Here is a 230686-nt window from a genome sequence, read left to right as displayed (position 1 = left end):
CCAATTTCGCAATTCTTCAGCGGGTGATTAAGCCGAAAGCGCCTTGAATTTGGCGAGGATCGCATCACCCATTTCGGTGGTGCCAACCTTGGTTGTGCCTTCCGACCAGATGTCCGCCGTGCGGATGCCATCGTCCAGAACACCGGCAATCGCTGCTTCCAGACGGTTGGCTTCGGCAACCAGATTGAACGAATAACGCAGGCACATGGCCAGCGACGCGATCATGGCGATCGGGTTTGCAATGCCCTTGCCAGCGATATCCGGTGCGGAGCCATGGACCGGCTCGTAAAGCGCCTTGCGCTTGCCGGTCTTGGCATCGACTGCGCCAAGCGAAGCCGACGGCAACATGCCGAGCGAACCGGTCAGCATGGCAGCGACGTCCGACAGCATGTCACCGAACAGATTGTCGGTCACGATGACGTCGAACTGCTTCGGCCAGCGGACGAGCTGCATGCCGCCAGCGTCGGCCAGCATGTGTTCCAGTTCCACGTCGGAATGCTTTTCCTTGTGACGCGCGGTGACGACCTGATTCCAGAGCACGCCCGACTTCATCACATTGCGCTTTTCCATCGAGGTGACCTTGTTGCGGCGCGTGCGCGCCAGCTCAAAAGCCACATCGGTGATGCGCTCGATTTCGTAGGTGTCATAAACCTGCGTGTCGATCCCGCGCTTCTGGCCGTTGCCGAGGTCGATGATTTCCTTCGGCTCGCCGAAGTAAACGCCGCCGGTCAATTCGCGCAGGATAAGAATGTCGAGGCCTTCGATCACTTCCGGCTTCAGCGAAGAGGAATGTGCGAGCGCCGGATAGCAAATGGCCGGACGCAAGTTTGCGTAAAGCTGCATGTCCTTGCGCAGGCGCAGAAGACCGGCTTCCGGGCGCACTTCATAAGGCACGCTATCCCACTTCGGGCCGCCAACAGCGCCAAACAGCGTGGCATCGGCTGCCAGCGCCTTCTCCATATCGGCATCCGAAATCGCCTGACCGTGCGCGTCGTAAGCGCAGCCGCCAACCAGACCTTCTTCGGTTTCAAAGCCGAGCTTAAGGTCCGAATTGAGGTAAGCGATGATCTTGCGGACTTCCGCCATGGCTTCGGGACCGATGCCATCGCCGGGCAGGAGAAGAAGTTTTCTGGTTGCCATAATGCCAAGCCTCTGTTTTTCAATGCACAATTACGAAAAACCGGGCGTCTTCCGAAATTGTTTTTCAAAGTTCCGGGAGGGTTATAGAGCCCTGTTGCGTGGCAGGCAACAATCAGCAGGCATGAAACTTATGAAAAAGATCGAGGCTTGTGCAGAAATTAAATAACCTATGCTGACACTCAGTCCACAAGCGTCCGCGCTTCGGATGGCAGCATGATGGGTATGCCGCCGCGCACCGGATAGGCAAGCTTTGCCTTGCGCGAAATCAGTTCGCTGTGCTCCGCGTCATATTCCAGCGCGCCTTTGGTCAGCGGACAGACAAGCAGTTCCAGAAGGCGCACATCGATGCTGCCGGTTTCAGTTTTATCATTCACCATTTCATATCCTCCGGATCATTGCAGGCGCGATCCGTAATCGTCGTCTTTCACTCTCGCCAGCACCATTTCCGTAATGGCGATCAGCGTCGCAGCACGCGTCTTGAGGTCGGGCGCCTCCAGCAATGCCTGCTTTTCGGCAGGCCCAAAGGGCGACATGATCGACAGCGCATTGACGAGCGTTTCATTTCCGGCGCGGGAGATGCTTTCCCAGTCGGCTTCCAGATTATGCGCTTCCAGATAGTCGCGGAAGGCACGAAGCAGCGCTTCACGGTCGATATCAGCCGTGTCGCGCGCCTCTTCCAGATCGGCCAGAAACGGCATGATCCGGCACTGGCGATAAGGCTGGCGGCAATTGACCTCCTCCTTGATACGGAAACGGCAAATGCCCTGAAGCGTGATCAGAAGCCGTCCGTCGCCGGTCTCCGCATAGGTCGTTATGCGACCGAGACACCCAATGCTGCTCAGCGGCGGACGAAGGCTTTCGTCCAGTTCATTGACGCCCTCGTCGTCGTCGTCATCGATTTGCGGCTGGATCATGCCGATGATCCGCTTTCCGGCAAGCGCGTTTTCCACCATCGCCAGATAACGCGGCTCGAATATGTTCAGCGGCAGTTGGCCGCCGGGCAAAAGCAGGGCACCTTTCAGCGGAAATATCGGAACCAGGTCCGGAATGTCGGAACCCGTTCTGTAGCGGGCATTACCCACTTGCATTGCAACCTCCTTTGGGATGCTTCGCGCAATCCACGCGCGCAGCATCCTGACAGTCAGATTTCCCGCCGCTTTTATCGCCTACGAAAACAGCAGCGAAGACAGCTTCCGGCGGGCCGAAAGCGTCGCCGGGTCCGTATTGCCCCATGCTTCGAAGAACTGGAGCAGTTGCTTACGCGCGCCATCCTCGTTCCAGCTGCGGTCGGCCTTCATGATGGCCAGCAGTTCGTTGGCGGCATCGTCGCGACGGCCCTGCGCATTGCGCACCTGCGCCAGATCGAAACGCGCCTGATAGTCCTGCGGATCAGCCTGAAGACGCTTTTCCAATTCAACCGGGTCACCAATCAGCTTGACCTGATCGGCAAGCGCCAGCTTGGCTTCGAGCGCGCGCACCGATACGGCATTCTGCTTATCGGCAGGAATGGCGGCCAGAATTTCGCGTGCCTGTTCGGCATCGCCCGATTCCAGAACGCAAGACGCCAGACCGACAATCGCATCGACATTGTCGGGTGCGGCTTGAAGAATGGAACTGAAAATCTCACCAGCCTGAACGTAATCGCCGGATTCAAGCAGTTCCTGCCCGGCTGTTACCGCCTCGGCAATCGCGCTTTCCTGATCGCTTGGCCCGCCGATCTTGGCGATGAATTCCTTCACCTTCGATTCCGGCAGTGCACCCATGAAGCCATCAACCGGCTGGCCGTTGACGAAGGCGATAACCGCCGGGATGGACTGGATGCCAAGCTGGCCCGGAATGGACGGGTGATCGTCGATGTTCATCTTGACGAGCTTGACCACGCCGCCCGCTTCCTTGACGGCCTTTTCGATAACCGGCGTCAGCTGCTTGCAGGGCCCGCACCACGGAGCCCAAAAATCGACCAGAACCGGCTGCTGGCGCGATTCGGCCAGCACATCGGTCTGAAATGCCGCAGTCGTCGTATCCTTGATCAGATCCGCCCCGCCCACGGGTGCCGGCGCCGAACCGAAAGAAACATTTGCCGTCATCTGGCCGCCCGTATTGGCGTAAGGATTGTTCTGGCTGGTCATGGAATATTCCTCATATCTTCCGGCCCTGTTCATGCACCCCGCATCAAGGCCGGTGTCGATCTTTTCAGTTCGTGCTTGTCAATTTGTATCTGTTCCGGCGGATTTCAAGACGCGTAGTCTATACCGTTGCGTCTGCCTTCGCACCTTCTGATACTGCAAGGATACGTGGTTCGTGACCGGTCGATTTCAGGAAGGCGATGAGGTCTTCGCGCCGGATCGAGGTGGTGGCTTCGTTGGTCAGCGGGTGTCCGTTGATGACATCATATTTCATCAGATCCGCATCGATGACGACCTGAACATTGTGGTCGCGGTCGTTGATCGCGCCGAACACTGTCACCGATCCCGGAATGACACCCAGATATTCCAGCAGCTTTTCCGGTTTGCCAAACGAAACGCGGCTTGCCGCACCGATCACCTGATGGATCGACTTCAGATCGACCACGGCATCTTCCTCCACGGTCACGAGAAAGAAATTGTCCTTCTTGTCCTTCAGGAACAGGTTTTTGGTGTGTCCGCCGGGAATTTCGCCACGCAAGCCTTGAGAATCCGCAACCGTGAACAAAGGCGGGTGTTCCACGGTCGTCACCTCGATACCGAGATTTTGCAGATAGTCGAGAAGCTCCTTCGGCGACAAAGCCATGATTCCACCCATTTCCATTCAATATTCAAATTGTTCCGTTCAGGTTTATAGACCATGGCATGCACGGCTGTAACCACCCGAACCGAACTTTGGACAATCTCCGGAAAACGACATTTTATTGTAATTTCCCTGTTGCATTCCGAAATGCCTTAGTCCATATAGCGCCTGCCTGATGGAAACGACTTCCTTCGGAAACGTTTTCAGGTCGAAACTGGCGCGAGCGGGTGTAGCTCAGGGGTAGAGCACAACCTTGCCAAGGTTGGGGTCGAGGGTTCGAATCCCTTCGCCCGCTCCAGTTTCCAGCAAGGCAACGATCAAAATCCCGGCTTCGTCCGGGATTTTTGCTTTTGTGGGTTTCCTTTCGAACAGATTCAGCGCTGCCAGCAAACTGAGCTAGCGCTCAGTTGCCGACAAATTCGAACTTGTCCACGTCCACCAGACCGCGATCCGTGATTTTCAGATGTGGGATAACCGGCAGTGCGACAAAGGCCAGTTGCAGGAATGGTTCTTCCAGAACCGAGCCCAGTTCTTCGGCAGCATGGCGCAGCTTGCGCAATTCCTCCCGCACCACCTCATAAGGCTGGTCGCTCATCAGTCCGGCGATGGGCAAAGGTAGTTCGGCCAGCACCTTGCCATCGCGAACCACCACGAAACCGCCTTCGATCTCGCCAAGCCGGTTGGCGGCGACCGCAATATCCTCGTCCGATGTGCCGACGGCACAAATATTGTGGCTGTCATGGCTGACAGTTGAAGCAATGGCTCCCGCTTTCAACCCGAAACCATGCACAAAACCGGTGGCGATATTGCCATTCTTGCCGTGGCGCTCAACCACCGCGATTTTCACAACATCCTGTTCGAGATCGGGTTCAACACCCTTCGATCCGACTTTCAGCTCGAATTCGAGGCTTTCGGTGATGATCTTGCCGGGAATGATGCCAATGGCGCGCGTCTTGCCGCTGTTGGAATGCGAACGGAAATTGGCAGCACTGACACGCTGCGCCTTCACGCTGTTGCGCCCCACTTCGGCGATTGTCTTGCGCTGGGCAAAAAGCTCTTCCGAAACCACACGTCCTGCCGAGAGGACGATCGCGGCATGACAACCTTCCAGACTGTCCACGATCACGAGATCGGCGCGCTGCCCCGGCGCTACCAGCCCCCGGTCAAACAGGCCAAATGCACGGGCCGCCGAAACACTGGCCGCACGATAGATGGCCAAAGGCGACACGCCGCCCGCAATAGCGGTGCGGATCAGATAATCGAGATGGCCCTGATCAGCGATATCGAGCGGATTGCGGTCGTCGGTGCAAAGCGCCAGAAACTGCGCGTGGCGCTCGGTGATGATCGGCATCAGCGCCTTGAGGTCCTTGGAAACCGAACCTTCGCGGACCAGAACATGCATGCCCTTGCGCATCTTCTCCAGCGCTTCTTCGGCACTTGTCGCCTCATGTTCGGTACGAATGCCGACGGAAATGTAGCCGTTCAGGTCCTTGCCGCGCAGCAGTGGTGCATGACCGTCGATGTGTCGCCCCTGAAATGCGTTGAGTTTGGCCATGCATTCGGGGTCTTTGGCCAGAACACCCGGAAAATTCATGAACTCGGCCAGACCGATCACCTTTGGATGATCCGCGAAGGGCAGAAGATCGCCGATCAGCAGTTCCGCACCCGCCGTTTCCATATGGGTGGCAGGCACGCAGCTTGACAGCTGAACGCGGATATCCATCACGGTTTCCAGCGCGCTGTCGAGGAAGAACTTAATGCCCTCCGCGCCCAGAACATTGGCGATTTCATGCGGATCGCAGATCACCGTCGTCACGCCTTGCGGCAGTACGCAGCGATCGAATTCATGCGGCGTGATGTGCGAGGATTCGATGTGCAGATGCGTATCGATAAAGCCCGGCACGACGATGCGCCCCGAAATGTCGATTTCCTGCTTGCCGGAATAGGTCCCGAACGTGCCGACAATGCGATCCCCGCAGATTGCAATATCGCTTTCCACCAGCTCGCCGGTGACAAGATCGAAGAAGCGGCCACCCTTCAGCACGATATCGGCAGGCTCGCGGCCCACGCCTTGATCGATCATCCGTTCCAGCATCGCTTACTCCATTCACAACTGAATCAATTCGAAAGAGGTTATCATAATGCAAGACGCGGCGGTAAGGTCGCCCTTCCGCCGCGCCGTCGATAACAATACCGCGTTGTCAGCGGCGATATTCCATGATGCGGCTGCGGCTCAAAACCAGTTCGAGACGATTACCGTCGAGCTGGTGCAGACAGACGCGCCGCGTCCACGGGCCGTCTTGCAGCGTGAAGAGCGCCCGTCCATTGCCCATGTCTTCCAGCGGTATGGCGCGGCGTGTGGGACCGATTCCCCAAATGACATGCCCGTCCCTGATATCGAAACTGGCGCCATAAGCCGATGCCTGCCAGTGGCCATCCAGTTCTCTTCCGGCAGGCGACACCGATGCCGGATTCAGGCGACACGGGGCATAGCCGATTTCACCTTCCAGCACGTCACCCGTCCAGCGCAGCTTGACCGGCGACGACGCAGAAAGGGACGAGAACCAGCCATCACCAACGCTGTAGAGCGTTTCTTGGGCATCAAGGCAATTGGCGACGCCATTGCGCATTTCGAGCCATAGCGACCCGGTTTCGGCAACGTACAATCCGTCCGGGATCGTGCAATCGGTATCGGGCAGCTGCAAACTATAGAGGGCGGCCATACAATCGCGCGCGATCCTATAAGTGTCGGCGTCTTCCCGGTTGGACACAACAACCATGCCGCTTTTCGCAAGCGGATCGAGCAGAAAATAGCTCTTGTAACCGGGATGCGAACCGCCATGGCCGACAAATGCCCGTCCGTCCACGCCGTTCCAGCGCAGGCCCAGACCATAGCCGGTCGGACGTCCGTTCGACAGGGTGCGTTCCGCAGAGAGTTTTGCGAGCAATCCCCTGTAAGCACCCTCGCCTTCCAGAAGCGCTTGCGCCCAGATCGTCAAGGCCATGCCGCTGCCGACCAGACAACCCGAAGCGGAAAGATGCAAGCCAGCAGCGCTCAATTGCCACTTGTCGCCCGCCTGAAAGTAACCCGGCGCCAATCCCTTGATCGGATCGTTCCACAGATCGGGCGCATCAATTGAAAGGCCAAGCGGTGCCGCAACTTTGGCCTTTATGAAATCGCGAAAGCTTAAGCCTTTGCGTTCCAGCGCGGCTTCCACCAGCCGATAGCCGGTATTGGAATAGGAAATTTCGCTGCCTGCTTCAAAATTGAGCCGCGTCAGCGATGCTATAAAATCCAGAAGCTGGTTTGCTTCAGTCTGCGTGTAGACGGAAAGACCAAGCAGTGTCAGGCATTCGCGCGTATCAGGCAGGCCGCCGGTCATATCCAGCGCACGGCCCACGCTCACATCCGCCAGCGGGCTTTGCAGTTCCGGCAGATGGTCACCGAGACGATCATCGAGGCTTATGACATCGCTATGGCTCAGAACCATGGCGCAGAACAAATGCTTGGTGATGGACGCGTAGCGCACGACCGTATTGGCCGTAAAGGGAACCCCCGTTGCGAGGCTTTCCAGCCCGCCCGCATAAGCGAATTTGACCCCGTCCAGATCAAAACCGATAATCACACCGCCGGGCTCATCCTTCGCCCAGCTTCTCGAATAGACCTTCGCAGCCTGTGAGGCAGCGTTCCAGTCCGCATGCATTGGCATAAAATCTCCGTCAGACAGCTCTTGCATTTCAACGCTCCCTGCATGCGCAATTCCCCCGCCGCCGAGCTGTTCCACAATCCCGGATGCCGAATGTTCACTGTCTCAAGAAACATCGCAGCACCATAGCATGGGATCGTAGCCGACCGCAGATAAATGGGATTCTCTTGTCCACGCAAGACCGCCTCACTGTACGGTGTGAGACACATGGCGCAGAAAACTCGTTTGCAATTTGCCCTCAGCGGGTCCACTACGCCATTGAACTGAATGATCAGCGTGAAGGAAAACTCCCAACATGGCGACAGAACAATTGATTCCGGTATTCGATGGGCACAATGATGTTCTGCTGCGCCTGTGGTCTTCCAACAAGCCTACGCCTGAAAAGCGCTTCCTGGAAGGCGAAGATGTCGGGCATATCGACCTGCCCCGCGCCCGCAAGGGGGGCCTCGGCGGTGGACTATGCGCGGTCTATGTTCCGTCTCCTGCCCGTGAGCTTGACGCCGACGGCAATCTGCCAACGCCAAGCCAGCCCGATGCCATGAAGGCGACGCTGGGCATGGCGTCCATTCTGCAGAACATCGAACGCAAGTCGGAAGGGCAGGTCCGCATCTGCCGGACGGCTGCGGACATTCGCGACGCTTTTGCCAAGGGCATCTTTGCTTCCGTTTTTCACATTGAAGGGGTGGAAGCTTTCGATGAAAGCCTCGATGCGCTTTATGTGCTGCACGCAGCCGGCCTCCGAACGCTCGGCCCTGTCTGGAGCCGCCCCAATATTTTTGCCCATGGCATTCCCTTCCGTTTTCCATCATCGCCCGATATCGGGGCGGGCCTGACCGATCACGGCAAGGCGCTGATCCGCGCCTGCAATGAACTGAAGGTCATGGTCGATCTTTCCCATATGAATGAAAAAGGCTTCTGGGATATTGCCGCTCTATCCGATGCACCGCTGGTTGCGTCGCACTCCAATGCCCATGCGCTTTGCCAGCAAAGCCGCAATCTCACCGACCGGCAGCTTGACGCCATTCGCGATACCGGTGGTCTTGTCGGCCTGAATTTCGGCGTCGGCTTTCTGCGCGAAGATGGCAAACGCGACCCGAATACCGATCTGAACGAGCTGGTGCGCCATGCCGACTATATCGTCAACCGCATCGGCATCGATCACATCGCGCTTGGTTCGGACTTCGACGGCACGACGATCTCGAACAGCCTGCATAGCGTCGCCGACCTTCAGCGTGTGATCCAAACCTTCCGGGCACATGGTTATGACGATGCATCCCTCGTCAAACTGGCCCATGGAAACTGGATTGACGTGCTGGAGCGCAGCTGGGGCCAATAAGACCGAAACAATTCTGCGAATCCAGACAAAGTATCGAGGAGGCATTCCGGGCCTCCTATATTTTTTGCTCAAGACAGCAACACCCGTCTCCTGTAACGTCATAAAACCTCCGCAGTTAATCCACAGCCACTCACAATTTTTCGCGGGGCTTTCGATTTTTTTCTTTTCGATAGCTACTATTTTCGGGTTTACTCTGACATAGGTGAAATCGAAGGTTGATCCTTCCCTAAAAATTGCATTCATATAAGCGTAATAACGATAATGCAGGTTCCGGAGTTATCGCGAGCAGGCTTCGCTGTTCCTGATATTCACGCAACCTCAACTCCGAGGAGGAAACATGCTTACCCGTCTGATCTCGACCTCTGCGCTTACAGGCGCGCTTGCTCTTTGCATCGGTTCGCAGGCATTTGCCCAGACCGAGTTGTCCTGGTGGCACGGCATGACCGGCGCCAACAACGAAATGATCAACGAACTCACCAAGGAGTTCAACGAAAGCCAGAGCGATTACAAGGTTGTTCCGGTCTATAAAGGCAGCTATCCGGAAACGTTGAACGCTGGCATTGCCGCGTTCCGTTCCAAGCAGCCGCCGGCAATTCTTCAGGTCTTCGACGCTGGCAGTGGCGTGATGATGGGTGCAGAGGGTGCCGTGGTTCCGGCAGCGGAAGTGCTGGAAAAGGGCGGCTTCAAGTTCGACAAGTCGCAATATCTGCCGGGTATCGTCGCTTATTACTCCAAGCCGGACGGCACCATGCTGTCCTTCCCGTATAATTCCTCGTCGCCAATCCTCTATTACAACAAGGATGCCTTCAAGAAGGCTGGTCTGGATGAGAACAACCCGCCAAAGACCTGGCCGGAAGTGTTTGAAGCCGCCAAAAAGATCAAGACGAGCGGCGCTGCGGCTTGCGGTTTCACCTCGACCTGGCTGACCTGGATCCAGACCGAAAACTTCGCAGCCTGGAACAACGTGCCCTATGGCACCAACGAAAACGGCCTCGGCGGCACCGATGTGAAGCTGGAAATCAATTCCCCGCTTTACATCCAGCATTTCCAGTCGATTGCCGATCTCGCCAAGGATGGCACTTTCCGCTATGGCGGTCGCACCTCGGAAGCAAAGCAGCTCTTCACCTCGGGCGAATGCGCCATGCTGACGGAATCGTCCGGTGGTCTCGGCGATGTGGTCAAATCCGGCACCAATTACGGTATCGGCCAGCTGCCCTATTATGAAGGTCATGGGCCTCAGAACACCATTCCCGGCGGTGCGGCTCTCTGGGTTTTCGCTGGCCTCAGCGACGACCAGTACAAGGGCATTGCGCAGTTCTTCAACTTCCTGTCGCAGACCAAGATTCAGGTCAAGCTGCACGAGAAGTCCGGCTATCTGCCGGTGACGCTGGCGGCTTACGAAGAAACCAAGAAGTCGGATTTCTATGAAAAGAATCCGGGGCGCGAAACGCCGATCCTGCAGATGATGGGCAAGGCCCCGACCGAGAACTCCAAGGGCGTGCGCCTCGTCAATCTGCCGCAGGTGCGCGATATCCTGAACGAAGAGTTCGAAGCCATGCTCGGCGGCAAGCAGGACGCGAAGACCGCGCTAGAAAACGCTGTCAAGCGTGGAAACGATGCGATCGCAGCCGCACAATAAGTTTTAAATCAAGCAATGCCGCCTGCTCTTAATCGAGTGGGCGGCTTTGTTTCCTGCAAGGAAATCGCCGTGCAGAAAGTCACATTCCCCAATAAGATCTTGCCCTATTTCCTGCTGGCGCCGCAAATCGCGCTGACGCTGGTGTTCTTCTTCTGGCCCGCCAGTCAGGCCATTTATCAGTCCTTCATGCGTGAAGACGCGTTCGGCCTGAAATCCACCTTCGTAGGGCTGGCAAATTTCAGCGCGGTTCTCTCGGACCCGAACTATCTGCATTCCTTCAGGGTCACGATTGTCTTCAACGTCCTGACGGCTTTTGTGGCCATGGGCGCAGCCTTGTTGCTGGCGACCGCAGCCGACCGCGTCATACGCGGCAAGACCTTTTATCGCACATTGCTGATCTGGCCCTATGCCGTGGCACCTGCGGTCGCTGGCATGCTGTGGCTGTTCATGTTCAGCCCGGCGATGGGTACACTCGCCTATATACTGCGCCGCAACGGCATCGCATGGGACCCGCTTCTGGATGGCAATCAGGCTATGGGCCTCGTTGTTTTCGCGGCGGCGTGGAAACAGATTTCCTACAATTTCCTGTTCTTTGTTGCAGGCTTGCAGGCAATTCCTAAGTCCTTAATCGAAGCAGCGGCAATCGATGGCGCGCGCGGCGCGCGGCGCTTCTGGACCATCGTGTTTCCACTGCTGGCACCGACTTCGTTCTTCCTGCTGGTAGTCAACACGACCTATGCCTTCTTCGATACATTCGGCATCATCCATGCCGTCACCGGCGGCGGTCCTGCCAAGGCCACGGAAACGCTAGTCTACAAGGTTTACAATGATGGCTTCGTCAATCTGAACCTCGGCTCGTCGTCGGCCCAATCGGTCATCCTGATGGCCATCGTCATCGCCCTGACTGCCTTCCAGTTCCGCTTCGTTGAGAAGCGCGTGCATTATTCGTGAGCGAGGCGGCCATGATCGAAAAACGCCCAATCTCCAATCTGATCGGCCACCTGATCCTGATCATCGGGATCATCATCGTCGCCTTTCCGATTTATTACACCTTCATCGCCTCGACGATGAGCTCGTCGGAAATCATCCGCCCGCCTATCTCGCTCCTGCCCGGCGATAATCTCATCGAGAACTATAACGAAGCCATATTCGGCGGCGTGGAGCGCGTTGTCGGTGTCAGCCTTGAACGGCTCTTGTGGAACTCGTTCGTCGTGGCGATGGCGATTGCCATCGGCAAGATCATCATCTCGTTCATGTCGGCCTTTGCGATTGTCTTCTTCCGCTTTCCGCTGCGCATGTTCTTTTTCTGGATGATTTTTGTGACGCTGATGCTGCCGGTCGAAGTGCGCATCCTGCCCACCTACAAGGTCATCGTCGATCTTGGCCTGATCGATACCTATGCAGGGCTTACACTGCCCCTGATGGCATCGGCGACGGCGACCTTCCTGTTCCGGCAGTTCTTCCTGACCATTCCGGGAGAACTGGTCGAAGCCGCGCGCATCGACAATGCAGGACCGTTCCGCTTCATGCGCGACATTCTCCTGCCGCTGTCGAAGACGAATATCGCAGCGCTTTTCGTCATTCTCTTCATTTACGGATGGACCCAGTATCTGTGGCCCCTGCTCGTTACCAATGATGCGAAAATGAACACGATCATCATCGGCCTGCGCCGCATGGTCGATTGGGCCGACGCATCCACCCCATGGAACTATGTCATGGTAACGGCAATTCTGGCCATCATCCCGCCGATCCTCGTTGTCGTGCTGATGCAGCGCTGGTTCGTCAAAGGTCTCGTGGAAACGGAAAAATAATGAGCAAAATCGTTCTTGATAATGTCCGCAAGAGCTATGGTGCCGGCATTGAAGTCATCAAAGGCGTTTCACTGGATATTCAGGATGGCGAATTCGTCGTTCTCGTCGGCCCATCAGGCTGCGGCAAGTCCACATTATTGCGCATGATCGCAGGGCTTGAAGGCATCACTGGCGGCACGATTGCCATTGGCGACCGTGTGGTCAACGATGTCGAGCCAGCCGAACGCGACATCGCCATGGTGTTCCAGAACTATGCGCTTTATCCGCATATGTCGGTGCGCGATAACCTCGCTTATGGCCTTAGAAACCGCAAAACGCCGAAAGACGAGATCGAACGCCGGATCGCTAAGGCCGCCAAGGCGCTGGAGATCGAGCAGTTTCTTGACCGCAAGCCGCGCCAGCTTTCGGGCGGCCAGCGCCAGCGCGTTGCCATGGGCCGCGCCATCGTGCGCGAACCGGCGGCATTCCTGTTCGACGAGCCGCTTTCCAACCTCGATGCTAAACTGCGCGTTCAGATGCGCGTCGAGATCAAGCGCCTGCAACGTTCGCTCGGCACCACCAGTGTTTATGTGACCCACGACCAGATGGAAGCCATGACCATGGCTGACCGCCTCGTCGTGCTCAATGCCGGGAATATCGAGCAGGTCGGCACGCCCATCGAGCTTTACGAAAAGCCTGCTTCGACCTTTGTGGCAACCTTCATTGGTTCCCCGTCGATGAACCTAATGGAAGGCGGCGCAAGCACGCTGTGGCAGCCGGGCAGTGCCATCACTATCCCGTCAGGCAGTTTCACGCTCGGCGTGCGCCCGGAAGATATTCGAATCATCGAAGCCGGAGAACCGCCGGCAGATGGCTTCAACGCCGATGTGCGCATTGACGCTATTGAACTGGTTGGCGCGGAAAGCTTCATCCATGGCTCGCTTTCCGATGGCAAGCCGCTGGTCTTCCGCGTGGCCGGACGCTCGGGCCATGCAATCGATGAAGTCGTGAAGGTCGGCGCTTCAGCGCAGAACGTGCATCTTTTTGATGCGAATGGCCGCCGTATCGGCGACTGATTGAAACAGTCTTGCGCTCTGCAACCAGAGCGCAAGACGCCGCCTTTTCTTATATGCGCAATGTTTACATCACCTTGAATAATCAATTTCCGTTTGAAATTTTATGCGTTACACAGAAAGGGAATAATTTTCTCATTTCTGGGAATGCGTACTGAATGACTCATCAACAGATACTGTCCTTCGCTGTGATCGTACTCATGATGGGGGCTTTTATCTGGGGCAAGTTTCGATACGACATCGTGGCGCTTTGCGCGCTTCTGCTTGCCATCGCGGTCGGTGTCGTCCCCTATGACCAGGCGTTCAGTGGGTTTAGCGACGATATCGTCATCATTGTCGGCAGTGCGCTGGTGGTTAGCGCGGGCGTCGCACGCTCTGGCCTGATGCAGCTTGCCGTTCAGCGGTTCCTGCCCGAAATGAACAGCGTTCGATTGCAGCTGGCCGTGCTGGTCGCCATCGTGACGGTTCTTTCCGCCTTCGTGAAGAATGTCGGCGCGCTGGCGATCATGATCCCTGTCGCCTTTCAGTTTGCCCGCCGCTCCAATGTCTCGCCCTCGACATTCCTGATGCCGATGGCCTTCGGCGCGCTGCTCGGCGGGCTGATGACGCAAGTTGGCACCTCGCCCAATATCGTCGTTTCGCGTATTCGCGGCGAAATGGTCGGCGAGCCTTTCACCATGTTCGATTTCACGCCGGTCGGCGCTGTGCTTGCCGCTGTCGGCCTCGTCTATCTCGTGTGCTTTTACTGGCTGGTGCCGCAGCGCACCCGCGAGAACGTTTCGCTCAACGAAGCGATCAAGATCAAGAACTACGCTTCCGAAGCCCGTGTTTCAAAATCCTCGCCACTGGTAGGCAAGCAGATATCCGAACTGATCCGTCCCGCCGAAGGTGAGGCGATGGTCACAGCCATCATCCGCAAGGAAGGGCGCATCACGCCCCTGCCCGACACAGTCCTTGCCGAAGACGATATCGTCATGCTGGAAGGCGATCCGAAAGCGCTCGATACGGTTGTCAGCGCCGGAAAGCTGACCCTGTCCGAAAATCGCGACCCGAAAGACACGAGCGGCTCGACCGACATTGAGGTGGTTGAAGCCGTCATCGGCAAGAATTCCCATCTTGTCGATCTTTCGGCGCAACGGCTCGAGCTTTATGCGCGCTATGACGTCAATCTCCTCGCCGTCAGTCGTCCCGGCGAGCGCATCACGGAACGATTGAGCGAAGTGCGCCTGCGCTTTGGTGACGTGCTGGTGCTGCAAGGCAGACAGGCCAGTCTTTCGACCTTCCTGCCGGAATTCGAGCTTTTGCCTCTGGCGCGGCGCAAGCTGATGCTTGGAAATGTCCGCAAGAGCCTGATACCACTGGCAATTCTGATTGTCGCCATTGGCGCGACCGCTTTCAGCATCGTACCGGTTGCCATTGCGTTTTTCGCAGCTGCGGTTGCGATGCTGCTTTTTAAGGTGATCCCGCTCAACGAAGTTTATGACGAGATCGACGGACCTATTCTGGTGATGCTCGCGGCGCTCATACCCGTATCGGACGCACTCAGGACCACAGGCGGCACTGATCTGATCGCCGAATCCCTCGCCACCATTGGTCATCAGCTGCCACCCGCCGGTGCACTGGCGCTGATCTTGGTCGCCGCAATGATGGTGACGCCGTTTCTCAACAATGCCGCCACGGTTCTGGTCATGGCACCCATTGCAACCAGCTTTGCCGCTGGTCTTGGCTTCAGGCCTGAAGCTTTCCTGATGGCGGTGGCGATCGGCGCGGGATGCGATTTCCTCACGCCCATCGGCCATCAATGCAACACGCTGGTCATGGGACCGGGCGGTTACAAATTCAGTGATTATTCCCGCCTTGGGCTGCCGCTTTCCATCATCATCGCGATCGTAACCGTGCCGACATTGATGTTCTTCTGGCCGCTGAAATAGGACCGCTCAGAGCTTCTGCGCGCGAACCCAGGCAAGGCTCTCCGCCACGATTTTCCCCACCGGGTCGGCAACGTCTGCCCGGAAAACAAGCGGCTCGCCCACCGGGTTTTCCAACGTCGCGATCTGGCTTTCGAGCATGGCGACCGGCATGAAATGGCCAGTGCGGTGTCCCATATGCTCGTGGAGAACTTCGAATGTTCCATCGAGGAAGATAATCAGAACCGGTGCACCGGCAGCAGCGCGTAAGCGGTCGCGATAGGTCTTTTTCAAAGCGGAACAGGAAACGACGATGCCATCATTTGCAGCGGCAAGCTGTTCGCCGATCTTGTCCAGCCACGGCCAGCGGTCTTCATCCTGAAGCGGAATGCCCGCCGACATTTTATCGACATTGGCCTTGGGGTGGAGGGAATCCCCTTCCAGAAAGGGCAGCTGCAATTCGGCAGCGATCTTCTCACCGACAGTGGACTTTCCGGAACCCGAAACGCCCATAACAATCATACGCAGCATCAATATCCTCACAGGCTCGCCGACACGCTGGCACCGGCATGCGAAGTCAAAAAGTCTTCGCTGAAACAAAACCGGATCACGCAACACGAGCGATGTGCGGCGTAACCCGTCGGCCTGTCAAGCTTCGGTAAAAAATAATCGGCCTTCGCGCGCTAAAGTTTTTAGTTCAGCGGGATTGCGTTACCATCCTTGTGGGCCTGATAAGCGCCGGACATCGCATCATATTTCGCGCGAATGGCATCAAGACGCTTTTCTAGCCGCGAACGATCCGGCTCCGGCAAACTTGCAACGAGCTTCGGCAGGGAATGGCTATGCCAGAAGGCATTGTCACGATTATAGCCGCCCGGTTCCAGCGTGAAAACTTCTTTGAGAATTTTCAGATCGTGCGGAATTGAAAACGCATCGCGCGAATCTTCATGGCTGAACAGATAATAGAAATTGTCGAAGCCGCTCCAGGTGATGGCCGAAAGGCACATTGAGCATGGCTCATGGGTGGAAAAGAACACCATATCCTTGGTGTTCGGCCTGCCCTTTTCCGGCATTTCATAAAAGCGCTTCAGCGTGTGCACTTCACCATGCCAAAGCGGGTTTTCCGTCTCGTTGTTGGTTTCTGCCAAAACGAGCGAAAGATCGGACTTTTGCAGCAGGGCTGCACCGAAAATCTTGTTGCCAGCGGCAACGCCTTTTTCCGTCAGCGGGATGATATCATTCTCGAGAACTTCAATCAGTCGTTCCAGAAGCTTCAAATCGTTCGACTGCAAAGGCTCTCTCCTCATCTCTGGTCAGGAAGTGCGCCGGGCGCGGACGCCCAGCGCTGCAAGACTATTCTGCGAAGAACGCGAAGCGGATCACGAACAGTGCCGCCACCAGCCAGGTTGCGAGGTGAACCTCACGTGCCTTGCCTGTGAAGGCCTTGAGCACGACATAGCTGATGAAGCCAAAGGCAAGACCGTTGGCGATCGAATAGGTGAGCGGAATGGCCAGAGCCGTCAACGCGGCAGGCGTTGCTTCCGTAATGTCGCTCCATTCAATCTCGGTCAGTTCGCGCATCATGAGGCAAGCCACATAGATCAGCGCGGGTGCGGTTGCATAAGCAGGCACCGAACCGGCGAGCGGCGAAATGAACAGCGCTGCAAGAAACAGCAGCGCCACGACGAGCGCCGTGAGACCGGTGCGACCGCCTGCCTGCACGCCGGAGGCGCTTTCGACATAAGCCGTCGTGGACGAGGTACCGAGCAGCGAGCCGCCGAGAATGGCCGTGCTATCGGCAAAAAGTGCGCGGCCGAGACGGTTCGGCTTGCCCGGTTCGATCAGGCCGCCACGCTTGGCAACGCCGATCAGCGTGCCCGTGGCGTCGAAAACTTCGACCAGAACAAAGACGAGGATCACGTGCAGAATGCCGGTGTGGAGCGCGCCCATGACATCAAGCTGCAGGAAGGTCGGCGCAAGGCTTGGCGGTGCAGAGAACACGCCATTGAACTGGCTGATGCCGAGCGCAATCGATGCAATCGTAATCACCAGAATGCCGATCAGGATCGAACCACGAACCTTGAGCGCATCCAGAACCGCGATGATGAAGAAACCGGCAATAGCGAGCAGGGTGCCAGCTTTGGTCAGATCGCCGAGTCCGACGAGCGTTGCTTCATTGCCAACCACGACGCCTGCGGTTTTGAGGCCGATCAACGCCAGGAACATGCCGATACCGGCGGCGATGGCGCTGCGCAGCGAATGCGGGATGCCTTCAACCAGCCAGCGGCGGATACCCGTTACTGTCAGAAGGAGGAAGATGATGCCGGAAATGAAAACCGCACCAAGCGCCTGCTGCCAGCTGAAGCCCATGGCTCCAACGACCGTGAACGCGAAGAACGCGTTGAGGCCCATGCCGGGCGCCATGCCGATCGGCCAGTTGGAAACGAGAGCCATGATGATCGAGCCGAGCGCTGCCGCAAGACAGGTCGCCACGAACACCGCGCTCTTATCCATGCCCGTGGTGGACAGGATATCCGGGTTGACGAAGATGATGTAGGACATGGTCAGGAAGGTCGTTACGCCGGCGATGATTTCCGTCCGCGCGTTGGTGCCATGTTCCCGTAATTTGAACAGCTTTTCGAGCATCGTTCCTCCGAGGCAAGTAGGCCCATTTCTTGGGTGCCCACGCCAATTCCGCCACGGACAGATTTGCTGCGCCGCCACGGAATGCAGAATGGAGCAACCCTTTGGGATTGCCAAAATGTTAGACGCCGCCGCATTTTGCACGGACGGACTGGTTCCCCATACACCTCATTGCAGGCAATGCACAGTTCTCTACACGATCTGCACACAATTCTGCCTTGAGAATGCCTATTTATTGACTTGATGAAGTGTGGACTGACTTGTCCCCGAACACCAGTTCCCCATTTGCGGGGAAATATTTGAAAGTGCTTCAAAAAAAAGCACCCGTCTTGGCGACGAATGCGATCTTCAACATGCTGATTAGAAAGCGCTTTTCAGCAAAAGCGCGGTCGCATACATGCCAAGCGCAAAAAATGTATGCGCGACGAGGTTCATAATACGGACATGACGCGCATTCGGCAAACGGGATGCCGCCCAGCCGATTCCCAGCCCCGGCTGCAGCAGAAACCAACCGGCAGCGACCGTTAATATGCCGAAGATCCAGACGGGCAGAAAGACAGGGTCCTCGAACCACGCCGCCCCGCCATAGAAAGCGAAAATCACGCCATAGAGAATGCCGACACCATAATGGCCGATCCAGCCAAGCGCGACCTCGTGCTTGTAGGGCGCAGCCTGGCCTATATCGTCATGGAATATCTGGCCTTTGCGAAGGTGCCAAAACCAGCGACCAACCCGCCCCCAGTTTGGAGCAGCCTGTCCCGGCATAGCTGCCAGTACGATTGCCCAAATATCCATCACCACTGTTGCGCCGATCCCAATCAGGATACCGCGCCATAGGAGGTCCATCATCTTGCGAGCCCCATCGCCTTGTGAGCTTTTATGTCATCGGGCGATCAGTTAGCAATCTGATCGCCCGATGCGCAAGGATGCCAGTCTCAGTATAGATGTTTTCACACAATATTACGGCCAAGCCGCTGTAACAATCGTTTGAATAGTCATTGCTCTGAAAAGAGAGCGACGATGAAGAAGCACTCAAAGCCTGAACATCTCAACCTTGAAATGCTCTTCATCATCAGCCCCCGCGAGATTGAGTATATGAGAGACCATGCAAGAAACAATTCAAAGTTGTCTCAAAACGGGATCAGAAATGTCCCAAATGCGATTGGATTTCGAAAAAACCGGCGAAAAGAGAGTGGATCCCACGGCAAAACAACAGCCATGCGACAGTTATATCACCCGTCTGCAAGCTCGAATTTTTAAAGAATCGGAGGAATAGAATTGCCAGCTGGAATGCGCTGATCACAAAAGAAATTGCTAAAATACTCTATGGCAAGGCAGAAAAAGCAAAAGCGCCGGGACTGGAGACCGACGCTTTGTCACTTTATTTCAATTGTACTTGCGGGGCGATCCTTCGAAAGACGCTCCATAAGCACTTATCGACCGAATACGGCGCTCTGAATCTGCGAACGCGAAACGCCGATGTCGGCAAGAAGATGGTCGTCCATTGCACCGAGTTCACGAACTGCACGGCGACGGGATACATACTGCTGGAATTTCTGACGAATGTTCATTTGCTCTCTCCTCGTTTGGATGAGCATGAAATAGGCGTTTGTCTAAATTTCCACCACGGATATGATTGCAAATGAGGCATGCGTTTTCGCGAGAGCTCCAAGCCTTGAAAAAGGCGAAATCGCACCTCTCGATTTATACTGGCTCAGCAGCAGTTTTACTAAAATGTCTTTTGCCAATGTGTCTCCAATCGATTAGAGGATCGACAAGAGCCTCCTCCCCTCTTTTCGGCCTCCGCGGTTTCGGACCCGTCTTTACGGACATAGTCATGCTTTACGGAATTTTCCTCGCGTTTGCTTCCTATGCTGCATTCGCTATCAGTGATGCCTGCGTCAAATTCATTGACGGCTCGCTGTCTCCCTACGAAACCGCCTTTTTCGGCGCAGTGCTCGGTTTGCTTGCCGTCCCTTTCACCAAGAAAGCCACCGACAGCTGGCTCGATATGTTTCGAACCACCAATGTGAAGATGTGGTTTCTGCGCATGGTCACGACCACGATGGGGACTGTCGGCAGCGTCACCGCATTTACACATCTTTCAATGGCGGAAGCTTTCGCCCTGATTTTCCTGTTGCCTGCATTCGTCACTATATTGTCCGTCGTGTTCCTCAAGGAACAGGTCGGCTGGCGGCGCTGGCTGGCAGTCGCCATCGGCTTTGCGGGTGTTCTGGTGGTTCTGCGGCCCGGCTTCCGCGAATTGTCCATTGGCCATCTCGGTGCGCTCGCCGGCGGCATGGGTGGCGCAGTCGGCATCATCATTTTCCGCGTGATGGGTAAACAGGAAAAGCGCATCTCGCTTTATACAAGCGGGCTCATCGGCCCCATCGTCATCTGCGGCGCGCTGATGCTGCCGACCTATCAGGCACCCGATACGATGCAATGGGTCTATCTGGCTGGATATGGCCTGCTGGCAGCACTCGCCAATATTCTGCTCATGCTGGCGGCACATCACGCGCCTGCCAGTGCGATTGCATCGCCGCAATATAGCCAGATGATCTGGGCGATCCTGTTCGGCTATTTCGTCTTCCACGATCATATCGATATGGCGATGCTGATCGGCATTGTGCTGATCGTCATTTCCGGCATGTTCACATTCATCCGCGAACGCCAGCGCGGCGTCGAAGGACCGCCCGCCGTCGCTACATCCGACCCGACGCCTGCGCTCGTGGAAGAAAACCCCACGCAATAACGTCTCATTTCGCGATGAACGATATTCAGCGGGAAAAGCCACCGCCTGATGGCGGTGGCCACCACATGCACGTGCTGCATGGCAGGCATGCACGGAACTCTCTTCAAAACGCCCGGCTTCATCGCCATTTAAAAGTCACGGACGAAGAAACTGTCCGGACTGGAGATGAAAAATGTTTGCCCGTTTTAACAATCGTTTCGGTCGTGCATTCGCGCAATTTGGTAGCGCTGTCCGCGCTTCGGCTGCGGTGCGGGTTGGTCATCAGCCTGCCGCGAAAGACCTCGAGACGCTCGGCATCAATGCAAAGCAGTTCCGCGAAATTCACGGATAATTTTCGCGTAAAGAGTATCAAGTATCCGCGTTTTGAACAGCCCCGGCCAAACACCGGGGCTTTTTATCTTTACTAGCAATCAAAATCAACCTATACTTTCCCTAGTTGCTCCATATACGACAATCCCAAATAGTATAATAGCGCGTGCAGTACCAGTAGTTATCTCCTGCAGTGATACGGCAAACTTTCTTACATTCATCTTCCGTATCAAAACCACCTATATACCGCTTATTTACTTGCCTCGCATCGCGAGCCAGGTGAATATGTGTCATTGCAGGCGGGTTATGAAGGCTGGTCCGGATGTTGGCGTAAGCACCGGTGTTCGGAAAAAAAGCAGCGCCGAATACGATAAATAAAAAATACTTATGCATAATGATCTCCCTTTCAATGAGATCAATTTTAGCTTCTTGTCCCGATGACTACATGTCCAACTCCGTGTCACCAAATCGGAGCTATCAAGAGGCCCCGGTGCTGCCGGAGCCTCTTTTTTGATCAATCTTCGTCGGTGGCCATCTGCTTCAAAAGATCGCCCTTGCCGCGCTGGCGCATGATCATCGGCACGACGACAGCGGCAATTGCGAGCGCGATCAGCGCGACCGACACCCAGGAATGGACGAGCGCCATCGGGTTGCCCTGACTGATCTGCAACGCCTGACGCAAGCTCTTTTCCGCCATCGGCCCAAGGATCAGACCAACGACCACTGGCGCAATCGGATAGGAAAAGCGCCGCAGCACATAGCCGAGCAGGCCGAATGCCAGGAGCAGGCCAAGTTCGAAGGAAACCGGCAGTCCAAACAGCATCGACGTGGACGCATTGGCGCCAATTGTGCCGAGTGTCGCAAACACCAGAATGCCTGCATAAAGCCAATGGCGCGGGATGGTGAGCATCTTCACCCACAGGCCGATCAGCGGCAGGTTCAAAACCAGCAGCATCAGATTGGCGACGAGCAAGCTCGCAACCAGTCCCCAGACCAGCGAAGCATTGGTCACGAAAAGAAGCGGTCCCGGCTGCAAGCCGAACTGCTGGAAACCAGCCAGCATGATCGCGGCTGTAGCAGTGGTCGGCAGACCAAGCGTCAGAAGTGGCACGAGCGTTCCGGCAGCCGAAGCGTTGTTGGCAGCTTCTGGCCCGGCAACACCTTCGATTGCGCCCTTGCCGAATTCTTCCGGATGTTTGGAGAACTGGCGTTCCGCCGAATAGGACAGGAAGCTTGATACGTCGGCACCGCCCGCAGGCATGGCCCCAATCGGGAAGCCGATGGCCGTGCCGCGCAGCCATGGCATCCACGAGCGCTTCCAGTCGTTTTTGGTCATCCAGACCGAGCCTTTGACGGCAATGACTTCATCGTCCGGGCCGAGCTTCTTCGACACCACCGCCAGCGTTTCACCGATAGCAAACAGCGCCACGGCAAGCGTCGTGACATTGATGCCGTCGAGCAGGTTCGGCGTGCCCATCACAAGGCGCGCCTGTCCGGTCAGCTGATCGATACCGATCAGGCCAAGCGCAAGTCCGATGAATAGCGATGTGAGGCCGCGAAGGGTGGAATCGCCGAAAGCCGCCGAGACTGTCATGAAAGCGAGCAACATCAGGGCGAAATATTCTGACGGGCCGAAGGATAGCGCGAATTTCACCACGAACGGCGCGACGAAGGCGAGCGCAAGCGTGGCGATAAGACCCGCAATGAATGAGCCGATGGCAGCCGTGGCCAGTGCTGGCCCGCCGCGCCCGGCCCTTGCCATTTTGTTGCCTTCCAGCGCGGTGACGATGGAGGCGCTTTCACCCGGCGTATTGAGAAGGATCGAAGTGGTCGAGCCGCCATACATGCCGCCATAATAAATACCGGCAAACATGATGAGCGAGCCGGACGGGTCCAGCTTGTAGGTAACTGGCAGCAGAAGCGCGACCGTCAGCGCCGGGCCGATGCCCGGCAAAACGCCGACTGCCGTGCCGAGCGTCACGCCGATCAGAGCATAGAGGAGGTTCGATGGCTCCAACGCCACCAGCAGTCCGTTGGCGAGAAGTGCTACAGTATCCATAATGTGCCCTCGCCGTTAGACGAAACGTTCAAGCCAGCCGGATGGCAGCGACAGCTGAAGACCACGCGCGAATATGAACCAGATCACGAAGGCAAAGATGATGCCTGCCGGAACGCTGATCCAGAACTTGCGATAGCCAAAGCCGCGTGCGGTTGCCGCGAACAGCAATCCGGTGGCCAGCGAAAACCCGGCTGTCTTCATCGTCAGCATCTGGATAGCCAGACCGCCGATGATCCACGCCATGGGGGCAATTTCCTGATGCTCTCTTTCGGGAAAATCACCGCGTAGCGCTTCGATAACTGTCCATATGGCAAGGCCGAACAATCCTGCGGCAACGACATACGGAACGGTTTTCGGGCCGACCGGCGAGTAACTCGTCACCTCGTTGCCATAGGCCGTGGACCAGGCAATGGCGATCGAAACGGCAGCCAGAATGAAAGCGATGACAAGAGCGGCGATATCCGGCGCCGCCCTGTCAGGGCGACGCTCATCGTGCTGTTGAGACCCTGTCATTTGACGAGGCCGATTTCCTTGAGGATTGTCTCAGTCGCCGCGACATCCTTGGCGAGCTGTTCCTTGAATGCCGGACCGGCGAGATAGGTATCGGCCCAACCCTTATCCTTCAGCGCCTTCTGCCAGGATTCCGATTTCACGAGCTTTTCGACATCGGCGTTGATCGCGGCTTCCTGTTCAGCCGTGATGCCCGGAGCGGCAGCAACCATGCGCCAGTTCTGGATGGAGACGTCCACGCCGCCTTCCTTAAAGGTGGGCGCATCGATGCCTTCCACTCGCTCATCGCTGGAAATGCCGATGATGCGCAGCGTACCGGCCTTGATCTGCGAGTCGAATTCGCCGTAACCGGAAATGCCGACCGTCACCTGATTGCCGAGAATAGCGGCCAATGCTTCACCGCCACCTGAAAACGCGATGTAGTTCACCTTGGTCGGATCGACGCCAGCCGCCTTTGCAAAAAGGCCAGCCGTGATGTGATCGGTGCCGCCTGCCGAACCGCCACCCCAGGATACGGAACCAGGATCGGCCTTCAGCTTGGCGACGAGATCGCCGAGATTTTGAATATCGGATGCGGCGGGAACAACAATGGCTTCATATTCGCCTGTCAGGCGCGCAATCGGCGTGACCTGATCCAGCGTTACCGGCGATTTGTTGGTCAGGATTGCGCCGACCATCACATAACCGCCAACAATCAGCTGGCTGGCGTCGCCCTTGTTCTGATTGACGAACTGCGCCAGACCGATAGTGCCACCGGCACCCGGTACGTTGATAACCTGTACGCTGCTGGAGATCTTTTCGTCCTGAAGCACACTCTGCATCGTGCGTGCCGTCTGGTCCCAGCCGCCGCCCGGGGCAGCCGGCGCGAGCAGCTTGTAATCTTCCGCCGACGCCGAACCGGCTCCCATCATTGCCAAAGCAGCGACCGACGTTACGGCCAGAATAAACCTACGCATATGTCCTCCCAAATCAGACGCAAAGCCGCCTTGCGGCGGACCTCCCCATAGCCCGCTTCCTCTAGCGGGCACAAACTACATGGAGACTACAAAAAATAATTGCAATAGACCATAGCCCCGCAATATTTGCTTTGTGCAGAACATGCCGAGACTCGCTCCTCCTCAACCGTAGCGATACATTGACTTCGGAACACCCGATTCTTTTTGCAATCTTTGCTCTCCCCCACATTTTTGCCAGCCAAATGCTGGCACTGGCAAGGAAATAGCCGATGGCCGCTGCTGAAACCGCAACCCACGCCGCCGAAGCCGCCCATCATGGCGGTTTCGATCTTATCCCCATCGTCGTGCTTTTGGGCGCAGCCGTCATTGCAGTGCCTTTGTTCAAACGGCTCGGTCTCGGCTCGGTTCTCGGTTATCTCGCAGCCGGGCTGATCATCGGGCCGTTCGGTCTTGGACTATTTTCCGATCCGCAGGCGATCCTGCATGTTGCCGAACTCGGCGTGGTGATGTTCCTGTTCATCATCGGTCTGGAGATGCAGCCCTCGCGCCTGTGGTCTATGCGCGGTGAAATCTTCGGTCTCGGTCTGGCACAGGTGGCACTCTGTATCGGTCTTCTCACTATCGTCGGCCTTACGCTTGGCTATCCGGTTGCGCAAAGCTTCGTCGCAGGCACCGGTTTCGTGCTGACGTCGACTGCCATCGTGATGCAAATGCTGGAAGAACGGCGGGCCATGGGTCTGCCGAAAGGTCGCCGCATCGTTGCAATTCTGCTGCTCGAAGACCTAGCCATCGTGCCGCTTCTGGCGCTCGTGGCCTTTCTGGCACCGGGCGGCGAAGAAACGACGCTCGCCGACCGTCTGACCGGCATTGCCATCGGGCTTGCCTCCATCGTCGGCCTGATCCTGGCCGGGCGCTATCTGCTCGACCCGTTATTCCGCATTCTCGGCAAAGCCAAAGCCCGCGAGGTGATGACGGCGGCAGCACTTTTCGTCGTGCTGGGTGCAGCGCTTGCCATGCAACTCGGCGGGCTATCGATGGCGATGGGCGCATTTCTTGCTGGCGTACTGCTGTCGGAATCCACCTTCCGCCACCAGCTTGAAGCCGATGTCGAACCATTTCGCGGTGTGCTGCTCGGCCTGTTCTTTCTCGGCGTTGGCATGTCGCTCGACCTTGCGGTGATTGCGGCCAGCTGGCAGTTGATCATCGTTGCGGTCATCGCCTATATGCTCTTGAAAATGTTCGGTATCTATGCGGTTGCCCGCTTGTTTCGCGCCAGCAACCGTGAAGCCGTCGAACGGGCCGTTCTGATGGCGCAGGGCGGTGAGTTCGCCTTCGTCCTTTATGCTGCCGCCACGGCGGTCAACATCATCGATGCCGAGGCCAATGCGATTCTGACGGCGACGATCATTGTCTCCATGGCGCTCACGCCGATCATGATCATCCTGCATGACCGGCTGATGCCAAAACCCGTGCCTTCCATGGAAGATGTCGAGACGGCGGACAATCTGTCCGCCAGCGTCCTCCTGATCGGCTTTGGCCGTTTCGGGCAGATCGTCAGCCAGCCGCTCCTTGGAAACAGCTGTTCGATTTCCATTATTGAAACCAACACCGATGCCATCCGCAACGCGAAGGACTTCGGCTTCAAGGTCTATTTCGGCGACGGCTCGCGCCTCGACATACTGCATGCTGCGGGCGCACATCATGCGCGACTGATCGTCATCAGCGTTGACGACCGCGAAGCCAGCCTGAAAATCGCGGAACTGGTGAAGGCGGAATTTCCGCTTGTTCCGGTATTGGCAAGATCCCTCGACCGCGAACATGCCATCGAACTCATCAATGCGGGTGTCGAATATCAAATCCGCGAGACCTTTGAATCGGCGCTGGCTCTTGGCGAAAAAGCGCTGGAAATGCTGGACGTCGATGAAGAGGAGCGCGCGCGTGTCATGGAAGATGTTCGCCGCCGCGACAGTGATCGCCTCACAATCGAATTGACCGAAGGCATTTATGCCGGGCGCGATCTCATCCACGGCAACGCGCCGATCAAGGACAAGAAGGGCGGAACGGATAGCGCAAGATAGGACAAGGCGTTTATCGACATAGCTGAGCCTGTGGTAAAATTGGGTTGATCTGGCCTACCAAACGGCGCGGCTCTTCCTAGTTTATAGGTGGTACAATGTTATCATTCGTCCAACCAAGGAGAAGCCGCATGACGAAATCTCTGTCCTGGCATGCACCGAAGTTCATCGAAGTTAGCTGCGGCATGGAAATCAATCGCTATGCACCGGCAGACGGTGACGAACCAATCCTGTTCTGAACTGTCTCCCCAGACGCGGGAACAGTTTCATGACGGAGTTCCGCGCAATCGTGATTGGGGCCGCCGCTGGCGGCGGTCTCCCTCAGTGGAATTGTGGTTGTGAAAACTGCCGTCTGGCGCGATTGGGCCTGCCGGATGGAATTATGCCGCAAACCCAGTCCTCGCTGGCCGTCACATCGGATGGCGACAGCTGGGCGCTGCTCAACGCATCGCCCGACCTGCGACAGCAACTGATCAACACACCCGCCTTGCATCCGCGAGCGTTGCGTGACAGTCCGATCAAGACCGTGCTCCTGACCAATGGCGATATAGATCACATCGCCGGTCTTTTGACGCTGCGGGAAAAGCAGCCGTTCCGGCTGGTGATGACTGCTGCCATTCGCGATATTCTCGCTGCAAATCCGATTTTCAATGCGCTCGATCCGGCTTTCGTAACGCAGGAAATCGTGGCGCTGAATGAGCCCTTCATGCTGGTGCCCGGCATCGAGGCGCGATTGTTTTCCGTGCCCGGAAAAGTGCCGCTCTTCATGGAAAGCGAAAACCCGGACACGGCACTTGAGGGCGAGCAGACGGTTGGGGTCGAACTCATCACGGTCAGGCACCGGATTTATTACATTCCGGGTTGTGCGCTGCTGCGCGACGATCTCAAGGCTCGGATCAGCGGCGCCGAAATTCTTTATTTCGACGGCACGCTTTTCACCGATGACGAGATGATCAAATCCGGCACCGGCATCAAGACCGGTCAACGCATGGGGCATATGTCCATCTCGGGCAACGAGGGCAGCCTGAAAGCGCTCGCCAAGGTGGCCGTGCGACGCAAGATATATGTCCATATCAATAATACGAACCCGGTCTGGCGTGATGGCCCCGAACGGAAGCTGGTCGAGGATAACGGGTTCGAAATCGCCTTTGACGGCAAGGAGATCGCTTTATGAAAGACGCTGCCGACAAGGACACATTCCACGCCCGACTTCTGGCCATCGGTCACGAGCGTTATCACGACAAGCATCCGTTCCACATCCGGCTGCATGGCGGCGAATGCACCATCACGGAAGTGCGCGCCTGGGTAATCAATCGCTATTGCTATCAAAGCAGCATTCCCATGAAGGATGCAGCGTTCCTTTCACGCTGCGAGGATGTCGATATGCGCCGCGCCTGGCGCTCGCGGATCGAAGACCACGACGGCGGCATCCATGAAGGCGGCGGCATCCGGCGCTGGCTCAAGCTGGCCGAAGCCGTTGGCCTTGATCCCAACTATGTGGCGTCCGGCAAGGGCATTCTGGCGGCAACCCGCTTTGCGGTGGGTGCTTATGTCCACTATGTCCGTGACAAGCCGCTGCTGGATGCGGTCGCATCGTCGCTGACAGAACTCTTCGCACCGAAGATCCATAAAGACCGCATTGCGGGTCTGTTGAAGCATTATGCCTTTGCCGATGAAGACGCGCTGTCCTATTTCCGCCAGCGGCTCAACGAAGCGCCGGTCGATGTCGAATATGGTCTTGCCTATGTGCTGGAACATGCCGACACTTTGGAAAAGCAGGATGCTGTGGCCGCTGCCCTGACCTTCAAAACGGATGTGCTGTGGGCGCAGCTTGATGCGCTTTATGCGGCCTATGTGGCCCCCGGCATGATCCCGCCTGGCGCGTGGGATGGCAGGCAAGGCGTGAATGCCGCATGGGACAAGGCTCTGGCAGAAAAGAGGGTTTCCGCATGAGCGAGACAGGCAGCGTCGCCATCAAACCGGCCGATATCGTAACGCTTGCGCGTGGTGTGAGACTGCGCGTCGATGAGGTGCGCGGACAAACCGTGCTTCTGGCGCCAGAGCGCGCCATGGCCCTCGACGATATTGCGATCCTGATCGTCAATGCGCTTGATGGTGTGCGCAGCATCGATGCGATTTGCGATGCTTTTGCATTGGAATTCAATGCGCCACGCGAACAGGTCGGCAGCGATGTGCTGGCCTTCGTTCAGGAACTGGCCAACCGCCGCATGATCGAGGTTCAGACATGAATCTGGCAATTCAGGAAGCAAAGCTGAAACGGCTGGCACCGCCGCCGATAGCTTTGCTTGCCGAATTGACGCATCGCTGCCCCCTTGCCTGCCCCTATTGTTCCAACCCGCTGGAACTGATTGGCGTAAAGCAGGAGCTTTCGACTGAAGAGTGGATAGAGGTCTTTCGTCAGGCCGCCAAAATGGGCGTTTTGCACCTGCACCTTTCCGGTGGAGAACCGGCTACGCGGCGCGATCTTCTTGAGTTGACTGGGGCCGCAGTCAAGCTTGGGCTTTACACGAACCTCATCACCTCGGGCATCGGTCTCACGCAAGCGCGTGTGGACGCACTCGGGCAAGCTGGTCTCGACCATGTGCAACTTTCCATACAAGGCACCGACGCCGCATCGGCTGACCGTATCGGCGGATATAAAGGCGGGTTCGAACGCAAGATGGCCGTCGCGAACTGGGTCACGACGGCGGGCATTCCGCTGACCGTCAATGCCGTCTGCCACAAGCAGAACATGGACCAGCTCGACGCGATGCTGGAGCTTGCGCTAACGCTTGGCGCGCGCCGCATCGAAATTGCAACCGTGCAATTTCACGGCTGGGCGGAGAAAAACAAGGCGGCGCTTTTGCCGACACGCGATCAGGTCGCCAAAGCCAACCAGACCGTCGCTGAAGCGCGCAAGCGTCTCGAAGGCCGACTTGTGATCGACTATGTTCCGGCTGATTATTATTCGTCCTATCCGAAAGCCTGCATGGGCGGTTGGGGCCGGGTTGGCCTCAATGTTACGCCCGACGGGCGCGTGCTGCCGTGCCATGCCGCAGAAACAATCCCGTCGCTTCGCTTCGACAATGTTCGCGATAAGGGACTGGCCGATATCTGGTTTGATGGCGAGGCCTTTAATGCCTATCGCGGCGATGACTGGATGCCCGACCTCTGCCGCAGTTGCGAGCGCAAGGAGATAGACTTCGGCGGCTGCCGCTGTCAGGCGATGGCGCTGGCTGGTGATGCAAGCGCGACCGATCCGGTCTGTGTACGCTCACCGCTGCGCGATACGGTGACGGCCATGGCGCAGGAAAACGCCGCTGCTCCCATCCCGGATAGCTTTATCTATCGCAAGTTCTGACTGCGGAGCGACACACCCACGCTCGTCAGAACCGATTGATCTCAGCTGATTTTGCGCTAACAATCCGTCATCCTTTCCTTTGATGAAATGCTCCCCTTATGGCCGACACCACCACACCCGTTTTCGTCTCCGTTCGCCCTTTTCAACCAACTGATCTGGAAGGCGTATTTTCCGTTATCCTGCCGATCCAGCGGGACGAATATGGCATCGCCATAACCGCCGAGGACCAGCCCGACCTCAATTCCATCGACAGCTTTTATCGGTTAGGCAGCGGGGAGTTCTGGGTTGCGGAACACGATGGGCATGTCGTAGGAACAATCGCGCTCAAGGATATCGGCAACAACGAAGCCGCTCTGCGGAAAATGTTCGTCGCCGCTGCCTATCGGGGTTCCGGGATTGGGACTGCCAGCAAGTTGTTGTCTGCCCTGCTCGCTCATGCCCGGGAAAAAGGCATTCGCCGCATTTATCTTGGAACAACGGATAAGTTTCTCGGCGCACACCGTTTTTATGAAAAGAATGGTTTTACCGTGGTGGAACGGTCTGCCCTGCCAGAGAGTTTTCCTGTCATGGCGGTGGACTCCAAGTTTTATGTAATCGCGCTGTAGGTGCGGTTTCAAAAATTAATCGCCAATAGTGCACGTAAAGTATTCCCGGCAAAAAACTGCAATAGTTCTGTGTGGCATAATGCGCGACAACACTAAGATGGAGCACGCAAAAACACCAATTCAACTGGAATCGTTCTGCAAGCTGCTTTGACACGACGATGCCATGAGGAAGGGAATACAGCCATGGTCAACAATCCGACGACCAATCGTGCTGAAGCGCAGAAGACCGAGCCTCGCACGGCAACAAGGGTGCCCAGAACGCGCGGTCCCAGCCCAGAGAAGACGGCGCGCACCCGCAGGCAGATCATTCGCTCTGCGATGCGTGAGTTTCTGGACAAGGGCTATGCCAATGCGACCATGGCCGGTATCGCCGAACGCGCCAGCCTCGCCAAAGGCACGGCCTACCGCTATTTCGACACCAAGGAAGATCTCTTTGCTGGCATCGTCCGCGATATCGTGACCAACCCGCTCGGTGAGATTGAAAACTTCCCGATCAGGGCGGACGAGCGGGTTTCCGATTATTGCAAACGCACCATGATCCCGGTGATGCGGACCATCGAGGACAAGGGGCGCGCGACTGTGGCGCGGCTTGTGCTCGCCGAAGGACATGCCTTTCCCTATCTCACGGAAGTTTATCGCACCGAGGTCTACGAGCCTTTTCTGGATCGGATACGCTGGCTGATCGACGTGGCTGAAGAACGCGGAGAGCTGAAGGGCACCATCCTGAAAACCTATCCGCATCTGCTGACCGCGCCCGTGTGGATGAGCATCGTCCATAACGGCCTTCTCGGACAGGATAGCCTGATCGACAGCGCAACCATGTTCGAAGCGCAGGTCGACCTTCTGTTCAAGTGACAGACCGAAACGCATTACGAAAAATTAATCCCGATATATCTTGTTTTTCGATATATCGGGATTTATCTTGTGGTCATGACAAACACAAGCAATGGCGATCCGGATCGCCCAAATCATCCGGAACAAGAAGAAACCCGCCATCGTCACGGTCGCCATGGCGATCATCGCGGCGGTCACCGGGGTGGTCCCTTCGGTGGGCATGGCCGTCATCGCGGGGAACATTCCTATGGCGAACATGACGACCATCGGGGCGAACGACGTGGTGGCCGAGGCGGTCACCGTCGTGAGCGGATTTTCGATTATGGCGACCTGCGCCTGCTGGTCCTTACCATGATCGCCGAACGTCCCCGTCATGGATATGAGCTGATCAAGGATATTTCCGAACGGCTGCAAGGCGTTTACACGCCAAGCCCAGGCGTGATCTATCCGACGCTCTCATGGCTGGACGACATGGGCTACACCGTCACCGAACCCGGCGTTTCAGGCAAGAAGCTCAATCGCATCACGGCAGAGGGTGAGGCCTTTCTGGTCGCAAACCGTGCCGCAGCCGATGCGCTTTTGAGCAGAATAAGCAGTTTTGCCGAAAACAACGGCGAGATGCCGCACACCGTCATTCACGCGCTGAAAAGTCTGAAGATGACGGTTCGCCAAAGGCTGCATCGTGGACCGATGGATGCCGCAAGCGCTGAAGCCATCGTCACCGCACTCAACGAAGCTGCCCGCATTGTGGAGGAAAGCTGATGGACACGTCGAATACGGTTGTGGATTCTGAAGCGTCCATCGCGACCGCCCATGCCAGCCGCTATTTGCAGCAATTGGCCAAGCATTTTGCGCATAAGCTGCCGGTCACTTTCGATCCGGCAGCGGGGCAGATCAGCTTCTCCATCGGCGACTGCCGGTTACGGGCCGATGATGCATTTCTGCATATCGCCCTCACCTCGCCCGATCAGCCTTCGCTGACACAGTTGCAGGATGTGGTCGTGCGGCATCTGGTGCGCTTTGCTTTCCGTGAAGAGCTTGTCGTCAACTGGCGCCGGCTTGAACAAGACACCGCAGGCTAAAACCTGCGAGCCGACGCCCGCCTTCCGGCGGCCGCAACCTGTTTAGTTCCAACCGCGATCCCAGTCAGGCTCACCGCGAAAACTCTCCGCTAGATAGTCGACGAGGGTGCGTACCTTGATCGCCAGATGGCGCGCAGGCGGATAGACTGCATGGATGCCAAGCGGCGCGCTTTCAAACTCGCCAAGGAGCCGCTGCACCCGCCCCTCACGGATGGACGGCCCGGCAATGAATGTTGGGACGTGGGCTATGCCCAATCCGGCAAGGGCCGCATCGAGACAGGCTTCGCCATTGGAAAAATGCAACCGGCCTGCAACATTGACCGCCTCACCCTCGCCGCCTTGTGAGGAAGCGAAACGCCAGACATAAGGATCGCGGAAATTCGTATCAATGATGCATCTATGCTGCGTCAGTTCCTGTGGATGAACCGGCGTTCCATGTTCGGCAAGGTAGGAGGGTGCGGCCACCAGAACCACCCGCGCATCGCACAGTTTGCGGGCAATCAGGCTGCTGTCGAGCGGCTTTCCGATCCGAACCCCGATATCGAAACCTTCATCGACCAGACTGACAACCCGATCAGAAAAGCTCACATCAATCTGGATATCTGGAAAAGATTGCGCGAATTGCAGCAATACGGGCGTCAGCCGCAAGGTGCCGAATGACAAGGGAGCCGTCAGCCGGATGCGTCCAGTCGGAGCGCCCGATGCATTGCGCACCGCGGCTTCCAGCGCGTCAAAGTCCTGCAACAGGCCTTTCATGCGCTCATAATAGGCGTACCCCACCTCGGTCGGCGACAAGGCGCGCGTGGTGCGCTTGATAAGCTGGACACCCAGATCGGCTTCCAGCCGTGACACGAGTTTGGACGCCTGACCGCTGCTCGTTCCAAGCCGTTGCGCCGCCGCAGAAAAACTGCCCGTATCCAGCACCGCAACGAACATCCGTTCGCAGTCAAGCCGATCCATCGATTGCTTCCATTTCAGCTATTTTCTTCCGCTTAAGAACAGGAAAATAGCTGAATATGGAAATTATCCAAGCTTCAAAGCAGACCGCAGAAAGGCTGCAGCCATGACGGCTCCGTCGGCTGATATCGTATGGCTGACACCGGGAAAGATGTGGCAGGTGGAATTCACGCCAATCTCGCCAAGGCGCGCATTCACGCTTTCGGATTCGCTTGCCGGAATAACCGGATCGGCGCTGCCGTGCACAAGCATGGCCTGCGTCGCAAGCGTCGGCGTAAACGGTTCTGGCGAAGCCAGCCTGCCAGAAAAGGCAACCACAGCGGCAATGGGCCAGCGACCCGAAACCAGAGCGTCAAGCGACATGATCGCTCCTTGCGAAAAACCGACCAGTGCCACGCGGTCGAGTTTGTCGGCGAAGCCGTGTTCGGAAATGATCCTTGTCAGTGTTTCATCAAAAGGCGCACGCGCCTCAACAATCCGCTGCGGACGGTTGGCCGGGGTGACGCCGCTGACGCTGAACCACTGATGGCCCGAGCCCCCCTGATCGAAGGCAAAAGGCGCATCAGGCGCTGCAAATACGGTGCCGGGCAAGCTATCGGCCCAGAACGTGCCAAGCGAAGCGAGGTCCGCGCCGCGACTGCCGACACCGTGAAGGAAAATTACCAAAGAACGCATTTGTCTGTCATTCGCTTTCAAATTTGGACGGGAGCCAGTCCCGGAAGATCAGGGCCAAGCGGCACGATGCCGGTGGGGTTCAGCGCCTTGATGGAATAATAACCGCGCTTGATATGGTCGATGTTGGCCGTTTCCCGAATGCCGCGAATATCCAAAATGCGCGTCAGCCAGGCGCTGAGCGCCGCATAATCAACCAGCCGACGCAGATTGCACTTGAACAGGCCATGATAGGCCGCATCGAAGCGCACCAGAGTAACGAAGAGGCGGATATCCGTTTCGGTGAACTGTTCCCCGAACAGGAACGGCCCCTTGGCCGAAAGCCTTGCCTCCAGTTCATCAAGCGTGCGGAACACGTCGCGGAAGGCTTCGTCATAGGCGATCTGCGTGGTGGCGAAGCCCGCCCGATAGACGCCGTTGTTCAGGCTCGGATAGATGTGTTCGTTGAGCGCATCGATTTCGCCGCGCAACGGCTCGGGATAAAGGTCGATATCGTTATTGGCGAGATCGCCAAAACCGGTGTTGAACATACGCACGATGTCGGCGGATTCGTTGTTGACGATGGTTTTGGTCTTTTTGTCCCAAAGTACCGGCACGGTGGCGCGTCCCGTATAGTGGGGATCGGCTTTGGTATAGAGCTCATGCATATAGGTTGCGCCATTGAGGCTGTCGCGGTTGGACCCCGGATAGTCACCGAAACGCCAGCCCTGATCCGTCAGCGCAGGCTCTACCACCGAGATCGAAATGAGCTTGTCCAGCCCTTTTAGCTTGCGCGCGATCAGCGTGCGCGAGGCCCATGGGCAGATATAGGCGACATAGAGATGATAGCGGTCGGCTTCCGCCTTGAAACCCGCCTCGCCGGTCGGTCCCGCGCTGCCATCCGGTGTGACCCAGTTGCGGAAACCGGAAATCTGGCGCACGAAGCCGCCCTTCTCATCCTTGGCCTGAACCGGCTGCCAGTCTTCAGTCCATTTTCCGTCTACCAGCATGGCGTCTGTCCTTGATGTTCGCATGAAGTACGAGACGCCGGATAGATGCCTCGTTTCAAACCATTGATTATTGAACCGGATATTGTCAGAGAAAACACCCGCTGATTAGCCGGGTGAAACGAAGCTAATTCCTTCCATTTTGGAAGAAATAATCAGGCTACAATCTGCAATTCCGTACAGATACGGTTACGTCCCAGATCCTTGGCGCGATAAAGCGCGGCATCCGCGCGACGGAAAACCGTCTCAAACCCGGTATCCGCCGCGGTCAGAAAAGCGATACCGGCGCTGGTGGTGGTGCTGAAAGGAGCATGCGTCGTATCGAAAGACGCCGAAGCAAAAGCCTTGCGGATTTTGTCCGCGATCGCCAGAACATTCACATTGGACGTTTGGCGCAGGATGAGCACGAATTCCTCGCCGCCTATGCGCGCAATCAGCGCATCCTGCCCGGCATAGGCACGAATGATGCCTGCGAATTCCAGCAATACGCGATCCCCGACCGTATGGCCGTGACTGTCATTGATCGACTTGAAGGCATCCAGATCGAACACGATAACGGAATCGCCGATGCGCATCACATCGATGGCCAGACTGTCGTAAAGCGCCCGCCGGTTGAGCAACCCTGTCAGGCTGTCCGTGCGCGCTTCGTTCGCATGGCGACGCGCCACACGCGACTGCGTGAAGGTCAGTGATAGCGCCCCGATCCCCGTAATGCCGATGATCGCCATGATGGCATTGAAATCTTCCGCCAGATTGCTCGGCATACTGGTCAGCGTCCATTGCCGGTCAAAGACAATGACGGAACCGCAGAGCAAAAACGATATGGCCGTCAGCAGATAAAGCACCATCATGCCAACAACGGGAACCGGAGCCTCCTCATAGACCGAGACATATTCCCTGGCGGTGATGAACAGCAGAAATGCGGCAATGAAGTTGAAGAGCGCAATGCCGATACCGGCAACGCCCAAGACAATCGGCCCCAGAACAGCGGCAATCGCTATGATCGAAAATGCGACGAGTTGCTTCCTGTTGACCGGATTGCTGGATATCTGCCTTGCGCCGACAAACAGCAAAACGAAGCCCACCGTCATGACGCTGAAAGCAATGACCAGCGACGGAACCAGCGCCAGGAGGCCGGAATAGTTGAGCACGGCGCCCGCGCCGAGCAGGATCATGCCCAGGCAACCCCAGAGCAGGAACCTGTCCATCCGGTTCTGATACCAGACACTCAAAATCGTCAGCGCCACCGCAAGCGAACACAAGCCCGCTGCGAAGAATAGCGTGTTCTGGTCTAGCTCCAAGATTAACTCCGCACCCCTGTAAAGCGCTTGCGATCCGACAGTGCCGGATCGGCGCTCTAACTATTTATTGTCGCGCACATTCTGCCCGAGACCCGTCTTTCGCGGTTTTCGGCGCGTGCTCTCGCCCATATTGAAGCGGGAGTTTAGCGACAGAATGCCAAAGAATCGATACTTACTTATTTAAGTTAAGATCAAATTCTTACTGCCACCGCGCGGCGGGCAGAAATTTTTTACTTCTTGACCCGAACCGAGCCAATAAAAATCAAGCATCCCCCGATGTTTTATCTTCAATCTTTTCAAGGGGTTTCGACTGTTTCCGAATACTCCCCCGCCACAGCGCAAATCGCATCTGGTGTTTGCGGCAAAGCGGCAATCTCGCCCAACGGCACCGGCTTTACCGGCGCGCGCAGACGATAAAAACCGATCTGTTCCGGCGTGCAATTGCGCACTTCGGCCAGAATTTCAGTCACCGTGGAACTGCAAAGACGTCCCTGACATGGCCCCATGCCGCAGCGCACCATGGTCTTGAGCTGGTTGGGACCAACGACATGCGGCGCGGCATCGCGGATTGTTCCCACGGTCACTTCTTCACAGCGACAGACGATCACACCGCGATCCGCTGGGGCGCGAAAGGCCTGCCCCGGCTGATAAAGCGCATCAATGAAACCCCGCCCCCGCCCCAACCGTCGGCCCTGCTTGCGCAGAACATCGATCTTCGGTTGCAAGCCTGCTGCTCGTTCCGGAAAAATATCCTGACAGGCGGCCAGTGCCGCAATGCGCCCGCTCACCTCAGCAAGCAGGGCACCGCCGATACCGCCGCCATCGCCCGCAACATAGATCGCCTCGACCGAGCTTCGACCGTTCTCGCTCAGTTTCGGTTGGAAGCACTTCTGCCCATCGTTCCAGACAAGCGCGCAACCGGACGCATTGGCGAGATTATTGTTCGGAATAACACCCTGATGCAGAAACACACTATCGACGGCAAGCCTGTGTTCCTTGCCATTTGCCGTAAAAACGATGGCCTCGGCCCTCTCCTCTCCAGAAATGGCGATGCTCGTAACCCCGGAAAAGACAGGCACCGATTTTCGCACTTTCAAGAGCAGCGAAAGCCCCTTCAATCCATAAGGCGAGGTGAGGAACGACAGAAAATGCGGCATGGCTTTTCGGCAGTTTTCCGCCGGTGTCGTATCGAGCAAGGCAGCGATCTTGCCACCAGCTTTCAAAAGCTGCTCTGCGAACAGGTAGAGCAGCGGCCCTGTTCCCGCCAGCACGACGCGCCCTTCTGGAATGAGCCCGGCAGCCTTCAATGCAATCTGCGCCGCACCAACGGTCATCACGCCCGGCAATGTCCAGCCTTTGACGGGCATCGGGCGTTCCATCGCTCCGGTCGCAAAGACAACGCGGCGCGCATGAACGATCCCGCTTTTGCCGCCTGCCGACACCCGCAGTTCAACGCCGGTTCCGTTCGGTTCTTCCCGCTGTTCGACGCTCCAGACAAGCGCCTGCGGCACATAGGTTGTTTCGCTTGCCAGAAAAGCTTTCAGAACATCCTTGCCGTGCCAATAGTCTTTGCCGAGAAAGGGTCGGCGCTCAGGTCTATTCTGCTCAATGCCACGATAAATCTGCCCGCCCGCTGCCGGATTTTCGTCGAACAGCACCACCTTTGCGCCGATTGCGCTCGCTTCGGCAGCAGCAGCCATGCCTGCCGCGCCTGCACCAATGATGGCGAGGTCGTACAACATATCGAGCGCGTGAATGTCGGAAATTGTCCTAAACATTATCACTCCCCTCCACAGCGCGAGCGCCACTTTGGGATGAAATGACCATTCCGTCAGACACTTGTGTCATGCAGGCCTGCCGGTTCTGCACGCCATCGATGGTAACAAGGCACTCGAAACAGACGCCCATCAGGCAATAGGCGGCGCGTGGTTGATCGCCCACGACACTGTTTCTAAGCTTGGTTATGCCCTCGCCAAGCAAGGCGGCGGCGACCGTTACATGTGCAGACACGGTCAGCGGGCGCGCATCGAAGGTAATCGACACGGTTTCGTTCGGAATGTCGGTTTTACGAAACATGGAACCTCCGCCCGGAGAATGCATCATCCGCCAGATGCTTTGCATCGGTTGCGATTTGCTGCGCAATCGTAATGGCGTGATTGGCTGCCAGCGTTACGCCGGAATGGCACATGACCACGTAAGCGCCGGGATGGCTCGCGGACTGCTCATAGATCGGCAAGCCATCCGGTGTCTTGACGCGAAACCCGGCCCAGCTTCGCACGACATTGACCTCCGCCAGATGCGGAAAGGCCCGCACAGCCCGGTTGGCGAGAACCGCGCTGATATCCTGATTGGTGGCAATCCGGTCCGTATGCGTCTCCTGACTATCGCCGATCATGACACCGCCCTCATCGGTCTGGCGCAGCGTCGCCGCCGTATAGGGAAAGAATGGCGCACATTTTTCCGTCACCAGAATCTGCCCTTTGCTGCGCACCACCGGCGTATGCAAGCCGACACCTTGAGCCAGGACGGGGTTGCCATTGCCAGCCGCAAGGACAACGCGCTCGGTGAAAACTTCGCCCCAAGTGCCACGCAGCAGAAACCCGCCGTCTTGCGGAGTAACCGAGGTCACTTCGCTGTGCGGCTGATAGGAAGCGCCGAGCTTCAACATGCCTTCATGCAAAGCATGAAACAGACGCAGTGAATTCACGTCGCCATCCATGGGGGAATAGATCGAGCCGATAACATCACGACCAATTGACGGCAGCATTTTTGCCGTTCCGCTGTGGTCGAGCACGACATGCTCCGGCGCGTCATGGCCCAGTTCACGTGCAACGGCCTCTACATCGCCCGTGTACATTTCAAGCTCTCGCTCGTCGTAGCAGAAAATGAAGGCGCCCTTCTGTTTCAAGGCGACATCGATGCCGGTTACTTCACGCAGATCATCTGCCAATGTCGGCCACAGCCGCGCCGATTGCATCGTCCAACGCGCATAATGTGGAGCGCCGACACCCTTTCCCTGCACCCAGATGAGCGCGAAATTGGCACGTGATGCGCGCAACGAAAGGTCTTCACCATCAAGAAGCAGCGGGCGTATGCCAGAGCGGAGTAGCCCCCAGGCAATGGCCGAGCCCACCAGCCCTGCTCCGACGATAACAATGTTCTGATCCGGCAATCTGCGCATTCGACTGTTCAATCGCATCATTTCATATATGCCGCGGTTCACTGAAAGGCACGATCAGGAAAACACCAGCAGGATTTCACGCAGACGTTTGACAGTGTGATACCGCGCAGTCAAATTCCAAATGGAAGCAGGCAATCATAAGTTACGCGAAACGCTCCGTACACGCAGGATCATGATAATAGCTATTGAAAATTATTACAGAAATTGCGTAGAAATTAGAAAAAATTACCACGAATGCAACCAGCGGTCCCGATAGAACGGAACCCAGGAGTACGCCTGCAACCCAGGCCCAATTCATACAATGCGAGTACCCGCCATGTCGGATCACAACCCCAACTCTCTTTCCCCAAATCGCCGTCAGTTTTTGCTTGGAGCAGGCAGCGCGCTGGCGCTTGGCGCGACCGGCAGCTTCTGGATGCCCGGTCAGGCGCGCGCGCAGGATGCCGCGCCACGCAAGGGCGGCCACCTGATCATGGGTCTCGACACGGCGTCGAGTTCAGACCGCCTCGATCCGGCCTATTATCCGGAAGCCTATATGTATTCGGTGGGTTTCCAGCTCTTCAACACCCTGCTTGAACCGACCCCGGACGGTCGCCTCTACGGTGCGCTTGTCGAAAGCTGGGAAGCGACCAAGCCCGATGCATCGCAGTGGGTTTTCAAGCTCAAGAAGGGCATCCAGTTCCATAACGGCAAAGAGCTGAAGGCCGAGGACGTCATCTATTCGCTGAACCATCATCGCGGCGAAAACAGCAATTCCGGTGGCAAAGGCTTCCTGCTCGCCGTGACGGAATTGAAGGCTACCGATCCTTACGAAGTGACGATCACGCTCGACAAGGGCAATGCCGACTTCCCGGCAGCTCTGACCGACGTGCATCTTGGTATCACGCCGCTCGATGCGGATTTCGACAAGGGTATCGGCACCGGCGCTTTCATTCTGGAAGATTTCCAGCCGGGCGTCCGGGCGCTGACTCGCCGCAACCCGAACTATTGGGCGCCGGATCGCGCCAATGTGGAATCCGTCGAAACCATCGCCATGAGCGATGCGACCGCCCGCATGGCCGCATTGCTGAGCGGGCAGGTGCATGTCGTCAATCGCGTAGACGCCCGCTCGGTAGGTCTCGTTTCGTCGCGTCCCGGCGTGCAGATCCTGAAAACGCCGGAAAACACCATGTATTGCCTGCCAATGCGGGTCGACACGGCGCCTTTCGACAATAACGATGTGCGTCTGGCGCTGAAATACGCCATCGACCGCGAAGAACTGCAGAAGAGCATTCTCGGCGGCACCGGCTCAATTGGCAACGACAATCCGATTTCGTCGTCAAACCCGTATTATTCCAAGGACATTCCGCAGCGCGCCTACGACCCGGAAAAGGCGGCCTTCCACTTCAAGAAGTCAGGCTATAGCGGAAATATTCCGCTGGTCGTTTCCGAAAACGGTTTCCCCGGCGCGGTTGATGCGGCGCAGGTCTATCAGGCAGCAGCCGCCAAGGCCGGTATCACCATCGACGTGGAACGCGTGCCGTCCGACGGCTATTGGGACGAAATCTGGCTGAAGCGCCCGTTCGTCGCCTCCAACTGGGCCGTTCGCCCGACCGCCGACGCCATGCTGTCGATGATCCTGCAATCGGATGCGCCGTGGAACGAAACCGCCTGGAAGAACGAAGCCTTCGACAAGCTGCTTGCTGAAGCCCGCGTCGAACTGGACGAGGGAAAGCGCAAGAAAATCTACCATGACATTCAGGTAATCATGGTGGATGAAGGCGGCGAGCTTATCCCGCTCTTTGCCGACAACCTTGCCGCAGCAACGGACAAGATCAAGGGCTTTACCCCGACGCCATCCGGCGGCGATATGAGCGGCTATCGTCTGGCGGAAAAAATCTGGTTCGAGGAATAATCGACCGAACACAAGAAGCGTATCTGAACAAAAGCCTCCTTGTCGGGAACGCTCGGCAAGGAGGCTTTTTTCGTTGTCGCTTACTTGCCCCGCATCTGTTCGCCTGCATTTTTGGCAAAACGCAGGTTCCAGAAGGTTGCCGTCAGCGAAATGCCGGTGACGACGAGAAACGCCGTCGAGAAATCGGAGATGACGGGCACGTCACGGGCATGCAGGTTCATGGATGCATGCAGTATCAGTGCCGCCACACAAACGCCGACCGACAGCATGAGCTGCTGGAACGTTGAATAGAAGCTGTTGGCGGAACTCATCCGCTTTGCGTCCACCCGGTCATACGCCACGGTGTTATAGGCAGTGAACTGGAACGACATGGAAAAGCCCGACATGGCCAGCACGATGAAGATCAGCCAGTGCGGCCAGTCCGGCGTGAAAAAGGCGCAGATCGCATAGCTGCATGCAGAGAATATGCCATTGACGACCAGCGACATCCGGAAGCCGAACTGCCGGATAATGCGCGGCGCGAAGGCCTTCATGGCCAGCGCACCAAGCGCAGTCGCAAGCACCATATTGCCCGCCGCCACGGCAGACAGGCCAAAGCCGATCTGAAGCATCAGCGGCAGCAGAAACGGATGCGCGCCCTGCGTGATACGAGTGATCGACCCCGCAATCATCGAGGTTCCGAAGCTTTCAATCCGCAGCAGAGAAAAATCGAGCATCGGCGCCGGATGACGGCGCGAATGGACGATTGTGGCAACCCCGAAGACAATGCCGACCACAAAGAGTTTCAGCGCCAGGTTCCCGCCTTCGTGATTGCTCGCCGTTTCCAGACTGAACAGCAGGGCACCGAGCGCAATACCGGACAGGATCAAGCCCATGAAATCGAACGGTTCACGCGTTTCGCTTTTATATTCGCCGATATAAAGCGACACGAAAATCATGCCCAGAATGCCGATGGGAACATTGATGTAGAAAATCCAGCGCCAGTCCAGATATGTCACAAACAGACCGCCAAGCGGCGGCCCGAGAATGGGGCCCATAAGGGCTGGCACCAGCATCCACGACATGGCGGCGATGAGGTCTTTGCGTTCCACGGAGCGGATCAGCACCAGACGACCGACCGGCAGCATCATCGCGCCGCCTGCGCCCTGCAACAGCCGGGCCGCGACCAGACAGGGCAGGTTCGGCGCCTGCGCGCAGAGCACGGAACCCAGAATGAAGATTGCAATCGCGAAGCGGAAAACCGTGCGCGTGCCGAAGCGGTCGGCGATCTTGCCACTGGCCGGGATGAAAATCGCAAGGCTCAGCAGATAGGAAGTCAGTGCCACGCTCATGGAAGGCGCCCCGACATTGAAATCGCGCGCCATGGTCGGCAGTGCCGTGGCCAGAATGGTCGCATCGAGCTGTTCCATCAGCATGGCGCTGGCGACGATCAGTGCGATGATGCGAAAATTGCTTTTGCCCTCCGAAGCTGCGGCTTCGGCGGTTGAATTCTGGCTCTCGAGGCTGACACTCATGGCTATTCCAGCGCTGCGGTCTCGCTCGCCGAGACAATGCCGATCAGCGAGTAAACAATGGACGACTCACACAAAACTGCGAGCAGTAAACTCAGTCCTCCACCGTTGACGGCATATATCACAGATCACGGCGAAACATAGCCGCTCAAGAGAATTTGACCTCGGATTCATTTATGGATCAGAGCGACGTCGCGCTTGTGGTGCGTTTCAGCGACAGGTTCCGCTCGCGGATCATGGAGAACAGACCAGCGCCAACAACGATGAAAGCGCCAGCAATGACGTTCCATGTCAGCATTTCGTGGAAAACCAGCGTGGCGATAAAAGCGGTTATGAGCAGCTGGAGATAGGTCAGCGGCTGCAATTCCCCCGCTTCAAGGATTTCGTAAGCCCGGATGAGGCAGCAATGGCTCGCAATGCCGCACACGCAGCACGCTTCCAGCCACAGCCAATCCTCCGGCGCGATAGGTACGATATAAAAGACACCCACGGCTGTCAGCACCACAGCGCCGCCGATCGCCGTATAGAAGAAGCTTGTCATAGTGTCGTCATCCCTGCTGACCGCACGCATTGCCACGACATAAATCGCCAAGAGACAGGAAGCCGCCACGGCGAACAGAACATTGGCATCAAAATGCGCATTGACCGGGTTGATGATCAAAAGCACACCGCCCAGACCAAGGGTGACCGCCATCCAACGCGGCCACCTGACCTTTTCGCCCAGAAACGGTACGGAAAGCATGGTGACCAGCAAAGGCGAACTTTGAAAGATCGTTTGCGCTACGGCAAGGCCTGCCCGGCTCAAGGCAAAAATCGCTGCGACAACACCAACAGCCAATATGACACCCCGGGCAATCTGGAGAAAGGGATGCTTCGTGGACGCAGCCTTCACGATGCCCCCGGACCGCATGGCCAGCAGAATGACAAAGGCCGCGAACACCCAGTAACGGACCATCGCAATGAAGATTGGCGAATAGGCCGTGCCAAGATATTTCGACAGGCCATTCTGCACCGCAAAGATGGATACGGAGGCAATTTTGAACAGGTAGCCTCGGCTCTTGGGGGTCATATGCAATACTCAAAACCGCCCGCAACAGGTGAAAATCTGCTTAAAGGAATAGTTTTGAGTAATCTCCGCCATCACAGATTGCTACAACGAAACCCGTTATTTTTTGTCGTCGGCAGCAGAGGAATTTTAAATTCATTTTTGGTTCAGGGCGTCGTCGCGCTTGTGGTGCGTTTCAGCGACAGGCTACGCTCGCGGAACATGGAGAACAGACCAGCGCCAACAACGATGAAAGCGCCAGCGATGACGTTCCATGTCAGCGTTTCGTGGAAAACAAGCGTGGCGATAAAAGCGCCGATGACCAGCTGGAGATAGGTTAGCGGCTGCACTTCGCCCGCTTCGAGAATGTCATAAGCGCGGATAAGGCAATAATGGCTCGAAATGCCGCAAACACAGAGCGCGGCCATCCAGAACCAGTCATGCGGCGCGATGGGTACGAGATAAAAAACGCCCGCCGCCGTCAGCACCACGACACCCCCGACCCCCGTATAGAAGAAGCTGGTCATGGCGTCGTCATCCTTGCTCACCGCACGCGTTGCCACGGCATAGATCGCGAACATGAAGGTCGCAGCCACGGAAAACAGGATATTGGCATCGAAATGCGCATTGACCGGGTTGATGATCAAAAGCACGCCGCACAGGCCGATAATGATCGCCGTCCAGCGACGCCAGCCGACCTTTTCGCCCAGAAACGGCACGGAAAGCATGGTGACCAGCAGTGGCGCGCCCTGAAAGACCGACTGCGCCATGGCCATTCCGGCCCGGCTGAGGCCGAAAATGAAGGTGACGATTTCCGCCGCCAATAACACACCACGAGTAATCTGCAGAAAGGGGCGCTTCGTGGAAGCGACCTTGACGATTCCGCCAGACCGCATGGCCAGCAGAATGACGAAAATTGCGAACACCCAGTAGCGGATCATCGTGATGAAAATCGGCGAGTAATGCGTGCCAAGATATTTCGATATGCCGTCCTGCGCCGCAAAAATGGTCACCGCGAGGATCGTGAAGAAGTAGCCTTGGCTCTTGGGGGTCATACGCCATACTCTAAGCCGCCCGAAACGGGTGACGGTCTGTCTTGAGGGGATAAGTCTGAGTAATCCGAACGACGGCGGATTACCACAACAAAGCCAACTATTTTTTGCCAGTCGCAACGGAAACTCGATTTCACGCAGTTTATGGTTGAGGGAGCGTCCTACGCTTACCCTTCCTCTTTGCTCGCTTTTTGCATGGCCCTGATCGCTAGCGACGGGTCGAATATTGCAGCCTGTTGCACGATGTGCGCGCCGCAGGGGGAACAGATTGTCCGCGTGCAGGTTTATCCACCGCTGCGGGGCAAGACAGAAAGTGAGACGATGCAATGAAAAAGGCTCTTATTCTTACAGCGGCAGCATTTCTTGCGACAACCGGTCTGGCCGCCGCGCAGGATGCTGTCATCATCGAAGTGCCCCAGTCCGCACGCGATTATGTCATCGCCCATCCCGTCGATCCGGTCGTTATTCAGGACGATATCGCTCAGGGCTATGTGGTGCCGGAAGCTGTTGTCGTGCGCCCCATCCCGGACAATCCCGACTTCGGCTATATCTATGTGAATGGCGAACCGGTGATCGTTTCGATGCAGAACCGGCAGGTGGTTTATTATGACGAAGGACCCAATGCAGGCCCTCCCGTGCCCGTTGTGCCGGATGATGTCGTGACCTTCATTGAAAGCCATCCAATTGAGCCCATCACCATCGAAGGCGAGTTGACGGAAGGCATGGTGATACCGGAAGATGTGCCACTGGTGGCCGTCCCGGATCAGCCGAATTATTCCTACGTCTATATCGATCAGCGCCCGGCACTCGTTGAGCCGCAGACGCGCCGCGTCATCTGGGTGAAATGAATTCCCCTCCCTCCCCGCGCTTCAGAGCGCGGGGATATGCGGCTTCAGCTGTTCTGGCTGGTTCCTCTGAAGCGCTATTCTTCCCTCGCCAGTTTCGTGTCCGCAGCCTTGCGATGTGTGGAACCCAGCTTCCGGCCCGATGCCAGCCCTCCCTAGAAGCTCACCACTGTCGACATCTGGCAATCTTTAGCCGCTTGCATGAATGCACCCATCTAAAATATAGATAAATCAAGAATCAAATCTATTAAAGATGGGAAGAGCCGCTATATGACTGAGATTAATGAGATAATTAGCCAAAAACTTGGCGTTGATTCACCAATTGAACAAAATGAGTCGCTCAATCTTGCTAGAATTATCTATAATTTACCCTTCATCCAGCTGATCTTCCGCGCGCAGGAAATCCATCGACAGCATTTTGACCCCGATGCCATTCAGATGAGCAGGCTGCTTTCCATCAAGACGGGCGGCTGTGCGGAGGATTGCGGCTATTGCAGCCAGTCGGCGCATTATCCGACCGGGCTGAAAGCCTCCAAGCTGATGGAAGTCGAGCGCGTACTGGCGGAAGCGCGCAAGGCACAGGAAGGCGGCGCGACACGCTATTGCATGGGTGCGGCATGGCGCAGTCCCAAGGAGCGCGACATGGACATGCTTGTCGCCATGGTCGAAGGCGTCAAGGCGATGGGCATGGAAACCTGCATGACGCTTGGCATGCTGACGCCGGAACAATCGGCACGCCTTTCCGACGCCGGGCTCGATTACTACAACCACAATATCGACACGTCGGAGCGGTTTTACCCCGAAATTATCACTACCCGGACTTTCGAAGACCGGCTGGAAACGCTGGCGAATGTCCGCGATGCTGGCATCAAGGTGTGTGCGGGCGGCATTCTCGGCATGGGCGAAACCGTCGATGACCGCATTTCGATGCTGGTCACACTGGCCAGCCTTCCGACACCGCCCGAAAGCGTGCCGATCAACATGCTGATCCCGATCCCCGGATCGCGGCTTGCCAATGCCGCGCCCATCGACCCGTTCGATTTCATCCGCACCATCGCGCTGGCCCGCATTCTGATGCCAACCTCCTATGTGCGGCTTTCCGCCGGGCGCACCGATATGAGCGATGAAACGCAAGCACTATGCTTCTTAGCCGGGGCCAATTCGATCTTTGTCGGCGACACGCTGCTGACCGCCGACAATCCCGGCGAGGATCACGACAGCGCGCTCTTCCGGCGGCTCGGTCTCAAGCCGATGACACTGGAGCAGATGCGTTGAGCATTCCCGCACTCGCCCGTTATCAGGCAACGCTTGAGGGTCTTGAGCGGAAATCGCGCCTGCGCACCCTTTCCCCGCAAAAGGGCGTCGATTTCACCTCGAACGATTATCTGGGCCTCGCCAATTCACCACGCCTCAGGGCCGCAATCGCTGCGGCTCTCGACCGGGGCGTCCCGGCGGGTGCTGGCGGATCGCGGCTGTTGCGCGGCAATCACGTCGAGCATGAAGCGCTCGAAAGTGAAGCAGCCGCCTTTGTCGGCGCAGAAAAAGTGCTCTATTTCGGTACTGGTTTTGCTGCCAATACGGCGCTTTTCGCGGCCCTGCCGCAACGTGGGGATCTGATCGTTTGCGACGCGCTGATCCATGCCAGCGTCCATGAAGGAATTTCATCCAGCAAGGCAGACGCGGTCTTCGTGCAACATAATGATGTCGATGCTTTCGACACGGCAATCAGTGGCTGGCGGCGCAAGGGCGGCAAGGGCCGTCCGTGGATTGCCGTTGAAAGCCTTTATTCCATGGACGGCGATATGGCTCCCATCGCAGAACTGGCCGCACTGGCGACCCGCCATGACGGATTTCTGGTCATCGATGAAGCCCACGCCACTGGCATTTATGGCTCGCAAGGACGTGGACTGGCGGCAGACCTCGAAAATCGCGACAATGTGCTGGTGTTGCATACGTGTGGCAAGGCTTTGGGCCTGTCCGGCGCATTGCTGCAATTGCCCGCCATACTCCGCGATTATCTGGTCAACCGCGCCCGCAACTTCATCTATTCGACCGCGCCATCGCCCTTGATGGCAGCGGGCGTGCGCGAGGCCCTGCGGATGATCGCAGACGAGCCAGAGCGTCGTCAGCAATTGCAGACGCTGACCGGCCATGCTGGATCGCTGGTCGTTTCGCTTCTGGGTCTCAAACCCAGTGGTTCGCACATCATGCCGATCCTGATCGGCGATAATTTCCGCGCCATGCGCATTGCCGAGGCCATGCGCGCCGATGGTTTCGATATCAGGGCTATCCGCCCTCCGACCGTGCCGGAAGGGACCGCCCGGCTCAGACTATCCATCACGCTCAATGCCAATGAAAGCCAGATCACCGAGATGTTTGAACGGCTTTCCATCGCAATCAGGAAAGACAGACCATGACAACGCGCCTCGTCGTCTCCGGCACGGATACCGGCATCGGGAAAACGGTCTTTTCAGCCGCACTCACCGCCGCCCTTGACGGCTATTACTGGAAGCCGGTGCAATCCGGCCTTGATGCGGAGACCGACAGTGAAGCGGTAGCAAAGCTCGTCGGCCTGCCCCAAAGCCGCATTTTACCGGAAGCTTACCGGCTCTCGGCACCGCTTTCCCCCCATCAATCGGCAGCGCTGGACAGCGCGGCAATCTCCGCCGACGCACTCACTGTCCCCGCAACCGACGGACCGCTGGTCATCGAAGGCGCTGGCGGCTTGCTGGTGCCGCTTTCGGACGATCTGGTTTTTGCCGATATATTCGCGCAGTGGAAAATTCCTGTCATTGTCTGCGCCCGCACCAATCTTGGCACGATCAATCACACGCTCTTGTCGGTCGAAGCGCTGAAGCATCGCCGGACGCCAATATGCGGCATTGCCTTTATCGGCGATGAGAATCCCGAAACCCAGCGCATCATCGCCAAAATGAGCGGTGTGCGCATTCTCGGTCGCCTGCCATTATTGCCGTCACTTTCCGAAGGCGTATTGATGCATGCCTTCGAAGAAAATTTCGATCTCGGCAGCTTCGTGGAGGTGTGGGCATGAAGCGGCAGACCGTCTGGCACCCCTTCACCCAGCACGCGCTGGAAACGGAGATGCAGCGCATCGTTTCGACGGAGGGCGCTTATCTGATCGACGAGAGCGGCAAGCGCATTCTTGATGCAATCTCCTCCTGGTGGGTCATCACCCATGGTCACCGACACCCTTTAATCATGCAGGCAATCCGCGCCGCCGCGGAAAGCTTCGACCAGATCATCTTTGCCGAATATTCCCATGCGCCTTCCGAACAGCTGGCGGAAGGGCTGATTGAAATCGCACCGCCCGGCCTGCAGCACGTCTTTTATTCGGACAGCGGTTCGACCGCGGTGGAAGTGGCGCTGAAAATGGCGCTCGGCTATTTTCACAATACCGGGCAAAAGCGCGACCGTATCGTCGTGATGGAACACAGCTATCACGGCGATACCATCGGCACCATGTCCACTGGAGAGCGCGGCGTGTTCAATGCCGCCTATGAACCTTTGCTGTTTGGCGTTGACCGGCTGCCCTTTCCCGAAAAAGGCAATGAACAGCGCACACTCGATATGTTCGAGGAGTATTGCAGGGCAGGTCACGTAGCGGCCTTGCTGATCGAGCCACTTGTTCTCGGTGCGGGCGGCATGAAAACCTATCGCCCAGCGCTCCTGACAGAACTGAAACAGATCGCCAAACGTTTCGAATGCCTGCTGATCGCCGACGAGGTCATGACCGGCTGGGGACGAACCGGAACCGTCTTTGCCTGTGAACAGGCGCGCATCACGCCGGATATCCTATGCGTTTCCAAAGGACTGACCGGCGGTGCCTTGCCGCTGGCGGCAACGCTTTGCACCCCGGCGATCTTCGATGTGCATCTGTCGACCGACCGACGCAAGACCTTTTTTCACTCAAGCTCCTATACCGCCAATCCGATTGCCTGCGCCGCCGCTGTCGCCAATCTCGAAGTCTGGCAGCAGGAGCCGGTCTTGAGCCGCATTCGCTCCATCGAGGAGTTTCATGAACACAATCTGACGCGATTTGCAGGCGACCGGCGCTTTGCCAGCATCCGGCAGGCGGGAACGATTGCCGCGCTTGATATTGCCGTACCTTCCGGCGGCTATCTTGCAGAAATCGGCCAACAGATGCGCAAATTGTTTCGCGAGCGGAACTTGCTGATCCGCCCGCTTGGTAATGTGATTTATCTGATGCCGCCCTATTGTGTGACCAGCGAGGAGTTGACCGCCCTCTACAACGCGATTGACGATGTGGCATCCATCGTGACGGGGCGGGCACTATGAGCTCGTGCCGCTCCTCCCGCATGGCAGGGTTCGGTCATGCGGTGCCAAAACGCCGCGTGGAAAACGGTGAGATCGAACAGCAACTCGGTCTGGAACTGGGCTGGATCGAACGCCGCACGGGTATCCGCACGCGCTATTGGGCAGGCGATGGCGAGACATTGAGCGGGCTTGCAGCCATGGCTGGAGACATGGCGCTCAACAATGCCGCCATCGCCCGCGAAGACGTCGCGCTGACTTTGCTGGCCACCTCCACGCCGGATCATCTGCTGCCGCCGTCAGCGCCGCTGCTGGCGCAAAAGCTCGGCCTTGCACGATCCGGCGCCATCGATCTGGCGGGGGCGTGTGCGGGCTTTCTCTATGCGCTGACGCTGGCCGATGGCTTTGTGCGCAGCCATAAACGCCCTGTCCTTGTGGTCGCCGCCAATATTCTGAGCCGCCGCATCAATCCCGCTGAACGCGCAAGCGCCGTCCTCTTCGCCGATGCGGCCGGAGCCGTTGTACTGGTGCCGGATGAAGACCCGCAACGCGGCATCCTCTCGGCTGATCTGACTTCCGACGGAAGCGGTTATGACCTGATTTCGATCCCGTCCGGCGGCAGCAACCAGCCATTTTCTCCCGATTTGCCGCCAGAGCAATTTCTGATGACGATGAGCGATGGTCGCGAGGTGTTTTCCCGCGCGGTCGATCTTATGACCGTCGCCTCCAAAAATGCGCTTGCGAAAGCCGGAATCGAATCGGCACACATTGATCGCTTCATCCCGCATCAGGCCAATGCGCGCATGTTCGATGCTGTGGCACATAATCTGGGAATCGATCCGGCTAAAGCGGTCCGGACAATCGCAACCTTTGGCAATTCCTCCGCTGCGACAGTTCCGCTATCGCTGTCGATTGCCAATGAAAGCAAAGCTTTTGCAGAAGGCGAAACCATCCTGCTAACCGCCGCAGGTGCCGGAATGATGGGCGGCGCAGCAGTCTATCGCGCTTGATTCCACACCGCGTTCTCTCCCACGCGTCAGGTCGAATGGCAGTTAATTGTTAGCCTTCAACATATTTGACTTTACAGTAAAGTGAAAATATCTTCTTTGATATCAGTCTCTTGACGAACGCACGGGGCGTGGGAGGGTCTGAGAAACATGGATAGAAAATTGAATGTGAGTACCGAAACGGTTCTCAACGCCACGAGAAAGATGCTGTCCCAACACGGTTCTGCCGTCAGTCTGGAACTCGTGGCCGCCGAGGCCGGACTGACGCGCCAGACCCTTTATAACCGGTTTGGCAGTAAGCAAACCCTTCTCCGCGCTGCTTTCGACGATCTGCGCCAGCAGATTCATGCTCGTCTTGACAATGCTCCATGGGACGCTGAACCCGAAGTTCTGCTCCCGGTGATCGCGCGTATTGTAGCGGATAGTTTTCTGGATCTGGCAATGGCCAAGTTGCTGCGCGCAATGATTCAGGCCGTCGAGGACATTCCTGAGATCAGCGTCAGTCTGCGATCGGATCAAACCGGCCAGGTCCTGAAAAAAATGATCGAATATCTGGAGGCAAAAACCAGGACCGGCGAGTTTCATGTAAAGGACCCGGAAACGCAGGTTATGCTTTTTCTGGGCAGTATCAGCGGGTTTCTGTTTCCCCGTCTGCTGCTTGGCACGGTTGATCCCGACGAACAGGTCAATCAAAAACTGATCGACGCATCGATCGCCAGCTTTCTGAGAATCTGGCGAAATGCTGAATAAGGCCTTTTCCAATCGCCAGAATGCCCTAGAATAGAGGCTTCCTCCCAGCCTAACAAAGAGGCCTCTCCCATGAAAATATCCATTCTTGCCGCTTGCAGTGCCTTGCTGATCAGTGTTGCATCGGTTTCCACACCAGTATTTGCCCAGCAAACGCGGGACATTGCCAAAGAAGAAGCCAATCGCAAACTCGTTCTTGAATTTTACGATGGTGTCTTCAATAAGCATGAAGTGGAAAAATACTCCGAAGTACTTGCTGAAAACTATATCCAGCACAATCCGGGCGTACCCGACGGTAAAGCGCCTTTCGTGAAATTTTTCACGCAGCGCTTCAAGGACAATCCCAAGGCCACCGCACGCATTGTGCGCAGCGCCACGGATGGCGATCTTGTCTTCCTGCATCTCCAGTCGAAAATGAATGAAGAGGATCGCGGTCGCGCCATCGTGGATATTTTTCGCGTCGATAACGGCAAGATCGTCGAACATTGGGACGTAATCCAGGCGGTGCCGGAAACGTCCAAGAATAACAATACGATGTTCTGAGCCATTCACTCAGAATTTTACCGGAAGCCAGCCCACCCGGCTGGCTTCTTCGTTTTTACGGCATTGCCCGATAAAAACTGTTCTCGTTGCCCGCTTCCCGCTTGTTTCCACCGACAAGCGATCCTACGATACCCAAAACTCACCGGCCGACTGCACCTTTCCCCGACAGATCAGCAGCAGACAACAGCGTATCCACGCTCGCCGGTGCCATGGGTTACCGTCGCAAGACAAACGAATTAAGGACGAGAGAAATGACCGACAAGCAGGCCTCGAAGGCAATGTGGACCTATTACAAGGGCGAATGGCGCGAAGGCGACGTGCGCATTCTGGGTGCGGCCTCGCACGCGACCTGGCTCGGTTCTGCTGTATTCGACGGGGCGCGCCTGTTCGAAGGTGTTACGCCGGACCTCGACCTGCATTCCGCACGCGCCAATGATTCCGCGCGCGCGCTCGGTCTGTCGCCGACGCTTTCGGCCAATGACATCGAAGCATTGGCGCTGGAAGGCCTGAAGAAATTCGCCCCCGGCACGGATGTCTATATCCGCCCCATGTATTGGGCCGAGGAGGGTGACAGCAGCACGGTTGCGCCACTTGCCTCTTCCACCGATTTCGCCTTGTGCCTTGAAGCCATTCCGATGGTTGAGCCGAAGGGCTTCACCATCACCACGACCTCGTTTCGTCGTCCTTTTCTGGAAGTAATGCCGGTCAATGCCAAGGCGGCCTGCCTCTATCCGAACAATGGCCGTATGCTGCTCGAAGCCAAGGCCAAGGGCTTTCATAACGCAATCGTGACCGATGTGTTGGGTAACGTCGCAGAGACGGCGACCTCCAATATCTTCCTGGTTCGCGGCGGTGAAGTCTTCACCCCGGTGCCAAACGGCACCTTCCTCAACGGCATCACGCGCCAGCGCGTCATCAAGCTGTTGCGCGCCGCAGGCGTGACGGTGCATGAAACCACGCTGAAGATCGAAGATTTCCGTCAGGCGGATGAAATTTTCTCAACCGGCAATATGAGCAAGGTTGTGCCGATCATCGGCTTTGACGACTGCAAGCTCGATTACGGTGCCGTGACCAAGCGCGCCCGCAGCCTCTATTGGGAATGGGCGCACGCCTGATTTTCCGTCACGAAATTCCATTCTCCTGACCCTTCGGGCCATCCTGCCCGGAGCCTATCCCCGACAGCAGCGGCCGCATGATCGAACATACCCCCCTTTATCTGGCAATCGCTGTCACTGCGGCCTTTCTGGTCGGCATGTCGAAAGGCGGCCTGCCCTCGGTCGGTACGCTTGCCGTTCCGCTGATGGCGCTTGTCATCTCGCCTGTGACAGCCGCCGCCTTGCTGCTGCCGATCTATGTCATCAGCGACATGTTCGGGCTTTATCTCTACCGACATCACTATTCAGCGCGCAATCTCGCCATCCTTACGCCAGCGGCCATCGTTGGTGTCGGTGTGGGCTGGGTGTTCAGCTCGCACCTCTCCGCCACTTTCATTGGCATGCTGGTCGGGCTGGTCGGCATCCTGTTTTGCCTCAATGCCTGGATCGGCGCCCGCTATCGCAGAAAAGCCCGCAAGGCCGATGTTCCGGGCGGCGTCTTCTGGGGCATTCTCACCGGCCTCACCAGTTTCGTGTCGCATTCCGGCGCGCCGCCCTTTCAGATGTATGTGCTGCCGCAGCATCTGGAAAAGCTTGTTTTCGCGGGCACATCGACGATCCTCTTCGCCATCGTCAACGCCGTGAAGCTGGTGCCATACTGGCAGTTGCAGCAGTTTTCCAATCTCGACCTGTCGATGGGCCTCTGGCTGATACCGTCGGCAGTCATCGGCACTTTTGCCGGCGCCAAACTGACGCGGCTTCTTCCTGACGGTCCCTTCTTCCTGCTGGTACAACTGACGCTGTTCGGCCTTTCCATCAAGCTGATCGCCGATTGGGTCATGCCGTATTTCTTTGGTTGAGAGGCTTTCGCCGGTTCTTGCCAGATGCTTCCGCTTCCGCCACCATGCGCACAAAATGCGGGGAGGATGTGGGAATGGCTGATGCGGATGCGATCATTATCGGTGCGGGGCTGGCGGGCCTTACCGCAGCGAGCGAGCTGACCAGCGCGGGCAAAAAAGTCATCCTGCTCGAACAGGAAGGCGAGAATTCCATCGGCGGTCAGGCTTTCTGGTCGCTGGGCGGCCTGTTCATGATCGACACGCCGGAACAACGCCGTCTCGGCATCAAGGACAGTTTCGATCTTGCCGCGCAGGACTGGTTCGGCTCGGCGCAGTTTGACAGGCCGGAAGACCTATGGCCCCGGAAGTGGGCCGAAGCCTATCTGCAATTTGCAACCGGAGAAATGCGCCCATGGCTACATAGCCTTGGCATGCGCTGGTTTCCCGTTGTCGGCTGGGCCGAACGTGGCGGCGCTGAGGCCCATGGGCATGGCAATTCCGTGCCGCGTTTTCACGTCACTTGGGGAACCGGGCCGGGTGTGGTGGCCCCTTTCGAACAGCGGCTGCGGACGGCAATGGCGAAAGGACTGGTGACTCTGAAATGCCGTCACCGCGTCAATGAAATCACCACCGAAAACGGACGCGTCACCGGCGTTTTCGGAGAAGTGCTGGCCCCTTCCACCGTTGAGCGCGGGCAACCATCATCCCGCGAGATCATTGGGGAATTCGCCTTTGGCGCTGACAGCGTTATCGTAACATCCGGTGGCATTGGCGGCGATCCAGAACGCGTGCGCCGGGCATGGCCGCGCGAAAGGCTCGGCAATCCGCCGAAGGAAATGGTGCTTGGTGTTCCAGCCCATGTGGACGGACGCGGCATCGATATGGCTGTCAATGCAGGCGGGCACGTCATCAATGCCGACCGCATGTGGCATTACACCGAAGGTCTCCGCAACTGGAACCCGATCTGGCCCAATCATGGCATCCGCATTCTGCCCGGTCCTTCCTCCATGTGGTTCGACGCGCGCGGCAACCGGCTACCGGCTCCCTATCTGCCCGGCTTCGATACGCTCGGCACGCTCAAACATATTCTCTCCACCGGATATGATTATTCCTGGTTCATTCTGACTGAGAAGATCATCCGCAAGGAGTTTTCACTATCCGGCTCCGAACAGAACCCGGACCTGACCGGCAAAAGCTGGAAGCTGCTGCTGAAAAGTCGCCTCGGCAAAGCGCCACCGCCGCCCGTGAAGGCCTTTATCGACAAAGGTGCGGATTTCATCACCGCCAAGACGATTGAAGAACTGGTCGCGGCCATGAACACTTTGAGCGGCGATAAACTGCTCGATGTGCGGCGCATTCGCGACCAGATCGAAGCGCGGGATCTTGAAGTGGTCAACCGCTACACGAAAGATGCGCAAATCATGGCGATCCATAATGCCCGCGCCTATATCGGCGACCGGCTGACGCGGGCCGTGCCGTTGCATGCATTGCTCGACCCTGCCAACGGCCCGCTGATTGCCGTCAAACTGCATATCCTGACCCGCAAGACGCTGGGTGGCCTGCACACCAACCTACAATCGGCAGTTCTGGGCGAGGACGGCGAACCGGTTCCCGGCCTTTATGCAGCAGGCGAAGCCGCCGGTTTTGGCGGTGGCGGCTATCACGGCTATAACGCGCTGGAAGGCACATTCTTGGGCGGCTGTATATTCTCCGGGCGGGCGGCAGGCCGGGCAGTCGCTTCGATCTGAAGCGTGAGCACCATTCCGTAACAATTCGATTTTACGTGATTTTTTCTGGATCGTCAGCCGGACAGCTGCCGTCCACTATTCCATTTTCTATATGAGATTTTTATATCGCGGCCCGTTTCCCTGTCTCGAAACCCTATGCCGTAACGTCACATAATCCCTGCCTGGCGAAAGCCTTCACCAACAGGGAGCCCCGCAAGGGGACGACATTATGGACATCGCCGTCCTGGCAATCGGCATCGGCTTTTTCGGTCTGCTCTTTGGTTATCTGCGCGTCTGCGAAAAGCTTTGAGGGCGTGACATGCTGATCGAATATATCGCTGGCGCTTTGGTCGCCATCTTCATCGCGATCTACCTTCTTTATGCGCTCATTCGCCCAGAGCGGTTCTGAGGAGCGGTTCTGAGCTGCAGCCCAATGGGGCTTGGGAAAAACCATGACAATCAATGGATGGATACAGATCCTCGTTTTTTGCGGGATCATCATTCTGCTCGTAAAGCCGCTTGGCTTCTATTTAACGCGCGTCTTCAACGGCGAACGAACGTTCCTTTCGCCAATTCTCGTTCCGGTCGAACGCGGGCTCTACCGCCTTGCAGGCACTGGCGAACGCGAGGAACAGCACTGGACGAGCTATACCGCCGCCATGCTGCTGTTCAACTTGACCGGGTTCGTTCTGCTTTATGCCATGCAGCGGTTTCAGGGTGCATTGCCCTTCAACCCCATGGGCATGAGCAATGTGCCCGCTGACCTCGCCTTCAACACCGCCGCCAGTTTCGTGACAAACACCAACTGGCAGAACTATGGCGGCGAAAGCACCATGTCCTATCTGACGCAGATGGCCGGATTGACGGTGCAGAACTTCGTCTCGGCTGCAACGGGTGTGGCGATCGCGATAGCGCTTATCCGCGCTTTCTCTCGCAAATCCATGAAAACGCTTGGTAACTTCTGGGTCGATCTCACGCGCTGCACGCTTTATATCCTGCTGCCAATTTGCATCGTGATGACGCTTGCCTTCGTCGCATTGGGCGTTCCGCAAACGCTTGGCGCCTATGCGCAGGCCACGACGCTTGAAGGCGCGCGGCAGGTCATCGCGCTTGGGCCGGTTGCATCGCAGCTGGCGATCAAGATGCTGGGCACCAATGGCGGTGGTTTCTTCAACGCCAATTCCGCGCATCCGTTTGAAAATCCGGACGCCATTTCGAACATGATCCAGATGGTTGCGATCTTCGCCATCGGCGCATCGCTGACCAATGTCTTTGGCCGCATGGTCGGCAATGAAAAGCAGGGCTGGGCCATTTTCGCGGCCATGGGCGTGTTGTTCGTTGCAGGCGTTGCCATTTGTTACTGGGCAGAAGCTGCCGGCAACCCGCTGATCCACGCACTCGGCATCGACGGTGCCAATATGGAAGGCAAAGAAACCCGTTTCGGTATCGCCATGACCGCCCTTTTCGCCGTGGTCACGACTGCCGCATCCTGTGGCGCGGTGATCGCCATGCATGACAGCATGATGGCGCTCGGCGGCATGATCCCGATGATCAATATGATGCTCGGCGAAATCATCATCGGCGGTGTCGGCGCAGGTTTTTACGGCATTATCCTGTTCGTTGTGGTGGCGATTTTCGTGGCTGGCCTGATGGTCGGTCGCACGCCGGAATATCTGGGCAAGAAGATCGAGGCCAGGGAAGTCAAAATGGCGATGCTGGCCGTGCTGTGCCTGCCGCTGTCGATCCTCGGCTTTACCGCAATCGCTGCCGTCATTCCGGCTGGCCTTGGCTCCATCGCCAATCCGGGACCGCACGGCTTTTCGGAAATCCTCTATGCCTATACGTCCGGCACGGCCAATAACGGCTCGGCTTTCGGCGGGCTTTCCGGCAATACGCCCTGGTACAATATCACCATCGGGCTTGCGATGCTGATGGGGCGCTTTCTCGTCATTGTTCCCGCCATGGCCATTGCCGGATCGCTGGTCGCCAAGAAAATCGCTCCGCAATCGGCCGGCACCTTCCCGACCCATGGTCCATTGTTCGTGGGCTTGCTGATCGGCGTCATTCTGGTTGTCGGCGGGCTGATCTTCTTCCCCGCGCTGGCGCTCGGCCCCGTCGCCGAACACCTCGCTCTGATCCAGGGAAAGACCTTGTGATGCTGAAACCATCGAACTGCATTCTGTCGATCCTTGCCGTGATGCTCATCCTGTTTCTCGCCATCCGGCTGATCTGAGCGTCCGCTTCGCAAAACATCCACTGGAGCCTCGTTATGAGCCAGTCCAAATCTGCGAGCATTCTCGATGCCCGTATTCTTATCCCGGCGGTCGGCGATGCCTTCCGCAAACTGAACCCGAAAAGCCTCGCCCGAAACCCGGTCATGTTCGTCGTGGCCGTCGTTTCGGCGCTCACCACGGTACTGCTTGCAAAGGACATTGCCACAGGCGGCGGCAATGTCGGCTTTTCTGCCCAGATCGTGCTGTGGCTCTGGTTTACAGTGCTGTTCGCCAATTTTGCCGAAGCCGTTGCCGAAGGGCGCGGCAAGGCGCAGGCGGAATCATTGCGCCGCACCCGCACTGAAACCCAGGCCAAGCTTCTGAGCGGCGACAGCAAGACCGATTACAAGACCGTGGCCGGAACAAGCCTCAAGGTCGGCGATATCGTTCTCGTTGAAGCAGGTGACATCATCCCCTCCGATGGCGAAGTGATCGAGGGTGTCGCCTCGGTTAACGAAGCCGCCATCACCGGCGAATCCGCACCGGTCATCCGCGAATCCGGCGGCGACCGTTCCGCCGTCACCGGCGGTACGCAGGTCCTCTCCGACTGGATCAGGGTGCGCATCACGGCAGCGCAGGGCTCGACCTTCATCGACAAAATGATCAGCCTTGTGGAAGGTGCTGAACGCCAGAAAACGCCGAACGAAATCGCGCTCAACATCCTGCTTGCAGGCATGACGCTGATCTTCGTTCTGGCCGTGGTGACAATTCCAAGCTTCGCGACCTATGCGGGCGGCTATATCCCCGTCATCGTGCTGGTTGCCCTGTTCGTTACGCTGATCCCGACCACCATCGGTGCGCTGCTGTCAGCTATCGGCATTGCAGGCATGGACCGTCTGGTGCGCTTCAATGTGCTGGCCATGTCGGGCCGTGCGGTGGAGGCGGCAGGCGATGTAGACACATTGCTTCTGGACAAGACCGGCACGATCACGCTTGGCAATCGTCAGGCAACAGCCTTCATGCCCATCACCGACGTAAGCGAACAGGAACTGGCCGACGCAGCACAACTCGCCTCCCTTGCCGATGAAACGCCGGAAGGTCGTTCCATCGTGGTTCTGGCCAAGGAAAAATACGCCATTCGCGGTCGCAATATGCAAAGCCTGCATGCGACTTTTGTGCCCTTTACGGCGCAGAGCCGCATGAGCGGCGTTGATATTGACGGTTCGTCCATTCGCAAGGGTGCCGTGGATGCCGTGCTGAAAAACGCGACTTCGGATGCAAAAACCGTTCACGAACTGCAAGCCATCGCCGACACCATTGCCAAGGGTGGCGGCACGCCGCTTGCCGTGATCAAGGATGACAAGCTGCTCGGCGTTATCCATCTGAAGGATATCGTCAAGGGCGGCATTCGTGAGCGTTTTTCCGAATTGCGGCGCATGGGCATCCGCACGGTGATGATCACCGGTGACAATCCCATGACGGCAGCAGCAATTGCTGCGGAAGCGGGCGTGGATGATTTTCTGGCGCAGGCAACGCCGGAGAACAAGCTGGCGCTTATCCGCGAGGAACAGGCCAAGGGCAAACTGGTCGCCATGTGTGGTGATGGCACCAACGATGCGCCAGCGCTTGCGCAGGCCGATGTGGGTGTCGCCATGAACACTGGTACGGTTGCCGCCCGCGAAGCGGGCAATATGGTCGATCTCGACAGCGATCCGACCAAGCTCATCGAGATTGTTGAAATCGGCAAGCAGCTTCTGATGACGCGCGGCGCGCTCACGACTTTCTCCATCGCCAACGATATCGCGAAATATTTCGCGATCATTCCGGCCATGTTTCTGGCTTTTTATCCGCAGCTTGGCGCGCTGAACATCATGAACCTCGCCACGCCGCAAAGCGCTATTCTCTCGGCCATCATCTTCAACGCCCTCATCATCGTGGCGCTGATCCCGCTGTCGTTGAAAGGCGTGAAGTATAAGGCCGTTGGCGCAGGCGCCCTGCTCTCCCGCAACCTGCTCATCTACGGTCTCGGCGGAGTCATCGTTCCGTTCATCGGCATCAAGGCCATCGACATGGCCCTCATTGCCCTTGGCCTTGCATAAGGATTTTCACCCATGTTGAAGCAACTTCGCCCTGCACTGGTCATGATCGTCGCACTCACCGTGATTACCGGGTTTATCTATCCGCTCGGCATGACAGGCCTTGCGCAGGCAATCTTTCCGCAACAGGCCAATGGCAGCCTGATCGAGAAGGATGGAACGGTCATCGGCTCTGAACTGATCGGCCAGAATTTTGCCAGTGACCGTTATTTCCACGGTCGCCCATCTGCCGCAGGCAAGGATGGCTACGATGCATCCAGTTCCGGCGGCTCCAATCTCGGCCCGACCAATCCCGCCTTGGTCGAGCGGATCAAGAGCGAGGCGGAATCGTTAAAACAGTCAGCGCCTGCCGCCTCGATCCCTATCGATCTCGTGACCACTTCGGCCAGCGGTCTCGACCCGCATATTTCGCCGGAAGCAGCCTTTTATCAGATACCGCGTGTCGCCAAGGCGCGGGGTATCAGCGAAGCCACGCTGCGCGGCATTGTGGAGCAGCAGGTGGAAGACCGAAAACTCGGCTTTCTCGGCGAAGCTGTGGTCAATGTCCTGAAACTCAATCTAGTTCTGGACAGAACCGCAGCAAAATGAGGTAGATTGCGGGTGGCGCTCATGTCGCCGCCCGCTTCGCAGGAGCATTATCATTGATGTCGGACGACATTCGCGCTGACAACACACGGCCCTCTCCCGATGCCCTGCTCGAACAGGCGGAGCGCGAAACGCGTGGCCGCCTGAAGATATTTCTGGGCGCAGCACCCGGTGTCGGCAAAACCTATGAAATGCTGATGTCCGGCAGGGCGCGCAAGGCCGATGGCGTTGATATCGTTATCGGCGTTGTCGAAACCCATGGCCGCCGCGACACCGAAGCACTGGTCGATGGGCTGGAAATCATTCCGCGCGCCCGCGTCGCCTATCATGGCCATGAACTGGAAGAGATGGACATTGACGCCGTGCTGGCGCGCCGTCCGCAGCTGGTTCTGGTGGATGAACTCGCCCACAGCAATGCGCCCGGAAGCCGACACCCCAAGCGCTATCAGGATGTGGAGGAAATCCTCGCGCAAGGGATAGACGTCTATACCACGCTCAACATTCAACACGTCGAAAGCCTGAATGATGTGGTGGCGCAGATCACGCGCATTCGCGTTCGTGAGACCGTGCCGGACAGCATTATCGACCGCGCCGACGATATAGAGCTGATCGACCTGACGCCGGGCGACCTCATCAAACGGCTCAATGAAGGCAAGGTCTATCTTCCAAAGACCGCGAAGCGCGCAATTCGCAACTATTTCTCGCCCGGCAATCTGACGGCGCTCCGCGAGCTGGCACTGCGGCGCACTGCGCAGCGGGTGGACGAACAGCTTCTCACCCATATGCGCGCCCATGCTATTGAGGGTCCGTGGGCTGCCGGCGACCGTATTCTTGTTGCCGTGGATGAAAGACCGCGTAGCGCGTCTCTCGTGCGCTATGCGCGCCGTCTTGCCGACCGGCTGCGCGCGCCATGGGCGGTCATTTACATTGAAACACCCCGCTCGGCCACCATGTCGGAGGATGAAAAAGACCGGCTGTCGGCAACCATGCGCCTTGCCGAACAGTTGGGCGGCGAACCGATCATCATTCCCGGCCAGTCGGTGGCCGAAGACATTATCCGCTATGCCAGCACGCATAATTTCACGCAGGTTGTCGTCGGCAAATCGGCCAAGCCGCGCTGGCGTGAAATCATCGAAGGTTCGGTCGGGCACGATCTGATCCGCCGGGCAGGCGCCATCGATGTTCACATCACCGCTGGCATTGATCAGGAGGCGGCAAATGCTGCCCGCAAGGTCAAGACCGCCGCGCCAACCGCGAGCCTGCAACTCCTGCCCTATGTGATTGGCATGGCGGTCATCACGGCGGCGCTCGCCGTCGGGCTGCTGCTCGACCAGTTTCTCGACGTGCGCAGCATAGCGCTGGTCTTCGTGGTCGGCGTTCTCGGCGTTGCAGTAACGCTTGGCCTGTGGCCAGCGCTGTTTGTGTCCGTCATCAGCGCTTTCGCCTATAATTTCTTCTTTCTCCTGCCGCTTTACACCCTGTCCATTGCGGACCCGGAAAGCGTGGTCGCCCTCGTCTTCTTCCTGCTCGTCAGTTTCGTGGCCAGCAATCTGGCAAGCCGCGTGCAGCGTCAGGCGGCATCGGCGCGCCAGCGCGCGCGCATGACGGAGGATCTCTATCTTTTCAGCAAAAAGCTCGCGGGCACCGGTTCGCTGGACGATGTCCTTTGGGCAACGGCGTTCCAGATCGCGTCCATGCTGAAGGTGCGAGCCGTCATCCTGCTGCCGGAACGCGAAAGCATCGCGGTGCGCGCCGGATATCCGCCGGACGACACGCTCGACGATGCCGATATCGCCGCTGCCCATTGGGCATGGGAGCACAATCTGCCCGCAGGACGTGGTGCGGATACGCTGCCCGGCGCGCGCCGCCTTTACTTGCCACTGCGCACGGCGCGAACCTCGGTCGGCGTTATCGGTCTCGACAATGACCGGCAGGGACCGATACTCACGCCAGAGCAGCAGAGACTGTTCGAAGCGCTGGCCGATCAGGCCGCCATCGCCATCGAGCGCGTGCAACTGGTGGAGGATGTCGAGCGGGCGAAGCTTGCTGCGGAAACCGACAAGTTGCGCTCCGCACTTCTCACTTCGATTTCGCACGACCTCAAGACCCCGCTCGCGGCCATCATGGGTGCGGCCACCACATTGCGTGAATATCACGGCTCTTTGCCCGCTGAAGATCAGGCCGATCTTTATCAGACCATCGTGGATCAGTCGGAACGTCTCAACCGCTTCATCGCCAATCTTCTGGACATGACCCGGATTGAAGCAGGCGCGATGGAGCCGAACCTTTCCCCGCATTATATCGGCGATATTGTCGGCGCTGCCCTGCACCGCGCCGCCAAAATTCTTGTGCGCCATGCGGTGCGCGTATCAGTACCCGCCGATCTGCCGATGCTGCGGCTGGATGCGGTGCTGTTTGAACAGGTTCTGTTCAATCTTCTCGACAATGCCGCGAAATATGCGCCGGACGCCTCTGAAATTACCATCGAAGCCCATATCAGCGGCACGCGGCTTATTCTGGAAATTGCCGATCAGGGGCCGGGCATCCCCGCCGACGACACGGAACGGATTTTCGACAGCTTCTATCGCGTTCGCAAGGGTGATCACGTACAAGCGGGTACAGGCCTTGGCCTTTCTATCGCGCGCGGTTTTGTCGAAGCGATGGGCGGCACCTTATCCGCCCGCAATCGCGGCCACAGCAGTGCGGGCGCGGTCTTCGTCATATCCCTGCCGCTTCCATCCGGCGACGCTGAAACGGAAACAACGCAATGAATATGCAAAGCGTCAAAGTGCTGATCGTCGATGACGAACCGCCGATCCGCAAACTTCTGCGCGTCGGGCTGACCACCGAGGGTTACACGACCGTTGAAGCCGCCAATGCTACCGAAGCGATCGAAAAGATTGAGGCAGAAAGTCCAGACCTGGTACTGCTCGACCTCGGCCTGCCGGATATGGACGGGCACCGGCTCCTGCTGCAATGGCGACAGGAAGGGCGCAGCCTGCCCATCCTCATTCTTTCGAGCCGCACCGACGAAGTGGGCATTGTGAAAGCTCTCGAACTCGGCGCCGACGATTATGTGACCAAGCCCTTCGGTATGCGCGAACTTGCGGCACGCATGCGCGTTGCGCTCCGCCACAAGCTGCAACAGCAAGGCGAAAAGCCGATTTTCCAGAGCGGTGGTCTTTCGGTCGATCTGGTGCGGCGCATCGTCAGGGTCGATGGCAACGACATCAAGCTTTCGCCCAAAGAATACGATATTCTGCGCCTTCTGGTGCAGCATGCGGGCAAGGTTTTGACGCATCAATTTATTCTGAATTACGTCTGGGGTCCGGCGGCAGACGTGCAATATTTGCGCATCTATGTGCGCCAGCTTCGTCACAAGATCGAAGCCCTGCCCGACCAGCCGCAATATATTCTCACCGAAACCGGTGTTGGCTATCGCCTGCGTGAAGCGGACGCCCTATAATCAGAAAGACGCTGAGAAAACCGGTAACGGAGGTATTCGATGGTCGAGCTGACGAACAATCTGGAGAATCTGGAATTCATTATATCAAAGGCGCGCGAATATGACGTGCAAGTGCCTGCGGTGGACGAGGATTCCGGCTCCAATCCCGGCGACGACAGGGATGTCGATATTCTCGATGCGTCAATTGACAACCCAACCCGGAAAGAGCTTTTCGCCGCCATCCGCTCGCTGAACGAAGATCAGCGTATCGAATTGCTCGCCTTGATGTGGGTGGGGCGCGGCGATTTCTCGGCAGAGGAATGGGACGACGCGCTATCCACCGCAAGCGAACGCCATAATGGGCGCGAGGCAAAATACCTGATCGGAACACCGCTTCTGGGCGATTATATCGAGGAAGGCCTTGTGTCGCTCGGCATCGATGTCGAAGCCTACGATAATGAATAAGAAAAATTGATGGTTCCATCCGTCCTTCTGTTTTGACGCTGCCATATCCGGGCATTAGAGTTGCCCGCAAATGTAACCGGTTCGATCTGGATCCGCTTGCAGAACAACATATGGGAATTCAAAAACGACGGAGGAAAGCGCCATGCTTCAGAAGAACCTGGTTCAGAAAACGGATTTTTATATCGACGGCGCCTGGCGGGCTCCAATCGACGCCAAGAGCATCGAAGTCGTCAATCCGGCCAATGAAAAGCCCTATGCGGTGATCTCTGGCGGTTCGGCTGCCGATATCGATCTCGCGGTTGCGGCAGCGCGCAAAGCCTTCCCTGCATGGGCCGAAACGCCCGCGAAGGAGCGTATCGCCTATATCCGCCGTATTGCTGAAATCTACGATTCCCGCATGGATGAAATGGCCAAGGCCATTTCGCACGAAATGGGGGCGCCGATCACGCTTGCGCGTGAATCGCAGGCTGCCGTTGGCGTGTCGCATATCAAGGCTTTTGTCGCTGCCTTCGAGAGTTTCGAGTTCGAAGAAATTCTTTCTCCGAAATTTCCAAACCAGACCATCGTGCACGAACCGATCGGCGTTTGCGGGCTGATCACCCCGTGGAACTGGCCGATGAACCAGATTGCGCTGAAGGTCATTCCCGCGATTGCGGTTGGCTGCACGGTCGTGCTCAAGCCGTCCGAAATCGCACCGATGTCGGCGATGCTGTTTGCGGAATTCGTCGATGCAGCCGGTCTGCCGAAGGGCGTGTTCAACCTCGTCAATGGCGAAGGTCCGGTGGTCGGCGAAGCGCTGTCGCAGCACCCGGATGTGGACATGATGTCCTTCACCGGCTCGACGCGCGCAGGCACGGCGGTTTCCCGCGCCGCAGCGGCAACCGTCAAGCGCGTTTCGCTGGAACTCGGCGGCAAGTCGCCGAACATCGTCTTTGCCGATAGCGATCTGGAAAAGACCATCGAGCGCAGCCTTGCCCATTGCTTCGAGAATACCGGCCAGTCCTGCAATGCGCCGACGCGCATGCTGGTTGAGCGCTCGGTCTATGACAAGGCCGTCGAACTCGCGAAGAAGGTCACCGAAGGCACTAAGGTTGGCGATCCTGCGGAAGAAGGCGATCATATCGGGCCACTTTCCTCGTCGATTCAGTTCGAAAAGGTCCAAAAGCTGATCCAGAAAGGCATCGATGAAGGCGCACGCCTCGTTGCCGGCGGCACTGGCCGCCCGGATGGCTTCACCGAAGGCGACTTCGTCAAGCCGACCGTCTTCGCCGATGTGAACAACGACATGACCATCGCCCGCGAAGAAATCTTCGGACCAGTGCTGGCCATGATCCCGTTTGAAACGGAAGAAGAAGCTATCGCCATCGCCAACGATACGCCTTACGGTCTGGCCGCCTATATCCAGACCGGCAGCCCGGAACGCGCCAAGCGCGTTGCGCGCAAGCTTCGCGCAGGCATGATCCAGATCAACGGCACGTCCCGCGCTCCGGGCAGCCCGTTCGGCGGATACAAGCAGTCGGGCAACGGTCGCGAAGGCGGCAAATGGGGCCTCGAAGACTTCATGGAAGTGAAGCTGATCAGCGGTTGATCTCAACCAGCAGATGTTAAACATGAAAAAGCGCCGCTAAACGGCGCTTTTTTTCCTTTATAAAAGTTCACTCTCGAAATCGAGACCGTTCAGGCAACCGGCGTGGATGGGAACAGCGCCTGCAAGGCATCGTAGGATGCCAGCACGGTTTCCATCTGCGCGGTATGGCCCTTGACGAAAGCATCACCATAGACCGTTTCGTCCGGATATTCGGTGATGAGCGTCATTGGCACCGTATGTCGGTCATCGACGCCGACAAGGCACGGAAATCCGTTGATGATGCGGAAACCCGTTTCGCCTGCATGCTGCTCGAAAAGCCTGATCTGGGCGTTGTTATAAGCGACCAGCCCGTCAATCGCGGCCAGATGTTTCGTTACGCGGTCGATCAGTTCCTCTGCGTGCCTCTCCCATGAGGCATGGTGGCGGATGATCAGGAAAAAGCCTTTCGGCAGCGTCCACATGGCAAAGGAACGCGGCACATAGCCTGAGAGCGGGCGCGTCCATTCATGCGACGGATAACCATGCAGGTTGACGTGCAGTTTCGCATCCGTCAGCCTTTCAGCCTCGACACGAATGGCCTTTTCGTAGAGCCCCTCGCCGCTGCGATATTCCAGATCATCACCCAGCGCCGTATAGCGCGCCGCATGATGTATGTGGTGCGGCTGCAGTGCGCAAAGCCGCTTGTGTATCTCGTATCCATCCGGGTTTTCCTGCGGGGAGATCGTGAAATGCGCGCCTTCGCGCGTGACAAGCCGATTGGCCGCACGCAACGCGCCGACAACGCCCGTCGTTTCATTGGCATGCTGACCGGCGCTGATCATCATCGCGGCATCGCTGCCCTTGCGATAGGTCGCGCGCACCGCTCTGCCCGAACGGGTTTTTGCCTCGAACGGCTCACCGCCCAGACGGGCGAGTTCACGGCGGATCTGATCGGCGGAAAGCGGCGCTTGCGCCGTCTCCAGCACCTGTTCTGCCGTCAGCGCGTCATCGGTGGAAAGCGGTCTCGTTTCCACTCTGACCGACGGCTCGGCATCGCGAAAGCAGACTTCTGGCACAATCTGGCCCGGTTGCAACCCACGATCACCCACTGGACGACTGGACTTTTTTTGAAATACTTCAAGCAGCGAGAAATAGATATCCTCGTGCATGGCTTCGGTGAGGCTCAGCGTTTCCTCATCGTAAGGCAGGCGACGGTCGGTGATGGGCAAGCTGACCGTAATGTTCAGTTCATCGAAATAAGGTTCGCCACGCTTCCAGTCATGGGCCGCGATGGTCGAAACCGTGTCATGAAAGAGCTTTTCATAGGATGTTTCATAGCGCGCGCTTTCAGTCTTGCCGCCTTGCGTGACCGTCAGCCAGCCGGTTGGCGAGACCAGCGTTTCGCCGATGAAATCCACATGCACGCGGTTCGGGGCAAAAACCCGGTGCTTCTCGCTATGACCATCGGTAAAGGTCAGATCGACTTCATAATGAAAATCGTCTTTGTCCGAAGCTGCAAAAGCCACCTCCGCCTCCGGCAGCAGCACTGACAAAGGATAGGTTTCGAGCAGGAAACGGTTCTGCACGCAGGCTTCGTGGCGTGGATAGCGGATCGCAGCCGACTTCAGCGCCGCGCCATCGACTTCTTCCAGAAAGAAATGCAGGAGCGGCTTGTAAGCCGAGCGCAGGCGCGCCTCGACGCCTGCTTCGCGCAGCTTCGTTTCCGCTGCAAAGCGGCTCGGCTGGTCATCGAACAGCCAGGCTTCCACCTTCGCGTCGCGCATTTCCGGTTTCAGAAAATGATCGACAAGCGCATGAACGGTACGCGGATAGGTTTTCTCAAAAAGCACGCTCATCGGGAAGTCCTGCCAATGGGATCAAAGCGGGGTCAAGGCTGTCGCGCAGCCAGTCGCCAAGAAGATTTTGGAATATACCCCGAAAAGGGTGAAACGGTTTTCGGGATGTGCGTATAAACAAATACTGAGAGCGCGTCACCCTAATAGGATAAATGCGACCCGCTTTATAACTTGTGTGAGGGAGCCAGCGATGAGCGGAACGGGACGCGGAGTATGGGATTTCTGGATCGACCGCGGCGGTACGTTTACGGACGTCATCGGGCGGGATCCGCAGGGCCAGCTCCATGCACGCAAGGTTCTCTCCGAAAACCCGTCTGCCTATAAGGATGCCGCCGTTCACGGCATTCGCCTGCATCTGGGCCTGAACTCCGGTGAAACGATTCCCGCCGGTGCCATCGGCGAAGTTCGCATGGGCACGACGGTCGCCACCAATGCGCTTCTGGAGCGCAAGGGCGAGCGGCTGGCCCTTGTTACCACAAGGGGTTTCCGTGATGCGCTGCGCATTGGCTATCAGGAACGCAAGAACATCTTCGCGACCGAAATCATCAAGCCGGAAGCGCTTTATGAAAAGGTCGTGGAACTGAATGAGCGCGTTCAGGCGGATGGCACGGTTGAAACGGCTCTCGATCCCTCCGAGGCCGAAGCCGTACTGGTTGCGCTGAAGGAACAGGGCTACAAATCCGTCGCCATCGCGCTCATGCATGCTTTTAAGTTTCCCTCACATGAGGCTGAAATTGCTCGCATTGCGCGCGGTCTCGACTTCGAGCAGGTCTCCGTTAGCCACGAGGTTTCGCCGCTGATCAAGCTGGTCGGTCGTGGCGACACTACAGTCGTCGATGCCTATCTGTCGCCGGTTCTTCGCCGTTACGTTGCGCAGGTTTCCAATGAGCTGGATGTCGAGCGCACCGGCGCGCGCGTCATGTTCATGATGTCGTCGGGTGGTCTCACGGCCGCTGATCTGTTTCAGGGCAAGGATGCAATCCTGTCCGGCCCGGCTGGTGGCGTTGTCGGCCTCGCCCGAACCGGCGAAACGGCAGGCTTTCCGAAAGTCATCGGCTTTGACATGGGCGGCACCTCCACGGACGTCGCGCATTTCGATGGCGAATATGAACGCGCTTTCGAAACGGAAGTGGCTGGCGTGCGCGTGCGGGCACCGATGATGCTGATCCACACCGTTGCCGCAGGCGGCGGCTCGATCCTGCATTATGACGCCGGACGTTTCCGCGTCGGCCCGGATTCGGCGGGCGCCAATCCCGGTCCGGCCTGCTATCGCAACGGTGGACCGCTCGCCGTCACCGATGCCAATGTCATGCTGGGCAAGCTTCTGCCGGAATTTTTCCCGGCAATCTTTGGCCCGGACCAGAACCAGACGCTCGATGTGGAGCGGGTGCGGGAACTTTTCTCCGCGCTCGCAGCCGAAATTGGCGATGGTCGCTCGCCGGAAGCCGTTGCCGATGGATTCATCCGCATTGCAGTGGCCAATATGGTCGAGGCCATCAAGAAAATTTCCGTCCAGCGCGGCTATGACGTGACGCGCTATGCGCTCAACTGCTTTGGCGGTGCGGGTGGCCAGCACGCCTGTCTCGTTGCCGATGCGCTTGGCATGAAGAATATTCTCCTCCATCCAATGTCCGGTCTGCTGTCCGTCTATGGCATGGGTCTGGCCGATATTCGCGCCACCCGTCAAAAGGCGCTCGGCGTCGCGCTCGATCCGGCAGCGCCTTCAGCCCTGAAAGAACTGGGTGAAGAACTGGCGCAGGAATGCGTGGCCGAACTTCTGGCTCAAGGCATAGAAGCCGCAGCCGTGCAGCGTCATCTGCGCGCCCACATCCGCTATGCGGGCACCGACACCGTGCTCTCCGTTGAAGCCACCTTCCCTGCTAAGGACAATGCCGACCGCCTTCGCGCCGAGTTCGAGGCGGCCCATAAGCGCCGTTTCGGCTTCATTGCGGAGAACAAGGCTCTCGTTATCGACGCGGTGGAAGTCGAAGCCGTGGGTGGTGGCGCAGGCGAAACCGAAAGCGCCCAATCGCTCGACAGCGATCTGGAAGCTGCAACCGCCAAGCGGACCCGCTTCTTCTCGCAGGGCGAGTTGCACGACGCGGGCGTTGTCTTGCGCGAGCAGATGCAACGCGGCCAGACTGTCACCGGCCCGGCGATCATCATCGAGAAAAACCAGACTATCGTTATCGAAGATGGCTGGCAGGCCCGCCTGACTGCGCATGACCACGTCGTGCTGACGCGCATCAAGGCGCTGCCTGCGCGCACGGCCATCGGCACCGAAGCCGACCCGGTCATGCTGGAGATTTTCAACAATCTCTTCATGTCCATTGCTGAGCAGATGGGCGTTACGCTTCAAAACACTGCCTATTCGGTCAATATCAAGGAGCGTCTCGACTTTTCCTGTGCGGTTTTCGACGCGGCAGGCAATCTTGTCGCCAATGCGCCGCATATGCCGGTGCATCTCGGTTCCATGGATGCGTCGGTCGCCACCGCCATCCGCGAAAACAGCGACATCAAGCCGGGCGATGTGTTCCTCATCAACGCACCTTATAATGGCGGCACCCATCTGCCCGACCTCACCGTCTGCACGCCGGTTTTCGACGACGACAATCGTGAAATCCGCTTCTGGGTGGCAAGCCGTGGGCACCATGCGGATATTGGCGGCATTGCGCCGGGTTCCATGTCGCCGCTTGCGGTCAATATCGAGCAGGAAGGCGTCTATATCGACAATTTCAAGCTGGTCGATCGCGGCACCTTCCGCGAAGAGGCGCTTGCCGCTCTGCTGACTGGCGCGACCTACCCTGTCCGTAACCTGACGCAGAACGTCAACGACCTGAAGGCGCAGATCGCGGCCAACGAAAAGGGCGTGACCGAGCTGAAAAAGATGATCGGCCTATTCGGCGAGCATGTCGTGAAAGCCTATATGGGCCACGTTCAGGACAATGCCGCCGAAAGCGTGCGCCGCGTACTCGACAAGCTGCCGGACGGCCATTTCACCTATGAGATGGACCAGGGCTGCCAAATCGAGGTGCGCGTCACCATCGACAAGGAAAAGCGCGAAGCGACGGTCGATTTCACCGGCACGTCGGAACAGCGTTCCGACAATTTCAATGCGCCAGAGCCCGTCACCCGCGCGGCTGTGCTTTATGTCTTCCGCGTGCTGGTTGAGGGCGACATTCCGATGAATGCGGGCTGCCTGCGACCGATCAGGATCATTGTGCCGGAAGGCTCGATGCTCTCTCCGCAATATCCAGCGGCGGTCGTGGCGGGCAATGTCGAAGTCAGTCAGGCTGTCACCAACTGCCTGTTCGGCGCGACCAAGGCGATGGCCGCAGCGCAGGGCACGATGAACAATCTAACTTTCGGCAATGATGAATATCAGTATTACGAAACCATCTGTTCCGGCGCGCCCGCCGGTCCCGGTTTCAACGGTGCCAATGCTGTGCACACCCACATGACCAATTCGCGCCTGACCGACCCGGAAATTCTGGAAACCCGCTTCCCCGTCTTGCTGGAAGACTTCCATATTCGAAAGGACTCCGGCGGCAGGGGCAAATGGCACGCGGGCGACGGCACCAGGCGCACGATCCGCGCGCTGAAAACGCTGGAATTTGCCATTCTTTCCGGTCATCGCCGGGTGGCGCCTTTCGGTCTGGAAGGCGGCGAAGCTGGCCAGACCGGCCGTAATGAAGTGCGTCGCAAGGACGGGTCCATCGACGTATTAGGAAATTGCGACCAGACTGTTCTGGAAGCAGGTGAAGCCTTCACCGTCATCACGCCGACTGGTGGCGGATACGGCAAGCCTGAATAACCGAGATGAATATTAACAAAGCACAACGCCGCCAGCTCATGTCTGGCGGCGTTGTGCATTCAACCGGGATAAAACCGGGCAAAATCAATGCGTGCCGACGCATTTGCGAACGGTTTTTCCACCCTTTCGGTCCACCCCGAAAAATGTTAGAATTATTCACCAAAATTCGATCTATAATTAGGATTCAATCCTAATAATTGCGTCTTTACCGTCGTTTTGGACGCATCTTTAGAATTAAATTTCTGCGATCAATAGAACATCAACCAGTTCACGGATACCGAAAATGAAATTCGCTCAGATCATCGCTACCGCAGGCATCATTCAGGCAGCTCTCTTCACCGGCGCAATGGCCGGAGAAAATCTCGACGCCATCAAGTCGGCGGGCGTTCTGAAGATCGGCACGGAAGGCACCTATGCGCCTTTCACCTATCACGACAAGGAAAACAAGCTCGTCGGCTTCGACGTGGAAATCGGTGAAGCCGTGGCTGCCAAGCTCGGCGTGAAGCCGGAATTCATCGAAGGCAAGTGGGACGGCCTCATCGCCGGTCTCGACGTCAATCGTTATGATGCCGTCATCAATCAGGTTGGCATCACCGAAGAGCGCAAGAAGAAGTTCAACTTCTCCAACCCTTACATCGTTTCCAAGGTTGTTCTGATCGTCAACGACAAGAACGACACGATCAAGGACTTTGCCGATCTGAAGGGCAAGAAGTCGGCACAGTCGCTGACCAGCAACTACGGCAAGCTCGCCAAGGAAGCCGGCGCGGAACTTGTGGCGACCGATGGTTTCGACCAGTCGATCCAGCTCGTGCTGACGGGCCGCGCCGATGCGACGCTCAATGACAGCCTATCCTTCCTTGACTTCAAGAAGCAGCAGCCGAAGGCTCCGGTCAAGATCGCCGCAGAGAAGGAAAATGCTGACGCTTCGGGCATCATCGTTCGCAAGGGCGACGACGACCTCGTCGCAGCCATCAACAAGGCGCTGGACGATATCAAGGCCGATGGCACCTACGACAAGATTGCGCAGAAATATTTCGGTCAGGACGTTTCCAAGTAAGCTTCCGGATACATAAACGATGAAGCCGGAATTCATTTCCGGCTTCTTTTATTGTGTAGTAGAAAATTATTCCCACTGAATTTCAGAGATCGTTTTCCACAAACAGTATAAGATGAATGAGAGTGCCTTGCCGGTGCCTGATCATCTCGATTTGAACCGACACTGCTTTGCGTGCGAAGGAGCAGACCTAAGTGCCTGATTGGCTACAACTCATGATCGAGTCGCTCCCGACCCTTCTCTGGGCGGGGCTGATCTTCACAATTCCACTGACATTGCTGTCCTTCGTTTTTGGTTTGGCGCTGGCGCTTCTGACGGCCCTCGTCCGGCTTTTCGCGCCGGTCTGGCTCTCATCAATTGCTCGCTTCTATGTCTGGATATTCCGTGGCACGCCGCTACTGGTGCAGCTTTTCGTGATCTTCTATGGCTTACCGAGCATTGGCATTTATCTCGATGCGTTCCCGGCAGCCCTCATTGGCTTCACGTTGAATGTCGGTGCCTATAGTTCGGAAATTATCCGCGCGGTCATCTCGTCCGTGCCCAAGGGCCAATGGGAAGCCGCCTATTCCATTGGCATGAGCTGGCGTCAGGCGCTGACCCGCACCGTGTTGCCGCAGGCGACGAGAATCGCTGTGCCGCCGCTTTCCAACACGTTCATTTCGCTTGTGAAAGATACCTCGCTCGCCGCCGCCATCACCGTGCCGGAGCTTTTCCAGTCGGCACAGCGCATCGTCGCTACAACCTACGAACCGCTGATCCTCTATATCGAGGCCGCGCTGATCTATCTGGCGCTGAGTTCGGTTCTGTCTGCCCTTCAGGTACGGCTTGAACGACGCTTCGGGCGCTATGGCGGCACGCTGGAGACAAACGCATGATCGAGCTGAAACACATCGTCAAGCGTTTCGACGACGCTGTTATCCTCAACGACATCAATGTCACGATCTCTGAAGGCTCGGTGACGGCCCTTGTCGGCCCATCAGGTGGCGGCAAGAGTACGCTTCTGCGCTGCATCAACCTGCTGGAAGTACCGACATCCGGCACGTTGTCGCTCGGCGGACAGACGCTGACTTTCGAGCCGGGGCGCAAGCCAAGCTGGCAGGCCATTCAGTCCATTCGCCGCCAGACCGGCATGGTGTTTCAGAATTTCCAGCTGTTTCCGCATCAGACCGCGATCCAGAATGTCATGGAAAGCCTCGTCACCGTGCTGAAATGGCCGAAAGCCAAGGCCCGCGAACGCGCGATGGAACTGTTGCAGAAAGTGGGCATGGCCCATAAGGCCGACGCCTGGCCATCGACCTTGTCCGGTGGGCAGCAGCAGCGCATCGCGATTGCCCGTGCGCTGGCGCCTTCGCCACGCGTGCTGCTATGCGACGAACCCACTTCGGCGCTCGATCCTGAACTTGCCTCGGAAGTGGTGGATGTGCTGAGCAAACTTGCCAAGGAAGGCACGACGATGGTGATTGCCACCCACGATCTGCGCCTCGCCTCGAAGATTTCGCAGAATGTGGTGTTTCTGGAATCGGGCAATATTGTCGAGACCGGCTCTGCGCATGAAGTTTTCACGCGCCCATCCCGCGAGCGTACCAAGCAGTTTGTCGCAACCATCAACGCCGCGCACACTTACGACATCTGACCGGACATTTTGCTTTCAAAAGAGGGCTTTCGTGTTTGCGAAGGCCCTCTCATTTTTCGCCTTGGCGCAATTCATTCGTTCTTTTCAAAATTTTCCGCCGAGTCTCACCGGCCTGCCCCTTGGTAAAAGAGGAAACCGCTGTTACATTAAGGGCAACGTAATAATTGAAGTGTCCAGCTTGCGTCCTGACGGTTCGCGCGGCGCTTATAAGGATCAGTACCTTGAAAAACCCCGAGGAGCGCCCCGTAGAAAAGGCGCATCAAGGGGCGTCCGGCGGACAATCGGGAAATGCTCAAGCCCGGAGTCCGTCCCACAACGGCAAGCGCAAAGCGCGCAAGGAAGCCGTTGCAGAAGCGGGCAATGCGCGTAGCGCACCCGATTCAGGATGCCCAAAGCCGCAAAGTGAAGCGGACGACAAGGGTTCCGGCAGCCAGCGGAAGCGTGCGCGCCGTCGTCACCGTGGCAAAGCGGGACGGCGATCGGAAGCAGCTGTTGCACAGAAAGCTGCGGAAGAAGCCGCGCATCAGGAAGCCAAGTCTCCCGGCAAAATTTCGAATCGTCGCCGACGCGCCCGCAAGAAGAAGCAGGCGCAGCAGCAGACGAATGCCGCGCCGCGGGCCGCTGAACACACCGCCAAGCAAGGCCACGAAACCCCGCGCCGTGACAACCATGCGCAGGCATCGTCTCAAGCCAAGCGCAAGAACGGCACGGCACAGCCTCCACGGCACTACCACGCCGAAGCGCCGCTTTATGCCGCGCTCGACCTTGGCACCAACAATTGCCGCCTGCTGGTTGCATCGCCGACCCGGCCGGGACAGTTTCGCGTTGTGGATGCTTTTTCGCGGATCGTGCGCCTCGGCGAAGGCTTGAGCGCGACTGGCAGACTGAGCGACAACGCCATGCTGCGCGCCATTGAAGCGCTCAAGATTTGCCGCGACAAGCTGGCGGGCAAGAAAATTCGCCGTTCGCGTCTGATTGCGACGGAGGCTTGCCGCGCGGCTTCCAACGGCGAAGAGTTTCTGGAGCGTGTCCGCGAGGAAACCGGACTTGAACTGGAAATCGTCGATCGCCAGACCGAGGCGCGTCTGGCCGTTTCGGGCTGCGGAACGCTGGTGGCGCGCGAAACGGAAGCCGTGGTGCTGTTCGATATTGGCGGCGGTTCATCCGAAATCGCGCTGATCGACGTTTCACAACGCCGTTCGCCGCGTCTTGCCGAACACATCATGGCATGGACGTCGCTGCCCGTTGGGGTCGTGACCCTTGCCGAGCGTTTCGGTGGGCGCAATGTCACGCAGGAAAGTTTCGAGGCGATGGTCGGTCATGTGACCGAGCTTCTGTCCAGCTTTGCCGAACGGCACTGCTTGGGCCAACTGGCTTCAAGCCCGCGTTTCCATTTGCTCGGCACATCCGGTACGGTGACCACACTGGCGGGTATTCATCTCGGTCTCGAACGCTATGATCGTCGCCGCGTCGATGGCATGTGGATGGGCTCGGAAGATGTGACGCAGATGACGAGCCGCCTCCTCTCCTGGGATTTCGAGGCGCGGGTGGCAAATCCATGCATCGGTGCGGACAGGGCCGATCTGGTTCTTGCAGGCTGCGCCATTCTCGATGCCATCCGCAAGGTTTGGCCGAGTGAAAAACTTCTGGTGGCGGATCGCGGTTTGCGTGAAGGCATCCTGACCGAACTGATGTCGCGCGACGGCGCATGGCGGCACAATCGTGCGCAATTGCGCCAATAAATGCGCTGTTGGCGCTAGAACAGGCAACTGAAAATGAGCAAAGCAGGCGGAAACAAGGGCGGCACGAAGACGGGCGCCAAAACTGGTGGGCGTGGTGGTGCGGGCACCAGCAATCTGCACGTGCGCGTGAAGAAAAAGGCAGGCACGATCAAGGAATCCTCGCGTCGCTGGCTGCTGCGTCACCTGAACGACCCCTATGTGCACAAGTCCAAGCAGGATGGCTATCGTTCGCGCGCGGCCTATAAGCTGATCGAAATCAACGACCGCTATGACCTGCTCAAGAAGGGGCAGAAGATCATCGATCTTGGCGCAGCACCGGGCGGCTGGTCGCAGATTGCGGCCAAGATCGTCGGCTCCACCGATGAAGACCCGCATGTTGTCGGCATCGACTATCTGCATGTCGATCCGCTGCCGGGCGTTATCCTTCTGGAAATGGACTTTCTCGACGATGAAGCACCCCAGAAGCTGATGGAAGCGCTTGGCGACAAGCCAGATCTCGTCATTTCCGATATGGCGGCACCTACCACCGGTCACCGTCGCACCGACCATCTGCGCACGGTGCATCTGTGTGAAGTGGCGGCTGATTTTGCGGTCTCGGTGCTCAAGCCCGGCGGCCACTTCCTGACCAAGACATTTCAGGGCGGCACGGAAAACGAGCTCCTGGCCATGCTGAAGCAGAAATTCCGCTCCGTGCATCACGTCAAACCGCCCGCATCGCGCGCGGAATCGGTGGAGCTTTATCTGCTCGCACGGGATTTTAAAGGCTGATTTTCAAACGAAATCGCAAAGTCACGACAGGGGCCCCACGGCCCCTTTTATTTACCCGCCGACGAGTTTGCCGCTTCGACTACAGCACGCTCAGTGCTCTTCGGTTTAACGACAGTCGGCCCGGCCAATTCGTGACCGGCATCGGGCGAAAGCCGCGCGAACCAGAAGAATGCCACTGCGGAGACCAAAGCCACCACGATAAAGCCGACGTGGAAATCGACCAAAGCAAGCGGCGCACCGCGCAAGCCACTGCTGATTTCCAGAACGCCGCCGGCAAGCGCAACGCCAATCGCCAGCGAAACCTGCTGTGCAACAGCGGTCATCGGCGTGGCCTGACTGGTCTTCTCATCCGGAATTTCCGCATAGGCCAGCGCATTGACGCCGGTAAAGAACAGGGAGCGCGCAAAGCCGCCGACCAGCAGGAAGCCGAGAATGAACCAGATCGGCGTTGCAGGCGTGAACAGGCTGTTTACCGCGATGAAGCCCGCCGAAATGATCGAGCCCGCCATCAAGGCGCGCCGGAAACCGATCCGAGCGAAAATCCGTTTTGCACCGAACTTCATGCTGATAGCGCCGATGGCTGACACGAAGGTTATCATGCCCGACTGGAACGGAGAGAACCCGAAGCCGAGCTGGAACATCAGCGGCAGCAGAAACGGAATTGCGCCAATGCCAAAGCGGAAAATACTGCCGCCGAACACTGCCGAACGGAAAACCTGATTGTCGAACAGCCGCAGATCGAGCAGCGGATCGGCGCTGCGCCGCGCATGGCCGATGTAAAGCACCGAGCAGATCAGACCGACAGCCAGAGTGACCAAGCCAACGGCGGGCGGCAACGCCGGAAGGCTGACCACTGAGAGGCCGAAGACCACACCAGACATGGCGATGCCGGAAAGAACGAAACCCGGCCAGTCGAGACGCTTGACGATGCGCTCGTCATTATCGGGCAGGAAGCGCGTTGCAAACCAGATACCGACAGCGCCGATGGGTACATTGATCAGGAATATCCAGTGCCAGGTGAGAAAGGTCGTGATGAAGCCGCCAACCGGCGGACCAACCAACGGGCCGACCATGGCCGGGATCGTCAGCCACGCCATGGCGGAGACAAGCTCACTGCGCGGTGTGGAGCGAATAAGCACAAGACGCCCCACCGGCGTCATCATCGCGCCGCCCATGCCCTGCAAGAAGCGCGCAACCACGAAGGCGGTCAGCGAGTTTGCTGCTGCACAGGCAATCGAACCGACGACGAAGACGGCAATGGCCGCGCGAAAGACATTTTTGGCGCCAAACCGATCGGCCATCCAGCCGCTGACTGGGATGAACACCGCGAGCGCGACGAGATAGGCCGTCAGCGCCAGCTTGAGCGCAATCGGGCTGGTGCCGATATCTGCGGCAATTGCTGGCAAAGATGTCGAGATGACATTCGAATCCATCTGCTCCATGAAAAGAGCAATAGCCAGCACAAGTGGAATGATGCGGTTCACGATGAATATCCGAATAAGCCGTGCTTTTTACATAAAGCCTGCCGAAGCTATGTCGAGCTTATAGATAGATTGCTAGCCAATTTTTTCTCACATTGTGGTGACTTGGTGGCGATTTTTGCGACCGGACCGCGAGCGCGGGCTGCCGGCAGCCAATTTTCTCACGGCAGATTTCAATCGTTCACAATTGTGTAAAGCGGGGTTGCGCTCTCCGTAACGGACTGTTACATTCGGTAACAGTTTCACGAGGCTTCGAGTCTGGAAGGGGTGGTCCCGGCTCAAGGAGGTAGGAAATGAACGATATTACGAGAACTGCACTTGTTTATGGCATGATGATCATTTCGCTGAACACGGCGCTTGCGGTCGGTCTTCTGGGACTGGATTTTCTGCGCTGAGTTGACCGCCCGATGAGGCTGGTCCAGTGCTTGCGATGTTCATAGATCGAATTTGATTTTGCCCTCCAGGCAAATTATGAAAAAGAGCGCTTCCGATTGGTCGGAAGCGCTCTTTTCGTTTTGGCTTTGAACGGCGAGCCAGAATGGGGAAGCGGTTTAGATACCGATTTCCCGTATCTGGCGAATGTTGTTCTACAGAATCCGTGCCTGGCTCGTCGGATCGAAGAACACCGACTTGTCGAGATTGAAGGCGAGCCGCGATGCTTGCCCGGCAACGATGCGCGCATCGGCGCGCAGCCGGGCGACCACATGCTTGCCGCCAAGACGGGTTACCGCGAACGTGTCCGACCCTGCCGGTTCGACCACGTCAATCAGGCAGTCGCCTTCCACGACAGCGCCCGCATTGCGATCCGCGCCGTCGGGATCAGTCAAGGCTTCCGGACGAATGCCGAAGACAACCTGTTTGCCCACGTAATCGCCAAGCGCTTGCGGCGCGTTCTTCAGCGGCAGCGTCAAAGCCTGCCCATCCCCGCGATCAAGCGAGATTGCATAATCCGTGCCGTTCTTCTCCACTGCAACGGACAGCAGGTTCATCGCCGGTGAACCCATGAAATCCGCCACGAACATGTTGGACGGATTGTTATAAATCTCCGCAGGCGTGCCGAACTGCTGCAAGACGCCGTCTTTCAGCACCGCGATTTTGGTTGCCAGCGTCATGGCTTCGATCTGGTCATGCGTGACATAGACAATGGTGGTTTTCATGCGGTTGTGCAGCCGCTTGATTTCGGTGCGCATATCCACACGCAGCTTCGCATCGAGGTTCGACAGCGGTTCATCGAACAGGAAGACCTGCGGATTGCGCACCAATGCGCGGCCCATGGCGACGCGCTGGCGCTGACCACCGGAAAGCTGGCTCGGCTTGCGGTCGAGCAGATGCCCGATCTGCAACATGTCGGCCACTTCCTGAATGGCCTTGTCGCGCTCGGGCTTCGGAACTTTGCGGATTTCCATGCCGAAAGCGATGTTTCCGGCAACCGTCATGTTCGGATAAAGCGCATAGGACTGGAAGACCATGGCGATATCGCGCTGAGATGGATGCAGGCCGGCAACCGATTTGCCGTTGATGGCAATGTCGCCGGAGGTGATCGGCTCAAGACCGGCAATCGTGTTGAGCAGTGTGGACTTGCCGCAACCCGACGGGCCAACGAGAACCAGAAAGCCGCCTTCTTCAATCTCGATATTGATGTTTTTCAGGATCGAGACGGTGCCATAGGATTTGTAGAGATCGGTAATTTTCAGAAATGACATATTGAACTTATCCCTTGACGGCACCGGACATCAGACCGCGCACGAAGTAGCGGCCAGATACGATATAGACGATCAGCGTCGGCAGAGCCGCCAGAATGGCGCCCGCGAAATGGACGTTATATTCCTTGACGCCTGTGGAAGACGAAACGAGGTTGTTGAGCGCAACCGTCATCGGCGTGGAGTGCGCGCCGGAGAAGGACGCGCCGAACAGGAAGTCGTTCCAGATATTGGTGAACTGCCAGATCACCGACACCACGATGATCGGCCCCGACGACGGCAGCAAAATGCGCCAGAAAATCTGGAAAAAGCTTGCGCCATCAATCTGCGCGGCACGCACCAGCTCGGTCGGGAACGCTTCGTAATAGTTGCGGAAATAGAGGGTCGTGAAGCCGAGACCATAGATGACGTGCACCATGATGAGGCCCCATATCGTTCCGGCAATGCCGAAAAGCCCGAGCACACGCGCCATGGGGATGAGCACGATCTGGAACGGAATGAAGCATGACAAAAGCAGCAGTCCGAAGAAGATGTTCGAGCCGCGAAAGCGCCATTTAGTCAGCACGTAACCATTCAACGCGCCGATGATCGTGGAGATTGCCACGGCAGGCACGACCATCAAAATGGAATTGATGAAGAACGGCTTCAGTCCGGTAGGCTGCACACCGATCTGCGCCGTGGACCAGGCCGAAAGCCAGGGCTCGATGGTCCATTGCTGCGGCAAGTTCAACATGCCGCCCTGACGGATTTCTTCCAGCGGCTTGAACGAGTTGACCAGCATCACATAGAGCGGCAACAGATAATAAAAGGCGAAGAGCAGCAGCGCGGTGTAGATCAGCGCTCGCGTCAGCTTTCCGCTGTTGATGGCGTTATCTTGCGACTGGGCGCTCATGACCGCGACCCTCCGCGAATTTCCGAATAGAGATAGGGAATGATGATAGAGAAGATCATCGCCAGCATGATAATCGCTGACGAAGCACCAATGCCCATCTGGTTACGGGTGAACGTATAGGAATACATGAATGTCGCCGGAAGTTCGGTCGCCTGCCCCGGCCCGCCGCCGGTCAGCGCGATCACCAGATCGTAGGCCTTGATCGCCAGATGCGCCAGCACGACAAAGGCCGACAGAAATACCGGGCGCATCAGCGGAATAATGATGCGGCGATAGATCGTGGCGGTCGAAGCGCCGTCGATCTGGGCCGCTTTGATGATTTCATTATCAACGCCGCGTAGGCCGGCAAGAAACATCGCCATCACGAAACCCGACGATTGCCACACGGCGGCGATCACCAGACAGTAGATCGCCATGGTGTTGCTCTTGATCCAGCCGAAGGAAAAACTTTCCCAACCCCACAGATGCATGGTGTTTTCAAGCCCGATGCCCGGATCGAGAAACCACTTCCATGCCGTGCCGGTCACGATGAAGGAAAGGGCCATCGGGTAGAGATAGATCGGACGCAAAAAGCCTTCGCCGCGGATCTTCTGGTCGAGCAGAATGGCCAGAAACAGGCCGATCACCGAGCAGATGATGATATAGAGCGACGCGAAAATCGCCAGATTGGTGATCGCCCGCCACCAATGCGGCAGCGCCCAGAGTTTCTCATAATTGGACAATCCCACGAAGCCGTAGGATGGCAGCATGCGGCTGTTGGTCAGCGAAAGCACGCCGGTATAGATGATAAACCCGTAGACGAAGACGAGGACGATCAGGAAACTCGGAGCCAAGACCAGCTTGGGGATGATTTCCTGCAATCGGCTGTTACGCTGCATATTTGCGCCACCCAGTTTGCGCCGCTCCTGATGCCCCATGAAGGCGTATTGGAGACGATCGTTTCAGCGGCATTTATGCAAGACCGGATCGCGACCCGGCTGCAAAATGCGTTGGTCCGAGATGCCTTCACCGGTTCAGATGGAACCATGCAAGACAACATCATGCAATGCTTGATTAGTTACGATATTGCTGCGCCGGTCGGAGAATCCGGGCCGGATAAAAAACGTCCGGGAGGTTTAAACTTCCCGGACGCCTATTCAGCGCATCACTTCGCTGCAGCGACAGCCGAGACGAGTTCCTTGACAGCATCTTCCGAAGAGAGCTGTCCGTTGAACTCGCGGGTCACCACGTCGTAGATCGCGTTCTTGACGGCTGCCGGATTGGCATAGCCATGCGCCATGGAACCCAGCATCGTGCCCTTGCCATCGGCTTCCTTCAGGTCGGCGATAGCCTTCTGGCCGCAAGCATCGAAGTCGGTGTTCGGCACGTCGGTGCGTGCAGGCGCCGAGCCCTTGACCACGTTGAAGGCCGACTGGAAGGTCGGGCTTTCAACAGCCGATGCCATTTCCATCTGCGCCGGGATCTTGTCGTCGGAAACCTTGAACATCGCGAACATGTCGGAGTTGAAGGTCACCGCGCCCTGCGTGCCCGGATAGCGCATGCAGACGAAATCCGTGCCCGGCTTCTTGCCGGCCTTCACGAATTCGCCCTTGGCCCAGTCGCCCATGAACTGCAGACCGGCCTTGCCTTCGATGACCATGGCCGAAGCCAGGTTCCAGTCGCGACCGGAGAAGTTGTCATCGACATAGCTGCGCAGCTTGGTCATACGGTCAAAAGCCTGCTTCATCGTATCACTGCCCAGCGTTTCCGGGTCGAGATCGATGAAGGCCTTCTTGTAGAAATCGGTGCCGAACGAAAGCACGACAGCGTCGAAGATCGTCGCATCCTGCCAAGGCTGGCCACCGTGGGCGATTGGCGTGATGCCCTGCTCCTTGAACTTGTCGAGAAGCGCAATCAACTCATCCCAGTTTGCCGGTTCCTTGCCGCCTGCCTTGTCGAGCGCGGCCTTGTTGATCCACATCCAGTTGGTGGTGTGGACATTCACAGGCGCGGCGATCCAGTGATCTTCATACTTGGCGAATGCCTGCAACGGAGCCGGAATGACCTTGTCCCAGCCTTCCTTGTTGGCAACTTCATCGAGATTGCCAAGAGCGCCCTGCTCGGCCCAGTCGCGAATGTCGAAACCGAGCATCTGCACGGCGGTCGGTGCGTTGCCAGCGGTAACGCGGGCGCGCAGAACGGTCATGGCTTCGGTGCCGCCACCGCCTGCAACCGGCATGTCAGTCCAGCTGATGCCCTTCTTTTCGAGGTCCTTCTTGAGAACATCGAGCGCGGCAGCTTCACCGCCAGCGGTCCACCAGTGCAGAACCTCAACATTCTGCTTGGCATCCTGTGCATTTGCGACAGGCGCCATTCCGGCGAGCAAAGCGCAGGCAGCGGTGCCCATAGCGGCGAGTTTCAGAAGTTTATGCATGTCTACCTCCCGTAGAAACAAACGAAACTTATATTTCCTTCGTCCTGTCCGCGCCTTCAGGCGCAAACTGAAACCGGTCGCTCCATACAACCGGCTCCTCCTCATTCACTGCCGCAACCCGACACAGGGAGATGATCCCCGCCGGATACCCCGGCCAAACGACACGACGTGCTGCGATGTCCTCCATACCATCTTTACGCCGCCTCACCCCAATTGACAACGTTGTCTTTTATGGATGAACCGCATCCAACCGACAAGATGTAATGCTTAGGATAGGCTGAAACCCCTGATGGGTGTCAATACGGCAGATATGATAAATAGTGAAAAATTTAATCGATTAAAATTTGCTGCCCTTTTCTGCGGGCAATTTCGCATGAGAAATGAGGCATTTAGGCTTTTTTGGGGAGCTGTTGCGGCTAGCGCCTAAACGTTTGAATTTCCGTAGACCAAAAATGACGCTGCACGCTCTTTAATGGGATAAAAATCCTGTGAACCGACTGGACAAGATCGCAGCCGCCACTTAATTTAAGGGTGCTCTCGCAATAGTGCGTGGGCTTGTTCTCGGGGCGGGGTGAGATTCCCCACCGGCGGTATGGAAAGCGATTTCTAAGCCCGCGAGCGCCTGAAAGAAGGAAGCTGATTCGCTTCTTCTGTCAGGGTCAGCAGATCCGGTGAGATGCCGGAGCCGACGGTATAGTCCGGATGAAAGAGAGCAAAAGAGCGTGACGAATTGCGTCTCCCGACGCGAGCAATGCGTTCCTTTGTGCGCCCTGATTCTAGTTTCTTGAGGAACCTATGAACCAGAGCTATCCGAACAAGACTTCCTTCAAAGTTGCATTCATTCAGGCCCGCTGGCACGCCGACATTGTCGACGAAGCCCGCAAGAGCTTTATCGCGGAACTCGCCGCCCAAACCGGCACCAATGTCGAAGTGGACGTCTTCGATGTTCCCGGCGCTTACGAAATTCCGCTTCATGCCAAGACGCTTGCCAAGACCGGCCAGTATGCAGCCATCGTCGGCTCCGCATTCGTCATCGATGGCGGCATCTATCGCCATGATTTCGTGGCCACTGCCGTCATCAACGGCATGATGCAGGTGCAGCTGGAAACCGAAGTGCCGGTGCTGAGCGTCGTTCTGACCCCGCATCATTTCCATGACAGCAAGGAGCATCACGACTTCTTCTTCAACCATTTCAAGGTGAAGGGTGTCGAAGCCGCTCACGCGGCCTTGCAGATCGTCGGCGAACACAGCCGTATCGCCGCATTGGTTTGATCGCTCACAGGAACGGCCCCGCCATGCGGGGCCGTATCTCAGTCGACCACAATACGCTCGCCATGGGTGTAGATATCGAATTCTTCGCCGCGCACGATGGCGACCAGAGTGAGATTGGCCTCCTGTGCCGTGCGAATGGCGAGTGCCGTGGGCGCTGAAATAGCCGCAAGAACCGGCGCGCCAAGCTTCACTGCCTTTTGCACCATTTCAACGGATACCCGGCTCGTGATCACGGTTATGCCGCATCCGGTTGCGAACTCGCTACGCGCCAGAGCGCCAACGAGCTTGTCCAGCGCATTATGCCGGCCAACATCCTCACGCGCAGCAATCAATCCCTGCTGCGGTGTGTAGAAACCAGCTGCGTGAACCGAATGGGTGATCGCATTCAATTGTTGTTCACGCCCGAGTGCCGCCATCGCGATGGCAATGGTGCTCGCCGAAAAACGGTAGCCGTCCACCGCGAGCGGCTTCACCGGGCGCAAGGCCTGTTCGATGGAATCGATGCCGCATAGTCCGCAGCCAACCGGGCCAGCCATGAAACGGCGACGCGCCGCCAGCCGCTGTTCCGGCAATTCAGCAAGGCGCATCTGCACATCCACGCCTTCCGCGAATGCGACAAGCTCGATGCTTTCAATCTGGCCGGCATCGTCGATAATACCTTCGGTCAGACTGAACCCGACCGCGAAATCCTCCAGATCGGATGGGGTCGCCATCATGACAGCCTGTGTGGAGCCGTTGTAGCTCATCGCGACCGGCACTTCCTCGGGCACGGCGCGGTGCCCTTCCTGGAAGCCCGAAACGCGATGTGCGAGGCGCACCACATCCTGACTGATCTTGGGTATTGTCATTTCTCTTGCCTGCTGTTTGCGCATCCCGACACATTGCTACAGTTTGCTGTAGCATCATATCGGGTTTTATGTATGGTGCCAGCGAACAGGCATGCAGCACAAGTATTTCGGCCATCGCCCGAATATATTGTGTATGAAAGGCAGCGCCGATAGCGAGGATAAAATGGATATTCGCCAGATCGACGATAATTACTCAGTCTCGGGCCAGATTTCGCCCGATGACGTACGCGACATTGCGGCAGAAGGCTTTCAGACGATCATCTGCAACCGTCCCGATGGCGAAGGCGGCCCGGAACAGCCGGATTTTGCAGAAATTGCGCGTGTTGCAGAGAAAGCTGGCCTCGCCACCTATTACATTCCGGTGGTTGGCGGCCAGCTGACGCAGGATGATGTCCATGCCATGGCGGCGGCGCTTGACGAGGCAGAAGGGCCGTTCTTCGCCTATTGCCGCTCCGGCGCCCGTTCTACGAATATTTACGGGATCGTGCAGAGCCAAAAGCGCGGATAAAGAACGAGCGCAGGCTATAAGGGCGGTGTTGCCGCAAGGGCATTGTTTCGGTTCTTGCAAACATAAGGCTCACCGTCCCGAAAGCCGCGTGCGACGACCGAAGACACCCTGCGGGTTCTGCGCGCAATACTGGCGATAATAGGAAAGACCGGCGCGAACCACCGTTGCGGCAACGCCACCGGCGACGAGCATCCAGCCGATTGCCTGTACCCAGTTGAAGCTGTCCAGCCCGCCGCTCAGCGCGACGACCACGACACCAGCCCACAAAAGGGCAGCCGTGCGGCGCCAGAAAACCGGATTGAGTTCATCGAAGACCGCCTTCCACAGAGAGTGGACAAGGCAGGCGAAGAAAAGAGCCGCGGCCAGCCCGATGTTGAGCAATTCGACCGGGAGCCATTGCTGCGAAGTAAGCATTGTATCTATCATCCAACTTAAGCCGCGATACGTCAGGTCAAAAGCCGCCACATGGCTTTTCCTTCCGGATCGAAGGTATTGTTTACTTTCCTTTACACCGTGCTTTCCAAAACGATGTCGTTTCTTGCCCGATGCTTCAGCCCCATTGAGCTGTCAATTTGTGGCTTCAACGTGTTAGAAGCACGGAAAGCTCCTTGTAATAAATTCACATATTATTGCGATCACGCGAAATATCGTGTTGAAAACATTATACTATCCCCGCTCCCCTCCGATACGGGTGCTGTGGCAACCCCTTTGATAGTCTTGGATTATTTGTCTTGGCGCTACCGACGCGCAGGCCGCCGGACGCGCCCTGAAAGCACATCGCGCGACTGTCATGTAACAGCCTTGTAACAATTTGGCAGAGTATAGAGAGCCCGGGAGCCGCTTCCGAAGCTCCACTTTATTCGCCGCAGCAAGCAAGGCGGAACGTTTTATTTGTCCACAAATTTCTTGTAGGGAACAATTTCTGACGGGTCGGCCATGCCTGGCGCCTGTGCGGGGCGCCCGAACAGGAAACCCTGCACCTGTGCGCAGCCCTCTTCGATCACCATGCGGTGCTGATGAAAATTTTCGATACCTTCCGCTACGACGGGCAGATCGAGACTGCGCCCAAGCCCGACAATTGCCCGCACAATCGCGTGGGAACTGACATCGGTTTCCATCGTATTGATGAAGCTGCGGTCGATCTTGATCTTGTCGAATGGGAAGCTCTGGAGGTTGTTCAGCGAGGAATAGCCGGTGCCGAAATCGTCCATCACGATGCGCACGCCCAGTTTCTTGATCCGGCGCAGCAGTTCCAGCGTGGTGGGCCTGTCCTTGATGAGTGCCGCTTCCGTAACTTCAAGTTCCAGCCGATAGGCCTCAAGTCCGGTTTCATCCAGAATGGCGGCGACTGTCTCAGGCAGATTGGTCAGGCGAAACTGGATCGGAGACACATTGACGGCGACCGTCAGGTGCCGGTCCCAGCTTGCTGCCGTCCGGCATGCTTCCCGCAGCACCCATTCGCCAAGGGCGATAATGACACCGGTTTCCTCGGCAATCGGAATGAACACTTCCGGCGGAATGGTTCCGCGCTCCGGATGCGTCCAGCGCAACAGCGCTTCGTAGCCCTTGCAGGAACCGTCGGCGGTTCCGATCAGCGGCTGGTAGGCGATTGTTATCTGACCGCGCGACATGGCCTGCCGCAGATCGGCTTCCAGCTGCCGCCGCTCGGTAATCTCGCGATCCATTTCCGGCGAATAGAACGCAACCATGCCCTTGCCGCTAGTCTTTGCGCGGTAAAGCGCGACGTCGGCAGCGTGGCGGAGCGTTTCGGCATCACGGCCATCGGTCGGATAGATCGCAACACCGATACTGACGCCCACCGCCGTCTGATCGGCGATCATATTCATTTCCTTTTTAAATTCGTCCAATATCCGCTCGGCAAGCTTGCGCGCGCCTGAAGGCTGCGGCACGCCGACCTGCAGGATCACGAACTCGTCGCCGCCAATGCGCGCCGCCGTATCGACGCCGCTAATCGTGCGCCGCAGAATATTGGCAACGGTTTTCAACACCCGGTCGCCCTGCGCATGACCGAAAATATCGTTCACCGCCTTGAACCGGTCGAGATCGAGCGCGAAGACGGCGCAACGCTGCTGCGAGCGTCCGCCTACGGCATTGGACAGGCGCTGTTCGAAAAAGGCGCGATTGGGAAGATCGGTCAGCGCATCATGGTTCGCCATATGCTCGATCTGACGCTGCGCGGCGTGCTTTTCCGTCAGGTCTCGCACGGCGAGCACTTCACAGGCCTTGCCCTGATATTCAATCGTGTGGACGGCGAGTTCGAAAATCCGCTCGTCATTTTCCTGCCGGGGAGTCGCCTCGACCGCAGCCGTGCGCGGCGCGGCGGCGGGCAGACCATCTGCCGTCAGCAGCAAATCCTCTGGCGAACGCCCGATCAGCGCCTTTTCAGTGCTGTTCATCAAACGCGAAAAGCGCGCATTCACTTCGACGATCCGGTCGTCGCGGATGACGGCAAGCCCGTCCAGCGTCGCATTGGCAAAGCCCTTCAAATCCGTCATGTAACGGTCGATGAATACGGCAGCGACAGTCATGAACGCGATGAAGCAAGAGACCGTCGCCACAGCGCCGACGATCCACATGCGGCCCGTACCCAGCGGATCAGCCGCAGGCAGGCTTGGATCGGGTATCAAAGTGCTGGACGACATGGTGGTGAAATGCAGGACGCAGATCGAGCCGACGCCGAGAACCGTGGCAAGGGAAATGCGCATCCAACGGCCTGAGAGACGCATCACCTCGAAAGCGCCAGCCAGCAACAGGGTGGAGACAACCGCGCCGACGATGATAGGCACTGCATCAAACTGGACTGTCGCAGCAGCCCGGATTGCGGCCATGCCGGTGAAATGCATTGCGGCGATCACCAGCGCGCCACAAAATCCTGCAAACAGGTTTGCCTTGACGCTGTCGAAATTGAGCAAGCGAAGTATGACCCAGAAACCGGCAATGGCAATCACAGCTGAAAGCGTCGTGATGATGAGGTCAAACTCGATCGCCACCGTGCCCTGATAGGCGAGCATCGCAACGAAATGCGTTGCCCAGACGCTCAAGCCGCCTGCAAAGGCAGCGGTTGCGAGCCAGCTGTCACGGCGATGATCGGCGCATTCGCCCGCTCTCGCCAGCAGAAGAAAAAACGCAAAGACACCTATGAAGGAAATGAGGGCGGCCAGGATGACGATAGATCTGTCGTGCTGTACGGATATGCATTCGATAACTTTGAACACGTCACGCCCCCGCTCTCATTCGCGCAAGGCCGCGTCGGCCCTGACCGAAGCATATTGGTAGTTTTATTATATAACAGGATTTTCTTTAGCCTACACTACTTAAGCAATCATAAATTCGAGCATAAAAGCCAAGCGATACCAGGGTATAAGGTCTATACTTAAGACACTTACTATATTAGACAATTTTAATATTGACGCGCGGAATCGACAGTCCTACGGCCTACCCGCGCAAGCAGGATAACCGGCACAATACCGATCACCACAATGGCAAGTGCGGCAATCGACGCTTCTTCATATGTACCGCGGGCGGCTTCGCCGTAAAGATGCGTCGCGAAAGTTTCCATATTGAGCGGGCGGAGAAGCAAAGTCGCGGGCAGCTCCTTCACACAGTCCACGAAAACCAGCAATCCGGCTGCAACAATTGCCGTTCTGGAGAGCGGCAGATGCACGGAGCGGAATGTCGCCGTCACGCTTCGTCCAAGCGTGCGCGATGCATGATCGAGCGACAGCGGAATGCGCTCCAGCCCGGCATCGATGCCGCCAGCGGCGATGGCCATAAACCGCACCCCATAGGCATAAACCACAGCGGCACCCGAACCGATCAGGATCAGACCGGCGGGAACGCCGAGAAGATACCCGGCCAGTTGGTTGAACACATGATCGAAGCTGCCCGAAACGACGAGAATACCAATGGCAATCACCGTACCGGGGGCGGCATAGCCCATGGTCGACAGGCGATAGAACCAGCGGGAGGAAGCGCCTGGAAACAGACGCACCGCATAAGCAACCGCCATGCCACAGACCAGCACAATCGCTGTCGCAATCGAGGCCAGCAGCAGCGTGTTGACCGCCTCCCCGGCAAGACGCGGCGATATGCCTGCGAAGCGGGCGCGCTTGATTGCTTCGATAAGCAGATAGAGCGCCGGTCCGACAAAGCCGATGACCACCGGCAAAGACCCGATAGCAAACAGCCCCAGCCCTCTGGCTGCTGAAACCTTCGATGGTTCAAAACCGCGCGAATGGCGGATGTTGGAAGCAAAGCGCTGTTTGCGCCGCGCCCAACGCTCCAGCGACACCAGCGCCACCACGATCAGCAGCAAAGCCAGCGCCAGCTGTGCCGCGCCCGGCAGATCGGATCGCGTGATCCATGTCGTGTAGATCGATACGGTCAGCGTGCGAACGCCGAGAAACTCAGCCGCGCCCACATCGTTCAGCGTTTCCATCAAGGCGAGGCTGACACCAACGGCAACAGCGGGACGCGCCAGCGGCAACGCCACCCGCCAGAAAATGCCGCGGCGACTGACGCCAAGGGTTCGTGCGGCATCCATGAGGCTCGCCGACTGCGTCAGAAACATCGCCCGGGTCGGGATATAAACATAAGGATAGAGCACGAAGCCCAGCAGCAGAATGCAGCCGGTCATCGAGCGAATATCCGGCAAGCGGAACTGGCGCGGGCTATCAAAGCCCAAAATATAGCGAATTGCGCCCTGCACCGGCCCTATCGGATGAAGAATGTCCAGATAGGTATAGGCGACGATATAGGTCGGCACCGCCAGCGGCAGCAGCAGCGCCCATTCCAGAATACCGCGCCCGCGAAAATCATAGGCTGTCACCAGCCACGCCATCGACGTCCCGACGAGCGCGGCAATGAAGCCGACGCCAAGCAGAAGAATGATCGTATCGGCAAAGGCTGTCGGCAACAATGTCGCGAACAGATGCTGCCACAGGCCTGCCGAACCCTGCAAAGCTTCGCGAGCGAGCGCCAGAACCGGCAGGAAAACAAGAAGCGCAATCACCGCTGAAGCCCAAAGCCAGACGCGCCCCGCCCTTGCAGGCCGGAAAAGCGAACGTCGTGCTGTGGCGGGCATAGGTGTCATTGTGCTCGTTATACTGAAACGCCGGCGCATGAAGCACCGGCGCTTTGTTCATACTGTCATTCTGGTTTTAGTTGTCGAAACCAACCTTATCAACCAGTTCGCTGGCTTCCTTGCGATGGCTGACGATTTGGGTCAGCGGAACCTTGTCGATATTCAATTCGCCAAACGACTTTACAATCGCATCGACCGGAGCGCCCGGCTTCACCGGATATTCGTAATTGGCCTCGGCATAAATCTTCTGCGCTTCGTCGGAAACCAGATATTCGAGAAGCTTGACAGCCTCTTCCTTATGCGGGGCATTCTTGGCCACGGCTGCGCCGCTGATATTGACCTGCGTGCCGCCATCCTTGAAAGTCGGGAGGATGACCTTGATGCCCTCGCCCCAGCCCTTCTGCTCATCGCCGCCCTTACCCGAACGCATCAGGCCGACATAATAGGAATTGGCAACGGCGATATCGCAAATTCCGCCGACAATATCCTTGGCGCCATCGCGGTCACCACCGGCAGCCTTGCGGGCCAGATTGGCCTTCAGGCCGGTCAGCCAGGCTTCGGTCTTTTCAGCGCCGTAATGGGCGATGTAATCGGCGAAAAGCGCGGTGTTGTAAGGATGCTGACCGGAGCGGATGCAGATCTTGCCCTTCCACTTCGGATCGGACAGGTCTTCATAATTGATGGCGTCGAGTTCCAGATCCTTCGACGCATAAACCACGCGGGCGCGCAGCGACAGGGCATACCAGTTGCCCTTGGCGTCACGAAGCTGCTCCGGCACGGCTTCGTTCAGGGTCTTGGATTCGACCGGCTGGGTCAGCCCCTTTTCTGCGAGATCAACGAGATTGCCCGCATCGACCGTCATCAGAATATCGGCAGGAGAGCTTGCGCCTTCCGATGCGACGCGCTCGGCCAGACCATCCTTCAAGAACACGGTGTTGACCGTGATGCCCGTCGAAGCCTTGAATGCGTCCAGCAGAGGCTGAATGAGGCCCGGTTCGCGCGTCGTGTAGATATTCACCTCATTGGCGGAAGCAGTTCCAGATAGAAAAGTCGCTGCAACGAGAGCAAGGCTGGCACGCGCGAAAATAGGCATTTTACCTCCGTTTGGAATGGTTCCAAATAAAATGATGAGTTATGCAATCAACTTATATGAGCAGTTTCTGGCCCGGTCAATCGCCCTGCCACGCAAATGCGAACCAATTGGAATCAGCTGTGGAAGATCAAGGCCTTGTCGCGGTCGAAACGAACAAACACGTGATTGACCGTATTCGGCACATGGACCGGCGTGCGCAGGCGTAAACGCAGCGGCGCGGCGTCGGCATGGAGCACCAGTTCCTCCGTTTCACCCAGAAAGGTGCGCATCTCGATCAGGCAGCGCAGATCGGTGGGATCAGCCTCATCATCCGCGACGATATGCAGATCGGCAGGACGCAGATAGACGGACACGTCTTTCACGGATTGCAGCGCTTGCGGCGCTTTGAAATTGCCGTAAACAGTTTCCACCGCATTGCTCTGCACCACACCCGGAATGACGTTGAAATCGCAAAAGAAGTCTGCGGCATAGCGGCTTTCAGGACGATCATGAAGATCACGCGCGGTGCCGCTTTGAACGATCTCGCCCGAACGCATCAGCACAACGCGGTCTCCGGTCGAAAGCGCTTCTTCCGCCTCATGCGTCACGATAATTGCCGTGGTGCCAAGCGCCCGCAACAGGCCGACCGTCTCGCGGCGCACCTTTGCCCGCAGGCCCCGGTCGAGATTGGAAAACGGCTCGTCCATCAACAAAAGATGCGGCTTTGGCGCCAGCGCGCGGATCAGCGCCACGCGCTGCTGCTCGCCGCCCGACAACATGTGCGGATAGCGGTCGGCCATATGCGACAGGCCCACAAGTTCAAGCAGTTCGCGCACGCGGCCCTCAGCCAAATCGCGGCGCATCTTGCGCAGACCGAACATGACATTGTCGCGAACGCTCAGATGCGGAAACAGCGCATAATCCTGAAAGACCACGCCGATATTGCGCTTATCGGGTTCGACGAATGTGGTTGGAGAGGCGAGCACATTGCCGCCCATGGTCAGCAAGCCGCCATCGGGCGCGTCGATACCGGCGATAATGCGCAGCATGGAGGTCTTGCCGCAGCCGGAATGGCCCACGAGACAGATGATTTCACCGGCCTGCACGTCAAGCGACACATTGTTGAGCGCAAGGACAGGGCCAAACTGGCGGGTAACGCTGGAAAGCGTCAGAGCCGGACCGGATGCACTGGCCTCTTCCTGCAATTGCTCAACCTGATTTCGCACGTCCATGCCTGACCGGAATCCCCTTGTCCATTCCCTCGCTATAAAGCGTGTTTAGCGGCTTCGCCACCAAAACAGGACAGAATTCCTCAAGAACCGGATAGCGGCCCCATCTTTTTCGGATTTCGATATTGCTTTGGGTATCAACTTGGTTGATTGCAAGCAAAAAGCGGAGCATGTTCCGCAAGCTTTCCGCATGCCTTATCATACCTTAGGAGAATGACCATGGGGCCCGTCACGGACAAGGTCGCGACAGCCGAACGCCTGCCGCAAGAAACGAAAATCGCCATTATCGGCGGCGGCGTCATCGGTGTTTCCACCGCCCTGTTTCTGGCCGAACGCGGCATCCCGGTCGCCCTGTTCGAAAAGGGTGAAATCGCAGGCGAACAGTCCAGCCGCAACTGGGGCTGGTGCCGCCGCACGGGCCGCGATACCCGTGAAATGCCGCTGATCGTCGAAAGCATGCGGCTTTGGGACGGAATGAACGAGCGCACGGGCCGCGAAACCGGCTTCCGTGTGACCGGCATTGCCTATGCGGCTGAAAAAGCCGAACAGATGGCGCTCTATGAACAATGGATTGCCGCTGCCCGCGAGCATGGCATTGAAACCGACATTCTGAACAGCCAGCAGGCCGAAGCGCTGGCTCCGGGCCTGACCCGTCGCCTTGCTGGCGGCATGATCACGCCGCTTGACGGTCGCGCAGAGCCGCAAAAGGCTGTGCCAGCCTTTGCCGCCAAGGCGCAGGAAGACGGTGCCGTCATCATGCAGAATTGCGCGGTACGCGGCATCGAAACGACCAATGGCCGCGTGACTGCCGTTCTGACGGAAAAGGGCCGCGTGCGTTGTGAGGCGGTCGTTGTGGCTGGTGGCGCATGGTCGCGCCTGATCATTTCGGAATTCAATGCCCGCCTGCCGCAGCTCAAAGTTCGCTCGTCGGTTTTCCGCACCACACCGATTGATGCCGGTGTGGAACCTGCCATTGCCTATTCGGATTTCGCGCTGCGCAAGCGGATGGACGGCGGCTATACGGTCGCGAGCCTCGGTGGCTCGATTGCCGATATCGTTCCCGACAGCTTCCGCTATCTGAAAGATTTTATCCCTTCGCTATCGAGTGGAGAGTGGTTCAATGTGCGCTTCCGTTTCGGAAAGCGCTTCTTCGAGGAAGCCTTCCAGTGGAAGCTGCGCCCCGCCGATCAGGTCTCGGTCTTCGAGAGAATCCGCACGCTCGACCCCGAACCGCACCGGGCCGCCAATGCAGCAATTCTGTCGAAGCTGAAACAGGCGATCCCCGCCTTTGCTTCCGTCTCGATTGCACAGGAATGGGCGGGCTTGATCGACACCATGCCGGATATCATTCCGACCATTTCCCCGATTCCGGGCGTTGAGGGCCTTATCGTTGCGACCGGCTTCTCCGGCCACGGCTTCGGCATCGGCCCCGGCGCTGGCCGTCTGGTTGCGGATATGGTGAGCGGTGAAACGCCTGTGGTCGATCCATCGCCGTTCCATATTTCCCGCTTTTCCGATGGGTCAAAACTGCGCATCGAAACCTGGGGCTAAGCCCAATATGCTTTCCCCGGAGCTGACAGCTCCGGGGAATTCGGCGCGAGTTATTCAATCACGCCGCAGGCGAAGCGCGCGCCGCCACCGCCAAGCGGCTTCGGTTTATCCGCATAATTATCGCCGCCAACATGGACCATCAGTGCGCGACCTTTGATTTCATCCAGCGATTTGAGACGCGGCGAAACCACGCTACCCGTAACCTTGCCGTCCGCGTCGGCCTTCAACAGCGGCAGGTCGCCCATATGGCCCTCGCCCTCAGGCCCCATGTGATGCTTGGTATGGCCGGGGTCATAATGGCCGCCAGCCGCCTCTGCGGGAGCGGTCTTGCCGTCCTTTTCCGCCGGTGCGCAGCTTCCCTTTTCATGGACATGGAAACCATGTTCCCCCGCTGCTATGCCCTGCAAATTGGGTGTAAACTGCAGGCCATCAGCGGTTTGCGAAATCGTAATCGTGCCGAGTTCCTTGCCCTGCCCTGTTGGTAGCGCCTCGAACATTTTCACGCTGACGTCGTCCGCAAAGGCGGGCACAGTCGCAAGCGCCAGTAACGAACCTAAAATCAAGCTGCGCATCGTCTCCTCCATCCTCAAATTCGTTTCGGGATAAAAACTAACGTATGGATCGACAAATTGTTCGGTTTATAAAGTTTGCAAAAGATTGCGCGGCAGTGTTCCGCCGCGCAATCAAATATCCGATCAGACAGTTACAAACTGCCCCATCATGCCGACATCTTCATGCTCCAGCACATGACAATGGAACATGAATGAATGACTGCGCACCGCTTCACGATCGAAGTGCACCAGAAGCTCTGCCTTGCCATCAATCAGCGCTGTGTCCTTCCAACCCGACTGATGGGCGGGCGGAGCCTTGCCGTTCAACGTCAGAATACGGAAAGAGGCACCGTGGATATGGAACGGATGCGCCATTTCCTTCGTGGTCAGTTCCCATATTTCCCATGAGCCCAGCCTGGCCTCCACATCGATACGCTTCATGTCGAAAGGTTCGCCCGCAATCGCCATGCGCACACCGGACGTCATCGCATCCAGCGCCGGACCGGCCTCAGCGGATGAACGGCTACCATGCATCATGTCGTGGTCCATCTCCCCGCCCTGCATGGCGCCCATATCCATCGGGCCCATCCTGTGGCCAGCATGGGGGTCTGCGGCAGGCTTTTGCATCATCAGCTTCATATTTTCAGCCATGCGCTCATCAAAGAAGAATGAACGCCTGCGCACCGATTTGTCGGGGTCTGGCGCTTCCGGTGCTTCAAGACTCGCCGGAATGTCCTTGACCCCTCCCTTAAGCGCGCTATCGACGCTGAACCGCATCAGCATCTGGCCGTCGCCGCCGCTGTCATCGCTTGCGGTCAGAAGTTCGACGCTTTCGCCTCCCGTCGAAAAATCGACGAGCGCCTCATAGCGTTCACCGGGGCTGATCGTCAGCCGTTCGACGGCTTCCGGCTTGCCGGTAAAGCCGCCATCGGAAGCAAACACATACAGCGGACGATTATCGCTGAAACGCAGATAGAAGTTGCGCGCATTGGCACCGTTGAGAATGCGCAGGCGCACCACTGCCGCGGGCACCTTCGCTTCCGGCGAGATGACGCCATTGACGATCAGCCGGTTCCCGCGAAAACCGTGCATCAGATCCATGATGTCAGGCTGATAGACCTTGTCGCCTTCGATGACACGGCGGTCCTGAAGTACCAGCGGAATATCGTCCACACCATAGGTTTCCGGCAGGCCTCGCTCGGCATCCTTGCCGTCGCTGACGATCATCAACCCGGCAATGCCCATATGCGCCTGACGGGCGGTGCCGCCGTGCAGATGCGGGTGAAACCAGTTGAACGAAGCCGGTTGGTTGACCGACACTTTCGGTTCCCAACGCCCTCCCGCTGGAACAAGATTGTGCGGCCCACCGTCAAGGTTCGACGGAACGAACAGCCCGTGCCAATGCAGGGTCGTCTCCTCGTCCATATCGTTTTCGACGGCAAGCGTTACGTTTTCGCCATTCTTGAGCCGGACGACGGGGCCGAGATAGGTTCCGTTGATACCGGCAGAAGCCGCATCGCTGCCCGGCGCGAAGGAATGACGACCCTTGCCGATCTTGAGCCGGACGACGCCGGAAGCATCGGGTTCCAGCAAAGGCGGAACGGGCAGGCTCTGCGCCTTGCCCGATGGGGCCATTTCCATGGCGCCGTGGCCCATATTCTGATGCGCATCCTGCGCAAAGCCGGTCAAAGGGCGAACAGCGGCGAAGCTTGCCGCGCCCGCGCCAAGCGCGAGCAGGCGGCGGCGAGTTAATCCACGCATAGTGAAGTCTCCAAATAGAATTCCAGACAATAATCCTGTCGCCGCCGATCGATCGACAGCGTTTTGAGCGATTAAAGCGGAAGTGTTATTGGAGGTCGCAGAAGGTCATGGCGGGCATTGCTGCTCAGTGCGGCAACGAGTGGCGGAGGACCAAAATCCTGTGACGGCGCGAATGCGCCAATATCGGCGCTCAACTGCACAATACAGCCGCAACTCATCATCACACAGGCGACCGGAGCCTTTGCTCCGTGATCCATGGGTGCCTGTTGTCCCCCATGGTGGGAGGCGGGCATCGCGCTGGCGGCGGATTGTTGTTCGCTCATACGACAGCCGACAGAAACGCCTGCCGTCGGCGTATCATGCGCCATGGCATAACAAAGCTGTGTGGAAACGAGAAACAGCACTGACAAAACCGTCAGCAACACGCGCGACGGCATATGCAGGAAGGAAAGACCCCACATATTGCGTCTGCCGCCAATGTTCTGTTTCACGAACTGCATCTCCGCATCCGAATTGATGCCCGGTTATTGATCCGACCCGAATCTAGGGACACGATGTGACAATTGAAAGGCCTATTCTTACATCCCATGATTTTGCTCGCACTTTCACTTTTCTTTCGAAAACAAGAGTTGCGCGTTCATAAAATTACGCAAAACCCCTTTTCTGCTTGCGATTCCGTATCACACGGTTTTAAAGAACCGCATCGAGGCTGCTCCCAATTATAACAGCCCACAAAAACGGATAAGAAAATGACTGTCGCTCAAGCGGTTGTTCCGCAGCAAAATTCCGCGCGCCGTGTTCTGGCCGCAAGCATGATCGGCACTACGATCGAATTCTTCGACTTTTACATTTATGCAACGGCAGCGGTGATTGTATTCCCGCATCTGTTCTTCCCTGCCAGCGATGGTAATTCGGCACTGCTTCAATCGCTTGCCACATTTGCTATCGCGTTCTTTGCCCGCCCGATTGGTGGCGCGCTGTTCGGTCACTTCGGTGACAGGATCGGTCGCAAGGCAACGCTCGTGGCTGCGCTCATGACCATGGGCATTTCCACAGTCGCCATCGGCTTCCTGCCGACCTATGAATCCATCGGCGTCTGGGCCGCTCTCCTGCTGGCGCTGTGCCGTCTCGGCCAGGGTCTCGGTCTCGGCGGTGAATGGGGCGGCGCAGTGCTGCTCGCCACCGAAAACGCGCCGGAAGGCAAGCGCACCTGGTACGGCATGTTCCCGCAGCTCGGCGCGCCGGTCGGTTTCATTCTGGCAACGGGCATTTTCCTGTTTCTGGCCGAAGTTCTCACCGAAGAACAGTTCTTCGCCTTTGGCTGGCGCGTTCCGTTCATCGCCAGTGCAATTCTCGTCGCGGTCGGCCTCTTCATCCGCCTGAAGATCGCTGAAACGCCGGAATTCCAGAAGGCCATCGACAAGGCCGAACGCGTTGAAGTGCCGGTTGCCACGCTGTTCAAGCAGCACAAGCTGAACCTGTTCCTCGGCACCATCGCCGCCGTTGCAACCTTCGTGCTTTTCTACCTCATGACCGTGTTTTCGCTCGGCTGGGGCACGCGTGCGCTGGGCTACAGCCGTGAAGAATTCCTTGTCCTGCAGATGATCGGCGTCGTGTTCTTCGGCCTGACCATTCCACTGTCGGCTATCCTGTCCGACCGCTACGGCATGCGCCCGGTGATGATCGTCGTCACGATTCTGATTGGTCTGTACGGCCTGATCATGGCACCGCTTTTCATGGGCGGTACGGCTGGCGTTCTGGCCTTCCTCATCATCGGTTTCGGCCTGATGGGCATGACCTATGGTCCGATCGGCGCGGCGCTGGCCGAACCGTTCCCGACCTCGGTACGCTACACCGGCGCATCGCTGACCTTCAATCTGGCCGGAATTCTCGGCGCTTCGGTCGCGCCTTATATCGCGACGTGGCTCGCCACCCATTACAGCTTCGACTATGTCGGCTATTACATGGTGGTCGCAGCCCTGATCTCGCTGGTCGGCTTTGCCTTCATCTCGTTCAATCGCGGCAAATAAAGCCAAGTTTGAAAGCCAAACAAAAGCCCGCGTGGAGCAATCCACGCGGGCTTTTTCGTTTCCGTTGCCGAAAGCCTACTCGACGTCGGCAGCTTCGAGTGCAATCGCCACCGACTGGATGATCGCGGCAAAACGCGCTGCCGTCTGGATGACTTCCGTCGTCACGTTAGCTTTGCGCAGCACATCTTCATGCGCGTCGATGCACATGCCGCAACCATTGATCGCCGAAACCGCGAGCGACCAGAGTTCGAAATCGACCTTGTCCACACCCGGATTGCCGATCACATTCATGCGCAGCTTGGCTGGCAATGTGCGGTAGTCCTTGTTCGAGGCCAGATGCACGAAGCGGTAATAGACATTGTTCATACCCATGATGGATGCAGCCGACTTTGCAGCCTGCACAACCGATGCGTCGACCTTGCCTGCGGCTTCGGCGGTTAGCGCCTTGCGCACATCCGCATTGCGCGAGGCAATGCCGCAAGCCACGAACAGACCGTATTTCTGCTGCGGGGTCAGCGTTTCGTCGCTGGCCATGGACGACAGGTTGAGGCGGACATCCTTGGCGAAATCCGGGATTTTTGACTTCAGGTCGTCAATCGACATGGAACCCTCTTATTGCTTATTGCTGGATAAAAGAAAGGCGGGCCTGAACCCGCCTTTTGATTGGTCGTGCGCGACAGCTTAAGCTGCCTTCAACGTCTCGCCACCGACTTCGCGGTTGCAAGGGCACAGTTCGTCGGTCTGCAGAGCGTCGAGAACACGCAGCGTATCCTTCGGAGCGCGGCCAACATTGAGGTTGGTTGCGTAGACGTGCTGGATCGTGTTGTCTGGATCGACAACGAAGGTGTAGCGATAGGCAACGCCATCCGGCGAACGAACACCGAGGCCGTCAACCAGCGAGCCATTGGTGTCGGCAAACGACCAGATCGGCAGCTTGTCGAGATCCTTGTGGTCGCGACGCCATGCGAGCTTCACGAATTCATTGTCGGTAGAACCGCCGAGAACCACGGCGTCGCGGTCTTCAAAATCGGAAGCCAGACGAGCGAATTCTGCAATTTCAGTCGGGCAGACGAAGGTGAAATCCTTCGGATAGAAGAAGATGACCTTCCACTTGCCTTCGAAGCTCGTTTCCGTCAGCTCTTCGAATGCCGAAACACCGTTTTCTTCATGATGGTTGAAACCGGGCTTTACACCGGTGACCTTGAAAGAGGGGAGCTTATCGCCGATACCGAGCATCTTAAAACCTGCCTGTAAATTCTATAGTTATTCAGAAAATTCAGAATTTTCTGAACTTTCTGCTTGCGAGTCATCTATAGTCGACCTACCACTATCGGTCAAAGCGATTAAAGCGATTGTTCATATCGATTATAACGATAAGCTCTTCATTTCATGCTCAATATCAGCGTTCGCCAGCTCCACTATTTTCTATCGCTTGTACAGGCAGGTTCGTTTTCGCGCGCCGCTGAAGCCGTGGGCGTCACCCAGTCCACATTGAGCGCTGCCATTCAGGCGTTGGAAGCGGAACTGGGCGTTACATTGATCGACCGGACGGGCCGGCGCATGCAACTCTTGCCCGCTGGCGAGGATTTTCTGGCCCGTGCACGTGATATCGTTGCGCGGATCGAAGAACTGCCCGAACATGCCCGGCAGGCCGAACGACCGTTGACCACGCGCCTGCGGCTTGGCGTCATTCCGTCCATCGCGCCGTTTTTCCTGCCGAAAGTCCTGCCCGCGACGGCCAAGGCGTTTCCCGAGTTGCAACTGACCGTGCGTGAAGGGCTGACCCGCAGCCTGCTGGAAAGCCTGCGCTCCGGCACGCTGGACGTCGCGCTTGTGGCCCACCCCTATGACCTCGATGAGTTCGAAATGGCAGAAATCGGGCATGATCCGTTTTTCCTGGCCGTGCGCCGCGATCATGCGCTTGCCAATCGGGATCGCGTCGATGCCGACGATCTGCTGGATGAGCCTTTCCTGCTGCTCGAAAGCGGCCATTGCCTGCGCGAACATGTGATGGCGGCCATCGGCTCCAAGCCTGCCCAAACCGGCGGCGATGTGCACGCCACCAGCATCATGACACTGGTTCAGCTCGTGCAGTTTGGCATGGGCGTCACGCTGCTGCCGGAGCTGGCTGTCAAGGCCAATGTGGCGCGCGGCACCGATCTCAGCATCGTGCCCTATGAGGGGAAGAACAATTTCCGTTCGCTGGTGCTGGCGTGGCGGGCGAATGCGGCGCGGCGCAACGAGTTCCAGCTGTTCGCCAGCCATCTGCGCGACAACTGTATGAGCGACGCAGCCTGACCTGAACTACAGAACGCCCCAGGCGCGAAAGCGGCCTCGCCCGGTCATTTCGCGCAGATTGAGTTCGCCGATCAGCTTCAACGCACCTTGCTGCGTGACCTGTAATTCCTTCTCGATCATCTGGCTGGAAACCAGCGGATTGCTCAGGATCAGTTCCATCAATTGCGGCAAACGCGAATTGGATCGGCGCCCCTTCAGCTTGCGCTGCATCTGTTCGCGCGCCAGCATCAGGCGGTCATGCTCCTTCATGCCCGCTTCCGAAGCCTCTTCGATTGCCGCCAGAAAAACCTTGAGCCGCATAAGCCGGTTCGGCGAACGGCGTTCATTGGGCTTTTTCGTCTGCAAACCGATACTGATCGCTGGCAGATGATTGGCGGCGATGCCCGACTGGTTCAGGAAAGACGCCGTCAGCAGTCGGCCAATCCAGGACGAGCGCTGCACCACCTGCATGGAAAACCAGGCGTCATGCATGATTGCGGCACGCAAGAGCGGCGGCAAATGCCGGGTTGAATCGAAAATTTCGCGCCATTCCTGCAGACGCTCGGCCTCGTCCCAGTCGTCTTCATAGATCAGCGTATCGCGTGGCAAAGGTTTCGGCTTGCGGGGTTCGCTGGTCACGCCTTTTAACAGGGCATCCGTTCGTGCCAGAAGCGCGTCGATATCATCAAGCAGCGGATCGCTGTCGTCATCGTCGGACAGGGCGGACGGCTCTGGCTCGGGTGTTTCAGCAACATCAGGATTAAGCCCCAGGAGCTGCCGCATGCCAGCAGGACTCAACGCCCAGCCCGCCGCACGGCCCGCAATCTGGCGGCGCATACGTAGCACCGCATGAGCGACCGTGAGGGCATGGCTTGGCGTGCGGCTGTCCATCAGCGCATCATGGAGCACCAGGTCTTCCAGATGCACCAGTTCGCCTTCCAGCCACATGGAGGAGACGGCGTCCTGCATATGCATGCGCCGTTTCAATCCATCACAGATGGGCGAACGCGCCAGCCGCTCGTCCAGTCGTGTCAGCGCGGCGGTCGCGCTGGTCACGGCAAGGAAAAGTTCCTCAAGCGGCAGGTCATCGATTTTGTAAGCCATATCCGCATATCGCAGCCTCGCGGCGGGAAAGGCAAACGGAAATCAATGCCTAAGCCAGAACGTCCGCAACTTTCACACGGCGTCCCTCTTTGACCGAGCGCAAAGCCGCTTCGGCCAATGCCAAGGCCTGCAAGCCATCCTCGGCGGAAGGCGACGGCGCTTTGCCGCTATCCAGCGCATCGATGAACGACGCAATTTCCGCCGCATAAGCCTGCGTATAACGCGTCATGAAGAAATCATGCAGCGGCGGGCGGGTGTAACCATCCTTCGAAGCTATTTCTATCGATACCGGACGCTGGTTTTCCGCCGATACAGCGCCCAGCGAACCATGCACTTCAATGCGCTGATCGTAGCCATAGGAGGCGCGGCGCGAATTGGAGATAACGCACTGACGACCGGAAGCCGTGGTGAGGATGACGCTGGCGCTATCAAAATCGCCAAGCTCGCCAATCTTCGGGTCCACCAGCACCGAGGCCGAGGCCGAAACACTGTCGATTTCCTCGCCGAGAAGAAACCGCGCCATGTCAAAATCATGGATCGTCATGTCGCGGAAGATCCCGCCTGAAACCTTGATATATTCGGCGGGCGGCGCGCCGGGATCGCGGCTGGTGATCGTCACCATTTCGACCTTGCCGATCTGGCCATCGTCAATCGCCTTGCGCACGGCTGTAAAATGCGGATCGAAACGGCGGTTGAAACCGAGCATCACTTTCGCGCCGGTCTCCTTGATGACTTTCAGGCAAGCGCGCACCCGCGCAATGTCGAGATCAATCGGCTTTTCGCAGAACACCGCCTTACCTGCCCGCGCAAAGCGCTCGATCAGATCGGCATGGGTGTTGGTCGGCGTGCAGATCAGCACCGCATCCACATCACCGGACTTTTCGATCTCTTCGATTGTGCGCACATCCGCACCGGCAGCGTCGGCAATCGCGTGCGCCGCCGCCTCATTGGCGTCGGCGACTGCGACCAGTCTGGCGCGCCTGTCGGACGCTATCGCGCCCGCGTGAACCTTGCCGATGCGACCTGCGCCAAGCAGTGCCAGACGTGTCACCATTGCCTTATCCCTCCCAGGAAACCGCCGCTGTGAAACGGTTACAAAACTGATTGATATTCCCATTCATGCGTTTACCACTTAATTGTCCCGTTTATTGGGGATCGCGCGTAAGGCATATTGGAATATTTATTCTATTTTGCTAGAATGCGGCATAAAGATTGTCAAGACACCGTTTTTGGAAAGTCCGCAATGGATACAGTTTCCGCTTCATCCCCAGCCCCAACCACCGTCAAGGAATTTGAAGCGCGTCTGCTGGAAGTTTCCGACCGCCTGCCGAAGCGCCTGAAACAATGCGCGGATTTTGTCGCGGCCAATCAGGACCGCATCGCGGTTTCCACAGTCGCAGAAATGGCCGATGGCGCAGGCGTGCAAAGCTCGGCCTTCATGCGGTTTTGCCAATTGCTGGGCTTTTCCGGCTTTTCGGAAATGCAGAAGCTTTTCCGAGAATCCTATGCTGGCGGCTGGCCGGATTATTCGACCCGTCTGGAACATCTGCGCGAGACGGCAGCCAACAGCGCGCCTGCCTTGCTGGCCGAATTTGCCGAAGCGGGGCGTACGTCGCTTGAAGGCCTGCTCAAGACTATAGAACCGGAAGCGCTGGAAAGAGCCGTCGAGATTCTCGCCCGCGCCGAGACAATCCACCTCGTTGGCATTCGCCGCGCGTTTCCTGTGGCAAGCTATCTCGCTTATGCGCTGGAAAAGATGCAGGTTCCGGCCATGCTGCACAGCGCCGTCGGCAAGCTGGAAAACATGCACGCCATCCGCAAAGGCGATGTGCTTTTGACAATCACCTTTTCGCCCTACTCCGCTGAAACCGTCGAGATGGCGGAATCCGCTGCCGCGCGCGGCGTCAATGTCGTCGGCATCACGGATACCATCGTCAGCCCGCTGAGCAAGCTTGCGCAACAAACCTTGCTGGTCTCCGAAGTGGATTTCGGCGCTTTCCGCTCGCTTTCCGCCACACTCTGCCTCGCTATCGCGCTTGCGGTTGCCGTCGGCACCGCCCGCCAGTCGGGTTGATTCCATTTTTCGGTTGAAATGGAATAATAAATCCATTTTAATCAGAAATGGAATAACTGCTATGCGCACAGAATCGCATTGCGGTCATCATAAGAAGTGCCGAGGGAGGAAGCGCATTTCATGGAGAAGCCGCTCGACTTGATAACGATTGGCCGGTCTTCGGTGGACCTCTATGGCGCGCAGATCGGCGGCCTTCTCGAAGATATGGCTTCCTTCAACAAATATGTCGGCGGCTCCCCGACGAATATCGCAACGGGCACCGCCCGGCTCGGCCTCAAATCCGCACTGATCACGCGCGTCGGCGATGAGCATATGGGCCGTTTCCTGCTGCGCGAGTTGGAACGGGAAGGTGTAGACACCCGCGGCATCGTCACCGATCCGCAACGTTTGACCGCACTGGTCATTCTGGGCATCCGCGACCAGCAGCATTTTCCGCTGATTTTCTACCGCGAGAACTGCGCCGACATGGCGCTTTGCGAAGATGATATCGACCCGTATTTCATCGCTGAAGCTGGATGCGTTCTCGCAACCGGCACCCATCTGTCGCATCCGCGCACGGAAGCCGCTGTCCTCAAGGCGCTGCGCCTTGCGCGCCAGAATGGCAGTCGCACCGCGCTCGATATCGATTATCGCCCCAATCTTTGGGGTCTTTCAGGGCATGGCGATGGCGAAAACCGTTTCATCGAATCTGCTGCCGTCACCGCAAAGCTGCAATCGAGCCTGCCGCTTTTTGACCTCATCGTAGGCACGGAGGAAGAGTTTCACATTGCAGGCGGCTCGACCGATACGCTTGCAGCCCTCACCGCTGTGCGCAAGATCACCGATGCCGTTCTTGTCTGCAAGCGCGGGCCGATGGGCGCGGTGGTTTTCGAAGGCGCTATTCCAGACAATCTCGACAAGGGGCAGAGCGGAGAAGGCTTTCCCATCGAAGTTTTCAATGTGCTGGGCGCGGGCGATGGCTTCATGTCCGGCCTGTTGCGCGGCTGGCTGAAGGGCGAGGACTGGCCGACCAGCCTGAAATTCGCCAATGCCTGCGGTGCTTTCGCCGTCTCCCGGCATGGCTGCACGCCCGCTTATCCAAGCTTCGAAGAAATGCAATATTTCTTCCGCAACGGCATTCGAAATCATGCGCTGCGCAAGGATGCGCAACTGGAACAGGTGCATTGGTCCACCAACCGCAATGGCGACTGGCCGCATATGCGGGTTTTCGCTTTCGATCATCGCATCCAGCTGGAAGAAATGGCTGCCGAGGCCGGCGTGGATAACACAAAGATCGGCGAATTCAAACGTCTCTGCCTCGACGCCGCCTTGCAGGTTTCCGGCGGAAGCGGCGGCTATGGCATCCTGTGCGATGGTAGGCTGGGTCGTGACGCGCTCTACCGGGCGGCTGGCTCCGGCCTATGGATCGGACGCCCGACCGAATGGCCGGGTTCGCGTCCGCTAAAGCTGGAACCAGACCTCGGAGCCGATTGCGGCGGACTCGTGGAATGGCCGGTGGAACATGTGGTGAAGCTTCTCTGTTTCTACCACCCGGACGATACGGCGGATATGAAGGCCGAACAGGAAGCGACCGTCAAACGGCTGTTCACGGCGGCGCGCCGCAACCGGCTGGAGTTTCTGCTGGAGATCATTCCGTCCAAGGCCGGGCCGGTCGATGACGAGACCACCGCGCGCGTCATCCAGCGCTTCTACGATATCGGCGTCTATCCTGACTGGTGGAAGCTGGAACCGATGAAGACCAAGGCGGCCTGGGCCAATGCCTGTGAAGCCATCACCCGCAACGATCCTTACACGCGTGGCATCGTGGTTCTGGGTCTTGATGCGCCAGCCGAGGAGCTGGAATCGAGCCTCGCAATAGCGGCAGGCTTCGATCTTGTGAAAGGCTTTGCGGTCGGCAGAACCATCTTCGGTGACGCAGCGCGCAAATGGCTAAATGGTAAGATCAGCGATGATGAGGCCGTTGCCGAAATGGTCGCGCGCTACAAAAACCTGTGCGATGTCTGGGACAAACTGCGCAGACACTGATTCATATCTCGGGAGGAGACATGACAACCGTTCGACTGACTGCCGCGCAAGCGCTGGTGCGTTATCTCGCGAACCAGATGACGCCGGAAGGCGACACATTCATCGCGGGTGTATGGGCTATTTTCGGTCATGGCAATGTGGCGGGGCTGGGCGAGGCGCTTTACGGCATCCGCGAGCAGTTGCCGACATGGCGCGGCCATAACGAGCAGACCATGGCCCATGCGGCCATCGCCTATACCAAGCAGCTTGGCCGCAAACGCGCCTGCGCCGTCACATCCTCCATTGGCCCCGGCGCGACCAATATGGTGACGGCGGCAGCGCTGGCCCATGTGAACCGCCTGCCCGTTCTGCTTATTCCCGGCGATGTCTTCGCCAATCGCGGCCCCGATCCCGTGCTGCAGCAGATCGAGGATTTCGACGACGGCACCATGACCGTCAACGACTGTTTCCGCCCGGTGAGCCGCTACTTCGACCGCATCACCCGACCGGAACAGCTTCTCACCGCCCTGCCCCGCGCCTTCCGCACCATGACCGATCCAGCCGATTGTGGCCCGGTGACACTCGCCTTCTGTCAGGATGTTCAGGCGGAAGCCTATGACTGGCCGCTGGAATTCTTCGCGCCGAAAGTCTGGCATTGGCGTCGCCCTCCGCCGGATGAACTGGAGCTCGCAACCGCCATCGCCGCAATCCGCAACGCATCCAAGCCTGTGATCGTCGCAGGCGGCGGCGTGCATTATTCCGGCGCGCATGAGGCTTTGAAGCAATTTGCCGAAACGCACGGCATTCCCGTCATCGAAACGCAGGCCGGTAAATCCGCACTGCCATGGGATCATCCGCTCAATTTCGGCCCGGTTGGTGTGACGGGTGCCGACAGCGCCAATGCTGTTGCCGCCGAAGCGGATCTGGTGATCGGCGTTGGCACTCGCTTTCAGGATTTCACCACCGGCTCATGGGCGCTGTTCAAGCATCCGGGCCGCAAGCTCTTGTCGCTCAACGTCCAGCCCTATGACGGGGCGAAGCACAATGCGCTGCCTTTGGTGGCGGATGCGCGGATCGGGTTGCAGGCGCTTGACACTGCGCTTTCAGGCTACAAGCGCTTGCCTGTTGACATGGGATTGAAAGACAAATGGTTTGCCGATGCCGACCGGATCACCGCTGCACCAACGGAGGGCAATGCCCTGCCCACCGACATGCAGGTCATCGGTGCCGTACAACGCCAGTCACGCGACAATACGGTTGTCATGTGCGCAGCCGGTACGATGCCGGGCGAGTTGCACCAGCTCTGGAAGGCCGGGCGCGCCATGTCCTATCACATGGAGTATGGCTTCTCCTGCATGGGCTATGAAATTGCGGGTGGCCTTGGCATCAAGATGGCTGAGCCGGACCGCGACGTCATCGTCATGGTTGGCGATGGCTCCTACATGATGGCAAACTCCGAACTCGCCACCGCCGTGATGCTGGGCCAGAAAATCACCGTTGTCCTGACGGACAATCACGGCTTTGGCTGCATCAACCGGCTGCAAATGGCCACTGGTGGCGCGGAATTCAACAATCTGCTCGACCATGCCGCCCATGTGAACCCGTCGCAGATCGACTTCGCCGCGCATGCCCGCGCCATGGGTGCGGATACACGCAAGGTTACGTCGATCACGGAGCTGGAAGCGGCCCTTGCCGAAACACGCGAAAGCCCACGCACAAGTGTGATCGTCATCGATACCGATCCCTACCCGACGCCTGACACTGGCGGCTGGTGGTGGGATGTTGCCGTGCCGGAAGTATCGGAGCGCGAACAGGTACGCGCTGCCCGCCGCGCCTATGAAGCTCAGCTGAAAGAAAGAAACTGACCGATGATCTTGTACGGCACCAATCCCATTGCCTGGTCCAATGATGACGACCGCAGCCTCGGCGCGCATATCACGCTGGATCAATGCCTGGATGAAGCGGCGAAAATCGGCTTCGACGGCATCGAAAAGGGCCATAAATTCCCGCAGGAACCACAAGCGCTCAAGGCTGTGCTGGAGCTGCGGGGATTGCGTTATGTTTCCGGCTGGCACTCGCTCAACCTGCTCGTCAATTCGGTCGAAGACGAGAAAGCCGCGATGCAGCCCGCGCTTGACCTTCTGAAGGCCATGGGCTCGAAGGTCATCATCGTCTGCGAAACCTCCAACGCCATTCACGGCGATAACGACAAGCCGCTTTCCGAACGCCCCGTGCTGGAAGAAGCGCGCTGGCCAACTTTCGGCGCTGGCGTCGAAGCGCTCGCAGCTCATGCGGCTCAACAGGGGATTGCGCTCGTTTATCATCACCATATGGGCACGATCGTGCAAAGCGAGGACGAAATCGACCTGCTGATGCACCATACTGGCCCGGCGACGAAACTCCTGCTCGACACCGGGCATTGCCTGTTTGGCGGTGGCGATCCTGAGCGCGCAGCAAAAAAGCATATGGCGCGCGTCGGCCATATCCACGCCAAGAATGTTCGCCCGACTATTGCAACCGAAGTCAGCGACCAAAGCCTTTCCTTCCTTGAAGGGGTGCGTCGCGGCGTGTTCACGGTTCCGGGCGACAAGGAAGGCGCGGTCGATTTCGTACCTGTTCTCAAGCAAGCTGCCGAACACGGCTATCAGGGCTGGCTCGTCATCGAAGCCGAACAGGACCCGGATATTCGCAACCCGTTCGAATATCAGACGCTGGGGCTGAAATCGCTGAAAGCATTCGCCAGGGACGCAGGGCTCGACAAGGGAGACTGAGACATGGCTAATCTGTTACGCAAGCCGCAAGGCACGCATGGCAAAGTCCACGACATCACGCCGGAAAGTGCCGAATGGGGTTATGTCGGTTTCGGTCTCTACCGGTTGAAACCGGGCGACACGGTCTCCGAGCGGACCGATGTCAACGAAGTCATTCTGGTGCTGGTGGAAGGCAAGGCCAAAATCACCGCATCGGGCGAAGATTTTGGCGAAATGGGCGAACGCATGAGCGTGTTCGACAAGCTGCCGCCGCATTGCGTCTATGTTCCGGCGGAAAGCGATTGGCTCGCCATAGCGACAAGCGATTGCGTCCTCGCCGTCTGCACAGCACCCGGCAAGCCCGGACGCAAGGCGCAGAAACTTGGCCCCGAAGGCCTGACGCTGGAGCAGCGCGGCAAGGGTTCCAACACGCGCTACATTCACAATATCGCGATGGAAGGCCGCGATGTTGCCGACAGCCTGCTGGTGACGGAAGTCTTCACGCCACAGGGCAACTGGTCGTCCTATCCGCCGCACCGGCATGACGAGGACAATTATCCGGATATGACCTATCTGGAGGAGACTTATTACCACCGGCTCAATCCGGCGCAGGGCTATGGCATCCAGCGCGTCTTCACCGAAGATGGCAGCCTCGATGAAACAATGGCTGTTTCAGATGGTGATGTCGTGCTGGTCCCGAAGGGGCACCACCCCTGCGGCTCGCCCTATGGCTATGAGATGTATTATCTCAACGTCATGGCCGGACCTTTGCGCAAATGGCGCTTCAAGAACCACCCCGATCACGACTGGATTTATCAGCGCGATAATCCAACCTCGTAAAAGATGAGAGCGGAAGACGGCAGTACTGTCAGTACCATAATGAAAAAAATATTTTAGGTATAAATCTAAAGAAAATCATTTTTTAGGGAATAAAATGTCGCAGCATGTTAAGATATACAACTCTGAACATAGAGCATACTTGGTTTGCCGGAGATCAACATGGGATGGAATTCACCCAGTAGAATTAAATAAAAACCCCTCAATTGAAGATTTTTACCAAACCTGGACCCTAGCTTGGCAAGATCAGCATGTCTTCATTCTCGAGATAGCACCCATTCAAGTGAATCTGTTTATGTTCGATCCCCAAAGCCCGATTAATCCTATACCAACGGCACACACCGCGTGGGCCGCCAAAACCAGCTATAAATCGCCCGTAGAACTTATATATAACGCGAAAGAAAATAGCATCAAAACAAATGCTGGAAGCTCCTCTCTGTATCTTACCAGCGACCTCAAAGAATCTTTCGCTTATTTTGATATAGAACCGCAGAAATACTGGGAAATCCAGTATGACTGGAATAAGACAATTTAATATTTGGATTTTCTTATAGTCCAACAGCCATCTTCGGATCATCTACTGCACCGGGAACGGGTACAAAAACCAAACGCGCCGCAGCCACATAGGCAATCATCAGTGCTCCAGAACGGTCGCGTATGAACGTGTCTCCCGCTACAAGCAGGTTCTCAACGATCTTCCTAACTGCCTACGGCGTGAGACGTTATTGCGACCATGAGATGGCAACCCCGCCCCTTGCGAAGGGGCTGCTTCAAAAATCATCCCGAGCTACAACTCGATTTCCTGCGTGATAACCCAATCTTGCAGATGATGAAAACAGAACCGGCAATACTGTCAGTATAATTCCATGAAAAACATCCGTATAAAGAGACAAAATTTAACAAAATCAATAGAGTTATTATGTACAAAAAAGTGAAAATATACGATAATGAAAATGAAAGCTATTTGGTCTGCGGGAGCGGGCCAGTGGGAGATGGAACGTATGACGTAACACTGGATATTGGTGGATACCAGAGTCAAACTATTTACGAGACTTGGGCTTTGGTTCCAGTAACCCCGGATGAAAATGTCTTCATTCTAAGAATGGAGCCTCTTGGGGTACATCTGATTTCATTCTCCAGTGACCCCAAAGAATTCCCCATCCTAAGGGCTGCCAAGCCCGATTTTGCGTCACCTGTGGAACTTAAGTACAACGCTAACAACAAAACGATCATCACGAATGCTGGAAGCGCTTCTCTGTATCTTTCCAGCGCTGCAAAAGATGAGGTTGTTTACTTCACACCTGACGTAGCAACTCCCTGGGAAATCCAATATATCTGAAAGAAAGCCCCGGAAATCCGGAGCCTCTCTTATGGTCCCGCAATTCTCTTCTGATCATCCGCTGCACCAATGCCAGGGACGGCATTGCATATCGTGCGTGGTGGATTGAGCATCGGAGCTATGAAAAAGAAAATGGCGGCTCGAAAGCCGCCTTTTTCAATTTCAAGAGCGAGACCGGTTAGCCGATTGCCATCAGGCTGGCATTGCCGCCTGCAGCCGTCGTGTTGATCGAGGTCGAGACCTCTTCCAAAAGCCAGTTGAGGCAGTAAGCATCGTCCTTGGCGGCCAGTTCTTCCGTCGATGCGGCCTGCGTCAGAACCAATGGTCCCGGCAGCCCCGCGATCTTCTGGTTGACCTCAAGAATGCGCGCACTGTCACCTTCGACAAGTGCACCGGCGAAAGGCGCATCCGCCTGCCAGTCCTTGCTCCAGCCGATGCGGGCGGCAACGCTGGCTGGCAAGTCTTTCAGGCTGGCCTGCAAGCCGGAAGCCGCATCGATTGCCGCCGTGTTGCCGGTGGCAAGCGCTGCTGTCAGCTGGCGATAGAGACCTATCTCGGTCTGCGGCACCAGCAGGATGCGACCACGCGGATGCAGCGCATAGAGGTTGCGTTCACCAACCGGACCCGGCAGCTCGATATCGAGACCGAGCGCCGAAACGCTGCCCGTCTCACGCGCTGCCTGCGCCAGATCGTTCATGCCGCGCTGGCCAAGCCACTTCGCGAAATCCTTGAGCGCTGCATCGGTGTGTACCGAGCTATGGCGCGGCGGGATCGGAGCGGTATCAACCAGACGTCCGAGATAGAGCGGACCACCCGCCTTCGGGCCGGTGCCGGACAGGCCGCGGCCACCGAACGGCTGAACGCCGACAATCGCACCGATGACGTTGCGGTTGATATAGATGTTACCGACGCGGATACGGTCGGCGACATTGGCGATGGTTTCATCAAGGCGCGTATGCAGACCGAAGGTCAGACCATAGCCCGTGGCGTTGATATCATCGATCAGGCGCTCCATGTCGTCGCGCTTGTAGCGCACCACATGCAGAACCGGGCCGAACACTTCACGCTTCAGATCGCGCAGCGTTTCGATTTCGATGATGGTCGGCGCAACATAGGTGCCCTTGGCCGTTTCCGGTCCCAGCGGAAGCTGCTCGACCTTGCGGCCAAGCTCACGCATGCCCTGAATGTGCTTTTCGATGATGCTCTTGGCTTCATCGGTGATGACCGGGCCGATATCAACCTTCAGCTTGTCGGTGCGCCCTATGGACAATTCGCGCAGCGCGCCCTTGAGCATGACCAGAATGCGGTCGGCCACATCTTCCTGCAGGCAAAGCACACGCAGCGCCGAGCAGCGCTGACCGGCACTGTCGAAGGCAGAAGCGATCACGTCGAAGACAACCTGTTCGGCCAGAGCCGAAGAATCGACGATCATGGCGTTCTGGCCGCCGGTTTCGGCGATCAGCGGGATCGGTTTGCCGTTTGGCAGCAGGCGCGAAGCAAGCTGCGCCTGAATGAGTCGCGCAACTTCCGTCGAGCCAGTGAACATCACGCCGCAGGTTTCCGACGCTGCAACCAGTGCCGCACCGATGCGACCATCGCCCGGCAGGAGCTGAAGCGCGTCAGCGGGAATACCGGCTTCGTGCAGGATACGCACGCCCTGCGCTGCGATCAGCGGCGTTTCCTCAGCAGGCTTCGCCAGAACCGGATTGCCAGCGACAAGCGCGGCTGCAATCTGGCCGGTGAAGATAGCGAGCGGGAAGTTCCACGGGCTGATGCAGATGATTGGACCGAGCGCCTTATGCGCAACGCCAAATGTGCGGCGGGTCTGTTCGGCATAATAGCGCAGGAAGTCGATGGCTTCGCGCACTTCGGCAATGGCGTTCGGCATGGACTTGCCCGCTTCACGCATCACGAGGCCGAGCAGTTCCGGCATGTCGCGCTGCATGATGTCGGCAGCGCGATCAAGGCAAGCGGCGCGTTCGGTGGGCGCAACGGCGGACCAGCTTGCAGTCGCCGTCTTTGCAATGGCCATCGCCTTGGCAACATCAGCGGCGTCGATTTCCGTGACCGTGCCGACAACGTCTTCGTGGTCGCCGGGGTTGAGAACCGGGCGGCTTGCGCCCTTTACCTTGACGCCTGCAACCTGCGGCTCGGACGTCCAGCTGCGATCTGCCGTCGCTTCAAGCTTCTTGCTCAGCGCATCGAGCGTCACTTCGTTGGACAGGTCGAAACCGGCGGAATTCTGGCGAGCGCCATAGAGACCTTCCGGCAGCGCAATCTGGTCATGGCGCGCACCGACGACGGCCATGGAGCGCACGACCTCGACCGGATCGGCGACCAGCTCATCAACGGACACATTTTCATCGCCAATGCGATTGACGAAGGATGAGTTCGCGCCGTTTTCGAGCAGGCGGCGCACCAGATAGGCCAGCAGTGTTTCATGCGTGCCAACCGGCGCATAAATGCGGGCCGGACGGCCAAGCTTGGACGGGCCGACAACTTCGTCATAAAGCGGCTCACCCATGCCGTGCAGGCACTGGAATTCGAACTTGCCGGTTTTGAAATCCTGGCCGGCGATGTGATAGATCGTCGCCAGCGTCTGCGCATTGTGGGTCGCGAACTGCGGGAAGACGGCATCGGTTGCCGCCAGCAGCTTGCGAGCGCAGGCAATGTAGGAAACGTCGGTGTGCACCTTGCGGGTATAGACCGGGAAGTCTTCCAGACCGTCCACCTGCGCGCGCTTGATTTCGGCGTCCCAATAAGCGCCCTTCACCAGACGCACCATGACACGGCGCTTGTTCTGGCGGGCCAGATCGATGATGAAATCGAGCACGAACGGGCAGCGCTTGCCATAGGCCTGCACCACGAAGCCGATGCCTTCCCAATCGGCCAGATCCGGATCTTCGATCAGGCTCTGCAACAGATCGAGAGACAGTTCCAGACGGTCAGCTTCTTCGGCGTCAATGTTCAGACCGATATTGTAGGACTTGGCGATGGCCGCGAGTGCCTTCACCTTCGGCAGCAATTCACCCATGACGCGTTCGCTCTGCGAGCGGACATAACGCGGATGCAGCGCCGAAAGCTTGATGGAAATGCCGGGGCCGTCATAGATGCCGCGACCAGCGGAAGCGCGGCCAATGGCATGAATGGCGGTTTCGTAATCCTTGTAGTAGCGCTCGGCGTCGGCAGCGGTGGTCGCGGCCTCGCCCAGCATATCGTAGGAGTAACGGAAGCCGCGTTCTTCGAGCGGCTTGGCGCGCTTCAGCGCTTCATCAATGGTTTCGCCGGTGACGAACTGCTCGCCCATCATGCGCATGGCCATATCGACGCCACGGCGGATAACCGGCTCGCCGCAGCGGGCGATCAGGCGCGTCAACGCAGCCGAAAGGCCGCGATCATTGACGGTGTTGGTCAGCTTACCGGTGACGACGAGGCCCCAGGTGGCAGCATTGACGAACAGCGAGCGACCGCCGCCGATATGGGACTTCCAGTCGCCGTTGGAAATCTTGTCGCGAATAAGCGCGTCGCGGGTCGCCATGTCTGGAATACGCAGCAGCGCTTCGGCAAGGCACATCAGCGCCACGCCTTCCTGGCTCGACAGCGAATATTCATGCACCAGACCTTCAACGCCGGTGCCCTTGTGCTTGGCGCGCAGCGCCTCGATCAGCTTGCGCGCCGTTGCGCGCACCGCCTTGCGGGTTTCATCCGGCAGTGTCGCCTGCTCAACCAGAGCCGTCACGCATTCCGCTTCCGAACGACGATAGGCGCTCGTGATGATCTGACGCAGAGCGCTCTGCTCGCGGATCGGCGGCGCAAAATTCTGGAAAACCGGATTTGTGGGAGCTGGAATTTTATCGGTCATGGTGCAAGGCTCGCAAAAGAGAACAGGCCCGGGCGTAACGCCCAGTTTACCTCTGTTTTATTTGGGTGCACACTATCATCGGCGCAAATTGCATTCTGCCTTGATTTGAACCATATAAAGGAAAAACGATCTTATTATCGCGATCTATAAAGGCAAAATGAATGCGAAAGATAGAGTCTATAGACGATCTGGATCAGTTCGACCGGCGCATTCTGGAAGTTCTCAGCGAAGACGGCAGAATTCCGGTAACCGAGCTGTCTAAAAAGGTCGGTCTTTCCAAGACGCCATGTCAGGCGCGACTGAAAAGGCTGGTCGATGAAGGCTATATTCTGGGCTTTCGCGCGGCTATCGATCCGGAGAAACTTGGCATCGATCACATCGCCTTCACGACGGTCAAACTGTCCGACACACGCGAGGCGGCGCTCAACGCCTTCAACACGGCGGTGCGCAAGATACGCGAGGTGGAAGAGTGCCACATGATCGCGAGCTCGTTCGATTATCTTTTGAAAGTGCGTACACCAAATATCCGTCGCTATCGCGAAGTGCTGGGCGAGAAGATTTCCAGCCTGCCCAATGTGGCAAGCACATCGACCTTCGTGGTGATGGAATCCGTCAAGGACAATCGCCCCGTCAGAGTCTATCCGGGCGCGATCTGACCAAAAGAAAATGGCGGGCATTGCCCGCCATTTTCATTTTCCATTACTGGAACGGATTAGTTCAGGCCAAGCGTGCCGCGCAGCGTGGACAGGTCTTCGGCCAGCGTCGTCACCGGACCGGCAAGCGCCTTGCGGTCGTCTTCCGACAGCTTGTCATAGGTTTCGTAGCCGTCGCCCTTCTTGTACTTGGCAAGAATATCGTCAACGGTCTTGAAGTTGGCTTCGACCTTCTTGATCAGGTCAGGATTTTCCTTCTCGATCAGCGGCTTGAACAACTCGACAATCTTCTGCGCGCCATCGACATTGGCCTTGAAATCCCAAAGGTCGGTGTGGCTGTAACGGTCTTCTTCGCCGGAAATCTTGCCAGCAGCCACTTCCTCCATGAGTGCGGCTGCACCGCCCACGACCTTTTCGGGCGGAACAGTCAGGTCTTTTACACGCTTCTGGAGTTCCAGAACATCGGCATAGAGCTTGTCCGCAAAAGGCGTCAGGCCATCGGTCGTGTTCTGTGCGAACAGGCCATATTCGAGGCGGTGGAAGCCGGTGAAATCTTCCGACTTCTCGCCATTCTCATGATCGTCGGCGCGGCTATCGATGGATGCATCGAGATCCGCGAAAAGTTCGGCAATCGGCTCGATCTTTTCATAGGAGACGCGCGAGGACGGATAGAGTTCTTTGGCCTTCGCCAGATCGCCAGCCTTGATCGCATCCGTGAAAGCCTTGGTGTCCTTCACCAGAATGTCGAGGTGCTCCTGCACATAGACCTTGTAGTCGGCAATCGGCTGGACGAGATCCAGCGGCGAAACCTCGGCCTTGGCAGCGCCGAAGCTGAGCGAGAGCGCGACGGCGCAAGCCGAAGCAAGCCCAGAAACATACAGGGGCAGACGATACTTCATGTTTAGCCTCTCCATGATGATGGACAGAGCGCTCCGGCCTCAACCGTCAAAACGCTCTGTCATCTTGTTTGTGCATTTCTCCAAACAGCTTGGGCAGTTGTGGGGGAAATGCCTCCACCTCACCCGCGGGCGTTTTGCGGCCCGCTCGCCGCAAGCAATCCACGCGCGTAATAGTCCTGATCGTCCGTCACGCCCGGCAGCGCGAAGAAATATCCGCCGCCGATGGGCTTGATATATTCTTCCAGCGGCTCGCCATTGAGGCGGTTCTGGACCGTGATGAAACCTTTTTCGAGGTTGGCCTGATAGGCAATGAACAGCAGCCCCATATCGAGCTGGCCCGACTTGGTGACACCGTTCGAATAGTTGAACGGACGGCGCAGGATCAGGTTCTCATGCGCCTTGGCATCACGCGGATTGGCCAAACGGATATGCGAATCCATCGGCGTGACCTTGCCATCGTGATCCTTGGCAAAATCCGGCACATCGGCTTCTGTCTTACCGTCGAACGGCGCACCGCTATCCTTGCGACGACCGAAAATCGTCTCCTGCTCCTGCAATGGCGTGCGGTCCCAGCGCTCCACCATATTGCGGATGATGCGCACCGCGACATAGCTGCCATTGGCGGCCCAATCCGGCTCGTCGCTTTCCTTCTGCACCCAGACAACCTGCTGCATCAGTTTCTTGTCGGATGCATCCGGATTGGCCGACCCATCGCGGAAACCGAGGAAGTTACGCGCGCTTTCCTTGGCTTTCGGCGAATGCGGCGGCTGCACCGGCACAGTGCCTTCCTGCTTCCAGCGCACCATCAGCAAGTCCGGCATATTCTTCATAATATCGCGAAGCGCGTGAATATTGGTGTCCGGCGTGTTGGAGCAGAACTGGATCATCAGATCGCCATGGCAGATGTCCTTCTGCAAGGCATCGTTGGGGAAGCCGGTCATGCGCTGAAGGCGCTTCGGTCTCATCGGCTTCAGGCCGAAACGGTCATCGAACAGCGAATTGCCGAGCGCGACCGTTATCGTCAAATTGTCCGGCGTCACCGTCGGGCCGAGAATGCCTGAATCAGACGGCGGAAATTTTGCGTCGAGCACCGGCGGCTCGCCGCCCTTCATGAGAAAGGCAGCGCGCTCGGTCAGGAGTTTGAACATGCGCTCAAGTTCACCGCGATCCCGCGCCAGAACATCGAAGGCGGCAACCAGGCCAGCCGCCGGACGCGCATTGACAATGCCCGGCTGGTGAACGCCATGGAACGGCTGGCTTTCGTGAATTTTGTCGCTTTCCGGCGCGTTGGTCACGCTGTCGGAAGACAGTGCATGGGCCGGTTGCGGGTTCAACACGCCCGCCACCGCGCCGGCAACGCCGGTTGCCCCAGCGCCCAGCAGCAATGCGCGGCGTGAAGGTGAAACAGGATTATCGGTTTTCAAAAATTTCTTGGTCATTAATCCACTCCCAATTGATCGCGGAGTTTAGAGAATTGGGCGGCGAGCGAAGCGGCACCGTCCTTGATCTTCGCCTTTTCATCAGACGAAAGATTGTCATAGGTCTTGAAACCATTGCCTTCGGCATTGGCGCTCAAAAGAGCGTTCACCGCAGCCAGTTCCTTGTCGATGCCTTCAAATGCCTTCGCATCGACCTTGTCCACGATGGGACGCAACACATCCACCGTCTTGGCCGCGCCTTCAACGAGACCGGCGAATGCGTGCAGATCGGTGTGGGCATAGCGGTCTTCACCCGTTTCGCCCGCCGTCGAAGCAAAGCGATTAAGCGCCGATGCAGTGCCTGCCAGCATGCGATCCGGCGAAATGCGCAGGGCGCGAATACGCTCCTTCAAGGCACCGGCATCCTGCGCCAGCTTAGTCGCGACCGGAGCCAGACCGTCTGCCGATTTCTGCTCGAACAGCCCGTATTCGATACGATGCAGGCCGCCAAAAGCAGCATCCTGCTCACGCTTTTCAAAATAATCAGCGCGCGCATTGATGGCCGTATCGAGATCGGAGAAGGCTTCGGAAACCGGCGCAATGCGGGCATAGGCGGCGCGGGCCGGACCATAGGCTGCCTGCGCTGCTTCCAGATTGCCGCTGGTGACAGCAGCCGACAGATCGCCTGTCTCCTTCTGGAATTCAGCCACTTCTGCTGCAAGATAAATCTGGTATTCCGCCAGCGCGCCGATGAAGGCGGTCAGTGGCAGCTTCTTGCCCTTCTCGGCATCGCTGGCAGCGGACGGCGTCACCGTCAGCTTGCCACGCGGGTTGGACAGCAGGCCGCAGGTGATCTGATATTCGCCGGGCGCAAGCTTTGCCGTGATTGTCTGCTTGAAACCGGGCGCGATATTTTCGCGCTCTTCCAGCACCATGACGCCATCCAGAATTTCCCACTCGACGGTGCGGTCGGACTTGTTGACGATCTCGAACACCGAGCGGCCCGCCGGAACGGACAACTCGTTCGGCTCGCAGCTTTTGGCATTGATCGCCACCTGAATTTTGCCTTCTGCATCGGCATGGCGCGCCTTGTCCGAAACGCGGGAGGCGTAATAGAAGGCCGCCCCCGCCGCCACGAGCAGCAGCACGGCCAGCACCAGCCCGATGCGAACCAGATTGCGGGAGAAAGGTTCGGTGGCTTTAGGGTTCGTCATGAAAAATCTCTTCGACTAAGCGCTATGCTTGGCCTCAGCGCCCTGAACAGGCGCGGAGGATGGCATCAGGAAAAGAACGAGTGCTGGAACAAGGAAGGCGACATAGGCCACGACTTCGCTAACCGTCGGCGTTGCGATATAGCCGAAGATACCGGCCAGAACCGAACCGAGCGTGCTGTCCAGCGGTAGAATGTCGCTTGCGTCGAAAACCACCGTCTGGAAATGGTTCCAGAGACCGGCTTCGTGCAACGCCATCACCGAATTGGCCAGAATACCGGCGGCGATAATCAGGATGAAAACGCCAGTCCAGCGGAAGAAACGGCGCAGATTGAGCTTCAAACCACCCTTGAAGATGGCATAGCCGACGACAGCGGCAAGCAGCACACCCAGAAGCGCACCGAGCGGGGCGGCAGCGCCTTCGCTTTGCTGGAATGCGGCCAGCAGGAAGAAGACCGACTCCAGCCCCTCGCGGGCAACAGCGAAAAACACCATCAGGATAAGGCCGACGCCCTTATGCGTCGGCGTTTCAAAAGCAGCGTCGATGGAATGATGCAGCTCGGCCTTGATCGAGCGCGCTGCCTTGCGCATCCAGAACACCATGGAAGTCAGCACGAAAACGGCGATCAATCCAATGATGGCTTCGAACAGTTCCTGCGCCTTTTGCGGAAACTCTGCGCTCAGAATTTGCAGGATCGCGCCAACGGTCAGCGACATGGCAAGCGCCAGAAGAATGCCGATCCAGACAACGGGTATCCAGGCGCTGCGTCCCGTCTGATGCAGATAGCTCGCGATGATACCAACGATCAGCGCTGCCTCCACGCCTTCGCGGAACATGATGAGAAACGGTACGAGCATTTCGTTCTATCCAAACAGACAGAGAAACCGGCCCGCCCCTTTTGACCAGTTCTCGATCAGCCTAAGCCTTCGTCAATTGGTCACCTTTTATAATTAGCTTACACCCACTGCAAGACAAATGAACATGACCACGCTAGGAATGTTTTAGAATTATTCTAACGATTTCATGCGTTTATGGGAGCAATTAAGGCACGGCTGACGAACCGCGGCAGACAGGCCGGGGCGACTCACGCCCTATCCCACGGAAAAGATTTTGAATTTTTCTGTGCCGCAACCTGAACCGAAATGAAACACAACCCCCGTTTGCATTGCGGTAGCGCGATCATAAACCCGTGAAAAAGTTCATAATCTTCCGAAATCGACAAAAAAAGTCGACTAAGGGGTTGAACAATGCGGCTGACTGATCCATATCGGGGTTACTTACCGCTGTGCCTCCTCCCATTGCGCGCGGTAAGTGTTCCCCTCTGGAGGTTTGCCCAAGTGGCACCTTCATAACTAAGCCGGACTTCCTAGTCCGGCTCTTTTTTTGCCTGAATTCCTGTAGCGCCAAATAAAAGAAGCTCCACCGCAGTAGAGCTTCAATATTTGAATTATAATAAATGCTTCACATTCTCGGGAAGCATACATTCTCACCGTAATGATCAAAACAACACAATTTCTCGCCGTAGCGCCAGCACTGTAATGTGGATTCTAATCTGGCAGCATTATCCTTCGCGAACGCCGCTCTGGAAGAAAAGCCGATAAAGATCGGAAAGAGAGACAAGACTAAAACTATTATCTTCATGATAAATCCGTCCGATATGTTTTCTTCTATTTGCGATCAGCAGATAATTGCAAAAGCGGCGTTTTCTGAAAACCCCAACAAACCGGACAGAAAAAAGCGCCGCATTTCTGCGGCGCCTTCGTGTTTTCAGTCATCCAACTGGCAATCAACCGTAGGCTGCAACCGGCGGGCACGAGCAGATGAGGTTTCTGTCGCCGCCGACATTGTCCACGCGGCTGACCGGCGGCCAGTATTTTGCCGTGGCGTCGAATTCGCCGCCCAAGGCAATGGCCGGGAACACCGCTTCCTCACGGGTGTAAGGATGCGTCCATTCGCTGGCCAGCGTATCGCCTGCCGTGTGCGGTGCGTTGGCAAGAGGATTGTCATCCTGCGGCCAGACACCCTCGGCGATCTTCTTCGCCTCACCAGCAATGGCAATCATAGCGTCGCAGAGACGGTCGATTTCCGACTTCGGCTCGGATTCTGTCGGCTCGATCATCAGCGTACCCGCAACCGGCCACGACATGGTCGGCGCATGGAAACCATAGTCGATGAGGCGCTTGGCCACATCTTCCACGGTTACGCCCGCGCTATCCTTGAGAACACGCGTATCCACGATGCACTCATGCGCCACGCGGTCATGCGCGCCCGTATAAAGGATCGGATAAGCGTCCTTCAAGCGATGCGCGATGTAGTTGGCATTGAGGATCGCAGCTTCGGTCGCCTTTTTAAGACCTGCACCGCCCATCATGCGGATATACATCCACGTAATGACCAGAATAGACGCGCTGCCGAAGGGAGCTGCCGAAACGGCGTGCTTGGAACCAAGATCAACGTGGCCTGGCAGATAAGGCACCAGATGTTTGGCAACGCCGATCGGACCGACACCCGGACCGCCGCCGCCATGCGGAATGCAGAAGGTCTTGTGCAGGTTCATATGGCAGACATCGGCGCCGATATCGCATGGACGCGCAAGGCCAACGAGTGCATTGAGGTTTGCGCCGTCGAAATAGACCTGACCGCCATTGTCATGGACGATTTCGCAGAAAGCCTTGATGCCTTCTTCGAACACGCCATAGGTCGACGGATAGGTGATCATGAAGGCGGCAAGATTATCGCGATGCTTCTCGGCCTTGGCCTTGAGGTCATCGATATCGATGTCGCCATCCGGGCGGCAATTGACCACGACAACGCTCATGCCTGCCATCGAGGCGCTGGCCGGATTGGTGCCATGCGCAGACGACGGGATCAGGCAAATGTTGCGATGACCTTCACCACGCGACTGGTGATAGTGGCGGATGGCCAAGAGACCGGCATATTCGCCCTGGCTGCCCGCATTCGGCTGCAGCGAAACACCTGCAAAGCCGGTGATTTCGCAAAGCCATGCTTCGACGTCAGCCGTCATCTTCGCATAGCCTTCGGTCTGTGCCGCAGGTGCGAAGGGATGCAGGTTCGCAACCGTGTTCCAGCTCACCGGCATCATTTCTGCCGCCGCATTGAGCTTCATGGTGCAGGAACCAAGCGGGATCATCGCGCGGTCAAGCGCCAGATCCTTGTCGGCCAGACGACGCAGGAAGCGCATCATCTCGGTTTCCGAACGGTGCGAATGGAACACATCCTGCGTCAGGAAGCCCTCACCGCGTCCCTTGCCCGGAACGAGAACCGCGTCGCCTTCGACTACCTTCGCGCCGAACAGAACGGCGAGTGCCGCAAGATCGTCTTCGGTCGAGGTTTCGTCGAAGGTCACGCCAACCGTGTCGGCATCGATGATGCGCAGCAGACGACCGCCCTTGTCGGCCTCGTCAGCGATTTTCGCAGCCTTGCCGGCGACCTTGACCGAAACCGTATCGAACAGGCTTTCGCCTGCGATTTCGACACCAGCGGCCTTGAGACCGGCAGCAAAACGGGCAGCAAGAGCGGCAATGCGTGTGGCAATCGCCTGCAAACCAGCCGGACCGTGCCAGATGGCATAGGATGCAGCCATATTGGCGAGCAGCGCCTGCGCAGTGCAGATGTTCGAGGTCGCCTTATCGCGACGGATGTGCTGTTCGCGGGTCTGGAGCGCCAGCCGATAGGCCGCGCGGCCATGCGCATCGACCGACTGGCCGACAATGCGGCCCGGAATGATGCGGGTGAGCGGCTCGGACACGGCGAGATAAGCGGCATGCGGGCCGCCAAAGCCCATCGGCACGCCGTAACGCTGCATGGAACCGACAGCCATGTCGGCACCCCATTTGACAGGAGCTTCCATGATGGTCAGCGCCAGCGGATCGGCAACGGCGATAACCAGCGCACCCTTGGCTTTTGCATCGGCGATAACGCCGGTGAAGTTGCCATAAACGCCCTTGGTATCCGGCCACGGCACGATGACCGCAGCGGTGTTGTCATCGACAGTGCTGCCAGCTTCAACCAGCCAGCCGAGCGGCTCGGCGCGCGTGTTGACGACATCGACGGTCTGCGGATGCAGATCGCCCGCCAGAAGCACGCGGCTGCGCTTGTCGCGATGATGACGGCAGGCAACGCCGACAGCTTCCGCAACGGCGGTTGCTTCATCGAGCAGCGAGGCGCAGGCAACCGGCAGGCCGGTCAGCTCGGCAACCAGCGTCTGGAAGTGGAACAGCAGCTCCAGACGGCCCTGGCTGATTTCCGACTGGTAAGGCGTATAAGCCGTGTACCAGGCTGGATTTTCAAACAGATTGCGCTGGATCACCGGCGGCGTATGCACGCCATGATAGCCCGCACCGATGAAGCTCTTCTTCACCACGTTGCGGCCCATGATTTCATTCAATTCGGCCAGCGCCGCATGTTCGCTCAACGGCGCTGGCAAATCCAGAGCGCGGTTGAGACGGATGGACGCCGGAACGGCCTGCGTGATGAGGGTTTCCATGGAAGGAAGGCCGAGCGCGGCCAGCATGGCGCGCTCGTCTTCAATTCTCGGCCCGATATGACGGGCAACAAAGGGAAGAACCTGCTGGGTCATCGCTTTATCCTACCAGAGCGTCGTAACCGGCCTTGTCGAGCAGACCGGAAAGCTGGCCTTCATCCGAAAGCTTCAGCTTGAACAGCCAGCCATCGCCTTCGGCAGCCTGATTGATCAGAGCCGGATCGGACGACACGGCTTCGTTGACTTCCACCACTTCGCCGTCAACCGGCGCATAAACGTCGGAAGCGGCCTTGACCGATTCCACAACCACGACGCCCTCGCCCTTGGAAACGGTGCGACCGACTTCCGGCAGCTCGACGAAAACGAGGTCGCCCAGCTGTTCCTGTGCGTGGATCGTTATGCCGACAGTGGCGACGCCGTTTTCGACGCTGATCCACTCGTGATCTTCGGTGAACAGGATTTTGGCCATGGAAATTATCCTTTGCGATAGCGATGCGGTGTGAAGGGAAGCGCCGAAACGTCAACGGGAACCTTGTTGCCGCGAACTTCAGCGAAAATACGTGTGCCGGGCGTGGCGAGGCTGGCCTCGACATAGCCCATGGCGACCGGGAAACCGGCGGAGGGACCAAAGCCGCCCGATGTGACCGTGCCGATCTGGCGGCCGCTTTCATCGAACAGGTCTGCGCCGCCGCGTACCGGCTGCCGGCCTTCCGGCTTGAGGCCGACGCGCTTGGCGGCAGCGCCCTTGGCAATAGTGTCGAGCACTGGCTTGGCACCGTTGAAGGCGGCTTTCTCGCGCACGGCCTTGGTGATCGCCCAGGTGAGACCGGCGGAGACCGGATCGGTTTCCGGCGTGATGTCCTGTCCGTGCAGGCAAAGCCCGGCTTCGAGGCGCAGGCTGTCGCGAGCGGCAAGGCCGATCCACGCAACGCGTTCGTCGGCGAGAAGCTTGGTCGCCAGCGCGCGCGCCTCATCGGCAGGCAGGCCGATTTCAAAACCGTCTTCGCCGGTATAGCCCGAGCGGGTCATGAACCAGCCCGGCTTCGGCTCAAAGCCGCTCATGAAGGCGAGATCGGCAGCACCGGTAAGACCGGCATCGTTAATAACGCTTTCGGCTTCCGGCCCTTGAATGGCGAGGAATACGCGGTCGAGCGGATTGACCGTAACCTGTTTGCCGGAAGCGGCTTCGTTCAAATGCTCGATATCGGCCTCGGCATTACCCGCATTGGCGACGACCATGAAGCGGTCGTCGCCAAGACGCGTGACGATGAGATCGTCCAGAATGCCGCCCTTGTCATTAAGGAAGAAAGTGTATTTCGACTGGCCAGGCTTCAGCACGGTCGGGTCGAGCGGGCAGGTTTCCGCCAGAAGCGCTGCGGCATCGCTGCCGGAAACTTCGACCAGCTTCATATGAGAAATGTCGAAAAGGCCCGCATGGTCACGCGTATGGAGATGTTCCTTCATGACGCCCAGCGGATAGGTGATCGGCATGTTCCAGCCGGCAAAGCCGCCAAAGCGCGCGCCAGCCTGTTCATGCAAGTCCTGCAAAGGCAGGATATTCAAATGTGCGGTATCGCCCATAACAACTCCAGAGTCGCACGTGTGCCTTCCGCAAAATGCGGTAGCTTCGTGCCCCTCTGTCTCAGGCCTGAGAGACTCGCATAGCAAAGCGCTATACTTACACCTTCGGCGCGGAGTTTCCCCCGACTTTCCAGAGTTGTCTTACCCGTCTGCGGTTCCTTGTACCTGAGAGATTTCGGGCGATTTCCCCTTCGGCGGCCAATTGGCGCTCTCCCGCAGACAGACAGTGAAAAAGCATTTGTAAAACGCATGCTTCGGCACCCGACACAAATCCCTTAGCTTAATCCGCTTTGGGAGTCATGTAGAATTGTAGTCTTCAACCGACAATTTCCAGAAGTTTTGCGACAAAACTTGAGCCATTGCGCCCGCCGCCCAAGGATCAGCCGACATGCATGTATAAATCGGAGATTTTCACTAGCTATGCGGAAAATGATAGCGATGGAGGCTCTTTACGGCCTCAAATTTGGTGATTTGGCCATGGAGAACGGCAATTGTGATAACATAATGACCGATCTGCGTAAAAAACATGCAATCTCCAAGCTTAATTGCACATCAGCTATGCAAATCTGGCTCTCCTTTTTCAGATCGCACCAGCCTATATGCTGTCTGCAACACAGAGAGATAGATTTTACTAGGTGAGAGAAATGAACCTGATCCGCTCGTACAACAACTGGCGCCGTTACCGTACAACCGTAAACGAACTGAGCCGCCTGAGCCCACGTGAACTGAACGACCTCGGCATCCTGCCTTCGGAAATTCCGTTCGTCGCACGCAAGGCTGCTGCTCGCTAATCAGCGGGAAAAGCGCCATCCGAAGGCATCAGCCTTCTTTCAGGATCGCGTCCTCCAAACCGCGCGGTCCTTATAGTTTCCAGAGCATTCAATGGCTCAAACGAGTTATCGCCGGGGTTTCCTCCTCCCATTTTTCCCTGGCGATCCAAAGACCGGACATCCTCCTCCCCCCATTGTCCGGTCTTCCCCATAAGCACCCGTCGCTCCTCCCGCGACGGGTGTTTTCGTTTGCGCCGACCTGTTCAGCTTTCCTGTGAGGCAGGCGTCGTCGCAGTTCCCCGATCCAGCAGCATCGAAATTCCGAACACAACCAGACCGGCCAGAGCCAAAAGCGCGCCGACCGTACCGGTCGATGTCCAGCCATAGCCCCATGCAATTGCCAGTCCGCCGAGCCATGCACCGAGTGCATTGGCGAGATTGAGCGCTGAATGGTTGAGCGCCGCAGCGAGCGTCTGGGCATCGGCTGCGACATCCATCAGGCGGGTTTGCAGTGCAGGCACCAGCGCAAAACCGCCGCCGACCAGAAGCACATTGAGGAAAGCGGTGAGCGGATGCTGCATCAGCAGCGGGAATGCCAGCATCACCGCCATGTCATAAAGCAGCACGATCCCAACGGTTCCCATGACGGAACGGTCAGTCAGCCGGGAGCCGACGATGTTGCCCAGCACCATGCCGAGACCGAACATGACAAAGACCAGCGGCATCCATTTCATATCGATATGTGAAACTTCCGTCACGGTGGCGGCGACATAGGAAAAGACGGAAAACAGCCCGCCCGTGCCGATGGCGCCAATGGCAAGCGTTAGCAGCACCTGTTTGCGGCGCAGCGCACCCAGCTCACGCAGCGGCGATGCGCCTTCTGCGGCGGGCAGCTTTGGCACATAAAGCGTCACCATCACCATGGTCAGAATGGCGATCAGGCCGACCGCGCCGAACATGGCGCGCCAACCCGCCACCTGCCCCAGCCATGTGGCCAGCGGCGTGCCGCACAGCGTGGCAATCGTCAGGCCCATCATGACACGCCCAACCGCCTGCGCGCGCTTGCCCGGCTCGGCCAGCGATGCGGCAACCAGCGATGCGACGCCGAAATAAGCGCCATGTGGGAAGCCTGCGATAAAACGCATTATATAAAGGCTGGAATAATCCTGCATGAAAGCGCTGGCGAGATTGCCAAAGGCAAACAGGCCCATCAGCAGGAACAGGAGCTTGCGGCGGTCGAGCTTCGCGCCGATGACGGCCAGCACCGGCGCGCCGATCAGCACGCCCAGTGCATAAGAACTGATGAGATGTCCGCCCTGCGGGATCGTGACGTTGAGGTCGCGGGCAATATCCGGGAGCAGTGCCATGATGGCGAACTCGCCGGTGCCGATGCCGAAGCCACCAATGGCAAGCGCGATTTCCGCCATGCGTTGGGACGAGCGTGGCGAAGATTTCCGCATCGCAGCGGAAGACTGAAATTGTGACATGAATAGGCCTGAAGGGAGTGTAGGAGTCTCGCACACCTACCACCCATTTCATGCAAAGGCGATACGCCTTCTTGTCACGCGTAAAGTTCGAAAGCGCATCCCGAAAAGCGCGAAGCGGTTTTCGGATAAGATGCGCGCGAGAGATCAACTTGCGGCGACGACTTCGATTTCGACCTTGAATTCCTCGCGGGTAAAGCCGGAAACGATCATCAGCGTCGAGGCGGGCGCTGGCTGCGGAAACAGCCTGTCGCGCACGTCCATATAGGGGCGCATATAGGCGCGATCCGTCACATAGGCGTTGATGCGCACGACATTGGAAAGATCCATGCCGCCATCGCGCAAAATGCGACGGATATTCTCGAAGCAAAGCTCGGCTTGCGCGGCCGCATCTTCGGGCACGCTTCCATCCGGCGCGATACCGAGCTGGCCGGAGCAGAACACCAGTTCGGCACCGGCTTGCACCTTCACGCCATGACTATAGGCGGCGAAGGGTGCCGCCATGTCGGCAGGCAGCAAATGTTGCAAAGTGCTCATCGAACGATCCTTATGATTTGGGGGCGCTGGCCAGAAGTTCCTTCAGGCGCGGCGCACCCGCGGCAATGTCGGCTTCCGTGGGGGTGATCCCGGCCGCCAGCAGGCGGCGGGCGATCATGTGGTCGGCCGGGCGATTGATGGAATCAACCGCCACCAGCCTGTCACCGGCAAAATGGAAGATCGAAAAGGCATTATCATCGGGATTGCCTGACAGAATATGACGATCTGCTTCAAATGACAGGCCTGCCGTCTGGAGCTTCATGTCGCCCTGATCAGACCAGAACCACGCCACTTCGCGGAACGGCGTGGCGCGCCCGACAATGCTGCGGGCCACATGCTTGGCCTGATCGGTCGCGTTCTGCACCGATTCCAGCCGCACGCGGCGACCGGCATGAAAATGGTCGTAGCTCACGCAATCGCCGATGGCGTAGACATGATCCGCTGATGTGCGCATCTTTTCATCCACGACAATGCCATTGTCGGTGACGAGTCCGGCTGCGGCAGCGAGTTCGACATTGGGCAGCGCGCCGGTGCCGATAACAACCATATCCGCCGGGAACACGGCCCCATCTGCTGCCTTTACACCGGTCACGCGACCGTTTTCGCCTTCGATTGCCATCACACCAAGCCCGGTGTGCAGCGTAATTCCCGCGGCGCGGCTGCGCGTTTCGACATGTGCAGAGATTTGTGTCGCGACCGAGCGGCCAAGAACACGCGGCGCGGCCTCGATCAGCACGGTATTCTTGCCGAGCGCCATCGCGCTATGTGCCATTTCAAGCCCGATGAAGCCGCCGCCGATGATCACGACATTGCTGATGGTGGGCATGAGGCCAGCAATGCGGCGCGCATCTTCCATCCGGCGCAGCGTGACGACACCGTCAAGATCGACGCCCGGCATGTCGGGAACGCGCGCGCGGGCACCGGTTGCAAAGACCAGATCAGACCAGTGCAGCACGCGACCGTCATCAAGGGTCACCGTGCGGTCGGTCAGCGATACGCCTTCGACCCGATGCCCGAACAACATCTCGATATTATTGTCGCGATAGGCGCTTTCCGGACGCAGCACCAGGCCGCCATGCTCCGGTGCCTTGAGATAGGATTTGGAAAGCGGCGGCTTATGATAGGGAATATCCGTCTCATCGTTGATGAGCACGATGTCTCCGGCATAGCCTTCCTGACGAAGGCTGATTGCGGCCTGCGAGCCCGCATGGCCCGCGCCAATAATAATGCATCTCTCGTCCATAGGACCTCCGGAAATTTCCGCGCATCATAGTCATGTGCTGGTCTGTCGCGTGGCGCATCTACCACGGATTCACATCTTAATTGCACGCGGCTCGCAATTTTTAAACATTTAGTTTGACCAATCGGTCAGATTGTTTAGTAAGGTTGCTGCTTCAAGACAAAATTTGGAGCGCCACCTTGAAACGATATTGGTCCGATTACACGAGCGAGGCGTTTTCGCGCCTTGAGCGCGACAAGCTCGTGGCGGTGTTGCCTGTTGGCGCAATCGAGCAGCACGGACCGCATCTACCGATGTGCGTGGATGCCGCCGTCGCGGATGGCATGGTGGCGGAACTGATCAAACGCTTGCCGGACACGAGTAAGGTTCTGTTCCTGCCGACACAGGCCATTGCCAAGAGCAATGAACACAAGCGCTATCCCGGCACGCTGACCTTTTCAGTCGAAACTGTCATCCGCATGTGGTGCGAGATAGGCACCTGCGTGGCGGCAAGCGGCGTGCGCAAGATGGTGCTGTTCAACAGCCATGGCGGCAATATTCCGGTGATGGACATTGTCGCCCGCGAATTGCGCGTGCAGCACAATATGATGGTCTTCTGCCTCAACTGGTTCGGCCTGGGCATGCCCGATGGCGTTTACAGCGAGCATGACCTGAAGCATGGCATTCATGCTGGCGACATGGAAACATCGGTGATGCTGGAAATGCATCCCGATCTGGTGGTGATGGAAAAGGCGCAGGATTTCCGCACGCTGACCGAAGTTTTCGCCGACGAATACAAGCACATCAGCCTTGGCGGCGGCGCCAAGCCCGCATGGCAGATGCAGGATATCAATGCCTATGGCGCAGCCGGCAACGCATCGATTGCCACCGCTGAAAAGGGTCGCAAGACCATCGATTTTGCTGCCGACCGGCTGATTGAAGCGCTGGGCGAGATTGAGCGCGCGCCGCTCTCCTGGCTCGACAAAAATCCCGCTTGGTAAGGACGATGAGCGTGGCCCCCAACTCGCAGAACCAGTCACCACTGATCGACATCAACGGCGTCTACAAGCAGTACGGCACCGGCGTCATGGCCGTGAACGACATGTCGCTCAAGATCGAGCAAGGCCAGTTCGTCAGCTTTCTTGGGCCTTCGGGCTGCGGCAAGAGCACGGCGCTGCGCATGATCGCCGGACTGGAATCGGTCTCGGCTGGCGAAATTCGCGTCAATGGTCATGCGCCCGGCAAGGGTCCTTCCGGCGCACAGGATATCGGCTTTGTGTTTCAGGAGCCGACGCTGATGCCCTGGGCCAGCGTCTATGACAATGTCTATCTGCCGCTGCGGCTTTCCGGCGTTTCGCGCAAGGAAGCCAAGCCCCGCATTGAAGAAGTGCTGACGCAGGTTGGCCTGTCGCGTTTTGCCAATGCCTTTCCGCGGGAGCTTTCGGGAGGCATGAAAATGCGCGTTTCCATTGCGCGCGCATTGGTGACTCGCCCGCGCCTGCTTTTGATGGACGAGCCTTTTGCAGCGCTCGACGAGATGACGCGCTTCAAGCTCAATAATGACGTGTTGCGGCTGTGGCAGGAACACGGACTGACCGTGATCTTCGTCACCCACAGCGTCTATGAGTCGGTCTATCTCTCCAACCGCGTGATCGTGATGGCGGCGCGTCCGGGTCGTGTCGTCGCGGACATTCCCATCATCGGCACTTATCCGCGGGCCGAAAACTACCGCACCACGGATTCTTACGCGAAATATTGCGCCAAGGTTTCCGATACGCTGACCGCGACGCTTTCCTCTGAAGATATCGATCACTGAGGACATGCAAATGAACCAGATGCAAAACGAACTGCCAGTCCTCAATTCCGAACAGGATCGTCTCGCACGACGCGAACGCACGCTGCGCATTCTCATGCCGACGCTGGCGATCATTATCGCGCTCGGCATCTGGGAAGGTCTGGTGCGCTTCTATGAAGTGCCACATTACCTGATCCCGGCCCCGTCACTGATTGCCGAAACGCTGTTCAAGGACGGCCCGTCGCTGATGGCCTCCATGTGGTTCACCGTCAAGCTGACGCTCATCTCGCTGGCCTGCGCCATCATTGGCGGCGTTTTGCTCGGCATGGTGTTTGCGCTTTCGCGTCCGATCGAAATGGCGTTCTTCCCCTTCGCCGTCATCCTTCAGGTGACGCCGGTCATCGCCATCGCGCCGCTGATCCTGATCTATGTGCGCGATACTTTCTCGGCCCTGCTTATCTGCGCGTGGATTGTCGCTTTCTTCCCGATTCTGTCCAATACGGTGATCGGACTGCGCAGCGCCGACCACAATCTGCGCGATCTGTTCAAGCTTTATCGCGCCTCGCCGTGGCAGCGCCTGCGCTATCTGCTGGCCCCGAGCGCGCTGCCCTATTTCATGGCGGCCCTGAAAATCGCCGGTGGCCTGTCGCTGATCGGCGCCGTGGTGGCTGAATTCGTCGCAGGCACCGCAGGCCAGAGCACCGGCCTTGCCTCGCGTATTCTGGAATCGAGCTTCCGTAATGAAATCCCGCGCATGTTTGCGGCGCTTTTCCTCGTTTCGCTGCTGGGTATCGTGATCTTCCTGATCACCAGCTGGCTGTCGCGCCTTGTCCTAGGACGCTGGCACGAAAGCGAAATTCGCCGGGACCGCTGATATGTTGAATGGCGTCGCCATCGCGGGCCGTCCGGGCCGCCACGACATCACCGTCGAGCATGGACGCATTGCCGCGATCACGTCGTCGCAAGCGACAGGCGGCGGGTGCGTCACGCCGCTTTTGGCCGATGTGCATGTGCATCTCGACAAGACGTTCACCATCCAGCGCATCGCGCAGAATGGCGACACGAAGGTCGAGTGCCTGTTCGATGCCATCGACCTGATGAACACCGACCGCCAGAACTGGAACGCCGAAGACATCCGCACCCGCGCCACGCGCGGCCTTGAGGCGGCTTTTGCGCAGGGCGTCGGCGCTATTCGCAGCCATGTGGATTGGACCAGCCCGGAAGTTCCGACCGCCTGGCCTGTTCTCAACGAATTGCGACAGGAATGGAAAGACCGCATTGATCTTCAACTTGCGGCCCTTGTTCACGGCGATCTGGTTCTGGAAGCAGGCAGTGACATTGCGACCCACGTGAAGGCCGATGGCGGTGTGTTTGGCGCGTTTTTCTATCGCAATGCCGATCTTGCAGCCAAGATAGAGGAAATGTTCCGTCTCGCTGTCGAAAACGATCTCGATCTCGACTTTCATGTTGATGAAGGTCTGGATGTTGAAGCGGACGGATTTTCGCTGATTGTCAATGCGAGCGCACGGCATCATATGGCGGGCCGCGTTTTGTGCGGCCATGCCTGCTCGCTTTCGCTGCGAACAGTGGATGAACTCACGCGTATTCTGGATGCCGCCGCGCAAGCAGGTGTCGCGCTTGTCTCGCTACCCACCACCAATCTCTATCTGCAAGACCGGATCGGCGGAAAATCGCCGCGTCTTCGTGGTGTGGCCCCGCTGAAAGAAGCGCGTCTGGCCGGTGTGGAAACCATGCTTGGCTCCGACAATGTACGCGATGCCTTTTACCCCTATGGCGACTATGATCCGCTCGCGATCCTGCGCCTTGCGGCACCTGTCTGCCATCTGGAGCCGGAAGAATGGCTCGACAGCATCACCACCCTGCCCGCGCGCCTGATCAGGAGCGAGCGCGTGCAGGCGCTGTCCGCAGGCGGTGCCGCCAATTTCATCTGGCACGATGCCGAAGACCTCAATGATCTCATCAGCCGTCCGCAAGCCCTCCGCCGTGTCTGGCGCGACGGCGTTGCCTCGGACCATGTTTACGGGAGAAACCCATGAATTCTGTCGCCCCGCAGCGCATCTATGACTGGGCCGCATTCCGCGCCGAAATCGACGGCATCCGCATCTATGACGACCCCAAGCAGGTCGAACTGCGTTCCCGCGATTACTTCTGGTACAGCCCGATCCTGACCGAAGATATCGGCCATTATGTCGGCGACCTCGTCGTCATTCCGAAGGATCAGGACGAAGTGCGCCGTGTGGCGGCGGCAGCCGCGAAACTGCGCATACCAATCACGGTTCGCGGCGGCGGTACGGGCAATTACGGCCAGTGCGTTCCGCTTGAAGGCGGCATCATCCTCGACATGACCAAGATCGACCGCATCATAGCCGTCGAGCCGGGCAAGGTGCGCGTCGAAGGCGGCGCGCGCATTTCGCGTCTTGACGACGCCGTGCGCGAAACCGGACAAGAACTGTTGATGTATCCTTCCACCCGTCGCATCGCCACCATTGGCGGCTTCTTCTCAGGCGGTTCGGGCGGTATCGGATCACTGCGACATGGCATGTTGCGCGATGACGGCAATGTCTATTCGGTCAAGGTTCTGACCGTCGAGCCGGAGCCGAAAATCATCGAGCTGACGGGCCGCGACATCCACAAGGTCCAGCATGCCTATGGCACCAACGGCATAATTCTGGAGCTGGAAATCGGGCTGACCAAGGCGACCGACTGGATCCATACCGCAGCGCTCTTCGACAGCTATGAAGCAACGCTGAACTTCTGCCTCAAGGCGCTGGAAGAAAACCTGGATTGCTATCTCCTGACCACCGTGGATCGCCGCTTCGCGCGCTTCTACACCAAGTTCGGCGACCTTTTCCCATCCGACAAGGATGCCGTTTTCGCCATGATCGCGCCGGAAGAACGCGAGCGGTTCGCAGAGCTCGCCACAGAGTTCAACGGTCAGGTGTCGTTCTCCATGACGCTGGACGAGCTGCACAAGGCCGGCCTTCAGCCTGCCTATGAATGCGGCTGGAACCACACCACGCTTCAGGCGCTGAAGGCGGAACCGGGCTGGACCTATCTTCAGGTCGCCTATCCGCGCCCCTTCGACCCGGCATTGGTCAATCGCCAGATCGAGCGTTATGGCGACACGCAATATATGCACCATGAAATGGCGCGCCTTGAAGGCGAAGTGCAGATTTTCGGCCTGCCACTGGTGCGCTTCGAGGACCGCGACGCGATGTATAAGCTCATCGGCGAGCTGGAACAGGTTGACGGCTGCGACATCTACGATCCCCATGCCTATACCATCGAGGATGGCGGCATGAAGGAGATCGACAGTGTGCAGATCGAATTCAAGAAACTGGCCGACCCTTATGGTCTGCTCAATCCCGGTAAAACACGCGGCTGGACCGCCGACATGGCACTTTCGAACTGATAATAGGGGAACGAAACCAATGAAAAAAGCACTCTTTGTGGCAGTCGCCGCTTTCTCGCTTGGCCTTTCGGCGCAGATGGCCTTTGCGCTCGACAAGGTGACGCTTGGCACCAACTGGCTGGCGCAGGCCGGTCATGGCGGCTTCTATCAGGCGCTCGCCGATGGCACCTATGAAAAATACGGCCTCGACGTGAAGATCGAGATGGGCGGGCCGCAGGTCAACAACCGCCCGATGCTGGCCGCAGGCCGCCTCGACTTCCTGCTCACCGGCAATCTGCTTTTGTCCTTCAACAATGTCGCCAATGGCGTGCCGACCACGGTTGTGGCTGCCTTCTATCAGAAGGACCCGCAGGCCCTGATGGCGCATGACGGCGAATACAAGGATTTCAAGGATCTGGTGAACGCACCGACGATCCTTATCTCCAAGGACGGCCAGTTCTCGTTCTGGCCCTGGCTGGTGAAGGAATTTGGTTTCAAGGACGAACAGCTGCGTCCCTATGGCTATAGCCTCGCCCAGTTCCTCGGCGACAAGAAGACCGTGCAGCAGGCCTATGCGACCGCCGAACCGCTTTACGCGGCCAAGGAAGGCGCAAAGGTCAAGACGTTCCTGCTCGCTGATCAGGGCTACAATACCTACGCAAACACCATTGAGACGCGTCAGGAACTGGTCGACAAGAACCCCGACCTCGTGCAGCGTTTTGTGACGGCTTCGATCGAAGGCTGGGTCAACTTCATGTATGGCGACCACAGCAAGGCCTATGAGATGATCCTCAAGGACAATGCGGATATGAGCAAGGAAACGCTCGACGCAGAACTGGCCAATCTCAAGGAACTGCAGCTCATCGACAGCGGCGACACGCTGACCAAGGGCATTGGCGCCATCGACATGAACCGCGTCAAGTCGTTCTACGAGCTGGCGCGCAAGTCCGGCATCGTCAGCGGCGAAGAACTCGACATGAGCAAGGTTGCAACCGACGCCTTCGTCAACAAGGGCGCAGGCCTCGACATCAAGAAGCAGCTGGGCCAGTAAGCCCCCGACGAAAACGGAAAGTCGCCCGCCTGTTTGAATGCCCGGCGGCTTTCCCTCCCGACCACGGTTAGAGACATGACTATCGACGACGAGAATGACGATATCGAGCCGACCGGGCGAGACAAGGTTCTCGACCGCCGGCGGCGCATTCTCGGCGCGATCCGCACTGCCGCGATTGACGAATTCGCGGAAAAGGGTCTGGTCGGCGCATCGACCCAAGGCATTGCGCACCGTGCCGGACTGACCAAGCCTCAGCTGCATTATTATATTTCCAGCAAGGAAGAGCTCTACGAAGACATCATCGTCTTCATCCTCGACCAGTGGGAAGATATTTTCCTCGATGCCAGCGCCGAGGATGACCCGGCCAAGGTGATCCGCCAATATATCCGGGCCAAGCTCGCTTATAGCCAGAAGAACCCCAAGGCATCGAGGCTTTTCACCACCGAAATCGCCAATGGTGCGCCCTATCTCAGCCGCCACTGGAACAAGCATGTCGCAGCCACCCACAGCGCGGTCAAACTGATCCAGTCATGGGTGGATGACGGGCGCATCAAACCGGTCGATCCGCTGTTGTTCCAGATGCATATCTGGGCCGTGACGCAGCATTATGCCGATTTTGAAACGCAGGTGCGCAGCATGATGGAAGTGGGCGAGGACGTTCCGCTGGATTTCGAGCGCATCGAAAAGGAAGTCTCGGCGCTGTTTCTGCGGGCATGCGGGCTGGAGTAATTATCGCAGCCCTTCGAGTTCTGCGATGCGCGCGGCGCTATCCTTTTCCAGCATGCGCGTCATTTCGCGGATAAGCGTTTCGGCCAGTACAAACAGGGCCGCCGACGAATCCCAGGCAGAGGGCACCGCCGTGCGACCCGCCAGAACATGGCGCGCAACGCGGGCAATCGGCGACAACCACTGGTCGGTGACAAGAATAACCTCGACACCCCGCGCCCGTGCTTTTTCCGCCAGCCCCAACAGGCTGTCCTGATAGCGGCGAATGTCGAAAACGACGAGCACATCGCGTTTTCCCATATCCAGCAACCGGTCGCGCCAGACACTTTCCTGACCGCCGAGATGAAACACTTGCGGGCGGATGATCGTCATATGCGCCGTCATATATTGCGCGATGGGATCGGTGAACCGGCCCCCGATCAGATAAATATTGCCCTTGGCATTCGACAGTGCGGCCACCGCCTGCTGCAACTGTCTGGCGCCAAGATGCCGGAATGTCTCGCGGATATTTTCCTGTGTGTGCTCTACCGCCGGATAGGCCGTATCGGGGGCTTTGTCCGGATTTTCATTGCGGTGGTGCGGCGATTGTAATTGCGCCGCAAGTTCGTTTTGCAGATGCGCCTGAAACTCGGGATAATTCTGGAAACCGAGCCGATTTACAAAGCGCAGGATCGTCGGCGAGCTGACGCCCGCCTGCGCTGAAAATTCCGCCACCGTCTTCAATCCGAGTATCGGATAATTGGCGATCAAAGTCTGCGCTGCGGCCCGTTCGCCGGCAGGCATCGTATCGATCCGTTCATTGATGCGTTCGGCAACGCTGGTGTTTTCCGGGGCGCTTTCCGGCACGATATTTTCCATCCCGATGCCCAATTCAATTCGGGCAAAATTGTGTTTGACAAATTATCATACGACGTATCAAATAATCCGCAATAGCGCATAATTTTAAAAAACGTAACATAAGTTACAGCGCGGGGAACAAACCAAATGGCGGACGAGCGAAAGAAACGCCCGGCTTCGCATGAGCCGGTTTTTGTCGTCAACGAAACAGGGTCAAGTCCCTGGCTTTTCGTTTGCGAACACGCCTCCAACCATGTGCCGGACGGTTTCGACGGCCTGGGGCTGGGGGAGGATGCCCTTCGTGCCCACATCGCCTGGGATCCCGGAGCGGTGGAGGTTGCCCGACATCTCAGCGCCGCGCTTGATGCGCCGCTCGTAGAGTCGTGTCTGTCGCGCCTGCTGATCGATTGCAATCGCCCGCTTGATGCGCCGGACCTGATCCCCGAAATCAGCGAAATGACGGTCATTCCCGGCAATCACGAGCTGAACTCGCTGGAGCGCACCGCGCGCATCGACCTGTCGCATCGCCCGTTTCATGCCCGGATCGAACAGCTTATTGCGGCGCGCGCCGCACGCGGCTTTCCGTCATGGATGGTCACGATCCATTCGTTCACGCCGGTCTATCGCGCCATATCGCGCCCATGGCATGTCGGCATCATCCACGATGCGGATGACCGGGTTGCAGCGCCGCTGATTGCCGCACTCAAGCAGGACCAAACGCTCAATGTCGGCGTCAACGAGCCTTATGCGCCGTCCGACCGCGTCTATTACACGCTGGAGCGCCATGCGCGCCCGCGCAATGCGCCCTGCGCCATGATCGAAATCCGCAATAACGAAATCGCCGATGCAAAGGCTCAAAGAGCATGGGCCGAGCGGCTGGCGCCGATATTTAGCCGGATTGGCGAGACGCTTTGCCCCGCAGCGCAACCGAACGGAACGAAGAACTGAAGGAGAGGGAAATGCCCAAGCCGATCAGGCTTTTCGTCAAATATGTGGATGCGCTGAATTATCGTGTCGGGCGCTTTTCGATGTATCTGCTTTTCGTGCTGGCGGCTTGCCTTCTCTATTCCACCTTCTCGCGGGTTGCTTTCGGCGTGCCCGTCAACTGGGTCCTTGAAATGTCGCAGTTTCTGCTGTCGGCCTATTATCTGCTCGGCGGCGCCTATGCGATGCAACAGGGCGCGCATGTCCGCATGGACCTCTTTTTCGACCGTCTGCCCCCGCGCAAAAAGACGCTGACCGACCTGATCACCATTCTGTTCATCGTGTTTTATCTCGGCGTCATGGTGATGGGCGGCATTTCTTCCACGAATTACGCCATCGTCTATGGGCAGAAGAATTATACCGCCTGGGCGCCTCCGCTCTGGCCGATCAAGCTCATCATGACGACCGGCATTTTGCTCCTGCTGCTGCAATGCCTTTCCAACTTTTTCAAGGACTGGGCATCGCTGCGCGGCCAGCCCATCGACACGCTTGCCGGTCCGGCCATTGAGGAGGGCCATCATATATGAGCTCTGAACTCATAACACTTTTCATGTTCGCCACAATGATGGCGCTGCTGATGACCGGTCAGCGGGTTTTCGGCGTCATCGGCTTTGTCGGATCGCTGGCGGCCCTGCTCCTTTGGGGCAAAGGCTCGTTTGAAATGCCGTTCAACGCGACCTTCGCGGTCCTGAACTGGTATCCGCTGATCACCGTGCCGTTCTTCGTGTTCATGGGCTATATGCTGTCGGAATCCGGCATTGCCAGCAATCTTTATCGCATGTTCCATGTCTGGTTCGGCGGCATACGCGGCGGTCTGGCGCTCGGCACCATCGGATTGATGGTCATCATCTCCTGCATGAACGGCCTCAGCGTTGCAGGCATGGCCATTGGGGCGACCGTGGCGCTGCCGGAGCTTCTCAAGCGTGGCTACAACAAGGTCATGGTCACCGGCGTCATACAGGCGGGCAGTTCGCTCGGCATTCTCATTCCGCCGAGCGTCGTGCTGGTGCTTTATGCGATGATCGCTCGCCAGCCGGTGCTGCAACTCTGGCTGGCTGGCATCGGCCCCGGCCTGTTGATGGCGGCACTTTTCGCGATCTATATCTATATACGCTGCCGCCTGAACCCGGAACTTGGACCAGCCCTGCCAAAAGAAGAGCTGGAGAAATTCAGCTGGAGCGAACGCTTTTCCGTGTTGCGCGCCGGTCTGCTGCCACTCGTCGTCTTCGGCGCGATGATGGGCCTGTTCCTGACGGGCATTACCAGCCTGGTGGAAAGTGCGGCGGTCGGCGCTTTGCTCGCCACATTGGCGGCGCTGTTCACCGGGCGTCTTAACAAGCAGGTGTGGGAAACGACGTCCCGCAACAGCCTGACCGTCACCTGCATGTTCCTCTGGATCATTCTCGGCGCGCTGTGCTTTTCGTCGGTTTATGACGGTTTGGGCGCCGTCAAGGCAATCGAGAAGATCCTTCTTGGCACATTCGATCTGTCGCCGTGGACCATTCTCATCCTGATGCTGCTGTCGTTCATTCTGCTCGGCATGTTTCTGGATGATACGGCCATGCTGGTGATCGTGGCGCCGCTCTATATTCCGCTGGTCAAGAGCCTCGGCTTCAATGCGATCTGGTTTGGCATTCTGTACACGATCACCTGCCAGATTGCGTATATCACGCCGCCTTTCGGGTACAATCTCTTCATGATGCGAGCGCTGGCACCCAAGGAAATCACGCTGATCGACATCTACAAATCCATCGTGCCGTTCTTCTTCCTTATGGTGCTGACGATCATCATCTTGATGATTTTCCCGCAAATCGCGCTGTGGCTGCCGAACTGGTATACCGGGCGATGAGAAACGATGGAGGAAATACGAATAATCCGGTGACAAGAGTCCGAATGGACCGGCCCGGCTCATGTGAAAGGGTGAACTTCAAACAAACGGGAGAATGGGCATGAGCGAGAATAACAAGCTTAATAAACGTGACTTTCTCAAGAAGGCCGGGCTGACGACGGTTGGAGCATTGGGTGCCAGCACACTTGCGACGCCCTATGTCAAAGCACAAAGCCCGATCAAGTGGCGATTGCAGACCTATGCAGGCCCGGCACTGGCCGAACATGTCATTAAGCCGTCGATTGACGCCTTCAACAAGGCGGCGAACGGCGAAATGACAATTGAACTTTACACCGCTGACCAGCTGGTGCCGCAGGGCGAACTCTTCCGCGCCGTGCAGTCGGGCACCATCGATGCCGCGCAAAGCGATGACGATTCCATGGCATCGCCCGTCGATGTCGCGGTGTTCGGCGCTTATTTCCCCTTCGCTTCGCGCTATAGCCTCGACGTGCCGACACTCTTCAACTGGTACGGGCTGAACGAAATCTGGGAGGAAGCCTATAAGGAAATTCCCGGCGTCACCTGGCTCAGCGCCGGTTCGTGGGACCCGTGCAACTTCGTCACCACAAAACCGATCCGCAGCGTTGCCGATTTGCAGGGCCTTCGCGTCTTCACCTTCCCGACAGGCGGTCGTTTCCTGACCAAGTTCGGCGTGGTGCCTGTCACGCTGCCCTGGGAAGATATTGAAGTCGCCATCCAGACCGGCGAACTCGACGGCGTGGCCTGGTGCGGCGCGACCGAGGCCTATACCGTTGGCTGGGCGGATATCAACAAGTACTACCTCACCAACAATATCAACGGCGCATGGGCCGGTTCCTATTTCGCCAACACCGAAAAGTGGGATGCCGTACCGGAACACCTGAAAGCGCTCTTCAAGCTGGCGATGGATTCCTCGCACTACTACCGTCAGCATTGGTACTGGTGGGGCGAAGCGCATTACCGCACTACCGGCGGCAAGCTGGAACTGACCACCATTCCGGAATCGGAATGGAAGCAGATCGAAGATGCGGCACAGGAGTTCTGGGACGACATTTCCAAGCAGAGCGAGCGCAACGCCAAGGTCGTGGCCATTCTGAAGAAATATCAGGAAACCATGCGCAATGCCGGAGCGCCGTATCGCTACAGCTGACGGTGAACATAACGAACCAGCGAGGGATCGGAGGCTTACGGGAAAGTCTCCGATCCCGGTCTATCCTTTCATGCTTTGAGGAGCAGGCATATAAATGGCCGGACAATTGACTTTCGACGCGCTGAAAACAGCCGTTTCCGCCGGAGAGATCGACACCATTCTGGCCTGCATCGTGGATATGCAGGGACGCCTGATCGGCAAGCGTTTCTATGCGCCGTTCTTCGTGGAATCCGCCTATGACGAAACGCATGGCTGCAACTATCTCCTCGCCGACGATATCGACATGGAACCGGTGCCCGGCTATGAAGCCGCCGGTTGGGACAAGGGTTATGGCGACTTCGTCATGAAACCCGATCTTTCCACCATCCGGCTTGCGCCATGGCTGGAAAAGACCGCCCTCGTTCTTTGCGACGTGCAGGACCATCACCATGACGATCTCGCCCATTCGCCGCGCGCTATTTTGAAGAAGCAGCTCACCCGCCTGCAAGAGCGCGGCTATCGCGCTTATTTTGCCTCCGAGCTGGAATTCTATCTCTTCGACGAGACCTACAAGACCGCCCGCAACAAGCACTGGCAGGCCATGGAAACGGCCTCGCCCTATGTGCAGGACTATGTGATCCACCTCACCACCAAGGAAGAACCGGTCCTGCGCGCCATGCGCAATCAACTGGCCGCAGCCGGAATTCCGGTTGAGAATTCGAAAGGCGAATGGGGTCCGGGTCAGGAAGAGCTGAATGTGCGCTATGCCGAAGCGCTGGAAATGGCTGACCGGCATGTGATCATGAAAACGGCGATGAAGGACATTGCCGAGCAGCATGGCAAATGCATCACCTTCATGGCGAAGTATGATTACAGCAAGGCTGGCAGTTCCAGCCATGTGCACAATTCGATCTGGAGCGCTGACGGCAAGGAATCGCTGTTCTTTGACCCGAAGGCGCCACATACGATGACTCCGCTGATGCGGTCATGGGTGGCCGGACAGCTGAAATATGCAACCGACTACACCTATTTCCTCGCGCCCTACATCAATTCCTATAAGCGCTTTCAGGCGGGCACATTCGCGCCCACCAAGATCATGTGGAGCGAGGACAACCGCACCGCAGGTTTCCGGCTTTGTGGTGCAGGCACCAAGGGCATTCGCATCGAGTGCCGCATCGGCGGGGCCGATCTCAATCCTTATCTCGCCTTTGCGGCATTGATCGCTGCTGGTCTTCAAGGGATCGATGAGAAGCTTGAACTGGAAGAACCTTTTGTCGGCGATGCCTATGGCGCGGTGAAGCTGAAGGAAATTCCCTACACGCTGCGCGAAGCAGCGCTTGCGCTTAAGAACTCGTCTTTCCTGAAGGAAGCACTCGGTGAGGAGGTGGTCAGCCATTATGTCCACACCGCCCATTGGGAGCAGATCGAATATGACCGCCGCGTCACCGATTGGGAATTGCATCGCGGTTTCGAGCGCTACTGACCGTCCATGGATATCCAGAATGAGCTATGAAGGACCTGCCCAATGAGCGGCACTGCGAAAATCATCTCGCCTATCGACGGTTCGGTCTATGCCGAGCGCCCTTTTTTGAGCGAAGCCGCCATTCAGTCCACCGTTGCGGCGGCGCGAACGGCACAAGCCGCCTGGGCTGAACTGAGCATTGCGGAGCGGGCGCGCTATTGCCGTGCCGCGCTTGCAGCGCTTGCCGCCATGCAGGACGAAATCGTGCCGGAGATTGCCTGGCAGATGGGTCGCCCGACTCGCTATGGCGGCGAAAATGGCGGCGTGCAGGAGCGCGGTCAGTATATGATCGATATTGCCGCGGAAGCGCTGGAACCTTATCTCCCCGCGCCAAAGGACGGTTTCCGCCGCTATGTCAAACATGTGCCGCTTGGCGTCGTGCTGGTGATCGCGCCGTGGAACTATCCGTATCTTACTGCCGTCAACACCATCATCCCAGCCCTGATGGCGGGCAATAGCGTCATCCTGAAACATGCGACGCAGACGCTTCTGGCGGGCGAGCGCTTCGCCCAAGCCTTTGAGAAGGCGGGGCTTCCCAAGGGTGTTTTCCAGAATGTGGTTCTGGATCATGCCTCCACCGAAAAACTGCTGGCTTCCGGCACGGTCGATCATGTGAATTTCACGGGGTCGGTCGGCGGCGGACGGGCGATTGAAAAGGCTGCCGCAGGCACCTTCATGACCATGGGGCTGGAGCTTGGCGGCAAAGACCCGGCCTATGTCCTGCCGGACGTCAATCTCGATCATGCGGTCGCCAATCTGGTGGACGGTGCCTTCTTCAATTCGGGCCAGTGCTGCTGCGGCATCGAGCGCATCTATGTGCATGAAGATGTCTATGATCGTTTCGTGGACGGTTTCATCGATCTGACCCGCCAATATGTCGTCGGCAACCCGCTGGACGCTGGTACAACGCTCGGCCCCATGGCGCAGGCGCGTTTTGCCGATCTTATCCGCGAGCAGAAGGCCGAAGCGCTGCGCAAGGGTGCCAAGGCGCATGTGAACATGAAAGTTGAAAATGACGTCGCCGGCTCACCCTATATCGCGCCGGAAGTACTCACCCATGTCGATCACCAGATGAGCGTCATGCGCGAGGAAAGTTTCGGCCCCATCGTCGGCATCATGAAGGTACGCAACGATCAGGAAGCGCTCGCTTTGATGAATGACAGCATTTATGGCCTCACCGCTTCGCTATGGACGACGGACACTGACCGCGCGGCAACGCTCGGCGACCGCATCGAAACCGGCACTGTTTTCATGAATCGCTGCGACTATCTCGATCCGGGCCTTGTCTGGACCGGCGTTAAGGATACCGGCAAAGGCGCTTCCCTTTCGCCCATCGGATACGGCAATCTGACCCGGCCTAAATCCTTCCACCTACGTGAAAAAATCTGATCTGATCCCTGTTCTGCCCTACTTTGAAAGCAATCGATATGACGACACTGACCGCTAAATGGAACTTCCCGACCACCGTTCTTTTCGGGCCGGGGCGCATCAAGGAACTGCCTGCTGTTCTGAAGGCGGCAGGTATCGCGCGCCCGCTTTTCGTCACAGATCCGGGTCTCGCGAAACTTCCCGTGGTTGCTTCCACGCTGGCCGTTCTCGATGCGGCAGGTGTGCAATATGGCGTCTTTTCCGATGTGAAGCCTAACCCGGTCGAAAGCAATCTCTATGCGGGCGTCAAGGTTTTTCAGGACGGCAAACATGATGGCGTCATCGCCTTTGGTGGCGGTTCTGCGCTCGACCTTGGCAAGCTGATCGCCTTTCAGGCGGGCCAGACGCGCCCGGTCTGGGATTTTGAGGATATTGGCGACTGGTGGACCCGCGCCGACAGCAACGCCATCGCGCCGGTGATTGCCGTGCCAACCACCGCTGGAACCGGCTCGGAAGTGGGCCGCGCGGGCGTGTTGACTAATGAAGCGACGCACACGAAAAAGGTCATTTTCCACCCGAAAATGCTCCCGGTCACGGTCATTGCTGATCCCGAACTTTCCACCGGCATGCCGCCTTTCATCACTGCCGGCACCGGCATGGATGCACTGGCACATTGTCTTGAAGCTTATTGCGCGCCGGGCTTTCACCCGATGGCGGATGGCATCGCTCTCGAAGGTATCCGCCTTGTGTTCGAAAATCTGCCCCGGGCCTATGCCAACGGCAACGACATTGAAGCCCGCGCCAATATGATGGCCGCAGCCGCGATGGGCGCAACCGCTTTTCAGAAAGGGCTCGGCGCGATCCATTCGCTGTCGCACCCGATTGGCGCGCTCTACGACACCCATCACGGCATGACCAACGCCGTTTTCATGCCCTATGTGCTGCATCATAACCGCGCCGCTATCGAAAAGCGGATTGAACGCCTTGCGGATTATCTCGGTATCAAGGGCGGTTTCGACGGCTTCGTCGCTGCCATCATGAAACTGCGCAAGGACCTCGGCGTGCCGGACACATTGCCGGAATTCATCAAAGGGCTGGAGATGGACAGCGCTCGCAAGGACCTGATTGCAGAGATGGCAATCGTTGATCCGACGGCTGGCGGCAACCCGATTGAGCTTACCAAGGAAGGCGCGCTGAAGCTTCTGGAAAGCGCCTTGTCCGGCAAGAATTGACCGGCGGCAATTCCCGCAAAACTGTGTAACGTTTTGCTTGCAAGAAAAATATAGACAGCTAATAGTTAGGCCGACAAAACAAGCATCGCACCGAAGCGGGGGGCGATGCATCTGGAGAGCGGGTTCTTGGGGAGGAACCCGCTCTCCTTCATTTTAGAGCACATCCCGAAAAGTGTGAAACGGTTTTCGGATAAGATGTGTGTTAAAACAAACAGTTAGAGTGCCGATCTGATACAATCGGATCGAAACGCGCTCTGACGTCAGTCATTGGCTCGATAATCAGCGCGGGTAATGCCGTGACGTTGCATCTTGTCGTAAAAGGTCTTGCGCGGAATGCCGAGCGCCTTGATCGTTTCCTGCACATTGCCGCTATGAGCGGCAAGCGTTTCGCGGATCAGCGTTTCTTCATAACGCTCCAGACGTTTCGGCAAAGGTTCCTGATCATCCGCCACGGAACGGCCCACGCCATTGGAAGATGAGACGCCAAGCGCCACCCGGTCAGCAAAATGCGCCAGTTCACGCACATTGCCCGGCCAGACATGGCTCATCAGATGGCGATGCGTGGCGGCGTCAACCACCGGTACATCGCGATTGAAGCGCTTTGCCGCGCGCGTCAAAAAATGCGCAAAAAGCAGCGGAATGTCCTCGCGGCGCTCCCGCAGCGGCGGTATCGATAGCGTCACAACATTGAGCCGATAGTAAAGGTCTTCACGAAAATCGCCGCGCTGCGCCGGATCGCCGAGATCGATCTTCGCGGCAGCCACCACGCGCAAATCGACCGGGCGGATTTCATTGGTACCGAGCGGGGTAATCTCCCGCATTTCCAGCACGCGCAGCAGTTTTACCTGCGTTGCGGCTGGCATGCTTTCAATCTCGTCGAGAAACAGCGTGCCGCCGCTTGCATGTTCGATGCGTCCCAGCCGCTTTTTCTGCGCGCCGGTGAAGGCACCCGCCTCATGGCCGAACAATTCGCTTTCAATCACAGTTTCCGGCAGCGCGCCGCAATTGAGCGCAACGAAATTGCCTTTGCGACGGCGGCTCCAATTGTGCAGCAGTTGTGCCACGACCTCCTTGCCGCTGCCGGTTTCGCCCGCTACCAGCACATCCACGTCTGTATCCGCAATATCGCGCAGTGTGCGGCGCAGGTTTTCCATCACGGACGTCTGGCCGATCAGCGGCAGATCGCCTTCGGCGTCGATTGCAGCGGCGCGCAAGGCGCGGTTTTCAAGCACAAGCTGGCGCTTTTCACCGGCGCGTCGAATGCTGTGCACCAGCCGGTCCGCAGCAAAAGGCTTGGCTATAAAATCATAGGCGCCATCCTGAATGGCCTGAACCGCCATCGGAATATCACCATGACCGGTGATGAGGATCACCGGCAGATCGGGATCGATGCCCTTGATCCGCGTAAAAAATTGCAGCCCATCAATCTGCGGCATCCGCACGTCGGATACGATCACGCCGTCAAAATCCGCCGTCACATCGGCCAGCGCGTCCACGGCACTGCCATAATCGGCGACGGAAAAACCGGCAAGCTCCAGTGTCTGCCGGGTGGCGCGGCGCAATGCCCTGTCATCATCGACCAGGATAACGGAGTGAGGAGGGTTCATCATGCTTTTCTCAATTCGACGCGGAAGACTGTGCCGTCGGCACTGCTTTCCGCAGATATGGTTCCGCCATAATCGGTGACGATTTCCTTGACGATCACCAGACCAAGGCCGAGGCCCTTTTCCTTCGATGTATTGAAGGGCGAAAACAGGTTGTCGCGAATATGCTGCGGCATGCCCGGTCCGTTATCGGACACGGTGACCAGCACCGTCTCGCGCTGTTCTGTTGCGCGCACTTCGATGCGTCCGTCATTGCCTTTGAGTTCCACCGCCTCCAGCGCGTTCTGGAACAGATTGATGAGCACCTGTTCCAGCCGAAGCGAATGTCCGACAACGCGCAGATCGGGCGGCGGCAATTCGATATCCAGTTGATCCATCCGACCGGAAAAACGGCTGCGCAGCAGCACAAGCGCGCCCGATATGACCTGACTGAGCGGTGTCGGCTCCGAAGGTGAACGTCCCTTGCGGGCAAGGGCCTTCAGGTCGCCGGTGATAGTGCCGATACGATCGGTCAGCGCGGCGATTTCATCGAGATTCTCGGTTGCGGCCTCCAGCCGCTTTCGTTCGATGAACGTCTTCGCATTGTCCGCATAGGCCCTTATCGTCGCGACCGGCTGATTGATCTCATGCGCAACACCCGCCGCCACTTGCCCCATAATGGCGAGACGGTTAGCGTGGACGAGATCCTGCTGCACGCCCTGCAACATGGATTCCGTGCGATGGTGGTCGCTGATTTCAGCTTCCAGCCGGTCTCGCGCAAGACTGAGATCGCGGGTGCGTTCTTCTACGCGTTGCTCCAGTTCCTGTTGCGTGCGCGCTGCCGCTGCGATGCGCGCCACCACCTTCTGCCGCCTGCGCAACAACATCCCGGCGATGGTCGCAATGGCCGCCAGAATGATGAAGGCAATCAGCCGCGCCTCGCGCACCGCGCCTGGAATCTGCGGCTTTGTCGGCGCCATGCTGTACATCTGCCAGGGCGTGGACGGCACCGTGGAATGAATAGCCAGAAACTGCGTGCTGCGCCCCTCGCCGGGCATTTGCGCATTCATCAAAAGCACATCGCCCTCGCCCACCGCCTTCATAGATAGCGGCAAGGGTTGCAGCGGCACATCGCCGAATTGCAGACTGTCACGAATAGATTGAGACTGTTCCAAACCGATGCGGCCTATGGTCATGAAGCGCCAGGACGGAAGGCTGGTTATCAGCGCGATGTTGCGTTCGTCGGTCACGAAAGTCGGACGGCCCGCATTGCGCCAGTCCTGCTCCAGATCGTCGAATTCCAGTTTGACGACGATGACGCCGAGCGGGCCCGAAGACCCATCGACGCGCCGCGAGATATAAAGGCCGGGGCGGAAACTCACATTGCCGAGCGCAAAATATTCGTCGCCGCCATTGGTCAGGGCATCCCGAAAATAGGGCCGGAACTTGTAATCATTGCCGACAAAGCTGTCCCGCTCGCGCCAGTTGCTGGCCGCAATCGCGATCCCGTCCATCCCCACCAGATAGATCACCGCCGCCTGCGTGCCATCCGCGAGCGTCTCCAGCTTTCGGTTTGCGGGGTCTATCGTCGCCACCGTCTTGTCCAGAAGTGCCGACGCCAGCTCCCGATCCTTTGAAAGCACAAGCGACAAGGCGCGTTGCTTGTCGAGAACAGCGCGCAGCAGCGCTGTATTCAGATTGGCATCAATGCGCGTCTGCTCGCTCAAGTCCTCGACGGCGCGCTCATGCGCCGTGTTGCCAACCAGCCAGAATGCCAGCGCGAAGAACACGGCGCAGATGAGCGCAAACAGAGCCCAGGCCCGGCGATTGGCGGCTCGCAGATCCGCTTCATCAATGATTGGGGACACCAACTTGTTCATCAAATCAATGTGCGATATTTCGCACAAATTGAAAAGAAGAATGTGTAAAAATTCGCACAATACTGAGTAACGCTACCCCTGCCCATGGTATAATATCCATAGTTTTCAATCGGATAAGTACGCGCTCACAAACTTGGCACGGACATTGCAATTAGAACCTCCAACAGCGGTTGAGCGCCGCTGAAATCCAGGACTGAAAGGCTCGGGAGGCTGGACGCGATCCAGACTGAGCCAAATGGAGGACACAATGATTGCAGTTCCGACTGGCACGGCGGATGAGCCGCGCGGCCGCATCCCGCTTTATAAGCATCTCTATTTTCAGGTACTGGTGGCGATTGCCGCCGGTATCACGCTCGGCCATTTCTATCCCGAACTTGGCACGCAGCTGAAGCCGCTGGGCGACGCCTTCATCAAGCTGGTGAAGATGATCATCGCGCCCGTCATCTTCCTGACGGTCGCGACCGGCATTGCTGGCATGACCGACATGAAGAAGGTGGGGCGCGTTGCTGGCAAGGCGATGATCTACTTCCTCACCTTCTCCACGCTGGCGCTGATTATCGGTCTCGTCGTGGCCAATGTCGTGCAGCCGGGCGCTGGCATGCATATCGACCCAGCCTCTCTCGACCCAAAGGCCGTGGCCGACTACGCCACCAAGGCGCATGAGCAGAGCATTACTGGCTTCCTCAGCAACATCATCCCGACGACGATTGTCGGCGCTTTTGCGGAAGGTGACATTCTGCAGGTGCTGTTCTTCTCGGTCCTGTTCGGTATTTCGCTTGCGCTTGTGGGCGACCGCGGCAAGCCGGTCACCGACTTCCTGCATGTGCTGACCGCACCGGTTTTCAAGCTGGTGTCGATCCTAATGAAAGCCGCACCCATCGGCGCTTTCGGCGCGATGGCCTTCACCATCGGCAAATATGGCATTGGTTCCATCGCCAATCTCGCCATGCTGATCGGCACCTTCTACCTCACCTCGCTGCTTTTTGTGCTCGTCGTTCTGGGTGCGGTGGCGCGCTATAACGGCTTCTCCATTCTCGCTCTGATCCGTTACATCAAGGAAGAGTTGCTGCTCGTGCTGGGCACCTCCTCATCGGAAGCGGCTCTGCCTGCCCTGATGAACAAGATGGAAAAGGCAGGTTGCAAACGCTCGGTTGTCGGCCTCGTCATTCCCACCGGCTATTCGTTCAATCTCGATGGCACCAATATCTATATGACGCTTGCTGCCCTCTTCATCGCGCAGGCGACAGATATTCCGCTGTCGTTGAGCGACCAGATTCTGCTCCTGCTGGTGGCCATGCTCAGCTCCAAGGGTGCCGCTGGCATAACCGGCGCGGGCTTCATCACGCTGGCCGCGACCTTGTCGGTCGTCCCGGCTGTGCCTGTGGCCGGTATGGCGCTCATCCTCGGCATCGACCGTTTCATGTCGGAATGCCGCGCCCTGACCAATCTCGTTGGCAATGCAGTCGCCACCATCGTTGTTGCGCGCTGGGAAAACGAGCTGGATCAGGACAAGCTTGCCGCCGCATTGGCTGGCACCCCCGCCATCACCGATGCGATGCCGCAGCTGGAGCCAGCGGAGTAAGCGCTACGCAAACAAAAACGGCCCGCTTCATGCGGGCCGTTTCGTTAGATACCGCCGCCCTCGCCGAGAGTGCCGAAATGCTCGATCATGCGATCGACATTGGGTGTCAGACCCGTGAACAATTCAAACGCGCCGACCGCCTGAAAAACGGCCATGCCGCCGCCGTTGACGATGCTGCATCCGCGCTTTGCCGCTTCGACCAGAAGCTGCGTCTGAAGCGGGAAATAAACAATATCCGCCACCCAATGCCGTGGCGTCAGCAGACCCGTATCCAAAGGCACGCCGGGGTGCTTGGCCATTCCGGTCGGCGTGGCATGGGCCAGCCCATCGGTAACTTCCAGCGCGGCGGCGATATCCCCGCCTGATACAAACCGGCAAGCCTCATGCCTCGGCGCCAGTTGCGCAATCAGCGCTTCGGTTCGGGCGGCATCCAAATCGAAAACCTGCACGTTTCGCGCGCCCATTGTCGCCAATGCATGCGCAACCGCAACACCCGCACCACCGGCACCGATCAATACTGCATTGTCGACCGGGGCATCGGGCAAAGCGCGCCGGAAGCCCTGCGAAAAGCCCCACCAGTCGGTGTTATAGCCGGTTCTGCGACCGTTTTTGAATGTCACCGTATTAATCGAGCCGAGTGCCGCCGCATCGGGCGACAATTCATCGACAAACTGAATCGCCGCCTGTTTGCAGGGATAGGTGATGTTGAGCCCTGCAAACCCGTCTTTCTCCGCCTGATCCATCAGCTGCGGCAAAGCCTCAACGCCCACGCCCAGCACCGAAAGATCGAATCGGTCATAGCGGTAATCGATGCCGTTCATGCGCCCTTCATGCATATGCATGGCTGGAGTGCGAGAGGCACCGATGCCGCTGCCAATCAAGCCCACGCGAACCGACCGCGTCACTGTTTCCGTCACGGAATTTAAACTCCACCCCTATCGTCCCGCCATTTTCGCACGGCAGGTTTCTTGTTTTTGAAAATGTACGAACTGGTTAGTAACGTCAATCGGACATGGCGACTATTTTTGCAATGCACACCGAATTGAATGTGCTTTGAGCATTTCCAGCAAAAGTGCGTAGCGGTTTGGCGTCGGATAATACGTGAAAACAACTATCTAGAACGGTCCAACGATTCCGTTTCAACCGGAACCGCTATTGAGCCTCACGATTTCAGGTAAGCCAGGATCATATCCGCGATAAGCTGACGATGCCGCGTTCGGTACTCATCGGCCATGAGGTCCCGGTCGAAAAGCGCGCCAAATGTGTGCCGGTTGGCGACCCGGAAAAAACAGGCGGCGCTGATCATCTGATGCAGATCGACCGGATCGACCTTGCGGGTGAATACACCGCTTGTTTCCCCGCGTGCCAGAATCTCGGCAATGATCCCGATCACACCGGAATTGGTGCGCTGGAAAACGCTGGAATTCTTCAGATGCTCGGCGCGATGGATGTTCTCGATGCTGACCAGTTGCACGAAATCGGGATTGGCGTCGTCATGATCGAATGTGGCCTCGATCAACCGCCGCATCGCTTCTTCCGGCTCGAAATCCTGAAGCTGAAGGCGGTTTTCCAGCGCCCTTATCTTGGCATAGGCGCGCTCCAGCACAGCCAGATAAAGCCCTTCCTTGTTGTCGAAATAATAATAGAGCATCCGCTTCGACGTCTTAGTCTTCTCGGCAATCGTATCAACACGCGCACCGGAAAAACCTGCCCGAACGAATTCTTCGGTCGCGACCTCAAGGATGTTTTCCCTGGTGCTGTCGGGATCGTTTTTCCGTCCCGCGCGGGCCTGTGCAAGCTCGACTGCGCTGTCCATCGTGATCGTCTGGCCGCCTTTTAAAATGTACCAACTGGTGGGTTATATAGGCGCATAGTTCAGCGAGGGGCAAGCACGGGGCACTGTCATACATGCGCAAATGGAAAAGGGGACGGTAAACCGACCCCTTCTCTAAGTTCAACAGGCTTGACGCTACGCTATTTGCCCGCCGCCTGCGCGGCATAGACAAAGCTGTCATAGGTATATTCAGCGACGCGGAACCACTCGAAACCCTCGTCGCGGAATTTCTTCCAGCTCGGATAGATCTTCGCCCAGGCCGGGTTCTTTTCGGTATATTCAGCGTAGAGATCGAAGGTGACCTTGTAAGCGGCATCCAGCACGTCGCGCGGGAGAGGCCGCAAGTTTACGCCCTTCGACACCAGCGAGCGGATTGCACCGGTGTTCTTCACGTCATAGAGCGAAATCATGTTCTGCGTTGCAGCCTGAGCGGCGGTGTTCAGCGCCACCTTGTAGGCTTCCGGCAGGCTTTCATATTGCTGCTTGTTGACGAAGAAATGCACCGAAGCGCCACCTTCCCAGAACGCCGGATAGTAGTAGTAAGGCGCGATCTGGTAGAAGCCGAGCTTCTCATCGTCATACGGGCCGACCCATTCGGCGGCATCGATGGTTCCGCGTTCCAGCGACGGATAGATGTCGCCGCCGGGCAGTTGCTGCGGCACGACGCCAAGGCGCGACATGACTTCACCAGCCACACCGGCAATGCGCATCTTCAAACCTTTCAGGTCTTCGAGGCTCTTGATTTCCTTGCGATACCAGCCGCCCATCTGTGCAGCGGTGTTGCCGCCGACGATACCGACAACGCCGTAATCGGAAAGGAATTCGTTATAAAGCTCATTGCCGCCGCCATGATAGAGCCATGCATTTTGCAGGCGCGTGTTCATGCCGAAGGGAATAGCGGTGCCGATGGCGAAAGCCGGGTTTTTGCCGGTGAAATAATAGCCGCAGGTATGGGCGATTTCGACGGTATTGGCCTGCACCGCGTCAATAGCCTGCGGACCGGGCACCAGTTCGCCCGCCTGAAACACCTGTATCTGGAACTTGCCGTCCGTCATCTTCGACAGAGCATTGGCCATAAAGACCGCGCCGCCATAGATCGTGTCGAGATTGTTTGGGAAGCCCGATGTCAGACGCCAGCGTATGTTCGGCAATTCATCTGCGATTGCCGGTGTGGCCAGCGCCGCACCGCTTGTGGCGGCGGCGGCTCCGATGGCCGCCCCCTTGGTTAGAAATGTACGGCGGTTCAAATCCTGTTTCATGTTTTCCTCCTCCAAAACTGTTTCACTTATCACCGGCGCGGTAACTGGTCTCCCCTCGGTTACTGCGCTGGCTTTTCCGGTTGTCCGAAGCTTGGCTGCGGCGATCCGAACGATGGGGCGGGCAGCGGGTCCGTGGACGGCGAAGGCGCACCGAATGGGGCGGGCGCAGTGCCGAACGGATTGCCGCCATCCGCACCCGGCATCGGCACGTTGATCTGGATCGTCGACGGATCGGCGACCGGATGGCCGGATTTGTAATGGGTAACGATACCGGGAAACGCGATGATGATCGCGACCATCACCAGCTGGATCAGCAGGAACGGGATTGACCCCATATAGATCTGGCCCGACGTGACCGGTTGGATCGTGGCTCCCGTTACCTTGTCCTTATAGGCGCGCGACGGCGCCACCGAACGCAGATAGAACAGGGAGAAGCCGAACGGTGGATGCATGAACGATGTCTGCATGTTTACCGCCAGCATGACGCCGAACCAGACGAGATCGATGCCGAGCGCGTCGGCAACCGGCGCCAGAAGCGGGATGATGATGAAGGCCAGCTCGAAATAATCGAGGAAGAAGGCCAGAAAGAAGACGAGAATATTGGCGACGATCAGGAAGCCGACTTCGCCGCCGGGAATCGACGTCATCAGATGCTCAACCCAGACGTGACCGTTGACACCGTAGAAGGTGAGCGAAAACACACGTGCGCCAAGCAGAATGAAAATGACGAAAGACGAAAGCTTCGCCGTGGCGTAAAGCGCCGAGGTCAGCATCTTCATGTTCAGGCGGCGATTGATGATCGCAAGCAGAAGCGCACCGACCGCGCCCATTGCGCCGCCCTCCGTCGGCGTAGCGACGCCGATGAAGATCGTGCCCAGAACGAGGAAGATCAGCACCAGCGGCGGCACGAGCGAGACCACCACGCGCTGCGCCAGTTTCCACCCCTTCAAGGTGCGGGCCTGCAACGGCAAGGCTGGAACAGTCTGAGGCCGTAGGATCGACATGCCGATGATGTAGGCGCAATAAAAGCCGACCAGCATCAGGCCCGGCACGAGCGCGCCCTTATACATATCCCCAACCGACCGACCGAGCTGGTCGGCGAGAACGATCAGAACGAGGCTCGGCGGAATGATCTGCGCCAATGTGCCGGAAGCGGCAATAGTGCCGCTGGCCACTTTTCGATCATAGCCGTAGCGCAGCATGATCGGCAGCGATATCAGGCCCATCGAAATCACCGAAGCGGCAACGACGCCGGTGGTCGCCGCCAGAAGTGCGCCGACAATAATCACCGCAAAGGCCAGGCCACCGCGCACGGGGCCGAACAACTGCCCGATCGTGTCGAGCAGGTCTTCGGCCATGCCGCTTCGCTCCAATATCAACCCCATGAAGGTGAAGAAAGGAATGGCGAGCAGGGTTTCGTTCGACATCTGGCCAAAGATGCGGTCGGGTATGGCCCCGAACAGATTGACCGGCAAAAGCCCCATTTCGATGCCGACGAAACCGAAGGCAAACCCGACAAAGGCAAGCGCAAAAGCCACCGGATAGCCGAGCAAAAGCACGACGATCAGCGAGAGGAACATCAGCGGCGCGAGATTTTCCGCGAAGAAAGCAACCATATATCCGTCCCCCTCAGAGCGCTTGGGCTTCTGCGTCTTCAGCCGCCACCGTGTCCGGTAGACGCCCTTGCAGAATGGCAATGCGTTTGATGAGTTCGGACAGGCCTTGCAGCGCCAAGAGTCCGAAACCGATGGGGATCAGCGTCCAGACAGGCCAGAGAACCAGCCCGCCTGTATTGTTGGAGGTTTCACCGCTGGCGAACTTCGCTTCCACAATGGGCCATGAAAGATAGATCGTGATGAGGCAGAAGGGCAGCAGGAAGACGATAGTGCCGAAAATCTCGACCAGCAGCTGGGTGCGGCGCGAATAACGGCTGTAGAGCAGATCGACCTTCACATGCTCGCTGTGTAGCAGCGTGTAACCGGCGGCGATCAGGAAAACTGCTGAAAACAGATACCACTGCGCTTCCAGCCATGCGTTGGAACTGAGATTGAAAAGCTTGCGCGAAACCGCATTGATGGCGCTGATCAGCACCGCCACGAGTATCAGCCAGGATACTGCTTTTCCGATGAAATTATTGGCCGCGTCAATAGCGCGCGACAACGCCAGCAAAACTGACATTGCTCCTCCCCTTTTGTTTCGGCCTCCTCAAGCCGTTTTGCAAAAGAGAATAAGTGCGCGGGAATCCACCCGCAAGCAGACGATAGTCGCAACAAAAGCACAATTACCCACTAGTGGGTAATAAGCAGAGCTTTCCCGTCTTCCGGCGGCTAACTTTCTGAAAAGCCAAGCCGGTTTTCAATGGCATAACGGGTCAATCCGGCGGTGCTGGCGATGCCGAGTTTCTTCTTGATGTTCTTGCGGTGAGTCTCGACTGTTGCTTCCGATATGCCGAGCGCGGAAGCAATCTCGCGATTGCTGCTACCTTCGGCAACCAGAACCAGCACATCGTTTTCACGCGACGACAGGCCTTCCGCCTTCTTCTCGGCATTGTCGAGAAGTGCTTCCGAAACGCCGGAGGAAAAATAGGTTCCGCCCGATGCGACTGCATGGATGGCGGCGACGATTTCACTCGTCGAAACATCCTTCAGCACATAGCCCGAAGCACCGCGCATGATCGAGGTCGAGATATATTCGCGACTGTCATGCATGGAGAGCATCAGAATGCGCGTACCCGGCAGTTGCCGCTTGAAAAGCTCGATGGCATCGATACCGTTGAGAAGCGGCATATTGATATCCATCAGCACGACATCGGGCTTGGCGGTCTGCGCCATATCCAGCGCCAGCCGCGCATTGGATGCCGCGCCCGCGATTTCAATGTCGTCATAGGTTTCAAGCACGGCGCGCAAGCCGTCGAGAACCAGCGGATGATTATCGACCAGCAATACGCGAATCTTGCATTCTTTCGTCATGCGACTTCCGGTTTCATCAGGGACGGCTTCGTCATAGGTCTTTCGACTGCCGAAAGCGGCAGGCGCGCGGTCAACTGCGTACCATCGCTGCCGGTTTCCACCAAGAGCACACCGCCGAAATGTGCCATGCGTTCCTGCATATTTCTGAGGCCAAGTCCCGATGTCGCCCCTTTCAGATCCTGACCGGCAAATCCATCGCCATTGTCGCTCACCGTCATCGTCACGCGCCCGTTCGAATCCCAAAGGCGCACAGAGACCGCGCTCGCGCCCGAATGGCGCTCGATGTTGGTCAGCGCTTCCTGCGCCACCCGGTAGAGCGCCGTGCTGGGCTCCGGTTTCAGATTGACGCGCAGCGTATCGGCCTCAAAGCGGGTCTCGATACCAGTCCGCTCCGCGAAATGCTCGAAGAGCGCTTTCAGCGCCACCGTCATGCCCAGATCGTCCAGAATACGCGGTCGCAGATCATGCGAAAGCCGCCGCACCTCCTTGATCGCGCCGTTCAGCACATCCGATGCCTTCTCGATAGCCCTCGGCGCACCGTCGCTGCCCGTATGCACCTGACGGCTGGCCAGATCGATGGCATAGCGCACGCCCACCAGATTCTGCGAAATGCCGTCGTGAAGTTCGCGGGCCAGACGGGCGCGTTCCTCCTCCTGCGTATCGATGATGCGCTGGGCAAGCTCCTTGAGCTTGCTGTCCGCCATGCGCCGCTCGCGAATGTTCAACAACATGCATGTCGCGAAAACCAGCATGACGGCAGGCACGGCGATGAGACTGACCACCAGAAACGTGTTGCGGATATTGGCGCGAAAATCGGCATTGGCCGCCGCCGTCTGCGCATAAACATCATCCAGATAAACGCCGGTTCCCAGCATCCATTTCCACTTATCCAGCCCAACCGCAAAGGACAGCTTGTCGGCCATTTCGCCGCTCGACGGCTTTTCCCATTTATATTGGTGCAGCCCGCCCCCCTGCTTTGCCTTGTCGATCAGATTGGCAATGACATGATCGCCATCAGGATCGACCAGATTGAGCCAGTTCTGACCGGGACGAAAGGTCTGGCGCGGATGCACGACATTGTTGCCGTCATAGTCATAAACGAAGAAATAACCGTCCCGCCCGTAATCGAGCGAGGTGAGAATGCTCGTCACCTTCTGCATGGCCGCTGTATCGTCGGGACCGGCCTCGTCATAGATTTTCTGGATTGCTGACAGAGCCAGATTGGTGAGGTTCAGAAGCTCGGTCTCCTTCGCCTTCAGCATGTTCTTCTCAAAAGTCGCGATGCTGCTCTGCACGAGATTGGCCGATTGCCACGTGATGAAGGCCGTGACCGTCAGGATCGCGACGATCAACGGCACAATGGCCAGAGCCAGAATCTGATATCGAAGCGTCACGCCTAGCTCCTCCCAACATCGCCGGACGGCTTTTTAAATTGGGACTTTAAAGCCCCGCTTCGACGGACGAAAGAGGCGATATGCGCTGCCAATTTGCGGCACATTGCCAGACGGCAATATTATTTCGTATAGACTTATTTATGTAGATATAATGCAAAGCGCGGTCAGCTTTCCATTGCGCCTTGTTGCAAGAGCGGTATAGGAAGGCTGAAATTAAACGTTCGCGCGCTTCATTCGCGACGTGCAGGACCCTGAATTCTGGCCGTCTTGCCCAACCCCCATCGTTGAAGTGCGCCTTCGGAGGAGTGATTATATGCAATATTGCGGCAAGGCGCCTCGTCGACTTCCCAAGGAGAGAAGACGATGAACGCCGAAGTAAAACACGCGCAGGCGGGTGGAACCGACAAGACGGCCATCGAGCTGAAGAATGTAGAGATTTCGTTCAAACTGGCCGATGGCGGTCGGTTCGATGCGGTTGCCGAAAGCAATCTCAAGGTCGCGGAAAACGAATTCGTCGCCATTGTCGGCCCAACCGGATGCGGTAAATCCACCTTGCTGAATGCTGTGGCCGGTCTTCTGACGCCTGCGCAGGGTATTGTCGAGATCAACGGCCAGCGCCTGCAAGGGCTAAATCGCAAGGCGGGTTATCTCTTCCAGCAGGACGCGCTGATGCCCTGGAAGACGGTGCTCGACAATGTCGCCATCGGCCTTGAAATCGCGGGCTCAACAAAGGCCGAAGCCCGCAGACATGCGCAGGAATGGCTGGCCCGCGTCGGGCTTGCAAGCTTCGGCGACCGCTATCCGCATATGCTTTCCGGGGGCCAGCGCAAACGTGTGGGTCTGGCGCAGGTGCTGATCCGCAATCCGAAATATCTGCTGATGGATGAGCCATTCGGCCCGCTGGACGCGCAAACCCGCGTCATCATGGGCGATTTGCTGCTCGATCTTTGGTCGCAGGACAAGAAGGCGGTCATGTTCGTCACGCATGATCTCGAAGAAGCCATCGCGCTTGCCGACCGCGTTGTCATCATGTCTGCCGGTCCGCGGGCGCGTATCATGGCGGAATATCGCATTCCGCTCGAACGCCCTCGCGAGATTTCCGAAATCCGCCTCGACAACCAGTTTCACGAAATCCACCGGGAAATCTGGAGCGCGCTCAAGGAAGAAGTCCTCAAGGGCTACCAGCAGACGAGTGGAGAACGCGCCGGAGGACGTTCATGAAAAAGCCATTGCTGTTTCTGGCGCAGCTCAGTATTGCTGTTGCCGTTATTCTCGTGTGGCACGTCTTCACCGCCACGCATCTTTTCGGCAACCCCGCCAAGGCGAAATTCTTCTTCGCCACACCGGGCGATGTCGCCTTGCGCACCTATAAATGGTTTGCCGAAGGCACGATCTGGTATCACCTCGGCATCACGCTGCTCGAAGCCATGCTCGCCTTTGCCATCGGCTCGATTGCGGGTGTCCTGATCGGCTTCTGGTTTGCGCGCAAGCCCATATTGGCAGCTGTTTTCGATCCCTATGTGAAAGCCGCCAACTCCCTGCCGCGTGTTGTTCTGGCACCGATTTTTGCGCTGTGGCTTGGCCTCGGCATCTGGTCCAAGGTAGCGCTTGGCGTTTCACTGGTGTTCTTCATTGTCTTCTTCAACGTCTATCAGGGCGTGAAGGAAGTGAACCAGACCGTGCTGTCCAATGCCCGCATGCTCGGCATGAACGAGCGGCAATTGTTGCGCAACGTCTACCTGCCCTCGGCTTTGTCATGGATGTTTTCGAGCCTGCATACCGCTGTCGGCTTCGCCGTCGTGGGTGCGGTCGTGGGCGAATATCTCGGTTCTTCGGCGGGGCTTGGCTACCTCATTCATCAGGCGGAAGGCGTGTTCGACGTGACCGGCGTTGTCGCCGGTATGCTCGTGCTGACCGTCTTTGTGCTGATCATCGACTGGGGCGTCACCATCATCGAGGAGCGCCTGCTTGTCTGGCGCCCCAAAGCCGCAAGCCACAACGCATAACGGCGCGTCGCGCTTACGAGAGCGGTTCCGGTCAAAATGGAATCATGGAACCGCTCTATCTATTTGTTTTCACGCATTATCCCACGCAAAACCGCTACGCACTTTTGCTGGAAATGCTCTAGGAGGAAAATCATGAAGATTAATCGCAGAGACGCCCTGCTGGGCGCCGCAGCTCTTGGACTGGCCGGCATTGCTTCCCGCCTGCCCGCCTATGCGCAGGACGCATCGGCAACGCCAGAAAAACCCGAACTGATGTTCGGCGTCGGCGGCAAGCCGCTTTTCTACTACCTGCCGCTAACGATTGCCGAGCGCAAAGGCTTCTTTGAAGAACAGGGCCTGAAGGCAACGGTCAACGATTTTGGCGGCGGCGCGAAGTCGTTGCAGGCTCTGATCGGTGGTTCGGTCGATGTCGTGACGGGCGCTTACGAACACACGATCCGCATGCAGAACAAGGGCCAGGACATCAAGGCAGTCTGCGAACTTGGACGTTTCCCGGGCATCTGCATCGGCGTGCGCAAGGACCTCGCAGGCGAAATCAAGACCATTGCCGACCTGAAGGGCCAGAATGTCGGCGTTACGGCGCCCGGCTCCTCCACGTCGCTGTTCCTGCAATATGCACTCATGAAGAACGGTCTGTCGGAAGATGCCGCGTCGATTATCGGCGTTGGCGGCGGCGCAAGCGCGGTTGCAGCCATCAAGAAAGGCGAAATCGCCGCTCTCGTCCATCTCGATCCGGTAATCACCCGCCTCGAAGTCGATGGCGATATCACTCTGCTGATCGACACCCGCACAGAAGAAGGCACGCGACAGCTGTTCGGCGGCACCAATCCGGCCGCGACAGTTTATGTGCAGCAGAGCTTTATCGACGCAAACCCGATCACCACGCAGCGCGTCGTCAATGCCTTCGTCAAGTCGCTGGACTGGATTCACAAGGCATCCGCCGACGACGTTGCCGACGCCGTGCCGGAGGAATATCTGCTTGGCGACCGCGAACTCTACAAAACCGGCTTTGAGAAATCCCGCGCCATGTATTCCGAAAAGGGCCTGATTGCCGAAGAAGGCTTCAAGAGCCTCTATGAAATGTTGAAGGCGCTCGATCCGGAGCTTTCCAGCGCGGATATTTCATTTGCGCAGACTTTCGATCCGCGCTTTGTGCAGGCCGCCAAAATCTAACCAAGAACAAGGCCGGGATCGCTTCGGATCCCGGCCTTTTCCATTTCATTCGTTGAAAAATGCCGCGCGGAATCAAACGCTATCGTGAGCTGGACGCGCGATATGCCGCTTCAGCAATGCGGCTGCAAATTCGAAATCCCCAGCCTCGATAGCCTGCAAAATTTCCAGATGGTCCGCGCAGGCCTGACGAATTCGCGCTTCGCCCATACGCTCAAACTCACAGGATTCCGTCAGTCTCCGCAAATGGTTCTGCCAGCGCAGAGCCTGGGTGAGAAACCGGTTATTGGCCCATGACACCAGCGTTTCATGGAAATTCGCATTGACGTCGAACCAAAACCCATCCGGAAAATCGGATATCGGGCGTTCGAGTATTTCAAGCTGTTCGCGGTGCAGTTCCTGCAACTCGGAGAGAACCGGGCTGTAATCAGCTTGTGTCAGCGCGCCGCATTCGATGACCACCCGGAAAGAATAGCTTTCATTGACGGCATGTTCATTGTCGAGCGCTTCGGCAAAGCGCCAGCCGTAGCCTGGAAGCCGCTCGGCCAGTCCTTCGGCGGCAAAGCGCATCAATGTGCGGCGCACCGTTCCACGGGTCACTTCGAACTGTTCCGCGAGGGCTGCTTCAGAAACTTCCAGGCCGATCGAACCGGAAGCACGCGCGCTCATCAGCCTGTGATAGAGGTCTTCGAAATCGGACGGCGGCAAAATCTCGTTCGACAGCTCGTCCTGTTTCGGAAAACGCTGCAACAGATAACCACGGTTCGGTGCCTGCGCGACGATCCCCCGCTCCACCAGAAGATGCAAAACCTGCCGGACCGGCGAGCGTGAGACATGCAATTCGCGCGCAATCGCGGCATCGGAAATGCGATCACCGATCTGCCAGCGCTCCTTGGTGATAAGCGCCAGCATCTTATGCGCAACTTCCACCTGAAGATTGCTCAAACCGGTTTGCGTCACTGTTCCGTCCGTCCGGGGTGCTGTTACGATGATGTTCACGCGCGGTAAATCCTCCGTGACAAATTTATAACAAAAATCTGCACGCGCGGGAGTTCCATTCGCTTGAGGGCACGCCAATGTGATCGGCGCGTGATGAGGCGAAACGGAAAGCAGTTTTCTGAAAAATAGCGGGAGTTACGGCCGGGGAGCCGCTTTGCTCGACCCGAACTGGTGCGCTTCAAAGGGCAACCCAAATGGCAATACCGCCGCCCCGATAAAAAGCAGGCGACAGATCGGAGACCTGTCGCCTGTCTATAACAATGGACTGGAGGTCACATTATTATCAGTTCATATTTTCAAGCTTCGTCAGATAACCCGACACATTACTGCGAACATAAACCTAGACGAAACCTGTCCGGATATCGGGACGATGCCCCGATATCCGATCTTGATATGTGTTATTAGAACGAGCGCTGGAAGCGAACGATACCGCCCCAAGCGTCCTTCTCGACAGCGAGATCACGCCATTCGCCACCGAACTTGGTGTACGAAATTTCCGGGGTGATCGTGAAGCCAGGAACGAGCTGGTAAGCTACGTTAGCCGTAACTGCAGTCTTGCCCCAGTCGTCGTGTGCGCCCTGAAGGTTGAAGGTAGCCTTGTCGGTTGCCTTGAACTTCGCGCCACCCCAGACAGCCCAATCGCCGCCCCACTGGCCGTAGTTCTGCACCGGAGATTCTTCCGAAGCGTAACCACCCTGCAACCAAACCGAGAAGCGGTCGGTGATGTTCACGTCACCGCGAACCTTGGCGGCCCATTCTTCGATGACCGAGTCGTAAGCTGCAACAGCTGCGATCGAACCCCAGCCGCCTTCGTACTTCAGACCGCCGAGGATGTGCGGGGTGTAGCCGTCGATGACGTAGCCCGAGCCGCCTTCTTCAACAGCCAGGATAGCCGAGAAGCCGTTGCCGCCCTTGTAGGTGTACGAAATCTGACCGGTGGTGTAGCTGCCTGCGCCGACCACGTCATCGTTGATGACGCCGCCGAGGTAACCGGTGAAGGTGTGGAATGCGGATTCGTCGATACCAACCTTGAAGCCGCCGAGCTGGATGTAACCGATACGGAAATCAACGCCCTGCGTCGTATAACCGTAATCACCATCTTCACGGCTATTGTTGGCGCCGTAGTTAAAGCGGGTTTCGGTGTAGGTCTTCAGGGTGCCGAGTTCGGTTTCCGAAGCCGTGTGGGTACGAAGCGTGAAGCGTGCGCCCTTGTCCCAGCCTTCACGGTCTACGCCGGTGTAGACGTCATCGCCGCCCTTTACGTCGTAACGGACGTAGCCGCTGATGCGCAGGCAGGTTTCGGTGCCCGGAATGTAGAAGTAGCCAGCGCCGTAAGCATCGCAAACGCGGACATATTCAACTGCTTCAGGTTCCGGTGCAACGATTGCATCGGCAGCCTGTGCGCCGGAAACTGCAACGAGCGCTGCAGCGGAGCCGAGAAGAAGGCTCTTGATGTTCATTTCTGACCTCCAGGATCAAGTTGATAGAAGTTTCGATTTTTTTACGAGTCGTTTTTTACGATTGCATAATACGATTTTCATTGATGGTTTCGTTAGTCAATGGCGTTTTTTCCCAATAAGATACAGACCGTTACTTCATTAGCGACCGTTGAAATTCTGCAACAGTCATAATTAGCCATGGCCCGCCGCTCTCCCACTTTTGCGGGATCTGGATTTTCGATCCCCCGGATGCCCGGAGCGCTGTTTTGAGGATTTCTGCAGCTTCCCGGTGGAACCCGTGCAGATGGTGGAAACGCTACATGCCGCGGGCAGCTATTGTGCAAGCGAGCGACATCATGCACCGCCTTGGCAGCGTGCAAGACATCGCCTCAACATTTTCGATGGTAGCCAAACCCGCCATATTTCACCCCTCTTCAATACATCCCCGCAGCCGTTGTCCCCCAACGAACTGCGAATGTCCGGATGCTTCGCCCATTTCTGTTACAATCAGATGACGAACAGTGAGCACTGCAACCTTTATCCGTATTTTTAAAGGATCGGGGGCAGAGTTCAGCTTATAAATTTTTATTATTTTGTAGGGATTTAGCAAAAATCCCTACAGACACACGCATTTTCTTTTATTGCCGCTGATTTTTTTTAAGAGTGCCGCTGCAAACCTGCGTTTGGCGCTAGTCGTCGCACTTACCCCTTGGAAAGCGCGATGACCGGGTCCAGTTGCGAAGCGTTTCGCGCTGGCAGATAGCCGAACACGACACCGATCAGCGTCGAACACAGGAAAGCTGCGATAATCGACGTGGTTGAATAGACAAGGCTGAAATTCGAGCTGAACAAGCTGAAGAGCAAGCCGAAGCCGAGCGCCGTCAGAATGCCCAGAACGCCGCCGATCAGGCAGACAAGCACCGCCTCGATCAGAAATTGCTGCAAGATATCGCTCTGTCGCCCGCCGACCGCCATGCGTACCCCGATTTCCGAAACACGTTCGGACACCGTGACGAGCATGATGTTCATCACCCCGATGCCGCCGACGATCAACGAAATAATGGCGATTGCCGCCACCAGAAGCGTCAGCGTCTGGGTCGTGCTGGTGATCGTCTTGCGAATATCGTCGGTGTTCAGGATGTAGAAATCCTTGGTGCCGTGGCGCTGCAACAGAAATTCGGTGACCGACTGCTCGGCCAGCGCCGTATCGATCCCGTCCTTGACCTGCAAGGTAATGCTGCGCAGCGAATTGCTTCCCAGAAACCGTGCCTGAACGGTGGTGTATGGCAGATAAAGCGACAGGTTTTGATTGGAGCCGAAACCGCCCTGCTGCGGCTCCATCACGCCGACAATGCGCGCGGGAACATTGCCGATCAGCAGCACCTGTCCCACCGGATTGATATCGGCAAACAGCGCGTTTTTGGTGTTCTGGTCGATGACCACATCCTGCGCCGTGGTTCGCACGCTTTCGCGGTCGAAAAACTGTCCATCGGCAATCTTGCTGCCCTTGGCGACAAAATATTGCTCGCTGACGCCATTTACCAGCGCATTGGACTCCTGCGAGCCGAAACGCACCGTGCTGTTTGTCGAGACTGTTGGCGTGGCAGCCGCGACATAGGGCTGTTTGGACAGTTCCAAAGCGTCCGAAACCACCAGCGTGGTGATTTTCCCGGATCGCACATCGCCGAAATCCTTGCCTGCGAAAATTTCCAGCGTATTGGTGCCGAGGCTGGAAATATTGGCCAGCACCCGCTCCTGCGAACCGCGCCCTAGCGCCACGACGCTGACGACCGAAGCGATGCCGATGATAATGCCCAGCATGGTCAGGAAGGTGCGCAGCTTATGCGCCCGCATCGAGAGCAATGCCATCAGAAAGGCCTCGCGGATCGAACCCATCAATCCATAGAGCGACAGCGCGCGCTTGCGCTTCGAGGCCGCATCTTCCGGGCTGACGGCGCTTTCCACGATTTCGGTCTTTTCCACCGGACGGTCGGCGATGATCTCGCCATCGCTGATTTCGATGATGCGTTCTGCCTTGCTGGCAATCGACATATCGTGGGTGACGATGATGACCGTGCGCCCTTCGGCATGCAGCTCACCCAGAATGCGCAGCACCTCTTCGCCGCTATGCTTGTCGAGCGCGCCGGTCGGCTCGTCGGCCAGAATTAGGCTGGCGTCGTTCATCAGCGCACGCGCAATGGATACTCGCTGCTGCTGGCCGCCGGAAAGCTGGCCGGGCCGGTGATGCAGCCGGTCACCCATGCCAAGACGCGTCAGCAAGGACCCGGCGCGCTTGGCACGCGCCGACGGGTCGATACCAGCATAGATCGCCGGTATCTCGACATTGCCGATGGCCGTCAGCTCTGGCAGCAGATGATAACGCTGGAAGATGAAGCCGAAATGCTCACGCCGCAGCGCGGCCAGTTCATCCACATCCATGGAGGCGGTTTCGCGACCGCCGATTTCGTAGCTGCCGGACGTTGGACGGTCCAGACAACCGAGAATATTCATCAGCGTGGATTTACCCGACCCCGACGCACCGACAATCGCCACCATCTCGCCAGAATTGATGGTGAGGTCGATGTCTTTAAGGACCGCGATGGAACTGTCCCCCGACGGGTACTCCCGCCGGACTTTTCTGAGGCGGATCAACGGTTCCGTCATGATCAGAAGCCCATCGGCGGGCCGCGACGGCCACCCGGGCTGGGGCTTGCCGCAGCACCTGCCGCCAATTGGCCGGTGACGACGCGTTCGCCTTCATCGAGGCCCGATTTCACCTGAACCATCACCTTGTTGTTCAGGCCGATTTCAATCTTCTTGCTTGAGATCTGCCCCTTGTCATCGACCACGCGCACCGTATAGCGGCCATCCGCATCGCGCGCACCCAAGGCAGAGGACGGAATGGTCAGGACATTGTTCTCCTGCCCGAGAACGATGTGCACTTCCGCCGTCATATAGGTGCGCAGATGCCCGTCTTCATTCGGGATGGTGAAAAGGCCATTATAATAGATCGCCTCCGACGACGCACTGCTCGAAGAGGACGACGAGGACGAGCTTGAGGAACTGAAGCTGCTGTCGCTTTTGATCGATTCCGGCGCCGGTTCCACCGATTCAAGGCTTGCTTCATAGCGGCGGTCCTGATCGCCGAGCACCGTGAAATAAAGCGGCAGGCCGGGCTTCACCCGGACGATATCAGCTTCGGAAATTTCCGTATAAACCGTCATCCGGTCAAGCTGGCCGAGAATAACAATCGTCGGTGCGGATTGCGTTGCGTTGACCGTCTGGCCTTCCTGGCTGACGATGGAAAGAACGGTTCCCTCAATCGGCGCGGTGATCTGCGTATAGCCGAGATTGGCTCTGGCGGTCTCGACGGCAACTTCGGCTGCCTTGATCTGGGCCCTGAGCGATTCAATCTGCGCCTGCGTCACATTCAGATCGGCAGCAGCCGTGTCGTAATCGGCCTGCGAAACAGCATGTTTGGCAAGCATAGCTTTCTGGCGGTTCAGCGTCTGCTGGTTCAGCGCCAGCGTCGCCTGCTTTTCCTTCAACTGCGCTTGCATGTTGGCAAGTGACGCCTCTGATGTTCGCAGGTCGTTTTTCTGGGTGGTGGAGTCGATCTCGGCGATAAGGTCATTCGCCTTCACGACCTGCCCAAGCTTCACCTTGACCGATGTGATGCGGCCCGATGCCTGCGCGCCGACCGCAACCAGACGAACCGGCTTGATGGTTCCCGTGGCAAGCACCGTGACTTCGATGTCGCTGCGGGTCGCAGTGGCGGTCATCATCGATGGTGTCTGGGACGACGATTGGCTGCGCCAGTAAAAATATCCGCACACGGCCACAGCGATGAGGACTGCGGTCGTGACGACGAGACGTTTAAAGCGCATTCAGGGAACCTTGCATATGCTCGTGGATTGAACGTGACCTCGGAAATCGGCCTCACAGGGCCGCATGATCAAGGGTCGAATTCGAAAAATCCAGTAGAAATCTATAATTGCCAGCAATCTTTTCAATTCCGGCATCTGCCTTGGCCAATGTGTGACATTGGCAGCACATGCCGGAATGCGACCACCAAATCCGTATGAGGGGGATTTAACTTAGTTGGCGGCGGCAGTGGCCACCGCATTTCTCTTCGGAAGACGCGGACCCGTATTCACGTCCACGACTTCCGGTTTGGAAACTTCAATGGCGCCACTCCAGCCACCGCCAAGCGCCTTGTTGAGCGCGATATAGTCGGTAGTGATCAGAACCTGGCTGGCGATCAGTGAATCCTCCGCCGAATAGAGCGAACGCTGGGCCTCCAGAAGATCGAGGAAGCTCTGCGTACCCGACTGATAGAGCGAACGTCCAAGCGACGCCGCCTCGCGATAATGGCGAGCCGATGTTGCAAGCTTGGACGATTTGATGCGCTCCTGCGCCAGCGAAACGATAGCGTTTTCGACTTCTTCAAGCCCGGTCAGGATCGAAGAGCGGTAGGCGATGAAATACTGGTCGCGCTGCGCCTGCGCCATCTCGACGGCTGCCTTCAGCTGGCCGCCATTGAAGATCGGAACCGTGAGGGTTGGGCCGAACGACCAGCTGATCGACGAACTTTTGCCGAGATCGCCGATCTTGGTGGCCGAGGTCGCAATATCGCCCGTCAGGCTGAGACCCGGATAGCGGGCGGCTTCCGCCTGACCGACCTTGGCCGTGTATTGCGCATATTGACGTTCAGCCAGCCGCACATCCGGGCGGGAGAGAAGAATGTCTGCCGGAATGCCCGTGGGCATCGGCAGTTTCGGCTTGGGGATCGCCTTGACCTTCTTCATGCGCTCTGCAAGTGCGGCAGGCGCACGACCCGTCAACACGGAAAGCCGATGCACGGAAGCGGCATAGGCCGCTTCAAGGTCCGGTATATTGGCCTCTGTCGAAGCCGCCTGACCGGATGCGTTGGAAAGATCGACCGCCGACGATGCGCCCGCCTCGAATTTGTTGCGCGTCAGGGTAGCCGTTTCGCGCTGTGAAGCGGCGGTCCGCCGGGCCAGCGCGGCACGCGCCTGATAACCGCGCGCTTCGACATAATTCGTGGTTACATCGCCAATCAGCGTCACGAGCGTATTGCGCAGGTCTTCTTCCGAGGCATCCATGCCGTATTTGGCGGCTTCCACCGACCGGCGGTTGGCGCCGAACAGATCGATTTCCCAGCTTGCATCCAGTCCGCTCTGGAACTGGCTGCTGGTGCTCGCCGTGCCACTGACCGAAGAGCCTGTGCGGCTGCGGGTCGCCGAAGCGGAACCGTCCAGTGACGGCAGCAGCGTGCCGACCGACTGACGATAGGTAGCGCGCGCCTCGCGCACGCGGGCCTTGGCGGTTGCAACATCCAGATTGCCCGCAACCGCTTCCTCTACGAAAGCATTGAGCAATGGATCGTTGAGCCGCTTCCACCATTCGGCCAGTTCCGCGGGCTTTGCCGGTTTTTGCTGCTTCTTGTTGCCCCAGTTGGAAGGCATGTTGATCAGGGGCGACTGATAGTCCGGCCCGACCACACAACCGCTGACGGTCGCAACAAGACACAACGTGGCCAGCACTTTCATCGTGCGGCGGACGCGCTGATCCTGTCTGGTGCAGGGGTTGTGGTCAAAAGTCGCTGCAAGGCGGGTGAGATCATTTGTCGACATGGTTTGATTCCGTCTGCGTCTGCGGCGACACCGATTGAGTTTGACTGGATTTGCCCTTGAAGATGCGCCGAACGGCAACGAAGAGCAGCGGAACAAGAAAGACACCTATCACGGTTGCGGCGATCATCCCGCCCATGACGCCGATACCGATTGCGTTCTGCGCACCCGAACCGGCACCGCTTGCAATGGCCAGCGGAGTGACGCCCAGAATGAAGGCGAATGATGTCATCAGGATCGGTCGCAGGCGCTGTCGAGCGGCCTCCAGCGTCGCCTCGACCAGCCCCATGCCTGCCGCTTGCCGCTCTATCGCAAATTCGACGATCAGAATAGCATTCTTTGCGGCAAGACCGATGGTGGTGAGAAGACCGACCTTGAAATAAACGTCGTTACTCTGCCCGAAAATCGTTGCGCCCAAAAGTGCGCCGAAAATGCCGATCGGCACGGAAAGCATGACTGCAAACGGGATGGACCAGCTTTCATAAAGCGCGACGAGACATAGGAACACCACCAGAACCGAAATCGCATAGAGTGAGGCTGCCTGATTGCCGGAAAGCTGTTCCTGATAGGAAAGTCCGGTCCATTCATGGGCAAATCCGGACGGCAATTGCGTCATCAGATTGTCTATTTCATCCATAGCGACACCGGAACTGACGCCGGGTGCCGCTTCGCCCTGAATTTCCACGGCGGACGAGCCGTTATAGCGTTCCAGTCGCGGCGAGCCATATTTCCAGTAGCCGGTTGCAAAGGCTGAAAACGGCACCATGATGCCATCGGCGTTGCGGACCTGCCATTTCTCCAGATCTTCCGGCTGCATGCGGAAATTGCTGTCGCCCTGAACATAGACCGGTTTGATGCGACCCCTGTCGATGAAATCATTGACATAGGCGCTGCCCCAGGCTGTCGACAGCGTGCTGTTGATATCGGCCAGCGAAACGCCCAAAGCACTCGCCTTTTCCTGATCGATATTGATCGCGAATTCAGGCGTATCTTCCTGCCCGTTCGGGCGCGTATTGGCCAGAAGGTTGCTTTTGCCCGCCAGCGCCAGCAACTGGTTGCGTGCCTCGATCAGCTTGGCGTGACCGGCGCCATTGACATCTTGCAGAAAGAAATCGAAGCCGCTCGAATTGCCCATGCCCTGAATGGCAGGCGGCGCCAGCGCAAAAACCTTGCCGTCGCGAATTGTCGAGAAGAATTTCATGGCGCGTCCGGCGACCGCGCTTGCCGACAGATCAGCAGATTGGCGCGCTTCGAAATCTTTCAGACGCACGAAGGCCAGACCGACATTCTGTCCCTGCCCGCCATAACCAAAGCCGATTACGCTCATCACGCCTTCGACCGCATCCTTCTCCTGATTGAGATAGAAATCCGTCACCTGCTTCATGACCCGTTCGGTACGGTCCTGCGTAGCGCCCACGGGAAGCTGAACGCTGGTCATCAGCGTGCCCTGATCTTCCTGCGGCAGGAACGAGCTTGGCAGACGGTTGAACATCCAGCCCATGGCAACCACGATCAGCGCGAAGACCAGAAGGTAACGGAATGACCGCGTGAGGATTCCATTCACGCCACGGCGATAGGCATTCGTTGTCCGGTCGAAACCGCGATTGAACCAACCGGAAATGCCGCGCTGCTTCGCATGGCCTTGGACCGGCTTCAAAAGCGTGGCGCACAAAGCGGGCGTCAGGATCAGCGCGACCACCACCGACAGGATCATCGCCGATACGATGGTGACCGAGAACTGGCGATAGATGACGCCGACCGATCCGCCGAAAAAGGCCATCGGAATAAACACCGCCGAAAGCACCGTCGCGATGCCAACCAGTGCGCCGGTGATCTCGCCCATGGATTTGATCGTGGCCTCCCTTGGCGGAAGTCCTTCCTCCTCCATCACGCGCTCGACATTTTCCACGACGACAATCGCGTCATCCACCAGAAGGCCGATGGCCAGCACCATGGCGAACATGGTGAGCGTATTGACGGAATAGCCGAAGATCGCCAGCACCCCGAACGTGCCCAACAGAACCACCGGAACGGCCAGCGTTGGAATAAGCGTGGCGCGGATGTTTTGCAGGAACACCAGCATCACGACGAAAACCAGAATGATCGCCTCGATCAGTGTCTTGATCACTTCCTCGATAGACAAGCGCACGAAGGGCGTCGTGTCATAAGGATAAACGACCTCCACCCCCGCTGGCAGCGTTTCCTTCAGGTTCCCGATTGCTTCCTGCACCCCTTCCGCCGTGCTGATCGCATTTGCGCCGGTGGCGAGATAAATGCCGATGGCGCCCGAAGGCAGACCGTTATAACTGGATTCACTCGTATAGCTTTCCGAACCCAGTTCCACGCGGGCCACATCGTTCAACCGCACCAGCGCGCCATCGGTCGTACTTTTCAAAATAATGTTGCGGAACTGTTCCGGCGTTTGAAGACGGCTTTGCGCCGTCACCGTCGCATTGAGCTGTTGACCCTTATTGGCTGGCATTGCGCCCAGCTGACCAGCCGAAACCTGCGTGTTCTGCGCCTCAATCGCCGAAGCGACATCGCCCGGCATCAGCGCATATTTCGCAAGCTGGTCGGGGTCCAGCCAGATGCGCATTGCATAGCCGGAACCGAAAATGCGCGTATCGCCCACGCCTTCGACGCGCTTCAGCGTATCGTTGAGCGAGCTGTCGATATAGTCAGCCAGATCGTTGGCTGTCAGCTTGCTATCGGTCGAGACAAAGCCGATGACCATCAGAAAGCTTTCGGACGACTTGCTGACTGTCAGACCCGTGCTCTGTACGCTCTCCGGCAGCTGCGACTGGACGAGCTGCAGCTTGTTTTGCACCTGCATTTGCGCCACGTCGGGATCGGCGGCGCTGGTGAAGGTCAACGTAATCGTTGCCGAGCCGGTCGAGGTCGAGTTGGCCGTCATGTAATCCAGATTGTCGATGCCGGTCATGCCCTGCTCGATCACCTTGGTAACCGAGTTTTCGACCGTTTCGGCATCTGCGCCCGCGTAAGTGGCGCTGATGCGCACCGTGGTCGGCGCGATCTGCGGATATTGCGAGATCGACAGGGAACTCAGCGCCAGCAAACCGCCAAGCATGATGACAATCGCAATGACCCAGGCAAAATTGGGCCTGTTGATGAAGAAATTCGACATGGTCTATTCCTTCACCGCCGCGTTGCCGGTCTGGTTCTGGGTCAACTGACTGCCAGCGCCATCGGTCGTCTGCGCCTGTTTGCGCTCGCGCACCTCGCCGGTCGTATCATCAACAATGACATCGACCGCCTGCACTTCCTGACCGGCGCGGACGAGCTGCGATCCTTCCACGATGACCCGGTCGCCAGCCGCAACGCCGCCGTTGACCAGCCAATTATTGCCGACGCTCTGGCGGACTTCGAGGACGCGCTCCTCTACCTTGTTCTCGGCATTGACGAAAAGGCCGGTCGGCTCGCCCTTGGCATTGCGCGAAACGCCGCGCTGCGGCAGGAGGAAGCTGTTGGGCGCAACGCCCTCTTCCACCAGCGCGCGCACGTACATGCCCGGCAGAAGCAGTCGATCCGGATTGGGGAATGTGGCGCGGAGCGTAAAGGTGCCCGTCGTCTCGCTGACTGCGGATTCTGCAAATTCCAGCTTGCCCGGCAGCGGATAGATCGCGCCGTTTTCCAACTTGAGCCGCACGCTGACATTTTCACCACTGATCTTGATGCGCCCATCCTGGATGGCCTGACGAAGATTGAGCAGATTGGTGCTCGATTGCGTCACATCGACATTGATGGGGTCAAGCGTGCGGATGGTGGTCAGCGCCGTGTCCTGGCTGGCTGTCACCAGCGCGCCGGGCGTCAGGGTCGAGCGGTCGATGCGTCCGCTGATCGGCGCCTTGATCGACGTATAATCAAGGTTGATACGCGCCGTTTCCAGCGCGGCTTTCGCTGCCGCAACATCGGCCTTGGCCTGCGCCAGCGATGCAACCGCATTGTCGAGGTCCTGCTTGCTGACGGCGTTCTGCTTGATCAGCCCCTGATAGCGCGTCACCATGGATTGCGCGCTGGGTACAGTCGCTTCCGCCCGCTGGAGATCGGCAGCTGCACTCTCATAGGCAGCCTTATAGCTGGCAGGTTCGATCTGATAGAGCGCATCGCCCTCTTTGACCTCGCTGCCTTCCGTAAACAGCCTCTGCTCGATGATACCGCCAACCTGTGGTCTGACTTCCGCCACTAGCGACGCGGTGGTGCGCCCCGGCATTTCGGCATTGATCGAGACCGATTGCGGCTGCAAGGTCACAACGCCAACCTCCGGTTTCGGCAGCGCCGCGGCATTGGTGCCCGCCTTCTGGGATTGCTCCTGCGAACAGGCAGAAACCAGCAGAAGCGACGCGGCGGCCAGCGCCATTCCGAAAGACCGCGCATCTGGGAGGAAGCGACACGGTTTGCTACGGGAAATCAGCGGCTGAACCATACTATAAACCTTGTTTACTGAGCGATTTGGTTGCGACCGGCAGCGTCACGGTTTGCGCGATGCCGTTCGGCGTTTTGTTGGCGATATCGATGCGCCCTCCCATGCGCTCGATAATTTCCTTGGCGATGGCCAGCCCAAGCCCCGCACCGGGATGCATTTTCCGGCGTCCCGCATCGACCCGGAAGAAGGGCTCGAAAATGCGCCCTATCAATTCTTCAGGAATGCCCGGACCGTTATCTTCTATAAGAACGACTGCTTCGCCGTTCTTCTCAACACTCGACACAACAGCGTGATGGCCATGGGTTGCCGCGTTGATCATCAGGTTGCGCAAGGCGCGCGTCAGCGCAATCGGGTTGGCCTGCACGACGAGGGGCTGCGCGGTTTTCACCGGCTGCAACTCTGCCGAATAGCCAATCGCCCGCAGTTCCGCGACCAGTTCGGTCACGAGGCGGTCGAGCTGCAAAATCTCCGTCGCGCCGTTGCTGTCCACTTCCTCGCGCACGAGACGAATGGCGCTGTCGGCGATGGAATCGAGCTCTTCGAGATCTGCCAGCCATTTCGCACGCTCCGCCTCATCTGCGACGAATTCGGCGCGCAGCCGCATCCGCGTCATCGGTGTGCGCAGATCATGACCGGCGGCGGCAACCAGCCGCATGCGGCTTTCCATTGCCGTCTTGAGCCTCGTTGACAGGCGGTTGATGGCCTTTGCAGTTGCGCGCACTTCGCCCGATCCGGTTTCGGGGATCAGCGGCAGGACGCCATCCGGCCCGATGCGCGTCACCGCCCCTTCGAGCAGGCGCAGCGGCTTCGTGATCTTGGCAGCGGCGAACAATGAAATGACAGCACTGCCCAGCACAATCAGGCAGACCCACAAAGCCAGCACGCGAGCGGCGCCTTCCGGCGGCCCCATTTGCGGAATTTGCAAAATGATCCACCGATCCTCGCCAAGTTTGACCGAGACATTGTCCGTCCTCGGCGTGTCCGCATGGCTGACGATCAGCGGCCAGTTCTTACCGTTTGCAGCCAGCGCGCGCGAGATGAAGCGGGTTCCCCTCTCATCGACATTCGTATCAATGGGTTTGTCCTGAACGACAAGGCCATAGGCTTGCGCTGCTGCCGGGTTCTGAGTGAACAGCGACACCTGCAGCATGATCTGGCGCGCCAGCGGATCAGACGTCAGTTCGCGCGGCGGCGGACTGAGTACGCGGTCCGCCGCAAATGTCGCCAGTCCCACAACGGAGACGATGGCGCAGATCAACAACAGAGCGATGCGATTGCGCAATGTGTTCATCGCGTCACAACCGATGTTTTGACCGGTATCGTCAGCTGATAGCCGCCATTGCGCACGGTCTTGAATACATCGCCAGCCTGACTGTCATCAAGCTTGCGGCGCAACCGGCTCATAAGAACGTCAATCGAGCGATCAAGCGGGCCGCGTCCCCGCCCCTGTGTGAAATCGAGCAGCTGGTCACGCGACAATAGCCGACCAGGACGCTCCACGAATACTTTGAGCAGATCGAATTCAGCCGCCGTCAGATCGACCTGCGCGCCATCATCCCTCGCAACCTTGCGCAGCTGCGGGTCGAGGACGAAGGCGCCGAAATGGAAAAGCGTAACATCATCATTAGTGGATAATGGAACATGCTGGCTGCGGCGCAGCACAGCCTTGATGCGAGCCGTCAGTTCGCGCGGATTGAACGGCTTGCCCAGATAGTCATCCGCGCCGATTTCCAGACCGATGATGCGATCCACATCCTCTTTCAATGCAGTCAGCAGGATGACCGGAATGCTAGGCTCCCGGTCACGCAGCCGCCTGCAAATGTCGAGGCCCGAACCATCCGGCAACATGACATCCAGAACAATCAGATTGGGGTTGGTCTCCGTGAGACGCTTTTCGCATTCGCGGCGATCGCCCGCCACCGAAACGCGAAAACCCTGCTCGCTGATATAGCGCGACAACAACGAGCGGATTTCCGGGTCGTCATCGACGATCAGTATATGGGGCGGAACGCTCATTCGGGCTCGTGACGTTATCAATCAGGTGTTGTTGAAAAACACTATAGCCACTTCACGGCGGGCGGTTTTCATTTTTTTGTAACCGAATATTTCCGCGTCGAAGCCAGAAACATTCCGCAACAAATGAGCCTTGAACCGCCTGTCCGGCAACAACCGGACCAGGCGCAGTTTCTTCAACACCGTGCCGGCTCGGCCGTGATCGAACAGGGATCACGCCCTTTCACTGATGACGCGCCGCAAAAGAGTATTGGCCGTGTTGATATCGGAACTCTCAAATTCCCGGAACAGATTCTGGTGCACACTATCCAGGATCGTCTGCATGATGGAAACGACACGACGCCCCTCGTCGGTCAGGCTGATCCGGTTGGCCCGCCGGTTGTTCTCATCCACCTCGCGGCGCGCCAGCTGCAGCGCTTCGAGTGAATCGATCATCCGCACCAGCGATGCAGCCGTCAGCCCCATTTCCGTCGCGATATCGATTTGCTTGGCGCCATCGCCCACATAGGCGATCCAGAACAGGCAGGCCGCAACCCCGGAATCAAGTCCAAGGTCCAGCAGCGCCTCATTGGCCAGTGATCGCCATATTTTCGCGGAGACAAGTATATTCGCCATCAAGTCGCGCAATAAAATCATTTTTTCTGCGTCAATCGTCATCGATAAACTTCTTTTCCAATTAGCCGCTCCAAAGGAACGATTAAATCCTCTCATTTTGAAATGCATGATTATACTATCAATCAAATTCGCAAAATCGCAACTTTTTGAAAAATAATGAGAATTTTATAATTAGTTATATAACTATTTCATAGTTTGATTTATTGGTAATCCATATCTAATCATGTAAAAGTAAAAATACAAATCGATATTTATTATATAAATTGGTATCTCTTATGCAACATAACAACTCTATTGGATTTAATTACTTTAAGTTCCATTGAGACCGAAGCTTTGCCGCGATATACATGAACTCTCTCAAAGTTCACGCTGAATCGAGGCAAATCTTATGAAAATGAAGACCGTTCTGATCTCTTCGGCAGCGACGATGATGTCTTTTTCATCTTACGCTGCCGACGCAATCATCGCACCGGAGCCGGAAGCCGTTGAATATGTGCGTGTTTGCGACACCTATGGCGCGGGCTATTTTTACATCCCCGGCACCGAGACCTGCCTGCGCATTCATGGCTATGTGCGTTACGACATGAATGGCGCTGATAATGTCTTTTCGGGCATAGATCGAGAAGGCTGGGACAAGGGCGCCCGTTTTGCGTTGCGCACCTCGACTGCTTCCGAAACCGAACTGGGCACGTTGAAGACTTTCACCGAGACCCGATTCAACTATTGGGCAAATAATTCGCGCAGAACCGACGTTTATGGCTGGAGCGGCTCGGAAGTCGTTCTCCAATTCGCCTATATCGAACTGGGTGGTCTCAAAGTCGGCATCGACGAGTCAGAATTCCACACTTTCACCGGCTATCTCGGCGACGTCATTAACGACGACGTGGTTTCTCCCGGCGCCTATCGCACAGGCAAGATCTCTTACACATTCGCAAGCAGCAGCGGCTTCTCCGCAGTGATCGCTCTCGAAGAGGGCGGCGACAACGATAACGGTTACAGAAATCCGACAGGCCATCATTACACGATCGACGGTTATGTGCCGCATGTCGTCGGCGGCCTGAAATATGCAGGCGGCTGGGGCTCTATTGCGGGCGTCGTTGCGTATGATTCCGTTATCGAAGAATGGGCGGCCAAGCTTCGCGGCGACGTCAATCTGACCGACCGTTTCTCGCTCTGGTTACAGGGCGGCTATGCTTCGGAAGAAGACCCGGACCAGATGTACGGCCAATGGGGCGGCGACTGGGCTGTTTGGGGCGGCCTGAAATTCCTGGCAACCGACAAGGTCGCGTTCAATCTCCAAGGTGCGCATGACGATTGGGGCAAGACGGCTGCTGCCGCCAATATTGCCTACCAAATTGTCCCCGGCTTCACCATCACGCCGGAAGTCAACTACACCAAATTCGGTGGGAACTGGAGGCGTTACGAAGCCGATTTTCGCGACAACAAGGTCAACGATGCCTGGGGCGGCACGGTGCGCTTCCAGCGGTCGTTCTAGTGGCAAAAATGGGCCCCACCAACACTACCAGTTTGTGATGATCTGACCTCCAGTCAAAAGGGCATCACAAAAGGGGGAGCAGCGACAGAACCCGCATCTGTCGCTGCTTTCTATATTTGCAATCAGCCGTCTTTATGCAGACAGCCGTCCGTAACGGGCCAGCACTTCGCGCAGCCCGTCGTGATCGATAGCCTGAACGCGCAGACGGTCGTAAGGCGTGCCGCCCATATCTTCAGCTGCCAGCATCGCATTGACCACTGCTTCCTCCACGCTATCGACCGCAGCGAGATAGAATGGATCGAGCGGCTCGTCATTCACCACTTCCATCTGGAGGAACGGCGCGGAACGGTGTTGCATCGGGCGCTGATTGGCCGTCGAGAAGGCCAGGAAAATATCGCCCGAATTGTTGCCGCCCGGCGTGCCATTGCGACCGATGCCGATCGCGGCGCGACGTGCCAGCCGCTGCAACTGATGTGGCATCAAGGGCAGGTCCGTTGCCAGCACCACGATGATGGAACCGCGCTCCTGCAACTGGCTTTGCGGCGTGCCGTCGCGCATATGCTGGCCAACCGGAACACCGGCAATGGTCAGCCAGTCGCGCTGGCCGTGATTGGCCTGCACCAGCGCGCCAATGGTGAAGCTGCGACCACCGAATTCCACGACGCGCGATGCCGTGCCCGTGCCGCCCTTGAAACCATAGGTGATCATGCCCGTGCCGCCGCCGCAATTGCCTTCCTGCACCGGGCCGGAGGCAACGCTGTCGAGCGACTTGCGCACATCGGCTTCGGTAACCGGAAAGCAGTTGATGTCGTTCAACACGCCGTCATAGGTCTCGGCAATAACGGGCATGATCCAGAGAAAATCGTCGGTCTTGTAGGTCGAGGCATAGCGGTCAACCATCCAGCGGGTGGTGGCGTGATGCGCCATGCCAATGCCATGCGTATTGGTGATGACGACGGGTCCCAGAAAATAACCGCCATCCGCGATCCAGTGCGTGCCGGTCATTTCGCCATTGCCGTTGAAACGATGCACACCAGCATAGACTGGAACAGGCGTTTCCGACTGCATGTGCGGCAGAATGGCCGTCACGCCACTGCGGACAGGACGCTTGCGGCCCGGGCGCGGCTCGTTCTCGATGATCGTTTGAAAGCCGACACCGACGCCATCAACATCGGTGATCGCATTATGCGGACCAGTGCGCCCGGTGAAAGGGATGCCAAGATCGCGGCCACGCGGTTTACGGATAGGTGTTTGTGAGGTCATGCTATTTCTACCGGGAACGAAATGAAGATCGGCAGAAGTCGTAGCACCGGTTTCTGCCGGTTGCTATTGAAGCTTTCGTAGCACGATAACTCCACGTCGGGCGAAGTCAAATAACCTTCGTCTCGTAGAAATAATATAGATCCAAAGATCCGAATGTAAAATCATAAAATATCACTATCCAAAAAAAACATATTTTAAGTTATTATTTATGATTTACAATTATTCGATTGAATTCAGAAAGCTCATCAATTATTGGCCTTATACCTTCTTCAGCCCTAGTTACTCTATCTTTCCATTTAATAAACTTTTTCCATCTTAAATTTAATTCTGGTAGAGTAATACCTTCACCGTGCCAATTTATAGAATCGTTATTGCGAAGATATGATTCGATTTAGAGAACAACCCAAATTTTTTTGACAACGCTTCCTCATAATTTAACTTTGCAAAATCTGCCAAAATATTCACAGGAATAGGATATGTTAATCTGCTTATTAATATCTCTTCTGATTTGGACCATGCCGCCTCAATATGATTCAAATATCGGTCGTTTATGTCTTTGGCCGCTTTTCCAAATTCCGACGAGCGAGCCTGCAATTCTGAAAAGAAACCGTTGCTTGCGCGATGCGTCACATTGGTCGGGACACGCCCAAGAACCTTAGAGTTTTTTCCATAACTTACTGGTTCAACGCTAAAGCTCCCAATAACATCGCGACTGCCGCTCGATAAGCTTTGGGTTCGCCGAAGCGGCGACGATGAGTTGCCGCGCATTCCTTTTGCCGCAGCACGCGATTCTCTGGCGGCAATCACCTCGCCGGTAACGCCGACTTCCTCTATTAATTCTTCTTCCCACATTTTGCCACCTAAAGATGCAACTATTGAGAGTTTACACCCCAAGAAGGAAGAGCCAAGCCGCTCGTACTATCAGCTTCGCTTCGCCGACTTCTTTACGGATTTCACTAACAGCGCCTATCCCGCAACCACATCCAAGTCGAAGACGAGGCGGAGCCATCAGCTTGCAACAGCGCCAACCGTAAGCACGATCCACCAACAGCAATATATCAAATGATCTGTCCGTATCGTGCTGCTGCCGCGATATTCCGTGGAGGCCGGTCAGCCTCCGTATTCAGGGACGATCCAAAAATCATCCGAGAAAATGTCGGACCTTGCCGCAAGACAGGATATCACATTGTAACCGCAGCGCGAGACATGTATGATAAAGTGTCGAATATCTGAGATATCTCCAAATGCGTTACGAATCTTCCAATGAGTCCATTGCTGAAAGCTGCTATCGCCGCATTCGGACCGATATTATTTTCGGGCGGCTGGCGCCTGCGCAGCGGTTGCGGCTGGAAAGCCTGAAGGATTCCTACGACACCAGCGTGAGTACGTTGCGCGAAATCCTCAACCGGCTGTCATCGGAAGGTTTTGTCGTTGCCGAAGGCCAGCGCGGCTTCGAAGTCGCGCCCATGTCGGATGCCGATCTCAAGGAAATCGCTGCATTGCGCCTGTTGCTCGAAACCCACGCGCTGGAGCAATCCTTCGCTTTCGGCGGGATGGATTGGGAGGCGCAACTGGTCTCCGCGCACTACAAGCTTTCGCGGATGGAGCAGATCATGGCGTCAGGCGACGCCAGCCGGGCGGAAGAATGGAAACGCTATGACTGGGAGTTTCATCAGGCGCTAATTTCCGCCTGCGGTTCAAGATTGCTGATGGAAACCCACGCCACCGTCTTCGACAAATATCTGCGCTATCAGATGGTTGCGTTGTCCTATCGCGGCGATGTCGCCGAAAAGGAACACAAGCAATTGCTCGACGCTGCGCTAGCGCGCAATGCGACCGAAGCAAAAGCTATTCTTATCAAGCACATAGATGGCGGCGTCCAACATGCGCTGGCCGGGGGCACCTTGCCCTGATTTGCCACTGCCGTTGATCGTGACCGCCACGGAAAAGGAAACACCATGCTGCGGGAAGAAAGCGCACCCACCGAAACCGTCAGCGATGTAGTTTTCCGGCAGATCCGCAAGGACATCATCTCCGGGACATTACCGCCACGGGCCAAGATCAAGCTGGAACAGGCAAAGGAGCGCTATTCGATCAGCGTCTCGTCGCTGCGCGAGATCCTCAACCGGCTGACCACGGAAAATCTGGTCGTCGCTGAAGGGCAGCGCGGTTTTGAAGTGAGCCCGGCTTCCCGCAAGGAGCTTGAGGAACTGGCCGATCTGCGCTCGGTTCTCGAAACCCACGCCATCGGGCTTTCCTTCGCGGTCGGCGATCTGGAATGGGAAGGGCGTATCGTTGCGGCCCACCACAAGCTCGCCGCTGCGGAAAGAGTGCTGCTTGCGGGCGATGCATCGCGCACCATGGACTGGGTGCGTTACGACTGGGAGTTTCATCAGGCCATCGTCTCGGCATGCGATTCGCAAACACTGCTGACGGCGCTGTCCTCGGTGTTCGACCGCTTTTTGCGCTATCACATGCTGGCGCAGACCTTTCGCGGACGGCCCGTCGTGGATGACCACAAATTGCTATTCGAACTGGCCGTGGCGCGCGATGTCGAAGGCGCGCAAGCCGTTGTGCGCCGCCATATCCTGAGCGGCATGGATCATATTCTCAAAAGCGGGCGCATCGTCTGAACCGCATTCGCTCGTACATATCCGTCGGTTGTCTGTCGGAAAAATGCGTTTTGTGCAAAATACAAAATCTCATATGATTTTTATAAACTCGGTTGATTTGCCAAGCATCATCTGACAAAAATATACTCATACGGCCATCTGATCCACGGGAGAGGATCGACAGAGCGCCAGTTTTTGGGAGGAGGAACGAATGTTTAAATCGATGCTGACACGTCGCAACATGATGCTGGGTGCGGCGGCGCTGGTTGCCGCCGCCGGGATGACCAAGCCCGCATCCGCCATCACGCCGGAGGAAATCAAGGCGCGCGGCAAGCTGATCGTTGGTATTCAGGGCGACAATCCGCCATGGGGTTTCGTGACGAGCGCTGGCCAGCAGGACGGTCTTGACGCCGATATTGCCAATCTGTTCGGCAAGGAACTGGGCGTGCCGGTCGAATTCGTACCGCTCGAAGTCAACAACCGCATTCCCGCGCTGACCACCGGTCGCGTCGACGTGCTGTTCGCAACCATGGCGATGCTGCCGGAACGCGCCAAGGCGGTACAGTTCAGCAAGCCCTATGTGGCCAATGCCATTGTGCTGATCGGCCCGAAATCCATGTCGATCAAGACCAATGAAGATATGGCCAATCTCACCATCGCGGTTGCGAAGGGCGCTGCGCAGGACACGCAGGTGACCAAGAACGCACCATCCAGCGCCACCATCCGCCGCTATGACGGCGATGCGCCAAGCGTTCAGGCTCTGGCTTCGGGTCAGGTGCAGGCATTGGGCGGAAACATCTTCTACATGGACCGCGTCTAGAAGGCCCGTCCGGGCGAATTCGAAAACAAGCTGGAATTCCAGAAGCTCTATAACGGCGCCTGCACGCGTCTGGGCGAAAAGGAACTCAACGCCGCCATCAACAGCTTCATCGACAAGATCAAGGACAATGGCGAGCTGAAGAAAATCTACGACAAGTGGATGAAGGTGCCGGTTCCGGAATTCCCGGAAAAGCTTGAAGGCGTTTCCTTCACGGCGAACTGATAATTCAGCGATCCCGATTGCAGACGCTGGCTAAAAAGCATTCCCGGCAAAAGCGCGAAGCCGCTCTGCGTTCAAATGCATAAAAACAAGATTTGGATTGGCACCGGGGGGCGCCAATCCGATCCTAAAAACGCCAGCGTCTGCAACCGTTTCCTCATGTCGTAAAAACGGCTTACCCGCCGTTTCGGGAAGCACCATGTCCAGAACAATCTTTATCTTGAACGGCCCCAATCTCAATCTGCTCGGCGAGCGGGAGCCGACAGTCTATGGCACCACGACGCTTGCCGATATTCGCGACCGCGCGACACAGGTGGCCGAGACGCTGGGATTTGCGGTCGATTTTCGCCAGACCAATTTCGAGGGCGAACTGGTGGAAAGCGTGCATCAGGCGCGCAAAGGAGCCTGCGGCATCATCGTCAATCCCGCGGGCTATACTTTCACGTCGGTCGCCCTGCTCGATGCGTTGAAAATGTTCGACGGCCCGAAGATCGAGCTGCATATCTCAAACGTCCATGCCCGCGAGAGCATCTACCACAATTCGCTCATTTCGCGTGTCGCAACCGGTATCCTGATCGGGTTCGGCGCGAATGGGTATGAACTGGCCGTGCAAGCCATGGCGAAAATGGTCGACAAGGACTGACCGACAGACATCTGGCCAGCCGCGCCGGTCAATTGGAGCAAGAGAGCAACGGCGATCTCGCCGCGCCTTGATAAAAACAGACAGAGCGAACGATGAATTATACTCTGGATTTCACGCCGGTCATCGATGGCCTCCCCAGCCTGCTGCTTGCCTGTCTGGGCACCTTTACCCTGGCCATATTCGGCATGTTGCTGGCAATCGTCATCGGCATTGGCGGTGTTCTGCTGCGCGGTTCGCGCTACTGGTTTTTGCGATGGCTGGTCATCGGCTTTGTCGAACTCATCCGCAACACGCCCTTTCTCGTCCAGATATTCTTCATCTATTTCGCTCTGCCGCTGGCCGGTGTCCGGCTCGACCCGACGCCGACCGCCATCATTGCGCTCGGCATCAATGGCGGCGCCTATGCCATCGAAATCATTCGTGGCGGTGTTCAATCCATTCCGAAAGGCCAGATCGAGGCGGGCATCGCGCTTGGTCTGCATAAGGCGCAGGTCTTCCGATTGATCGTGCTGAAACCGGCCTTGCGGGCAATTTTCCCATCGCTGACCAGCCAGTTCATCCTGTTGACGCTGACGACCAGCATCGCCTCGGCAATCTCGGCCTATGAGCTGACCTCAGTTGCCCAGCGCATCGAATCCGACAGCTTCCGCAGCTTCGAGGTCTATTTTACCGTCACGGCGTTCTATCTGGTGATTTCCTGGGTCATGATGCGCCTCTTCTCCTTCATTTCGGCGCGCTATTTCGCCTATCCGGTCAAGTAGGAGCATTCCCATGGGTCACGATGAATTCGTCTTCCTGCTGATCGGATTGAAGTGGACGGTCGCGCTCTCCGCCGTGGGCTTCGTCTGCGGCTGCACGGCCGGTCTTGGCATTGCCTTGCTTCGCACATCGGGCTTTCCTGTGCTGGAACGATTGACCGCTGGCTATATCGCGGTCTTTCAGGGCACGCCGCTCCTGATGCAGCTCTTCGTCGTCTATTATGGCCTTGCACTGATCGGGCTGAAACTCGATGCATGGCTGGCCGTCGCCATCGGCCTGACCCTGCATGCCAGCGCCTATCTTGGCGAAATCTGGCGCGGCTCGATTGAGGCGGTTCCCAAGGGACAGATGGAGGCCGCGAAAGCGCTGAGCCTTCGCTATTTCTGGCGCATGAAGGATGTAATCCTGCCGCAGGCGATCCGCATTTCGCTGCCCGCAACCATCGGCTTTCTGGTGCAGCTTATCAAGGGAACATCGCTTGCCTCCATCGTCGGCTTCACCGAGCTGACGCGGGCTGGCAACATCATTTCGAACCAGATTTTCGAGCCGCTCACCGTCTTCGGCATTGTGGGCATTCTCTACTTCCTGATGTGCTGCCCGCTGACGATCTTCGGCGCGCATCTTGAACGTAAATTTGCCGCGTCGAGCCGCTGAGCCTGACCCATGCCCGGAGTGACCCGATGATCCACCAGCCATCCGCCGAGCCCTCCGAAGCGATGATCCGCTTGCAGAATGTCGAGAAATGGTATGGCCATTTTCAAGCCTTGCACGATGTCAATCTGGCGGTGCGCAAGGGAGAAAAGATCGTTCTCTGCGGTCCCTCCGGCAGTGGAAAATCCACGCTCATCCGCTGCATCAATCATCTCGAAACCTACCAGAAGGGTGAAATCCACGTTGGCGGCATGTTGCTCGGCCATGCGGGCAAAACCATCGATGCGGTGCGCCGTGAGGTCGGCATGGTGTTTCAGCAGTTCAACCTGTTCCCGCATCTCACTGTGCTGCAAAACTGCATGCTGGCGCCCATGCGCTCGCTTGGAGCCAGCAAGGCCGATGCGGAAAAAAGCGCCAGGGCGCTTCTGGACCGGGTGAAAATTCTCGAGCAGGCCGATAAATATCCGTCGCAGCTTTCGGGCGGCCAGCAACAGCGCGTTGCGATTGCGCGAGCGCTCTGCATGAAGCCGAAGGTCATGCTCTTCGATGAACCGACCTCGGCCCTTGATCCGGAAATGGTCAAGGAAGTGCTCGACACCATGGTCAGCCTTGCCGAAGAAGGCATGACGATGATCTGCGTCACCCATGAAATGGGTTTTGCCCGTCAGGTGGCCGACCGCGTGATCTTCATGGCCGAAGGCGCGATTATTGAACAGGCGCCCCCGGACGAATTCTTCGCCAATCCGAAGCAGGAACGCACGCGCAAATTTCTGGGCGAACTATTGCACCACTAGTGGTCTGATTCCAACATTTGCATCCCTCGGTTCACGCGCTGAGCAAATGTTGGAATCAAAAAGATCACTAGCAAGTATATGTATCTAGTGGATTTTTCGAATTTGACGTTTGAAACAGCATCTATGTCAGCCGGGATTCAAACGTCAAATTCAATCCACTAGCCTCATCGCAGTCTGCTTGTGGACGAGCGGGACAGAGACGCGCCGGACACGTCGCGCAATATCTGGATAAGCATTTGCAGCGCCCCGGAGCTGACCGTATCCGTCCGCATTGTCAGACCAACCGGCCCGACAGTCTCGCTGGTATCGATCGGTAACATGACCAGTTTGCCTTCCGCCACATCGCGCGCCACGACACCTTCGGAAATGATCCAGATTGCATCGCTCTCGCGAACGAAAGCGCGCCCGAAAGCATCCGACACGGTTTCAACCTGAATGGGCAGCGCGCCAATGCCGTTGGCAATCAGCAACCGCTCCACAAAAGGACGGATGATCGAATTTTGAGTCGGCATCAGCACCGGATAATCCGCCAGATGGTCGAAGACGGGTCGCCCGTCGGTCAGCGGATGCCCTGCCCGGACCAGAAACCGCACCTGCTCGGAATAGAGGTGTTCGAAGGAAAAGCCGGTCATCTTTTCCGGCGCGGCCAGACGCCCGACAACCAAATCGAGATCGCCGACGCGCAACTGCTCCAGCAAAACCGCATTCTCGCCCGTGACGATCTTCACGCGGCTGCCCGCCTTTTCCGCCAGAAACAGGCTCATGGCCTTGGGCATGATGCGTGTGGAAACTGTCGGCAAGGCGCCGACACGAATGGGCGGGCCGGAACCGTCGAGCTCCTGCGAGACCGAATCCAGCCCCTGCCGCAAGGCCGTCAGCGCCGTGCCCGCATGGCGCAGGAATACCTCGCCAAACCGCGTGATACGAATGCCGCGACCGTCGCGCTCCAGAACCGGAACGCCCAGCACCTCCTCCAGCTCACGGATAGTTTTGGTGACGGCGGGCTGGCTGATATTCAAAATTTCCGACGCCTTGACCACGCTCTTCTGCCGCGCCACTTCAACAAAGGTGTGCAGATGGCGAAACTTGATCCTGTTTCCGATCACTTATTGGATAACCTATGAGTTATGTTTTTGACTGATAATATCATTTTACTTAACCAATTGGAAAGCGCAACAGTGCTGATCAAGAGGAGAAAGCCGTGCAGTTCGCAAACGTCAACGATATCGTCCTTCACTATGATTTGCAGTGGAGTGGTGATGAAAAGCCCGTTCTGGTTTTCATCAATTCACTGGGAACCGACCTGCGCATCTGGGATGACGTGAGGGCGAAGCTCGGCAACGATATCCCGACGCTGGTTTACGACAAGCGCGGGCACGGCCTTTCCGATATTGGCAATACGCCCTACAGCATCGAACTTCTGGCGCAGGATCTGATCGCGCTTCTCGAAAAACTGTCCATCCGCCGCGTGGTTCTGTGCGGCCTTTCGGTCGGCGGACTGATTGCGCAGGGCGCTTATGCCGCCCGTCCCGATCTCGTCGCCGGTCTGGTCCTGTCCAACACCGCCCACAAGATTGGCACCGCGGAGATGTGGAACGCCCGCATCGACGCCATTATGCAAAACGGTCTTGCCAGCATTCTCGACGGCACGATGCCGCGCTGGTTCACAGACGATTTCCGCAAGCCCGACAATGACGCCTTCCGCGCCTATTGCAACATGTTCGTGCGCCAGCCACTCGATGGCTATGCGGCAACCTGCGCAGCCCTGCGCGATGCGGATTTCACGCAAGCGGCCAAGGCGATTGCCGTGCCCGTGCTTTGTGTCGTCGGCGATCAGGATGGCGCAACACCGCCAGCGCTCGTCAAGGAACTGGCAAGCCTCGTGCCCGGCGCGCATTTCGCTGAAATTGCGCATAGCGGCCACATACCCTGCGTTGAACAGCCAGACGCCTATGTCTCGCTATTGCGCGATTTTCTTTCAACCCGACTTTCAAATTAAGCTTCCACAGGGAGAATAGCCATGGGTGACACTGTCGAGCGCTCCGAGCGTTACAAGCTTGGAATGAGCGTCCGTCGCTCGGTTCTGGGCGATGCGCATGTGGACCGGGCATCGAAGGCCGCCACGGGACTTGATGAGCCCTTTCAGGAGCTTATTACCGAAACGGCATGGGGAACGGTCTGGTCGCGTCCGCAATGGACAAAGCGCGAGCGCTCCATGGTGACGATTGCGCTTCTGGCCGCTCTTGGCCAGGACGATGAAGTTGCAATGCATATCCGCGCCACGAAAAATACGGGCGCAACCAAGGAAGACATCTGCGAAGCTCTGCTGCATGTTGCGATTTATGCGGGCGTGCCTGCATCGAACCACGCGTTCAAGATCGCCAAACAGACCTACGCACAGATGGAAGCGGAGGAAGCCGAGAAATGAAAAACACACCGCCGGAAGCGAGCCCTTTTTTCGCTCGTGATCTCACCATGCATCCACCGGCCTATACGCCGTGGTACAAAACATCCGTTCTGCGCTCGCCCACCCGCGCGCTGCTTTCGCTGGAAGGCACCAAGAGCGAGATTACCGGCCCGGTTTTCGGCCATGGCATGTTGAACGAACTCGATAACGACCTGATCCGCAACTATGCGCGCCCCGGCGAAATGCCGGTCGGCCCGCGCATTCTGGTGCATGGTCGTGTGCTGGACGAAAGCAATCGCCCGATCCCTGGTGCGCTTGTCGAATTCTGGCAGGCCAATGCTGGCGGTCGCTACCGGCACAAGAAGGAAACCTATCTCGCGGCCATCGATCCGAATTTCGGCGGCGTGGGCCGCACGATCACCGACGAGAATGGCTATTACTGGTTCAAGACGATCCAGCCCGGCGCTTATCCGTGGCCAAATGGCGTCAATGACTGGCGCCCGGCGCATATCCATTTCTCGATCTTCGGTCATGGCTTCTCGCAGCGTCTGATCACCCAAATGTATTTCGAAGGTGATCCGCTGATCTGGCGTTGCCCGATCGTCAAGACTGTTCCCGACAGAAGCGCGGTTGAGCGCCTTATCGCACCGCTCGACATGAATGCGAGCCTGCCGATGGACATGCTGGCCTACAAGTTCGACATAGTGTTGCGCGGACGCCGCTCGACCTTCTTTGAAAACCGGCCGGAGGGCAACTGATATGGTACAGCCACTGGGTTATCTCAAGGAAAGCGCATCGCAAACTGCGGGCCCTTACGTCCATATCGGGTTGACGCCGAATTTCGTCGGCATTAATGGCGTTTTCGCGGAAGATCTCGGGTCCGGCCCGCTCACCAACGACACGACGTCCGGCGAGCGTGTGACCATCAAGGGTCGCGTTATCGATGGCATGGGCGCACCGCTGCGCGATGCGCTGGTGGAAATCTGGCAGGCCGACGCCAAGGGGCTTTACAACAGCCCTTCGGAAACCGGCGGCAAGGCCGACCCCAATTTCCGTGGATGGGGCCGCTGCCCCAGCCATATGGAAACTGGCGAGTTCGTGTTCGAGACGATCAAGCCCGGTCGCGTTCCCTTCCGGGATGGACGCCTGATGGCGCCGCATATCACGTTCTGGATCGTTGCACGCGGCATCAATCTCGGCTTGCAGACGCGTATGTATTTCTCCGATGAGGCAGACGCCAATGCGGAAGATCCGGTTCTGGCGCGCGTCGAGCATCGTGCGCGCGTTGAGACCTTGATCGGCCAGCGCGAAGGTGACATCTATCACTTCGACATTTATTTGCAGGGCGAAAAAGAAACCGTCTTTTTCGATATTTGACGCATGAGCATTTCGGTATTCGAACATCCGTTTCTGGCCGGGCTTTTCGGCGATGACGAAGAGATATTAAGTCTCTTCACGGCTGCGGCTGACATCGCCGGAATGGTCCGCTTCGAGGTGGCATTGTCGGATGCCCAGGCTTCGCTCGGCATAATCCCGGTCGAAACCGCCAATGCGATCAGGCTGGCGGCTGAGACTTTCGAACCGGACCTGTCCGTTCTTGAAAGCGGGACGGCACGGGATGGCGTGATCATTCCGGCACTCGTGAAGGAACTGCGCAAGGCGACAGGCCCGGAATTCGCCGCACAGCTGCATTTCGGAGCCACCAGTCAGGATGTCATCGACACAAGCCTGATGCTGCGGCTGCAGGCGGTGAATGGTATTCTGCGCGGTCGGCTGCATCAGCTTTCCGACCGCTTCAACTGGCTTGACGCGACCTTCGGCAAAAACAGCCTCACCGCCTATACCCGGATGCAGGCCGCCATTCCCGTCACGGTTTCCGACCGGATTGCGAGCTGGCAGACGCCGCTCGGCGGTTACGACCAGAAGCTCAGCACCCTCGCCTTTCCGCTGCAATTTGGCGGCGCGGCGGGAACGCTTGAAAAGTTCGGCGAGAGCGGCCCAGCCCTGCGCGCGCTTCTGGCAGAGAAACTTGGTCTGCACGACCGCCCGCAATGGCAAAGCCAGCGCGCTTTCATCGCAGAATTCGGCAGCCTCCTGTCGCTGATCACGGGAACGCTCGGCAAATTCGGGCAGGACATTGCGCTGATGGCCGAACTTGGCGCAGAGCTTTCGCTTTCGGGCGGCGGCGGATCATCGGCCATGCCGCACAAGCAAAATCCGGTCGGTGCGGAAGTGCTGGTCAGCCTTGCCCGTTTCAACGCGGTGCAAGTTTCCGGCCTGCATCAATCCATGGTGCATGAGCAGGAACGTTCGGGCGCGGCATGGATGCTGGAATGGATGATCCTGCCCCAGATCGTGGCTGCTACCGGCAGCGCGCTCCATCTGGCGTCCGCTCTGGTCGACAAGATCGTGCGCATCGGCACGGAATAGATTCACAATCCTCCGGTCAAAATTGTGGGCCAATCATCGCCTGGAAACGGAACCAATTGTGTTTTCAGGCGTTTAGTTGCGTCATTCCATACGGAGGGTTGCATATGAAAATTCTGAAAAAGGCGTGCGCGGGGACCTTGGCGCTGGTCTTTGGATTTACATCCATCGTACCAACCATGGCTGCGCCGATGAACCTTGAGCGTCCTGCTCTCAATCAGAACGTCGAACAGGTTCGCGATGATCGCCGTCCACCGCGCGGTCATGCCCAGCGCCACAAACGTCCGCCGAGCAACGCCCACAGGCCGGGCCGCCCTCCAAGCAATGCCCATCGCCCCGGTCGCCCGCCCCATAGCAGCCACCGTCCGTCGAACCGTCCCGGTTACTGGCATGGCCATCACGGCTCGCGCTACTACCGCAACGGCTATCGCCGCCACAGTGATGGCTGGTGGTATCCGCTGGCAGCCTTCACGGCAGGCGCAATCGTCGGCGGCGCGCTGAACCAGCCCCGCGTTGTTCACAGCAACAACCACGTTCGTTGGTGTCAGAGCCGTTATCGCACCTATCGCGTATCGGATAACACCTTCCAGCCGAACAGCGGCCCGCGCAGACAATGTGTCTCGCCCTATCGGTAACGCGCCATAGATCGACAATCGGAAAGCGCCCTGCGGGGCGCTTTTTTGTTCTCGCCGTCCTCCTGAAAGCGTTGTGGCAGCAACGGCTGCAAAGCAGTCATGCCCGCATTCTTTCTTCTGGACGCTGTCATCAAACAGGAATAAGCATCTCGGCGTCTGCATGCCAACAGTCAAGAATTTCTATAATTCGACTGCTTTGCGACATGACAGACGGTTTCAGAACATGTGTTGCAGAACAAATATGCTGAATTCGCTCTGCAACGCCGGTTTCGCCCGAGTTTGACCCGAGTTTGATAATGTCGCAGACGACCGCTCCAGAAAGCCCCGTAACGGGCCCGTCCCCTTCAAGCGCCCAGACCTTTGGCCAGCGTTGGGCCATGCCCATTCTGGTGGCCGGTGGCTTTGCCATTGCGAGTTCGCCGATCTTTGTCCGCCTGTCGGAAGTCGGCCCCCTTGCCACCGGCTTCTGGCGCGTGGCGTTGGCGGTCATCCCGCTCATGCTGATGAGCGGACGCGAACGCAGCGACATAAAAGACAACAAGCGCCTCACCCTCACGGATTGCCTGCTGCTGGCCGTGCCCGGCCTGTTCATCGCCGCCGATCTCGGCGCGTGGCATTTGTCGCTGCATTATACGTCGGTCGCCAATGCGACGCTTCTGGCCAATATGGCGCCGATCTTCGTCACGCTCGCCGCATGGCTGCTCTACAAGGCGCGTGTCAGCCAGTCCTTCATCATCGGGTTGGTTGTGGCCATTCTGGGTGTGGTCGTGCTGAAAGGCGGGCCGGGCGAACTCCTGCATTCGCAATCATCGGGCGATGCGCTCGCACTGCTGGCTGCCGTGTTCTATGCCGGTTACATTCTGGCGGTCGGACGCCTGCGCAACCGGTTTTCGACCATGCGCATCATGCTCTGGAGCAGCGCCATTGCGGCGATCGTTTCGCTGCCAGTCGCCTATTTTGCCGAAGGGCAGATCGTGCCCACCACGCTCTACGGCTGGCTGATACTGGCGGGCCTTGCATGGCTCACCCATGCCGCCGGGCAAAGCATGATCGCCTATGCGCTTGCATTTCTGCCGGCTTCCTTCTCGTCGCTCACCTTGCTGCTTCAGCCGGTGGTGGCGGCGTTTCTCGCCTGGACCATTTTGTCCGAACCACTCGGCATGATGCAGGGGCTGGGCGGCGCAATCGTCATTGCCGGTATTCTGATCGCCCGCAGGGGCTAGAAAAGCCCCGCGTGAGCGGGGCTTTTTCATGTCAGAGCTACCTAATTATTCGGCAAGCCATTCCTTGATGCGGTCCGGATGGTCGGCGATATATTTATCGACAGCCTTCTCGTAGGAGGTTTCCTGCGCATCGAACATCGCCGCTTCGAGTTCGCTGATCGGAATGCTGAACTTGGTCAGCAGCGAAGCAACTTTCGGGTTGTCTTCCTTGAAGCCCTTGCGTGCAATGGCGTTGATATGTTCAGCGCCACCCAGCGCGCCTTCCGGATCGGCAATGTAGCGCAGCTTATACTTGCCGAACATCCAGTGCGGGCTCCACGAGGTTGCCACGAACCAGCCATCCGAGCGCGTCGCGCGGTCAACCGTCGTGAGCATTGCCGCTTCACTCGAAATATTGAGCTTGTAATCAAGCCCGTATTTCTTGATTGCTTCCTGCGAAAGACGCGTCAGACCAGCACCCGGATCGATGCCCTGGATTTCGCCTTTCAGCTTTTCTTTCACTTCCGGCTTCTTCAGATCGGCGATGGAGCTGATTTCGCTTTCCGGAATATAATCCGGCACGATCCAGCCAAGCTTTGCGCCTTCATAAAGCGGTCCGAGATCTTCAACCTTGCCCTCGACGCGCTTGTAATAATCGGCGTGGGTTTCCGGCAACCAGGCCATCATCATGGCGTCGATATCGCCACGGCTGACGCCCTGATAAAGCGGTGCAACATCAGTCTGCACCAGTTCGACCTTCTGGCCGAGATTGTCTTCGATCAGCTTCTTCGCCAGCTTGGTGACGAATTCGGCGTCGGACCACGGGGCCCAGCCGATCTTCACCGTCTTGCTATCTTGCGCAAAGGCCGCGCCCATTGTCATGGTACCCGCCACCACTGCAGCCAGACCGAAACCTGCAAGTTTCTTCAACATGCCTACTCCTTTTCGATTGGATTCAGTTCCCGTTATTGTTTCTGGTTGTCTCATGCTTCCTGCTTGCGAAAGGATGAGGCGGATTGTGTGCCCGCCGCCTTTCTCAACGATGCCAGTCTCTTGAAGAAACCGGTGCCATTTCCCTTGCCGAAGCTCTGGGTAATCCGGTCGAGAATGACCGCCAGAATGACCACGGCCAGTCCGCCTTCGAAGCCAAGCCCCACATTGAGGCGCTGAATGCCGGTCAGGACCGTATTTCCAAGGCCGCCCGCGCCAATCATCGATGCGATGACCACCATCGACAGCGACAGCATGATCGTCTGGTTTACACCGGCCATGATCGACGGCATGGCGTTTGGCAGTTGCACCTTGAACAGAAGCTGGCGCGATGTGCAGCCGAAGGCCAGACCCGCTTCGACGAATTCTGCATGAACCTGCCGAATGCCGAGATTGGTCAGGCGCACCACCGGCGGCATGGCGAAAATTACCGTCGCAATCGTGCCGGGCACGGCGCCAAGGCCGAAGAACATCGCCGCCGGAATAAGATAGACGAAGGCTGGCATCGTCTGCATCAGGTCGAGCACCGGGCGCACGACTGACGCCACCGTGTCGCTGCGCGCCATGGCGATGCCAAGCGGGATGCCAATCACCACCGCGATAACGGTCGATGCCAGCACCAGCGACAGGCTTTCCATTGTGCCGCTCCACAATTCCATGTGGATGATGAGCGCCAATGCGAGAAGGGTGAAGATCGCAAACTTCCAGCCCACGCGCCACAGCGCGAGCAAGGTGAGGATGGCCACACCAGCAACGGGTGGAATAGCGATGAGAGCGTTTTGAATACCATCGGTCACAAAACCGATGGTCGCTGCGATTATGTCGAGTGCAGGCGTGAAGTGGTCGAGAATGTAATTGACCACAACATCAGCCGCACCACCAACACTGAAATTCAAATCCATGTTTTACCGTCCATTTCCGTATTTCTGGACTGGGTGGGAAACATTTCCAGCAAAAGTGGTAACCGGTTTTGCTGGAAATGCGTCACACAAAGCGTGCGAGAGCGAATTGGCGACGGGCAATCAGCCCGCCCGGCCCAAGGTTTCAAGCAATGCCGACTTGCTGATCGCGCCCACGTAGCGGTTATGCTGGTCGGTGACGGGCATCGGCCACGGGCTGGCGGCAACCTGCGTCAGGAGACCCGACAGTGGCGCTTCCGCCTCGATGGCGGCCACATCGTCAAGTCGCGTTCCTGCCTCGGCGGGGACACCTTTGGCCAACGCATCCCGGCTGACAAGACCACGATAGGTGCGGTCTGCATCGACCAGCACGCCAAAGGTCTTGCCGCTGGCGTCAAAGCGCTCAAGAGCGGTGGCAAGCTGTTCGGGTTCAAACACGATCAGCTCATCCTCGCGGGCGACGTCGGCGGCCTTGAAGACACGCGACACATCCACATTGCGGAAGAAGGACCGGACATAATCATTGGCAGGCTCCGAGACGATCTCGTTCGGCGTGCCCACCTGCACGACCTTGCCGTGCTGCATGATGCAGATACGGTCGCCGATGCGCATCGCTTCATCAAGGTCATGGCTGACGAAGATGATGGTGCGGCTATGCTCGGCCTGAAGGCGCTTCAACTCATCCTGCATTTCGGTGCGGATCAGCGGATCGAGCGCAGAAAACGCTTCATCCATCAAAAGGATCGTCGGCTCGCTGGCCAGAGCCCGCGCCAGGCCGACGCGCTGCTTCATACCACCGGAAAGCTGGTCCGGCATGCTGTTGGCATAGGGTTCGAGACCGACGGCTGCGAGCGCGGTCAGCGCCTTGGCGTGGCGCTCGGCTTCGCCCATCCCGGCCACTTCAAGGCCAAAGGCGGCGTTGTTCAGCACCGAACGATTGGGCAACAGCGCGAATGACTGGAAAACCATGCTCATGTCGCGGCGGCGAAGATCGATCAGCTCGCGCTTCGTCATTTTGACGATATCGCGGCCTTCCACTTCGATGGAACCGGCGGTCGGTTCGATAAGCCGGTTGAGCAGGCGCAGGAGGGTCGATTTGCCCGAGCCGGACAGACCCATGATGACGAATACTTCGCCTTCATAAATATCGAAACTTGCATCATCGACGCCGATTGTAGCCCCGAGATCGCTGTAAATCTGCGCTTTTGACTTGCCTGCGCGCAACGCTTCCATTGCACGCTTCGGGTCGTCGCCGAAGACTTTAAACACGCCATTCAAGCTTATCTTTGTCTTAGCCGGCGACTTCATACTTTCATCCTTGTATAAAATACCATGCATTAAGTTTAACCCCGCTGTGCTGGCGGACTTAATCTCCTTTTCAAGATTGATATGACTTCATTCCAGCGCGAATCGCGCACACACAATCTGCGAACCGCGAACGGTTCGCACGGAATGATTAGCGAAAGATTGCCTGATTCTATATAGGTCATTTCCCGACATGTCCACCCACAGCCGTGAATTCATCCAAGCGCACCCATCCCCTTTAATGCTTTTTTGAAAGGTTGCGCGACGAAATATGCAGGCTGGCCAGGGCATTACTTAAGTAGGTCGAAGTCGGCCAGCATGAGGACAATAGTAGTCCTCCGCCACTCAATTGCACGAACGGCGTGCGACAAATATGCCATCAGCTGCGACATCAGACCGACGACTATAGATTGAAGACGAAATCGCTATAATTATAGAAAAACAGTATGATTATACTGTCGTCCGATATGTATTGGTCTATACATGAAAATGGGCAGAAACCTGCCCCATTTGCGCCCCAAACGGCCTGAATCCGCTATTTTTAGCGGCATCTGCTATAGCCGACGAAGCCCGTATTTTTTCGGTGCACGGCCTTGCGATGGCAAAAGGAAAGTGGCTGCCGGTTTCTCGCGGCAGCGCCCAAAAAAAATTTTTACGCAAGGTCCGGCAAATGCGGTCTGAAAGAGAATCGGCATTGCCTAAAGCGATAAAAAAAGGGAGCCAGACCGGCTCCCCTTTATTCGATTTGCCACGGCTTACGCCCGCTCGATCACGATTTTCAGCACATTGCGATCGCCATCCCAATAGGGCAGCGCCTGTTCGGCTTCATCGAACGGGAACACCTTTGAAATCAGCTTGTCGGCATCGGCACCAAGCTTCTCCAGATGCGAAACCACTGCCTCGAAATCGGTCAGCGTCGCATTGCGCGAGCCCATGATGTCGAGTTCCTTCAGATTGAAGAACTGGGTCTGGTAGGTGACAGGTGCCTTGGAGTAGCCGACATAGACCACACGTCCCGCAAAGCCCGCAAGATCGACGGCCTGCGTGAAAGTGATGGGCAGGCCGACCGCTTCGAAAGCGACATCGACGCCGTCATCGCCGGTCAGTTCCATGACCTTTTGCACCACATCCTCGCCGCTCGCCAGAACATGCGTGGCACCGAATTGCAGCGCCAGCTCGCGCTTTTCGGCGCTCGGATCGATGGCGATGACCTTCGCGCCGCGCGCCACGGCACCGATCAGCACACCCATGCCGATCATGCCGCAGCCCAGCACCGCAACCGTATCGCCCGCCTCGACGCGGCCACGCGCCACGGCATGGAAACCGACCGAAAGTGGCTCGACCAGCGCCAAATGGCGTGGTTCCAGCGTATCGTTGAGGATCAGCTTTTCGGCTGGCAGCACGATCTGGTCGGCCAGACCGCCATTCTGCTGCACACCGAGAGTCTTGTTGTAGCGGCACGCATTGAGACGTCCCTTGCGGCAGGACGAGCATTCGCCGCAATTCGTATAGGGCAGCACGATGACGCGCTTGCCTGCGGCATAGGCCGCACTGACGCCCGCACCGGCTTCAATGATTTCTCCGCCGATTTCATGCCCCGGAATGCGCGGCAACTGCACCAGCGGATTGAGACCCTTGAAGGTGTTCAGATCGCTGCCGCACAGGCCGACATGCCGCACCTTGACGCGCACATGACCGGGGAGCAGCGGCGCTTCGTCGATTTCGGCGAAGCGGGTAACGTTTTCGCTCTCTATACGCAGAGCTTTGACCATCGGATATTCCTGTCGGTTACAGATTGAAAGATGCGGATCAGGTAACGGCGCCGACCTGCCATGGCACGAATTCATTGTCGCCATAGTCGTAGATTTCGCTCAGCGTCTTTTCGCCGGAGGCGGCCGCGATGATATATTCGAAGATGCGCGTGCCGGATTCCTCGATGGTCTCCTCGCCGGTGACGATGCCGCCGCAATTGATGTCCATGTCTTCCTTCATGTGCTCGTACATTTCGGAATTCGTGGCGATCTTGATGCAGGGCGAGGGCTTGAAGCCGGAAACCGAACCACGGCCCGTGGTGAAGCAAATGACATTGCAGCCGCCCGCCACCTGTCCGGTCACGGCAACCGGATCATAGCCCGGCGTATCCATGAAGACGAAGCCGGGCTCCGTGACGGTTTCTGCAAATTCATAGACCGCCTTGAGCGGCATCGAGCCGCCCTTAGCGACCGCGCCGAGCGACTTTTCCAGAATGGTGGTGAGACCGCCAAGCTTGTTGCCATGCGATGGATTATTGTTGAGTTCGTCGCCATTGCGCGCCGTGTAATCGCGCCACCAGTCGATGCGCTGCAACAGCTTTTCCGCCACCGCAGGCGTCACGGCGCGGCGCGTCAAAAGATGTTCTGCACCATAGATTTCCGGCGTTTCAGCCAGAACGGTCGTGCCGCCATTACGCACGATCAGGTCAGAGGCATAGCCCAACGCCGGATTGGCCGAAATGCCGGAATAACCATCCGAGCCGCCGCATTCCAGAGCCACTTTAAGCTTCGACAACGGCTGCTTGGTGCGCACCGCCGAATTGACCAGCGGCAGCATTTCCTTGATCTCGGCAATCGCATGATCAATGGTCTTGCGTGTGCCGCCGTGCTGCTGGATCGTCATGGTGCGCAGGCGCGAGCCTTCTTCCATGCGGTAATGTTCGAGGATCGGCGCGATCTGGTTCGTTTCGCAGCCAAGGCCAATCAGCAGGATACCGCCGAAATTCGGGTGCTTGGCATAACCCTGAATGGTGCGGGTCAAAAGGCGATAGCCTTCAGACTTGGTGTTGAGCGCGCAACCGCTGCCATGGGTCAGCGCCACAACGCCATCCACATTGTCGAATCCGTCGAGACCGCCCATGCGGTTGAAATAGTCAGCGATATAGCGCGACACGGTGGCCGAACAGTTCACCGAGGAAATGACGCCGATATAGTTGCGCGTGCCCACGCCACCAGCGCCGCGATCATAGCCCATGAAATGGCGGCGTTCGGCTTCCGGCAACATGCCGCGTTCTTCGATATCGATGGAGAACTGGTGTTCATGTTCGGAAGGCAGCATGGCGAGGTTTTGCAGATGCACATGCTCTCCGGGCGCAATGTCCTTGGTGGCAACGCCGATGACCTGTCCGTATTTCAGAACTTCCTTGCCTTCTGGAATGGCGCGGATCGCCACCTTGTGGCCGCGTCCGATCAGTGCGCGTGCATTGATGCCTTCCAGACCGATGGGGTCGCCAGCACGAACGGAAATACGCGCAACCGCGACATCGTCGGACGGATGCAAGAGAATGACCGGCGCTGCGGCAGCCGGAGAAACGGAAATATTCATGGGTCTGACCTCACTCCCAATTCATGTCGTCGCGGTCATGTCGCTATAGGCGATCTGTCGCGCGGCTCGTTATCCATCCAACGCTGCTTGGATTGCTCCAGATGCGTTCGCATGGCCGCCTGCGCCTGAAGCGGATTCCTCGCCTCCAGCGCTGCATAGACGATTTCGTGTTCTGCCAAGGCCAGAACCCACGTATCGTTATTCTCAAACCGCGTTCTGATCTGCGACGTCAGCGGGCTGTGCCGCTCATCGAAGAGATCGCGGATAATTCGTACCACCACCGAATTGCCTGCCTGTTCGGCCAACAACAGGTGAAACTGCCGGTCAAGCTCCATCGCCCGGCGGTCGACATGCACCTGGGCGCGCATTTCGTCGAGCGTGGCGCGCAAGGCAGCCAAGGTCTCCGGCGTCATGCGCGCACAGGCCATCACCACCAAACTGCCTTCGATCAACTCGCGCGCCTGCATGATTTCAAGCGGGCTTTCGCCGATCGAAACGCCTTGCGTCACAACGCGCTTTTCCGGCTCGGCGCTGACATAAATGCCGGAACCCATACGGATTTCGACATTGCCGGCAATTTCGAGAGCGATCAGCGCCTCGCGCAGCGACGGGCGCGACACGCCCAATTGCTGGGCAAGCTCGCGCTCAGCCGGAAGCCTGCTTCCCGCCGGAAACTGCCCGGCCTGAATGAGACCTCTCAACCGGTCGGCAATCTGCTGGTAAAGCCTGCGGGGTTCCGCTGTGGCCGCAAAGTCGCTCATCGTCGCTCCCAAATTGGCCTTACCATAATTCCGGTCAGCCAGAAGCGCAATATGCCTGAATCGGTGCGAAAATGCGGCAAATCGCGCAGTACCACCGAAAAGTTCAACGCTATTTTTGGGCTATAAAGCCTATTGGCTTGACCAATTTAGTGCGGATTGCTTAGTTGTGACCTGCAAATTCGGGAGCATTCCATGCAAGACAAGCCAGCGATTCTTCAGTTCGGCACCAGCCGTTTTCTGCTCGCCCATGCCGATTTCTTCGTCGCCGAAGCGCTGGCAACGGGCGATGCAATCGGCACGATTGCCGTGGTGCAGACCACCTCCAATCCGCAAAGCGCGCAACGCATCGCCGCACTGAACGAGGGCAAGGGTTATCCGGTCGTGATCCGTGGTCTGGTCGATGGCAAGCCGTCGGAAACAGAGCACAACGCCAGGGGCGTGACCGCTGCCTATTCCGCGCATACCGACTGGGCCGCGATTCTCGATCTCGGCGCGACGGTCCAGGTGATTCTCTCGAACACCGGCGACAAAGGTTATGAGCTGGATGCAAGCGACGACGCATCGCTCATCGCCAATCCGCAGACCCTGCCGAAAAGCTTTCCGGCCAAGCTGCTCGTGCTGCTGCACAATCGCTGGCAGAACAACCCGGATGCACCGCTCTCGATTTTTCCGTGCGAGCTGATCTCCCGCAATGGCGACAAGCTGCGCGCAATTCTGATCAGGCTGACGCAGGACTGGAAACTGCCGGACAGCTTTGCCCACTGGCTGGAAACGCGATGCATCTTTGCCAATAGTCTGGTGGACCGCATCGTCTCCGAGGCCATCGAACCGGTCGGTGCTATTGCCGAACCCTATGCGATCTGGGCCATCGAGCAGGCCGACGGACTGACATTGCCGTGCCGTCACAAGGATATCGTCGTCACCGACGATCTGGCGCGCTATGAGCGGTTGAAGCTTTATCTGCTCAATCTCGGCCATAGTTTCATTGCCGAACGCTGGCTGAAGGGCAATCGCCCGAAAGACGAAATCGTGCTGGAAGCCATGCAGGATGAAACCATCCGCAGCGAGTTGGAAGCCCTGTGGCGTGAGGAAGTGCTGCCGGTTTTCGCAGCAGACGGGCTTGGCGCGGAAGCGGAAGCCTATGTGGTTTCCGTGCGCAATCGTTTTCTCAACCCGTTCCTGAAGCACCGCATCGCCGATATTGCTTCCAATCACGCGGAAAAGAAGCAGCGCCGCTTTGCGCCCATCATCGCGCGGGCGGAAGAGCTGGGGCTCGGTCTGGAACAGCGCCGGTTGAAAGCGGCGCTGTAAGCCGTCAAGCGGCGCAGGCGCAGTAACGGATATGACAGCCGCGCTCGCCGCTATGCTCGACCTCCACATCGACACCGAACACGGAGCGAATGCGTTCCACGGTTAAAACCTCTCGCGGCGCGCCCAGCGCCGCCAGACGCCCCCGGTCCATCACCGCAATGCGGTCGCAGAACATGGCTGCATGATTAAGATCATGCAGCGCTGCCACTACCGTCAGGCCCATCGTTCGACTTTGACGCCGGACGAGATCGAGAAGGCCGATCTGGTGGCCGATATCGAGATGATTGGTCGGCTCGTCCAGCAACAGGATGCGCGGCTGCTGCGCCAGAGCGCGGGCAATATGCAGGCGCTGGCGTTCACCGCCCGACAATGTGTGCCAGTTGCGTTTGGCCAGATGCGACATGTCCACATGCGCAAGCGCCTGATCGACGATGGCGTCATCCTCCGCAGACCATGGTGAAAGCGCACCGAGATAAGGCGTGCGCCCAAGCTCCACTGCCTGCCGGGCGGTGATGCGCTCGGTCGTTTCCGCCTGCTGTTCGACCAGCGCCAGCAAGCGCGCAATCTCGCGGCGGTTGAAGCGTTCAATCGGCGCCTCGCCGAGATAAACCGTACCGCTGCGCGGGCGCTTCAGACCTGAAAGCAGCGATAGAAGCGTGGTCTTGCCGGAACCATTCGGCCCGATAATGCCAAGAAACTCGCCTTCAACGACATCGAGCGAAACCCCGCGCAGGATTTCGACGCTGCCTGCCGACCATGAAAGATTCTGTGCCGACAGCATCATGCCCGCGCCCTCCTCTGTCCAAGCAGCAGCGCAAAGGCCGGAGCGCCGACCAGCGCCGTCACCACACCGATGGGCAGCACCTGTCCCGGCACGATGATGCGCGACACGATGTCTGCTGCGATCATGAAGATCGCACCGATCAAAGCGGATGTGGGCAGCAAAACGCCATGCCGGACACCCACCACCATCCGCGCCGCATGGGGAATGACAAGGCCAATAAAGCCAATGGACCCGACAATGGAGACCATAACCGCCGTCATCATGGCGCTTGCGCCAATCAGCACGGCATAAACACGCCGCACTGGAATGCCCAGCGAAGCAGCCGATTCCGCGCCGAAGGTGAAGGCGTCGAGCGCACGCGCATGCCACAGGCAGACCACCAGCCCGATCAGGCAAGCAGGCAGCGCCAGCGTCACATCCGGCCAACGCACGCCGGACAGATTGCCAAGCAGCCAGAACATAATGCCCCGCGCCTGCTCGGCATTGGCCGCCTTGGTCACGATGAACGAGGTCAGCGCGTTGAAAAGCTGCGATCCGGCAATACCGGCCAGAATGATCGCGCTGTTGCCCCGCCCCGCCTTCAACGCCAGCAGCGACACCAGCACAAAGGCAAAAATCGCCCCGATGAATGCGCCAAGCGACAAAGTGAGAACGCCAGCGCCGATGCCAAGAATGGCGACGCTGACAGCCCCGGTCGAGGCCCCGGCGGAAATGCCAAGAATATAAGGGTCAGCGAGAGAATTGCGCAGCAACGATTGCAGCACAACGCCGGAAAGCGCCAGCGCCGCCCCGCAGCACGCCGCCACCACGGCACGGCTGAGACGATAGCTCCACACAATCCCTTCATCGATGGGATCGAGCACATAGCCTGCATGCCACAGCCGGTTGGCGACGGTCTTTGCCACCACATCGAGCGGTATGGCGGTTTCGCCAATCGCTGCGCCCAGCCACAAGGCGGCAAGCAGCAGGATGAGCGCCAGAACCCCGGCGCTCACCTTGTTGCTGAACGGAAGCCTTCCTATGGCTACCAATGCCGTCATTTGTTGAGGTCCGAGGCAGCGATGGCCGCCGCCAGCGTTTCGATGCCCTCAATCACCCGCAGCGAGGTGCTCATCGACTGCGCATCCATGTCAAAGACGTGGCCGTCCTTGACGGCAGGCATCAGGCTTGTCACCGGATCGCTTTCGAGGAATTTGCGCTTCACGGCAATATCGTCCGCCGGATAGCGGCGACGATCAAGTTTTGCTGCCACGATCATCGACGGGCCAGATTTGGCGATGGTTTCCCAGCCGATGGTCGGCCATTCTTCCTGGCTGTCGACCACATTCCTGATGCCGAGCGCCGACAGGATATAGGCCGGAGCGCCGAATTTTCCGGCGATATAGGGATCGGCGTCAATCTGCGTGCTGGAAAACCACACCGCAGCGGAAAGCTTGGCCCCGCTGGCGCCAATCTTGCGGCGCGCCGCATCTTCGCGCCCTTTCAGCTCGGCAATGAGCTTTTCACCGCGATCCTGCACGTTGAAGATTGCGGCCAGCTCGCCGATTTCCTGATAGACGATATCCATCGTGAAGGCTGCCGTGCGCACGCCGTCGCCACCGCCGGAATTATCCTTGCCGACACAATCCGAAGGCGAGGTATAGGCCGGGATGCCCAGTTCCTCGAACTGCTCCGGCTTGGCGACAATGCCATTCGGCCCGACATGCCATTGGAAATCCGCCGTCACAATATCGGGCTTCTGCGCCAGCACGCTTTCGAAGCTCGGGTCGTTATCGGCCAGTCGCTTGACCTTGGCGTTGACCTCTTCAAAGCCTTTCAGTACCGGGCCGAACCACACCGCCGTACCGACCACCTTGTCACCCAGACCAAGGCTGTACAAAATCTCCGTGCTGCTTTGACCGACAGCCACTGCGCGCGTCGGGGCCTGTTTGAAAGTAACGTCGCGTCCGCAGTTCTTCAGCGTCAGCGGATATTGCGTTTCCGCCGCCTGCAGTGCTGGCGCGCCTGCAAACAGAAAAAGAGCGCATAAAGCGATGCGAAACGACGTCTTGCCGTGCAATGTCATGGGAAACCCCGAAATGGTGAGAGAAATGGCCACGTCAGCAAGCGACGGCGATAAGACGCCGTGAGCAAACGGAGATATCCGGGGATATGGATGACGATGAAAGAAAGCGCCTTGCGGCGCGATGTGCTGTCATAACCTGCTCCTGCTCCGGGCATCCCCGCCCGTGACAATGGATAATGATGGCCCAAAGGCCCTATGACGGCAGGTCTCCTGGCTTGCAGATAATCGCTTCCATCTGCCTTCCCGTGTCTTTCAGCTTTCGCCGGTTGAACACAGTGGCATGACGCCCGTCGGCGTCACAAGGATGAACAGCAATCCGCTTACAGTTGCGGGGGCAGCCACGGTCTCGGTCCCTTTTCGGGTCGTCCTCACCGTGTTCCCTATTAATCCCCTTCACTCTCGGTCGGGGAACCGTCGTAATACTATTACGTTCGCATTGCGCTGAGGTCAAGTGGCTCTGTTTCCATTTGGCGGTTTGCCCAAGCGCATAAAGCCATGGTTAACAAAGCGTTAATATCACATTGATTTTATTTAATGTTTCAAAATGCAGACATTCATCTTCCGTTCATTCGTCTCCCAATAGTGTCCACCCAACAGCAAAGGAGAACATGATGTTCAAAAAAGTCATTCTTGCAGCCGTAGCCCTTTCCTTCATCGGCGCACCGCTGGCCGCACAGGCGCAGGATTATCAGCGCAAGCCGGGTCCGCACCGCATGGACCAGAAGCCGCGTCCGCCGCATGGCAAGGAATTCGGTCGTAAAGACCCGCGTGACCATGGCCGTCAGCATTGGTCCAAGGGCCAGCGCTACAATGACTGGCGCCGCCAGCCGGAAGTGCGCGACTACAAGCGTTATGGTCTGCGCCGTCCGGGTCCGGGCCAGCGCTGGGTGAAGGTTGACAACCAGTTCCTGCTGGTCACCACGGCAACGGGCATCATCGCGGGCATTCTCGCTGGCCGGTAAGCCGCCAGCCTCAGTATTCCTAAAAATCGGCCAGAGCAAAACTCTGGCCGATTTTCTTTTTGCAATGTTAGAAACTGACTTTCAGGCCGCCGCCAAGCGTGAACGCCTGCAAGCCGGCGCCTGCATCATCGGGGAAGCTCTTAACCTCCCCCGTTGTTCTGTTTTCCATCATCGTGTCGCCCCTCATGCGGAAGTATTTTTCATAAGCCGCCGAGAGATAGACATTTGTGCGCTCGGTAAAGGCATAAGCGACTTCGGCCTGCGTATCCAGAAACGCCCGGCTTCCGAACGTATCGGTAAAACGCTTATCCCCGCGCCAATGATCGTCGATGTCCTTGGCAGCGACAGTTGCTCCTACGCGCCCCAGCAACGAAAAAGACCATTTTTCGAATGTTGAACGCCATTCGCCGCCCACAAACAGCGCTGGCAAACTTTGCTCGTAGCTGATCCCCTTCCCAGAGAGGACGCCCGTTTTATCGCGAAATCCCTCTTCGCTGTAGACATATTGCGAGTTACCGCTGGTCCATTTCACATTCGTATATTTGAACCCGCCATGCAGATTGAAGACGTTATGTTGATTGATCTCGAAATCATGCCCAACGGCAATATCCAGATTGATGTAACGATCCAGATCTGTCTCATCGCTAACCGAACGATCTGTCCAGTCATCAAAATCATAACTTTTCAAATATGGCGCTAACCAATCGTAGTCTTCCATCTTGTGGGTGCCACCCAGCCCGATTTTCACACGGCCAACCACAGTTATATTATTCATGGGCTCGGCCCTGAAAGCGCCGGTCAGCACAGGCATTTGCGACTGCCAAAACAAATGGCTCATGCGGTTTCCGCCATTGTAGACGATTTCGTCCGCCTTGACCCAAGCGTAGCCGACACCGCCTAAAAAGGTGAAGCTTTTGTCTATATTTGTATATTGAACCCCCGCGGCCTTGTCCGCAGCATTGGCCAAAGGAAAATTTAAAAACAATAAGAATATTGATAAAACGATACGCTGCATGCGCCACTCCTGTAACAGATGACGCATAGTTATATTTTTAATATTGCACAGAAAACTGCCAGAGATAGTTCACTATTTCTGCGCCCATGAAAGGCTATCACCAGTGCGCGCGCATGAGGACGACGCGCGCCTCTGAGCCTATCGGTTGCGGGCCTTCATCAGAATCCAGATGAGAACGATCATTACGACGAGGCCGATCGCCAAACCAATCAAACCGCCATAGACGGCATCGGTGTTGCCGCCGATCAATGCCCCAATGCCAGCCCCTAAAATCAGCAGGATAAGCGGCGGCAGGCATCCAATCATTGCGAGGTCCTACAAACACGATCCGATATTTGTGCACCCATAAGTGCACCCGTTTGTGGCCCCATATTTAGCGAGATTTCGCGCAAGCGACAACGGCTTCACGGCGGGATTGTCCAATCCCGCTGAAATGCCGTTGGTATACGAATGGGGTCATAGAAGACTTGCCCCGCTGTCAACCGGGGCAAATGCCTCTGCTAAGCGCCTTTGGTACCAAATATTTTGCCTGGACCTATATTTCGCGTCGGTCCGACCGCCAGCAAAACAGGCTTACCGTTTTCCTTGCTGGTCGCTACCGCAGGTTTTTGTGCGCCCACGACCGGTGCCGCAGCAAGCGCAGTGCCAGACACCATCATCGATCCGATTGCTATTATCGCTATGGCTTTCATATGCCCTCCTCTGCTGGTCTCGCCAGCAATTCGCCAAACACAGAAACGACCGTGCAGGTGACGTGCACGATCTTGACACAGAGGACGACAAAGCCGGATGAAACGCCATACGTCATCTGTCGTATTTCGACATGGCTGAACGAAGAAAATAAGCGCGCTGCTTGCCGCAAACTGATCTGCACATGCAGCAGGGCCGCGCCCCTCTGCAGCTGAAGCCTGCCGCCTCTTATAGTCGCTAAAAACACGCGCCTCGCATCTGCGAAGCGTGTTGTTTTGCTCGCTGCACTTTCGTGAAATTCATGCTGTGGGGTTCTTGAAACCGTCGGAGCGATTACTAAATCGAAGCCGTCATTCCAACTTTATCGTTCGATCAAATGGAGGTTCCGATGAGCGACCGTTTGTTTGACAGTCCTGTTTTTGTGAAGGACGGCAAATTTCTAATCAGGGAGATTGCAGGCCCGATCGACGCAATCGATTTTCTTTATGAATGGCCACAGGATGATCGCGATATCATCTATGAAGTGGCATGGAGCGCCTGTTGCGACGCTCACAGCGGACAAAAGCCGCTGATCGTGGCGCAAAACGCATTTGAAGGATTTGCGCGAAAGCGAAATATTCTCGAAAAACCTGAAGCCGCCATGCCGTGGATGATTTCGCATGGCAATGGCGGTGGCCGCGTTCCTGTATGAGGGAATGGCAATGCATTGGTATTTTCTGATTGAGGGAACGATCCTCTTTGCGTTTCTCTGGGTCGTATCGATGCTTTTCTGGGATACCAGACGGCGGCAATAGCTTGAAACCCCGGCTTGTCCGGGGTTTTTTATTCATCCGCTCGGGCCGTTCTGCGGCACAAGCAGCGGACTGGCCCCCTTTCTTGTCTAATCGTGCCAGAAATGTCCCGTTCTGATCGAATAAGACACACGCTATGCGTTTAAAAGTTGCAGCTAAAACACGTGAGTATTAAGTCCCGAGCCGGGCAGCCTAAGCAATTGCCCGCCCCCGCGAGAGGCATAATTTCTACACCACTTATGCCTCTCGCCCCCGTTGTCGTTCTCATGGACGCTGCACCGCGCCACGCCCAACAGCGCAACGATCAATATATCGCCCCGTTATAAAGAGTTGACCGCGCCAACAGGAACCACAGGCGGGTCTGGCCGTTCATTTGCACGGCGGGCGCGAGATAAGGATAGGTGCCATGTATAAGTTTTCGGCAATCGCAGCGGTGATGGTGACAGCGCTTGTGGCGACCGTTCCAGCACAGGCCCAAAGCATCGAAATCGGGCCCAACGGGATTCAGGTCAATCCAGACGATAATCGGCGCATGGATCGTGATCGACGCGGTTACGGCGACGAGATAAGCGAGCGTAGAGCTGCCAGAATCGCACGCAACGAGGGTATGGATGAAGTAGAAAGCGTGTCGCGACGTCGAAACGTGTATGTTGTTCGGGGCGTGGACCGTCGAAATGACGATATGCGCGTTGTGATAGACCGCCGCACGGGCGAAGTGCTCGAAGTGCGCTGACGACATAACCCCGGTAACGCGCCGCGTCGCCGGGGTTTTTCGTTCAATTTGCGTAAGTCGGATGAACTTTTGCCGGTCGGGGTTGTTTGGTCGCCGGAGGAACCCGGTATGAGCTGGTTTTTATGGTTCATTGGCACAATGATGGTGTCGCTGTTCGCGCTCATCGGATTCACGGCTTGGGCTGAACGAGAGCGAGACTAACGATGTTCGATATCGCTTTATACGACCACATATTCCTGCTCATCGGCGCAATTGTCGCCGCAGTGGCTGGCGGCATTCTTTTGTGGCGCCTGCCTCATTAGGGTGTCTATGCCGGGACGGCAATCAATCCGCCTAAGCGGTTGACATAGCACTATAATTTCTGATGAGTGGCTGAGAAAAATGGTACGGTCGGTTGGTATCAAACTAACCTCTTAGTCATTGTTTTTATTATATTATTTTAATTACGCATCCGTACTTGTATCACAGTTTGTTACACAATTAGTTGCACAGGTTGTTGCACGTTAAAGTACGTCAAATTTAGCGTCTTGACGACGGAGTACAATGAGAACAAAATAGGAACATCTAAATTAGCAGGAGGAAGCCATGAACGCTCTTGTGCAAAATTACGAAGATGAAATTCAGCAGGTTCTCGCCTACCACGGTGGCGATGTGCACGCGGCCATTGAAGCGCTTTTGAAAGACCGCGACTTTCTGGCGCGTGAAGTTGAACTCGCTCGCCTTGCCGTAACACATGGCCAACGCGCCGACCTTTTTAAGAGGGCTGCGTGATGAAAACGTTCCAAGTCGCTCTTCCTGAAGCTTACGCTCTGAAATGTGCCCGGCGCGAAGTGCATCGCGATGCTGACCGTCTTGGCGCCCGTTTGCCTCATCGCATGGCGCGAAAGTCGGGCGTGGATTTCTGCGTATTCAGCTTCCCAACAGAAAGGCTCATGGGCGCCTTTATGCGACGGCACGGCGGGAAGCCATTCGGCGGCTCTGCATCTGCCGACAAGTGGGAAAAAATCGTCGTGCGATAATGAATGAGCCTGCGCCTGAAAACAGGGCAGGCACCGGTAATAAAATTTCAGACAGGTTTGGAAATGAAGATGTCTGCTTATGAGGAGCACGACAAATGAACGCGCTTGCGCAAAAAGAAGGATACCAGGACGAAATTGATCTGGTACTCGCCTTCCATGACGGTGACGTGCGAGCTGCAATAGAGACCTTGCTGAAAGACCGCGATTTTCTGGTGAAGGAAATCGAATATGCTAGCCTCGCAATGTCGATGGGCTTTGCCCGCGGATGGAAGCCGACGGTGTTCGTAAAATGAGCGGCAGGTCACGCGGTGAGCCGCCTAAGACGCTCATCAACAAAGAATATCCGTTTCAAGTCGTGCTTTACCTCACAGATTGGCACCGAACAAACCTCGTTCAGATGTTGAACGACCGGGAGAGATTAGGCGGGTATCGGCTATGGAGAAGTGTGTATCACGATAAGAAAGATTTCAGCGCGGCCATGTTCCAGACCGAGGAAGGCCAGCAAGAATTCATCCGGCTTTATGGCGGCAAGGCACATAACCCGCACGACAAGTCTTCCAAGCCGTGGGAGACGTATTTTGAGAAATGAGAATAAGACCGACCTTCCTGAAGGAAATGCCTGCTTCAGCACGGATAATGGATCTGTTCGGCTGGTACGAGCTTTACGGCTATTGCTGCCGATGCGGCCATATCGGGTCCGTAGACAGAACCATCATTCTGCGAAAGTTCGGTACGCACACCTATTTCGTGGATCTGCACCCTCGAATGCGGTGCAAGGCCTGCACGGCCAAGGGCGATGCTCAATTCGGGATAACAAAGGCACCGAGATAAAATGAGCGGATATAAGAGCGAGAACACCGTCGCAACCAAAGGCGGCAAGCTTTTTGAGCACTACTGTGATTCGAAGGGCTGCAAAGCGTGGGGTTCGTTTGGCTACAAGACGGCCTTTGGACAGCTCTGGTTTTGCCGTGAGCATAAACAGGAAGGCGAAGACGCGCTGGCAGGCAGAAAGAAATAGGCGCCCGTTCACAGGCGCCCGTTGGAATTACCTTCCAGTCTTGCATCCTTTGCCGGTACGGCAGTGACTTTCTGGCTTCCAGCTAGCCATAGCCGACGCTGTAGATGCCCCAGCCAAGAGTAAAGCCATCGCGATAATTGCAAATTTCATAGCACCCTCCAATATTCCCTTCCCCTGCGGAAGGTTGGAGTACATTCAACCAATTCAGGCTTGTAGATTAAATACGCCATCCGCCGTATTTCGCGCTGGCTGGACGAAAACAATAAGCGCACTACATTTCCAGCAACCGGAGGCGCGCATGTGCGGACGATTTACCCAGACCTATACGTGGGCTGAAATCCACGCGATGTACAATCTGACGGCAGTTACGCCTCGGAATATCCAGCCTCGCTACAATATCGCGCCGACCACGCAGGTGGGCGTCATAACGCAGAAAGACGGCGCACTCGACTATTCAGAAATGCGTTGGTGGCTCGTGCCCAACTGGTGGTCGAAGGATCTGAAGAGTGTACCGGCTACTTTCAACGCTCGGTCTGAAGAGATCGCCAGCAAGCCAATGTTTCGCTCCGCCTTCAAAAGCACCCGTTGCCTTATCCCGGCTTCTGGTTTTTTTGAATGGACGGGCCCGAAAGAAGCGCGCCACCCCTGGTTCATCTCTGCTAAGGACGGGAAGCCCCTGACGTTCGCAGGCCTGCATGAGACATGGCGCGACCGAACCACCGGCGAAGAGGTGAAAAGCTGCACGATAATCACCTGTGCCGCTAACGACTTCATGGCAAAAATTCACACCCGAATGCCCGTCATCTTGGACGAGAAGGACTGGCACCTCTGGTTGTCAGAGCCACGTGAAGATTTGCTCAAACCCGCAAATGACGACGTACTGCAAGCGTGGCGCGTGTCGCCCCAGGTTAACAACAGTCGCTACACTGGCGATGACACCATGGAACCTATCAAACCCATGGAATAGCCTTTTCTGCGCCAAGGGCATACTTTTCAGAAACCTTCTGGGCCGTTCCGCATTAACCTATATCACTTGAATCAATGCCCCACGGCTTTTGCTTTGGTTGAGGACTGAAGGGAGGCTAATCATGCCGTTTTTTAGCGAGGGAAGCCGCATTTATACAATCGAGGAAGTGAACTTTATGCGACGGATTTATTCCGATGCTGTTGTCCTGCTCGATGAAAGCGAAAGAGAGTATGTGGGGATAGAGCTCTCTGGCACAATTATCATGCTTTATGAGAGCGGGCTTCGAGACCTCGGCTACATGTCAGAATTGGCCGCCAAATTGACACACCAGAAATATCAATTCCGGCATCCAGAAGATCATTTTCCCGCCGCAAACTCCAATATGGAACCAGCCGATTATGATTAACATCATGGACACTTTGCGGAATTCGTTGAAGAACGAGACACGAAAGTCGAAGTAAGCAGTTCGGACAGTGCCCACCGACCCGACTAAGTATTTTTAGAATAAATAAAATTCATACTGAATGAAACTTTTTAATAGCTGCCGAGTTCTCATCTCCAGAGCACAATCCATCGATCACTAAAATCCCGACCTTCGGGCATTTTTTATCTATGCAAAGGAGACAATCAACATGAACTCTATCATCTATTTAGTAGGACTAGTTGTCATCGTGTTGTTCATTCTCTCTTTTCTGGGGTTACGTTGATGGTAGATCCAACTGTCGTAGAAAAGACGTCTGATCGCGGCTATGTAGACTGGGCGGCAATCTTTGCTGGCGCTACAGTGGCATCAGGTGTGATGGCCGTCCTGACCACATTCGCCGGCGGCCTTGGCTTAAGCTCATTTTCCGTCGATGAAGGCGGGGATATAAGTACGGTATGGCTCGTTATTACGGCGCTCTTTATCGTCATATCGACGGTCGCCTCTTATATGCTCGGCGGATATATCACCGGAAGAATGCGCCGCCCCGCTGGAACCGCAACTCGTGACGAACTAACCGTTCGGGACGGCCTGAACGGCTTGGTTGTATGGGGTTTGGGAACGATCGTTTCCACGCTACTACTCGTCAGCGCTATTTCAGGTGGCGCAAAAGCGGTTGGAAGCGCGGCTGAGACAGCAGCACAAACCGCTGGTACAGTTGTTGGCAGCGCCGCTCAGGGCGCCGGTCAGTTAGCGGGCGGCATCGTTTCAGGTGCAGGGCAAGCTGTCTCGGGGCTTGCGCAAGGCGCAGGGCAAGCGGCCGCTCCATCCGTAGAAAAGATGTTGCCGCAAGGACTGAAAACCAACCCATTAGACTATCTTACAGATAGCCTGCTGCGCACAGACGCCCAAGGAAGCTCTGTGGCCGGTCAGGAAGCACAGAACTTGGCCGATTTCCAACGTCAGATAAGCGGCATTCTGGGAAACCTGCTTAGTACTGGCGAAATTTCTGACGCTGACCGCGCTTGGCTCACAAACCAAGTCGCCACGCGGACGGGACTTAGTCAAAATGACGCCCAGACGCGAGTGAACCAGACCGTTGAGCGCGTTCAGGCTCTGCGCTCCGAAGCTCAGGCGAAAGTGGAAGAAGCAAAGAAGGCACTCGCCGACGCTCAAGCACAGGCCGAGAAAGCTGCTGAAGAAGTAAAGGCTCAAGCGGCTGAAACTGCTGAAAAGGCCAGAATAACTGGCATTCTCACTGCATTCCTGCTTGCAGCATCTGCTCTCGTTGCCGCTGTGGCAGCCTACATCGGAGCCATACACGGAGGCCGTCATCGCGACGAAGGCAGAATTTGGGGTGGCTTATCTTACCACAGATAACCAATCCGCTTAGGCGAAAAGGGCTCTGGAGGAATCCGGGGCCCTTTTGATTTTTTTCCCAGATGGACAACCTCTTTGGCCGCCGGCCATCGAGCCGCCGAAGAAGGCGGCCTACATCCCTGAAAGGCAGAAAGTTTGAAGCCTGACTTCATGTCAGGCTTTACTTTTTTGACCAGATGGGTAAATTTTTGTCGCCCTTGGGAGAGAGGGCTCAGTAGCCTTACCCCGCGCGTTTTTCGCTGCGGGGTTCTTTTTGATACGAATTAAACTTCCGCTAATGAATCAATTGTAGGGCCGTTGGTACAAAGTACGGTTTGCCCTTAAGTGACCTTAATTGTCCGCTTGCTATTCGCGTGCAGTCCGTCCACCATAGGTTGTCAGCTTTTGATTGAATACGGGCTCAGCTGACGCGGGCTGAACTGCCCTTGCCCGCAATTTGAAAGGAGGACGCTATGTCTTCCAACATCCATAATATTGATTTTCACTCAAACCATCGCATACTGAAGCAGATGATTATGAAAGCCGGTTATCTAACAGCCAGGATGAAGCCACTGCCGGGTCCTCATTACAATGACTCGGTATTGATTTTAAATAGCTTTATGGCTGAGGTCATGGGCGACATTCAAGCGAATGCAGGCCCCCACACTGATGGCTCATTCTCTTACGGCACAGCTTAACAATCATCATTTGAGGGAGCCCGCACCGGGCCTCTCAAATAACTCGTTATTTCTATATGAAGACAACAGAAATAGTAATAGATTTAAGTTTTTCTCTCTATGAAAGAGATCGTGAGATATTAATAATTTGACAAAATTTATTTAAGCTGATAAAAGCTAGAAATCGAGATTTTCTTGCTGAGATTTGCTCCCTGCGCGATTAGCACTGCGCGCCGAACGAAAACTCCCTTTAAAAAATCGTTTCATCTCTGCGTTTAATTCAAACGCGGATATCAATATTGCTATGAAAGGGGTTCATATGAGCACCGGCACAGTTAAATGGTTTAACGCAGCAAAAGGCTTTGGTTTCATTCAGCCTGAAAACGGCGGTTTGGATGCGTTTGTTCACATCTCCGCTGTTGAGCGAGCAGGTATGCATACGCTCAGTGAAGGTCAGAAGCTGACTTATGATCTTGAACAGGATCGCAAGTCTGGAAAAATGTCCGTTTGTAATTTGCAGGCGGCTTGAATGAAGTTTCTTCTTTCTAGTGACCACGGATGTACTGGCACAATCGGAAGAAGTTGACTTTTGGGGTCGGGCAATAGCCCGACCTTTTTTATTGCCCGGCAAGGGAGCCAACACGAAAGAGAGATTAGAATGAATAACCATGAAGTGAATATCGGAATTACCATTCCGAACAGTAACTTTAGCGTGGTGAAAAATGCTGTTGCTACACAGCGCGATATTGAAGACGCGCATAAACAGATGTCATCCCCCTCAGAAGATTGGACAAAGCTTTCGAATATACTTAGGCGGTCGTGCGGAGGCTCATCGCGAAAACGTTCTTTTCGTAGATAAGAACCCAAGGGAGCCGCGTTACTGGCTACGTTTTTCTTCTCGTTTCCAAAGCCTTCAGCCTCTCCGCGAAATATATAATCTTATTCAGATCGTACATTCGGCTGGCCGCGTCTTTCTCACCGAACCTATAGCAAGCCTTGAAGATGTTGCCGAGCGCGAAGGACATGCCTTTGTGCTCGATCAGGTCGTTTAGCTCGGTCGCATGGGGAGGCAGCTCGTAATAGCTCGTGCTGCCGCCGTCGGAGGTGACTGATTTAAACTTGAGGTCGGCATAAATGGGCGCTGTTCTGTCGACGACGAAACTCATACCTCTTCCCTCACCTTCCGCTTCGGCTCTTCAAACTTCTCAGTTACTGGCCCGCCCGCAAGCAGACCGCGCAGCGCCGACAGCTTATCGCGAACAAGCGGGCGAAACCGACGCGCCGCGAACGGCGGATTGTCATAACCGAACTGCGGGCAGATGCCTCGATCAATGCCCTTAAGGCGAACGCCGATGTAGTTGCCCTGCGTGTAATGTTCAAACGGGCCTATCCACGAAATGGTGTAAACTTCGCCTTCCCGGATTTCGATGAACTGCTCGAAGCCGACCTTGGCATCGATGCAGACCACCTGATCACCAACTTTGAAGGGGATCATGGCGCCTCCCCGATCATTTCGAGAGCTTTTGTATAGCGCGCTCGGTGCTCTTCATCGTCGCCATAGGCACGTAGATTGTCGCGCAGGTCTGCAATCTTCACCGGTCGCGCGATAGGGTTAGAGCAGGCCCGTTTGACGTAGACGAGATAGTCTTCATCATCGCGCCGAGTTATCGCGTTTAGAGCGAGCACGATGTCGTCATCAAAACCGAACGAATAGATATCGTTCAGCGAGGTATTCGTGTGCTCGATCATGTCGTGCATAACTGCGAGGATCTGCGTTTCACGCGTCTCCTGAGCCATCATGACGCGCAGCGGATGCAGAATGTACGGGTCGCCGTTGTCGCTCTTATGGTCCATATGCGCCGCTGCCGCTACCGCAATTGCTGTTTCAAGGTTACTCATGGGTTTTCTCCTGCGGCGCTTGCTTCAATATTGCGGAACTCGACCAACACTCCGTACCGCTTGGCCCGCTCGATGCCCTCGATCATACCACCGCTAATGCCACGGTCACCGTAAACAACGCATTTATCCGCCACCCGATACCACGCGAGGCCAGCCTCGATGCCGAGTACACGTTCATCAGGCCGCAAGTCGTCCAACACCTGCGTATGTAGCAAATGGCTCGCAATCGGTGCTTCGCCCCGGCGCAGACTATCTAGAAGGCAAGCGCGCGCATATTCGGTATTGCGCTCCACGTCGCCGCTGTAAGGGCTTTCGATGATGACGAGTGGCTTGCCGGTAGTTGGCGGGTTGTCGTTATAAGGTGTTGGCAGGCAGCTTATAACCGCCCCGCCTGCCCTCATCTGCCGTTCTTCAACAGCCGCTCGTGCAGCGCGGTCTTCTGCTTCTTCATGCATATTCTCTCCTCGTGTTTTTGGCTGCGGTGGTTAGTATTTTGGTTAATATTTTACTAACATCACATTGAATTTATTTAATGTTTGCACTTACGTCTGTTCATCTAGCGTTCAGTTCGCTCCCGATATCTTGCGGACAACAAAGGAGAGCATTCATGTTCAAGAAAGCTGTACTAGCCGCCATCGCTATGACGTTCGTTGCCGCTCCAATGGCACAGGCCCGCGATTACCATCACAGCAAGCCTGCTCCACAGCGCTATGAGCCGCAGCGCCCGCATCACGGCAAGGAGTTCTATCGCCATGATCGCCGCGACTACGGCCGTCATCAGTGGTCAAAGGGTCAGCGTTACAGCGATTGGCGCCGCCATCAGGAAATCCGCGACTACAATCGCTACGGTCTTCGTAAGCCTGGTCGTGGCCAGCATTGGGTTAAGGTCGATAATCAGTACCTTCTCATTGCAGGTGCCACCGGATTGATTGCTGGCATTCTTGCTGCACAATAGGACAACGAAGTGAGAGGCGGGCAAAACCCGCCTTTTTCTTTTTAAGCTGCAGCCCGCTTAGGCTTGTTATCATTCGCGGCGACCGGCATGCGCGCGGCACCTTGGACCATTTCAGGCCGGAGCGTCAGCCGCGATACTTCTCCGTACAGCTTCGAGTACGTGATGACCTTCGCCGATCTGCCTGACAGCCAGCCCCCGCCAGCAGCATATGCGTCTGGAGCCGCGAGCGTCTCATGGCGCTCGACATACATCAGTCCGGACTTGCGCCCCTCGTCCGAATGCAAATGGCCGATATGCGCATAGGCGTACTTGCTGCGGCCATACATTTCGCGAAACATGCCAGCGAGTGTCGCATCGACATTATTGACGCCGCGCTTATGACCGTGATGCGCAAAGATCGCTGTCTTGCCCCACTCGTAGGCGTAATAAAGGCTGGGCGAATTATCGACGGTGATGCGGGGCTCGGTTTCGTACATCGCTGCAAGCATTTCTCGAAGCCATGCCGAGGAGGCCGGGTCGTGGTTGCCCTGCGCCATAATGATGTGCACGTGCTGATGTTTTTGCAGCAGCATGTCGATGACACGCCGAACGGTCCGGATGATTACGCGAATTATCTTCTGCAGTCGTGAGTCCGAATCCAGCACGTGCTTGCTGGCAGGCGTGACGGTTTCCATGCTGTCGTAGTGAGCAAGGTCACCGAGTTGCGCCAGCACGGCAGTATGCGCTTCAGGCGCGAGTTCTATCGCGGCTGCGAACCAGTCCGTAACAAGCTGCTCTGCAATCTCGATATCGTAATCGGCGCCGGTTTCTTCACGCCATGCCAGCATCCCAAAATGGGCATCTGTCAAGCAGAAGAAATTGAGAAGGTCGGCATTCGTGCCGCGCGGAGCTGGCATGATTCTTACACGCGGCAGGCTTTCCGAAAGAGCCGACACCATGGCATCGAGTGCCGCACGCTGTGCGATGGCATCAGCCCGCTCCATAATGTGCTGGGTAATCACCCGGCCTTCGGCATTGACGAGCGTCGTCTTGCCTTTGACCGCAAGGCCAGCCGTCGGTTCATAAACAGGGCCAGCCTCTTTCGTCTGGCGCATATAAGTGCCGTTCGGCGTCTCGGTCAGGCTTTTGATCGCATAGCCGGGCAACGTCGGCGACGGGCCCAACAACCCCAGTTCAGCCGCCCGCTTTATACTGTCGTGGAATGCCGACTTCTTAATGCCGAGCGCAGCGGCAGCCTTAACGAGCGTGCCGTGCTCGCGGTAGGCCTCCGCGCGGCGCAGGAGTTCTTCGTGTGAAAGGCGCGCACCCGCGCCCTGTCTGTCATGGGACATACAGTCTCCTCGTGTTTGGTTGGTAGCCGTGGTGAGCGGCGCAAAAGGAAGGATGGAATGTCTCGATAAATGTGGTGTTAACGGCGCATGAAAGAATGATTTCAGTAATAAATATTCATGTAAGAAACGATTTCATAATTAAAATTTGGGCTGGAGTACGGCCGCCGACTCACCATAAATACTTCAAAATTAAACAACATAGGTGTTTAAATGCGTGCGATTTTGGCCCTAGGCGCGTTACTTGTATCCAGTATTTATGTGGGCGCGGCAGAAAAACCCATCGAGTCGTACTACGCTCGATTAAGCGCCGAAGATCATTTCAATTCAGCGGGTGAGCGCCTAACTACAGCGGCAGCGATTATTCGGCAGGATCGAGCAAACTTCCATGTTTATGGGAAGCGCGATCGTGAAGATGATTCGGATTATACGTTTTCTGACAAGGCTAACCGCGCCCGACTCGAACGAATGATCGCCAACGGCCATTACCTTGGTGGCGCCGAAAGCGCGGTGCTAAACGGAACGCCGCTGATATATGTCGAAATTTACGAAAATTACGTCGCGGTCTCAGTCCGGGACGATTGAAATCCGACATCATACGGAATGCGTTACTTGTGGCCCCTCCGCCGCGTTTATGACGCCAGAGTAAAAACAGTGGCCCGATAGTTGTCATATTTTTTTGCTTGCTATCAACAACCACAATATTGCCGAAGCACTACCCACCAGCTAGAAGCGCGTATGATTTCAATTTCTTGGTGGGTTGCCGCCCTCGTCTATATGTCAATCTACTGGCCGATTACCGTGATGATAGCGGCGGCTATAGCCATAACGGCATTCTTGGGAACGAAGAGCGTGGGCTGGCGCGCTTTCTGGAGTGTTCTCGCATTCCTCATCGTGGCGCCAGTTATCTGGTTCTACACGCTTGCATAAATAGGAACCACGGCCCAGCGGGGCTGACAGCTCTCTTTAAGCCGTCTGCATTCACATGATCCGAAGAGTACTCTTATCTGAAAAACAGCAGTGAGCTCTTGGCGCCTACAGCTTACCAAAAATGAAAAGAGCGGCCCGAAAGCCGCTCTCTCAAAAACTAGTTACTTGGCCCATCGGCCTTCGTACTTAAACTCGGTGGCCTTTTCGAGCTGTTCCTTGGTGGCGTTCATTTTCGCCGACCATTTCTTATCATTCTCAGAATAGACAATCTCGATGGCATCCGGATCAACGACTACGTACTTTTCGCCGACGCCCAAGAAGCCGCCAACCGATACGATATAGCCTTCGACGTCACCGTCGCCCATCACTACATCCTGGATCTTGCCGATACTCTCATCGTTAGAATTCGTAACATCAAGGTTAAGAATATTACTAGTAATAACGTCGGTAGGCTTTGCAGTAACAAATACCTCTTCTTGCGTTGCGGTAGCGCTCTGCGCATTTGCAAAAGAAACAAGTGCGGCAGTTGCAACAGCAGCTAACAAAATACGACGCATATTTTATTCTCCATTCATATTTGGCATTTGCGAACGTATAATGCGCATGCGGTATCTTTTGTTCCCACTTTTTAGGAATTAATTTCTACTTCTCACTGATTTTGGCTGCATCAGATTATCAATCCGCTCGGTAAGCCCATCGATGCGGTGCGCCACGCTTTCGATGGCCCGCATGATCTGGGACGTCTGTTCCTGCATGCCCGCCTTCGTGGCGAAAGTTTCGGCCGAGCGCAGCTTGTAGTCGGAAAGCTCTTGCCGCGTCAGGCTGGCAAGAGCCGTTGCAGCGTCCGCTTTCGCCGCGTTGCGCGTTTCAGCTTTCGCGATCTGGCTTTCGACGTACTTCCAAAGCCCGAACAAAAAGCCCATCAGCATCACGATAAAGCCGACAACGGCCATGATTTCAGCGCCGGTCATCCGATAATCCCCCTTGCTGCCACACCCAGCCAAAGGCAGGCCAGCCACATTCGCGCCCTCACGGCTTCACCCCGCACAGCTTTTCCAGTTTCGTGTTCTCCGCGAGGATCTGGCGCTTCGTGCCGTCGGTCAGGCTGTCCTCGATGCTCGGGCGGACAGGCCGCGCGATGTCGCAGTAGCTACCGGCTGTCACGCATCCACTGAGACAGAGCAGCGTCAACATCACCGCCGCCAAGCTTGCTGGTTTCATCTTCGATTTTCCTTGCTTTGTTGGCGGCCTTCAGCCGGTCGGCAGTTGCGCTTGTGGCGTTGTCCGCCCTGCCCTTGAGGTAAGCGCCCGCCAGAATCGCAAGGGCCGCACCGATAGCCACGGCCCAGCCTGTGATCTTGGAGCGCAGGGATAAGAGCCGGGTCATGTCGGCACTCCAGTTAACATAATGGAAGCACTGCCGTCGCATTCGCGGCGGATGAGGTAGCCATCTCGCGTCTCGGTGATTCCCTGAGCGAAGGTCAGCTTGGCGTCGCGCCATTCCTGTAGGTTATTGCCGATCCGCACCAACGCTACTTCGGTTTCGGTGTCGTACTGTATGGCTGCTGTAATTATGCTCACGCCGCCACCCTCTTCAGCTCAAGCCTGCCGCTCTTCCAGAGCCAGAAGCCCGCGCCTGCTGCGACCAGCAGAAGCGCGACAGTTGCGAATGCCCACGGGTTAGCCACAGCGCCAATAAGGCTGGTCGCCATAGTGCCCGCCCCGCCTGTCAGCATCAGCTTTACGGCCGGGCTTTCGAGAAGCGGCACATCATCAGGCTTGGCGTCCTCGGCCGCGGCGGGCTTCATTTCACGGGCAGCCACAAGGCTGTCGAGGAAATTGCGGTAATAACCGGCGATTAGGCTGGCCTTGTCGCTGCCGTTGACGATAGCGCGGGCGCCCACTGGGTTAGCGTTACCGGCGCCGAAATAGTCTGCCAGCCGCTTGCCCGTGAACTTGCCGTTGATCATCCCGTCGAACAGGATGCTGATAGCCGTGGCCATCTCCAGCGCAGCGTCGGGGTTATCGCCGAGGCCATACTTCTTATAGTTGTCCTTGCCGGTGATCATCGCCAAGGCGCGGCCACGATATATCCAGCCATCGTTCGCGCCAACATTGCCCATGCGGCCGCCATAGACCTTGTTAGCCAAAGCCTGCGGGTTGCGGACATAAGGCTGGGCGCTCTGCACAGTGGAGAAGCGCGACGGCCAGACCTGCCGGATGCGTGCCGAACTGGTGTAATTGAGGTTTTCTTCGATCGGCTGCATCTTGCCGCCGGTCTCGTGGAATGCCGTCGCGAGCACATAAGCGGTCTGCTCGTCAGGCAGGCCTCGGCGCTCAGCTTCAGCCAGAATTGCCGACGTGCCGTCGACCTGCGCTTGGCTCAAGCGCCCGCCAAAAGGCGCGCGCCTCGCATACGCGAAGAACGTTGTTTTGTTCATGGGGATGTCCTGTAATGGAGTTGGGAGCTCAATTAGCGCTCCGTGCGCACGGTTCGTTCTGAAGCGTAATTCCAATTGAACGAACGAAAGATCCTCCCGTTCGTTATTTCGAGACCGTTAGTCTGATCATTGGAGGAATGGGTATGATTAGAAATGGTTTCGACATGCGTCGGGAGAGCGATATGACTTGGTGCGTGTATGACGTGTTCAACGGCGAGATTGTCTCTATTGAAGGCCATAAACAGTCCGGTCTCAGCGAAAGTGACGCCAAGGAGGCTGTCGATTTGCTGAACCGGAAGTATATCGAACGCCACCAAGAATGCGGATCCGGTCGGCTGCCTTGAAGACATCACAGGATCATTCGCTTTGTTAGCGTAATTGAGCCACAAGCCAGTGTTCACCGGAGATGAGGCGATGTACAAAGCCGCCGGTAATTGGCGGGCGATATGAACCACTGAATGTTGGATAGACAATGTACAAAACTGCAGCTTTCGCAGCACTGATAACAGTATTGGCTTCCGCTCTTCCTGCGCATGCGCAGAGTATAGAAATCGGCCCGAACGGCATCCGCCTAGTAGAACCTGAAAGTGATCGCCCGCGATATCGCGAAGATATCAGCGAACGTCGTGCGGCACGCATCGCTCAGAGAGAGGGCATGGATGAAATTGACAGCGTCTCACGTAAACGCAATGTCTATATCGTCCGCGGAGTGGACCGTTACGATGATGAAATGCGGGTAGTCATCGACCGGTATTCCGGCGAGGTACTGCAAGTTCGCTGACAAATAGCCCCGGCTTGTGCCGGGGTTTTTCTTGAGGATTTTGTCATCGGTGGGTTGCCCGGTGAGCGAGCAAGGGCCATTACCGCCTGATCTTCTCCAAGACAAAGGTAATTCACCAAATGCTCGTAAGATGGTCCGGTTTCGGAATGGTTTCCGTTTTTGTGTTGATCGCAGGTATGCTGGGGGCGACTTTCCTGTTGAGACCGTATTTCATGCAGACCATGGCACTTCATCCAGCGGCATATGTCGCAAACGGTATCGGTCTCATTGCTGGCGCATTAGCAAACCTTTTGGTGGTTGCGGCTTTCAAGAAGATTTCAGCGGACACGTATCACAGCTTCATGGGTATCAGCATGATTGGATGGTCAGTCATCGGTGCGGTCGGCGGCGTTGCTCTCACTGTGTACGGATGGACGCTGTAAACACTACAGCCGCCAGTTGTTTATACTTTAAATTGTGAGATAATTGGGGTTAGCGCGCTGAGGTTACCCTCCCTTGCAGCGCTACCTCGGATGTGACGTTCCGCGCACCGAGGTTTTTTTTGAGCAGGAATTAAAATCCTAACAATCGTGCCTTTAATCTGGGACGGGGCGCTTATCGTTGCTTTCAGCTAGATTTCCTAAGGCGCCTGCCCCGGTTAATGCTGCGTGAACCACGAAAGCGTCATGTCGAAATAGGTGCTGTGTCCGCACGCCTGCGAGGCTTCACGAGCTATGCTGCCGCGAATAAGTCTGAAGCTGTTGAACACCGTGATATTTCGATTGCCACTTAGACGAACCATCAGATACTTGAATGTTCTAGACGTCCAGTCGCGCATAAAGCTCTGGTGAACCGCCTCTTCCGGGTTGGCATAGACAACATCGCCACCCATCTTAACGGTCTTGGCAAGTAAGCCTTCGATTTCTTCTGGTGGATGTTGCAAATCTTCATCCATCGTCACAACCCAGTCGCCAGAACTTTTCATGATGCCCGCCACCGTTGCGGCGTGCTGGCCGTAATTCCGCGACAGGTGGTACGGCTTCACCCACTCATATTCTGTTCCAAGATCATCAATGATCGCACCTGACGCGTCCTTTGCCCCGTCCTCGACAAAGATAAGTTCTGACACCTGAAACGGTGCGCCGTCATCGAGAAACCTTGTCCGCACAGATGCCACGCGCTGGCAAATCTGTCGAAGATAAGCCTCCCCCGAGTAAACTGGCACGATAATGGAAATAGAAATCATAAGAAGCCCCAAAATTCCCTTGCTCCGTGGATTAACAACTGTCAGAAGCGGCTTCAAACAGAATCTCTCGGGCACGCGATGAATGTGATAATCCAGTTTGGACGATTTGGGCTGGTGGGCCTTCTGAACACGTTCATCACACTTATCGTAATTGCTGTTTTAACGTGGCTCGGCGCTTCTCCATTTGTCGCAAATGCAATTGGTTACGGTGCTGGTCTTGTGAATAGCTACTTCGGAAACATGAAGTGGACGTTCAAATCTGATACCAGTTGGAGACGAACTATCCGTTTTTTGGTCGCCTTCGGTATCTGTTATGCCGTAAATGTCTACATCTTGCATCTATCATTGCCGCTGGCTCAGTATCAGGTGTTAACACCTCAACTGATCGCAATGGCTTCATACACGGTGCTATTTTTCATTCTTTCACGGGCTTGGGTGTTTAAGAAGTGAACTCTGTAAAACTTGGCAAAGAAACGCTGTTATGGACAGCGGTTTCAATTCTCGGACTTATTTCCGTAATATCGTTGTTTCTCGGCGTAAATAGTCCAGATGACATTCACCAGAATGCGCAGCCGGCAACTTCATTCTCGGCAATCGTCACTCACTGGAACAATTTCCGGTATTTCATCGTGGTGATTTCTCAACCATTTGTGAAGTTCGGCGTTCACTACAACGAATTCATGCCATTATGGGTCTTTTCATTAGTGACCGGAATATCTGTAGCGTGTTTTGCGACTTTGAAATATTGCAAACTGCCGCTGTCATATCTTCCCTTCTTTATCGCTATTGTAACAGTCCACGGCTACTTTACGAACATATTCTACTATCCGATGTCGTATTCCGTTTTCGGATTTGGCTTTCTTTTTACGGGCCTTGCGGTGCTCTGCCTAGCAAAAAAAGGTTGGCTCTGGACCGCCCCTTCTGCGGTATTGGTCGGCTTGGCTTTGATGTCATACCAACCGGCTGCGCTCATCATTCTACACGCTGCAGCGCTTAGCTATTTGGCTCGCTGGCTCGGAGCCTCCGAAGACTTCCCTGATATCTTTCAGGATGTTATTAGGGCACCGATTGCTTTTGTTGGCGGCGTGGTAATCTTTCTACTCACCGTAAAAGCGCTATCAGACGGAACAGGCAGGGCGGTCGATCCCGGCAACTTCTTCCAGAATATTCCGCCTTACCTTTATACCTTGAAGGAAATGCTATTCGGCCTTACCGCAACGAATAATATATATCCTCATATCCAGCGCATCGCCGTCATCATTGTATTTGTTGTCGGTCTAGCCACGGTAATTCGCAATCTTTCACGACATAGCGTCATTTCTGGATTTGTGGCCGTAACCGCCTTAGGATGCGCTTACTTGATATTTCCAAGCCCATTGAATTTGTTTTCGGATTTATTCTGGCCGTCGCCGAGAAGCATTTCCGCCAGCGTGTTTTTCTTAATAGGGCTGCTCTTCATTCTCATAAACTGGTACAGTAAGTATCTGAAGGCGCAGTGGCTTCTTGCAGCTTTTGTTATATTTATCTCTGTTTCGTCTTCTCATCAAATCAAGGTTATGTCGGGAGCCATGGCTCAAAATCTGGTTGATGAATTCGCAGCAAAACAAATTCTGTCAGATATCGACAAAGTAACGGCTATCACTCCACAAACGAAGATTGCTGTAAAAAGCACTTGGAAAAATGGCGTCACAATCAACCCTTATATTTCCATCGACAACGGACTATCCGCTTTCTCCACGAACTGGAGCAACAACAACATACTGTGGTTGAATAGTCAGATCAAGTACACCCGTGTTCTTCCTCCAGAACATTCCTGCGAAGTGAACCCTTCCCCGCTTTTTTGGAGCATCGAGAAGACAGATGATACTATTGTTGTTTGCATGAGATGAATAATCACCTCATGCTAGCGTACCATTCACCGAAATACGAATGTTGTCGACACAAGGCATTGTAAACTCGGTTAATGTCCCTTACGACGATCAACGTGTCGGGACATGCCCTCCTGATCAGACCGAATACTTAACTCGCTAGATAATGGCTCTTGACAATGAACGACAACGGTTACTTCAGATTTCGATGGGTAATTCCAGATTAACTCTGGACAACCGTTGGCATTTGCGACAAGCAATGCGCAAGCTCGTACGTCTATTTCCATCACCATCCAAATTATCAATTTTGATTTCGCCTCTGGAGGGGCAAATGTCCGAAGAACGCATGCACTTAGAGAATGCTCATTATGATCCGTTCTATGCGAGCCAACACGTAGCTCGTTATGAGATGTTGCGCCCCTTTTGTGAAGGGAAGGTTATTCTGGACGTTGCTTGTGGCGAGGGTTATGGCTCAGCACTCCTTTCTCGGTGGGGCGCGAGAGAAGTCGTCGGCGTTGATGTGTCAGACGACGCGATAACTAACGCCAGCAAATTATTCGCAAGCGAAACAGTCAGTTTTATTAAACACGACGCCCACTTGATTGACGAACGATTGAAACCGAAGAAGTTTGATATCGTCGCTTGTTTCGAGACTATCGAGCACCTAAAGGATCCTGCCAAGTTCCTTTATGCCGTTAAAAAGCTTCTAAACAAGAAGGGGATAATCGTCATAAGCTGCCCAAATGAGAAAAACGATTTCTCTGGCGAAAACGATAATCCTTATCACCTTGCCGCTTACTCGTTCCACGAGTTCCAGTCATTGACCGAAAAGATTCTTGGCAAAGCAAGCGGATGGCTATTTGGCACGCCAGCCCAAGGCATGGTAAATTTCTCGTTCAATGATAGCTTAGCATTAAAAACAGACGCGAAGCTATTGGATATTACTGAAGCTGCAGATATCCACTCATCGTCGTTTATTGCACCCGCCTCGCACATCAGCCCTTCCGAGCAGAACTGTTTGTACTTCGTTGGCATGTGGGGTACTCGACCTCAAAGGTCTTCGATCGTTTCTCCTGTATCCTACCCCGCATTCATATCGCCTTGGGTAAAAATTGAACATCTCGAAAAAACTCTGGCCGCCAGAACAGAAATGGTTGAAACGTTGAGCCAGCGCTTGAACGAAGTCCGCTCCGAGGCTAGCACTTATAAGACCAAGGTCTTGCGCCTTGCGAAAGAGCTAGATTTTGAGAAGTTACAATCTGGCATTCGATTTTCCTCTAATGCTCAACAAATTCAGCAGCTTACAGCTGAATTAGAAATGTATAGAAGATCGAAATTCGTTCGAGCGGGAAGGTTGGTTAACCGTTTATATAGCGTTCCAGTTATCGGCCATGCATTAAGACTTACTAGAAAAATCTCTAACATTTTTATTAGGTAAGTCTATGTACTCTCCAATCAAATATGATGTTTCTATTATCGTAAGCATTCACAATGATGCAAAATTCTTGGCGCGGACAATATGGTCTTTCGCCGAGGCGGCAAATTTCGCATCCCTACAGGGCATTTCAACTGAGCTGGTGCTAGTTCTTGACAACCACCACGATACGGTACCCCATGCACTAGACCAGTGCGACTACTCTGCATTTGCTAATGTGCAAAGAGTGATGGTTTCGGTTGGCTCGCTTGGCCCGTGTCGCCAAGCCGGCATTGATGCCGCTTATGGGAAATACGTCGCACTGAGTGATGCGGATGACTTAATTTCCTACAACATGATCTCAGAGATGTTTCAGCAGGCTGAGAAACATGGTGGAAAGATTGTCATTTTCCCGGGTTGGCTTGTTGCATTTGGTGGGCAACATCACCTCTATAAAATGTTCCCGCTTAATCAGGTCAGTGAACTAGCTCTATTCGATCACCATCCTTTTATTTCCCGTTCATTTTTGGCCCGCGATCACGCTAGAGAAATTCGTCTGGCGGATGTCCCGGCAAATGGTCAATATGCTTATGAGGACTGGCACCACAACGCCACCTTGGCTGCGAATGGATTTGAACTGACTACATGTCCAGACACCGTGTTCTTCTATCGCAAGAAGGGCGTCAGTTTGTTGAATACGGTGAATGCATCTTCAAGCAAGGTTATTCCGTTTTCGGACTATTTCGCTCCTGAGAAGTTCTTGAAGCTTTGCGCCCCCGCGCAACAGCACTATAAAAGCGTGATGGAGGGGACTGAGGTTCCTCCAGATATGATCTACTCTTCATTCGTATCTTCAACAGCTTTAGTAGAGCTATGTTCTTCCGCCAACGTCATTGACCCTGCCGTCGATATTCGCCATCTATCGCCTGGAAACTCATTCTCTAATCGCAAAGACGATCTTACCGCAGGAAGTGCCTATTACAAAATATGTGAACACTTCAATGGTAGAACCAACTACACTGATGTTTTCATCCTGCCGTTTTTCACAATGGGCGGGGCTGAAAAGGTCATTATGAATATCATCGAGGATATTCTTTCGGTCGATGCGAACCGTGAGATATTGTTCATTTTTGGCATGCAATCCAGTGCGCCGCAGTGGTTAGAGACGCTCCCAAAGCAAGTTACAATCTGCGATATGTCGCAGTTCTGCAGCCTTTCACGCGAAGAAACGGTTGATCTGCTTACCCTAAGAATTATTCAAGCGTTGGCTCCTGGTGCAAATCTCTATATTAAGAGTTCACCATTTGCTTACCGTTTCTGGGGGCGCTACGGCGATCTCCTGAGCGGGCAAAAAAGCACTCTACTTCGCTTCTGCGATGGTTCGTTTGAAATGCAGTCGCTGCCGTTCACGGTGGGCTTCGATTTCAATTTCATCTCCGAGTACAGCGATACTCTAACGCTTATCCTTTCTGACAATCGCTACATCAACGATGCAGACCATGCACGCCTGCCCCATCTATCGGGCAAGCAAGATGTCCTTTACTCCGTTGCCACCCCGGCTGCGACGGAAGATGAGTTAGACGAGCGATACGATCAACTTCATGATAGGGTAATTTGGGCATCTCGATTCGACCATCAGAAGCGACCGGAACTCTTGCCATTACTTGCAGAAGCCCTCGAAAAAGAGTTTCCATCGGTGACACTGGAGGTATGGGGCGCCGCTGTATTGGGGACTGGCGACATTTCCCAATTGGCTGCTCATAAGAATATCGAGCTAAAGGGCACCTACCAATCATTTGAAGAAATCCCGTACGGTTGTTCTGATGCTTTCATATATACCTCTAGGTTTGACGGAATACCGACCGTAATCCTGTCTGCACTCTCTGTAGGTATGCCGGTGATCGCACCCCGCTTGGGTGGCATTCCTGAGATCGTGATAGATGGAGAAACAGGCGTACTCGTAGAACCATATTTGGCCGACGATGGATTAGTAAATGCCTATATCGAAGCCATTCGCCACATTCGAAGCAGCCCAGAGGTTCGGTGCACCCTAGGGAGAAATGCATTGCGAATAATCCGTAACCAGCATTCCCCGGAAAAACATCTCAATATAGTCAAAAAACACCTGCTCTCATAGAAAGCAATCTCATTCTAGTTCTTTCTCCACGTACCGGATGGACCTACTAATTATTGCCGCGGCACCCTACCACTGCGGTCGTAGACGAAGCATTTAATTATATTCGGCCAAACTCTAAGTTTGAGGAAAAACAACTGCATCGCTCGTTATTTGCTTCAAATTTTAACTTGAAATGCGGCGTCGATCTGGGCTTGCGTGGTGATTGATCCAGATGCGATAGCGGCCAGCAATTGCGCCTCGATCCCGTAGCTGTTTCGGACGTGAAGGCGGACGGCTGCGGCAAGATCGTCCATTTGTTCGTTCGTCAGGGGGCGAAACCCACCGTCGGCAAACTTCCACGGATCGCCATCGACACGTTCGCATTTTTCGATGGCAACAGCCTCAGCAATGATCTTACTCTGGCTTTTGCGGTCGGAAAGAACCGGCCAGCCATTCCAGACGGTTCCGCCAACTTCGCGCTCCCAGCGTTTGGCGGCTGCATAGTCTTGCAGCGACATGCCAGTCGAACTTATTGGTGGTGGGCTTCCTAACACACCATCCTGCGATATCCACAGCAAGCCTTGCGCCGCATCTTCCCACTGTTCGTCCGTCACATCGACAGCATTGCCCGGTATGCCGGGGTGTTCCTTGCCGTCGTCGCTTGGTGGATATGTGGCGTCGTCATAAAAATAGAGCGGATAGCCCTCTGTTCCGAAAACGATCTTTTTCATTTCGTCACCCTAGAAGAAAGCCAGATGCCCAGGTGCGACCGCCCTGGAGTGCAGGGTTTCCAGACATACTGTCCAGAGATGTGTAAAATTGCACGGTATTACCAGCTGCTAAGTTCATCGCGCACGAAACCGAATTCGGCATGTAGTAACCCGTTTTGGCTTGAAACGAACTGTTGTATGTCGCACCATTCAAGCGGATAGCGCAGCCTCCCTGCCCGATATTTGTTGTGCCGTCTATGATTTGCACCCAAAGGCCAAACCAATACACACCCGCAACAGGTGCTGTGAATGTCGTTCCGTTCCAGTGGTTACCGATGTTGAACTGGGTTGATGTGAACGAAATAAGAGTGTCGCCGTTTGCGATATTTACGCTTGAAGCCAGTCGAGTATGAAATGCCGGGCGATTGGCGCTGATAGAAGCTCGCAAAGTGGCTACATCTGGATCGTCGAGAATAGTGCGCATGAATGGCGTCAAGGGCGTTAAGCCCGCTGCATCCCCTGCTGTTAGGTACGGCATCGTGTTTGCCGCAGCAGTACCGCTGAGATTAAGCAATGCGATTGCTGCCGCGCCCAAATCGCTTACAGCCAGATCGCCATTCGCATCGGTGCGCAAGAATTTATTGGCTGCCAGTGCAACTTGCTTCAGATCGCCCGTAGCATCCGTCTGCAATATCTGGCGCGCCGCCAACGTCAGCGCCGCCAGCTTGTCGAGACTGCCGTTCGGGTCTGTCACGAGGTCCGCCAACTCATACTCACCCGTAGGCCCAC

219 protein-coding genes, 1 tRNA gene, 2 pseudogenes and 3 riboswitches are annotated in these 230686 nt (G+C 57.0%); of the genes and pseudogenes, 116 read left to right on the top strand and 106 right to left on the bottom strand.

What is annotated here, in order from left to right:
* Positions 1–27 precede the first annotated feature (27 nt).
* The 5 genes from leuB to ABWW11_RS17140 form a co-directional block, all read right to left on the bottom strand.
* Entirely contained in the window at positions 28–1140 is a 1113-nt protein-coding gene (leuB, locus tag ABWW11_RS17160; RefSeq protein WP_319080548.1) for a 3-isopropylmalate dehydrogenase, read from the bottom strand.
* A 179-nt stretch (positions 1141–1319) separates the two neighbouring features.
* Positions 1320–1514, bottom strand: a complete 195-nt coding sequence (locus ABWW11_RS17155; protein ID WP_109367978.1) for a Trm112 family protein — start codon at positions 1512–1514, stop codon at positions 1320–1322.
* 18 nt (positions 1515–1532) lie between these two features.
* Positions 1533–2228: an LON peptidase substrate-binding domain-containing protein gene (locus ABWW11_RS17150; protein WP_109367977.1), complete on the bottom strand. Its 696-nt coding sequence runs from the start codon at positions 2226–2228 to the stop codon at positions 1533–1535.
* Between the two features lie 78 nt (positions 2229–2306).
* Entirely contained in the window at positions 2307–3269 is a 963-nt protein-coding gene (trxA, locus tag ABWW11_RS17145) for a thioredoxin (protein ID WP_109367282.1), read from the bottom strand.
* Positions 3270–3387: 118 nt separating this feature from the next.
* Entirely contained in the window at positions 3388–3909 is a 522-nt protein-coding gene (locus tag ABWW11_RS17140; RefSeq protein ID WP_109367976.1) for a prolyl-tRNA synthetase associated domain-containing protein, read from the bottom strand.
* Between the two features lie 220 nt (positions 3910–4129).
* On the opposite strand from ABWW11_RS17140, the gene ABWW11_RS17135 reads away from it, so the two are divergent.
* Positions 4130–4204 (top strand) — tRNA-Gly (locus tag ABWW11_RS17135).
* 105 nt (positions 4205–4309) lie between these two features.
* Here ABWW11_RS17135 and ade read toward each other — a convergent pair.
* Positions 4310–6001 (bottom strand): adenine deaminase, encoded by a 1692-nt coding sequence (gene ade / locus ABWW11_RS17130; protein WP_109367281.1) that lies wholly within the window; start codon positions 5999–6001, stop codon positions 4310–4312.
* Between the two features lie 106 nt (positions 6002–6107).
* Positions 6108–7616, bottom strand: a complete 1509-nt coding sequence (locus tag ABWW11_RS17125; protein WP_109367280.1) for a serine hydrolase domain-containing protein — start codon at positions 7614–7616, stop codon at positions 6108–6110.
* 292 nt (positions 7617–7908) lie between these two features.
* Here ABWW11_RS17125 and ABWW11_RS17120 point away from each other — a divergent pair, with 292 nt between their 5' ends.
* From ABWW11_RS17120 to ABWW11_RS17095, 6 genes are all read left to right on the top strand, one after another.
* Positions 7909–8949, top strand: coding sequence for a dipeptidase (locus tag ABWW11_RS17120; RefSeq protein ID WP_109367279.1), 1041 nt, complete (start codon positions 7909–7911; stop codon positions 8947–8949).
* A 337-nt stretch (positions 8950–9286) separates the two neighbouring features.
* Complete coding sequence (gene ugpB / locus ABWW11_RS17115) at positions 9287–10588, top strand: sn-glycerol-3-phosphate ABC transporter substrate-binding protein UgpB (protein ID WP_167836081.1); 1302 nt, start codon at positions 9287–9289, stop codon at positions 10586–10588.
* A gap of 69 nt (positions 10589–10657) precedes the next feature.
* Positions 10658–11539: a sn-glycerol-3-phosphate ABC transporter permease UgpA gene (gene ugpA / locus ABWW11_RS17110; RefSeq protein WP_319080906.1), complete on the top strand. Its 882-nt coding sequence runs from the start codon at positions 10658–10660 to the stop codon at positions 11537–11539.
* 11 nt (positions 11540–11550) lie between these two features.
* Positions 11551–12399 carry a sn-glycerol-3-phosphate ABC transporter permease UgpE gene (gene ugpE, locus ABWW11_RS17105; RefSeq protein WP_121538360.1) on the top strand — a complete coding sequence of 283 codons (849 nt, stop codon included), beginning with the start codon at positions 11551–11553 and terminating at the stop codon, positions 12397–12399.
* On the top strand, positions 12399–13454 hold the full coding sequence (locus ABWW11_RS17100) for a sn-glycerol-3-phosphate import ATP-binding protein UgpC (protein ID WP_109367278.1): 1056 nt from the start codon (positions 12399–12401) through the stop codon (positions 13452–13454). Before ugpE ends, ABWW11_RS17100 begins: the two co-directional genes overlap by 1 nt.
* Before the next feature lie 155 nt (positions 13455–13609).
* Positions 13610–15382, top strand: coding sequence for an SLC13 family permease (locus ABWW11_RS17095; RefSeq protein WP_109367277.1), 1773 nt, complete (start codon positions 13610–13612; stop codon positions 15380–15382).
* A gap of 6 nt (positions 15383–15388) precedes the next feature.
* On the opposite strand, the gene ABWW11_RS17090 is transcribed toward ABWW11_RS17095, so the two are convergent.
* From ABWW11_RS17090 to ABWW11_RS17070, 5 genes are all read right to left on the bottom strand, one after another.
* Positions 15389–15889, bottom strand: a complete 501-nt coding sequence (locus ABWW11_RS17090) for a gluconokinase (RefSeq protein WP_109367276.1) — start codon at positions 15887–15889, stop codon at positions 15389–15391.
* Between the two features lie 161 nt (positions 15890–16050).
* Positions 16051–16665, bottom strand: a complete 615-nt coding sequence (locus ABWW11_RS17085) for a deaminase (RefSeq protein WP_371830815.1) — start codon at positions 16663–16665, stop codon at positions 16051–16053.
* Positions 16666–16711: 46 nt separating this feature from the next.
* Positions 16712–18004 carry an NCS2 family permease gene (locus ABWW11_RS17080; RefSeq protein ID WP_319080904.1) on the bottom strand — a complete coding sequence of 431 codons (1293 nt, stop codon included), beginning with the start codon at positions 18002–18004 and terminating at the stop codon, positions 16712–16714.
* Positions 18005–18361: 357 nt separating this feature from the next.
* Positions 18362–18850, bottom strand: a complete 489-nt coding sequence (locus ABWW11_RS17075; RefSeq protein ID WP_167836080.1) for a DUF2938 domain-containing protein — start codon at positions 18848–18850, stop codon at positions 18362–18364.
* 584 nt (positions 18851–19434) lie between these two features.
* Entirely contained in the window at positions 19435–19572 is a 138-nt protein-coding gene (locus ABWW11_RS17070; protein WP_078336882.1) for a DUF1127 domain-containing protein, read from the bottom strand.
* A 266-nt stretch (positions 19573–19838) separates the two neighbouring features.
* Between ABWW11_RS17070 and ABWW11_RS17065 the strand changes: the two genes are divergently transcribed.
* Positions 19839–20756, top strand: coding sequence for a DMT family transporter (locus ABWW11_RS17065; RefSeq protein WP_109367272.1), 918 nt, complete (start codon positions 19839–19841; stop codon positions 20754–20756).
* 172 nt (positions 20757–20928) lie between these two features.
* The gene (locus ABWW11_RS17060) at positions 20929–21087 is read left to right on the top strand and encodes a hypothetical protein (protein ID WP_167836079.1); all 159 of its coding nucleotides are present in this window, start codon (positions 20929–20931) and stop codon (positions 21085–21087) included.
* A gap of 101 nt (positions 21088–21188) precedes the next feature.
* Here ABWW11_RS17060 and ABWW11_RS17055 read toward each other — a convergent pair whose 3' ends face one another.
* The 4 genes from ABWW11_RS17055 to ABWW11_RS17040 all read right to left on the bottom strand — a co-directional run bounded on the left by ABWW11_RS17055 (position 21189) and on the right by ABWW11_RS17040 (position 24590).
* Positions 21189–21458, bottom strand: a complete 270-nt coding sequence (locus ABWW11_RS17055; protein WP_124915848.1) for a hypothetical protein — start codon at positions 21456–21458, stop codon at positions 21189–21191.
* A gap of 121 nt (positions 21459–21579) precedes the next feature.
* Positions 21580–23124 carry a tripartite tricarboxylate transporter permease gene (locus ABWW11_RS17050; protein ID WP_109367271.1) on the bottom strand — a complete coding sequence of 515 codons (1545 nt, stop codon included), beginning with the start codon at positions 23122–23124 and terminating at the stop codon, positions 21580–21582.
* A gap of 15 nt (positions 23125–23139) precedes the next feature.
* Positions 23140–23637 (bottom strand): tripartite tricarboxylate transporter TctB family protein, encoded by a 498-nt coding sequence (locus ABWW11_RS17045; RefSeq protein WP_109367270.1) that lies wholly within the window; start codon positions 23635–23637, stop codon positions 23140–23142.
* Positions 23634–24590: a Bug family tripartite tricarboxylate transporter substrate binding protein gene (locus ABWW11_RS17040; protein WP_109367269.1), complete on the bottom strand. Its 957-nt coding sequence runs from the start codon at positions 24588–24590 to the stop codon at positions 23634–23636. Before ABWW11_RS17040 ends, ABWW11_RS17045 begins: the two co-directional genes overlap by 4 nt.
* 269 nt (positions 24591–24859) lie before the next feature.
* Between ABWW11_RS17040 and ABWW11_RS17035 the strand changes: the two genes are divergently transcribed.
* The 10 genes from ABWW11_RS17035 to ABWW11_RS16990 all read left to right on the top strand — a co-directional run bounded on the left by ABWW11_RS17035 (position 24860) and on the right by ABWW11_RS16990 (position 32547).
* Entirely contained in the window at positions 24860–26668 is a 1809-nt protein-coding gene (locus tag ABWW11_RS17035; protein WP_109367268.1) for a monovalent cation:proton antiporter-2 (CPA2) family protein, read from the top strand.
* Between the two features lie 140 nt (positions 26669–26808).
* Positions 26809–26904, top strand: coding sequence for a pyrroloquinoline quinone precursor peptide PqqA (pqqA, locus tag ABWW11_RS17030; RefSeq protein ID WP_078337071.1), 96 nt, complete (start codon positions 26809–26811; stop codon positions 26902–26904).
* Positions 26905–26933: 29 nt separating this feature from the next.
* The gene (gene pqqB, locus ABWW11_RS17025) at positions 26934–27839 is read left to right on the top strand and encodes a pyrroloquinoline quinone biosynthesis protein PqqB (RefSeq protein WP_121538271.1); all 906 of its coding nucleotides are present in this window, start codon (positions 26934–26936) and stop codon (positions 27837–27839) included.
* Positions 27836–28618 (top strand): pyrroloquinoline-quinone synthase PqqC, encoded by a 783-nt coding sequence (gene pqqC, locus ABWW11_RS17020; protein ID WP_109367266.1) that lies wholly within the window; start codon positions 27836–27838, stop codon positions 28616–28618. The genes pqqB and pqqC overlap by 4 nt, the downstream gene beginning before the upstream one ends.
* A complete protein-coding gene (gene pqqD, locus ABWW11_RS17015; RefSeq protein WP_109367265.1) occupies positions 28615–28914 on the top strand; it encodes a pyrroloquinoline quinone biosynthesis peptide chaperone PqqD in 300 nt (99 codons plus the stop codon). Before pqqC ends, pqqD begins: the two co-directional genes overlap by 4 nt.
* Positions 28911–30026, top strand: a complete 1116-nt coding sequence (gene pqqE / locus ABWW11_RS17010) for a pyrroloquinoline quinone biosynthesis protein PqqE (protein WP_109367264.1) — start codon at positions 28911–28913, stop codon at positions 30024–30026. Before pqqD ends, pqqE begins: the two co-directional genes overlap by 4 nt.
* Positions 30027–30124: 98 nt before the next feature.
* Entirely contained in the window at positions 30125–30631 is a 507-nt protein-coding gene (locus ABWW11_RS17005; RefSeq protein WP_109367263.1) for a GNAT family N-acetyltransferase, read from the top strand.
* 183 nt (positions 30632–30814) lie between these two features.
* A complete protein-coding gene (locus ABWW11_RS17000; protein ID WP_109367262.1) occupies positions 30815–31486 on the top strand; it encodes a TetR/AcrR family transcriptional regulator in 672 nt (223 codons plus the stop codon).
* A gap of 75 nt (positions 31487–31561) precedes the next feature.
* Positions 31562–32227, top strand: coding sequence for a PadR family transcriptional regulator (locus ABWW11_RS16995; RefSeq protein ID WP_121538269.1), 666 nt, complete (start codon positions 31562–31564; stop codon positions 32225–32227).
* Positions 32227–32547: a DUF2218 domain-containing protein gene (locus ABWW11_RS16990; RefSeq protein ID WP_109367260.1), complete on the top strand. Its 321-nt coding sequence runs from the start codon at positions 32227–32229 to the stop codon at positions 32545–32547. The genes ABWW11_RS16995 and ABWW11_RS16990 overlap by 1 nt, the downstream gene beginning before the upstream one ends.
* Positions 32548–32589: 42 nt before the next feature.
* Here the strand turns inward: ABWW11_RS16990 and ABWW11_RS16985 are convergent, their stop codons facing one another.
* The 7 genes from ABWW11_RS16985 to ABWW11_RS16955 all read right to left on the bottom strand — a co-directional run bounded on the left by ABWW11_RS16985 (position 32590) and on the right by ABWW11_RS16955 (position 39644).
* Positions 32590–33507 (bottom strand): LysR family transcriptional regulator, encoded by a 918-nt coding sequence (locus ABWW11_RS16985; RefSeq protein ID WP_109367259.1) that lies wholly within the window; start codon positions 33505–33507, stop codon positions 32590–32592.
* 63 nt (positions 33508–33570) lie between these two features.
* Positions 33571–34200 carry an alpha/beta hydrolase gene (locus tag ABWW11_RS16980; protein ID WP_319080899.1) on the bottom strand — a complete coding sequence of 210 codons (630 nt, stop codon included), beginning with the start codon at positions 34198–34200 and terminating at the stop codon, positions 33571–33573.
* On the bottom strand, positions 34197–35165 hold the full coding sequence (locus tag ABWW11_RS16975) for a glutathione S-transferase family protein (protein WP_109367257.1): 969 nt from the start codon (positions 35163–35165) through the stop codon (positions 34197–34199). Before ABWW11_RS16975 ends, ABWW11_RS16980 begins: the two co-directional genes overlap by 4 nt.
* 152 nt (positions 35166–35317) lie before the next feature.
* Positions 35318–36463 (bottom strand): GGDEF domain-containing protein, encoded by a 1146-nt coding sequence (locus ABWW11_RS16970; RefSeq protein WP_109367256.1) that lies wholly within the window; start codon positions 36461–36463, stop codon positions 35318–35320.
* A 296-nt stretch (positions 36464–36759) separates the two neighbouring features.
* On the bottom strand, positions 36760–38241 hold the full coding sequence (locus ABWW11_RS16965) for an FAD/NAD(P)-dependent oxidoreductase (RefSeq protein WP_109367255.1): 1482 nt from the start codon (positions 38239–38241) through the stop codon (positions 36760–36762).
* A complete protein-coding gene (locus tag ABWW11_RS16960) occupies positions 38234–38539 on the bottom strand; it encodes a (2Fe-2S)-binding protein (protein ID WP_109367254.1) in 306 nt (101 codons plus the stop codon). The genes ABWW11_RS16965 and ABWW11_RS16960 overlap by 8 nt, the downstream gene beginning before the upstream one ends.
* Complete coding sequence (locus tag ABWW11_RS16955; RefSeq protein WP_109367253.1) at positions 38529–39644, bottom strand: NAD(P)/FAD-dependent oxidoreductase; 1116 nt, start codon at positions 39642–39644, stop codon at positions 38529–38531. The genes ABWW11_RS16960 and ABWW11_RS16955 overlap by 11 nt, the downstream gene beginning before the upstream one ends.
* 316 nt (positions 39645–39960) lie before the next feature.
* Between ABWW11_RS16955 and ABWW11_RS16950 the strand changes: the two genes are divergently transcribed.
* A complete protein-coding gene (locus tag ABWW11_RS16950; protein WP_109367252.1) occupies positions 39961–41538 on the top strand; it encodes an ABC transporter substrate-binding protein in 1578 nt (525 codons plus the stop codon).
* 80 nt (positions 41539–41618) lie between these two features.
* Here the strand turns inward: ABWW11_RS16950 and ABWW11_RS16945 are convergent, their stop codons facing one another.
* The 3 genes from ABWW11_RS16945 to ABWW11_RS16935 all read right to left on the bottom strand — a co-directional run bounded on the left by ABWW11_RS16945 (position 41619) and on the right by ABWW11_RS16935 (position 45149).
* Complete coding sequence (locus ABWW11_RS16945; protein ID WP_121538263.1) at positions 41619–43052, bottom strand: DHA2 family efflux MFS transporter permease subunit; 1434 nt, start codon at positions 43050–43052, stop codon at positions 41619–41621.
* 178 nt (positions 43053–43230) lie between these two features.
* Complete coding sequence (locus ABWW11_RS16940) at positions 43231–44118, bottom strand: DMT family transporter (RefSeq protein ID WP_109367250.1); 888 nt, start codon at positions 44116–44118, stop codon at positions 43231–43233.
* Positions 44119–44261: 143 nt separating this feature from the next.
* On the bottom strand, positions 44262–45149 hold the full coding sequence (locus ABWW11_RS16935) for a DMT family transporter (protein ID WP_109367249.1): 888 nt from the start codon (positions 45147–45149) through the stop codon (positions 44262–44264).
* A 323-nt stretch (positions 45150–45472) separates the two neighbouring features.
* Between ABWW11_RS16935 and ABWW11_RS16930 the strand changes: the two genes are divergently transcribed.
* The 19 genes from ABWW11_RS16930 (at position 45473) to ABWW11_RS16840 (ending at position 66633) form a co-directional block, all read left to right on the top strand.
* A complete protein-coding gene (locus ABWW11_RS16930) occupies positions 45473–45994 on the top strand; it encodes a DUF1236 domain-containing protein (RefSeq protein ID WP_109367247.1) in 522 nt (173 codons plus the stop codon).
* A gap of 276 nt (positions 45995–46270) precedes the next feature.
* Positions 46271–47266 carry a biotin synthase BioB gene (gene bioB / locus ABWW11_RS16925; RefSeq protein WP_371831103.1) on the top strand — a complete coding sequence of 332 codons (996 nt, stop codon included), beginning with the start codon at positions 46271–46273 and terminating at the stop codon, positions 47264–47266.
* Positions 47263–48408: an 8-amino-7-oxononanoate synthase gene (locus ABWW11_RS16920; RefSeq protein WP_109367245.1), complete on the top strand. Its 1146-nt coding sequence runs from the start codon at positions 47263–47265 to the stop codon at positions 48406–48408. Before bioB ends, ABWW11_RS16920 begins: the two co-directional genes overlap by 4 nt.
* Positions 48405–49043 (top strand): dethiobiotin synthase, encoded by a 639-nt coding sequence (gene bioD / locus ABWW11_RS16915; protein WP_124915845.1) that lies wholly within the window; start codon positions 48405–48407, stop codon positions 49041–49043. Before ABWW11_RS16920 ends, bioD begins: the two co-directional genes overlap by 4 nt.
* The gene (locus ABWW11_RS16910; protein WP_319080506.1) at positions 49040–50308 is read left to right on the top strand and encodes an adenosylmethionine--8-amino-7-oxononanoate transaminase; all 1269 of its coding nucleotides are present in this window, start codon (positions 49040–49042) and stop codon (positions 50306–50308) included. Before bioD ends, ABWW11_RS16910 begins: the two co-directional genes overlap by 4 nt.
* Positions 50305–51294, top strand: coding sequence for a 3-oxopimeloyl-[acyl-carrier-protein] synthase BioZ (gene bioZ, locus ABWW11_RS16905; protein ID WP_109367242.1), 990 nt, complete (start codon positions 50305–50307; stop codon positions 51292–51294). The genes ABWW11_RS16910 and bioZ overlap by 4 nt, the downstream gene beginning before the upstream one ends.
* A 147-nt stretch (positions 51295–51441) precedes the next feature.
* The gene (locus ABWW11_RS16900; protein WP_109367241.1) at positions 51442–52041 is read left to right on the top strand and encodes a TetR/AcrR family transcriptional regulator; all 600 of its coding nucleotides are present in this window, start codon (positions 51442–51444) and stop codon (positions 52039–52041) included.
* Between the two features lie 69 nt (positions 52042–52110).
* Positions 52111–52581: a nuclear transport factor 2 family protein gene (locus tag ABWW11_RS16895; protein WP_319080505.1), complete on the top strand. Its 471-nt coding sequence runs from the start codon at positions 52111–52113 to the stop codon at positions 52579–52581.
* A 251-nt stretch (positions 52582–52832) separates the two neighbouring features.
* Positions 52833–53696 (top strand): branched-chain amino acid aminotransferase, encoded by an 864-nt coding sequence (locus ABWW11_RS16890; RefSeq protein ID WP_109367239.1) that lies wholly within the window; start codon positions 52833–52835, stop codon positions 53694–53696.
* 77 nt (positions 53697–53773) lie between these two features.
* The gene (locus ABWW11_RS16885) at positions 53774–54535 is read left to right on the top strand and encodes a sulfite exporter TauE/SafE family protein (protein WP_109367238.1); all 762 of its coding nucleotides are present in this window, start codon (positions 53774–53776) and stop codon (positions 54533–54535) included.
* 74 nt (positions 54536–54609) lie between these two features.
* Positions 54610–56262 carry an FAD-binding dehydrogenase gene (locus ABWW11_RS16880; protein ID WP_109367237.1) on the top strand — a complete coding sequence of 551 codons (1653 nt, stop codon included), beginning with the start codon at positions 54610–54612 and terminating at the stop codon, positions 56260–56262.
* 298 nt (positions 56263–56560) lie between these two features.
* Positions 56561–56650 (top strand): K(+)-transporting ATPase subunit F, encoded by a 90-nt coding sequence (gene kdpF, locus ABWW11_RS16875; RefSeq protein ID WP_078336841.1) that lies wholly within the window; start codon positions 56561–56563, stop codon positions 56648–56650.
* Between the two features lie 43 nt (positions 56651–56693).
* Positions 56694–58397 carry a potassium-transporting ATPase subunit KdpA gene (gene kdpA / locus ABWW11_RS16870; RefSeq protein ID WP_109367236.1) on the top strand — a complete coding sequence of 568 codons (1704 nt, stop codon included), beginning with the start codon at positions 56694–56696 and terminating at the stop codon, positions 58395–58397.
* 113 nt (positions 58398–58510) lie between these two features.
* Positions 58511–60553: a potassium-transporting ATPase subunit KdpB gene (gene kdpB / locus ABWW11_RS16865; RefSeq protein WP_109367235.1), complete on the top strand. Its 2043-nt coding sequence runs from the start codon at positions 58511–58513 to the stop codon at positions 60551–60553.
* 12 nt (positions 60554–60565) lie between these two features.
* Entirely contained in the window at positions 60566–61138 is a 573-nt protein-coding gene (kdpC, locus tag ABWW11_RS16860; RefSeq protein ID WP_109367234.1) for a potassium-transporting ATPase subunit KdpC, read from the top strand.
* Between the two features lie 56 nt (positions 61139–61194).
* Complete coding sequence (locus ABWW11_RS16855) at positions 61195–63906, top strand: DUF4118 domain-containing protein (protein ID WP_109367233.1); 2712 nt, start codon at positions 61195–61197, stop codon at positions 63904–63906.
* A complete protein-coding gene (locus tag ABWW11_RS16850) occupies positions 63903–64601 on the top strand; it encodes a response regulator transcription factor (RefSeq protein WP_109367232.1) in 699 nt (232 codons plus the stop codon). The genes ABWW11_RS16855 and ABWW11_RS16850 overlap by 4 nt, the downstream gene beginning before the upstream one ends.
* A 39-nt stretch (positions 64602–64640) precedes the next feature.
* Positions 64641–65045 carry a DUF3775 domain-containing protein gene (locus ABWW11_RS16845; protein WP_109367231.1) on the top strand — a complete coding sequence of 135 codons (405 nt, stop codon included), beginning with the start codon at positions 64641–64643 and terminating at the stop codon, positions 65043–65045.
* Between the two features lie 142 nt (positions 65046–65187).
* A complete protein-coding gene (locus tag ABWW11_RS16840) occupies positions 65188–66633 on the top strand; it encodes an aldehyde dehydrogenase family protein (protein ID WP_109367230.1) in 1446 nt (481 codons plus the stop codon).
* Between the two features lie 89 nt (positions 66634–66722).
* Here ABWW11_RS16840 and ABWW11_RS16835 read toward each other — a convergent pair whose 3' ends face one another.
* A complete protein-coding gene (locus tag ABWW11_RS16835; RefSeq protein WP_109367229.1) occupies positions 66723–68468 on the bottom strand; it encodes a M14 family metallopeptidase in 1746 nt (581 codons plus the stop codon).
* Positions 68469–68658: 190 nt separating this feature from the next.
* Here ABWW11_RS16835 and ABWW11_RS16830 point away from each other — a divergent pair, with 190 nt between their 5' ends.
* The 6 genes from ABWW11_RS16830 (at position 68659) to ABWW11_RS16805 (ending at position 77479) form a co-directional block, all read left to right on the top strand.
* Positions 68659–72282 carry a hydantoinase B/oxoprolinase family protein gene (locus tag ABWW11_RS16830; protein ID WP_319080504.1) on the top strand — a complete coding sequence of 1208 codons (3624 nt, stop codon included), beginning with the start codon at positions 68659–68661 and terminating at the stop codon, positions 72280–72282.
* A 283-nt stretch (positions 72283–72565) separates the two neighbouring features.
* A complete protein-coding gene (locus tag ABWW11_RS16825; protein WP_109367227.1) occupies positions 72566–73339 on the top strand; it encodes an amino acid ABC transporter substrate-binding protein in 774 nt (257 codons plus the stop codon).
* 191 nt (positions 73340–73530) lie between these two features.
* The gene (locus tag ABWW11_RS16820; RefSeq protein ID WP_121538242.1) at positions 73531–74211 is read left to right on the top strand and encodes an amino acid ABC transporter permease; all 681 of its coding nucleotides are present in this window, start codon (positions 73531–73533) and stop codon (positions 74209–74211) included.
* A complete protein-coding gene (locus ABWW11_RS16815) occupies positions 74208–74969 on the top strand; it encodes an amino acid ABC transporter ATP-binding protein (RefSeq protein WP_109367225.1) in 762 nt (253 codons plus the stop codon). The genes ABWW11_RS16820 and ABWW11_RS16815 overlap by 4 nt, the downstream gene beginning before the upstream one ends.
* 221 nt (positions 74970–75190) lie before the next feature.
* On the top strand, positions 75191–76711 hold the full coding sequence (locus ABWW11_RS16810; RefSeq protein WP_109367224.1) for a Ppx/GppA phosphatase family protein: 1521 nt from the start codon (positions 75191–75193) through the stop codon (positions 76709–76711).
* A 33-nt stretch (positions 76712–76744) separates the two neighbouring features.
* Positions 76745–77479, top strand: coding sequence for an RlmE family RNA methyltransferase (locus ABWW11_RS16805; RefSeq protein ID WP_109367223.1), 735 nt, complete (start codon positions 76745–76747; stop codon positions 77477–77479).
* A 47-nt stretch (positions 77480–77526) separates the two neighbouring features.
* Here the strand turns inward: ABWW11_RS16805 and ABWW11_RS16800 are convergent, their stop codons facing one another.
* The 5 genes from ABWW11_RS16800 to ABWW11_RS16780 all read right to left on the bottom strand — a co-directional run bounded on the left by ABWW11_RS16800 (position 77527) and on the right by ABWW11_RS16780 (position 83965).
* Positions 77527–78963, bottom strand: coding sequence for a DHA2 family efflux MFS transporter permease subunit (locus ABWW11_RS16800; RefSeq protein WP_109367222.1), 1437 nt, complete (start codon positions 78961–78963; stop codon positions 77527–77529).
* Positions 78964–79547: 584 nt separating this feature from the next.
* Positions 79548–80663 (bottom strand): ABC transporter ATP-binding protein, encoded by a 1116-nt coding sequence (locus ABWW11_RS16795; protein WP_121538241.1) that lies wholly within the window; start codon positions 80661–80663, stop codon positions 79548–79550.
* Between the two features lie 7 nt (positions 80664–80670).
* Positions 80671–81552, bottom strand: a complete 882-nt coding sequence (locus tag ABWW11_RS16790; protein ID WP_109367220.1) for a carbohydrate ABC transporter permease — start codon at positions 81550–81552, stop codon at positions 80671–80673.
* Positions 81549–82430, bottom strand: a complete 882-nt coding sequence (locus tag ABWW11_RS16785) for a carbohydrate ABC transporter permease (RefSeq protein WP_109367972.1) — start codon at positions 82428–82430, stop codon at positions 81549–81551. The genes ABWW11_RS16790 and ABWW11_RS16785 overlap by 4 nt, the downstream gene beginning before the upstream one ends.
* Positions 82431–82696: 266 nt before the next feature.
* Positions 82697–83965, bottom strand: a complete 1269-nt coding sequence (locus ABWW11_RS16780) for an ABC transporter substrate-binding protein (protein ID WP_109367219.1) — start codon at positions 83963–83965, stop codon at positions 82697–82699.
* Between the two features lie 553 nt (positions 83966–84518).
* Positions 84519–84683, top strand: a riboswitch (FMN riboswitch).
* 77 nt (positions 84684–84760) lie between these two features.
* Between ABWW11_RS16780 and ABWW11_RS16775 the strand changes: the two genes are divergently transcribed.
* A complete protein-coding gene (locus ABWW11_RS16775; protein ID WP_109367218.1) occupies positions 84761–85237 on the top strand; it encodes a 6,7-dimethyl-8-ribityllumazine synthase in 477 nt (158 codons plus the stop codon).
* 38 nt (positions 85238–85275) lie between these two features.
* Here ABWW11_RS16775 and fdhD read toward each other — a convergent pair whose 3' ends face one another.
* Positions 85276–86085 carry a formate dehydrogenase accessory sulfurtransferase FdhD gene (fdhD, locus tag ABWW11_RS16770; protein ID WP_109367217.1) on the bottom strand — a complete coding sequence of 270 codons (810 nt, stop codon included), beginning with the start codon at positions 86083–86085 and terminating at the stop codon, positions 85276–85278.
* A gap of 163 nt (positions 86086–86248) precedes the next feature.
* Between fdhD and ABWW11_RS16765 the strand changes: the two genes are divergently transcribed.
* Positions 86249–86593, top strand: coding sequence for a protein tyrosine phosphatase family protein (locus ABWW11_RS16765; RefSeq protein ID WP_109367971.1), 345 nt, complete (start codon positions 86249–86251; stop codon positions 86591–86593).
* Positions 86594–86662: 69 nt separating this feature from the next.
* Here ABWW11_RS16765 and ABWW11_RS16760 read toward each other — a convergent pair whose 3' ends face one another.
* The 5 genes from ABWW11_RS16760 to ABWW11_RS16740 all read right to left on the bottom strand — a co-directional run bounded on the left by ABWW11_RS16760 (position 86663) and on the right by ABWW11_RS16740 (position 94001).
* A complete protein-coding gene (locus tag ABWW11_RS16760; RefSeq protein WP_109367216.1) occupies positions 86663–87007 on the bottom strand; it encodes a hypothetical protein in 345 nt (114 codons plus the stop codon).
* 473 nt (positions 87008–87480) lie between these two features.
* Positions 87481–89829 carry a bifunctional diguanylate cyclase/phosphodiesterase gene (locus tag ABWW11_RS16755; protein ID WP_109367215.1) on the bottom strand — a complete coding sequence of 783 codons (2349 nt, stop codon included), beginning with the start codon at positions 89827–89829 and terminating at the stop codon, positions 87481–87483.
* A 185-nt stretch (positions 89830–90014) separates the two neighbouring features.
* Positions 90015–91706 (bottom strand): ABC transporter permease, encoded by a 1692-nt coding sequence (locus tag ABWW11_RS16750; RefSeq protein WP_109367214.1) that lies wholly within the window; start codon positions 91704–91706, stop codon positions 90015–90017.
* 67 nt (positions 91707–91773) lie between these two features.
* Complete coding sequence (locus tag ABWW11_RS16745) at positions 91774–92790, bottom strand: Fe(3+) ABC transporter substrate-binding protein (protein WP_109367213.1); 1017 nt, start codon at positions 92788–92790, stop codon at positions 91774–91776.
* A 113-nt stretch (positions 92791–92903) separates the two neighbouring features.
* Complete coding sequence (locus tag ABWW11_RS16740) at positions 92904–94001, bottom strand: ABC transporter ATP-binding protein (RefSeq protein WP_109367212.1); 1098 nt, start codon at positions 93999–94001, stop codon at positions 92904–92906.
* A gap of 216 nt (positions 94002–94217) precedes the next feature.
* On the opposite strand from ABWW11_RS16740, the gene ABWW11_RS16735 reads away from it, so the two are divergent.
* Complete coding sequence (locus ABWW11_RS16735) at positions 94218–95549, top strand: NAD(P)/FAD-dependent oxidoreductase (RefSeq protein WP_109367210.1); 1332 nt, start codon at positions 94218–94220, stop codon at positions 95547–95549.
* A 50-nt stretch (positions 95550–95599) separates the two neighbouring features.
* On the opposite strand, the gene sodC is transcribed toward ABWW11_RS16735, so the two are convergent.
* From sodC to ABWW11_RS16720, 3 genes are all read right to left on the bottom strand, one after another.
* Complete coding sequence (gene sodC, locus ABWW11_RS16730) at positions 95600–96121, bottom strand: superoxide dismutase family protein (RefSeq protein ID WP_124915841.1); 522 nt, start codon at positions 96119–96121, stop codon at positions 95600–95602.
* A 123-nt stretch (positions 96122–96244) separates the two neighbouring features.
* A complete protein-coding gene (gene cueO / locus ABWW11_RS16725) occupies positions 96245–97861 on the bottom strand; it encodes a multicopper oxidase CueO (protein WP_109367208.1) in 1617 nt (538 codons plus the stop codon).
* Positions 97862–97932: 71 nt separating this feature from the next.
* Complete coding sequence (locus ABWW11_RS16720) at positions 97933–98361, bottom strand: hypothetical protein (RefSeq protein WP_109367207.1); 429 nt, start codon at positions 98359–98361, stop codon at positions 97933–97935.
* A 249-nt stretch (positions 98362–98610) separates the two neighbouring features.
* Between ABWW11_RS16720 and ABWW11_RS16715 the strand changes: the two genes are divergently transcribed.
* On the top strand, positions 98611–99891 hold the full coding sequence (locus tag ABWW11_RS16715) for an MFS transporter (RefSeq protein WP_109367206.1): 1281 nt from the start codon (positions 98611–98613) through the stop codon (positions 99889–99891).
* Between the two features lie 75 nt (positions 99892–99966).
* Here ABWW11_RS16715 and ahpD read toward each other — a convergent pair whose 3' ends face one another.
* Complete coding sequence (gene ahpD / locus ABWW11_RS16710) at positions 99967–100494, bottom strand: alkylhydroperoxidase, AhpD family (RefSeq protein ID WP_109367205.1); 528 nt, start codon at positions 100492–100494, stop codon at positions 99967–99969.
* A gap of 78 nt (positions 100495–100572) precedes the next feature.
* A complete protein-coding gene (locus ABWW11_RS16705) occupies positions 100573–101127 on the bottom strand; it encodes a peroxiredoxin (protein WP_109367204.1) in 555 nt (184 codons plus the stop codon).
* A gap of 153 nt (positions 101128–101280) precedes the next feature.
* Here ABWW11_RS16705 and ABWW11_RS16700 point away from each other — a divergent pair, with 153 nt between their 5' ends.
* Entirely contained in the window at positions 101281–102189 is a 909-nt protein-coding gene (locus ABWW11_RS16700) for a hydrogen peroxide-inducible genes activator (protein WP_109367203.1), read from the top strand.
* Between the two features lie 6 nt (positions 102190–102195).
* On the opposite strand, the gene ABWW11_RS16695 is transcribed toward ABWW11_RS16700, so the two are convergent.
* Positions 102196–103272 carry an RHE_PE00001 family protein gene (locus tag ABWW11_RS16695; RefSeq protein WP_109367202.1) on the bottom strand — a complete coding sequence of 359 codons (1077 nt, stop codon included), beginning with the start codon at positions 103270–103272 and terminating at the stop codon, positions 102196–102198.
* 49 nt (positions 103273–103321) lie between these two features.
* Positions 103322–104326, bottom strand: a complete 1005-nt coding sequence (gene iolG / locus ABWW11_RS16690) for an inositol 2-dehydrogenase (protein WP_109367201.1) — start codon at positions 104324–104326, stop codon at positions 103322–103324.
* A gap of 189 nt (positions 104327–104515) precedes the next feature.
* Between iolG and ABWW11_RS16685 the strand changes: the two genes are divergently transcribed.
* The 6 genes from ABWW11_RS16685 (at position 104516) to ABWW11_RS16660 (ending at position 111472) form a co-directional block, all read left to right on the top strand.
* On the top strand, positions 104516–105346 hold the full coding sequence (locus ABWW11_RS16685) for a MurR/RpiR family transcriptional regulator (RefSeq protein ID WP_319080503.1): 831 nt from the start codon (positions 104516–104518) through the stop codon (positions 105344–105346).
* Between the two features lie 120 nt (positions 105347–105466).
* A complete protein-coding gene (locus tag ABWW11_RS16680) occupies positions 105467–107371 on the top strand; it encodes a bifunctional 5-dehydro-2-deoxygluconokinase/5-dehydro-2-deoxyphosphogluconate aldolase (protein WP_109367199.1) in 1905 nt (634 codons plus the stop codon).
* 20 nt (positions 107372–107391) lie between these two features.
* Entirely contained in the window at positions 107392–109215 is a 1824-nt protein-coding gene (iolD, locus tag ABWW11_RS16675; RefSeq protein WP_121538227.1) for a 3D-(3,5/4)-trihydroxycyclohexane-1,2-dione acylhydrolase (decyclizing), read from the top strand.
* Positions 109216–109218: 3 nt separating this feature from the next.
* The gene (iolE, locus tag ABWW11_RS16670; protein ID WP_121538225.1) at positions 109219–110121 is read left to right on the top strand and encodes a myo-inosose-2 dehydratase; all 903 of its coding nucleotides are present in this window, start codon (positions 109219–109221) and stop codon (positions 110119–110121) included.
* A 3-nt stretch (positions 110122–110124) separates the two neighbouring features.
* Positions 110125–110940 (top strand): 5-deoxy-glucuronate isomerase, encoded by an 816-nt coding sequence (gene iolB, locus ABWW11_RS16665; protein WP_109367196.1) that lies wholly within the window; start codon positions 110125–110127, stop codon positions 110938–110940.
* A gap of 94 nt (positions 110941–111034) precedes the next feature.
* Positions 111035–111472: a hypothetical protein gene (locus tag ABWW11_RS16660; protein ID WP_109367195.1), complete on the top strand. Its 438-nt coding sequence runs from the start codon at positions 111035–111037 to the stop codon at positions 111470–111472.
* A 67-nt stretch (positions 111473–111539) separates the two neighbouring features.
* Here ABWW11_RS16660 and ABWW11_RS16655 read toward each other — a convergent pair.
* Positions 111540–111641: pseudogene (locus tag ABWW11_RS16655) on the bottom strand (inositol monophosphatase family protein); the annotation flags it as partial.
* Between the two features lie 215 nt (positions 111642–111856).
* Here ABWW11_RS16655 and ABWW11_RS16650 point away from each other — a divergent pair.
* Positions 111857–112276, top strand: coding sequence for a hypothetical protein (locus ABWW11_RS16650; protein ID WP_109367194.1), 420 nt, complete (start codon positions 111857–111859; stop codon positions 112274–112276).
* Between the two features lie 178 nt (positions 112277–112454).
* Here ABWW11_RS16650 and putA read toward each other — a convergent pair whose 3' ends face one another.
* Positions 112455–116138, bottom strand: coding sequence for a trifunctional transcriptional regulator/proline dehydrogenase/L-glutamate gamma-semialdehyde dehydrogenase (gene putA, locus ABWW11_RS16645; protein ID WP_109367193.1), 3684 nt, complete (start codon positions 116136–116138; stop codon positions 112455–112457).
* Positions 116139–116299: 161 nt separating this feature from the next.
* On the opposite strand from putA, the gene ABWW11_RS16640 reads away from it, so the two are divergent.
* Positions 116300–116794, top strand: a complete 495-nt coding sequence (locus ABWW11_RS16640; RefSeq protein WP_109367192.1) for an Lrp/AsnC family transcriptional regulator — start codon at positions 116300–116302, stop codon at positions 116792–116794.
* A gap of 56 nt (positions 116795–116850) precedes the next feature.
* Here ABWW11_RS16640 and efeO (ABWW11_RS16635) read toward each other — a convergent pair whose 3' ends face one another.
* The 7 genes from efeO (ABWW11_RS16635) to gcvT form a co-directional block, all read right to left on the bottom strand.
* Positions 116851–117690: an iron uptake system protein EfeO gene (gene efeO / locus ABWW11_RS16635; protein ID WP_109367191.1), complete on the bottom strand. Its 840-nt coding sequence runs from the start codon at positions 117688–117690 to the stop codon at positions 116851–116853.
* Positions 117691–117809: 119 nt separating this feature from the next.
* Entirely contained in the window at positions 117810–119129 is a 1320-nt protein-coding gene (gene efeB, locus ABWW11_RS16630; RefSeq protein ID WP_109367190.1) for an iron uptake transporter deferrochelatase/peroxidase subunit, read from the bottom strand.
* On the bottom strand, positions 119129–120322 hold the full coding sequence (gene efeO, locus ABWW11_RS16625; RefSeq protein WP_319080502.1) for an iron uptake system protein EfeO: 1194 nt from the start codon (positions 120320–120322) through the stop codon (positions 119129–119131). Before efeO (ABWW11_RS16625) ends, efeB begins: the two co-directional genes overlap by 1 nt.
* Before the next feature lie 15 nt (positions 120323–120337).
* The gene (gene efeU / locus ABWW11_RS16620) at positions 120338–121177 is read right to left on the bottom strand and encodes an iron uptake transporter permease EfeU (RefSeq protein WP_319080500.1); all 840 of its coding nucleotides are present in this window, start codon (positions 121175–121177) and stop codon (positions 120338–120340) included.
* A 929-nt stretch (positions 121178–122106) separates the two neighbouring features.
* The gene (gene gcvP / locus ABWW11_RS16615) at positions 122107–124920 is read right to left on the bottom strand and encodes an aminomethyl-transferring glycine dehydrogenase (protein ID WP_109367187.1); all 2814 of its coding nucleotides are present in this window, start codon (positions 124918–124920) and stop codon (positions 122107–122109) included.
* 4 nt (positions 124921–124924) lie between these two features.
* Positions 124925–125293: a glycine cleavage system protein GcvH gene (gcvH, locus tag ABWW11_RS16610; RefSeq protein ID WP_109367186.1), complete on the bottom strand. Its 369-nt coding sequence runs from the start codon at positions 125291–125293 to the stop codon at positions 124925–124927.
* Between the two features lie 5 nt (positions 125294–125298).
* Complete coding sequence (gene gcvT, locus ABWW11_RS16605; RefSeq protein WP_109367185.1) at positions 125299–126405, bottom strand: glycine cleavage system aminomethyltransferase GcvT; 1107 nt, start codon at positions 126403–126405, stop codon at positions 125299–125301.
* A gap of 142 nt (positions 126406–126547) precedes the next feature.
* Positions 126548–126631, bottom strand: a riboswitch (glycine riboswitch).
* A 418-nt stretch (positions 126632–127049) separates the two neighbouring features.
* On the opposite strand from gcvT, the gene ABWW11_RS16600 reads away from it, so the two are divergent.
* On the top strand, positions 127050–127196 hold the full coding sequence (locus ABWW11_RS16600; protein ID WP_078336788.1) for a DUF1127 domain-containing protein: 147 nt from the start codon (positions 127050–127052) through the stop codon (positions 127194–127196).
* A 242-nt stretch (positions 127197–127438) separates the two neighbouring features.
* Here ABWW11_RS16600 and ABWW11_RS16595 read toward each other — a convergent pair whose 3' ends face one another.
* The 3 genes from ABWW11_RS16595 to ABWW11_RS16585 form a co-directional block, all read right to left on the bottom strand.
* Positions 127439–128542 (bottom strand): MFS transporter, encoded by a 1104-nt coding sequence (locus tag ABWW11_RS16595; RefSeq protein WP_244597129.1) that lies wholly within the window; start codon positions 128540–128542, stop codon positions 127439–127441.
* 264 nt (positions 128543–128806) lie between these two features.
* Positions 128807–129196 (bottom strand): RidA family protein, encoded by a 390-nt coding sequence (locus ABWW11_RS16590; RefSeq protein WP_109367182.1) that lies wholly within the window; start codon positions 129194–129196, stop codon positions 128807–128809.
* Positions 129197–129206: 10 nt separating this feature from the next.
* A complete protein-coding gene (locus tag ABWW11_RS16585) occupies positions 129207–130439 on the bottom strand; it encodes an NAD(P)/FAD-dependent oxidoreductase (RefSeq protein ID WP_109367181.1) in 1233 nt (410 codons plus the stop codon).
* 176 nt (positions 130440–130615) lie between these two features.
* Here ABWW11_RS16585 and ABWW11_RS16580 point away from each other — a divergent pair, with 176 nt between their 5' ends.
* The 7 genes from ABWW11_RS16580 to ABWW11_RS16550 all read left to right on the top strand — a co-directional run bounded on the left by ABWW11_RS16580 (position 130616) and on the right by ABWW11_RS16550 (position 137402).
* Positions 130616–131416, top strand: a complete 801-nt coding sequence (locus tag ABWW11_RS16580; RefSeq protein ID WP_109367180.1) for a creatininase family protein — start codon at positions 130616–130618, stop codon at positions 131414–131416.
* A 5-nt stretch (positions 131417–131421) separates the two neighbouring features.
* Positions 131422–132231, top strand: a complete 810-nt coding sequence (locus ABWW11_RS16575) for an ABC transporter ATP-binding protein (protein ID WP_109367179.1) — start codon at positions 131422–131424, stop codon at positions 132229–132231.
* A 10-nt stretch (positions 132232–132241) separates the two neighbouring features.
* Positions 132242–133084: an ABC transporter permease gene (locus ABWW11_RS16570; RefSeq protein ID WP_171058738.1), complete on the top strand. Its 843-nt coding sequence runs from the start codon at positions 132242–132244 to the stop codon at positions 133082–133084.
* 1 nt (position 133085) lies between these two features.
* On the top strand, positions 133086–134267 hold the full coding sequence (locus ABWW11_RS16565; protein WP_109367178.1) for an amidohydrolase family protein: 1182 nt from the start codon (positions 133086–133088) through the stop codon (positions 134265–134267).
* Positions 134264–135643 (top strand): FAD-binding oxidoreductase, encoded by a 1380-nt coding sequence (locus ABWW11_RS16560; protein WP_109367177.1) that lies wholly within the window; start codon positions 134264–134266, stop codon positions 135641–135643. The genes ABWW11_RS16565 and ABWW11_RS16560 overlap by 4 nt, the downstream gene beginning before the upstream one ends.
* 19 nt (positions 135644–135662) lie before the next feature.
* A complete protein-coding gene (locus ABWW11_RS16555; RefSeq protein WP_109367176.1) occupies positions 135663–136673 on the top strand; it encodes an ABC transporter substrate-binding protein in 1011 nt (336 codons plus the stop codon).
* Between the two features lie 75 nt (positions 136674–136748).
* The gene (locus ABWW11_RS16550) at positions 136749–137402 is read left to right on the top strand and encodes a TetR family transcriptional regulator C-terminal domain-containing protein (protein ID WP_109367175.1); all 654 of its coding nucleotides are present in this window, start codon (positions 136749–136751) and stop codon (positions 137400–137402) included.
* Here ABWW11_RS16550 and ABWW11_RS16545 read toward each other — a convergent pair whose 3' ends face one another.
* Positions 137403–138182 (bottom strand): MurR/RpiR family transcriptional regulator, encoded by a 780-nt coding sequence (locus ABWW11_RS16545; RefSeq protein ID WP_371830816.1) that lies wholly within the window; start codon positions 138180–138182, stop codon positions 137403–137405.
* Positions 138183–138383: 201 nt separating this feature from the next.
* Here ABWW11_RS16545 and ABWW11_RS16540 point away from each other — a divergent pair, with 201 nt between their 5' ends.
* From ABWW11_RS16540 to ABWW11_RS16510, 7 genes are all read left to right on the top strand, one after another.
* On the top strand, positions 138384–139184 hold the full coding sequence (locus tag ABWW11_RS16540; protein WP_109367174.1) for an N-formylglutamate amidohydrolase: 801 nt from the start codon (positions 138384–138386) through the stop codon (positions 139182–139184).
* Between the two features lie 11 nt (positions 139185–139195).
* Positions 139196–139747 (top strand): TRAP transporter small permease subunit, encoded by a 552-nt coding sequence (locus ABWW11_RS16535; RefSeq protein ID WP_109367173.1) that lies wholly within the window; start codon positions 139196–139198, stop codon positions 139745–139747.
* Positions 139744–141069: a TRAP transporter large permease gene (locus tag ABWW11_RS16530; protein WP_109367172.1), complete on the top strand. Its 1326-nt coding sequence runs from the start codon at positions 139744–139746 to the stop codon at positions 141067–141069. The genes ABWW11_RS16535 and ABWW11_RS16530 overlap by 4 nt, the downstream gene beginning before the upstream one ends.
* A gap of 100 nt (positions 141070–141169) precedes the next feature.
* On the top strand, positions 141170–142237 hold the full coding sequence (locus ABWW11_RS16525) for a TRAP transporter substrate-binding protein (protein WP_109367171.1): 1068 nt from the start codon (positions 141170–141172) through the stop codon (positions 142235–142237).
* A 94-nt stretch (positions 142238–142331) separates the two neighbouring features.
* Positions 142332–143699, top strand: coding sequence for a glutamine synthetase family protein (locus tag ABWW11_RS16520; RefSeq protein ID WP_109367170.1), 1368 nt, complete (start codon positions 142332–142334; stop codon positions 143697–143699).
* A 42-nt stretch (positions 143700–143741) separates the two neighbouring features.
* A complete protein-coding gene (locus ABWW11_RS16515) occupies positions 143742–145127 on the top strand; it encodes an aldehyde dehydrogenase family protein (RefSeq protein WP_109367169.1) in 1386 nt (461 codons plus the stop codon).
* Positions 145128–145165: 38 nt separating this feature from the next.
* The gene (locus ABWW11_RS16510; protein ID WP_109367968.1) at positions 145166–146338 is read left to right on the top strand and encodes an iron-containing alcohol dehydrogenase; all 1173 of its coding nucleotides are present in this window, start codon (positions 145166–145168) and stop codon (positions 146336–146338) included.
* Between the two features lie 260 nt (positions 146339–146598).
* Here ABWW11_RS16510 and ABWW11_RS16505 read toward each other — a convergent pair whose 3' ends face one another.
* Entirely contained in the window at positions 146599–147945 is a 1347-nt protein-coding gene (locus ABWW11_RS16505; protein ID WP_109367967.1) for a sigma-54-dependent transcriptional regulator, read from the bottom strand.
* Complete coding sequence (locus ABWW11_RS16500; RefSeq protein WP_109367168.1) at positions 147945–149801, bottom strand: sensor histidine kinase; 1857 nt, start codon at positions 149799–149801, stop codon at positions 147945–147947. Before ABWW11_RS16500 ends, ABWW11_RS16505 begins: the two co-directional genes overlap by 1 nt.
* A gap of 247 nt (positions 149802–150048) precedes the next feature.
* Here ABWW11_RS16500 and ABWW11_RS16495 point away from each other — a divergent pair, with 247 nt between their 5' ends.
* Entirely contained in the window at positions 150049–151383 is a 1335-nt protein-coding gene (locus tag ABWW11_RS16495; protein WP_109367167.1) for a dicarboxylate/amino acid:cation symporter, read from the top strand.
* A gap of 44 nt (positions 151384–151427) precedes the next feature.
* On the opposite strand, the gene ABWW11_RS16490 is transcribed toward ABWW11_RS16495, so the two are convergent.
* The 7 genes from ABWW11_RS16490 to mctS form a co-directional block, all read right to left on the bottom strand.
* Positions 151428–152300 (bottom strand): shikimate dehydrogenase, encoded by an 873-nt coding sequence (locus ABWW11_RS16490; protein WP_109367166.1) that lies wholly within the window; start codon positions 152298–152300, stop codon positions 151428–151430.
* 245 nt (positions 152301–152545) lie between these two features.
* Positions 152546–153199, bottom strand: coding sequence for a TetR/AcrR family transcriptional regulator (locus ABWW11_RS16485; RefSeq protein ID WP_109367165.1), 654 nt, complete (start codon positions 153197–153199; stop codon positions 152546–152548).
* Between the two features lie 158 nt (positions 153200–153357).
* Complete coding sequence (locus tag ABWW11_RS16480) at positions 153358–154476, bottom strand: TRAP transporter substrate-binding protein (RefSeq protein WP_319080681.1); 1119 nt, start codon at positions 154474–154476, stop codon at positions 153358–153360.
* A gap of 59 nt (positions 154477–154535) precedes the next feature.
* On the bottom strand, positions 154536–156092 hold the full coding sequence (locus ABWW11_RS16475) for a TRAP transporter large permease (protein ID WP_109367163.1): 1557 nt from the start codon (positions 156090–156092) through the stop codon (positions 154536–154538).
* A gap of 13 nt (positions 156093–156105) precedes the next feature.
* Positions 156106–156654: a TRAP transporter small permease subunit gene (locus ABWW11_RS16470; RefSeq protein WP_109367162.1), complete on the bottom strand. Its 549-nt coding sequence runs from the start codon at positions 156652–156654 to the stop codon at positions 156106–156108.
* A 149-nt stretch (positions 156655–156803) separates the two neighbouring features.
* Positions 156804–157445: a two-component system response regulator MctR gene (gene mctR / locus ABWW11_RS16465; RefSeq protein ID WP_109367161.1), complete on the bottom strand. Its 642-nt coding sequence runs from the start codon at positions 157443–157445 to the stop codon at positions 156804–156806.
* Positions 157442–158839: a two-component system sensor histidine kinase MctS gene (gene mctS / locus ABWW11_RS16460; RefSeq protein ID WP_109367160.1), complete on the bottom strand. Its 1398-nt coding sequence runs from the start codon at positions 158837–158839 to the stop codon at positions 157442–157444. The genes mctR and mctS overlap by 4 nt, the downstream gene beginning before the upstream one ends.
* A gap of 363 nt (positions 158840–159202) precedes the next feature.
* Between mctS and ABWW11_RS16455 the strand changes: the two genes are divergently transcribed.
* From ABWW11_RS16455 to ABWW11_RS16445, 3 genes are all read left to right on the top strand, one after another.
* Positions 159203–160060 (top strand): ABC transporter ATP-binding protein, encoded by an 858-nt coding sequence (locus ABWW11_RS16455; RefSeq protein WP_109367159.1) that lies wholly within the window; start codon positions 159203–159205, stop codon positions 160058–160060.
* Entirely contained in the window at positions 160057–160845 is a 789-nt protein-coding gene (locus ABWW11_RS16450; protein WP_124915840.1) for an ABC transporter permease, read from the top strand. The genes ABWW11_RS16455 and ABWW11_RS16450 overlap by 4 nt, the downstream gene beginning before the upstream one ends.
* Positions 160846–160977: 132 nt before the next feature.
* Entirely contained in the window at positions 160978–162018 is a 1041-nt protein-coding gene (locus ABWW11_RS16445) for an ABC transporter substrate-binding protein (RefSeq protein ID WP_109367157.1), read from the top strand.
* Between the two features lie 72 nt (positions 162019–162090).
* Here ABWW11_RS16445 and ABWW11_RS16440 read toward each other — a convergent pair whose 3' ends face one another.
* From ABWW11_RS16440 to ABWW11_RS16390, 11 genes are all read right to left on the bottom strand, one after another.
* On the bottom strand, positions 162091–163014 hold the full coding sequence (locus ABWW11_RS16440) for a GntR family transcriptional regulator (RefSeq protein ID WP_235858952.1): 924 nt from the start codon (positions 163012–163014) through the stop codon (positions 162091–162093).
* A 401-nt stretch (positions 163015–163415) separates the two neighbouring features.
* A complete protein-coding gene (locus ABWW11_RS16435) occupies positions 163416–164474 on the bottom strand; it encodes a porin (RefSeq protein WP_109367155.1) in 1059 nt (352 codons plus the stop codon).
* Between the two features lie 681 nt (positions 164475–165155).
* Positions 165156–167117 carry a MacB family efflux pump subunit gene (locus tag ABWW11_RS16430; protein WP_121538209.1) on the bottom strand — a complete coding sequence of 654 codons (1962 nt, stop codon included), beginning with the start codon at positions 167115–167117 and terminating at the stop codon, positions 165156–165158.
* Positions 167118–167119: 2 nt separating this feature from the next.
* Positions 167120–168340 carry an efflux RND transporter periplasmic adaptor subunit gene (locus ABWW11_RS16425; RefSeq protein ID WP_109367153.1) on the bottom strand — a complete coding sequence of 407 codons (1221 nt, stop codon included), beginning with the start codon at positions 168338–168340 and terminating at the stop codon, positions 167120–167122.
* Between the two features lie 210 nt (positions 168341–168550).
* Entirely contained in the window at positions 168551–170026 is a 1476-nt protein-coding gene (locus tag ABWW11_RS16420; RefSeq protein ID WP_109367966.1) for an efflux transporter outer membrane subunit, read from the bottom strand.
* Between the two features lie 70 nt (positions 170027–170096).
* Positions 170097–173252, bottom strand: coding sequence for an efflux RND transporter permease subunit (locus tag ABWW11_RS16415; protein WP_121538205.1), 3156 nt, complete (start codon positions 173250–173252; stop codon positions 170097–170099).
* Positions 173253–173255: 3 nt separating this feature from the next.
* Positions 173256–174485 carry an efflux RND transporter periplasmic adaptor subunit gene (locus ABWW11_RS16410; protein ID WP_235858951.1) on the bottom strand — a complete coding sequence of 410 codons (1230 nt, stop codon included), beginning with the start codon at positions 174483–174485 and terminating at the stop codon, positions 173256–173258.
* Positions 174486–174552: 67 nt separating this feature from the next.
* Complete coding sequence (locus ABWW11_RS16405; RefSeq protein ID WP_319081123.1) at positions 174553–175842, bottom strand: ATP-binding protein; 1290 nt, start codon at positions 175840–175842, stop codon at positions 174553–174555.
* Positions 175839–176567 (bottom strand): response regulator, encoded by a 729-nt coding sequence (locus ABWW11_RS16400; RefSeq protein WP_109367149.1) that lies wholly within the window; start codon positions 176565–176567, stop codon positions 175839–175841. The genes ABWW11_RS16405 and ABWW11_RS16400 overlap by 4 nt, the downstream gene beginning before the upstream one ends.
* Before the next feature lie 21 nt (positions 176568–176588).
* Positions 176589–176747: a hypothetical protein gene (locus ABWW11_RS16395; protein ID WP_167836076.1), complete on the bottom strand. Its 159-nt coding sequence runs from the start codon at positions 176745–176747 to the stop codon at positions 176589–176591.
* Between the two features lie 30 nt (positions 176748–176777).
* Positions 176778–177287 (bottom strand): MarR family winged helix-turn-helix transcriptional regulator, encoded by a 510-nt coding sequence (locus ABWW11_RS16390; RefSeq protein WP_319081125.1) that lies wholly within the window; start codon positions 177285–177287, stop codon positions 176778–176780.
* 280 nt (positions 177288–177567) lie between these two features.
* Between ABWW11_RS16390 and ABWW11_RS16385 the strand changes: the two genes are divergently transcribed.
* A complete protein-coding gene (locus ABWW11_RS16385) occupies positions 177568–178674 on the top strand; it encodes a porin (RefSeq protein WP_109367147.1) in 1107 nt (368 codons plus the stop codon).
* A gap of 132 nt (positions 178675–178806) precedes the next feature.
* Here ABWW11_RS16385 and ABWW11_RS16380 read toward each other — a convergent pair whose 3' ends face one another.
* Together ABWW11_RS16380 and ABWW11_RS16375 are read right to left on the bottom strand one after the other, a co-directional pair.
* Positions 178807–179937, bottom strand: a complete 1131-nt coding sequence (locus ABWW11_RS16380; RefSeq protein WP_109367146.1) for a DmpA family aminopeptidase — start codon at positions 179935–179937, stop codon at positions 178807–178809.
* Positions 179938–180294: 357 nt separating this feature from the next.
* Positions 180295–180789 (bottom strand): hypothetical protein, encoded by a 495-nt coding sequence (locus tag ABWW11_RS16375; RefSeq protein WP_109367145.1) that lies wholly within the window; start codon positions 180787–180789, stop codon positions 180295–180297.
* A gap of 392 nt (positions 180790–181181) precedes the next feature.
* On the opposite strand from ABWW11_RS16375, the gene ABWW11_RS16370 reads away from it, so the two are divergent.
* The 7 genes and pseudogenes from ABWW11_RS16370 to ABWW11_RS16340 all read left to right on the top strand — a co-directional run bounded on the left by ABWW11_RS16370 (position 181182) and on the right by ABWW11_RS16340 (position 186435).
* Positions 181182–181850, top strand: coding sequence for a GntR family transcriptional regulator (locus tag ABWW11_RS16370; RefSeq protein WP_109367144.1), 669 nt, complete (start codon positions 181182–181184; stop codon positions 181848–181850).
* 45 nt (positions 181851–181895) lie between these two features.
* A complete protein-coding gene (locus ABWW11_RS16365; protein ID WP_109367143.1) occupies positions 181896–182570 on the top strand; it encodes a GntR family transcriptional regulator in 675 nt (224 codons plus the stop codon).
* Positions 182571–182760: 190 nt separating this feature from the next.
* A pseudogene (locus ABWW11_RS16360) lies at positions 182761–183591 on the top strand (transporter substrate-binding domain-containing protein).
* 196 nt (positions 183592–183787) lie between these two features.
* On the top strand, positions 183788–184231 hold the full coding sequence (locus ABWW11_RS16355) for a type II 3-dehydroquinate dehydratase (protein WP_109367141.1): 444 nt from the start codon (positions 183788–183790) through the stop codon (positions 184229–184231).
* 92 nt (positions 184232–184323) lie between these two features.
* The gene (locus ABWW11_RS16350; protein ID WP_109367140.1) at positions 184324–184992 is read left to right on the top strand and encodes an amino acid ABC transporter permease; all 669 of its coding nucleotides are present in this window, start codon (positions 184324–184326) and stop codon (positions 184990–184992) included.
* Between the two features lie 10 nt (positions 184993–185002).
* On the top strand, positions 185003–185644 hold the full coding sequence (locus tag ABWW11_RS16345) for an amino acid ABC transporter permease (RefSeq protein WP_109367139.1): 642 nt from the start codon (positions 185003–185005) through the stop codon (positions 185642–185644).
* A 62-nt stretch (positions 185645–185706) separates the two neighbouring features.
* A complete protein-coding gene (locus tag ABWW11_RS16340; protein WP_109367965.1) occupies positions 185707–186435 on the top strand; it encodes an amino acid ABC transporter ATP-binding protein in 729 nt (242 codons plus the stop codon).
* 164 nt (positions 186436–186599) lie between these two features.
* Here ABWW11_RS16340 and pcaQ read toward each other — a convergent pair whose 3' ends face one another.
* On the bottom strand, positions 186600–187541 hold the full coding sequence (gene pcaQ / locus ABWW11_RS16335) for a pca operon transcription factor PcaQ (RefSeq protein WP_109367138.1): 942 nt from the start codon (positions 187539–187541) through the stop codon (positions 186600–186602).
* A 95-nt stretch (positions 187542–187636) separates the two neighbouring features.
* On the opposite strand from pcaQ, the gene pcaD reads away from it, so the two are divergent.
* The 7 genes from pcaD to ABWW11_RS16300 all read left to right on the top strand — a co-directional run bounded on the left by pcaD (position 187637) and on the right by ABWW11_RS16300 (position 193127).
* Positions 187637–188434, top strand: a complete 798-nt coding sequence (pcaD, locus tag ABWW11_RS16330) for a 3-oxoadipate enol-lactonase (RefSeq protein WP_109367137.1) — start codon at positions 187637–187639, stop codon at positions 188432–188434.
* Between the two features lie 21 nt (positions 188435–188455).
* Positions 188456–188863, top strand: coding sequence for a 4-carboxymuconolactone decarboxylase (gene pcaC, locus ABWW11_RS16325; RefSeq protein ID WP_109367136.1), 408 nt, complete (start codon positions 188456–188458; stop codon positions 188861–188863).
* Positions 188860–189600 (top strand): protocatechuate 3,4-dioxygenase subunit beta, encoded by a 741-nt coding sequence (pcaH, locus tag ABWW11_RS16320; RefSeq protein ID WP_109367135.1) that lies wholly within the window; start codon positions 188860–188862, stop codon positions 189598–189600. Before pcaC ends, pcaH begins: the two co-directional genes overlap by 4 nt.
* A gap of 1 nt (position 189601) precedes the next feature.
* Positions 189602–190219: a protocatechuate 3,4-dioxygenase subunit alpha gene (gene pcaG, locus ABWW11_RS16315; RefSeq protein WP_109367134.1), complete on the top strand. Its 618-nt coding sequence runs from the start codon at positions 189602–189604 to the stop codon at positions 190217–190219.
* A 3-nt stretch (positions 190220–190222) separates the two neighbouring features.
* A complete protein-coding gene (locus ABWW11_RS16310; protein WP_109367133.1) occupies positions 190223–191272 on the top strand; it encodes a 3-carboxy-cis,cis-muconate cycloisomerase in 1050 nt (349 codons plus the stop codon).
* 104 nt (positions 191273–191376) lie between these two features.
* A complete protein-coding gene (locus tag ABWW11_RS16305; protein ID WP_109367132.1) occupies positions 191377–191904 on the top strand; it encodes a BA14K family protein in 528 nt (175 codons plus the stop codon).
* A gap of 296 nt (positions 191905–192200) precedes the next feature.
* Positions 192201–193127 carry a DMT family transporter gene (locus ABWW11_RS16300; RefSeq protein WP_109367131.1) on the top strand — a complete coding sequence of 309 codons (927 nt, stop codon included), beginning with the start codon at positions 192201–192203 and terminating at the stop codon, positions 193125–193127.
* Positions 193128–193172: 45 nt separating this feature from the next.
* Here ABWW11_RS16300 and ABWW11_RS16295 read toward each other — a convergent pair whose 3' ends face one another.
* The 6 genes from ABWW11_RS16295 to ABWW11_RS16270 form a co-directional block, all read right to left on the bottom strand.
* Positions 193173–194039: a glycine betaine ABC transporter substrate-binding protein gene (locus ABWW11_RS16295; RefSeq protein ID WP_109367130.1), complete on the bottom strand. Its 867-nt coding sequence runs from the start codon at positions 194037–194039 to the stop codon at positions 193173–193175.
* Positions 194040–194089: 50 nt separating this feature from the next.
* Positions 194090–194998, bottom strand: a complete 909-nt coding sequence (locus ABWW11_RS16290) for an ABC transporter permease (protein ID WP_109367129.1) — start codon at positions 194996–194998, stop codon at positions 194090–194092.
* A gap of 120 nt (positions 194999–195118) precedes the next feature.
* On the bottom strand, positions 195119–196303 hold the full coding sequence (gene proV / locus ABWW11_RS16285; RefSeq protein WP_109367964.1) for a glycine betaine/L-proline ABC transporter ATP-binding protein ProV: 1185 nt from the start codon (positions 196301–196303) through the stop codon (positions 195119–195121).
* Positions 196304–197055: 752 nt separating this feature from the next.
* The gene (locus tag ABWW11_RS16280) at positions 197056–198072 is read right to left on the bottom strand and encodes a zinc-binding alcohol dehydrogenase family protein (RefSeq protein ID WP_109367128.1); all 1017 of its coding nucleotides are present in this window, start codon (positions 198070–198072) and stop codon (positions 197056–197058) included.
* A 37-nt stretch (positions 198073–198109) separates the two neighbouring features.
* Positions 198110–199657 (bottom strand): UxaA family hydrolase, encoded by a 1548-nt coding sequence (locus ABWW11_RS16275; RefSeq protein ID WP_109367127.1) that lies wholly within the window; start codon positions 199655–199657, stop codon positions 198110–198112.
* Between the two features lie 35 nt (positions 199658–199692).
* The gene (locus ABWW11_RS16270) at positions 199693–200418 is read right to left on the bottom strand and encodes a FadR/GntR family transcriptional regulator (protein ID WP_109367126.1); all 726 of its coding nucleotides are present in this window, start codon (positions 200416–200418) and stop codon (positions 199693–199695) included.
* 192 nt (positions 200419–200610) lie between these two features.
* Between ABWW11_RS16270 and ABWW11_RS16265 the strand changes: the two genes are divergently transcribed.
* Entirely contained in the window at positions 200611–201729 is a 1119-nt protein-coding gene (locus tag ABWW11_RS16265; RefSeq protein ID WP_109367125.1) for a mannitol dehydrogenase family protein, read from the top strand.
* Positions 201730–201733: 4 nt separating this feature from the next.
* Here the strand turns inward: ABWW11_RS16265 and ABWW11_RS16260 are convergent, their stop codons facing one another.
* The 3 genes from ABWW11_RS16260 to ABWW11_RS16250 are packed head-to-tail and all read right to left on the bottom strand — an operon-like array spanning position 201734 to position 204578.
* The gene (locus ABWW11_RS16260; protein ID WP_109367124.1) at positions 201734–202513 is read right to left on the bottom strand and encodes an ABC transporter ATP-binding protein; all 780 of its coding nucleotides are present in this window, start codon (positions 202511–202513) and stop codon (positions 201734–201736) included.
* A complete protein-coding gene (locus ABWW11_RS16255) occupies positions 202510–203553 on the bottom strand; it encodes a FecCD family ABC transporter permease (RefSeq protein ID WP_109367123.1) in 1044 nt (347 codons plus the stop codon). The genes ABWW11_RS16260 and ABWW11_RS16255 overlap by 4 nt, the downstream gene beginning before the upstream one ends.
* A complete protein-coding gene (locus ABWW11_RS16250; protein ID WP_109367122.1) occupies positions 203550–204578 on the bottom strand; it encodes an ABC transporter substrate-binding protein in 1029 nt (342 codons plus the stop codon). Before ABWW11_RS16250 ends, ABWW11_RS16255 begins: the two co-directional genes overlap by 4 nt.
* Positions 204579–204761: 183 nt before the next feature.
* A riboswitch (cobalamin riboswitch) is annotated at positions 204762–205009 on the bottom strand.
* 180 nt (positions 205010–205189) lie between these two features.
* Here ABWW11_RS16250 and ABWW11_RS16245 point away from each other — a divergent pair.
* Positions 205190–205540 carry an RcnB family protein gene (locus tag ABWW11_RS16245; protein ID WP_109367121.1) on the top strand — a complete coding sequence of 117 codons (351 nt, stop codon included), beginning with the start codon at positions 205190–205192 and terminating at the stop codon, positions 205538–205540.
* A 67-nt stretch (positions 205541–205607) separates the two neighbouring features.
* On the opposite strand, the gene ABWW11_RS16240 is transcribed toward ABWW11_RS16245, so the two are convergent.
* The 3 genes from ABWW11_RS16240 to ABWW11_RS16230 all read right to left on the bottom strand — a co-directional run bounded on the left by ABWW11_RS16240 (position 205608) and on the right by ABWW11_RS16230 (position 207247).
* A complete protein-coding gene (locus ABWW11_RS16240) occupies positions 205608–206555 on the bottom strand; it encodes an omptin family outer membrane protease (RefSeq protein WP_109367120.1) in 948 nt (315 codons plus the stop codon).
* A gap of 138 nt (positions 206556–206693) precedes the next feature.
* A complete protein-coding gene (locus tag ABWW11_RS16235; protein ID WP_167836071.1) occupies positions 206694–206861 on the bottom strand; it encodes a hypothetical protein in 168 nt (55 codons plus the stop codon).
* Positions 206862–207055: 194 nt separating this feature from the next.
* Positions 207056–207247: a hypothetical protein gene (locus ABWW11_RS16230; protein WP_109367119.1), complete on the bottom strand. Its 192-nt coding sequence runs from the start codon at positions 207245–207247 to the stop codon at positions 207056–207058.
* A 386-nt stretch (positions 207248–207633) separates the two neighbouring features.
* Here ABWW11_RS16230 and ABWW11_RS16225 point away from each other — a divergent pair, with 386 nt between their 5' ends.
* The 12 genes from ABWW11_RS16225 to ABWW11_RS16170 all read left to right on the top strand — a co-directional run bounded on the left by ABWW11_RS16225 (position 207634) and on the right by ABWW11_RS16170 (position 214759).
* Complete coding sequence (locus ABWW11_RS16225) at positions 207634–207936, top strand: DUF982 domain-containing protein (RefSeq protein ID WP_109367117.1); 303 nt, start codon at positions 207634–207636, stop codon at positions 207934–207936.
* A 506-nt stretch (positions 207937–208442) separates the two neighbouring features.
* Positions 208443–208769, top strand: coding sequence for a hypothetical protein (locus ABWW11_RS16220; RefSeq protein ID WP_109367116.1), 327 nt, complete (start codon positions 208443–208445; stop codon positions 208767–208769).
* A gap of 585 nt (positions 208770–209354) precedes the next feature.
* Positions 209355–209540, top strand: a complete 186-nt coding sequence (locus tag ABWW11_RS16215; protein ID WP_109367115.1) for a CUE domain-containing protein — start codon at positions 209355–209357, stop codon at positions 209538–209540.
* On the top strand, positions 209540–209788 hold the full coding sequence (locus ABWW11_RS16210) for a hypothetical protein (protein ID WP_109367114.1): 249 nt from the start codon (positions 209540–209542) through the stop codon (positions 209786–209788). Before ABWW11_RS16215 ends, ABWW11_RS16210 begins: the two co-directional genes overlap by 1 nt.
* Before the next feature lie 95 nt (positions 209789–209883).
* Positions 209884–210081, top strand: coding sequence for a hypothetical protein (locus ABWW11_RS16205; protein ID WP_121538175.1), 198 nt, complete (start codon positions 209884–209886; stop codon positions 210079–210081).
* On the top strand, positions 210078–210377 hold the full coding sequence (locus ABWW11_RS16200; RefSeq protein WP_235858950.1) for a hypothetical protein: 300 nt from the start codon (positions 210078–210080) through the stop codon (positions 210375–210377). Before ABWW11_RS16205 ends, ABWW11_RS16200 begins: the two co-directional genes overlap by 4 nt.
* 243 nt (positions 210378–210620) lie before the next feature.
* Entirely contained in the window at positions 210621–210806 is a 186-nt protein-coding gene (locus ABWW11_RS16195) for a hypothetical protein (RefSeq protein WP_109705688.1), read from the top strand.
* Positions 210807–211104: 298 nt separating this feature from the next.
* A complete protein-coding gene (locus ABWW11_RS16190; RefSeq protein WP_121538171.1) occupies positions 211105–211773 on the top strand; it encodes an SOS response-associated peptidase in 669 nt (222 codons plus the stop codon).
* Between the two features lie 121 nt (positions 211774–211894).
* Positions 211895–212179 carry a hypothetical protein gene (locus ABWW11_RS16185; RefSeq protein ID WP_319080862.1) on the top strand — a complete coding sequence of 95 codons (285 nt, stop codon included), beginning with the start codon at positions 211895–211897 and terminating at the stop codon, positions 212177–212179.
* 300 nt (positions 212180–212479) lie between these two features.
* On the top strand, positions 212480–213574 hold the full coding sequence (locus ABWW11_RS16180) for a hypothetical protein (RefSeq protein ID WP_319080863.1): 1095 nt from the start codon (positions 212480–212482) through the stop codon (positions 213572–213574).
* A 452-nt stretch (positions 213575–214026) separates the two neighbouring features.
* Complete coding sequence (locus ABWW11_RS16175; protein ID WP_109705692.1) at positions 214027–214251, top strand: hypothetical protein; 225 nt, start codon at positions 214027–214029, stop codon at positions 214249–214251.
* Positions 214252–214549: 298 nt separating this feature from the next.
* Positions 214550–214759 (top strand): cold-shock protein, encoded by a 210-nt coding sequence (locus ABWW11_RS16170; RefSeq protein ID WP_167836075.1) that lies wholly within the window; start codon positions 214550–214552, stop codon positions 214757–214759.
* A 355-nt stretch (positions 214760–215114) separates the two neighbouring features.
* Here ABWW11_RS16170 and ABWW11_RS16165 read toward each other — a convergent pair whose 3' ends face one another.
* Genes ABWW11_RS16165 through ABWW11_RS16150 form a run of 4 tightly spaced genes read right to left on the bottom strand, consistent with a single transcriptional unit; the run spans position 215115 to position 216584 of the window.
* Positions 215115–215396, bottom strand: coding sequence for a hypothetical protein (locus ABWW11_RS16165; RefSeq protein WP_235942811.1), 282 nt, complete (start codon positions 215394–215396; stop codon positions 215115–215117).
* A complete protein-coding gene (locus ABWW11_RS16160; RefSeq protein WP_124916275.1) occupies positions 215393–215725 on the bottom strand; it encodes a hypothetical protein in 333 nt (110 codons plus the stop codon). The genes ABWW11_RS16165 and ABWW11_RS16160 overlap by 4 nt, the downstream gene beginning before the upstream one ends.
* Positions 215722–216129: a GTP pyrophosphokinase gene (locus ABWW11_RS16155; RefSeq protein WP_319080864.1), complete on the bottom strand. Its 408-nt coding sequence runs from the start codon at positions 216127–216129 to the stop codon at positions 215722–215724. The genes ABWW11_RS16160 and ABWW11_RS16155 overlap by 4 nt, the downstream gene beginning before the upstream one ends.
* Positions 216126–216584 carry a DUF7768 domain-containing protein gene (locus ABWW11_RS16150; RefSeq protein WP_151657598.1) on the bottom strand — a complete coding sequence of 153 codons (459 nt, stop codon included), beginning with the start codon at positions 216582–216584 and terminating at the stop codon, positions 216126–216128. The genes ABWW11_RS16155 and ABWW11_RS16150 overlap by 4 nt, the downstream gene beginning before the upstream one ends.
* 152 nt (positions 216585–216736) lie before the next feature.
* Between ABWW11_RS16150 and ABWW11_RS16145 the strand changes: the two genes are divergently transcribed.
* On the top strand, positions 216737–217084 hold the full coding sequence (locus ABWW11_RS16145; RefSeq protein WP_151657599.1) for an RcnB family protein: 348 nt from the start codon (positions 216737–216739) through the stop codon (positions 217082–217084).
* Positions 217085–217125: 41 nt separating this feature from the next.
* On the opposite strand, the gene ABWW11_RS16140 is transcribed toward ABWW11_RS16145, so the two are convergent.
* Positions 217126–218415: an oxidoreductase gene (locus tag ABWW11_RS16140; RefSeq protein ID WP_319080865.1), complete on the bottom strand. Its 1290-nt coding sequence runs from the start codon at positions 218413–218415 to the stop codon at positions 217126–217128.
* Between the two features lie 210 nt (positions 218416–218625).
* Between ABWW11_RS16140 and ABWW11_RS16135 the strand changes: the two genes are divergently transcribed.
* Together ABWW11_RS16135 and ABWW11_RS16130 are read left to right on the top strand one after the other, a co-directional pair.
* The gene (locus ABWW11_RS16135; protein WP_319080866.1) at positions 218626–218997 is read left to right on the top strand and encodes a hypothetical protein; all 372 of its coding nucleotides are present in this window, start codon (positions 218626–218628) and stop codon (positions 218995–218997) included.
* A 153-nt stretch (positions 218998–219150) separates the two neighbouring features.
* The gene (locus tag ABWW11_RS16130; RefSeq protein WP_121538154.1) at positions 219151–219342 is read left to right on the top strand and encodes a hypothetical protein; all 192 of its coding nucleotides are present in this window, start codon (positions 219151–219153) and stop codon (positions 219340–219342) included.
* A 161-nt stretch (positions 219343–219503) separates the two neighbouring features.
* Here ABWW11_RS16130 and ABWW11_RS16125 read toward each other — a convergent pair whose 3' ends face one another.
* The 5 genes from ABWW11_RS16125 to ABWW11_RS16105 form a co-directional block, all read right to left on the bottom strand.
* Positions 219504–219899 (bottom strand): PRC-barrel domain-containing protein, encoded by a 396-nt coding sequence (locus ABWW11_RS16125; RefSeq protein ID WP_025089957.1) that lies wholly within the window; start codon positions 219897–219899, stop codon positions 219504–219506.
* Between the two features lie 78 nt (positions 219900–219977).
* Complete coding sequence (locus ABWW11_RS16120) at positions 219978–220313, bottom strand: hypothetical protein (protein ID WP_109367960.1); 336 nt, start codon at positions 220311–220313, stop codon at positions 219978–219980.
* A 179-nt stretch (positions 220314–220492) separates the two neighbouring features.
* Positions 220493–220729: a hypothetical protein gene (locus ABWW11_RS16115; RefSeq protein ID WP_121538152.1), complete on the bottom strand. Its 237-nt coding sequence runs from the start codon at positions 220727–220729 to the stop codon at positions 220493–220495.
* Positions 220726–220923 carry a hypothetical protein gene (locus ABWW11_RS16110; RefSeq protein ID WP_121538150.1) on the bottom strand — a complete coding sequence of 66 codons (198 nt, stop codon included), beginning with the start codon at positions 220921–220923 and terminating at the stop codon, positions 220726–220728. Before ABWW11_RS16110 ends, ABWW11_RS16115 begins: the two co-directional genes overlap by 4 nt.
* A complete protein-coding gene (locus ABWW11_RS16105; protein ID WP_319080867.1) occupies positions 220920–221783 on the bottom strand; it encodes a chitinase in 864 nt (287 codons plus the stop codon). The genes ABWW11_RS16110 and ABWW11_RS16105 overlap by 4 nt, the downstream gene beginning before the upstream one ends.
* Positions 221784–221926: 143 nt before the next feature.
* Between ABWW11_RS16105 and ABWW11_RS16100 the strand changes: the two genes are divergently transcribed.
* The 3 genes from ABWW11_RS16100 (at position 221927) to ABWW11_RS16090 (ending at position 222986) form a co-directional block, all read left to right on the top strand.
* Positions 221927–222127, top strand: coding sequence for a hypothetical protein (locus ABWW11_RS16100; protein ID WP_021587312.1), 201 nt, complete (start codon positions 221927–221929; stop codon positions 222125–222127).
* A 128-nt stretch (positions 222128–222255) separates the two neighbouring features.
* Positions 222256–222564 carry a PepSY domain-containing protein gene (locus ABWW11_RS16095; RefSeq protein ID WP_121538146.1) on the top strand — a complete coding sequence of 103 codons (309 nt, stop codon included), beginning with the start codon at positions 222256–222258 and terminating at the stop codon, positions 222562–222564.
* 146 nt (positions 222565–222710) lie between these two features.
* Entirely contained in the window at positions 222711–222986 is a 276-nt protein-coding gene (locus ABWW11_RS16090) for a hypothetical protein (protein WP_319080868.1), read from the top strand.
* Between the two features lie 215 nt (positions 222987–223201).
* Here ABWW11_RS16090 and ABWW11_RS16085 read toward each other — a convergent pair whose 3' ends face one another.
* Positions 223202–223846, bottom strand: a complete 645-nt coding sequence (locus tag ABWW11_RS16085; protein WP_319080869.1) for a glycosyltransferase family 2 protein — start codon at positions 223844–223846, stop codon at positions 223202–223204.
* Between the two features lie 21 nt (positions 223847–223867).
* On the opposite strand from ABWW11_RS16085, the gene ABWW11_RS16080 reads away from it, so the two are divergent.
* The 4 genes from ABWW11_RS16080 (at position 223868) to ABWW11_RS16065 (ending at position 229208) form a co-directional block, all read left to right on the top strand.
* Positions 223868–224239 (top strand): GtrA family protein, encoded by a 372-nt coding sequence (locus ABWW11_RS16080; protein ID WP_121538142.1) that lies wholly within the window; start codon positions 223868–223870, stop codon positions 224237–224239.
* A complete protein-coding gene (locus tag ABWW11_RS16075; RefSeq protein ID WP_121538140.1) occupies positions 224236–225678 on the top strand; it encodes a glucosyltransferase domain-containing protein in 1443 nt (480 codons plus the stop codon). The genes ABWW11_RS16080 and ABWW11_RS16075 overlap by 4 nt, the downstream gene beginning before the upstream one ends.
* Before the next feature lie 310 nt (positions 225679–225988).
* Positions 225989–227095 (top strand): class I SAM-dependent methyltransferase, encoded by a 1107-nt coding sequence (locus ABWW11_RS16070; protein WP_167836074.1) that lies wholly within the window; start codon positions 225989–225991, stop codon positions 227093–227095.
* Positions 227096–227099: 4 nt separating this feature from the next.
* Positions 227100–229208: a glycosyltransferase gene (locus ABWW11_RS16065; RefSeq protein WP_319080870.1), complete on the top strand. Its 2109-nt coding sequence runs from the start codon at positions 227100–227102 to the stop codon at positions 229206–229208.
* Positions 229209–229363: 155 nt separating this feature from the next.
* On the opposite strand, the gene ABWW11_RS16060 is transcribed toward ABWW11_RS16065, so the two are convergent.
* Both ABWW11_RS16060 and ABWW11_RS16055 read right to left on the bottom strand, forming a co-directional pair.
* Positions 229364–229918 carry a DUF4376 domain-containing protein gene (locus ABWW11_RS16060; RefSeq protein WP_121538134.1) on the bottom strand — a complete coding sequence of 185 codons (555 nt, stop codon included), beginning with the start codon at positions 229916–229918 and terminating at the stop codon, positions 229364–229366.
* Between the two features lie 4 nt (positions 229919–229922).
* Positions 229923–230686, bottom strand: a 764-nt coding sequence (locus ABWW11_RS16055) for a C1q-like domain-containing protein (RefSeq protein WP_502904878.1), incomplete at its 5' end; no start/stop codon positions are given.

This window comes from Brucella sp. NBRC 113783, assembly GCF_040372265.1.
In the GTDB taxonomy this organism is placed as follows: Bacteria; Pseudomonadota; Alphaproteobacteria; order Rhizobiales; family Rhizobiaceae; genus Brucella; species Brucella teleogrylli.
Note: the sequence above shows the minus strand (reverse complement) of the source record. Positions and strands in the feature narration are given on the sequence as shown.

Excerpts from the sequence above, each read along its gene's own strand:
- leuB (WP_319080548.1), bottom strand. The coding sequence starts at position 1,140 with ATGGCAACCAGAAAACTTCTTCTCCTGCCCGGCGATGGCATCGGTCCC.
- ABWW11_RS17150 (WP_109367977.1), bottom strand. The coding sequence starts at position 2,228 with ATGCAAGTGGGTAATGCCCGCTACAGAACGGGTTCCGACATTCCGGAC.
- trxA (WP_109367282.1), bottom strand. The coding sequence starts at position 3,269 with ATGACCAGCCAGAACAATCCTTACGCCAATACGGGCGGCCAGATGACG.
- ABWW11_RS17140 (WP_109367976.1), bottom strand. The coding sequence starts at position 3,909 with ATGGCTTTGTCGCCGAAGGAGCTTCTCGACTATCTGCAAAATCTCGGT.
- ade (WP_109367281.1), bottom strand. The coding sequence starts at position 6,001 with ATGCTGGAACGGATGATCGATCAAGGCGTGGGCCGCGAGCCTGCCGAT.
- ABWW11_RS17125 (WP_109367280.1), bottom strand. The coding sequence starts at position 7,616 with ATGCCAATGCATGCGGACTGGAACGCTGCCTCACAGGCTGCGAAGGTC.
- ABWW11_RS17120 (WP_109367279.1), top strand. The coding sequence starts at position 7,909 with ATGGCGACAGAACAATTGATTCCGGTATTCGATGGGCACAATGATGTT.
- ugpB (WP_167836081.1), top strand. The coding sequence starts at position 9,287 with ATGCTTACCCGTCTGATCTCGACCTCTGCGCTTACAGGCGCGCTTGCT.
- ugpE (WP_121538360.1), top strand. The coding sequence starts at position 11,551 with ATGATCGAAAAACGCCCAATCTCCAATCTGATCGGCCACCTGATCCTG.
- ABWW11_RS17100 (WP_109367278.1), top strand. The coding sequence starts at position 12,399 with ATGAGCAAAATCGTTCTTGATAATGTCCGCAAGAGCTATGGTGCCGGC.
- ABWW11_RS17095 (WP_109367277.1), top strand. The coding sequence starts at position 13,610 with ATGACTCATCAACAGATACTGTCCTTCGCTGTGATCGTACTCATGATG.
- ABWW11_RS17090 (WP_109367276.1), bottom strand. The coding sequence starts at position 15,889 with ATGCTGCGTATGATTGTTATGGGCGTTTCGGGTTCCGGAAAGTCCACT.
- ABWW11_RS17085 (WP_371830815.1), bottom strand. The coding sequence starts at position 16,665 with ATGAGGAGAGAGCCTTTGCAGTCGAACGATTTGAAGCTTCTGGAACGA.
- ABWW11_RS17080 (WP_319080904.1), bottom strand. The coding sequence starts at position 18,004 with ATGCTCGAAAAGCTGTTCAAATTACGGGAACATGGCACCAACGCGCGG.
- ABWW11_RS17075 (WP_167836080.1), bottom strand. The coding sequence starts at position 18,850 with ATGATGGACCTCCTATGGCGCGGTATCCTGATTGGGATCGGCGCAACA.
- ABWW11_RS17070 (WP_078336882.1), bottom strand. The coding sequence starts at position 19,572 with ATGAACATTCGTCAGAAATTCCAGCAGTATGTATCCCGTCGCCGTGCA.
- ABWW11_RS17065 (WP_109367272.1), top strand. The coding sequence starts at position 19,839 with ATGCTTTACGGAATTTTCCTCGCGTTTGCTTCCTATGCTGCATTCGCT.
- ABWW11_RS17060 (WP_167836079.1), top strand. The coding sequence starts at position 20,929 with ATGTTTGCCCGTTTTAACAATCGTTTCGGTCGTGCATTCGCGCAATTT.
- ABWW11_RS17055 (WP_124915848.1), bottom strand. The coding sequence starts at position 21,458 with ATGCATAAGTATTTTTTATTTATCGTATTCGGCGCTGCTTTTTTTCCG.
- ABWW11_RS17050 (WP_109367271.1), bottom strand. The coding sequence starts at position 23,124 with ATGGATACTGTAGCACTTCTCGCCAACGGACTGCTGGTGGCGTTGGAG.
- ABWW11_RS17045 (WP_109367270.1), bottom strand. The coding sequence starts at position 23,637 with ATGACAGGGTCTCAACAGCACGATGAGCGTCGCCCTGACAGGGCGGCG.
- ABWW11_RS17040 (WP_109367269.1), bottom strand. The coding sequence starts at position 24,590 with ATGCGTAGGTTTATTCTGGCCGTAACGTCGGTCGCTGCTTTGGCAATG.
- ABWW11_RS17035 (WP_109367268.1), top strand. The coding sequence starts at position 24,860 with ATGGCCGCTGCTGAAACCGCAACCCACGCCGCCGAAGCCGCCCATCAT.
- pqqB (WP_121538271.1), top strand. The coding sequence starts at position 26,934 with ATGACGGAGTTCCGCGCAATCGTGATTGGGGCCGCCGCTGGCGGCGGT.
- pqqC (WP_109367266.1), top strand. The coding sequence starts at position 27,836 with ATGAAAGACGCTGCCGACAAGGACACATTCCACGCCCGACTTCTGGCC.
- pqqD (WP_109367265.1), top strand. The coding sequence starts at position 28,615 with ATGAGCGAGACAGGCAGCGTCGCCATCAAACCGGCCGATATCGTAACG.
- pqqE (WP_109367264.1), top strand. The coding sequence starts at position 28,911 with ATGAATCTGGCAATTCAGGAAGCAAAGCTGAAACGGCTGGCACCGCCG.
- ABWW11_RS17005 (WP_109367263.1), top strand. The coding sequence starts at position 30,125 with ATGGCCGACACCACCACACCCGTTTTCGTCTCCGTTCGCCCTTTTCAA.
- ABWW11_RS17000 (WP_109367262.1), top strand. The coding sequence starts at position 30,815 with ATGGTCAACAATCCGACGACCAATCGTGCTGAAGCGCAGAAGACCGAG.
- ABWW11_RS16995 (WP_121538269.1), top strand. The coding sequence starts at position 31,562 with ATGACAAACACAAGCAATGGCGATCCGGATCGCCCAAATCATCCGGAA.
- ABWW11_RS16990 (WP_109367260.1), top strand. The coding sequence starts at position 32,227 with ATGGACACGTCGAATACGGTTGTGGATTCTGAAGCGTCCATCGCGACC.
- ABWW11_RS16985 (WP_109367259.1), bottom strand. The coding sequence starts at position 33,507 with ATGGATCGGCTTGACTGCGAACGGATGTTCGTTGCGGTGCTGGATACG.
- ABWW11_RS16975 (WP_109367257.1), bottom strand. The coding sequence starts at position 35,165 with ATGCTGGTAGACGGAAAATGGACTGAAGACTGGCAGCCGGTTCAGGCC.
- ABWW11_RS16965 (WP_109367255.1), bottom strand. The coding sequence starts at position 38,241 with ATGTTTAGGACAATTTCCGACATTCACGCGCTCGATATGTTGTACGAC.
- ABWW11_RS16960 (WP_109367254.1), bottom strand. The coding sequence starts at position 38,539 with ATGTTTCGTAAAACCGACATTCCGAACGAAACCGTGTCGATTACCTTC.
- ABWW11_RS16955 (WP_109367253.1), bottom strand. The coding sequence starts at position 39,644 with ATGCGCAGATTGCCGGATCAGAACATTGTTATCGTCGGAGCAGGGCTG.
- ABWW11_RS16950 (WP_109367252.1), top strand. The coding sequence starts at position 39,961 with ATGTCGGATCACAACCCCAACTCTCTTTCCCCAAATCGCCGTCAGTTT.
- ABWW11_RS16945 (WP_121538263.1), bottom strand. The coding sequence starts at position 43,052 with ATGAGTGTCAGCCTCGAGAGCCAGAATTCAACCGCCGAAGCCGCAGCT.
- ABWW11_RS16940 (WP_109367250.1), bottom strand. The coding sequence starts at position 44,118 with ATGACCCCCAAGAGCCGAGGCTACCTGTTCAAAATTGCCTCCGTATCC.
- ABWW11_RS16935 (WP_109367249.1), bottom strand. The coding sequence starts at position 45,149 with ATGACCCCCAAGAGCCAAGGCTACTTCTTCACGATCCTCGCGGTGACC.
- ABWW11_RS16930 (WP_109367247.1), top strand. The coding sequence starts at position 45,473 with ATGAAAAAGGCTCTTATTCTTACAGCGGCAGCATTTCTTGCGACAACC.
- bioD (WP_124915845.1), top strand. The coding sequence starts at position 48,405 with ATGACAACGCGCCTCGTCGTCTCCGGCACGGATACCGGCATCGGGAAA.
- ABWW11_RS16910 (WP_319080506.1), top strand. The coding sequence starts at position 49,040 with ATGAAGCGGCAGACCGTCTGGCACCCCTTCACCCAGCACGCGCTGGAA.
- bioZ (WP_109367242.1), top strand. The coding sequence starts at position 50,305 with ATGAGCTCGTGCCGCTCCTCCCGCATGGCAGGGTTCGGTCATGCGGTG.
- ABWW11_RS16900 (WP_109367241.1), top strand. The coding sequence starts at position 51,442 with ATGGATAGAAAATTGAATGTGAGTACCGAAACGGTTCTCAACGCCACG.
- ABWW11_RS16895 (WP_319080505.1), top strand. The coding sequence starts at position 52,111 with ATGAAAATATCCATTCTTGCCGCTTGCAGTGCCTTGCTGATCAGTGTT.
- ABWW11_RS16890 (WP_109367239.1), top strand. The coding sequence starts at position 52,833 with ATGACCGACAAGCAGGCCTCGAAGGCAATGTGGACCTATTACAAGGGC.
- ABWW11_RS16885 (WP_109367238.1), top strand. The coding sequence starts at position 53,774 with ATGATCGAACATACCCCCCTTTATCTGGCAATCGCTGTCACTGCGGCC.
- ABWW11_RS16880 (WP_109367237.1), top strand. The coding sequence starts at position 54,610 with ATGGCTGATGCGGATGCGATCATTATCGGTGCGGGGCTGGCGGGCCTT.
- kdpF (WP_078336841.1), top strand. The coding sequence starts at position 56,561 with ATGCTGATCGAATATATCGCTGGCGCTTTGGTCGCCATCTTCATCGCG.
- kdpA (WP_109367236.1), top strand. The coding sequence starts at position 56,694 with ATGACAATCAATGGATGGATACAGATCCTCGTTTTTTGCGGGATCATC.
- kdpB (WP_109367235.1), top strand. The coding sequence starts at position 58,511 with ATGAGCCAGTCCAAATCTGCGAGCATTCTCGATGCCCGTATTCTTATC.
- kdpC (WP_109367234.1), top strand. The coding sequence starts at position 60,566 with ATGTTGAAGCAACTTCGCCCTGCACTGGTCATGATCGTCGCACTCACC.
- ABWW11_RS16855 (WP_109367233.1), top strand. The coding sequence starts at position 61,195 with ATGTCGGACGACATTCGCGCTGACAACACACGGCCCTCTCCCGATGCC.
- ABWW11_RS16850 (WP_109367232.1), top strand. The coding sequence starts at position 63,903 with ATGAATATGCAAAGCGTCAAAGTGCTGATCGTCGATGACGAACCGCCG.
- ABWW11_RS16845 (WP_109367231.1), top strand. The coding sequence starts at position 64,641 with ATGGTCGAGCTGACGAACAATCTGGAGAATCTGGAATTCATTATATCA.
- ABWW11_RS16840 (WP_109367230.1), top strand. The coding sequence starts at position 65,188 with ATGCTTCAGAAGAACCTGGTTCAGAAAACGGATTTTTATATCGACGGC.
- ABWW11_RS16835 (WP_109367229.1), bottom strand. The coding sequence starts at position 68,468 with ATGAGCGTGCTTTTTGAGAAAACCTATCCGCGTACCGTTCATGCGCTT.
- ABWW11_RS16830 (WP_319080504.1), top strand. The coding sequence starts at position 68,659 with ATGAGCGGAACGGGACGCGGAGTATGGGATTTCTGGATCGACCGCGGC.
- ABWW11_RS16825 (WP_109367227.1), top strand. The coding sequence starts at position 72,566 with ATGAAATTCGCTCAGATCATCGCTACCGCAGGCATCATTCAGGCAGCT.
- ABWW11_RS16815 (WP_109367225.1), top strand. The coding sequence starts at position 74,208 with ATGATCGAGCTGAAACACATCGTCAAGCGTTTCGACGACGCTGTTATC.
- ABWW11_RS16805 (WP_109367223.1), top strand. The coding sequence starts at position 76,745 with ATGAGCAAAGCAGGCGGAAACAAGGGCGGCACGAAGACGGGCGCCAAA.
- ABWW11_RS16795 (WP_121538241.1), bottom strand. The coding sequence starts at position 80,663 with ATGTCATTTCTGAAAATTACCGATCTCTACAAATCCTATGGCACCGTC.
- ABWW11_RS16790 (WP_109367220.1), bottom strand. The coding sequence starts at position 81,552 with ATGAGCGCCCAGTCGCAAGATAACGCCATCAACAGCGGAAAGCTGACG.
- ABWW11_RS16785 (WP_109367972.1), bottom strand. The coding sequence starts at position 82,430 with ATGCAGCGTAACAGCCGATTGCAGGAAATCATCCCCAAGCTGGTCTTG.
- ABWW11_RS16780 (WP_109367219.1), bottom strand. The coding sequence starts at position 83,965 with ATGCATAAACTTCTGAAACTCGCCGCTATGGGCACCGCTGCCTGCGCT.
- ABWW11_RS16775 (WP_109367218.1), top strand. The coding sequence starts at position 84,761 with ATGAACCAGAGCTATCCGAACAAGACTTCCTTCAAAGTTGCATTCATT.
- fdhD (WP_109367217.1), bottom strand. The coding sequence starts at position 86,085 with ATGACAATACCCAAGATCAGTCAGGATGTGGTGCGCCTCGCACATCGC.
- ABWW11_RS16765 (WP_109367971.1), top strand. The coding sequence starts at position 86,249 with ATGGATATTCGCCAGATCGACGATAATTACTCAGTCTCGGGCCAGATT.
- ABWW11_RS16760 (WP_109367216.1), bottom strand. The coding sequence starts at position 87,007 with ATGCTTACTTCGCAGCAATGGCTCCCGGTCGAATTGCTCAACATCGGG.
- ABWW11_RS16750 (WP_109367214.1), bottom strand. The coding sequence starts at position 91,706 with ATGACACCTATGCCCGCCACAGCACGACGTTCGCTTTTCCGGCCTGCA.
- ABWW11_RS16745 (WP_109367213.1), bottom strand. The coding sequence starts at position 92,790 with ATGCCTATTTTCGCGCGTGCCAGCCTTGCTCTCGTTGCAGCGACTTTT.
- ABWW11_RS16740 (WP_109367212.1), bottom strand. The coding sequence starts at position 94,001 with ATGGACGTGCGAAATCAGGTTGAGCAATTGCAGGAAGAGGCCAGTGCA.
- ABWW11_RS16735 (WP_109367210.1), top strand. The coding sequence starts at position 94,218 with ATGGGGCCCGTCACGGACAAGGTCGCGACAGCCGAACGCCTGCCGCAA.
- sodC (WP_124915841.1), bottom strand. The coding sequence starts at position 96,121 with ATGCGCAGCTTGATTTTAGGTTCGTTACTGGCGCTTGCGACTGTGCCC.
- cueO (WP_109367208.1), bottom strand. The coding sequence starts at position 97,861 with ATGCGTGGATTAACTCGCCGCCGCCTGCTCGCGCTTGGCGCGGGCGCG.
- ABWW11_RS16720 (WP_109367207.1), bottom strand. The coding sequence starts at position 98,361 with ATGCAGTTCGTGAAACAGAACATTGGCGGCAGACGCAATATGTGGGGT.
- ABWW11_RS16715 (WP_109367206.1), top strand. The coding sequence starts at position 98,611 with ATGACTGTCGCTCAAGCGGTTGTTCCGCAGCAAAATTCCGCGCGCCGT.
- ahpD (WP_109367205.1), bottom strand. The coding sequence starts at position 100,494 with ATGTCGATTGACGACCTGAAGTCAAAAATCCCGGATTTCGCCAAGGAT.
- ABWW11_RS16705 (WP_109367204.1), bottom strand. The coding sequence starts at position 101,127 with ATGCTCGGTATCGGCGATAAGCTCCCCTCTTTCAAGGTCACCGGTGTA.
- ABWW11_RS16700 (WP_109367203.1), top strand. The coding sequence starts at position 101,281 with ATGCTCAATATCAGCGTTCGCCAGCTCCACTATTTTCTATCGCTTGTA.
- ABWW11_RS16695 (WP_109367202.1), bottom strand. The coding sequence starts at position 103,272 with ATGGCTTACAAAATCGATGACCTGCCGCTTGAGGAACTTTTCCTTGCC.
- iolG (WP_109367201.1), bottom strand. The coding sequence starts at position 104,326 with ATGGTGACACGTCTGGCACTGCTTGGCGCAGGTCGCATCGGCAAGGTT.
- ABWW11_RS16685 (WP_319080503.1), top strand. The coding sequence starts at position 104,516 with ATGGATACAGTTTCCGCTTCATCCCCAGCCCCAACCACCGTCAAGGAA.
- ABWW11_RS16680 (WP_109367199.1), top strand. The coding sequence starts at position 105,467 with ATGGAGAAGCCGCTCGACTTGATAACGATTGGCCGGTCTTCGGTGGAC.
- iolD (WP_121538227.1), top strand. The coding sequence starts at position 107,392 with ATGACAACCGTTCGACTGACTGCCGCGCAAGCGCTGGTGCGTTATCTC.
- iolE (WP_121538225.1), top strand. The coding sequence starts at position 109,219 with ATGATCTTGTACGGCACCAATCCCATTGCCTGGTCCAATGATGACGAC.
- iolB (WP_109367196.1), top strand. The coding sequence starts at position 110,125 with ATGGCTAATCTGTTACGCAAGCCGCAAGGCACGCATGGCAAAGTCCAC.
- ABWW11_RS16660 (WP_109367195.1), top strand. The coding sequence starts at position 111,035 with ATGTCGCAGCATGTTAAGATATACAACTCTGAACATAGAGCATACTTG.
- ABWW11_RS16650 (WP_109367194.1), top strand. The coding sequence starts at position 111,857 with ATGTACAAAAAAGTGAAAATATACGATAATGAAAATGAAAGCTATTTG.
- putA (WP_109367193.1), bottom strand. The coding sequence starts at position 116,138 with ATGACCGATAAAATTCCAGCTCCCACAAATCCGGTTTTCCAGAATTTT.
- ABWW11_RS16640 (WP_109367192.1), top strand. The coding sequence starts at position 116,300 with ATGCGAAAGATAGAGTCTATAGACGATCTGGATCAGTTCGACCGGCGC.
- efeO (WP_109367191.1), bottom strand. The coding sequence starts at position 117,690 with ATGAAGTATCGTCTGCCCCTGTATGTTTCTGGGCTTGCTTCGGCTTGC.
- efeB (WP_109367190.1), bottom strand. The coding sequence starts at position 119,129 with ATGACCAAGAAATTTTTGAAAACCGATAATCCTGTTTCACCTTCACGC.
- efeO (WP_319080502.1), bottom strand. The coding sequence starts at position 120,322 with ATGACGAACCCTAAAGCCACCGAACCTTTCTCCCGCAATCTGGTTCGC.
- efeU (WP_319080500.1), bottom strand. The coding sequence starts at position 121,177 with ATGCTCGTACCGTTTCTCATCATGTTCCGCGAAGGCGTGGAGGCAGCG.
- gcvP (WP_109367187.1), bottom strand. The coding sequence starts at position 124,920 with ATGACCCAGCAGGTTCTTCCCTTTGTTGCCCGTCATATCGGGCCGAGA.
- gcvH (WP_109367186.1), bottom strand. The coding sequence starts at position 125,293 with ATGGCCAAAATCCTGTTCACCGAAGATCACGAGTGGATCAGCGTCGAA.
- gcvT (WP_109367185.1), bottom strand. The coding sequence starts at position 126,405 with ATGGGCGATACCGCACATTTGAATATCCTGCCTTTGCAGGACTTGCAT.
- ABWW11_RS16600 (WP_078336788.1), top strand. The coding sequence starts at position 127,050 with ATGAACCTGATCCGCTCGTACAACAACTGGCGCCGTTACCGTACAACC.
- ABWW11_RS16595 (WP_244597129.1), bottom strand. The coding sequence starts at position 128,542 with ATGGCACTGCTCCCGGATATTGCCCGCGACCTCAACGTCACGATCCCG.
- ABWW11_RS16590 (WP_109367182.1), bottom strand. The coding sequence starts at position 129,196 with ATGAGCACTTTGCAACATTTGCTGCCTGCCGACATGGCGGCACCCTTC.
- ABWW11_RS16585 (WP_109367181.1), bottom strand. The coding sequence starts at position 130,439 with ATGGACGAGAGATGCATTATTATTGGCGCGGGCCATGCGGGCTCGCAG.
- ABWW11_RS16575 (WP_109367179.1), top strand. The coding sequence starts at position 131,422 with ATGAGCGTGGCCCCCAACTCGCAGAACCAGTCACCACTGATCGACATC.
- ABWW11_RS16570 (WP_171058738.1), top strand. The coding sequence starts at position 132,242 with ATGAACCAGATGCAAAACGAACTGCCAGTCCTCAATTCCGAACAGGAT.
- ABWW11_RS16565 (WP_109367178.1), top strand. The coding sequence starts at position 133,086 with ATGTTGAATGGCGTCGCCATCGCGGGCCGTCCGGGCCGCCACGACATC.
- ABWW11_RS16560 (WP_109367177.1), top strand. The coding sequence starts at position 134,264 with ATGAATTCTGTCGCCCCGCAGCGCATCTATGACTGGGCCGCATTCCGC.
- ABWW11_RS16555 (WP_109367176.1), top strand. The coding sequence starts at position 135,663 with ATGAAAAAAGCACTCTTTGTGGCAGTCGCCGCTTTCTCGCTTGGCCTT.
- ABWW11_RS16550 (WP_109367175.1), top strand. The coding sequence starts at position 136,749 with ATGACTATCGACGACGAGAATGACGATATCGAGCCGACCGGGCGAGAC.
- ABWW11_RS16545 (WP_371830816.1), bottom strand. The coding sequence starts at position 138,182 with ATGCCTGCCGGCGAACGGGCCGCAGCGCAGACTTTGATCGCCAATTAT.
- ABWW11_RS16540 (WP_109367174.1), top strand. The coding sequence starts at position 138,384 with ATGGCGGACGAGCGAAAGAAACGCCCGGCTTCGCATGAGCCGGTTTTT.
- ABWW11_RS16535 (WP_109367173.1), top strand. The coding sequence starts at position 139,196 with ATGCCCAAGCCGATCAGGCTTTTCGTCAAATATGTGGATGCGCTGAAT.
- ABWW11_RS16530 (WP_109367172.1), top strand. The coding sequence starts at position 139,744 with ATGAGCTCTGAACTCATAACACTTTTCATGTTCGCCACAATGATGGCG.
- ABWW11_RS16525 (WP_109367171.1), top strand. The coding sequence starts at position 141,170 with ATGAGCGAGAATAACAAGCTTAATAAACGTGACTTTCTCAAGAAGGCC.
- ABWW11_RS16520 (WP_109367170.1), top strand. The coding sequence starts at position 142,332 with ATGGCCGGACAATTGACTTTCGACGCGCTGAAAACAGCCGTTTCCGCC.
- ABWW11_RS16515 (WP_109367169.1), top strand. The coding sequence starts at position 143,742 with ATGAGCGGCACTGCGAAAATCATCTCGCCTATCGACGGTTCGGTCTAT.
- ABWW11_RS16510 (WP_109367968.1), top strand. The coding sequence starts at position 145,166 with ATGACGACACTGACCGCTAAATGGAACTTCCCGACCACCGTTCTTTTC.
- ABWW11_RS16505 (WP_109367967.1), bottom strand. The coding sequence starts at position 147,945 with ATGAACCCTCCTCACTCCGTTATCCTGGTCGATGATGACAGGGCATTG.
- ABWW11_RS16500 (WP_109367168.1), bottom strand. The coding sequence starts at position 149,801 with ATGAACAAGTTGGTGTCCCCAATCATTGATGAAGCGGATCTGCGAGCC.
- ABWW11_RS16495 (WP_109367167.1), top strand. The coding sequence starts at position 150,049 with ATGATTGCAGTTCCGACTGGCACGGCGGATGAGCCGCGCGGCCGCATC.
- ABWW11_RS16485 (WP_109367165.1), bottom strand. The coding sequence starts at position 153,199 with ATGGACAGCGCAGTCGAGCTTGCACAGGCCCGCGCGGGACGGAAAAAC.
- ABWW11_RS16480 (WP_319080681.1), bottom strand. The coding sequence starts at position 154,476 with ATGAAACAGGATTTGAACCGCCGTACATTTCTAACCAAGGGGGCGGCC.
- ABWW11_RS16475 (WP_109367163.1), bottom strand. The coding sequence starts at position 156,092 with ATGGTTGCTTTCTTCGCGGAAAATCTCGCGCCGCTGATGTTCCTCTCG.
- ABWW11_RS16470 (WP_109367162.1), bottom strand. The coding sequence starts at position 156,654 with ATGTCAGTTTTGCTGGCGTTGTCGCGCGCTATTGACGCGGCCAATAAT.
- mctR (WP_109367161.1), bottom strand. The coding sequence starts at position 157,445 with ATGACGAAAGAATGCAAGATTCGCGTATTGCTGGTCGATAATCATCCG.
- ABWW11_RS16455 (WP_109367159.1), top strand. The coding sequence starts at position 159,203 with ATGAACGCCGAAGTAAAACACGCGCAGGCGGGTGGAACCGACAAGACG.
- ABWW11_RS16450 (WP_124915840.1), top strand. The coding sequence starts at position 160,057 with ATGAAAAAGCCATTGCTGTTTCTGGCGCAGCTCAGTATTGCTGTTGCC.
- ABWW11_RS16445 (WP_109367157.1), top strand. The coding sequence starts at position 160,978 with ATGAAGATTAATCGCAGAGACGCCCTGCTGGGCGCCGCAGCTCTTGGA.
- ABWW11_RS16435 (WP_109367155.1), bottom strand. The coding sequence starts at position 164,474 with ATGAACATCAAGAGCCTTCTTCTCGGCTCCGCTGCAGCGCTCGTTGCA.
- ABWW11_RS16430 (WP_121538209.1), bottom strand. The coding sequence starts at position 167,117 with ATGACGGAACCGTTGATCCGCCTCAGAAAAGTCCGGCGGGAGTACCCG.
- ABWW11_RS16425 (WP_109367153.1), bottom strand. The coding sequence starts at position 168,340 with ATGCGCTTTAAACGTCTCGTCGTCACGACCGCAGTCCTCATCGCTGTG.
- ABWW11_RS16420 (WP_109367966.1), bottom strand. The coding sequence starts at position 170,026 with ATGAAAGTGCTGGCCACGTTGTGTCTTGTTGCGACCGTCAGCGGTTGT.
- ABWW11_RS16415 (WP_121538205.1), bottom strand. The coding sequence starts at position 173,252 with ATGTCGAATTTCTTCATCAACAGGCCCAATTTTGCCTGGGTCATTGCG.
- ABWW11_RS16410 (WP_235858951.1), bottom strand. The coding sequence starts at position 174,485 with ATGGCGCTGGCCGCCGCGTCGCTTCTGCTGGTTTCTGCCTGTTCGCAG.
- ABWW11_RS16405 (WP_319081123.1), bottom strand. The coding sequence starts at position 175,842 with ATGAACACATTGCGCAATCGCATCGCTCTGTTGTTGATCTGCGCCATC.
- ABWW11_RS16400 (WP_109367149.1), bottom strand. The coding sequence starts at position 176,567 with ATGAGCGTTCCGCCCCATATACTGATCGTCGATGACGACCCGGAAATC.
- ABWW11_RS16390 (WP_319081125.1), bottom strand. The coding sequence starts at position 177,287 with ATGCATTTCAAAATGAGAGGATTTAATCGTTCCTTTGGAGCGGCTAAT.
- ABWW11_RS16385 (WP_109367147.1), top strand. The coding sequence starts at position 177,568 with ATGAAAATGAAGACCGTTCTGATCTCTTCGGCAGCGACGATGATGTCT.
- ABWW11_RS16380 (WP_109367146.1), bottom strand. The coding sequence starts at position 179,937 with ATGACCTCACAAACACCTATCCGTAAACCGCGTGGCCGCGATCTTGGC.
- ABWW11_RS16375 (WP_109367145.1), bottom strand. The coding sequence starts at position 180,789 with ATGTGGGAAGAAGAATTAATAGAGGAAGTCGGCGTTACCGGCGAGGTG.
- ABWW11_RS16370 (WP_109367144.1), top strand. The coding sequence starts at position 181,182 with ATGCGTTACGAATCTTCCAATGAGTCCATTGCTGAAAGCTGCTATCGC.
- ABWW11_RS16365 (WP_109367143.1), top strand. The coding sequence starts at position 181,896 with ATGCTGCGGGAAGAAAGCGCACCCACCGAAACCGTCAGCGATGTAGTT.
- ABWW11_RS16355 (WP_109367141.1), top strand. The coding sequence starts at position 183,788 with ATGTCCAGAACAATCTTTATCTTGAACGGCCCCAATCTCAATCTGCTC.
- ABWW11_RS16350 (WP_109367140.1), top strand. The coding sequence starts at position 184,324 with ATGAATTATACTCTGGATTTCACGCCGGTCATCGATGGCCTCCCCAGC.
- ABWW11_RS16345 (WP_109367139.1), top strand. The coding sequence starts at position 185,003 with ATGGGTCACGATGAATTCGTCTTCCTGCTGATCGGATTGAAGTGGACG.
- ABWW11_RS16340 (WP_109367965.1), top strand. The coding sequence starts at position 185,707 with ATGATCCGCTTGCAGAATGTCGAGAAATGGTATGGCCATTTTCAAGCC.
- pcaC (WP_109367136.1), top strand. The coding sequence starts at position 188,456 with ATGGGTGACACTGTCGAGCGCTCCGAGCGTTACAAGCTTGGAATGAGC.
- pcaH (WP_109367135.1), top strand. The coding sequence starts at position 188,860 with ATGAAAAACACACCGCCGGAAGCGAGCCCTTTTTTCGCTCGTGATCTC.
- pcaG (WP_109367134.1), top strand. The coding sequence starts at position 189,602 with ATGGTACAGCCACTGGGTTATCTCAAGGAAAGCGCATCGCAAACTGCG.
- ABWW11_RS16310 (WP_109367133.1), top strand. The coding sequence starts at position 190,223 with ATGAGCATTTCGGTATTCGAACATCCGTTTCTGGCCGGGCTTTTCGGC.
- ABWW11_RS16305 (WP_109367132.1), top strand. The coding sequence starts at position 191,377 with ATGAAAATTCTGAAAAAGGCGTGCGCGGGGACCTTGGCGCTGGTCTTT.
- ABWW11_RS16300 (WP_109367131.1), top strand. The coding sequence starts at position 192,201 with ATGTCGCAGACGACCGCTCCAGAAAGCCCCGTAACGGGCCCGTCCCCT.
- ABWW11_RS16295 (WP_109367130.1), bottom strand. The coding sequence starts at position 194,039 with ATGTTGAAGAAACTTGCAGGTTTCGGTCTGGCTGCAGTGGTGGCGGGT.
- ABWW11_RS16290 (WP_109367129.1), bottom strand. The coding sequence starts at position 194,998 with ATGGATTTGAATTTCAGTGTTGGTGGTGCGGCTGATGTTGTGGTCAAT.
- proV (WP_109367964.1), bottom strand. The coding sequence starts at position 196,303 with ATGAAGTCGCCGGCTAAGACAAAGATAAGCTTGAATGGCGTGTTTAAA.
- ABWW11_RS16280 (WP_109367128.1), bottom strand. The coding sequence starts at position 198,072 with ATGGTCAAAGCTCTGCGTATAGAGAGCGAAAACGTTACCCGCTTCGCC.
- ABWW11_RS16275 (WP_109367127.1), bottom strand. The coding sequence starts at position 199,657 with ATGAATATTTCCGTTTCTCCGGCTGCCGCAGCGCCGGTCATTCTCTTG.
- ABWW11_RS16270 (WP_109367126.1), bottom strand. The coding sequence starts at position 200,418 with ATGAGCGACTTTGCGGCCACAGCGGAACCCCGCAGGCTTTACCAGCAG.
- ABWW11_RS16265 (WP_109367125.1), top strand. The coding sequence starts at position 200,611 with ATGCAAGACAAGCCAGCGATTCTTCAGTTCGGCACCAGCCGTTTTCTG.
- ABWW11_RS16260 (WP_109367124.1), bottom strand. The coding sequence starts at position 202,513 with ATGATGCTGTCGGCACAGAATCTTTCATGGTCGGCAGGCAGCGTCGAA.
- ABWW11_RS16255 (WP_109367123.1), bottom strand. The coding sequence starts at position 203,553 with ATGACGGCATTGGTAGCCATAGGAAGGCTTCCGTTCAGCAACAAGGTG.
- ABWW11_RS16250 (WP_109367122.1), bottom strand. The coding sequence starts at position 204,578 with ATGACATTGCACGGCAAGACGTCGTTTCGCATCGCTTTATGCGCTCTT.
- ABWW11_RS16245 (WP_109367121.1), top strand. The coding sequence starts at position 205,190 with ATGTTCAAAAAAGTCATTCTTGCAGCCGTAGCCCTTTCCTTCATCGGC.
- ABWW11_RS16240 (WP_109367120.1), bottom strand. The coding sequence starts at position 206,555 with ATGCAGCGTATCGTTTTATCAATATTCTTATTGTTTTTAAATTTTCCT.
- ABWW11_RS16235 (WP_167836071.1), bottom strand. The coding sequence starts at position 206,861 with ATGATTGGATGCCTGCCGCCGCTTATCCTGCTGATTTTAGGGGCTGGC.
- ABWW11_RS16230 (WP_109367119.1), bottom strand. The coding sequence starts at position 207,247 with ATGAAAGCCATAGCGATAATAGCAATCGGATCGATGATGGTGTCTGGC.
- ABWW11_RS16225 (WP_109367117.1), top strand. The coding sequence starts at position 207,634 with ATGAGCGACCGTTTGTTTGACAGTCCTGTTTTTGTGAAGGACGGCAAA.
- ABWW11_RS16220 (WP_109367116.1), top strand. The coding sequence starts at position 208,443 with ATGTATAAGTTTTCGGCAATCGCAGCGGTGATGGTGACAGCGCTTGTG.
- ABWW11_RS16215 (WP_109367115.1), top strand. The coding sequence starts at position 209,355 with ATGAACGCTCTTGTGCAAAATTACGAAGATGAAATTCAGCAGGTTCTC.
- ABWW11_RS16210 (WP_109367114.1), top strand. The coding sequence starts at position 209,540 with ATGAAAACGTTCCAAGTCGCTCTTCCTGAAGCTTACGCTCTGAAATGT.
- ABWW11_RS16205 (WP_121538175.1), top strand. The coding sequence starts at position 209,884 with ATGAACGCGCTTGCGCAAAAAGAAGGATACCAGGACGAAATTGATCTG.
- ABWW11_RS16200 (WP_235858950.1), top strand. The coding sequence starts at position 210,078 with ATGAGCGGCAGGTCACGCGGTGAGCCGCCTAAGACGCTCATCAACAAA.
- ABWW11_RS16195 (WP_109705688.1), top strand. The coding sequence starts at position 210,621 with ATGAGCGGATATAAGAGCGAGAACACCGTCGCAACCAAAGGCGGCAAG.
- ABWW11_RS16190 (WP_121538171.1), top strand. The coding sequence starts at position 211,105 with ATGTGCGGACGATTTACCCAGACCTATACGTGGGCTGAAATCCACGCG.
- ABWW11_RS16185 (WP_319080862.1), top strand. The coding sequence starts at position 211,895 with ATGCCGTTTTTTAGCGAGGGAAGCCGCATTTATACAATCGAGGAAGTG.
- ABWW11_RS16180 (WP_319080863.1), top strand. The coding sequence starts at position 212,480 with ATGGTAGATCCAACTGTCGTAGAAAAGACGTCTGATCGCGGCTATGTA.
- ABWW11_RS16175 (WP_109705692.1), top strand. The coding sequence starts at position 214,027 with ATGTCTTCCAACATCCATAATATTGATTTTCACTCAAACCATCGCATA.
- ABWW11_RS16170 (WP_167836075.1), top strand. The coding sequence starts at position 214,550 with ATGAGCACCGGCACAGTTAAATGGTTTAACGCAGCAAAAGGCTTTGGT.
- ABWW11_RS16165 (WP_235942811.1), bottom strand. The coding sequence starts at position 215,396 with ATGAGTTTCGTCGTCGACAGAACAGCGCCCATTTATGCCGACCTCAAG.
- ABWW11_RS16160 (WP_124916275.1), bottom strand. The coding sequence starts at position 215,725 with ATGATCCCCTTCAAAGTTGGTGATCAGGTGGTCTGCATCGATGCCAAG.
- ABWW11_RS16155 (WP_319080864.1), bottom strand. The coding sequence starts at position 216,129 with ATGAGTAACCTTGAAACAGCAATTGCGGTAGCGGCAGCGGCGCATATG.
- ABWW11_RS16150 (WP_151657598.1), bottom strand. The coding sequence starts at position 216,584 with ATGCATGAAGAAGCAGAAGACCGCGCTGCACGAGCGGCTGTTGAAGAA.
- ABWW11_RS16145 (WP_151657599.1), top strand. The coding sequence starts at position 216,737 with ATGTTCAAGAAAGCTGTACTAGCCGCCATCGCTATGACGTTCGTTGCC.
- ABWW11_RS16140 (WP_319080865.1), bottom strand. The coding sequence starts at position 218,415 with ATGTCCCATGACAGACAGGGCGCGGGTGCGCGCCTTTCACACGAAGAA.
- ABWW11_RS16135 (WP_319080866.1), top strand. The coding sequence starts at position 218,626 with ATGCGTGCGATTTTGGCCCTAGGCGCGTTACTTGTATCCAGTATTTAT.
- ABWW11_RS16130 (WP_121538154.1), top strand. The coding sequence starts at position 219,151 with ATGATTTCAATTTCTTGGTGGGTTGCCGCCCTCGTCTATATGTCAATC.
- ABWW11_RS16125 (WP_025089957.1), bottom strand. The coding sequence starts at position 219,899 with ATGCGTCGTATTTTGTTAGCTGCTGTTGCAACTGCCGCACTTGTTTCT.
- ABWW11_RS16120 (WP_109367960.1), bottom strand. The coding sequence starts at position 220,313 with ATGACCGGCGCTGAAATCATGGCCGTTGTCGGCTTTATCGTGATGCTG.
- ABWW11_RS16115 (WP_121538152.1), bottom strand. The coding sequence starts at position 220,729 with ATGACCCGGCTCTTATCCCTGCGCTCCAAGATCACAGGCTGGGCCGTG.
- ABWW11_RS16105 (WP_319080867.1), bottom strand. The coding sequence starts at position 221,783 with ATGAACAAAACAACGTTCTTCGCGTATGCGAGGCGCGCGCCTTTTGGC.
- ABWW11_RS16100 (WP_021587312.1), top strand. The coding sequence starts at position 221,927 with ATGATTAGAAATGGTTTCGACATGCGTCGGGAGAGCGATATGACTTGG.
- ABWW11_RS16095 (WP_121538146.1), top strand. The coding sequence starts at position 222,256 with ATGTACAAAACTGCAGCTTTCGCAGCACTGATAACAGTATTGGCTTCC.
- ABWW11_RS16090 (WP_319080868.1), top strand. The coding sequence starts at position 222,711 with ATGGTTTCCGTTTTTGTGTTGATCGCAGGTATGCTGGGGGCGACTTTC.
- ABWW11_RS16080 (WP_121538142.1), top strand. The coding sequence starts at position 223,868 with ATGAATGTGATAATCCAGTTTGGACGATTTGGGCTGGTGGGCCTTCTG.
- ABWW11_RS16070 (WP_167836074.1), top strand. The coding sequence starts at position 225,989 with ATGTCCGAAGAACGCATGCACTTAGAGAATGCTCATTATGATCCGTTC.
- ABWW11_RS16065 (WP_319080870.1), top strand. The coding sequence starts at position 227,100 with ATGTACTCTCCAATCAAATATGATGTTTCTATTATCGTAAGCATTCAC.
- ABWW11_RS16060 (WP_121538134.1), bottom strand. The coding sequence starts at position 229,918 with ATGAAAAAGATCGTTTTCGGAACAGAGGGCTATCCGCTCTATTTTTAT.